General features: G+C 59.4%; 196 protein-coding genes and 4 pseudogenes (2 of these 200 only partly in view). 103 read left to right on the top strand and 97 right to left on the bottom strand.

Annotated elements, in window-relative coordinates; genetic code table 11:
- Both CXQ82_RS14705 and CXQ82_RS14695 read right to left on the bottom strand, forming a co-directional pair.
- Positions 1 to 248: pseudogene (locus CXQ82_RS14705) on the bottom strand (L-2-hydroxyglutarate oxidase); its annotated part reaches 94 nt to the left of the window's first position; the annotation flags it as partial.
- Positions 249 to 518: 270 nt separating this feature from the next.
- The gene (locus tag CXQ82_RS14695; protein WP_101273794.1) at positions 519 to 971 is read right to left on the bottom strand and encodes an Lrp/AsnC family transcriptional regulator; all 453 of its coding nucleotides are present in this window, start codon (positions 969 to 971) and stop codon (positions 519 to 521) included.
- A gap of 148 nt (positions 972 to 1,119) precedes the next feature.
- Between CXQ82_RS14695 and CXQ82_RS14690 the strand changes: the two genes are divergently transcribed.
- Both CXQ82_RS14690 and panB (CXQ82_RS14685) read left to right on the top strand, forming a co-directional pair.
- Positions 1,120 to 1,737, top strand: coding sequence for a LysE family translocator (locus CXQ82_RS14690; RefSeq protein WP_101270147.1), 618 nt, complete (start codon positions 1,120 to 1,122; stop codon positions 1,735 to 1,737).
- Between the two features lie 23 nt (positions 1,738 to 1,760).
- On the top strand, positions 1,761 to 2,594 hold the full coding sequence (panB, locus tag CXQ82_RS14685; RefSeq protein WP_101270145.1) for a 3-methyl-2-oxobutanoate hydroxymethyltransferase: 834 nt from the start codon (positions 1,761 to 1,763) through the stop codon (positions 2,592 to 2,594).
- A 59-nt stretch (positions 2,595 to 2,653) separates the two neighbouring features.
- Here panB (CXQ82_RS14685) and CXQ82_RS14680 read toward each other — a convergent pair whose 3' ends face one another.
- Positions 2,654 to 3,466 (bottom strand): MaoC family dehydratase N-terminal domain-containing protein, encoded by an 813-nt coding sequence (locus CXQ82_RS14680; RefSeq protein ID WP_101270143.1) that lies wholly within the window; start codon positions 3,464 to 3,466, stop codon positions 2,654 to 2,656.
- 149 nt (positions 3,467 to 3,615) lie between these two features.
- Here CXQ82_RS14680 and CXQ82_RS14675 point away from each other — a divergent pair, with 149 nt between their 5' ends.
- From CXQ82_RS14675 to CXQ82_RS14645, 7 genes are all read left to right on the top strand, one after another.
- The gene (locus CXQ82_RS14675; RefSeq protein ID WP_101270141.1) at positions 3,616 to 5,319 is read left to right on the top strand and encodes an AMP-binding protein; all 1,704 of its coding nucleotides are present in this window, start codon (positions 3,616 to 3,618) and stop codon (positions 5,317 to 5,319) included.
- Between the two features lie 183 nt (positions 5,320 to 5,502).
- Positions 5,503 to 6,132 carry a TetR/AcrR family transcriptional regulator gene (locus CXQ82_RS14670; RefSeq protein WP_101270138.1) on the top strand — a complete coding sequence of 210 codons (630 nt, stop codon included), beginning with the start codon at positions 5,503 to 5,505 and terminating at the stop codon, positions 6,130 to 6,132.
- Positions 6,133 to 6,399: 267 nt separating this feature from the next.
- Positions 6,400 to 7,887, top strand: a complete 1,488-nt coding sequence (locus CXQ82_RS14665) for an aldehyde dehydrogenase (RefSeq protein WP_101270136.1) — start codon at positions 6,400 to 6,402, stop codon at positions 7,885 to 7,887.
- A gap of 9 nt (positions 7,888 to 7,896) precedes the next feature.
- On the top strand, positions 7,897 to 8,694 hold the full coding sequence (locus CXQ82_RS14660; RefSeq protein WP_101270134.1) for an enoyl-CoA hydratase/isomerase family protein: 798 nt from the start codon (positions 7,897 to 7,899) through the stop codon (positions 8,692 to 8,694).
- 24 nt (positions 8,695 to 8,718) lie between these two features.
- Positions 8,719 to 9,492, top strand: coding sequence for an SDR family NAD(P)-dependent oxidoreductase (locus tag CXQ82_RS14655; protein ID WP_200846324.1), 774 nt, complete (start codon positions 8,719 to 8,721; stop codon positions 9,490 to 9,492).
- A gap of 118 nt (positions 9,493 to 9,610) precedes the next feature.
- Complete coding sequence (locus CXQ82_RS14650; protein ID WP_218274442.1) at positions 9,611 to 11,194, top strand: MFS transporter; 1,584 nt, start codon at positions 9,611 to 9,613, stop codon at positions 11,192 to 11,194.
- A gap of 55 nt (positions 11,195 to 11,249) precedes the next feature.
- Positions 11,250 to 12,047: a CoA ester lyase gene (locus CXQ82_RS14645; protein WP_101270131.1), complete on the top strand. Its 798-nt coding sequence runs from the start codon at positions 11,250 to 11,252 to the stop codon at positions 12,045 to 12,047.
- 12 nt (positions 12,048 to 12,059) lie between these two features.
- On the opposite strand, the gene CXQ82_RS14640 is transcribed toward CXQ82_RS14645, so the two are convergent.
- The 7 genes from CXQ82_RS14640 to CXQ82_RS14610 all read right to left on the bottom strand — a co-directional run bounded on the left by CXQ82_RS14640 (position 12,060) and on the right by CXQ82_RS14610 (position 19,329).
- Positions 12,060 to 12,890 carry an amidohydrolase family protein gene (locus tag CXQ82_RS14640; protein ID WP_101270129.1) on the bottom strand — a complete coding sequence of 277 codons (831 nt, stop codon included), beginning with the start codon at positions 12,888 to 12,890 and terminating at the stop codon, positions 12,060 to 12,062.
- Between the two features lie 13 nt (positions 12,891 to 12,903).
- Positions 12,904 to 13,674: an enoyl-CoA hydratase/isomerase family protein gene (locus tag CXQ82_RS14635; protein ID WP_101270126.1), complete on the bottom strand. Its 771-nt coding sequence runs from the start codon at positions 13,672 to 13,674 to the stop codon at positions 12,904 to 12,906.
- A gap of 59 nt (positions 13,675 to 13,733) precedes the next feature.
- The gene (locus tag CXQ82_RS14630; protein WP_101270124.1) at positions 13,734 to 15,419 is read right to left on the bottom strand and encodes an AMP-binding protein; all 1,686 of its coding nucleotides are present in this window, start codon (positions 15,417 to 15,419) and stop codon (positions 13,734 to 13,736) included.
- A 155-nt stretch (positions 15,420 to 15,574) separates the two neighbouring features.
- Complete coding sequence (locus tag CXQ82_RS14625) at positions 15,575 to 16,816, bottom strand: OprD family porin (RefSeq protein ID WP_256581938.1); 1,242 nt, start codon at positions 16,814 to 16,816, stop codon at positions 15,575 to 15,577.
- Between the two features lie 177 nt (positions 16,817 to 16,993).
- The gene (locus CXQ82_RS14620) at positions 16,994 to 17,761 is read right to left on the bottom strand and encodes an SDR family NAD(P)-dependent oxidoreductase (protein ID WP_101270120.1); all 768 of its coding nucleotides are present in this window, start codon (positions 17,759 to 17,761) and stop codon (positions 16,994 to 16,996) included.
- 18 nt (positions 17,762 to 17,779) lie between these two features.
- Positions 17,780 to 18,595: an enoyl-CoA hydratase/isomerase family protein gene (locus CXQ82_RS14615; protein ID WP_101270117.1), complete on the bottom strand. Its 816-nt coding sequence runs from the start codon at positions 18,593 to 18,595 to the stop codon at positions 17,780 to 17,782.
- A gap of 17 nt (positions 18,596 to 18,612) precedes the next feature.
- Positions 18,613 to 19,329, bottom strand: coding sequence for an NAD(P)H-dependent oxidoreductase (locus CXQ82_RS14610; RefSeq protein ID WP_101270115.1), 717 nt, complete (start codon positions 19,327 to 19,329; stop codon positions 18,613 to 18,615).
- Between the two features lie 96 nt (positions 19,330 to 19,425).
- On the opposite strand from CXQ82_RS14610, the gene CXQ82_RS14605 reads away from it, so the two are divergent.
- The 3 genes from CXQ82_RS14605 to CXQ82_RS14595 all read left to right on the top strand — a co-directional run bounded on the left by CXQ82_RS14605 (position 19,426) and on the right by CXQ82_RS14595 (position 21,816).
- Positions 19,426 to 20,451 (top strand): GlxA family transcriptional regulator, encoded by a 1,026-nt coding sequence (locus tag CXQ82_RS14605; protein ID WP_101270113.1) that lies wholly within the window; start codon positions 19,426 to 19,428, stop codon positions 20,449 to 20,451.
- Between the two features lie 87 nt (positions 20,452 to 20,538).
- Positions 20,539 to 21,345 carry an AraC family transcriptional regulator gene (locus CXQ82_RS14600; protein ID WP_101270111.1) on the top strand — a complete coding sequence of 269 codons (807 nt, stop codon included), beginning with the start codon at positions 20,539 to 20,541 and terminating at the stop codon, positions 21,343 to 21,345.
- Between the two features lie 9 nt (positions 21,346 to 21,354).
- Complete coding sequence (locus CXQ82_RS14595; protein WP_101270109.1) at positions 21,355 to 21,816, top strand: Lrp/AsnC family transcriptional regulator; 462 nt, start codon at positions 21,355 to 21,357, stop codon at positions 21,814 to 21,816.
- Positions 21,817 to 21,866: 50 nt separating this feature from the next.
- Here CXQ82_RS14595 and CXQ82_RS14590 read toward each other — a convergent pair whose 3' ends face one another.
- The 8 genes from CXQ82_RS14590 to CXQ82_RS14555 all read right to left on the bottom strand — a co-directional run bounded on the left by CXQ82_RS14590 (position 21,867) and on the right by CXQ82_RS14555 (position 32,011).
- Positions 21,867 to 22,574, bottom strand: coding sequence for an RraA family protein (locus tag CXQ82_RS14590; RefSeq protein WP_101270105.1), 708 nt, complete (start codon positions 22,572 to 22,574; stop codon positions 21,867 to 21,869).
- 2 nt (positions 22,575 to 22,576) lie between these two features.
- Positions 22,577 to 23,428 (bottom strand): acetoacetate decarboxylase family protein, encoded by an 852-nt coding sequence (locus tag CXQ82_RS14585; RefSeq protein ID WP_101270102.1) that lies wholly within the window; start codon positions 23,426 to 23,428, stop codon positions 22,577 to 22,579.
- Positions 23,429 to 23,564: 136 nt separating this feature from the next.
- Positions 23,565 to 24,413, bottom strand: a complete 849-nt coding sequence (locus CXQ82_RS14580; RefSeq protein ID WP_157832160.1) for a 2OG-Fe(II) oxygenase — start codon at positions 24,411 to 24,413, stop codon at positions 23,565 to 23,567.
- An 8-nt stretch (positions 24,414 to 24,421) separates the two neighbouring features.
- Positions 24,422 to 25,720, bottom strand: a complete 1,299-nt coding sequence (locus CXQ82_RS14575; protein WP_101270097.1) for an MFS transporter — start codon at positions 25,718 to 25,720, stop codon at positions 24,422 to 24,424.
- A 155-nt stretch (positions 25,721 to 25,875) separates the two neighbouring features.
- Positions 25,876 to 27,069 carry a pyridoxal phosphate-dependent aminotransferase gene (locus CXQ82_RS14570; protein ID WP_218274441.1) on the bottom strand — a complete coding sequence of 398 codons (1,194 nt, stop codon included), beginning with the start codon at positions 27,067 to 27,069 and terminating at the stop codon, positions 25,876 to 25,878.
- 40 nt (positions 27,070 to 27,109) lie between these two features.
- On the bottom strand, positions 27,110 to 30,592 hold the full coding sequence (locus tag CXQ82_RS14565) for an indolepyruvate ferredoxin oxidoreductase family protein (protein WP_101270094.1): 3,483 nt from the start codon (positions 30,590 to 30,592) through the stop codon (positions 27,110 to 27,112).
- A gap of 131 nt (positions 30,593 to 30,723) precedes the next feature.
- A complete protein-coding gene (locus CXQ82_RS14560) occupies positions 30,724 to 30,915 on the bottom strand; it encodes a hypothetical protein (RefSeq protein WP_101270092.1) in 192 nt (63 codons plus the stop codon).
- Positions 30,916 to 30,952: 37 nt separating this feature from the next.
- On the bottom strand, positions 30,953 to 32,011 hold the full coding sequence (locus CXQ82_RS14555; RefSeq protein WP_256581926.1) for an AraC family transcriptional regulator: 1,059 nt from the start codon (positions 32,009 to 32,011) through the stop codon (positions 30,953 to 30,955).
- A gap of 204 nt (positions 32,012 to 32,215) precedes the next feature.
- On the opposite strand from CXQ82_RS14555, the gene CXQ82_RS14550 reads away from it, so the two are divergent.
- From CXQ82_RS14550 to CXQ82_RS14485, 14 genes are all read left to right on the top strand, one after another.
- Positions 32,216 to 32,989 carry an enoyl-CoA hydratase gene (locus CXQ82_RS14550; RefSeq protein ID WP_101270088.1) on the top strand — a complete coding sequence of 258 codons (774 nt, stop codon included), beginning with the start codon at positions 32,216 to 32,218 and terminating at the stop codon, positions 32,987 to 32,989.
- Positions 32,990 to 33,006: 17 nt separating this feature from the next.
- Positions 33,007 to 34,122 carry an enoyl-CoA hydratase/isomerase family protein gene (locus CXQ82_RS14545; protein WP_101270086.1) on the top strand — a complete coding sequence of 372 codons (1,116 nt, stop codon included), beginning with the start codon at positions 33,007 to 33,009 and terminating at the stop codon, positions 34,120 to 34,122.
- Positions 34,104 to 35,255 carry an acyl-CoA dehydrogenase family protein gene (locus CXQ82_RS14540; RefSeq protein WP_101270083.1) on the top strand — a complete coding sequence of 384 codons (1,152 nt, stop codon included), beginning with the start codon at positions 34,104 to 34,106 and terminating at the stop codon, positions 35,253 to 35,255. The genes CXQ82_RS14545 and CXQ82_RS14540 overlap by 19 nt, the downstream gene beginning before the upstream one ends.
- A 40-nt stretch (positions 35,256 to 35,295) precedes the next feature.
- Positions 35,296 to 36,480, top strand: coding sequence for an acetyl-CoA C-acyltransferase family protein (locus CXQ82_RS14535; protein ID WP_101270081.1), 1,185 nt, complete (start codon positions 35,296 to 35,298; stop codon positions 36,478 to 36,480).
- Positions 36,481 to 36,607: 127 nt separating this feature from the next.
- Entirely contained in the window at positions 36,608 to 37,417 is an 810-nt protein-coding gene (locus tag CXQ82_RS14530) for an AraC family transcriptional regulator (protein ID WP_101270078.1), read from the top strand.
- Between the two features lie 264 nt (positions 37,418 to 37,681).
- The gene (locus CXQ82_RS14525; RefSeq protein ID WP_101270074.1) at positions 37,682 to 37,993 is read left to right on the top strand and encodes a DUF485 domain-containing protein; all 312 of its coding nucleotides are present in this window, start codon (positions 37,682 to 37,684) and stop codon (positions 37,991 to 37,993) included.
- On the top strand, positions 37,990 to 39,654 hold the full coding sequence (actP, locus tag CXQ82_RS14520) for a cation/acetate symporter ActP (RefSeq protein ID WP_101270072.1): 1,665 nt from the start codon (positions 37,990 to 37,992) through the stop codon (positions 39,652 to 39,654). Before CXQ82_RS14525 ends, actP begins: the two co-directional genes overlap by 4 nt.
- A gap of 68 nt (positions 39,655 to 39,722) precedes the next feature.
- The gene (locus CXQ82_RS14515) at positions 39,723 to 40,331 is read left to right on the top strand and encodes a TetR/AcrR family transcriptional regulator (protein WP_101270070.1); all 609 of its coding nucleotides are present in this window, start codon (positions 39,723 to 39,725) and stop codon (positions 40,329 to 40,331) included.
- A gap of 151 nt (positions 40,332 to 40,482) precedes the next feature.
- Complete coding sequence (locus tag CXQ82_RS14510) at positions 40,483 to 42,321, top strand: autotransporter domain-containing protein (protein WP_101270068.1); 1,839 nt, start codon at positions 40,483 to 40,485, stop codon at positions 42,319 to 42,321.
- A gap of 79 nt (positions 42,322 to 42,400) precedes the next feature.
- On the top strand, positions 42,401 to 43,417 hold the full coding sequence (locus tag CXQ82_RS14505; protein ID WP_101270066.1) for an AraC family transcriptional regulator: 1,017 nt from the start codon (positions 42,401 to 42,403) through the stop codon (positions 43,415 to 43,417).
- Between the two features lie 153 nt (positions 43,418 to 43,570).
- Positions 43,571 to 44,917 (top strand): MFS transporter, encoded by a 1,347-nt coding sequence (locus CXQ82_RS14500; protein ID WP_101270064.1) that lies wholly within the window; start codon positions 43,571 to 43,573, stop codon positions 44,915 to 44,917.
- 37 nt (positions 44,918 to 44,954) lie between these two features.
- Positions 44,955 to 45,695 carry a nitroreductase gene (locus CXQ82_RS14495; protein WP_101270062.1) on the top strand — a complete coding sequence of 247 codons (741 nt, stop codon included), beginning with the start codon at positions 44,955 to 44,957 and terminating at the stop codon, positions 45,693 to 45,695.
- Positions 45,692 to 47,329 carry an AMP-binding protein gene (locus tag CXQ82_RS14490; protein ID WP_101270060.1) on the top strand — a complete coding sequence of 546 codons (1,638 nt, stop codon included), beginning with the start codon at positions 45,692 to 45,694 and terminating at the stop codon, positions 47,327 to 47,329. The genes CXQ82_RS14495 and CXQ82_RS14490 overlap by 4 nt, the downstream gene beginning before the upstream one ends.
- Before the next feature lie 523 nt (positions 47,330 to 47,852).
- Positions 47,853 to 49,013, top strand: coding sequence for a hypothetical protein (locus CXQ82_RS14485; RefSeq protein WP_157832159.1), 1,161 nt, complete (start codon positions 47,853 to 47,855; stop codon positions 49,011 to 49,013).
- 1,594 nt (positions 49,014 to 50,607) lie between these two features.
- Here the strand turns inward: CXQ82_RS14485 and CXQ82_RS14475 are convergent.
- Genes CXQ82_RS14475 through galB form a run of 3 tightly spaced genes read right to left on the bottom strand, consistent with a single transcriptional unit; the run spans position 50,608 to position 53,146 of the window.
- Positions 50,608 to 51,696 carry a 4-oxalomesaconate tautomerase gene (locus CXQ82_RS14475; protein ID WP_101270055.1) on the bottom strand — a complete coding sequence of 363 codons (1,089 nt, stop codon included), beginning with the start codon at positions 51,694 to 51,696 and terminating at the stop codon, positions 50,608 to 50,610.
- 2 nt (positions 51,697 to 51,698) lie between these two features.
- The gene (locus CXQ82_RS14470) at positions 51,699 to 52,415 is read right to left on the bottom strand and encodes a 4-carboxy-4-hydroxy-2-oxoadipate aldolase/oxaloacetate decarboxylase (protein WP_041064221.1); all 717 of its coding nucleotides are present in this window, start codon (positions 52,413 to 52,415) and stop codon (positions 51,699 to 51,701) included.
- Positions 52,412 to 53,146 (bottom strand): 4-oxalmesaconate hydratase, encoded by a 735-nt coding sequence (galB, locus tag CXQ82_RS14465; protein WP_041064224.1) that lies wholly within the window; start codon positions 53,144 to 53,146, stop codon positions 52,412 to 52,414. Before galB ends, CXQ82_RS14470 begins: the two co-directional genes overlap by 4 nt.
- Positions 53,147 to 53,301: 155 nt before the next feature.
- Between galB and CXQ82_RS14460 the strand changes: the two genes are divergently transcribed.
- The gene (locus CXQ82_RS14460) at positions 53,302 to 54,537 is read left to right on the top strand and encodes a LysR family transcriptional regulator (RefSeq protein ID WP_041064227.1); all 1,236 of its coding nucleotides are present in this window, start codon (positions 53,302 to 53,304) and stop codon (positions 54,535 to 54,537) included.
- Here the strand turns inward: CXQ82_RS14460 and CXQ82_RS14455 are convergent.
- From CXQ82_RS14455 to CXQ82_RS14430, 6 genes are all read right to left on the bottom strand, one after another.
- Entirely contained in the window at positions 54,512 to 55,759 is a 1,248-nt protein-coding gene (locus CXQ82_RS14455; RefSeq protein WP_101270053.1) for an OprD family porin, read from the bottom strand. The genes CXQ82_RS14460 and CXQ82_RS14455 overlap by 26 nt on opposite strands.
- A gap of 123 nt (positions 55,760 to 55,882) precedes the next feature.
- Positions 55,883 to 57,145 (bottom strand): gallate dioxygenase, encoded by a 1,263-nt coding sequence (locus tag CXQ82_RS14450; RefSeq protein WP_101270051.1) that lies wholly within the window; start codon positions 57,143 to 57,145, stop codon positions 55,883 to 55,885.
- Positions 57,146 to 57,168: 23 nt separating this feature from the next.
- Positions 57,169 to 58,506 (bottom strand): aromatic acid/H+ symport family MFS transporter, encoded by a 1,338-nt coding sequence (locus CXQ82_RS14445; protein ID WP_101270049.1) that lies wholly within the window; start codon positions 58,504 to 58,506, stop codon positions 57,169 to 57,171.
- Between the two features lie 280 nt (positions 58,507 to 58,786).
- The gene (locus CXQ82_RS14440; protein WP_041064242.1) at positions 58,787 to 60,067 is read right to left on the bottom strand and encodes an ABC transporter substrate-binding protein; all 1,281 of its coding nucleotides are present in this window, start codon (positions 60,065 to 60,067) and stop codon (positions 58,787 to 58,789) included.
- A gap of 58 nt (positions 60,068 to 60,125) precedes the next feature.
- Positions 60,126 to 61,394, bottom strand: coding sequence for a DUF1479 domain-containing protein (locus CXQ82_RS14435; protein WP_101270045.1), 1,269 nt, complete (start codon positions 61,392 to 61,394; stop codon positions 60,126 to 60,128).
- Between the two features lie 148 nt (positions 61,395 to 61,542).
- Positions 61,543 to 62,415, bottom strand: coding sequence for an AraC family transcriptional regulator (locus tag CXQ82_RS14430; RefSeq protein ID WP_101270042.1), 873 nt, complete (start codon positions 62,413 to 62,415; stop codon positions 61,543 to 61,545).
- Positions 62,416 to 63,546: 1,131 nt separating this feature from the next.
- Between CXQ82_RS14430 and CXQ82_RS14415 the strand changes: the two genes are divergently transcribed.
- From CXQ82_RS14415 to CXQ82_RS14380, 8 genes are all read left to right on the top strand, one after another.
- Entirely contained in the window at positions 63,547 to 64,536 is a 990-nt protein-coding gene (locus tag CXQ82_RS14415; protein ID WP_101270036.1) for an aldo/keto reductase, read from the top strand.
- Positions 64,533 to 65,123: a flavodoxin gene (locus CXQ82_RS14410; RefSeq protein ID WP_101270033.1), complete on the top strand. Its 591-nt coding sequence runs from the start codon at positions 64,533 to 64,535 to the stop codon at positions 65,121 to 65,123. Before CXQ82_RS14415 ends, CXQ82_RS14410 begins: the two co-directional genes overlap by 4 nt.
- Positions 65,124 to 65,147: 24 nt before the next feature.
- Positions 65,148 to 66,140: an aldo/keto reductase gene (locus CXQ82_RS14405; protein ID WP_101270030.1), complete on the top strand. Its 993-nt coding sequence runs from the start codon at positions 65,148 to 65,150 to the stop codon at positions 66,138 to 66,140.
- Between the two features lie 60 nt (positions 66,141 to 66,200).
- Entirely contained in the window at positions 66,201 to 66,668 is a 468-nt protein-coding gene (locus tag CXQ82_RS14400; protein ID WP_101270027.1) for a cupin domain-containing protein, read from the top strand.
- Positions 66,669 to 66,899: 231 nt separating this feature from the next.
- Positions 66,900 to 67,673, top strand: coding sequence for a carboxymuconolactone decarboxylase family protein (locus CXQ82_RS14395; protein ID WP_101273790.1), 774 nt, complete (start codon positions 66,900 to 66,902; stop codon positions 67,671 to 67,673).
- Positions 67,674 to 67,794: 121 nt separating this feature from the next.
- On the top strand, positions 67,795 to 68,739 hold the full coding sequence (locus tag CXQ82_RS14390) for an alpha/beta fold hydrolase (RefSeq protein WP_176332055.1): 945 nt from the start codon (positions 67,795 to 67,797) through the stop codon (positions 68,737 to 68,739).
- 47 nt (positions 68,740 to 68,786) lie between these two features.
- On the top strand, positions 68,787 to 69,839 hold the full coding sequence (locus CXQ82_RS14385) for an alpha/beta hydrolase (RefSeq protein ID WP_101270023.1): 1,053 nt from the start codon (positions 68,787 to 68,789) through the stop codon (positions 69,837 to 69,839).
- Between the two features lie 81 nt (positions 69,840 to 69,920).
- Entirely contained in the window at positions 69,921 to 70,814 is an 894-nt protein-coding gene (locus tag CXQ82_RS14380) for a LysR family transcriptional regulator (protein ID WP_101270021.1), read from the top strand.
- A gap of 293 nt (positions 70,815 to 71,107) precedes the next feature.
- Here CXQ82_RS14380 and CXQ82_RS14370 read toward each other — a convergent pair whose 3' ends face one another.
- Complete coding sequence (locus tag CXQ82_RS14370) at positions 71,108 to 71,563, bottom strand: Lrp/AsnC family transcriptional regulator (protein ID WP_101270016.1); 456 nt, start codon at positions 71,561 to 71,563, stop codon at positions 71,108 to 71,110.
- Positions 71,564 to 71,696: 133 nt separating this feature from the next.
- Here CXQ82_RS14370 and CXQ82_RS14365 point away from each other — a divergent pair, with 133 nt between their 5' ends.
- Genes CXQ82_RS14365 through CXQ82_RS14355 form a run of 3 tightly spaced genes read left to right on the top strand, consistent with a single transcriptional unit; the run spans position 71,697 to position 73,637 of the window.
- Positions 71,697 to 72,317 (top strand): LysE family translocator, encoded by a 621-nt coding sequence (locus tag CXQ82_RS14365; RefSeq protein WP_098479584.1) that lies wholly within the window; start codon positions 71,697 to 71,699, stop codon positions 72,315 to 72,317.
- A 14-nt stretch (positions 72,318 to 72,331) separates the two neighbouring features.
- On the top strand, positions 72,332 to 73,165 hold the full coding sequence (gene panB, locus CXQ82_RS14360; protein WP_098479585.1) for a 3-methyl-2-oxobutanoate hydroxymethyltransferase: 834 nt from the start codon (positions 72,332 to 72,334) through the stop codon (positions 73,163 to 73,165).
- A gap of 16 nt (positions 73,166 to 73,181) precedes the next feature.
- On the top strand, positions 73,182 to 73,637 hold the full coding sequence (locus CXQ82_RS14355; protein WP_041064257.1) for a MaoC family dehydratase: 456 nt from the start codon (positions 73,182 to 73,184) through the stop codon (positions 73,635 to 73,637).
- 444 nt (positions 73,638 to 74,081) lie between these two features.
- Here CXQ82_RS14355 and CXQ82_RS31935 read toward each other — a convergent pair whose 3' ends face one another.
- The 3 genes from CXQ82_RS31935 to CXQ82_RS14340 all read right to left on the bottom strand — a co-directional run bounded on the left by CXQ82_RS31935 (position 74,082) and on the right by CXQ82_RS14340 (position 78,458).
- Entirely contained in the window at positions 74,082 to 74,924 is an 843-nt protein-coding gene (locus CXQ82_RS31935) for a methyl-accepting chemotaxis protein (RefSeq protein ID WP_157832201.1), read from the bottom strand.
- A 108-nt stretch (positions 74,925 to 75,032) separates the two neighbouring features.
- Positions 75,033 to 75,275: a hypothetical protein gene (locus tag CXQ82_RS31930; RefSeq protein ID WP_157832158.1), complete on the bottom strand. Its 243-nt coding sequence runs from the start codon at positions 75,273 to 75,275 to the stop codon at positions 75,033 to 75,035.
- Positions 75,276 to 75,923: 648 nt separating this feature from the next.
- Positions 75,924 to 78,458, bottom strand: a complete 2,535-nt coding sequence (locus CXQ82_RS14340; RefSeq protein ID WP_101270014.1) for a PAS domain S-box protein — start codon at positions 78,456 to 78,458, stop codon at positions 75,924 to 75,926.
- A 447-nt stretch (positions 78,459 to 78,905) separates the two neighbouring features.
- Between CXQ82_RS14340 and CXQ82_RS31925 the strand changes: the two are divergent.
- Both CXQ82_RS31925 and CXQ82_RS31920 read left to right on the top strand, forming a co-directional pair.
- A pseudogene (locus tag CXQ82_RS31925) lies at positions 78,906 to 80,126 on the top strand (HAMP domain-containing protein); the annotation flags it as partial.
- Positions 80,127 to 80,990, top strand: coding sequence for a methyl-accepting chemotaxis protein (locus tag CXQ82_RS31920; protein WP_371917361.1), 864 nt, complete (start codon positions 80,127 to 80,129; stop codon positions 80,988 to 80,990). It begins immediately after the preceding pseudogene.
- A gap of 276 nt (positions 80,991 to 81,266) precedes the next feature.
- On the opposite strand, the gene CXQ82_RS14330 is transcribed toward CXQ82_RS31920, so the two are convergent.
- Together CXQ82_RS14330 and CXQ82_RS14325 are read right to left on the bottom strand one after the other, a co-directional pair.
- Positions 81,267 to 81,515, bottom strand: a complete 249-nt coding sequence (locus CXQ82_RS14330) for a CsbD family protein (RefSeq protein ID WP_068932058.1) — start codon at positions 81,513 to 81,515, stop codon at positions 81,267 to 81,269.
- A gap of 265 nt (positions 81,516 to 81,780) precedes the next feature.
- Positions 81,781 to 82,821, bottom strand: a pseudogene (locus CXQ82_RS14325) (GGDEF domain-containing protein).
- Between the two features lie 609 nt (positions 82,822 to 83,430).
- Here CXQ82_RS14325 and CXQ82_RS14320 point away from each other — a divergent pair.
- Positions 83,431 to 84,786, top strand: a complete 1,356-nt coding sequence (locus CXQ82_RS14320) for a transposase (protein WP_101270009.1) — start codon at positions 83,431 to 83,433, stop codon at positions 84,784 to 84,786.
- Between the two features lie 217 nt (positions 84,787 to 85,003).
- Here the strand turns inward: CXQ82_RS14320 and CXQ82_RS14315 are convergent, their stop codons facing one another.
- The gene (locus CXQ82_RS14315) at positions 85,004 to 85,798 is read right to left on the bottom strand and encodes a helix-turn-helix domain-containing protein (protein ID WP_101270006.1); all 795 of its coding nucleotides are present in this window, start codon (positions 85,796 to 85,798) and stop codon (positions 85,004 to 85,006) included.
- An 88-nt stretch (positions 85,799 to 85,886) separates the two neighbouring features.
- On the opposite strand from CXQ82_RS14315, the gene CXQ82_RS14310 reads away from it, so the two are divergent.
- A complete protein-coding gene (locus CXQ82_RS14310; protein WP_101270004.1) occupies positions 85,887 to 87,134 on the top strand; it encodes an MFS transporter in 1,248 nt (415 codons plus the stop codon).
- Here CXQ82_RS14310 and CXQ82_RS14305 read toward each other — a convergent pair.
- On the bottom strand, positions 87,047 to 87,958 hold the full coding sequence (locus CXQ82_RS14305) for a LysR family transcriptional regulator (RefSeq protein ID WP_101270002.1): 912 nt from the start codon (positions 87,956 to 87,958) through the stop codon (positions 87,047 to 87,049). The genes CXQ82_RS14310 and CXQ82_RS14305 overlap by 88 nt on opposite strands.
- A gap of 145 nt (positions 87,959 to 88,103) precedes the next feature.
- On the opposite strand from CXQ82_RS14305, the gene CXQ82_RS14300 reads away from it, so the two are divergent.
- The 3 genes from CXQ82_RS14300 to CXQ82_RS14290 are packed head-to-tail and all read left to right on the top strand — an operon-like array spanning position 88,104 to position 90,886.
- The gene (locus CXQ82_RS14300) at positions 88,104 to 89,501 is read left to right on the top strand and encodes an amidohydrolase family protein (RefSeq protein ID WP_101270001.1); all 1,398 of its coding nucleotides are present in this window, start codon (positions 88,104 to 88,106) and stop codon (positions 89,499 to 89,501) included.
- A gap of 11 nt (positions 89,502 to 89,512) precedes the next feature.
- Positions 89,513 to 89,986, top strand: coding sequence for a DMT family transporter (locus CXQ82_RS14295; protein WP_015371102.1), 474 nt, complete (start codon positions 89,513 to 89,515; stop codon positions 89,984 to 89,986).
- A 39-nt stretch (positions 89,987 to 90,025) separates the two neighbouring features.
- Entirely contained in the window at positions 90,026 to 90,886 is an 861-nt protein-coding gene (locus CXQ82_RS14290) for an SMP-30/gluconolactonase/LRE family protein (protein WP_101269999.1), read from the top strand.
- Positions 90,887 to 91,112: 226 nt separating this feature from the next.
- Here the strand turns inward: CXQ82_RS14290 and CXQ82_RS14285 are convergent, their stop codons facing one another.
- From CXQ82_RS14285 to CXQ82_RS14265, 5 genes are all read right to left on the bottom strand, one after another.
- Positions 91,113 to 91,499, bottom strand: a complete 387-nt coding sequence (locus CXQ82_RS14285) for a hypothetical protein (protein WP_017530034.1) — start codon at positions 91,497 to 91,499, stop codon at positions 91,113 to 91,115.
- Between the two features lie 144 nt (positions 91,500 to 91,643).
- The gene (locus tag CXQ82_RS14280) at positions 91,644 to 92,099 is read right to left on the bottom strand and encodes a hypothetical protein (protein WP_174556999.1); all 456 of its coding nucleotides are present in this window, start codon (positions 92,097 to 92,099) and stop codon (positions 91,644 to 91,646) included.
- A 413-nt stretch (positions 92,100 to 92,512) separates the two neighbouring features.
- On the bottom strand, positions 92,513 to 92,719 hold the full coding sequence (locus tag CXQ82_RS14275) for a hypothetical protein (RefSeq protein ID WP_068932022.1): 207 nt from the start codon (positions 92,717 to 92,719) through the stop codon (positions 92,513 to 92,515).
- Between the two features lie 99 nt (positions 92,720 to 92,818).
- A complete protein-coding gene (locus CXQ82_RS14270; RefSeq protein ID WP_015371109.1) occupies positions 92,819 to 93,133 on the bottom strand; it encodes a hypothetical protein in 315 nt (104 codons plus the stop codon).
- Between the two features lie 29 nt (positions 93,134 to 93,162).
- Positions 93,163 to 93,765, bottom strand: a complete 603-nt coding sequence (locus CXQ82_RS14265) for a hypothetical protein (protein ID WP_015371108.1) — start codon at positions 93,763 to 93,765, stop codon at positions 93,163 to 93,165.
- Positions 93,766 to 94,945: 1,180 nt separating this feature from the next.
- On the opposite strand from CXQ82_RS14265, the gene CXQ82_RS14260 reads away from it, so the two are divergent.
- Positions 94,946 to 95,191: a hypothetical protein gene (locus CXQ82_RS14260; protein ID WP_058426040.1), complete on the top strand. Its 246-nt coding sequence runs from the start codon at positions 94,946 to 94,948 to the stop codon at positions 95,189 to 95,191.
- Between the two features lie 109 nt (positions 95,192 to 95,300).
- Here the strand turns inward: CXQ82_RS14260 and CXQ82_RS14255 are convergent, their stop codons facing one another.
- Positions 95,301 to 96,416, bottom strand: a complete 1,116-nt coding sequence (locus CXQ82_RS14255) for an HD-GYP domain-containing protein (protein ID WP_058426041.1) — start codon at positions 96,414 to 96,416, stop codon at positions 95,301 to 95,303.
- Positions 96,409 to 100,356, bottom strand: coding sequence for a response regulator (locus CXQ82_RS14250; RefSeq protein WP_256581937.1), 3,948 nt, complete (start codon positions 100,354 to 100,356; stop codon positions 96,409 to 96,411). The genes CXQ82_RS14255 and CXQ82_RS14250 overlap by 8 nt, the downstream gene beginning before the upstream one ends.
- A gap of 374 nt (positions 100,357 to 100,730) precedes the next feature.
- On the opposite strand from CXQ82_RS14250, the gene CXQ82_RS14245 reads away from it, so the two are divergent.
- The 4 genes from CXQ82_RS14245 (at position 100,731) to CXQ82_RS14230 (ending at position 103,741) form a co-directional block, all read left to right on the top strand.
- Entirely contained in the window at positions 100,731 to 102,386 is a 1,656-nt protein-coding gene (locus tag CXQ82_RS14245; protein ID WP_223271420.1) for a GGDEF domain-containing protein, read from the top strand.
- 288 nt (positions 102,387 to 102,674) lie between these two features.
- Positions 102,675 to 102,890, top strand: coding sequence for a hypothetical protein (locus CXQ82_RS14240; protein WP_058426048.1), 216 nt, complete (start codon positions 102,675 to 102,677; stop codon positions 102,888 to 102,890).
- Between the two features lie 201 nt (positions 102,891 to 103,091).
- Complete coding sequence (locus tag CXQ82_RS14235; protein WP_027605753.1) at positions 103,092 to 103,382, top strand: type II toxin-antitoxin system ParD family antitoxin; 291 nt, start codon at positions 103,092 to 103,094, stop codon at positions 103,380 to 103,382.
- Positions 103,383 to 103,384: 2 nt separating this feature from the next.
- Complete coding sequence (locus CXQ82_RS14230; protein WP_058426049.1) at positions 103,385 to 103,741, top strand: type II toxin-antitoxin system RelE/ParE family toxin; 357 nt, start codon at positions 103,385 to 103,387, stop codon at positions 103,739 to 103,741.
- Between the two features lie 1,130 nt (positions 103,742 to 104,871).
- Here the strand turns inward: CXQ82_RS14230 and CXQ82_RS14220 are convergent.
- The 3 genes from CXQ82_RS14220 to CXQ82_RS14210 all read right to left on the bottom strand — a co-directional run bounded on the left by CXQ82_RS14220 (position 104,872) and on the right by CXQ82_RS14210 (position 108,485).
- On the bottom strand, positions 104,872 to 107,070 hold the full coding sequence (locus CXQ82_RS14220) for a TonB-dependent siderophore receptor (protein ID WP_101269993.1): 2,199 nt from the start codon (positions 107,068 to 107,070) through the stop codon (positions 104,872 to 104,874).
- Between the two features lie 99 nt (positions 107,071 to 107,169).
- On the bottom strand, positions 107,170 to 107,571 hold the full coding sequence (locus CXQ82_RS14215) for a ParB N-terminal domain-containing protein (RefSeq protein WP_101273789.1): 402 nt from the start codon (positions 107,569 to 107,571) through the stop codon (positions 107,170 to 107,172).
- A gap of 23 nt (positions 107,572 to 107,594) precedes the next feature.
- The gene (locus CXQ82_RS14210) at positions 107,595 to 108,485 is read right to left on the bottom strand and encodes a CoA ester lyase (protein WP_101269991.1); all 891 of its coding nucleotides are present in this window, start codon (positions 108,483 to 108,485) and stop codon (positions 107,595 to 107,597) included.
- Between the two features lie 611 nt (positions 108,486 to 109,096).
- Between CXQ82_RS14210 and CXQ82_RS14205 the strand changes: the two genes are divergently transcribed.
- The 12 genes from CXQ82_RS14205 (at position 109,097) to CXQ82_RS14150 (ending at position 124,178) form a co-directional block, all read left to right on the top strand.
- Positions 109,097 to 110,491, top strand: a complete 1,395-nt coding sequence (locus tag CXQ82_RS14205) for a Y4yA family PLP-dependent enzyme (RefSeq protein ID WP_256581925.1) — start codon at positions 109,097 to 109,099, stop codon at positions 110,489 to 110,491.
- Between the two features lie 14 nt (positions 110,492 to 110,505).
- Positions 110,506 to 111,549 carry a PLP-dependent cysteine synthase family protein gene (locus tag CXQ82_RS14200; RefSeq protein ID WP_101269986.1) on the top strand — a complete coding sequence of 348 codons (1,044 nt, stop codon included), beginning with the start codon at positions 110,506 to 110,508 and terminating at the stop codon, positions 111,547 to 111,549.
- A 28-nt stretch (positions 111,550 to 111,577) separates the two neighbouring features.
- Positions 111,578 to 112,726: an NAD/NADP-dependent octopine/nopaline dehydrogenase family protein gene (locus CXQ82_RS14195; protein WP_101269984.1), complete on the top strand. Its 1,149-nt coding sequence runs from the start codon at positions 111,578 to 111,580 to the stop codon at positions 112,724 to 112,726.
- 36 nt (positions 112,727 to 112,762) lie between these two features.
- Positions 112,763 to 114,613: an IucA/IucC family siderophore biosynthesis protein gene (locus tag CXQ82_RS14190; RefSeq protein WP_101269982.1), complete on the top strand. Its 1,851-nt coding sequence runs from the start codon at positions 112,763 to 112,765 to the stop codon at positions 114,611 to 114,613.
- Between the two features lie 16 nt (positions 114,614 to 114,629).
- Positions 114,630 to 115,874, top strand: coding sequence for an MFS transporter (locus CXQ82_RS14185; RefSeq protein WP_101269980.1), 1,245 nt, complete (start codon positions 114,630 to 114,632; stop codon positions 115,872 to 115,874).
- 15 nt (positions 115,875 to 115,889) lie between these two features.
- Entirely contained in the window at positions 115,890 to 117,074 is a 1,185-nt protein-coding gene (locus tag CXQ82_RS14180; protein ID WP_101269978.1) for an aminotransferase class V-fold PLP-dependent enzyme, read from the top strand.
- An 85-nt stretch (positions 117,075 to 117,159) separates the two neighbouring features.
- Entirely contained in the window at positions 117,160 to 117,675 is a 516-nt protein-coding gene (locus CXQ82_RS14175; RefSeq protein ID WP_101269976.1) for a sigma-70 family RNA polymerase sigma factor, read from the top strand.
- Positions 117,676 to 118,653, top strand: a complete 978-nt coding sequence (locus CXQ82_RS14170) for a FecR domain-containing protein (RefSeq protein ID WP_101269974.1) — start codon at positions 117,676 to 117,678, stop codon at positions 118,651 to 118,653. It begins immediately after the preceding gene.
- 99 nt (positions 118,654 to 118,752) lie between these two features.
- Complete coding sequence (locus CXQ82_RS14165; protein WP_101269972.1) at positions 118,753 to 121,167, top strand: TonB-dependent receptor; 2,415 nt, start codon at positions 118,753 to 118,755, stop codon at positions 121,165 to 121,167.
- Between the two features lie 64 nt (positions 121,168 to 121,231).
- Complete coding sequence (locus CXQ82_RS14160) at positions 121,232 to 122,386, top strand: ABC transporter substrate-binding protein (protein WP_101269970.1); 1,155 nt, start codon at positions 121,232 to 121,234, stop codon at positions 122,384 to 122,386.
- Positions 122,383 to 123,429, top strand: coding sequence for an iron ABC transporter permease (locus CXQ82_RS14155; protein ID WP_101269968.1), 1,047 nt, complete (start codon positions 122,383 to 122,385; stop codon positions 123,427 to 123,429). The genes CXQ82_RS14160 and CXQ82_RS14155 overlap by 4 nt, the downstream gene beginning before the upstream one ends.
- Entirely contained in the window at positions 123,423 to 124,178 is a 756-nt protein-coding gene (locus tag CXQ82_RS14150) for an ABC transporter ATP-binding protein (RefSeq protein WP_101269966.1), read from the top strand. The genes CXQ82_RS14155 and CXQ82_RS14150 overlap by 7 nt, the downstream gene beginning before the upstream one ends.
- 281 nt (positions 124,179 to 124,459) lie before the next feature.
- Here the strand turns inward: CXQ82_RS14150 and CXQ82_RS14145 are convergent, their stop codons facing one another.
- The 9 genes from CXQ82_RS14145 to CXQ82_RS14105 form a co-directional block, all read right to left on the bottom strand.
- The gene (locus CXQ82_RS14145) at positions 124,460 to 126,262 is read right to left on the bottom strand and encodes a glycosyl hydrolase family 28 protein (protein ID WP_101269964.1); all 1,803 of its coding nucleotides are present in this window, start codon (positions 126,260 to 126,262) and stop codon (positions 124,460 to 124,462) included.
- A gap of 100 nt (positions 126,263 to 126,362) precedes the next feature.
- Positions 126,363 to 127,274 (bottom strand): 5-dehydro-4-deoxyglucarate dehydratase, encoded by a 912-nt coding sequence (gene kdgD, locus CXQ82_RS14140; protein WP_101269962.1) that lies wholly within the window; start codon positions 127,272 to 127,274, stop codon positions 126,363 to 126,365.
- A gap of 198 nt (positions 127,275 to 127,472) precedes the next feature.
- Positions 127,473 to 128,249 (bottom strand): ABC transporter ATP-binding protein, encoded by a 777-nt coding sequence (locus CXQ82_RS14135; RefSeq protein WP_101269960.1) that lies wholly within the window; start codon positions 128,247 to 128,249, stop codon positions 127,473 to 127,475.
- Between the two features lie 10 nt (positions 128,250 to 128,259).
- The gene (locus tag CXQ82_RS14130) at positions 128,260 to 129,099 is read right to left on the bottom strand and encodes an ABC transporter ATP-binding protein (RefSeq protein ID WP_101269958.1); all 840 of its coding nucleotides are present in this window, start codon (positions 129,097 to 129,099) and stop codon (positions 128,260 to 128,262) included.
- Positions 129,100 to 129,114: 15 nt separating this feature from the next.
- Positions 129,115 to 130,032 (bottom strand): ABC transporter permease, encoded by a 918-nt coding sequence (locus CXQ82_RS14125; protein ID WP_101269956.1) that lies wholly within the window; start codon positions 130,030 to 130,032, stop codon positions 129,115 to 129,117.
- A 50-nt stretch (positions 130,033 to 130,082) separates the two neighbouring features.
- The gene (locus CXQ82_RS14120; protein ID WP_101269954.1) at positions 130,083 to 131,693 is read right to left on the bottom strand and encodes an ABC transporter substrate-binding protein; all 1,611 of its coding nucleotides are present in this window, start codon (positions 131,691 to 131,693) and stop codon (positions 130,083 to 130,085) included.
- 51 nt (positions 131,694 to 131,744) lie between these two features.
- Positions 131,745 to 132,758 (bottom strand): ABC transporter permease, encoded by a 1,014-nt coding sequence (locus CXQ82_RS14115; protein WP_371917360.1) that lies wholly within the window; start codon positions 132,756 to 132,758, stop codon positions 131,745 to 131,747.
- 87 nt (positions 132,759 to 132,845) lie between these two features.
- The gene (locus CXQ82_RS14110; protein ID WP_101269950.1) at positions 132,846 to 134,456 is read right to left on the bottom strand and encodes an ABC transporter substrate-binding protein; all 1,611 of its coding nucleotides are present in this window, start codon (positions 134,454 to 134,456) and stop codon (positions 132,846 to 132,848) included.
- 73 nt (positions 134,457 to 134,529) lie between these two features.
- Positions 134,530 to 135,684, bottom strand: a complete 1,155-nt coding sequence (locus CXQ82_RS14105; RefSeq protein ID WP_101269946.1) for a mandelate racemase family protein — start codon at positions 135,682 to 135,684, stop codon at positions 134,530 to 134,532.
- Positions 135,685 to 136,044: 360 nt separating this feature from the next.
- Between CXQ82_RS14105 and CXQ82_RS14100 the strand changes: the two genes are divergently transcribed.
- Together CXQ82_RS14100 and CXQ82_RS14095 are read left to right on the top strand one after the other, a co-directional pair.
- On the top strand, positions 136,045 to 136,770 hold the full coding sequence (locus CXQ82_RS14100) for an oligogalacturonate-specific porin KdgM family protein (RefSeq protein ID WP_101269944.1): 726 nt from the start codon (positions 136,045 to 136,047) through the stop codon (positions 136,768 to 136,770).
- 97 nt (positions 136,771 to 136,867) lie between these two features.
- Positions 136,868 to 137,698 (top strand): NAD(P)-dependent oxidoreductase, encoded by an 831-nt coding sequence (locus CXQ82_RS14095; protein ID WP_101269941.1) that lies wholly within the window; start codon positions 136,868 to 136,870, stop codon positions 137,696 to 137,698.
- Between the two features lie 7 nt (positions 137,699 to 137,705).
- On the opposite strand, the gene CXQ82_RS14090 is transcribed toward CXQ82_RS14095, so the two are convergent.
- Complete coding sequence (locus CXQ82_RS14090) at positions 137,706 to 138,461, bottom strand: FadR/GntR family transcriptional regulator (RefSeq protein ID WP_101269939.1); 756 nt, start codon at positions 138,459 to 138,461, stop codon at positions 137,706 to 137,708.
- Positions 138,462 to 138,658: 197 nt separating this feature from the next.
- Here CXQ82_RS14090 and CXQ82_RS14085 point away from each other — a divergent pair, with 197 nt between their 5' ends.
- Positions 138,659 to 139,801, top strand: coding sequence for a polysaccharide lyase family 1 protein (locus CXQ82_RS14085; RefSeq protein ID WP_101269936.1), 1,143 nt, complete (start codon positions 138,659 to 138,661; stop codon positions 139,799 to 139,801).
- Positions 139,802 to 139,872: 71 nt separating this feature from the next.
- Here the strand turns inward: CXQ82_RS14085 and gspF are convergent, their stop codons facing one another.
- The 7 genes from gspF to gspG are packed head-to-tail and all read right to left on the bottom strand — an operon-like array spanning position 139,873 to position 147,962.
- Entirely contained in the window at positions 139,873 to 141,081 is a 1,209-nt protein-coding gene (gspF, locus tag CXQ82_RS14080) for a type II secretion system inner membrane protein GspF (RefSeq protein ID WP_101269933.1), read from the bottom strand.
- On the bottom strand, positions 141,081 to 142,499 hold the full coding sequence (gene gspE, locus CXQ82_RS14075; protein WP_101269931.1) for a type II secretion system ATPase GspE: 1,419 nt from the start codon (positions 142,497 to 142,499) through the stop codon (positions 141,081 to 141,083). The genes gspF and gspE overlap by 1 nt, the downstream gene beginning before the upstream one ends.
- Positions 142,496 to 144,835: a type II secretion system secretin GspD gene (gene gspD / locus CXQ82_RS14070; protein ID WP_101269927.1), complete on the bottom strand. Its 2,340-nt coding sequence runs from the start codon at positions 144,833 to 144,835 to the stop codon at positions 142,496 to 142,498. Before gspD ends, gspE begins: the two co-directional genes overlap by 4 nt.
- A complete protein-coding gene (gspM, locus tag CXQ82_RS14065; RefSeq protein WP_101269925.1) occupies positions 144,832 to 145,377 on the bottom strand; it encodes a type II secretion system protein GspM in 546 nt (181 codons plus the stop codon). The genes gspD and gspM overlap by 4 nt, the downstream gene beginning before the upstream one ends.
- Positions 145,370 to 146,542, bottom strand: coding sequence for a type II secretion system protein GspL (gene gspL, locus CXQ82_RS14060; protein ID WP_101269923.1), 1,173 nt, complete (start codon positions 146,540 to 146,542; stop codon positions 145,370 to 145,372). Before gspL ends, gspM begins: the two co-directional genes overlap by 8 nt.
- The gene (gene gspK / locus CXQ82_RS14055; protein ID WP_101269921.1) at positions 146,539 to 147,504 is read right to left on the bottom strand and encodes a type II secretion system minor pseudopilin GspK; all 966 of its coding nucleotides are present in this window, start codon (positions 147,502 to 147,504) and stop codon (positions 146,539 to 146,541) included. Before gspK ends, gspL begins: the two co-directional genes overlap by 4 nt.
- Positions 147,505 to 147,512: 8 nt before the next feature.
- The gene (gspG, locus tag CXQ82_RS14050; RefSeq protein WP_101269919.1) at positions 147,513 to 147,962 is read right to left on the bottom strand and encodes a type II secretion system major pseudopilin GspG; all 450 of its coding nucleotides are present in this window, start codon (positions 147,960 to 147,962) and stop codon (positions 147,513 to 147,515) included.
- Between the two features lie 146 nt (positions 147,963 to 148,108).
- Between gspG and gspI the strand changes: the two genes are divergently transcribed.
- Positions 148,109 to 148,495 carry a type II secretion system minor pseudopilin GspI gene (gene gspI, locus CXQ82_RS14045; protein ID WP_101269916.1) on the top strand — a complete coding sequence of 129 codons (387 nt, stop codon included), beginning with the start codon at positions 148,109 to 148,111 and terminating at the stop codon, positions 148,493 to 148,495.
- A gap of 6 nt (positions 148,496 to 148,501) precedes the next feature.
- Here gspI and CXQ82_RS14040 read toward each other — a convergent pair whose 3' ends face one another.
- Complete coding sequence (locus CXQ82_RS14040; protein WP_101269914.1) at positions 148,502 to 148,933, bottom strand: general secretion pathway protein GspC; 432 nt, start codon at positions 148,931 to 148,933, stop codon at positions 148,502 to 148,504.
- A 79-nt stretch (positions 148,934 to 149,012) separates the two neighbouring features.
- On the opposite strand from CXQ82_RS14040, the gene gspH reads away from it, so the two are divergent.
- Entirely contained in the window at positions 149,013 to 149,477 is a 465-nt protein-coding gene (gspH, locus tag CXQ82_RS14035; RefSeq protein ID WP_256581924.1) for a type II secretion system minor pseudopilin GspH, read from the top strand.
- Positions 149,474 to 150,085 (top strand): prepilin-type N-terminal cleavage/methylation domain-containing protein, encoded by a 612-nt coding sequence (locus CXQ82_RS14030; RefSeq protein ID WP_101269912.1) that lies wholly within the window; start codon positions 149,474 to 149,476, stop codon positions 150,083 to 150,085. Before gspH ends, CXQ82_RS14030 begins: the two co-directional genes overlap by 4 nt.
- Positions 150,086 to 150,149: 64 nt before the next feature.
- Here the strand turns inward: CXQ82_RS14030 and CXQ82_RS14025 are convergent, their stop codons facing one another.
- Complete coding sequence (locus CXQ82_RS14025) at positions 150,150 to 151,343, bottom strand: GGDEF domain-containing protein (RefSeq protein ID WP_101269909.1); 1,194 nt, start codon at positions 151,341 to 151,343, stop codon at positions 150,150 to 150,152.
- A 219-nt stretch (positions 151,344 to 151,562) separates the two neighbouring features.
- On the opposite strand from CXQ82_RS14025, the gene CXQ82_RS14020 reads away from it, so the two are divergent.
- Complete coding sequence (locus tag CXQ82_RS14020; RefSeq protein ID WP_101269907.1) at positions 151,563 to 152,378, top strand: SDR family oxidoreductase; 816 nt, start codon at positions 151,563 to 151,565, stop codon at positions 152,376 to 152,378.
- A 43-nt stretch (positions 152,379 to 152,421) separates the two neighbouring features.
- Here the strand turns inward: CXQ82_RS14020 and CXQ82_RS14015 are convergent, their stop codons facing one another.
- On the bottom strand, positions 152,422 to 153,345 hold the full coding sequence (locus CXQ82_RS14015) for a LysR family transcriptional regulator (RefSeq protein WP_101269905.1): 924 nt from the start codon (positions 153,343 to 153,345) through the stop codon (positions 152,422 to 152,424).
- Positions 153,346 to 153,451: 106 nt separating this feature from the next.
- Here CXQ82_RS14015 and CXQ82_RS14010 point away from each other — a divergent pair, with 106 nt between their 5' ends.
- The gene (locus CXQ82_RS14010) at positions 153,452 to 154,435 is read left to right on the top strand and encodes an aldo/keto reductase (protein WP_101269903.1); all 984 of its coding nucleotides are present in this window, start codon (positions 153,452 to 153,454) and stop codon (positions 154,433 to 154,435) included.
- A gap of 122 nt (positions 154,436 to 154,557) precedes the next feature.
- Here the strand turns inward: CXQ82_RS14010 and CXQ82_RS14005 are convergent, their stop codons facing one another.
- Positions 154,558 to 155,568 (bottom strand): aldo/keto reductase, encoded by a 1,011-nt coding sequence (locus CXQ82_RS14005; protein WP_101269901.1) that lies wholly within the window; start codon positions 155,566 to 155,568, stop codon positions 154,558 to 154,560.
- A gap of 106 nt (positions 155,569 to 155,674) precedes the next feature.
- Positions 155,675 to 156,568 carry a LysR family transcriptional regulator gene (locus CXQ82_RS14000; protein WP_101269899.1) on the bottom strand — a complete coding sequence of 298 codons (894 nt, stop codon included), beginning with the start codon at positions 156,566 to 156,568 and terminating at the stop codon, positions 155,675 to 155,677.
- A 178-nt stretch (positions 156,569 to 156,746) separates the two neighbouring features.
- Between CXQ82_RS14000 and CXQ82_RS13995 the strand changes: the two genes are divergently transcribed.
- From CXQ82_RS13995 to CXQ82_RS13985, 3 genes are all read left to right on the top strand, one after another.
- On the top strand, positions 156,747 to 157,520 hold the full coding sequence (locus tag CXQ82_RS13995; RefSeq protein WP_101269897.1) for a carboxymuconolactone decarboxylase family protein: 774 nt from the start codon (positions 156,747 to 156,749) through the stop codon (positions 157,518 to 157,520).
- A gap of 146 nt (positions 157,521 to 157,666) precedes the next feature.
- Positions 157,667 to 158,659: an aldo/keto reductase gene (locus CXQ82_RS13990; RefSeq protein WP_101269895.1), complete on the top strand. Its 993-nt coding sequence runs from the start codon at positions 157,667 to 157,669 to the stop codon at positions 158,657 to 158,659.
- A gap of 36 nt (positions 158,660 to 158,695) precedes the next feature.
- Positions 158,696 to 159,847, top strand: coding sequence for an aldo/keto reductase (locus CXQ82_RS13985; RefSeq protein ID WP_101269893.1), 1,152 nt, complete (start codon positions 158,696 to 158,698; stop codon positions 159,845 to 159,847).
- Positions 159,848 to 159,899: 52 nt separating this feature from the next.
- On the opposite strand, the gene CXQ82_RS13980 is transcribed toward CXQ82_RS13985, so the two are convergent.
- The 5 genes from CXQ82_RS13980 to CXQ82_RS13960 form a co-directional block, all read right to left on the bottom strand.
- The gene (locus tag CXQ82_RS13980) at positions 159,900 to 162,110 is read right to left on the bottom strand and encodes a xanthine dehydrogenase family protein molybdopterin-binding subunit (RefSeq protein WP_101269890.1); all 2,211 of its coding nucleotides are present in this window, start codon (positions 162,108 to 162,110) and stop codon (positions 159,900 to 159,902) included.
- A gap of 12 nt (positions 162,111 to 162,122) precedes the next feature.
- Complete coding sequence (locus CXQ82_RS13975) at positions 162,123 to 163,106, bottom strand: xanthine dehydrogenase family protein subunit M (RefSeq protein WP_101269888.1); 984 nt, start codon at positions 163,104 to 163,106, stop codon at positions 162,123 to 162,125.
- Complete coding sequence (locus CXQ82_RS13970) at positions 163,106 to 163,786, bottom strand: (2Fe-2S)-binding protein (protein WP_101269886.1); 681 nt, start codon at positions 163,784 to 163,786, stop codon at positions 163,106 to 163,108. Before CXQ82_RS13970 ends, CXQ82_RS13975 begins: the two co-directional genes overlap by 1 nt.
- A gap of 49 nt (positions 163,787 to 163,835) precedes the next feature.
- On the bottom strand, positions 163,836 to 164,279 hold the full coding sequence (locus tag CXQ82_RS13965; protein ID WP_218274446.1) for a cupin domain-containing protein: 444 nt from the start codon (positions 164,277 to 164,279) through the stop codon (positions 163,836 to 163,838).
- Between the two features lie 285 nt (positions 164,280 to 164,564).
- Entirely contained in the window at positions 164,565 to 164,834 is a 270-nt protein-coding gene (locus tag CXQ82_RS13960) for a hypothetical protein (protein ID WP_177409906.1), read from the bottom strand.
- Positions 164,835 to 164,892: 58 nt separating this feature from the next.
- On the opposite strand from CXQ82_RS13960, the pseudogene CXQ82_RS31585 reads away from it, so the two are divergent.
- Positions 164,893 to 165,111, top strand: a pseudogene (locus CXQ82_RS31585) (TetR/AcrR family transcriptional regulator); the annotation flags it as partial.
- A 217-nt stretch (positions 165,112 to 165,328) separates the two neighbouring features.
- Here CXQ82_RS31585 and CXQ82_RS13950 read toward each other — a convergent pair.
- Positions 165,329 to 166,312: an aldo/keto reductase gene (locus CXQ82_RS13950; protein ID WP_101273786.1), complete on the bottom strand. Its 984-nt coding sequence runs from the start codon at positions 166,310 to 166,312 to the stop codon at positions 165,329 to 165,331.
- A 273-nt stretch (positions 166,313 to 166,585) separates the two neighbouring features.
- Positions 166,586 to 167,506, bottom strand: a complete 921-nt coding sequence (locus CXQ82_RS13945) for a LysR family transcriptional regulator (protein WP_101269884.1) — start codon at positions 167,504 to 167,506, stop codon at positions 166,586 to 166,588.
- Positions 167,507 to 167,616: 110 nt separating this feature from the next.
- Between CXQ82_RS13945 and CXQ82_RS13940 the strand changes: the two genes are divergently transcribed.
- On the top strand, positions 167,617 to 167,841 hold the full coding sequence (locus CXQ82_RS13940) for a DUF2790 domain-containing protein (protein ID WP_101269882.1): 225 nt from the start codon (positions 167,617 to 167,619) through the stop codon (positions 167,839 to 167,841).
- Here the strand turns inward: CXQ82_RS13940 and CXQ82_RS13935 are convergent.
- The 8 genes from CXQ82_RS13935 to CXQ82_RS13900 form a co-directional block, all read right to left on the bottom strand.
- The gene (locus CXQ82_RS13935) at positions 167,838 to 169,085 is read right to left on the bottom strand and encodes an OprD family porin (protein ID WP_101269880.1); all 1,248 of its coding nucleotides are present in this window, start codon (positions 169,083 to 169,085) and stop codon (positions 167,838 to 167,840) included. The two genes, CXQ82_RS13940 and CXQ82_RS13935, sit on opposite strands and share 4 nt — an antisense overlap.
- A gap of 38 nt (positions 169,086 to 169,123) precedes the next feature.
- The gene (locus CXQ82_RS13930; protein WP_101269878.1) at positions 169,124 to 170,458 is read right to left on the bottom strand and encodes an aromatic acid/H+ symport family MFS transporter; all 1,335 of its coding nucleotides are present in this window, start codon (positions 170,456 to 170,458) and stop codon (positions 169,124 to 169,126) included.
- 54 nt (positions 170,459 to 170,512) lie between these two features.
- A complete protein-coding gene (locus tag CXQ82_RS13925; protein ID WP_101269876.1) occupies positions 170,513 to 171,274 on the bottom strand; it encodes a 1,6-dihydroxycyclohexa-2,4-diene-1-carboxylate dehydrogenase in 762 nt (253 codons plus the stop codon).
- Between the two features lie 10 nt (positions 171,275 to 171,284).
- Complete coding sequence (gene benC, locus CXQ82_RS13920) at positions 171,285 to 172,307, bottom strand: benzoate 1,2-dioxygenase electron transfer component BenC (RefSeq protein WP_101269874.1); 1,023 nt, start codon at positions 172,305 to 172,307, stop codon at positions 171,285 to 171,287.
- Between the two features lie 10 nt (positions 172,308 to 172,317).
- Positions 172,318 to 172,806 (bottom strand): benzoate 1,2-dioxygenase small subunit, encoded by a 489-nt coding sequence (benB, locus tag CXQ82_RS13915; RefSeq protein ID WP_101269871.1) that lies wholly within the window; start codon positions 172,804 to 172,806, stop codon positions 172,318 to 172,320.
- A complete protein-coding gene (locus CXQ82_RS13910) occupies positions 172,803 to 174,179 on the bottom strand; it encodes a Rieske 2Fe-2S domain-containing protein (RefSeq protein WP_101269869.1) in 1,377 nt (458 codons plus the stop codon). The genes benB and CXQ82_RS13910 overlap by 4 nt, the downstream gene beginning before the upstream one ends.
- Before the next feature lie 107 nt (positions 174,180 to 174,286).
- A complete protein-coding gene (locus CXQ82_RS13905) occupies positions 174,287 to 175,234 on the bottom strand; it encodes an AraC family transcriptional regulator (protein ID WP_101269867.1) in 948 nt (315 codons plus the stop codon).
- Between the two features lie 312 nt (positions 175,235 to 175,546).
- A complete protein-coding gene (locus CXQ82_RS13900; protein ID WP_101269865.1) occupies positions 175,547 to 177,355 on the bottom strand; it encodes an ABC transporter ATP-binding protein in 1,809 nt (602 codons plus the stop codon).
- A gap of 311 nt (positions 177,356 to 177,666) precedes the next feature.
- Here CXQ82_RS13900 and CXQ82_RS13895 point away from each other — a divergent pair, with 311 nt between their 5' ends.
- Genes CXQ82_RS13895 through CXQ82_RS13875 form a run of 5 tightly spaced genes read left to right on the top strand, consistent with a single transcriptional unit; the run spans position 177,667 to position 185,203 of the window.
- Positions 177,667 to 180,099, top strand: a complete 2,433-nt coding sequence (locus CXQ82_RS13895; RefSeq protein ID WP_101269863.1) for a TonB-dependent siderophore receptor — start codon at positions 177,667 to 177,669, stop codon at positions 180,097 to 180,099.
- Between the two features lie 45 nt (positions 180,100 to 180,144).
- A complete protein-coding gene (locus tag CXQ82_RS13890; protein WP_101273785.1) occupies positions 180,145 to 181,758 on the top strand; it encodes an ABC transporter substrate-binding protein in 1,614 nt (537 codons plus the stop codon).
- Positions 181,755 to 182,705 carry an ABC transporter permease gene (locus CXQ82_RS13885; protein WP_101269861.1) on the top strand — a complete coding sequence of 317 codons (951 nt, stop codon included), beginning with the start codon at positions 181,755 to 181,757 and terminating at the stop codon, positions 182,703 to 182,705. Before CXQ82_RS13890 ends, CXQ82_RS13885 begins: the two co-directional genes overlap by 4 nt.
- 3 nt (positions 182,706 to 182,708) lie before the next feature.
- On the top strand, positions 182,709 to 183,593 hold the full coding sequence (locus tag CXQ82_RS13880; RefSeq protein WP_101269859.1) for an ABC transporter permease: 885 nt from the start codon (positions 182,709 to 182,711) through the stop codon (positions 183,591 to 183,593).
- Complete coding sequence (locus tag CXQ82_RS13875; RefSeq protein WP_101269857.1) at positions 183,590 to 185,203, top strand: ABC transporter ATP-binding protein; 1,614 nt, start codon at positions 183,590 to 183,592, stop codon at positions 185,201 to 185,203. Before CXQ82_RS13880 ends, CXQ82_RS13875 begins: the two co-directional genes overlap by 4 nt.
- Positions 185,204 to 185,211: 8 nt before the next feature.
- Here the strand turns inward: CXQ82_RS13875 and CXQ82_RS13870 are convergent, their stop codons facing one another.
- A complete protein-coding gene (locus CXQ82_RS13870) occupies positions 185,212 to 186,552 on the bottom strand; it encodes an ABC transporter substrate-binding protein (protein ID WP_101269855.1) in 1,341 nt (446 codons plus the stop codon).
- Between the two features lie 332 nt (positions 186,553 to 186,884).
- Between CXQ82_RS13870 and CXQ82_RS13865 the strand changes: the two genes are divergently transcribed.
- Positions 186,885 to 187,274, top strand: coding sequence for a DUF2946 family protein (locus tag CXQ82_RS13865; RefSeq protein ID WP_101269853.1), 390 nt, complete (start codon positions 186,885 to 186,887; stop codon positions 187,272 to 187,274).
- A 51-nt stretch (positions 187,275 to 187,325) separates the two neighbouring features.
- On the top strand, positions 187,326 to 189,401 hold the full coding sequence (locus tag CXQ82_RS13860) for a TonB-dependent receptor (RefSeq protein ID WP_101269851.1): 2,076 nt from the start codon (positions 187,326 to 187,328) through the stop codon (positions 189,399 to 189,401).
- 5 nt (positions 189,402 to 189,406) lie between these two features.
- Here CXQ82_RS13860 and CXQ82_RS13855 read toward each other — a convergent pair whose 3' ends face one another.
- The gene (locus CXQ82_RS13855) at positions 189,407 to 192,562 is read right to left on the bottom strand and encodes an efflux RND transporter permease subunit (RefSeq protein WP_101269849.1); all 3,156 of its coding nucleotides are present in this window, start codon (positions 192,560 to 192,562) and stop codon (positions 189,407 to 189,409) included.
- Between the two features lie 307 nt (positions 192,563 to 192,869).
- Between CXQ82_RS13855 and CXQ82_RS13850 the strand changes: the two genes are divergently transcribed.
- Entirely contained in the window at positions 192,870 to 193,862 is a 993-nt protein-coding gene (locus tag CXQ82_RS13850; RefSeq protein ID WP_101269847.1) for an aldo/keto reductase, read from the top strand.
- A 43-nt stretch (positions 193,863 to 193,905) separates the two neighbouring features.
- Here CXQ82_RS13850 and CXQ82_RS13845 read toward each other — a convergent pair whose 3' ends face one another.
- Positions 193,906 to 194,652 carry a YkgJ family cysteine cluster protein gene (locus tag CXQ82_RS13845; RefSeq protein ID WP_101269845.1) on the bottom strand — a complete coding sequence of 249 codons (747 nt, stop codon included), beginning with the start codon at positions 194,650 to 194,652 and terminating at the stop codon, positions 193,906 to 193,908.
- A gap of 254 nt (positions 194,653 to 194,906) precedes the next feature.
- On the opposite strand from CXQ82_RS13845, the gene CXQ82_RS13840 reads away from it, so the two are divergent.
- The 5 genes from CXQ82_RS13840 to CXQ82_RS13820 all read left to right on the top strand — a co-directional run bounded on the left by CXQ82_RS13840 (position 194,907) and on the right by CXQ82_RS13820 (position 199,980).
- Positions 194,907 to 196,004, top strand: a complete 1,098-nt coding sequence (locus tag CXQ82_RS13840) for an alpha/beta hydrolase (RefSeq protein ID WP_101269843.1) — start codon at positions 194,907 to 194,909, stop codon at positions 196,002 to 196,004.
- A 13-nt stretch (positions 196,005 to 196,017) separates the two neighbouring features.
- Entirely contained in the window at positions 196,018 to 196,740 is a 723-nt protein-coding gene (locus tag CXQ82_RS13835; RefSeq protein ID WP_101269841.1) for an NADPH-dependent F420 reductase, read from the top strand.
- 79 nt (positions 196,741 to 196,819) lie between these two features.
- The gene (locus CXQ82_RS13830) at positions 196,820 to 197,293 is read left to right on the top strand and encodes a (2Fe-2S)-binding protein (protein ID WP_101269839.1); all 474 of its coding nucleotides are present in this window, start codon (positions 196,820 to 196,822) and stop codon (positions 197,291 to 197,293) included.
- Positions 197,294 to 197,306: 13 nt separating this feature from the next.
- Positions 197,307 to 199,547, top strand: a complete 2,241-nt coding sequence (locus CXQ82_RS13825) for a xanthine dehydrogenase family protein molybdopterin-binding subunit (protein ID WP_101269836.1) — start codon at positions 197,307 to 197,309, stop codon at positions 199,545 to 199,547.
- Between the two features lie 115 nt (positions 199,548 to 199,662).
- On the top strand, positions 199,663 to 199,980 hold the full coding sequence (locus CXQ82_RS13820) for a c-type cytochrome (RefSeq protein ID WP_101269833.1): 318 nt from the start codon (positions 199,663 to 199,665) through the stop codon (positions 199,978 to 199,980).
- Between the two features lie 20 nt (positions 199,981 to 200,000).
- Here CXQ82_RS13820 and CXQ82_RS13815 read toward each other — a convergent pair whose 3' ends face one another.
- From CXQ82_RS13815 to CXQ82_RS13805, 3 genes are all read right to left on the bottom strand, one after another.
- A complete protein-coding gene (locus tag CXQ82_RS13815; RefSeq protein ID WP_101269830.1) occupies positions 200,001 to 201,272 on the bottom strand; it encodes an NTP/NDP exchange transporter in 1,272 nt (423 codons plus the stop codon).
- On the bottom strand, positions 201,269 to 201,625 hold the full coding sequence (locus tag CXQ82_RS13810) for an antibiotic biosynthesis monooxygenase (protein ID WP_101269828.1): 357 nt from the start codon (positions 201,623 to 201,625) through the stop codon (positions 201,269 to 201,271). The genes CXQ82_RS13815 and CXQ82_RS13810 overlap by 4 nt, the downstream gene beginning before the upstream one ends.
- Positions 201,626 to 201,800: 175 nt before the next feature.
- A complete protein-coding gene (locus CXQ82_RS13805; protein WP_101269826.1) occupies positions 201,801 to 202,319 on the bottom strand; it encodes an SgcJ/EcaC family oxidoreductase in 519 nt (172 codons plus the stop codon).
- A 167-nt stretch (positions 202,320 to 202,486) separates the two neighbouring features.
- On the opposite strand from CXQ82_RS13805, the gene CXQ82_RS13800 reads away from it, so the two are divergent.
- Genes CXQ82_RS13800 through CXQ82_RS13785 form a run of 4 tightly spaced genes read left to right on the top strand, consistent with a single transcriptional unit; the run spans position 202,487 to position 207,139 of the window.
- The gene (locus tag CXQ82_RS13800; RefSeq protein ID WP_101269824.1) at positions 202,487 to 203,671 is read left to right on the top strand and encodes a sensor histidine kinase; all 1,185 of its coding nucleotides are present in this window, start codon (positions 202,487 to 202,489) and stop codon (positions 203,669 to 203,671) included.
- Positions 203,668 to 204,321, top strand: a complete 654-nt coding sequence (locus tag CXQ82_RS13795) for a response regulator transcription factor (RefSeq protein WP_101269822.1) — start codon at positions 203,668 to 203,670, stop codon at positions 204,319 to 204,321. The genes CXQ82_RS13800 and CXQ82_RS13795 overlap by 4 nt, the downstream gene beginning before the upstream one ends.
- Positions 204,318 to 206,636: an ATP-binding protein gene (locus tag CXQ82_RS13790; RefSeq protein ID WP_101269820.1), complete on the top strand. Its 2,319-nt coding sequence runs from the start codon at positions 204,318 to 204,320 to the stop codon at positions 206,634 to 206,636. Before CXQ82_RS13795 ends, CXQ82_RS13790 begins: the two co-directional genes overlap by 4 nt.
- A complete protein-coding gene (locus tag CXQ82_RS13785) occupies positions 206,633 to 207,139 on the top strand; it encodes a response regulator (RefSeq protein WP_101269818.1) in 507 nt (168 codons plus the stop codon). Before CXQ82_RS13790 ends, CXQ82_RS13785 begins: the two co-directional genes overlap by 4 nt.
- Here CXQ82_RS13785 and CXQ82_RS13780 read toward each other — a convergent pair.
- Entirely contained in the window at positions 207,136 to 208,029 is an 894-nt protein-coding gene (locus CXQ82_RS13780; protein ID WP_256581936.1) for an AraC family transcriptional regulator, read from the bottom strand. The genes CXQ82_RS13785 and CXQ82_RS13780 overlap by 4 nt on opposite strands.
- A 40-nt stretch (positions 208,030 to 208,069) precedes the next feature.
- Positions 208,070 to 209,038, bottom strand: coding sequence for an XdhC family protein (locus CXQ82_RS13775; RefSeq protein ID WP_101269816.1), 969 nt, complete (start codon positions 209,036 to 209,038; stop codon positions 208,070 to 208,072).
- A 408-nt stretch (positions 209,039 to 209,446) separates the two neighbouring features.
- Here CXQ82_RS13775 and mexE point away from each other — a divergent pair, with 408 nt between their 5' ends.
- Genes mexE through CXQ82_RS13760 form a run of 3 tightly spaced genes read left to right on the top strand, consistent with a single transcriptional unit; the run spans position 209,447 to position 215,295 of the window.
- Positions 209,447 to 210,688: a multidrug efflux RND transporter periplasmic adaptor subunit MexE gene (mexE, locus tag CXQ82_RS13770; RefSeq protein WP_101273783.1), complete on the top strand. Its 1,242-nt coding sequence runs from the start codon at positions 209,447 to 209,449 to the stop codon at positions 210,686 to 210,688.
- A gap of 15 nt (positions 210,689 to 210,703) precedes the next feature.
- Positions 210,704 to 213,883 (top strand): efflux RND transporter permease subunit, encoded by a 3,180-nt coding sequence (locus CXQ82_RS13765; RefSeq protein WP_101269814.1) that lies wholly within the window; start codon positions 210,704 to 210,706, stop codon positions 213,881 to 213,883.
- Positions 213,880 to 215,295: an efflux transporter outer membrane subunit gene (locus CXQ82_RS13760; RefSeq protein WP_101269812.1), complete on the top strand. Its 1,416-nt coding sequence runs from the start codon at positions 213,880 to 213,882 to the stop codon at positions 215,293 to 215,295. The genes CXQ82_RS13765 and CXQ82_RS13760 overlap by 4 nt, the downstream gene beginning before the upstream one ends.
- 458 nt (positions 215,296 to 215,753) lie before the next feature.
- Here the strand turns inward: CXQ82_RS13760 and CXQ82_RS13750 are convergent, their stop codons facing one another.
- From CXQ82_RS13750 to CXQ82_RS13735, 4 genes are all read right to left on the bottom strand, one after another.
- The gene (locus tag CXQ82_RS13750) at positions 215,754 to 216,701 is read right to left on the bottom strand and encodes a hypothetical protein (protein WP_101269810.1); all 948 of its coding nucleotides are present in this window, start codon (positions 216,699 to 216,701) and stop codon (positions 215,754 to 215,756) included.
- 393 nt (positions 216,702 to 217,094) lie between these two features.
- Positions 217,095 to 217,472 carry a hypothetical protein gene (locus CXQ82_RS13745; RefSeq protein WP_101269808.1) on the bottom strand — a complete coding sequence of 126 codons (378 nt, stop codon included), beginning with the start codon at positions 217,470 to 217,472 and terminating at the stop codon, positions 217,095 to 217,097.
- A complete protein-coding gene (locus tag CXQ82_RS13740) occupies positions 217,459 to 218,409 on the bottom strand; it encodes a hypothetical protein (RefSeq protein ID WP_101269806.1) in 951 nt (316 codons plus the stop codon). Before CXQ82_RS13740 ends, CXQ82_RS13745 begins: the two co-directional genes overlap by 14 nt.
- A gap of 136 nt (positions 218,410 to 218,545) precedes the next feature.
- A complete protein-coding gene (locus CXQ82_RS13735) occupies positions 218,546 to 219,568 on the bottom strand; it encodes an AraC family transcriptional regulator (RefSeq protein WP_101269804.1) in 1,023 nt (340 codons plus the stop codon).
- Between the two features lie 167 nt (positions 219,569 to 219,735).
- Between CXQ82_RS13735 and efeU the strand changes: the two genes are divergently transcribed.
- Genes efeU through efeO (CXQ82_RS13715) form a run of 4 tightly spaced genes read left to right on the top strand, consistent with a single transcriptional unit; the run spans position 219,736 to position 223,957 of the window.
- Positions 219,736 to 220,581: an iron uptake transporter permease EfeU gene (gene efeU / locus CXQ82_RS13730; protein ID WP_101269802.1), complete on the top strand. Its 846-nt coding sequence runs from the start codon at positions 219,736 to 219,738 to the stop codon at positions 220,579 to 220,581.
- A gap of 10 nt (positions 220,582 to 220,591) precedes the next feature.
- Entirely contained in the window at positions 220,592 to 221,794 is a 1,203-nt protein-coding gene (gene efeO / locus CXQ82_RS13725; protein WP_101269799.1) for an iron uptake system protein EfeO, read from the top strand.
- 12 nt (positions 221,795 to 221,806) lie between these two features.
- The gene (gene efeB / locus CXQ82_RS13720) at positions 221,807 to 223,111 is read left to right on the top strand and encodes an iron uptake transporter deferrochelatase/peroxidase subunit (RefSeq protein ID WP_101269797.1); all 1,305 of its coding nucleotides are present in this window, start codon (positions 221,807 to 221,809) and stop codon (positions 223,109 to 223,111) included.
- Between the two features lie 27 nt (positions 223,112 to 223,138).
- Entirely contained in the window at positions 223,139 to 223,957 is an 819-nt protein-coding gene (gene efeO / locus CXQ82_RS13715) for an iron uptake system protein EfeO (RefSeq protein ID WP_101269795.1), read from the top strand.
- A 75-nt stretch (positions 223,958 to 224,032) separates the two neighbouring features.
- On the opposite strand, the gene pssA is transcribed toward efeO (CXQ82_RS13715), so the two are convergent.
- Positions 224,033 to 225,376, bottom strand: coding sequence for a CDP-diacylglycerol--serine O-phosphatidyltransferase (gene pssA, locus CXQ82_RS13710; protein ID WP_101269793.1), 1,344 nt, complete (start codon positions 225,374 to 225,376; stop codon positions 224,033 to 224,035).
- A 125-nt stretch (positions 225,377 to 225,501) separates the two neighbouring features.
- Between pssA and CXQ82_RS13705 the strand changes: the two genes are divergently transcribed.
- A complete protein-coding gene (locus CXQ82_RS13705) occupies positions 225,502 to 226,065 on the top strand; it encodes a TetR/AcrR family transcriptional regulator (protein WP_101269791.1) in 564 nt (187 codons plus the stop codon).
- A 54-nt stretch (positions 226,066 to 226,119) separates the two neighbouring features.
- Complete coding sequence (locus CXQ82_RS13700) at positions 226,120 to 226,599, top strand: nuclear transport factor 2 family protein (RefSeq protein WP_101269789.1); 480 nt, start codon at positions 226,120 to 226,122, stop codon at positions 226,597 to 226,599.
- A 118-nt stretch (positions 226,600 to 226,717) separates the two neighbouring features.
- Here the strand turns inward: CXQ82_RS13700 and CXQ82_RS13695 are convergent, their stop codons facing one another.
- Both CXQ82_RS13695 and CXQ82_RS13690 read right to left on the bottom strand, forming a co-directional pair.
- Positions 226,718 to 227,863, bottom strand: coding sequence for a PQQ-dependent sugar dehydrogenase (locus CXQ82_RS13695; RefSeq protein WP_101269787.1), 1,146 nt, complete (start codon positions 227,861 to 227,863; stop codon positions 226,718 to 226,720).
- 12 nt (positions 227,864 to 227,875) lie between these two features.
- A complete protein-coding gene (locus CXQ82_RS13690; RefSeq protein WP_101269785.1) occupies positions 227,876 to 228,190 on the bottom strand; it encodes a hypothetical protein in 315 nt (104 codons plus the stop codon).
- Between the two features lie 183 nt (positions 228,191 to 228,373).
- On the opposite strand from CXQ82_RS13690, the gene CXQ82_RS13685 reads away from it, so the two are divergent.
- Both CXQ82_RS13685 and ligD read left to right on the top strand, forming a co-directional pair.
- Positions 228,374 to 229,213 carry a Ku protein gene (locus tag CXQ82_RS13685; RefSeq protein WP_101269783.1) on the top strand — a complete coding sequence of 280 codons (840 nt, stop codon included), beginning with the start codon at positions 228,374 to 228,376 and terminating at the stop codon, positions 229,211 to 229,213.
- Between the two features lie 24 nt (positions 229,214 to 229,237).
- Positions 229,238 to 230,686 carry the 5' portion of a DNA ligase D gene (gene ligD, locus CXQ82_RS13680; RefSeq protein ID WP_101269781.1) on the top strand. 1,035 nt of this gene lie beyond the right edge of the window, so only the first 1,449 of its 2,484 coding nucleotides appear in the window; its start codon is at positions 229,238 to 229,240; the stop codon falls past the right edge of the window.

Genomic DNA, 230,686 nt, shown 5'->3' with positions numbered 1-230,686 from the left:
ACGCTCAGTTTGGTGTTCACAAACAGGAAGTCGTCAATCAACTTGCCGTTGTTCGACACAGCCTGGGCGCGGACACCAGCAGGATAGGGTTTCAAATCATCCTGGTTGATAGAAGGGAAGTATTTTTGCACCTGCTTGAGATAGCCGCGCTTGAAGATCGAGTTTCTCATCTCAATCAACCCAGGCTTAAAGTTGGCCTTGAGCACTTTCAACACACCGGGCGAGGTGAATATCTCGAACAAGACGCTACAGCCTTCGCAGGCATCCAAAACCGCGATATACGATACGAAATCCCGTATTTAGCGATCGGCACCCTGTACTATCATGGCGTGCCGTTTCGCTAATAACCCATCGAGCGTTCAAGAAGGGTTATATCCAATAAAAACAATAGGAGCCCACCATGACTACCCGCGCTGTTGCTCAAGCGTATCGGGCATACAGCCTCCGAGCTCTCGACAGCGGAACAGGCAGATGCGGATGAGCTGGCCGGTGAAGCTGTTACTGCATCGACGCAACAGTCACACGGGCAGCGGCCGATCCTGAATGACGCGCTTCATGACGAGCGTCGAGGTCAGCCGTTGCACATTGGGCAAGGCTGAGAGGCTCTCGTCGTACAGCCGCTGAAAAGCCGGCAGATCCTGGGTAATGACGTGAAGCAGATAGTCCGGCTCGCCGAACAACCGCTGAGCATCGATTACCTGAGGGATCTGCATCAGCGCTGCTTCAAACGCATGCACAGCAGATTTGTCGCCCTCGCGCAGGGTGACAAACACCATCGCAGAGAAATTGAGCCCCAGCGCTCCAGGGTCCAATTGAGCGCGATAGCCCATCAACACCCCGGATTCTTCCAACGCTCGCACGCGACGATGGCACGGCGACAGGCTAAGCCCTATCCGTTCAGCCAATTCCGTGACCGAGAGACGACCGTTTTTTTGCAACTCAGAAATAATCTTGCGATCAATCTCATCCATCTGGAAGATTCTCCCAATCCAGAGCGCTAACTTGACTATCTTTAGAAGCACATTCTAATCACATTTCATTATTCTTCCTCGCGTTCATTTATGCGTGAGGCAACGAGATGCAAAGAAGTAGATGTCATCAACGGAGAGGGCCAGCGGCATGACCTTGAGTATCTTCGTTGCATTCTGGGCCGTGTCGATTCTGTTTGTAATAACCCCTGGCGCGGATTGGGCCTATGCCATTTCGGCAGGGTTGAAAGGCCGCGTGGTACTGCCTGCCGTTGGTGGACTTCTGTCAGGGCATATCATCGCCACGCTGATCGTCGCCGGCGGCGTTGGTACGCTGGTGGCCAACCATCCTTTGGCGTTATCTGTGCTGACCGTTGCCGGTGCCGGCTACCTGCTGTGGCTGGGGATCAACATGCTTGCCCACCCTGCCACGCCCCACGCGGATCAGATCCAGGTATCGGATTCGTGGCAACGCTGGGCAATCAAGGGCCTATGTGTCAGTGGCTTGAACCCCAAAGTGTTCCTGCTATTCCTCGCACTGCTGCCGCAATTTACCGATAGCACGGCAACCTGGCCGGTGCCGATGCAGATGGTGGCGCTGGGGCTTGTGCATACGCTGAGCTGCGCAGTGATCTATCTGTTGGTCGGCTATGGCTCCCAAACCGTGCTGCGTGCCCGGCCCGTAGCGGCCCGGCGTGTCAGCCGTTTCTCCGGCGCGGCCATGATCCTAATCGCGATCGTGTTGTTCATCGAGCAAGTACTGGGTTAATCCCTTTTCAGCGAGGCAACAAAATGACTGATCAGCCTGCACCCTACGGCAACGCCCAATCGGCGCCGCGCATTCGTATCCCGCACTTGAAGCAGATGAAGGTCGAGGGTCGCAAATGGGCGATGCTCACCGCCTACGATATGTACAGCGCAGCGATTTTCGAGGAGGCCGGTATCCCGGTGCTGCTGGTGGGCGATTCAGCGGCCAATAATGTCTATGGCTACGAATCCACGCTCTCGGTGACCGTGGACGAACTGATTCCGCTGGTGCGCGCGGTCAGCCGCTCAACCCAGCGGGCGCTGGTGATTGCCGATCTGCCCTTCGGCGCCTACCAGGCGTCGGCCGAGCAATGTTTTCACACCGCCGTGCGCTTTATGAAAGAGGCCGGCGCGCATGCGGTCAAATTGGAGGGGGGAATCGAGATGCTGCCCCAGGTGGAGAAACTCGCACAGTCCGGTATTCCCGTCATGGCGCACATTGGTTTCACGCCCCAGATGGAGCATCAACTGGGTGGTTACCGGGTTCAGGGGCGCGGCGATGATGCGCAACGCCTGATCGACAGCGCCAAGGCATTCGAGGCGGCCGGGGCGTTTGCGTTATTGATCGAGATGGTGCCGGGAGAAGTGGGCCGTGCGATCACCGAAGCGGTGTCGATCCCCACTGTGGGCATTGGAGCGGGTAACCAATGCGACGCCCAGGTACTGGTGTGGCAGGACATGGCGGGGCTGCGCAACGGCCGCCTGCCGCGCTTTGTCAAACAATATGCGGACCTACGATCGGTACTCCGTACCGCCGCCAGTGACTTTGCGCGGGAGGTGCAGACCGGTGAGTTTCCGGGGCCTGAACATACGTTCTGAGCCCTGAAATACTTGTCGCAACGCCCGCTCAGGGCGTTGCGCCCATCCGCTATCCCTCGTCAAAACCTAACTTCACCCACTTGACCGACCCCTTGGGTATTGCCAGACCAGAGTGCGGCAACACCTGGCGATGTCAGCCGCCCGTGAACAATCAGGTCCTCCCCGGCAATTAATGGGCGGACGCCCTTGAAACTGAAGCTGCGTGGAACGATCCCCGAATGCGCTTCAAGCAGGCTTTGCAAGGCAAGCGTTGCCACAAGCGGACCATGCATGACCAGCCCAGGATAGCCTTCAACCTCAGTCACGTAGTGCAGGTCGTAATGGATGCGGTGGGCATTGAACGTAATTGCGGAATAACGAAACAGCAGGGCTGGGTGCACACGCGTAGATCGTTGCCAATCACCTTCCGGCAGGGGCTCCCCTCCAACTACGGTGCCGTTTGCCGCCTTGTAGACAATGTCTTGCTCCTCGTAGACCTTAAGGTCGCCATCCTGACTATATTCGTGTCCAACGGTGACAAATAGCAGGCTGCCGCTACGCCCAGCCTTCTCCTCAATGGAGAGGATCGAGGACCTGCGCAGTGCCGCCACACCTATTTTCAAAGGACGATGAAACGTCAGCCGACTGCCTGCCCACATCCGCTTGCGGCCGTGTGTCTCGGGAAGAAAGTCCCCCGTCAGCGGGTGGCCATCGACGCCCAGCTCCTGGCTGTCGACGGACTCGTGAAAAAAGGCCCAGTGCCAGAGCAACGGCAGGTCCGCGCTATCGGACGGGGCCGCCCGACCAAGGGTCCAACCGACGCGTTTTACATGGGAGTGATTCAGCGAGTCATGACTCACCTGAACTTTTCCAATCCAAGCTGCGTAATCCATCTGCACTCCTAAACTTAAACAGACATGGTCCGGGCGGCACGCTCCCAATTCAGGCAGGCAAACGACCGGTAGAAAGCATTTGCAGGCTAACGATAACAGTGTTATCTGTAAAGAACACAATTATAATCACGCACCGTTTGGAGGCCGTCATGTGTTCAGCCGCATCTGCAATCGATGTTCCTGTCGCTCACAGCTATGTCAGTGGCACCCCTACCTATCCCCTCTTGGGAATGACCATTGGCGAAAGCTTTGACCAAGCTGTCAGAAAAAATCCGGATGGCTTGGCGTTGGTCATGCGCTCCCAGGGCATCCGCTGGACCTACGCTCAGCTTGCCGAGCAGGTCGATCGGTTTGCCTGTGGCCTGGTCTCGCTGGGGCTCAATGCGGGAGACCGGGTCGGGATCTGGTCGCCAAACAACGTCGAGTGGGTCATCACTCAATTTGCCACGGCCAAATTAGGGTTGATATTGGTTTGTATCAATCCAGCCTATCGGCCTGAAGAGCTTAAATATGCATTAAAGAAAGTGGGCTGTAGTGCGTTAGTCACCGCAACTCAATTCAAGAGTAGCCATTATATTGAAATGCTGTATCAGATGGCGCCGGCCATAAGTACGCAAACACCAGGAGATTTGAAGCTAAAAGACCTGCCGGACCTGCACACCATCATTCAAATTAACCAGCTGGCCTCGCCAGGTTTTATAAGTTTTGACAGTGTCAGTGAGCGAGGTCAGTTTTTCTCAATTCCGACTGTAAAACTCAAGTTTGATGACGCGATCAATATCCAGTTCACCAGCGGCACTACCGGCTCACCAAAAGGGGCCACGTTGTCCCACCATAACATTCTTAATAACGGTTACTTCTGCGGCCAGGGAATGGGGCTCACGGCCAAAGACAAACTGTGCATTCCCGTACCGTTTTATCACTGCTTCGGCTTGGTACTGTCCAACCTGGCCTGCATCAGTCACGGTGCGGCGATGATTATACCGAGCGAATCATTTGATGCTCTTTCAGTCCTTGAGGCTATTCAAGCAGAACATTGCACAGCGTTACATGGTGTACCCACCATGTTCATCTCAATTCTGGAACATCCCGACTTCCATACATTCGACCTCAGTTCTCTGCGAACCGGGATGATGGCAGGCGCACCCTGCCCTATGGACGTAATGCGCAGAATCATTTCAGATCTAGGCATGACCGAAATCACCTTCGCCTATGGAATGACCGAAACCAGCCCGATAAGCTTCCAGACCAGCCGCGACGATGTTCTTGAGCGCCGCGTCTCCACGGTCGGCTCGGCATTACCACATATTGAGGCAAAGGTCGTCGATGACGTTGGTAACATCGTTCCCCGAGGCGTTCCCGGGCAGATCTGCATCCGAGGCTACTCAGTCATGTTGGGCTACTGGGGCGATGCCGAGAAGACGTCTGAAGTACTCGACGCCAATGGCTGGATGCACACCGGCGATATTGCTACGTTGGACAGTAACGGTTACTGCAACATCACGGGCCGAATCAAGGACATGGTGATACGCGGCGGAGAAAACATTTACCCCAAGGAAATTGAAGAGTTTCTATCCGGTCACCCAGCAATCGGTGAGGTTCAGGTATTTGGTGTGCCTGACTCTAAATTTGGTGAGGAGATATGTGCCTGGGTTCGCCTTAAAGAGGACTACACGCTGGATGAGGAGGCGGTCAAAATTTTTTGCCGTGGATCAATCGCACACTATAAGATCCCGCGGTACATTCGTTTTGTGTCTGCGTTCCCCATGACAGTAAGCGGCAAAGTTCAAAAGTTCAGCATGCGCGAGGTGATGATTAATGAACTGGGACTTAGCGAAATAAAAACCGCTTGATAGCGCGCGACGGTAGTTAGTGGCTGCCGTTGTACAATCAGGGACTCTACAGGTCTTCACCTCGACAGGCACTACGTGCGAAGGTATGATTGAAAATTCCTATCTTCGCAGCCCGAGTCATTCATTTCAACGATACGAGCTTGTTTGAAGATGAACATAATTAGATAGCCCAGCGAGCCAACTATGAACGAAGAGGTAAAGCCACCCGTCGTTAAGCGTAAAGCAGCACTGAGTGCCTTTCGCCGTGAACTGATCAGGGACGCAGCCAAACAAATATTTGTCGAGGTCGGTTTGCATGGTGCGTCGCTGCGTGAAATTGCCAAAATCGCAGGGTGCACCACCGGGGCGATTTACGCGCAGTACACAAACAAGGAGGAGGTGTACGCAGATATCCTCCGTGAGTCTCTGGTCAACATGGCAGAAGCCGTCAAGGACGGTGCCGATCAAGGGCCTAAAGGCAAACAGAGCCTCGCCGCATTACGTGCCTGGTTTGAATACTTCGATGCCAGGCCTGCAGAGTTCGATTTGGGCTTTTACCTCTACGGCGGCGCGCATCCCGTCGGGGTTGGCAGTGAGTTGAACCGTGAGCTGAACGTAAAGCTCAAGGTTGTGTATGAAACGGTCGCCAACGCCATGGAAAACGACGCGATTGCGACAGCCGACAACAAGCATCATCTTGCGGTCGCAGGCGCATCGTGGATGTTTGGCATCCTGTTAATGAAAGGCACCGGGCGCCTGAAAATCCTGGAGATCGATGTGGACAAACTACTGGATGACAGCCTTAGAACACTCCAGCACGCCCACAGCGCATAACCCAGTTTAAACCGCCTCCTTCGGATACCGTGCCACTAAGGCTCGGTAGACCATCCTGCAAACTCGCCCCGTAATCGCTCGCCCTCCCCCAGCGTTTCAACTCTTCGTACCGCGATCGCCCACCCAATCCAGGCGTTTCTTAGCCTGCTTACGCTTGCTCTTTTCCCAGCGGAAAATTCATATCGGGCATCTTTAAAAATCACGCTTGCTATCTTTCCGTAACAGCGTTATTTTTTCGTCGACCTTCACAGAATGACGAGACATACGATGAATAAGAATGTTGACGTGAATTGGCATGAACGGGCTGCAGCGCTGGTGCTACCAACGGATGCCGTTATCGGAACGCAGCACGTGCGTGCGGAAAAAACCTCGCTCTGTATCAACCCGGCCAATGGCCAAGCACTGGTGGAAGTCTCCGCCTGCGGCGAACGGGAAGTGGATGCAGCCGTCAAGGCGGCGCGTCATGCCTATGAAGCAGGCACCTGGCGTCGGATGGCGCCGACCCAACGCAAGCGTCGTCTACTGGCGCTGGCTGAATTGATGCGCAAACATTCCGATGAACTGGCACTGCTAGAGTCCTTGGCGGTTGGCAAGCCCATTCGTGACACCACAACCGTTGATATTCCGGCATCAATCGCCTGCTTCGTCTGGAACGCGGAAGCAGTCGACAAGCTTTACGACCAGGTTGCGCCTACCGCTCAGGACGTCGTTGCAACCATTACTCGCGAACCTCTGGGCGTCGTGGGTGTGGTCACCCCATGGAACTACCCCCTGCTGCTTGCGGTATGGCGCATCGCCCCGGCCCTGGCCACCGGCAACTCAGTGGTGTTGAAGCCTTCTGAAGAAGCTCCGTTTACCGCTCTACGCCTCGCAGCGCTTGCCTTGGAAGCAGGTATTCCGGAAGGCGTATTCAACGTCATTCCTGGCGGCGCCGAAGCAGGCCAGGCCCTTGGTCTGCACCCAGATGTAGACTTCATCTCCTTCACGGGTTCTGCCGACGTCGGCAAAAAATTTCTGCAGTACGCAGGCCAGTCCAACATGAAGCGACTGAGCTTGGAGTGTGGCGGCAAAAGCCCTCAAGTCGTGCTGTCCGACTTCACCAATCTGGATGAGGTGGCCAAAGCCGTTACATTCGGTATCTACACCAACCAAGGCCAGGTCTGTTACGCAGGCTCACGGCTAATCGTTGATCGAAAAATCAAGGATGAGCTGGTGGACAAGATCATTGCGTCCGCCAGCCGCCTGGTCCCTGGTGACCCTTTGGATCCGCAGACCCGTCTGGGCGCCATCGTCAGCCAAAAACAACTTTCACGCGTGTGTGGCTATATCGAAGGCGCTCAACGCGACGGCGCCACCCTGCGTTGTGGCGGCGAACGCAGCCTTGTTGATAGCGGTGGCTACTACCTGAGGCCAACGTTGTTCGACGATGTACTGCCGTCCATGACGATTGCCCAGGAAGAGGTCTTTGGCCCTGTCCTGTCGGTCATTTCGTTCGACGAAGAAAGCGAAATTCTGCCGCTGGCCAACGACACCCCTTACGGCCTGGCCGCCTCTGTCTGGACTAACGACATCAACAAGGCACACCGAGTGTCCCGAGGAGTCAAGGCAGGCACTGTCTGGATCAATTGCTTCAACGAAATCGACTTCGGTGTTCCGTTTGGTGGGTTCAAACAATCTGGATTTGGTCGCGACAAAGGTATCCAGGGTCTGGAGAAATTTACCGACCTCAAAACCACTTGGGCGCGTATTCGCTAGGAGCGGACCATGATTCAGCCAAATGAACTGCCGGCAGCTGTCCGGTACGAAAAACAAGCCGGCGGCGTCGTGCTAATCACGATTAATAACGCCAACCGCGAAAATTGCATCGATGAAGCGGTCCACGAAGGGTTGTGTGAAGCCTGGGTGAAATTTCGTAAGGACCCGGAGCTGAACGTAGCGGTGCTGACAGGGGCTGGCGAGAAGTCTTTTTGTTCGGGTTGGGACATCAAAGGTTACGCGAAACGTACCTCCACCCTGAGTTTGAACGACCTGCGTGAACGCGCCGCCTATGAGCCAGGGCTCGGCGGTCTGACCCGTGGCGTCGAGGTGTACAAGCCCATCATCGCCGCGATCAACGGGTATTGCCTCGCAGGCGGAATGGAACTGGCCATGGCCTGCGACATTCGATTTTCAGTGCCCGAAGCCCAGTTTGGTGTGCTGAACAGGCGCTGGGATATCGGTTGCGAGTCGGGCCTGACTCAACGTCTGCCGCATATCGTCGGCCTGGGCAATGCGCTGGACTTGATTCTCAGCGGTCGGCAATTCACCGCTGAAGAAGCCCTGCGCATCAACTTCCTAAATCAGGTTGTCCCCCGTGAAGCCTTGTTGGACAAGGCCCTGGAATACGCCAGGCAAATTGCCGCACTCCCGCAAGCCTCGCTGCGCACTGATAAAGAGTCGGTACTGCGCGGCCTGGGTCGACCGCTGCAGGACGGGCTATGGATGGAAAACACCCTCTGGAACAGCACGGTTCACTCAGAAGAACTTGAAAACGGCATCTCCCGTTTCGGCGCGCGTCAATAACTCATCCAATAAGAGGTAATTATCATGACTAAAAACACCAACAACATGACCGGTAAAACCATCATCATCACTGGCGCTGCCCGTGGGCTAGGTCAAACCTATGCGCTGGAACTGGGCCGCTTGGGCGCCAACATTGTCCTGGCAGACTTCAATGACTGTGTAGAGTCCGAAAATCTTCTGGCCAAGGAAAATATTCCCTTTCTGACGGTAAAAGTAGACGTCGCAGACGCGACCAGCACTCAGAAGATGGCAGAGGCTGCCGTTGAACGCTTCGGCAAGATCGACGTCTTGGTCAACAATGCAGCCTTGTGGGCCGACCTCAAAAATACGCCGTTCACGGACATCGATCCGGACATCTGGGACCGCTGCATGAATGTCAACGTAAAGGGTGTCTGGAATTGCTCCAAAGCCGTATTCCCTTCGATGAAAGCGGCCGGCGGCGGCAGTATCATCAACATCGCGTCACTGGCCGCGGTCTACGGCATGCCCTATGCCCTGCACTACACCGCTTCCAAAGCAGCCGTCATTGGTATTACCCGTGGTTTGGCCCGTGAAGTCGGCCGCCACTGGATCCGTGTAAACAGCATCGCGCCGAGCCTGGTACTGACCGAGGCCACCAGCCAGTTCTTCGACGACAAGCTGGACAAAGCTACAGACGCTATCAAGTCGGGTCAGAGCCTCAAGGGCAACCTGACACCGGATGACGTCGTCGGTGCGGTCATCTTCCTCGCCAGCGAAGGCAGCGGTTTCGTTACTGGTCAGACGTTGATGGTGGATGGTGGCACTACCCTCCTCTAACACTTCTGCTCGTCACTAGCCTAAACAATAAAAAACTTCTCAGGCTCGCTACAGCCGTCTCGGTCAACGCACACGTTAGCCAGGAGGGCTGTGGGAGCTCATCCGTAAAACACGGTGAATGACAATGGCTACTGCAATCGATACAGACTCTCACACAACGCACACCACCACCCCCAAAGAAGAACGGCGAGTGATACTAGGCTCGTCACTGGGGACTGTATTCGAATGGTATGACTTCTACTTGTACGGAAGCCTCGCCGTGTTCTTCGGCTCGTTATTCTTTCCGAAAGGCAACGAAACAGCAGCCCTGTTGGCCAGCCTGGCTACTTTTGGCGCCGGGTTTGCCATCAGGCCTGTAGGCGCAATCATATTCGGGCGCCTTGGCGACCTGTTCGGCCGCAAAAAAACCTTCCTCGCCACCATTGTAATCATGGGCTTGTCTACCGCCTTGGTGGGTGTCCTGCCGACCTACGAACAAGTCGGTATTCTCGCGCCGATCCTGTTAGTGCTCCTTCGACTGATCCAGGGCCTGGCCATGGGCGGCGAATATGGCGGTGCCGCCATTTACGTCGCCGAACACGCACCTGCGAAGAAGCGTGGCTTTCGCACCAGTTGGATCCAGACCACAGGAACCATCGGGTTCTTGCTGTCACTTGGCGTCATTCTTACCTGTCGGTCACTGCTGGGTGAGGAGGAATTCCGTGCGTGGGGGTGGCGTATTCCATTCCTGCTGTCGCTGGTGCTGCTGATGGTCTCGGTCTATATCCGCATGACACTCAGCGAATCCCCGGTTTTTCTCAAGATGAAGGCCGAGCACAAGTTATCGGCCAACCCGGTGAAGGAAAGCTTTGGCGACTCGAAAAACCTGCGCCTGGTGTTCATTGCATTGTTGGGCGCCATTGCCGGACAAGCGGTCGTTTGGTACACCGGGCAGTTTTACGCCCTGTTCTTTCTGCAAAGTATCCTGAAGATCGAGTTTGGCCTGTCCACCATGCTGGTCGCGTTGGCATTGGTCATCGGAACCCCGCTCTTCGTGTTCTTCGGATACCTATCGGATAAGGTCGGTAGAAAGCCGATTATTCTTGCCGGCTGCCTCTTGGGGGCACTGACCTTCATGCCTATCTACAAGGGGCTGATGCACTACGGCAACCCCGCCTTGGAAGCGGCTATTGCTACCACCCCTGTAATCCTTACCGCCCCAGAAAACTGCAATAACTGCGATGCCATCCGCAATGAACTGTCGGCGCGTGGTGTGCCCTATCGTACGGTGATAGAGGCAAACAACAGTGTCGCTATTTCCATCGGCGACCTTAATTTGACCGCGCCCGACAAGCCGACACTGACAGCGGCGTTAGCCAGTGCCGGTTACCCGGGCGCTGCGGACCCGGCCCAGGTCAACAAGCCGATGATGTTGCTGCTGCTGGTGCTGTTGATGACGTACGTCACCATGGTGTATGGCCCCATGGCCGCCTTCCTGGTCGAGTTGTTCCCTGCACGCATTCGCTACACCTCCATGTCATTGCCCTATCACTTGGGGAATGGCTGCTTCGGTGGCTTCCTGCCGCTGATCTCATCTTGGCTGGTGCTGTGGACAGGCAATGTTTATGCGGGGCTTTACTACCCCATCGGCGTAGCGGCGCTCACCTGCATCGTTGGTTTTATCTACATACGTGAAACCAAGAATCTCGATCTGAATCGTTAATCACTACCTGCAGGTGTTGCACTTTTCAGTGCAATGCCTGCCGCGGGAGCCCCCTATGATTAGGACTGTGTTATTTGTGCCTGGGGACAGGCCGGAACGCTTCGAAAAAGCTATAGCGACAGGCGCAGGCCGCGTCGTCATCGACCTGGAAGATGCCGTTGAGCCACAGCATAAGGACCAGGCGCGCGAAAATGCTGATCGGTATTTGGCGCAGACGCGTCATCAAAATGTGATGGTCAGGATCAACTCAAATGGCGATGAGGCTTATAAACAGGACCTGGCGTTGTGCCGGGCTCACCCCCACCTGGCTGGTGTCATGGTGCCAAAGGCCGAAAGCCTTAAACAGCTGGAAGAAGTCGCTGATACCTGCCGCAAAATCTGGCCACTGATAGAAACACCTCAAGGCCTTTTGACACTCCCCGAGTCAGCGACCTGCAAAGGCATCGAGCGCTTGGTGTTTGGCGTATTGGATCTGGCTATCCAGCTCGGTATCAATGCCTACTCGCCCAGCAGTCACAGGATCTTCGACCAGGTTCGTTATGCGCTGCTATTGCACAGCGCACTCAATGGCCTGGAACCGCCCGTCGACACGGTTTACCCCGTGCTAAGTGATATGGAGGGCCTTAGCGCCTTTGCGACCGCCTCAAAGGATCTGGGCTTCGCCGGCATGCTCTGCCTGCACCCTAAACAGGTCGAGCAGGTTGACAGTATCTTCATACCCTCAGCACACGAGCAAGCCTGGGCAGAGCGCGTGCTCGAGGCGGCAAAGCAGCACGGCGGGGCGTTTTCCTTTGAAGGGAGAATGATCGATGCACCCGTACTGACCTCGGCAAGGCGCATGCTGGGTAAATGACTGTTTGACTCTTTAGCCGGGCAACTTGAACGCCCGGCGCGCATTGTTTGCCAGGAAACAGCGCTGTACATCTTCCTCCAGGTTCAACGCTTGCAGCCCTTGTAAACAATCAGCGGCAGTCAGCATCGGGTAATTGGTGCCAAACAAGACCTTTCTCTTCCCCGCTCCACGCATATACGCCACCAGCTCCGCAGGAAACCGCGAAGCCTTGTAGGCTGATGTATCCACGTAGACATTCGGATGCTTCATCATCAAGGAAATCATTTCGGCCACCCACGGAAAGCCGATATGCCCGCCGACGATGCGCAGCTCAGGAAACTCATGCGCCACGTTATCCAGATAAGGCATCGGGCGCCCTGGCTCCGACGGGCGCATAGGGCCCGCGTGGCCTACTTGCAGACAGAAGGTGATATCCAGCTCGATGCACTCGGCATACAGCGGGTAGTAACGGCGGTCATCAGGCGGCAGGCCCCAAAGCCATGGCAATACGCGCAACGCCTTGAAACCATACTGGCGGGCGCAACGGCGCAGTTCCCTGACCGCCTCCATCGGCCGGCTCAGGTCTACCGATGCCACGCCAATGACTCGCTCAGGCTGCGCCGTGACGGCCGCCGCCACTTCTTCGTTAGTGATCATCGGCCCCGCAGGTCCCCACCAGGCACTGGCGAAGACCTTCGATACGCCCTCTTTCTGGAGCGTTTCAAGCACTTGCGCCGAGGTAATGTCAGGACTGTTCTCGGCTAGCACCTTCCACGCCGTGGGCCAGCGCCGCAGAGAATCAAACATCGGGTCCTGCAAAAAGCGCTTGTTGGGAAACTGCATCCAGGCGTCGATAATTTCCACGATGTTCTTTCTCTTATTCGCCCATGATTTCCCGGCGACGCTTGTCCTGGGCCCGGCGATTACCTGCATCGCTCATGCCGGTGGGCAGTTCCTGGTCGAGCAGCGTAGTACGCAGGTCAATCTGCTGCATGACCGAATCCTGCAAGGCTTTCTTGGACATCGCATACGCCACGTTGCAATCGGGCGTGATGCATCGCGCATAGGCAATCGCGGTGGCCAGCAGTTGCGATTCCTCCACTACCTCATGGAAGAACCCGAGCTTCTCGGCCTGCTCCAGCGAATAGAGCTCACCCTTGAGGGTGGTCAGCGCGCCGACCTGATTGCCCAGCGCATACTTGATGATTTCCACATACGCGGCAGGCATCGGAATGCCGATAGGCACTTCGTTCAAGCCGAACTTGGCGTCTTTGCGAGCGGCGATACGAAAGTCGCAATCCAAGGCCGTGATCAGGCCACCGGCAATAGCATGCCCGTTGATCGCTGCCACGGTGGGGCGCGGGTACTGGAAAATACGCAGGTTGGTCGCGCGGTATTCGGCGTACCACTGGCGGATCCGCTCTTTGTTCTGGCTGCCAAATACATCAAAGCTGTACTTGAAGTCGATACCGGCTGAAAAGGCATTGCCCTGCCCGGTCAGAATCACCGGCAACTCGCTGAACTCGGTTTCGAGCCGATCAAACGCGTCATGCAGGTCCTTGAAGAAGGTGTCGTTCTGCACATTGACCTTGTTGGTATTCATGCGCACAACCGCACACCCTTCAATCACTTCAATCTGCCATGCCATGGTTCATTCCTTATCGGTGGCGCCTATGAAGCGGCGCATGAGTAAATGTGGGCGGCGCTCTAGCACACCGCCAGGGTAAGCTCTTCTTCCATGATTTCGCGCATCCTGAACTTCTGTACCTTGCCGGAGAGCGTCATTGGGAAGCCGTCGACGAAGCGTATATAGCGCGGGATCTTGTAACGGGCGATCTGGCTGCTGCAGAACTCGCGTATCTCGTCTTCGCTGATCGCCAGGCCCGGGCGCACGATCACCCAAACGCAGAGCTCCTCGCCGTATTTCTCATCTGCCACGCCGATCACCTGCGCATCCTGAATCGCCGGGTGTTGATACAGGAACTCCTCGATCTCGCGCGGGGAAATATTTTCGCCGCCGCGTATCACCATATCCTTGATACGCCCGGTGATGCTGACGTAGCCCTCGGCATCCATCGTGGCCAAGTCTCCGCTGTGTATCCAGCCGTCGCTGTCGATGGTCTGCACAGTCTTTTCCGGGTCGTTCCAGTAGCCTTGCATCAGCGAATAACCACGGATACACAACTCCCCCACGACGCCGATCGGCAAGGTGTCTCCCGACTCCGGGTGGACCACCTTGGCTTCCAGGTGGGGGTGGACTTTGCCGATGGTCGACACGCGTTTTTCCAGCGGCGTTTCACAGGTGCTTTGGTAGCTGGCCGGGCTGGTTTCGGTCATGCCGTAGGCAATAGTGACATCGCGCATATGCATGTCGCGCTGAACCCGGCGCATCACCTCAATCGGGCAAGCCGTGCCGGCCATGATGCCGGTGCGCAAGGTGGACAGGTCGAATTCGTGAAAGCGGGGGTGGTCGAGTTCGGTGATGAACATCGTCGGCACACCGTGCAGGGCGGTGCAGCGCTCACTCTGTACGGCCTCAAGGGTACGCACCGGGTCAAACGCATCGTTGGGATAGACGATGGTGCTGGCATGGGTCAATGCCGCCAGGTTGCCAACCACCATGCCAAAGCAATGAAACAAAGGCACCGGAATGCACAGGCGATCGGTGGCAGTCAGGCTCATGCCTTCGCCGAGAAAAAAGCCATTGTTGAGAATGCCGCGATGGGTCAGCGCTGCGCCCTTTGGAGAGCCCGTGGTGCCGCTGGTGAATTGGATGTTGATCGCATCAGTGTTCTTCAGCGTCGCGGCGACACGCGGGACATGTTCATCCAAGGCATTTCCCAGACTCATCAGATCGCGAAAACGCATAAACCCGGGCACGTGTTCTTCGCCCAGGTGAATGACCGCATGCAGTGCGGGCAACCTCGCAGCACTGAGCTGTCCAGGTGTAGATGTGTGGATTTCCGGCGCAATGGTTCTGATCACTTGCAGGTAATCAGTAGTCTTGAACGCGGCCATAGTGATCAATGCCTTGCAGCCCGCCTTATTCAGCGCGTACTCAAGCTCGATGGTTTTATAGGCCGGGTTGAAGTTGACCAGGATGATACCGACCTTGGCTGTCGCCAGTTGGGTTATCAGCCATTCGGCGCTGTTGTTGGCCCAGATAGCCACACGATCACCCGGCACAAGTGACAACGCAAGCAGCGCACTCGCCAGTTGGTTTACTTCGGCTTGAAGTTGCGAATAGCTGAGCCGGATACTCTGATGACACGAAACAAGCGCCTCATTATCGGGAAATCGTGCGACCACCTCGTCAAAGAAATCCCCCAGGGTTTTCTCAATCAACGGAGTGTGAATCGCGCCACGCGAATAACTTCTTTTTATTGTGTTCATCGTGTCTTTCTCAACATTGATGTGCCGCTGTGCCCTTTTGCACAGTACGAGAGTCGGCAGCGCTGGCACATTGGCAATACTGACGTTTTTTATGCCAATTTCGCCAAGCCAGCCATTCCCTGCTGGCCATGCGCCAGGCTGCGATGATTCAGGACTTACCAGAGTGGCAAGCTGTAGCCGACGATCAGGCGGTTTTCATCCAGATCATTCAGGAAGTTGCTGCGGGTGGTGGCGTTACGCAGCTTCAACGCCAGGTTTTTCAGCGGCCCGCTTTGAATGACGTACCCCAGGTCGGTGTTGCGCTCCCAGGTTTTGCCTTCGCTCAGCCCGGCCCCTCGGTCCACGTTGTCACCCGACAGATAGCGGGTCATCAGGGTTAGCCCTGGAAAGCCCAACGCGGCGAAGTCATAGTCGTAACGCACCTGCCACGAGTGCTCATCGCGGTTGCCGAAGTCATTGATCTGCACCTGATTGAGCAAGGCATCGTCCGCGCCATTGACGTAGGCGAAACCGGTGCGACCGCTGAGGTGCTGGTAGCCGGCGCTGAAGCTATGCCCAAGCATTTTGTAGGTAAACAAGGCGCCCAAAGCATCGTTGTCCACGTTACTTCCGCCGTCGGCACCAGAGTGTGCAAATCGGATATCGGACTTAAGACTTTGCCCGCCCGCCAACGGTAATTGATGCACAAGATTGATCAAGTGTTGTATGTAGATGCCATCAAGGCCGCCATAGTAATAACTGGTGGAAAGTGTCGGATTCCATTGATAGCGACCCCCACCAAACAGAAATTCATCACTGGTTTTGGCACTTCCGAGCACTATATTGCGCTTGCCGCCATTGAAGACTGTCATCACTTCGTTGTCCGAAGAGTCGCGCTGATTGACCCGATCAAGGCGGCCCAGATCAAGATTTAAACCCTCGATCTCGTTACTGGCCAACCAGGCCCCGCGAAAGGTCTGCGGCATAAGACGTGAGTCATTGCGCATCAAAGGCGGCAACACCGGCTGGAGAGTGCCGAGCTTCAAGGTGCTCTTGGAGATACGTACCTTGGCAGTAAAGCCTGACTCGCCATATTCATCCTTGGCCCGCTTGGGCCCGACCGCATTGGTCTTGAGCAGGCCGGTGCCAACCCGATCTGGGCTGGAGTCGAGTTTCAGCCCCAGCATCCCGATGGCATCAATACCGAAACCTACCGGCCCCTCGGTGTAACCGGATTCAAGGCGCAACATGAATCCCTGAGCCCATTCCTCCGCTTTATTCTGCGCCGCGCCGGCCTGGCGGAAGTCACGGTTCATATAGAAGTTACGCAGTTCCAGGGTGGATTTGCTGTCCCCCAGGAAGTCTGCACGTGCCGATCCGACCATACCCAGGACTGCGCTGGCGCACAGGACGGGCATAACTGTACCGAAGTTGAATTGCATGGTTAGTCTACCTTTCGCTATTGTTATTGTTATTGCTGTTTTTTATTTTTTTCGACTGTGACGCACACTTCAGCGCCGCCGGGATAACGCCCAACGCCACCAAATTCATTCAAACTTTCTGTTCAGAATTTCAATTGAAACGTGAGTAACTCCTTATTGGGCCGCCATGCGTAATGCACCATCCAGACGTATCACCTCGCCGTTGAGCATCGGGTTCAGTACGATCGACTCCACCAATTGCGCGTACTCGCAACCGCGCCCCAGGCGTGGGGGGAATGGCACTGTTTTACCCAGCGAGTCTTGAACGGCCTGAGGCAGTCCAAGCAGCATTGGCGTTTCGAAGATGCCGGGCGCAATGGTCACCACCCGAATGCCAAACCGGGCAAGTTCACGAGCAATCGGCAGTGTCATACCCACTACACCGGCTTTAGACGCCGCATAGGCCGCCTGGCCGATTTGGCCATCAAAGGCCGCGACGGACGCGGTGGTGATGATCACGCCGCGCTCGCCATCGCCATTGGGCGCATTGTTACTCATGGCCGCTACGACCAATCGTATGGCGTTGAACGTCCCCACCAGGTTGATCGTGATTGCGCGCGCAAAGGTATCCAGGTCATGCGGCCCCGCCTTACTCTGCACCTTCTGCCCAGGTGCGACGCCGGCACAGCAGATCAGCCCGTCTACACGGCCGAACCGGCTGAGTGAAAGGTCGATGGCCGCTTGCATGGATTGCTCTTGCACCGTGTCCGTGCGCACGAATAGCGCATCGGGCCCCAACTCATTCGCCAATGCTTCACCTGCCACCTCGTTGAGGTCAGCCAGCACCACCTGGGCGCCCGATCCCACCAGCCACTTGGCGGTGGCAGCCCCTAGCCCCGAAGCACCACCGGTGATGAAGAAAACAGAACCTTCGATTCTCATGAAAGACCTCGTGGGGGATTAAAGGGACGAACCAAATTGAGCCTTGCGGCGCTGGCAAAACGCGGCAACGCCTTCTGCAAAGTCAGCGCTGGCGGATACCGCCACGAACGTGGCCTTTTCGGCTGCCAAGGCCGTTTCCAGGTTTGCGTCCAGGCCGCTACGCAGCAAGCGTTTGATCCCAGCCTGCGCCGCGGCGGGACCGTCGGCCAAGCGTTGGGCGATGGCCAGGCCGGCTGCCGCCAGCTCTTCGCCAGGCACCACCTCGATCACCAGGCCTGCGACCTTCGCGTCAACGGCGCTCAGTTTCGGATTCAACAACGCGATGGCCATGGCTCGATGCAACCCCACCTGCCGTGGCAGATGCCAGGTGCCGCCGCCGTCCGGCGTTGCACCGATTGCGCTGTACGCCATCAGGAAACTTGCATCGTCGGCCGCGACCAGGATGTCGCACGCCAAGGCCAGCGACAGTCCGAAGCCGGCAGCGGCGCCGTTGATCAAACCCAGCACCGGACAGGGCAATTGCGTCAGTCCGGTTACCGCTTCGTTGACGGCACTGATCAGGGTTTCCAACTCATCGGCGCAGGCCTCGCTGGAGACCCTCAATAAGGTCTCGAAGCGGCGCACATCGCCCCCCACCATGAAGTGCGCGCCGCTGCTGCGCAGAACCACAACACGTGGCGGGTTCACAACCAGCGAGCGCACCGCATCTCTCAACGCCAGCCCTATGCCCAGATCCACACTGTTGCCCGTCTCGGGACGATCCAGCGTAATGAAACAGATAAGCCCGAGGCGCTCGACTTGAACGCCTGAACGGTTGTTAAAGGGAGTCGTCATACCGACCTCACCAACCGTCATGCGTGAGCCGTCGAATGTTTAGGGCGCAGAATTTCGTCGTAGTCATCCAGCGACGGAAACTCGAGCGGCGCGCGCTGATCCAGGGTCAACAGATGCTCGCGGTACTGCGCCAGGTAGTCCTCACGCGCCGCTTGGCTGATATAGGGCACATGGAAGGCTACGAATGGCGGCAAGACAGTAAGGCCGACATACCCCAACACGCCGCGCTGGATAGGCTGCAACAAAGTTTCCAGTTCACCGTGCACAGCGCCCGGACCAAACATGTGGTCCTGGCCGCCGAGCGAAAACGCAAGCATGGCTTTTTTGTCTTTCAAGCCGCCGCGGTCATAAATGCGCGCACCGCCATAGCAGTACCCCGAAATGAACACGCGGTCGAACCAGCCCTTCATGATCGCCGGCATGCTGAACCAGTAGATCGGGAAGTTGAAGATGATCAGGTCGGCGCGCTTGATCTTCTCCAGTTCAGCGAGGATGTCCGGCGCGAGGGTGCCAGTGGTGTAACCGTTGCGCTGCTCCAGGGCGTAGACCAGGTGCTCGCTGTTGGCGCGCTGGCCAAAGTCGCTGGCGCTGGCGACAGGGTTGAAGTTCATCGCGTATAAATCAGACACGTCCACCTCATGCCCCTGCCCGCTCAGCACCTCCACAGCGAGGTTGAACATGGCCGTGTTGAATGACTGCGGTTCGTTGTGCGCGTGGACAATCAGTACGTTCATGAAAGCTCCGGTCAATGGCTGATGAGCTCACTGTACGGAAGCGGATCGCGGTGCTAAATTGGCATTAATGACTATTTTTATGCGTAATTTGCCATTATGAAAATCGCCCCGCTACGTGTCGCCATTTTGGCTCTCGATGGCTGTTATGCCTCGAGCCTCGCCGGCATCGCCGACGTGTTCCATGTCACCAATGCGCACCTCAGTCGCCAGCAACACAAGACCGGTAAAGCCATTGCCCGGCCTTTTTCCTGGCAGTTCGTGTCGAACAAGGGTAAGCCCGTCACGGCATGCAATGGATTGGCGTTGAACATCGCCACCCCGCTACCGCAAGAGAAGGTCGACATGATCTTTATTCCGGGGCTGTACTACGCGGGGCATGACGCTTTCGAACAGATGCTCGAAAGCGCTGTACCGCAGTTGGAGTGGCTCAAGGCGCAATGGCGCGAGGGCGCGGTGCTGGCCGCCAATTGCACAGGCACCTTCCTGCTCGCCGAGACCGGCTTGTTGCAGGGTCGTCAGGCCACAACTACCTGGTGGCTGGAGCGGCTGTTTCGCGAGCGCCACCCTGCGGTGAACCTGCAATTGCGCTCGATGGTGACCGAGGAGGACCGCCTGTGGTGCGCTGGCGCCAATGCTTCGTATCTGCTGCAAGGGGTACGGATGGTCGAGCATTTCTGCGGCGCGAATACCGCAACCCTGACCGCCAAAACGATGCTTATCGACACCAGCCAGACCACTCAACTGCCTTATCTGCCCCTGCAGATGGAAACCGTGCACAGCGACACCATGGTTGCCAAGGCACAGCACTGGCTGCTCAAGCATTTTGCCGAGGACATCAGCTTGCCCGAGCTTGCTTCGGCGTTGTCGGTCAGCGTACGTACGCTGATACGCCACTTCAACAGCGTGCTGGGCACAACACCCCTAGCCTATTTGCAAAACCTGCGTCTCGAGATCTCCATGACCCTGCTCGAAAGCAGCGATTTGAGCATCGAGGAGATCGCCAATCAGGTCGGTTATCAGAACGCTAGTTCCTTCACGCGTCTCTTTCGCCAGCAGGTGGGTTCGACACCAGCGGCCTACCGCAGTCGATTCGCTACAACGACAGGCAATCGACAACGCTAGCCGGCCTGCCACACCACCCACAAACGTCCAAGCCATGACCCGATGCACTGGCGTAAAATTCGAAAAATCACTGAGTAGTGCGCCATCATGCACGATCAACGCTCGACAACAGATTGGGTTAAACATGCTCCTCAGACCTCATCGCTGGAGCGGTTCGAGGCGTTTTTCGTGGCTCATGCGTTCGACGCGCACCAGCACGACACCTATGCGATCGGCATGACGCTGGACGGCGCGCACCGCTTCCAGTACCGCGGCGAGTCCAACGTTTGCGTCCCCGGCGAGGCAATGATTCTGCACCCGGACGAAATGCACGATGGCTGCGCTGGAACGGACACGGGTTTGCGCTACCAAGGCCTTTACGTGCCGCCGTCGCTGGTTCAGCACATCGTCAAGGGCAAGCCGTTGCCATTCTTGAAAAGCGGGGTGTCCCGTGACCAACGCCTGGTTTCAGCGGTATTCGAACTCCTGCATGCCCATGAACTCGCCCCCCTGGCAGAAGACGATGCGCTGTTCAACTTCGTGATGACCCTCGCCGCCGTCACCGGTCAGCGTCCGGCACGCCCTGCCCACCATTTCGCCGCTGCACTGCGGGCACGCGAATACATCCACGACAACCTGGACCGACCGATCACCCTCGACCAACTCGCGGATTGCGCCGGCCGAGACCGTTGGAGCCTGTCCAAAGATTTTCGGGTGTTCTTTGGCACCAGCCCCCACCGTTACATCACCGCGCGCCGACTCAGCCAGGTCAAACAACTGGTGCAGGCCGGCCAGACGCTGTCCAAGGCGGCCATAGATTCGGGCTTTTTTGACCAGAGCCATATGTCCAGGCACTTCAAGAGAAGTTTCGGTATTGCCCCTTCACGCTGGTACTTTCCACAGTGTGACGGGTGAGTTGAAGAGATGAAAAACCTGGACGAAATTGACCGCAGAATCCTGCGCGCGTTGCAGGCCGACGGGCGTATGCAGAATATCGAGCTGGCGGACCACGTAGGGCTCTCCACGTCGCCCTGCCTGCGCCGCGTGAAGTGGCTGGAGGACAATGGCATCATTGAGCGCTACGTCGCACTGCTCAACGCCCAAAAACTGGATGTTGGCCTGACGGTGTTTGTACGGATCTGGCTGAATGGCCAGGACGCAGAAACCGTCGATCACTTTACCCAAGAGGTGTTGAAACTCCCTCAGGTGGTGGAGTGCCACCTCATGGCGGGCGACTGTGATTTCCTGCTCAGGGTAGTGGCCGGTGACCTGACCGGCTATCGCAAATTCCAGGGTGACTACCTGGCAACGATCAAAGGCGTCAAGAGTGTCAAAACTGAAGTGCCCATGCAGACGATCAAGCTGACCTCGGCATTGCCCATCTGATACTGCTGATGGCCTGCCCCCTTCCTTTGAGCAGGCTACCCGCAGTTTTTCTACTCTTCGATTTCACCGCCAAAGGCGCGCAAATGCTGGCGGAATGTCTGTTCAGGATCAGTCAACCGCGATTGCAGGTAAGTGTCGAAGCGGGCCTGTTCTCGAAACGACTTGCCCAAGCGCATTCGCGCTGCCTGGTAGCGCTCGGTGTCACGGATCGCCGTGGCCACTTCTGCCACTTCTGCTGCACGCTTCAAGGGAATAAACAGCACACCGTCATCGTCGCCCAGGGCAAAGTCTTCAGCAGTCACCAACGTAGCGCCGCACGTTGCAGACACCAACGCCTCGGTTTCACGCGGATCCAGACGCTGCGGGCCTACGGGCAACGTCCCCAAGCTGAACATGGGCAGACGAATGGCCTTGAGTTCAACCGTGTCACGGTGCAACCCCCAGATGACTACACCGGCCATGCCGGCGAGGCTTGCTTCCAGAGTCACCAGATCCCCGACACAGGCTTCGTCCATGCGCCCGCCGTTATCCACCACCAGCACATCGCCCCGTTCAGCCGTATCAATGGCCTCTAAAAACACATCGACACTTCCATAATGCCGCGCCGGACATACACGGCCCACAAAATGCGTGCCACTCCACACTGGGCGTACTGCCGAGGGTGCGAGACGCACTGCGATCCCCAAACGCATGCACGCATCGGCAACATGCGGGGTCGTCAAATCCAGGTAAGTACGCTGAAGTACCAAGGCGTCCATGTTCAAGCGCCCTCTTCGCAAATATCCAGTCCAACGGTGCGCAGGTCGCGCAGCAGGGTGTTGGTGCGGTTGGACATTGCCAGCGAATAGCGCCAACCGCGTCCCACGCGGACCGGGTCCAACGCACCCAGCAGCTCCGTGGCCGAATCAAAAATCGTTAGCTTGGCTTCGCCTTCAAGTACCTCACCCGCCTGCACGTTCTCGGCCTGAAGCCTCACAAGCTCGAACACCGCCGGCCGATCTTCTTCACCCTCGAACATCGAAGGAAAATGGCGCAGGGCAACAATGGGGCGACTGCCAAATGTGACGGCCGTTCCGTCGGCAGGCCCCGTCAGCCGGACATGACCTTCGGCAAGGCGCCGGTCCTTGACCGCCACGGTGCCGGCAAACACGCTGCCTGTCTCCTCGCCAGGTGACGCGATGGATTTAACCCCCATCGAACGAGTGGTCCAGACCGAACCGATTTTTTTCGGGTACCCCAGGGCCCAGCCGCGCGCCAGGGACGTGTCCTGGTCGACGATGATATAGGGGCAGTACTGCATCAGTTGCCCCTCATACTGGACACTGGCCAACACGATGCATTCCTTGTATTGGGCGCGAACCGGGTCCAATAACTCTTCTGCACCATTGGTACACGCCTGCCAGTCGACGAACGAGACCGTTACCAGTCCGGGTTCGTCAGGATGCAAGCTCAGGCCCGGTGGCAATAAGCGCTCGATGAATTCAGGCTCAACCCAATACTCAATGGTGATGAAGTCAGCCGCATAGTGCCAAGGTGGCGTGGGTGCGATGCTTGACTTACCGTCGGGAGAAAATGGCCCCATAAAGCCATGGGAAGAACGAAGACGAGTCATTTCATAATCCTGAGATGGTTGATGAAAAGGGTATGGTGGCGCAGACAGAACGCCCGAACGCATGGGAAGGCAGGTTACCCGTTAGCCTTTGGCAGGCGATTGCGTTTACGCCGGTGGGACCGCTGCCAGATGGCATTCACTCATGCGAAACGCCGATGTCTTGGCTTGCAATGCCAGGACCGAAATCCGCAAGCGATACACCAGGACCGGCACGCACGTAGCGCTCGGGTGACGAAAAATCCTCGTCCGAACCGTTGCCTCGATGAAACACAAGATTCAGTGCTTTGCGTTGCCCTGAGCGCACCGGCTGGACGCCGTGGCGCAAGGTCGACCAGACCAGGTCCCCCGCTTCACGGCGCGGTTTGCGTTTGACCGCCAACAGCACCACGTCGCCCTGCTGTGCCTGAACGTTGAAGGTGGCCGTAGGTGCCCGTTCATCCTGGCGCGCGATTAACAATTCACCACCCAAAAAGTCATGCTCCGTGCTGGACAGCAGCACGACCGCCTGAAAGGGGAACACTCTCTGCTCCCCCCTGACACAGTGATGCAGCCGCTCGCAGTCATCTACGCCGTAGCAAGATAGATAGCTCAGAGTGCGGTGTTGCCCCCACTCGGCACATTCCGTCACCAGGGCCTGCGGCGATGCCGGGAAGCGATAGCTGGAACCGGAGCGCTCGCTCCAGACATTGGCGAGCAAGTTCAGCGGTGGATATAACAACGCCTCTAAATAACCCACGACAGAACAAGGGTTCACCAACATGCAGACAGAACCCTGGCAAAAACCCGCCCCCACTCCACTCAACGTTTCCAGGGTGGTGACCTCCGTGGCCTCAGCTGCAGCCAGTTCCAGGCATTGAGCTTCGCTGATCAACCCTGGGAGCGTTGCATAACCGTGGATATCCAGGGCGCGCAGGGTCACCATCCAATCAATACGCTGCAATGAAAACTGAGTGGGCATCGCGGTGCCCTCCATTTTGGTAGGCATCGGAAACTCTATCGATTTTTTGACCATAGATAACCGCCGACCACTATCCCAATCGCACAGATAATCGACACGTAATACGCCGGCCCCAAAGGACTTTCCTTGAGCATCAACGTAACAACCATAGGGGTCAGGCCGCCGAAAATGGCGTAGGCCAAGTTGTATGAAAATGACAACCCGCTAAAGCGCACTACCGGTGGGAATGCCTTGACCATCACGTAGGGCACCGCACCGATGGTGCCGACCAACAGGCCTGTTACGGCATACATCGGGAACAGCCAGTTGGGATTGGCGAAGAGGCTGTGATAAAAGGTCCACGAACTGATCATCAATGCCGCACAGCCCAGCACAAACACGCGCCCGGCGCCGAACCGGTCTGCAAGCGAGCCGGCCAACACGCAGCCCAGGCTCAGAAAGACAATGGCCAGGCTGTTAGCCTGTAAGGCCGTGGTGGCGGAAAAATGGTAGACCGTCTGCAACACCGTCGGCGTCATCAAAATAACCACGATGATGCCGGCTGAGAGGAACCAGGTCAGCGCCATGGAAATCAGAATGGCACCACGATGGTCACGCAAAACCGCGCGTAACGGCACCTCGGCAGCCAGGGTTTTTCTCAGCTGCATCTCAGCAAACACGGGCGTTTCGTGGAGCCAGCGGCGCAAGTAGACCGAGAGCAAACCAAACACGCCTCCTAGCAAAAAGGGGATTCGCCAAGCGTAGTCGGCAACTTCTGCTGGCGAGTAAACGCTGTTGATCGCAGTAGCCACCAGAGAGCCCAACAGGATGCCAGCCGTCAGGCCACAGGTCAGCGTGCCGCAGGCGTACCCAACATGGTGTTGAGGCACGTGTTCGGAAACAAAAACCCAGGCCCCCGGCACTTCACCGCCAATGGCAGCGCCTTGAATCACACGCATCAACAGCAATAACAGGGGCGCTGCAATACCGATCTGCGCATAGGTGGGGAGCAGCCCCATGATCAAGGTCGGCACAGCCATCATGAAAATGCTCAAGGTGAACATTTTTTTGCGCCCCAGCAGGTCGCCGAAGTGCGCCATGACAACGCCGCCCAGCGGTCTTGCCAGATAGCCCGCTGCAAAAATGCCAAATGTTTGCATCAGGCGTAGCCATTCGGGCATGTCACTGGGGAAAAACAGCTTCCCCACCACGGTGGCGAAAAACACGAAGATGATGAAGTCGTAAAACTCCAACGCACCGCCCAGCGCAGACAGCGACAGCGTTTTGTAATCGCTGCGTGTCAGCCGGCGTGCAACGGGAAGTGAGGGTGCAGCACTTGAGGGGACTGAACTCATGGCAATGGTTTCTCTTATTGTTATATCTGCGCCCCTTTTCAGGACGAAAGGGGCTGGCAGATGGTGCGGGTGCAGAACCTCCTGTCCGTAACTTTCTCCTTAGTGGCGACTGTATCCCTTGCGTCCTCGCGCAGCCTTGTACGTTTGCAGGCGATTTATGAACGTTTGTCCTGCGCCTGCAAAAATCGCTCGATGCGACTAACGGCTTCCTGGAGCCGCTCGATACTCGTCGTGTAGGAAAAACGGATATAGCGCTCCGGTTGATTGATCCCAAAATCCAAACCTGGCCCTGTTGCCACCCCAGCCTCTTCGAGCAGCGTCATGGCGAATGCAAAGCTGTCGGTGGTGAATGCTGAACAATCGGCATAGATGTAAAACGCGCCTTCAGGCTTGGCCACCACACGAAAGCCCAACCTTGCCAACTCCGCAGACAGGAAGTCGCGACGGCACTGGAACTCCATGCGACGCGTCTCCAGCAAGTCGAGGGTTTCGGGTTTAAAGGCTGCCAGCGCCGCGTACTGGGCTGGTGCCGACGGCGACAGGAACAGGTTTTGCGCAAGCTTTTCGATGTGCCGCGTATAGCCTTCTGGCACCACCAGCCAGCCCAGGCGCCAGCCGGTCATCTGGAAGTATTTGGAGAAACTTTGAACGATCCAGACGCCCTCGCAGCACTGCAGTGCGGTGGTGGACTCCTGGTCGTAGGTGAGGCCCTGGTAGATCTCATCGAGAATAAAATGCCCGCCCTTGGCGCGGATAAATTCTGCGAACGTGCGGACCTGTTCGAGGCTGAGCATGGTGCCTGTAGGGTTGGCCGGTGAGGCAAACAGCGCGCCGGCGGTCGAATCATTCCAATGGGCTTCAAGGTCAGCCAGGGTGGGCTGGAAGTTATGCGCTTCGCCCACCGGAATCGAGGTAGGCACGCCCTCAAAGATTCGCACGAAATTGCGGTTGCACGGGTATCCAGGATCGGTCAGCAACCATTCCTTGCCCGGCTCGGCCAGGCAGGCCAGTGCGAGTAACAGCCCACCCGAAGCACCCGCCGTCACCACGATGCGTGCCGCCGGCACCGTGACGCCATAGCGCTGCAAGTAGTAATCGGCGATTGCCTGGCGCAGTTCGGGAATTCCCAGCGCCGGGGTGTAGGTGGTCTTGCCGTTGGCCAGGGCCGCCTGGCCGGCAGCAATGATGGCGGGGGGTGTCGGGAAGTCGGGCTCGCCGACCTCCATGTGCACAATGTCGCGCCCTTCCGCCTCCAGCCGCTTGGCGCGGGTCAGGATATCAATCACATGAAACGGCGCCACATCGTCCATACGGGCGGCGATAACGGGCGGTTTGATCAGTGAGTTCATGGTTTTATCCTCCATTGATAATCGGTGCGACCTGGGTGACTCAAGCCACTTTTTTCAGCGCGATCACACGACCGCGCAACACATCCAGCAAAACGCTTTCGCGCTGCCTGGCCAACGCCATGGCTTTGGCGCGAACGTGCCCATAACCGCGGATCTGCTCGGGTAGCGAAACCAGCTCCAGCAGCGTGTCGTAATGCGCGCCACCGTCCTCCAGCAGCGGCAATACCTCAGCAATCACCGCCTCATAACGTTGGATCAGCGCGCGCTCCTGACGGCGCTCGACCGAGTAGCCGAACACATCCAGCGCGGTACCGCGCAGCCCACGCAGCTTGGCGAGCAGGCGGAACACCGGCACGATCCAGGGGCCAAATTCGCTTTTTTTCGGCAGCCCTGTGTGCGGGTCGCGTTTGGCAAACAGCGGTGGGGCCAGGTTGAACACCAGTTTGTAATCGCCTTCGAACTGCTGGGAGATGCGGTCAAGAAAACCACTTTCTACATGCAGGCGCGCGACTTCGTATTCGTCCTTGATCGCCAGCAATTTGAAGTAGTACTTGGCCACGCCCTGGGTCAGTTCGCTACGTCCGTTGCCGAGCCGTTGTTCTGCGTTACGCACCTGTTCGACCAAAGCACTGTAGCGTTGCGCATAGGCGCTGCTCTGGTACGCGGTAAGGAACTGATGACGGACAGCGATCACCTCATCCAGGGTCTTCACGGGCTCCGGTGAAATACGCATACCCTGGCCAGCAGCCTTGGCCGCCAGCAATTGCTCGACAGCTTGCGGGTTGACCGCTGCCTGACGCCCCCAACGGAAGGCTTCGGTGTTCATCTTTTTGGCCGCACCATTGAGTTCGATGGCCGATTCGATCGAGGTCGCAGAGAGCGGAATCAGCCCGCGCTGGTAAGCAAACCCGAGCATGAACATGTTGGCGGCGATGCTGTCGCCCAACAACGCCGTTGCGATGCGCCCGGAATCTACAAACTCAGCACGCTCCTGACCCACCGCCTCGACGATATTGCGGCGCAGCGCTTGGGTGGGGTATTGCATGTCGGCATTGCGGGTAAAGGCACCCGGCATGGTTTCCTGGGTGTTGGCCAGGACGTAGGTGCTGCCATGGCGCGTTGCCGCTAGGGTCTTGGTGTTGCCCGCCACAATGAGGTCGCAGCCCAGCACCAGGTCGGCGCCACCGGCGGCGATACGGATGGTCTTGATCGACTGCGGGTCGGGGCCGAAGCGCAGATGGCTCCACACCGATCCCCCCTTCTGGGCCAGGCCCGCCATATCGAGCAAGCCACAGCCGCGCCCTTCAAGGTGCGCAGCCATGCCCAAAATGGCGCCAATGGTGACGACCCCAGTGCCGCCCATGCCCGCGACTAAAATGCTGTAGACCCGATCATCGATACTCGGCCGCATCGGTTCCGGCAGCAACGGTACCGCCTGCCCTTGCACGGCCGCCTCCGGCTTGCGCAGGCTGCCGCCGACAACGGTGACAAAGCTTGGGCAGAAGCCGTTGACGCAGGAATAATCTTTGTTGCAGGACGACTGATCAATTGCACGCTTGCGACCAAACTCGGTTTCCACCGGCTGCACTGACACGCAGTTGGACTTCACGCCGCAGTCACCACAGCCTTCACACACCAGGTCGTTGATCACGATGCGTTTGGCCGGGTCGGGGAAAGTACCGCGCTTGCGGCGCCGACGCTTTTCCGCTGCGCAGGTCTGGTCGTAGATCAGCACCGACGTGCCTTGCACCTCGCGGATCTCGCGCTGGACGTTGTCGAGTTCGTCACGGTGATGGAAGGTCACGCCGGCGGGCCAGGCGGTCTCCAGCGGGTATTTGTGGGGCTCATCGCTGACCACCACGATGCGCTTGACCCCTTCGGCACTGACTTGATGAGCGATGGCCGGCACGGTCAATGCGCCATCGTGTTTCTGCCCGCCGGTCATGGCCACGGCGTCGTTGAACAGAATCTTGAAGGTGATGTTGGTGCCGGCGGAAACGGCGGCGCGTATGCCCAGATACCCGGAGTGAAAATAGGTGCCATCTCCGATGTTCTGGAACATGTGCTTGCGCTTGGAAAACGGCGCTTCGCCAACCCACACCATGCCTTCGCCGCCCATGTGAGTGTAGCCCAGGGTGGAGCGGTCCATGGACTGCGCCATCCAATGGCAGCCAATGCCGGCGTAGCCTTTGCTGCCTTCCGGCAGCACCGTAGACGAGCTGTGCGGGCAGCCGCTGCAGAAGTAGTAACTGCGCGCCAGCAGCTCGGTGTCGCCCTTGACCATTTGGTAGGCACGCAGCTCTTCAATGCGCAGACGCAGGCTGGGGCTGCTACCCAATTCGAGCAGGCGTTCACCCAGGGCGATAGCGATCTGGTTGGAATCGAGGGCCATTTCCGACTGGAACAACGTCTGGCCCGCCTCATCCTGTTTGCCGATAATGACCGGGGCGCCGGCACGGCCGTAGAACTGCTCTTTGAGCTGGAATTCGAGCAGGCTGCGCTTCTCTTCCACCACCAGGATTTTGTTCAGGCCCTCGGCAAATCGTAGCGCGCCTTCGGGTTCCAGAGGCCAGACCATCCCGACCTTGTAAATGCGCAAGCCCATCACAGCGGCGGCCTGTTCGCTGAGGTTCAGATCGTCAAGTGCTTGCAGTACATCCAAATAGCTCTTGCCGTGGGTAATCACGCCAAGCGTAGCGCCAGGGGCGCCAATGACTATGCGGTCCAGCGCGTTGTCACGGGCAAAGGCGCGCGCCGCATTCAGCTTGTAGCGGTGCAGCCGCGCTTCCTGGGCGTGGGGGGTGTCGGGTTGGCGGATATTGAGGCCGTCCGGCGGCAGGGCAAAGTCCTGGGGGATTTGGATTTTCACGCGGTTGATGTCGACGTCGATGGTCGCTGTGGCTTCGACGGTGTCCTTGACGCATTTGATGCCGACCCAGCACCCGCTGTAACGCGACAACGCCCAACCGATCAGACCGAAGTCGAGGATTTCCTGGACGCCGGATGGGCTGAGTACCGGAATCATGGCGTCGACCATGGCAAATTCGCTTTGGTGGCAGGTACTGGACGATTCGCAGGTATGGTCATCGCCCATCAGCACCAGCACCCCGCCCAACTGCGCCGTGCCCGCGAGGTTCGCATGCCGGAACGCATCACCCGTGCGGTCAACGCCGGGGCCCTTGCCGTACCACATACCGAACACGCCGTCGTACTTGCCCTCACCGCTCAGGTGAGCCTGTTGCGCCCCCCAGATGGTGGTGGCTGCCAGATCTTCGTTGATGCCCGGGACAAACAGAGTGTGGTGCTGCTCAAGGTACTTTTTCGCCTTGCCCAACTGATCATCCAGACCGCCCAACGGCGAGCCCCGATAGCCGGAGATGTAGCCGGCCGTGTGATGGCCCTCTTGCTGATCACGCTGACGCTGGGTCATCGACAAACGAACCAGGGCTTGGGTGCCGGTGATGAAAATACGCCCTTGGGTAAGCGTGTATTTATCGTCAAGCTGGACGGTCTTCAGGGTCATCATTCAACTCCACCCCTTGGTGGGGTATTTATTGTTTTTAGTGAAGAGCAGGCGCGAGTTGACCTCGCGCGGCTGCAAGGGGCGGCCGCGCGTATTTCGTCTGTCTTAGGGTTAAGCGCTATGAGGGTCAGTCAGCCCGGCGTGCGCCACATCGTGTAGAGCACCAGCGTGGAGAACACCCCGATCGCCAGCCCTGCCGCGAGTGAAATCTTGAGCCCCATGACGCCACCGAAGAAGCCTCCTGTCAGGAGCGCCAGCAGCAGGTAAACGCTGTCGCTGCGTTTGCGGTGAGGGCGAATGATCAAACTCAGAAAGGGGGTCATAACCTTGCTCCGTAGCAATGACAGCCTGGATCAGCCGTCATGTGGAGCTGACTTTATCGGCTGGCGCCGCAATTGGATTGTACGTTTGTAGGTCCACACCTGGGCGTCGATACGCGCCTGGTGTACTGCCGGTCCAGCCGCGAAAAGCACGGTGAAACACCGCCGTGGAATCAAACCCCAAGCCCAGGGCAATCTGCGTGATGGACAGGTCTGTGTGGATCAACTGCTGCACGGCTATGTCTCGGCGTAGTGCGTCCTTGACCATCTGGTAACTGGTGCCCTCCTCCTTGAGCCGGCGCGTCAACGTACGGGTGGACAGCAGCAGCGCGGTTGCCGCGCCCTGGATAGTGTCAGCCTGCTTGAGATGGACCAGCAGGTATTGACGCACCTGTTGCGCCACCAGGCGCTCCTTGAGCGTGGTGAACAGCCAGTAGCGCGGGGCTTCGCGCAGGAACGGCAGCAACTCGGCCTTGCTGCGACGAAACTGCAGTGCACCCCACACGGCGTCGAACGATAACGCCGTGCACGGCTGCTCGAAACGGATGGGGCCAGGGAACATATGCATGTATTCCGACGCATATACCGGCGTCGCGAAAGAAAACGCCACGCTGTGCAGCGGGATCTCCTGGCCGGCCAACCACGACGCTACGCCGTGCACAAGTTTCATCATCAGTTCGTGACCCCAGCGCTGGGCGTTGGCGCCAGGGTCACGTGCCTCCAGCGAGATAACAAGTTGGCCGTCGTGCTCGCTGTAGCCAAAAAGATAGTCGTCCAACAACAGGTTCCAGAACCGTGTGAAGCGGTACATCGCGTTGCCCAGCGAACGAGCATCAAGCAGGCTCGAACACAAATACTTGAGCGTGCCGCTGCGCATGCGCCTGGAAAACTGCCCCATCACTTCATCATCGGTGCCCAACGCAACCTGCTGGTACAAACGCACAAACTGGTCGTAGGTGACCCGCGCGCCCGGCGCCTCCAGCAAGTGCCCGGCTATGCCTGCGGCGCCGACGAAAGCCCGGATATCGGCCTCGCTGCAGATGTTCAGAGCCCCTTGCAGCAGGCCTTGAACGAAGGTCATGGGTAAGGTGTTATCCACGGGATGCTCCACCTGCTGCACTCCTCTGCTGACGGCTGACATGGCGCGATATGCAAACTATTCGGCGGATCGGGTTATTTCAAGGCACCGGGCACGCTGGCTAAGCTAGGCCAAAGTCCATATCCAACGCAACCTAACTCGAATGACCACCTTGAAAGGGTCGCCATTGCCTGGCCGTTAATGCAAATCTACGGAGTCTGAACCATGCCGTTTGAAACCCTGCTGCTGGAAGTCCATGAGCGTGTGGGCCTGATCACACTGAACCGCCCTAAATCACTCAATGCCATCAACACCCAAGTGATCACCGAGCTGAATCTGGCCCTGGATCAGTTGGAAAAAGACCCGGCGATCGGCTGCATGGTCATCACCGGCTCCACCAAGGCATTTGCCGCCGGTGCCGATATCAAGGAAATGGCCGAGTTCACCTACCCCCAGGTGTTTCTCGATGATTTCTTCTCGGCCGCCGACCGCATTGCCAGTCGCCGCAAGCCACTGATTGCCGCAGTGGCCGGCTATGCCCTGGGCGGTGGCTGCGAACTCGCCTTGATGTGTGACTTCATCTACGCGGCCGACAATGTGCGCTTCGGCTTGCCGGAGATCACCCTGGGGGTGTTGCCGGGCGTGGGTGGTACACAGCGCCTGACCCGTGCGATTGGCAAAGCCAAGGCCATGGAAATGTGCCTGTCGGGGCGCCATATGGGCGCAGAAGAAGCCGAACGCGCCGGCGTCGTCGCGCGCGTTTTTCCGACTGAAACGCTGCTGGAGGAAACCCTCAAGGTCGCCAGCGCCATCGCCGAAAAATCCCTGCCATCCACCATGTTGGTCAAGGAAAGTATCAACCGCGCCTTCGAGTCAAGCCTCAGTGAAGGCGTGCGTTTCGAGCGCCGTATGTTCCATTCGTTGTTTGCCACTGCAGATCAGAAGGAAGGCATGGCCGCCTTCGTCGAAAAACGTGCGCCGCAGTTCAAACACTTCTGATAGGCCGAGGACTCAGCATGAGCAGCACAGAAATTGAACCCTCGATTCTGGCAACCGTACGTAATCGCATAGGCCACCTGACCCTAAACCGCCCGCAGAGCCTCAATGCGCTGACACTCACCATGGTGCGCCTGCTCCAGCAACACCTGCACGCCTGGGAGCAGGACTCGGACGTGGTGGCAGTGGTCTTGCGCGCGGCTGGCGAGAAGGCCTTCTGCGCCGGCGGCGATATCCGCATGTTGTACGAAAGCCAACAAGTAGCTGATGGCGTGCACCAGGTGTTCTTCGCCGAGGAATACGCGCTGGATGAATACATTCATACCTATCCAAAGCCAGTGCTGGCGCTGATCGACGGCCTGGTACTAGGGGGAGGCATGGGACTGGTCCAAGGCGCGAGCCTGCGCGTGATCACCGAGCGCACCCGAATGGGCATGCCTGAAGTTGCGATCGGTTTTTTCCCCGATGTCGGCGGCAGTTATTTCTTGTCGCGCCTGCCGGGCGTTTTGGGCGACTACCTCGGCGTAACGGGTGTTCAGGTGCGCGCTGCCGACGCCCTGTATGCCGGGCTCGCAGACTGGTGCATCAGCAGCACGCAGATCGCGGAGCTGGATCACTGCCTGAACAACATGAGTTGGCCCCAGCAACCCGGACAAGCGTTGCGGTCGCTGATCGCCACACTGGGTGTCAATAAATTCCCTGGGTCGGAGCTTAAGGCAATGCAGCCCGCCATTGATCAGCACTTCTCGCACCCAGACGTGCAGTCGATTCACGCAGCACTCCAGGCAGAAACGACGCCGGAGTTTCAGGACTGGGCCGAAGAAACGGTCGATGTCCTAAATAGCCGGTCGCCTATGGCGATGGCCATCACCCTTGAGCTGCTGCGCCGTGGCCGCGAACTGTCTCTAAGCGATTGTTTTGCCCAGGAGCTGCAACTCAACCTTCGGTGGTTCGCGGCGGGAGACCTGATGGAAGGCGTTCGCGCACTGCTCATCGATAAGGACAAAACCCCTGTCTGGCGTCCGGCGACCCTGGCCCAGCTTGAGCCTGCACAGGTGCAGGATTTTTTCTGCGACTTCGCCCCCGGCGCTGCTCGCCGCTACCCAGGAGCACTGGCATGCACGATCTCGAACTGAGCGACGAACAACGCATGATCCGCGACATGGCCCGCGATTTCGCTCGTGGCGAGATTGCCCCCCAGGCCGAAGCCATGGAGAAAGCCGGCTGGATCACAGATGACCTGGTAGCTCAAATGGGCGAATTGGGTCTGCTCGGGATGGTCGTGCCCGAGGAATGGGGCGGCACCTACATCGACTACGTGGCCTATGCCCTGGCCGTGGAAGAAATATCCGCAGGCGATGGTGCAGTGGGGGCACTGATGAGCATCCACAACTCGGTGGGCTGCGGCCCGGTCCTGAACTACGGCAGCCAGGTCCAAAAGGATCATTGGCTGGTGGATCTGGCCAGCGGCAAAACCATCGGCTGCTTTTGCCTGACCGAACCCCAGGCCGGCTCAGAGGCGCATAACCTGCGGACCCGCGCAGAACTGCATGAGGGGCACTGGGTGCTCAATGGCGCGAAGCAGTTTGTCAGTAACGGCAAGCGGGCCAAGCTGGCGATTGTGTTTGCGGTCACGGACCCTGCGCTGGGCAAGAAAGGCCTGTCGGCGTTTCTGGTACCCACTGACACCCCAGGTTTCAGCGTTGAGCGCAGTGAGAAAAAGATGGGCATTCGCGCCTCCGATACCTGCGCCGTCACCCTGAACGATTGCCGTATACCCGAAGCCAACCTGCTCGGCGCACGGGGCAAGGGCTTGTCGATTGCCCTGTCCAACCTGGAAGGCGGGCGCATCGGCATCGCCGCCCAAGCGCTGGGCATCGCCCGCGCGGCGTTTGAGGCGGCACTGGTGTATGCCCGCGACCGCGTGCAGTTCGGCAAGCCGATCAACGAGCACCAGAGCATTGCCAACTTGCTGGCCGACATGCACACACAACTCAATGCCGCACGCTTGTTGATCCTGCACGCTGCACGCCTGAAAAGCGCGGGCCTTCCCTGCCTGTCCGAGGCCTCCCAGGCCAAGCTGTTTGCCTCGGAGATGGCAGAGCGCGTGTGCTCCAAAGCCCTCCAGATTCATGGCGGTTATGGCTACTTAGAGGATTACCCGGTGGAGCGCTATTACCGCGATGCCCGTATTACTCAGATCTACGAAGGTTCCAGCGAAATCCAGCGGTTGCTGATTGCCCGCGAGCTGGCGAACTACTCGATCTGACTACCCCTCGAACCTTTACTTCTCAAAACGGGAGCCTTCCATGGCCCACAAAGATGTGTTCTTCGTTGGCACGGCGCGTACCGCCATCGGCAGTTTTGGCGCCAGCCTGAAAGATGTGCCACTGGTTGACCTGGCCACCGTCGCCGTCAAAGGCGCCTTGATCCATGCCGGGATCGGTGGCGAGCCTATCGGCCACGTTGTCATGGGCAATGTGGTGCCCACCGAGCCCCGGGATGCCTACCTCTCCAGAGTCGCGGCGATGGGTGCCGGGATACCCCAGGAAACCCCGGCCTTTAACGTCAATCGCCTGTGTGGCTCCGGGCTGCAAGCCATCCTGAGTGCAACGCAGGGCATTCTGCTGGGGGATTATTCAGTGGCCGTAGCCGGTGGCGCGGAGTCCATGAGCCGTGGCCCCTACTTGCTGCCCGGCCTGCGCTGGGGCAGCCGCCTGGGTGATAGCCAGGCCGTGGATTACATGAATGGCATCCTGCATGACCCGTGGAAGCGCACGCACATGGGCGTGACCGCCGAAAATATTGCCGAGCGCTATGGCATTACCCGTGACATGCAGGACTGTCTGGCCCTGCAGAGCCAGGAACGCGCTGCTCGCGCGGTAAGCGAAGGCCGATTCAAGGAGCAGATCGTCCCGGTTGAGGTGCAAGTCAAACGCCAGACGGTGCTGTTCGATACCGATGAAAACGTGCGCGCCAATCTCGACCTCGCACAACTGGGCCGAATGCATGCGGCGTTTCAGAAAGGCGGAACGGTCACCGCCGGCAATGCCTCAAGCCTCAACGACGGCGCGGCTGCTGTGGTGCTGGCAGACGCCACTGCGATCCAACAGCACAACCTGCAGCCCCTCGCGCGCCTAGTCGCGTATGCCCATGCCGGTGTCGATCCGGATTACATGGGTATAGGCCCGGTTCCGGCCACCCGCCTGGCCCTCAAGCGCGCCGGCTTGAGCATCCAGGACATTGATGTGATTGAGTCGAATGAGGCCTTTGCGGCCCAGGCCTGTGCCGTGGCGCAGCAACTGGAGTTTGACCCGGACAAGGTCAATATCAATGGTTCGGGCATCTCCCTCGGGCACCCGGTGGGCGCGACCGGTGCAGTGATTGCAATCAAGGCGATCCATGAGCTGCAACGCAGTGGCGGGCGCTATGCCCTGGTCACCATGTGCATTGGCGGTGGCCAAGGGATTGCCGCCATTCTTGAGCGGATGTAACCCACCGGTCGGCTTTTGCCCCGCAAAAACCGCCAGGCCAGGTTAAACCCACAAACGTCCAAGCCAAACGGCGATGCCTCTGTTTATGCTCTGCCAGAGAACAGCGGTATTGCCTCGGTGCGCCACTATGCAAAACGACCAACCGCAACAAGACTGGGTGAGACACGCAGCGCCAACCTCCAAAGTGGAGCGTTTTGAAGCCTACTTCGGTTCGCACGCGTTTGATCCGCACCGACACGATACCTACGCCATCGGGCGCACGCTATCCGGCGTACATCGCTTTCACTATCGGGGTGAATCCAAGCTGTGCCTGCCCGGCGAAACCATGATCATTCACCCGGATGAATCACACGATGGTTGCGCCGGCTCCGACGCGGGTTTCCACTATCGCGGCGTGTATGTGTCGCCTTCGCAGGTTCAAGACATCATCAAGGGCAGCGCCCTGCCCTTTTTCGGCGCCTGTATCACGCAGAATAAGCAATTGGCGGTGGCCGCCGACGCACTGCTCAACACACTGGATGCCGACCTGGACTCCATGGCCGAGGATGACGCGCTCTACACGTTTGTCATCACCCTCGCCAGCGTCGCCAACAGCGGCCTTGTCAGCGCTTCCCATCACTTTGCGGCTGCTGCCATCGCACGCGAATACATCGACGACAACCTCGACCAGGCGATCACCCTCGATGACCTCGCTCACTGCGCCGGGCGCGACCGTTGGAGCCTGTCGAGTGACTTTCGCGAGTTTTTCGGAACCAGCCCCCATCGCTACCTGACGCTGCGTCGCCTCGACCGGGTCAAGGCGCTGGTCCAGGCCGGGCAAGGGTTGTCGGATGCGTCGATCGAAGCCGGCTTCTTCGACCAGAGTCATATGACCCGACACTTCAAGAAGGCCTTCGGCCTTTCCCCCACGCGCTGGTGCAGCCCGCGAAAAACCTGAGGGGCAGGCGCCGCGATGAACTGGCGGATTATGCAAGTTAATCGGCGCATCGGGTTATTTAAATGCCAGTGAGGCACTGGATAAGCTAACGCCACCTACACCGGACATGACGTCCTCATCACACCTGCAAGGCTGATTCCGGCACGCACTCCACGCGTTATGGAAACGCGGCGGGGCGTAGTGCAGCACCCGCGGTGCGCAAGCACGGCAACCCCATAACAAAAAACTCCAGCCAATAACAATCAAGGTATCAAGGAGCTCAACATGTCATTGCACCCTGCCTATCAGGCGTTGCGCAGCAGCCCGCGTTATCGCGAACTGGTCCGGCGTCGCACTCGCCTGACCTTCACCCTCAGTGCCATTGTATTAGGGCTTTATTCGCTGTTTGTCGCGGCGGTGTCCTGGTTCCCCCATGTCCTGTTGCATGTGCCTGTGGGCGGTGGCATCACGGTGGGGATCTGGTCGGCACTCATCCTGATTGTCGGCTCCTGGCTCTTGACCGGGCTGTATGTGTTTCGCGCCAACCACGTGTTCGACAAGCTGAACCGGGCGCTGCTGTCGGAGGTGCAACCATGAAGGCCTCTAGCCTGTTATTCGCCACGGCGGTGCTGTGCCTGTGCAGCTTTGCGGTCCTGGCACAAACAAGCCAAGCCGTGGCGCGCCAGCCCAACATGACTGCCATTGCGATTTTCCTGGCCTTCGTCGTGACTACTGTCGGCATCACCTACTGGGCAGCGGGCCGAACGCGCTCAGCGGCGGATTTCTATACCGCCGGCGGCGGCATCAGCGGGGTACAAAACGGTTTTGCGATTGCCGGCGACTACATGTCCGCCGCCGTGCTGCTGGGTGTTTCGAGCATGGTGTTTTCAACCGGTTTTGACGGCATGATTTACTCGGTCAGCGCGATTCTTGGCTGGCCCTTGATTATGTTTCTGATGGCCGAGCGTCTGCGCAACCTGGGGCGCTACACCCTGGCCGACATCATCGCCTATCGCCTCGACCCGGTTACCACTCGCTTGTTTTCGGCGTTCAGCTCGTTCGTCATCGTATGCTTCTACCTGATTGTGCAGATGGTCGGCGCCGGGCAATTGATCAACTTGCTGTTCGGCCTCGACTACGAAGTTGCAGTGGTCTGCGTCGGTGTGCTGATGGTGGTGTACGTCACTTTCGGCGGCATGGTGGCGACCACCTGGGTGCAGATCATCAAGGCCGGGCTGTTGCTCAGTGGCGGCATCCTGCTGACCGGGCTGGCATTCCAGCACTTTGGCTTCAGCATGGAGCGCATGATTGACAGCGCCGTCGCGACACACCAGAGCGGACAGCTGATTCTCGGGCCGTTGAAGATCGCCACGGACCCGGTGTCGATGATTTCCCTGTCCCTGGGGCTGGTGTTCGGCATCGCCGGTTTGCCGCATATCATGATGCGTTTTTTCACCGTTCCGGACGCCAAGGCGGCGCGCAAATCGGTGTTGGTGGCCTATGGCTTGATCGGTCTGTTTTTTATCCTGGTGTGCATCCTCGGCACCGCTGCCATCAGCATCGTCGGCACCGACCCCAGCTACTTCGACCAAGGCGTGATCGGCGGGCCACTGGTGGGCGGCGTAAACATGGCAATCATGCATCTGGCGCAAGCCTTGGGCGGTGATTTGATGTTCGGCTTCCTCGCCGCCGTCGCCTTCGCGACGATCCTGGCCGTGGTGTCGGGCCTGGCGCTTGCCGGCGCGTCCGCCATCTCCCATGACCTCTACGCCAACGTGTTGTGCAAGGGCAAACCCGACAGCGGCAAGGAAATGCGTGTCAGCCGTTGGGCCACCGTGATCCTGGGTGTGCTGGCAGTTGCGTTGGGTATTCTGTTCAAGGGGCAGAACGTGGCGTTCCTGGTGGCGCTGGCCTTTGGTATTGCGGCCTCGTCAAACTTTCCCATTCTGCTGCTGGCCATGTACTGGAAAGGCCTGACCAGCCGTGGCGCACTGTGGGGCGGGCTGAGCGGTTTGGTCAGTTCCCTGGCGCTGGTGCTGCTGTCGCCGGGGGTATGGGTCAAGGTACTGCATCACCCCGAGGCCTTGTTCCCGTACGACTACCCCGCCCTGTTCTCGATGCCGTTGGCCTTCGCCGTCGCGTGGGGCGTTTCCTGCCTGGATCGCAGCCCGAGCACAACTACCGAGCGGGATGCCTACGAGCAGCAAAGCGTGCGCGCCGAAACCGGCTGGGGGGCGGAGAAAGCCGCACAACACTGAAAACTCTTTCCGGGAGCGTGGCGCCATCGCGTCACGCTCCTTTTTTTGCGTTATCGGGAGGCCCGACGATGCCTGTTTCTGAACGACGTTCGCATTTCATCCAGTACCGTCCTCAGGTGCTGGAACTGCTGGCCAGCAAAGGTTTCAGTCAGGTCGGCATGCGTGAACTTGCCTCCTCCCTGGGCCTGTCACCGGGTGCGCTTTATCACCATTACCCCAGTAAGCAGGAGCTGTTGTTCGACCTGATTGAAGAGCTGTATGAGGAGTTGCTTGCCGGCGTCGCTAGCGTGAGGCGCGCAGCGGTAAAAAAGCCGGAAAAACTCAACCTGTTGATCCAGGTACACCTGCGCCTGCATGCAGAAATGCCGTGGCACTTGCGCCTCGCGGAGCGCGCCATTAGGTGCTTGACCGAAGAACAACAGCAGCGCTTGTACAGGCTGCGTGAAGACTACGAAGGCGGTCTTCATATGACCTTGGGCGCACCTGCCCAGATCGTTGATCCTCAAGCAGTACCGATTGCCAAAATGATCGCCAACTTGCTGCAGTGCGCGCCCGCCTGGCTGACGGGTTTAGCGCTGGATCAGCACCAACAGCATGAATTCCTACAAGATTTCCTCACCACGGCAATAAACAAGTTGCTAACACATAAACGTACAACTCTCAGTCGTTTAGTTTAGAAAACACATAAGTGATTTTTTGAGTTCTGACATTTGTATCACGCCTTGCCCTGCGCATAATCCTCGCTGACATAAACATGTGACTGCATAACCAACACACTTTTCCGCATTGTCGGAAACGCTGCCAAAACAATAAAAACAGGTAGAGACAGTGAACATCACAGACACGCGAGTCCGCAGTATCCTGATCGCCGGCGTATTGTCGCTATCGTCTTACTCCGCCCAGGGCAATTCTTTCTATTCCTTTGGCGACAGCCTCACCGACAACGGCATTTCTGTGCGTGAATTTGGCGCAGCCATCGGCAACGCGCCTGGTCGCTACCCGGGCGCGGATGGGAAATTCACCAATGGCAGCACATGGGCCGAGGTCCTACCGGGCCTGTCCGGGCTGGCCTTCAGCGATACCAACGGTTATGCAATCGGCGGCGCAAAGAGCGGATATACCGGTTTTGACGACGCCTTGGTGGGGGCGCCCACCGGTTTTCTGACCCAAATAGAAAAGTTCAGCAGTGACGTGGTCAGTGGAAAAAAATCCTTGAGCAAAAATGACCTGATTGGCATCTGGATTGGCACCAACGATATTTTCGATGATGCGTCCCTCGCCGCATTGGATACCTACGTCAGCAATATAGAAACCGGCATCCGAACACTTCAGGCACTGGGCGCACATAACTTTGTGCTGATCGGTTCTGATGACGTCTCGTTATTGACAGACCCTTCGCTCGCGGCAGACCCGGCCCTTGAAGCGCTTTCAATTAGTGCCAAGACCTTCAACCAGCAATTGCTGGCGCTTAATATTTCCAACGTTAACATCTACTATTTCGATGTACTGAATTTACTAAAAAACACGGTAAGTGACCCCGCGAAATATGGTTTCACTCATATCACCAGCCTGGATAACTGCGAGGCCAACCAATGCGACACACTGTCCCTTGCGCAACAGAACACCTATTTAATGAAGGACAGCATTCATTACACCGATCGCTTTGAAAGGCTGATTGCGAGTTATATCGCCAATATCATCAATGCTCGAAACACCCTCAGCGTGCAATCGACCATGGTCGGTTCAGCAGGCAACCACTTTCTTCAGCCGCTGATCAGTCGATATGACCTGCGGGGTATCGATATTGAGGCGCGTAATCAGGCTTCACCCTGGACAGTTTTTATCAACGGTGGCGTCGCTAATGGGGCCGACCATTCGCAGATGCCCGGGCCTGGGCTCGACCCTGGAAAAGACACCTTCAAGAACAACGCCATCAGTATCGGAGTCGACTACCGACTCTCAAGTGAATGGACGCTCGGCGCGGCTCTTAACTACTCAGATATTGAATCGAGGCAAGCAAGCAAAGGTGGCAGCAACACCGCATTGCAGATGGGCCAAGCCGCGGTCATGGCGAGCTTTGCCGCACAAGGGACATTTATCAACATGGGGTTGGCCTATGGCGCCGGCCAGTTCGATATCTCACGGGCAGGCGTGTTCGACAACTTGGCTGCCTCACCCGATGCCAATGTGCTGAGTGCCGCAGTACGTGCCGGACAATGGTTTCGCTTTGAGTCCGTTGAGTTGGCCCCGGTGGTCGGCTTGGATTACTGGCGTAGCAGGATCAGTGGCTACACTGAGCAAGGCGATTCGCTGCTGCGCATGGGCGTGCGCGGCCAGCAATACGAACAGCTGAACGCCAGCCTTGGGGGGCAGATCGGCAAGCGCGTCAACAGCCACGGGGTATCCGTTGAGTCACTGCTGCGCCTTACCGCAGAGCAGGCCCTTACCGACAGTCATCGAACCCTTGAAAGCTATCAGCGCAACGCGCCTAATTTCAACATCAAAACACCTGTCAACGGGGCGAACGAAAGACCGTTCGGGCGGCTGAGCGCGCAAGTCGATATCCATCTGCCATCAGGATGGGGCTTGAACTTGAATGCGATGGGTACCTTCGGCAACCAGCAGGATGATCGCTCGATAATGGCTGGCTTTAGCTACGATCTCTGACGCAGGCAATGGACTTTCCGACTGGCGATCAGTGTGCATTAGCCCTACATTAGGGCCGATTACAGCCCGAGGAGCCTTCATGACACCCCCACAGGACAAAGGCACCACCTCCATTGCCCTGGTGCATGAAGCGTTGCATAGCGCCCGACACAGGTGTCTTGACCTGTCCGTGGCCCTGGCCAACGCAGAGATAGACCCCCTGTTGCTCGACGCGCCAAAAGCCCGGGTGTCGGCGACCGCCTTCGCCCGTCTGTGGGTGGAGTTGGCCGACCTGCTGGACGACGAATTCTTCGGCATCGACAGTCATCCCATGCGCCGCGGCAGCTTCAAGCTGATGTGCCAGGCGCTGCTCGACTGCACCACTCTAGGCCATGCTTTGCACAGAATGCTGGCGTTTCTGAGGCTGGTCCTGGATGACGTGCATGGCGAACTCGTGGTCAAGGACGAGAAGGCGTTTATCGTTTTGCATGACAAGGGCGTACTACGCCGCCTATTTGCCTACGGCACCTGGTTTATCCTCGTACATGGGCTTTCCTGCTGGCTGGTCAACCAGCGTATTCCCGTGCACAAATTGAGCTTTCGCGCGCCCAAGCCCGCGGATCAAAGCGATTACCGCATGCGCTTCTGCGAAGACATCGACTACGACGCCTCTACAACCTGGATCAGCTTCGACAAAAAATGCCTGGATATGAAAATCAGCCAGTCGGGCGCCACCTTGGGCCCGTTTCTCAAGGAAACGCCTGCCAGCCTGCTGGTCAGATACCGCAACGACGACAGTCTCAGCGCACAGATACGACGTTACCTCCGGGGTTTGGCCCCGGAGTGCTGGCCCGAACGCGATGACCTCGCCGGGGTGCTGCATATGTCCAACTCCACATTGCAGCGCCGCTTACAAGCCGAAGGCACGCATTACCAAAACCTCAAGGACGACCTGCGCCGCGACATGGCGATTGACCTGCTCTCCCGTGGCGAAATGACGGTCACACAGGTCGCGACCGCCACCGGTTTCCAGGAAACCAGCGCTTTTCACCGCGCGTTCAAGAAGTGGACCGGTGTGAGCCCCGGGGCGTATCGACGCGGTCAGCTCGACGAATAGCCCCCCTTTCACATTCCCCCCCTTTATCACCCCTTGAATGCCCAAACAGCTCACGCACATTGATGCGCCCAGGCATGGGCGACACGCGGACGCCTTCCTAGAATGTGGCGAAGTGGACTTCACCAACAACAATAAAATTGAAGGAGACACGCCATGCCACCAGTGAACGTCTATACGCTCGCAGGCGAATCAACATTCAACGGGTTCCACCGGCTTATTCTGTTCTGGTGTGTGCTGATCCTGATAATCGATGGGTATGACCTCGCCGTGGTCGGTGCCGCATTGCCCGCCATCATGCAGGACATGGGCATTGACGCAACCAGTGCAGGGGTCATGGCCGGTTCGGCGCTGCTGGGTACGATGCTCGGCGCAATCTTCCTGGGCACCTTGGCAGACCGCATCGGCCGACCGAAGATGATCGCCATCTGCGTCGCGCTGTTTAGCCTGTTTACCGCTGCAGCGGGGCTGACCAGCGACCCCTTCAGCTTCAGTGTTTCGCGCTTCATTGCCGGCCTCGGCATTGGCGGCGTACTACCGATTGTCACCGCACAGATGGGCGAGTTTTCGCCGGCCAGGCTGCGCACGCGCCTTGTCACCCTGGTGTTTGCCGGATACTCAGTGGGCGGCATTCTGGTTGCATTCACCGGTAAGCACCTGATCGAGAGCCATGGCTGGCAGTCGGTGTTCTTTGTGGCAGGGCTGCCGGTACTGCTGATTCCGCTGATTTTGAAGATGATGCCGGAGTCCATGGCGTACCTGCTCAAACAAGGCCGCCAGGCTGAGCTGCGCGGTATTGTGCTGCGAATCAACCCCACGCTTGAGCTGAGCGATGAGACGCTGCTGGCCGGTCATCCGGCAGAGGCCAAGGCCGCCCTCGATAGCCCGATCAAAGGCCTGTTCAGCGAAGGGCGCGGTTTCAGTACCCTGATGATATGGGCGGCGTTCATGACCGGACTCTTCATGGTCTACGCGCTCAACTCCTGGCTGACCAAATTGATGGCGATGTCCGGCCACAGTCTTGGCTCGGCATTGAACTTCGTCATTGTGTTCAACGTTGGGGCGATTGTGGGTGCGATCGGCGGCGGTTGGCTGAGCGACAAGCTCAATATCAAGCATGTGCTGATTGCGTTTTATGTCGTCGGTGCACTGGCGCTCACTGCGATGGCCTTTACTCGCTCCACCGAATTGCTGTTTGTGGTGGTGTTCATTGTCGGCGCCTCGACGCTGGGTACGCAGTTGATTGCCTACGCCTATGCCGGGGATTTCTACCCAACTCCAATCCGTTCAACAGGCGTAGGGTTCGCATCGGGGGTTGGCCGAGTCGGCGCAATCATCGCCCCGGTGCTGATCGGCTGGCTGGTGTCACTGGCCCTGCCCCTTGAGCAAAATTTCATGGTGATCGCGTTGGCGGGTCTGCTTGGCGCGCTGGCGGTTACCTTTGTCAATCAGTCACGGGCCGACTCACAAAGGGTCAGCAAGTTAACGGCACTCACGCGCTGAACCCCGTCCGAACTGAGCCATGTAAAGGAGGTACACCTTGGACCGCTTGTCACCACCGCCGCTGTCTGCGCTGCAACTGCAGCGCACTGTTGACTGGACTATCAGCTCACGTCGCAGTGTCAGGGCGTTTCTTCCGACGGCCGTGGCCCATGAGGAAATCGAGGCCATTCTGGATATCGCACGCTTCAGTGCCTCAGGCGTGAATATGCAACCGTGGCGGGTGCACGTGGTGACCGGTGACGCCAAGGAGCAGCTGTCGCAGGCCATCGCCGCTGTCGATAACGACCCGCAACTCAGTCGCGACATGCAGGACCCCTACGAATACTACCCGCGCGAATGGACCACGCCTTATCTGGATCGCCGACGCAAGGTGGGTTGGGACCTCTACGGGTTGCTGGGGATTGCCAAGCACGAAAAGCAGCGTATGCACCAACAGCACGGGCGCAACTACCGTTTCTTCGATGCCCCGGTTGGCCTGCTGTTTACCGTCGACAAGGTATTGGAGCAAGGCAGCTTGCTGGACTATGGCATGTTTTTGCAAAGCGTCATGCTGGCCGCGCTCGGGCGCGGTTTGCACACCTGCCCGCAGGCGGCGTTTCTCAAGTACCACCCGGTTATCGCGCAGACGCTGAACATTCCCGCCGACCAGATGCTGGTGTGTGGCATGAGCCTGGGCTATGCCGACCCCCAGGCGATTGAAAACACGCTGGTCACCGCACGGGAACCGGTCAGCGCTTTCGCTGTTTTTCACAATAATAATAAGGAGACCTGCCCATGATCAGTGGACTTGAGCACAACCCGGCCAACCATGTGCCCTTGACCCCCGTGGGGTTCCTGGACCGTGCTGCGCTGGTTCATCCGGAACGTATTGCGATCATTCACGGCGACGTGCGGCGCACGTGGGCACACACGCGAGAACGCTGTTATCGCCTCGCTTCAGCGCTAGTCAGCCGGGGCGTACAACCGGGTGAGACAGTGTCAATCCTCTCGCCGAATACCCCGGCAATGATCGAGGCCCACTTCGGCATTCCGCTGAGCGGTGCCATTCTCAATACCATCAACCATCGCTTGGACGCTGACGGCATTGCGTTCATCTTGCAGCACAGCGAGTGCAGGTTGTTATTGGTCGATTGCGAGTTCATGGCCGTGGCAGGCGCGGCACTGTCCAAGCTTGAGCGGCCGCCGGCCATCGTGATGATTCGCGATCACCTGGCCACCCCCTGGACAGGCGCGCAGGCACCGGACTATGAAAGCCTGCTCACGCAAGGCGACCCGCAGTTTGAAGGCGTAAGGCCCGCAACCGAGTGGCAGCCCATCGCGCTAAACTACACCTCAGGCACCACCGGCGATCCCAAAGGCGTGGTGGTCAGCCACCGTGGCACGTACCTGATGAGCCTGCTGCAAATGACCAACTGGCCGCTGCCGCAAACACCACGGTATTTGTGGACGCTGCCGATGTTCCATGCCAACGGCTGGTGCTTCACCTGGGCGATTACCGCTGCGGCAGGCACTCATATTTGCCTGCGCAAAGTCACCGCCGAGGCGGTGCTGGACGCCATCGCCGAGCACCACGCCGACCATTTCTGCGCGGCACCAACGGTGATGGCGATGATTGCCAATACGCCAGCGCCGCCGCCATTACCGCACCCGGTTCGGGTGTTGACCGCCGGCTCGCCGCCTCCGGCCTCCGTGCTGGACGCGGTAGTGGCCATGGGTTTCCAGGTGGATCACGTGTACGGCATCACGGAAGTGGCGGGCACGCCCATCAGTTGCGTCTGGCAAGACGGTTGGGACCAACTCGACGCGACCGACAAAGCCCGGCTGCGCGTCAGGCAAGGCGCTCGGGCGGCGGCATTCGAGGGTTTGATGGTGGCCGACGGCGAAACCCTTGAACCTGTCCCCCACGATGGCCAGACCACCGGTGAGCTGTTGCTGCGTGGCAACACCGTGATGATGGGCTACCTGAAAAACCCCTCAGCTACGCAAAAAGCTTTTGAAGGCGGGTGGTTTCACACGGGAGATGTCGCCGTGGTACATCCCGACGGCTACCTGCAGATCACCGACCGCTGCAAAGACGTGATTATCTCTGGGGGCGAAAATATTTCTTCAGTGGAAATCGAAGACATCCTCCACGGCCACGCATCGGTGCTGCACGCCGCCGTAGTGGCGCAGCCGGATAACAAATGGGGCGAAGTACCCTGCGCCTTCATCGAGTTGAAAAGCCAGGCACCGGTGCCGAGCGAAGCGGAACTGATCGCTTATTGCCAGGCACGACTGGCGCGCTACAAGTGCCCTAGCCGGGTGATATTTGGGGAAGTGCCCAAAACGGCAACTGGAAAAATCCAGAAGTTCATCCTACGCCAACTGGCCGGTAGCCAAGAGGCGATCACCCGCTTGGCTTCCGCCGGCTGACCCCGCCTCAGCTTCCAAACACTGTCCATATTGCGCAGCGCGCGCCGGATGCGCCTTGGGGGAGCCGTGCGCGCTGAAAACACCAAAAACAACAACAAAAGGTGCATAAGACATGCTTATGGACTCATGGAGCTGCAGACTGTAGTGATCCGAGTATCACTGGTGAGAACGTGAAGCTCAGGAACCTGAATACCCTCTCTCTGCAGTTCGTCCATTGCCCTCAGCGCGAGCGCCACAGTGACCGAACTGTCCTTGCCGAAACTGCAGGCGATCACGCAACGCCTCCCGTCCAAGATCTGCTGCTTGATAACCGCGATAGCATCATCAACTTTTCGTCAAATGGAAGCTCCGCGGTAGGCGCTTTGACCGGTGCAGCATCATGGAAGAGGGTGGCGGGGATCAATTGCATGGTGGCGGCTCAGTGATGAAAGTACACTTTAAACATATCGGCAAATCCTAATTCGCAACGACTAGGTGATGCCCTCACTGAGTCGTTCCACCACTCATGTTCAAAAGGTGCTTTTTGACAACCATTACCTGGGATAAGAAGATTCTCTGCGCAGATACGCTTGTAAGTTTCGACACTGCTGCCTTGACTGCAATGTCGAACGCCCGCGGTTGGGAGATAAAGAGCAAGCTGTTTACGCCAGGCAAAGTAGTCATGTTTGAGGGGGCGCCAATTATAGCCGTGGGAGCCGCCGGCAACGGGGCCGCAGGAAACAGTCTCAGAGATTGGCTGTTTGACCAGAATCTGAAACCCGGTTATTACCCCAGACCTTCCGCCCCTCTACGCAACGACCTCATACGGCAAGCACAAATATCTCAAGTGCTTGTGGCAGAGGATTCTTGGCTGTTTGTTCTCACTGAAACCCACTGTTGGCATGTGACCTCTGTCATTGGCATTCAGCCGAGCGTTGATGACGTAACGACGAACTCAACAGCGATCGGCCTCGGTGCAAAATATGCTCGACCCTGCCTGGCCAAAGGACTGGATGGCGTTAACGCTATCATTGAAGCCGCTAAGCACACCGACTCAGAAACTAACTTCAAAATCGAAAGCGTTCAGCACAAGCCCGGTTCGCAGATCAAACTTGAGCTCCGATCGCTAACCACCTTGAAGGATCCAGTGCGCAAAAATCGAGTACTGGCATGCGTCTTGGGAACCGCTGGCCATCTCCTAACTGCCATTTGCGGGGTCTCCCTACTGGCGGGCGGATTTGAGGGACTGACCCGCTTACTGTGGGTTGCCGCCTTAATGCTTGGGGTGATGGTGTCGGGTTGGTCGATGTTGACCTCTTTTAGATCGAAGCGAGCCCCTTTCTACACCTTGGGTGCTCTGATTTTGATGCTGGCGCCTTTGGCGATCCCAGAAACAGAAGCCTTCATCGTTGCCAACAACCTCGAATCGTTGATTGTCCTTCCGTGGTTAGCATTTGCGGTGCTATACCTTCCCACGCAAAGATTTCCGGCATTAATGAATCCCTTGATTGCTTCCTACATTGTTTCTGTACTATCTGTGATTGCAGTGTTGGTAGCCGTGGTGGGGTTCAACGACCCTCCCTACAATTGGGCCGAGGCATTTGTGGGTTTCCTGGGCGTCGGGGTTGGATTCTCTATTGTCTGGCTTTGCGCCAGGCATATCGAAAGCAACGAAAGGCGGTTTTGGCATCTATTTGATCTGTGACCTTGCCGAGGGTATCCCTCGGCTTAACACGAGCTGCATAGCTGCTCGACACGTAATCGCACCCTGAGTACGGTACGTGCGCAGCAACTCCTCCCTAAACCGGCTACCACCGTTATCATCACAGCAGATGACGTCACCATTTTGCGGGAGAAATAACAGTGCCAACCGATCTGGAGGGGCGCGTAGCGCTCAAAGAACTGATTGAGAAATACCTCCAGGGAAGAGATCCCGATTGCGACGGTCTGATCGAAGTTGTTCAGGATCCCTCGCGGCAAGTTCCGATTAGGAGTGTGCTTGAAGGACATTAGACGGTACAACAAGGCCCAGTACACGCAGCAGGAGCTAGATCTGATCGACGACCTTTTGTACATGTATGGGTGATACAGAACGTGCTGGTAGAGGGCAAATGGTTGGATAAGAACTGAATCGCGTTTGGTTTCGTAGACACTTCCAAGCCCAGCAAACCAATTACGTGGATACAAATATTAGGTCGAACACAGCCGATCGGAGTTGCTGTTCTCGACCGAGAGCGGACTAGCTGGTCCTTGATGAGCCTTGCCCTCTCCCACCCAGATCCGATGAGGAGTAACACTGAAAGCCATCGACGACCACCCTAGCCCGCCTCAGAGATCGCCAATCTCGATCGCCCACGTATCCCGCTCTAGTGGGGGCCAAACTGGGGGCACATTTGAATTTTATCCGACTGAAAACACCGTCCTAGAGCCAAGTCCAAATGTTTTTTGGCTTGCCTGAAAGTCTGTAAGCCTCTTAGGACAGGCAGTTCTTCTGATCATTTTTGCCTTTCCACAAACCATGGAGCTCCATTCACCTCCATGCGATCGCTATAATGGGGGCATATCTGAGGGCATGCTTTGGATGGTTTGAAATGGATGCCCCCAACCTAAGGTTCGACAGCCCCTTCTCGGAAAAGTCATACGCTACTGCTCGCAACCACCATCGCACGAACTGTTTTGATCAGTAGCAATAGAGTGTAGGCTCTACTCTACTAGTCTCGATGTCTGTTCTAAATCGATTGTCGTAAGCAGTGATGGCAGCTTTGGGTCGACATGAGTCAGTCGCCGTAGATGGCAGTCTAGCGATGCCGTTCAGTCGGCACAGGCAATGAGCGCGGAAATAATCCAGAGCTAAGTTAGACCTGCTTCCAGAGCATACTGATCCACGATGTCGCCAGACTCGAAAATTCCTGTCTCTACGATTTTTTCTAGAGCATTTTCGATGTCCTGAAAACCCAATCTGACATTTTTACACACTCTGGCCCGTTAGCGACCGTACCGAGTGACATTTGCACACGATCAAAGCGGAATACTTTGGGCCATAACCCATTGAAACTACTTGTTATAGTCATGGAATTGAAACAGTCAACTGTAACAAGTCCATGAGTTCGAATCCCACCGCCTCATCCGTATTTGATACGACAAAGCCATGATTATTCAGGGCTTTGTCGTTTGTGAGGTACGCGATTGTAATCGCGGATTTCGTAAATCCTTTCCGCATGATTTGTTCGGTTTCCGCAACCAAAACTAACAACCGTGTCTACAGGATCGCTCGGTTGATCTTAATTGGAGGGTCGAATTTAACCGATTGGCATATCACGCCATAGACCTGACGGAACGAATACGATGCCGCTGATTAAAAGTCTGGCGGTGCGCATCAACCCGCAGCCCGCTATTTTCCCATCCTTTAACCGTACTTCAACAGTAAACTCGCCCGTCGGGTGTTCGATCGACAAGCGCTTCATATCACCTTCCTCCACAACTGCCATGCCCTCCGCAACACTGCCTTCAATTAGGCTGGCAGCAGCTACACTGACGGCGCCAAACACACCAATGCTGGTGTGGCATCGATGGGGAATGAAACTGCGTGTGCTGATGGCCCCACCTATTTGCGGTGGTGCAATCAAGCACATCTTCGGCACGTTGCGCTGGCTCACATCTCCCAGGTTCATACGTCGCCCCGCTTGCAGTCGAATGGACTCCAGACGCTGTTTCAGTGAAGCATTGACGTCGAGTTGCGCAGGACTCTCATAGCCACTGCAACCAAGCTCTTGCGCGTTGATCAGCACTACGGGCATGCCGTTATCGATGCAGGTCACTTCAACGCCGTCGATCACGTCCCGGGCGCTGCCGGTCGGCAACAGGGCGCCGCAACTGGCGCCAGCGATATCCTTGAATTCGACAATCAATGGTGCGGCCTGTCCTGGCACGCCGTCGATACGCGCGTCGCCGTCATAGCGCACCTCACCATCAGAGGTTGGTACATGGGCGATGGCGATCTGTCCGGTGTTTTCCATGTAGATCCGCACTGGGGTGACGTCGGCTATCGCCGCCACCAACCCGCGCTCGATGGCGAACGGGCCGACACCGGCGAGGATGTTTCCGCAGTTCTGACCGTAATCGATGCGCGGCTCATCCACCAGCACCTGGGCGAAAAGGTAATCGACATCTGCACCCGCGCGGCTTGACGGTCTGATGATCGCCACTTTGCTGGTCAGTGAATCACCACCGCCAATGCCGTCGATCTGCCGCGCATCCGGCGAGCCCATCACCGCCAGCAACACGCGGTCTCGCAGCGCAGGCTCTTGCGGTAAATCGTCGGCCAGAAAGTAAGCGCCTTTCGACGTACCGCCGCGCATCAACAGACAGGGAATGCGGGTCTGCGCCATGCTCAGTCTCCCAGCTCTTCAAGATTGTCGACGTAACGCAAACCCTTTTCCGCCAAGCGCGCGCGCATGTTGTAGATGTCCAGACCCAGTTCGCCCTTGGCCAAGCGCAAGGCCTTCTGTTCCTCCAGGTCGGCCCGGGCGCGACTGGCTTCGACGACTTGCTGCACCTCGGTACGTCGCACGATCACAACACCATCGTCATCCGCAACCACCACATCACCCGGGTGCACCAGTTGCCCGCCGCACACCAGCGGCAGGTTGACCGAGCCCAGGGTTTCTTTGATTGTGCCTTGGGGGCTGATGGCGCGGGACCAGACCGGGAAGCCCATTTCGCGCAGGGTGTGGGTGTCGCGCACGCCCGCATCAATTACCAGCGCCCGAACGCCGTGAGCCTTGAGCGAGGTGGCCAAAAGGTCGCCGAAGTAGCCGTCTGTGCAAGGTGAACTCGGCGCAACCACCAGAATATCACCGGGCCGGCATTGTTCGACGGCCACATGGAACATCCAGTTGTCGCCCGGAGCGACGAGTACCGTGATGGCTGAACCACTGATTACCGAGCCTTGTTGAATTGGTCTGATCGAAGCCGCGAACAGTCCTTTGCGGCCTTGTGCTTCATGAATAGTCGCCACCCCGAAGCGATTCAATTCATCGACCAGCGCCGCTTCGGCCCGCTGAATATTGCGCACGACAACGCCAGTCTTGCCGATATGTTCGCTCATCCCAGATTCTCCGTGACACGCGGGAAAATACTCTGATAACCCTCGCCATAGACGATGTTGCGGGTTGAGGTGATCCCGACATTACGTTTGGCCTGCACACCGCGCTGCAGGGCAACGCGCGTGTAGTACTCCCACAAATGTTCCTGACCGGCCATGCACTGGATGGCCGCGTACTTCTTGTCCCAGACCTCCGTGATGTCGAGCAATACATCGGGGCGCCATTCGCATTGCTCGGGCTGGTGCGGCTCGAAACTGTAGACCGGCGGTGCGCCGACGATTTTCTCACCCGGTTTATAGCCTTCGGCCTGGGCGATGATGCGCGCCTCCTGCGTCAGGTTCATGGCCAGCGGGTGATCGTAGTTGTACGGGTCCTTGAGCGAGTGACTGAGGACGAACTCCGGTTGCACCCGGCGGAACACATCGGCAAGGCGGAACAAGGTTTCCTTGTCGGCGCGCATCGGGTAATCGCCGATATCGAAGAACTCGACACTGGCCCCGAGAATATCGGCGGCGGCCTGAGCCTCTTCGCGACGTGCGGCTTTGACCTTGTCTTCGCTCATCTCGCCCTTGCGCCACAGCTTGGCGGATTCGCCGCGCTCACCGAACGACAGGCAGACAATGTGAACGTGGTAACCCTGCTGGGCATGCAGAGCGATGGCGCCACCGGCACGCCAGACAAAATCGGCTGAGTGGGCGCTGACGACCAGCGCGTTTTTGGTTGAATCGATCATTGCGGATTCTCCTTTAGCGTTGCGAAAGAGCATCGCATCGCACCCCGCCGACGGAGTAATGCGTTCGAGTGTTCGAGGTATGCGTTTTTTTTATTGCCACTCGAAAATATCGGCGGCATAGTCGTCGAATTCGCCGACCCGCAGAGCCCTTGTCCATGGAAAACCTTGAACTGCCGAGCCTGATGCACGTGCGCGCCTTCGTCCGCGTGGCTGATCACGGCAGCGTCTCCAAGGCTTCAGTCGCGCTGTACCGGGCGCAATCGGTGGTCACCCGCTCCATTTCCGAATTCGAAGAACGGCTGGGCGTAATGCTGTTCGAGCGCCATGCCAACGGTATGCGTCTGACCAATTTCGGAGAGCGTTTGCTGCCCCGAGCGCGACGGGTGCTGGCGGAGCTTGGGAGCGTGCCTACATTGCTCGGCCTAGGCGAAAAAGCCGCGATTGAACCGCTTTATCTGTTCCAGGCGCGACGCCTGCAAGTGTTCATCAAACTCTGTGAAACCCACCATATGCAGACCGTGGCCAGTCTGCTGGGCCTGAGCCAACCGGCCGTCAGTTCGACGCTGAAAGTGCTGGAAAACGGCTGCGGCCAATCGCTGTTCGAGCGCACGCCACGCGGCTTGCAGCCGACCCGCGCCAGTCATGACATCCTGTTTGCAATCCGCCGTGCGCTGAACGAGTTGCGCCATATCGACACCGACATCACCGCCCTTCGCGGCGCCTTGCACGGTGTTGTGCACGTCGGTGCCCTGCCCCTCGGCCGCACGCGCATTCTGCCCGAGGCCATCGTGCGCCTGATGGCAGAGCATCCCGGCATTCAAGTGATCACCAATGAAAGTCCCTTCGACCTGCTGGCGACCGAGTTGCGTGCCGGCGATGTGGATTTCATTTTGGGTGCGCTGCGTTCATCGACCTATGCCAGCGACCTGGTCGGCGAGTCACTGCTGACGGAAGAAATGGTCGTGCTTGCGCGGCGTGATCATCCGCTCTGCGGCAACGGCGATTTGCAGAATCATCTGGGCAACGCGCGCTGGGTATTGCCTCGTGCTGGCTCACCGGCGCGGACGATGCTCGAGGAATGCTTCGCCGGTTTCGGCATTCCGGCGCCTTCCCCGGTGGTGGAAAGCGCCGACATGGCGATCATTCGCGGTCTGTTGTTACGCTCGGACATGCTCGCGGCCGTTTCAGCGCATCAACTGGAACAGGAAATCACTAGCGGCGAGTTGTGCATTTTGCCGCTGGAGTTGAAACAGACCGCCAGAGCCATTGGTCTGACCTACCGCAGCGGCTGCCTGCACTCACCGGTGGCGCAGGCGTTGATGGAAATGATCCGCCAGGTGATCCAGGCACAGGCCGCTGAGGCGCTTAAAGCAGGTTCAACGGATAGCTGATGATCAAGCGATTCTCGTCGAACTCATTGCTGCTGTAATCGCGGCGAATGCTCGAGTTGCGCCAGCGCAGGTTGAGGTTCTTCAACGCACCGCTTTGCAGTGTGTAGCCCAACTCGGATTCGCGCCCCCATTCCTTACCGTCGGTGACGGCCCCGCTGTGCACGTCGTCGCCGCTGATGTAACGGTTCATCAGGGTCAGACCGGGCACGCCGAGTACGGCGAAATTGTAGTCATGGCGTAGTTGCCAGGATTTCTCCCGCGCATTGTCGTAGCTGTTGTTGTAGCTGTCGTTGGCCAAGGTTCCGCCGCTGGTGCCGTTGACTCTCATCCAGGCATCATCGCCGCTGAGCTTTTGCAAACCGACGTAAAACGTGTTGCCGCCGTAGCGTGCCGACAGCAATGCCGAGAACGTGCGGTTGTCCAGATCGCCTGCGCGGGCACTGCCATCCTCGCGACCCCAGAAGTAGCCAAGATTGGCGCCCAGCGTCCAGTCACCCAGTGGTTGGCTATGAACCAGTTGCAGATACTGTTGCTGATAGATGTCCTTTAGCTGAGCATTCCACACGCCGATCATCGTGCGCTTTTCGTTGAACGCGTATTCGCCGCCGACGAAGTTGAAACGGTCAGAGGCAAACGCGGTTTTGCCCTGCATGAACATGTTTTCCATGCTTGAATCGTTGCGCGGACTGTTCTGCCGGAACTGACCGCCATACAAGGTCAACCCGGCGATATCCTGTGAAGTGACCTGACCGCCACGAAAGGTTTGTGGCAATGAGCGACCGTCGTCGGAACGCAATATCGGCAACACTGGCATCCACTCGCCGAGCTTGATTTCGGTCTTGCCGATTTTCATTTTCCCGGCGACAGCCAGGCGCCCAAATTGATCGGCAGGTCGGCCATCACTGTCCAGCGGCAGCAATTGCGTGCCTCCCGTGCCTTGCCCGCCGTCAAGCTTCAGCGAATACAGGCCCAGCACATCCACACCAAATCCGACTGCACCTTGGGTGAATCCAGAGCGGAAATCGAGAATGAAATTCTGCGTCCATTCCTCGGCTTTGCCCTGCGCATTGGCCGGGTTGGTGAAGTTGCGATTGATGTAGAAGTTGCGCAGGTTGAGATTGGCCCTGGCGTCTTCCACAAAGCCTGCAGCGCTCGCCTCGACAGGCAGAGCACAAACGGCGGACAGCGTGAAGACTACGCGTGTATTGGCGGTGATTTTCATTGTTATTGTTATCCATTTTTTTGGGATGAAGCAGTCCGCTACGCCCGCATGAGCCGGGCGCAGTGAAGTCATTCAAGGGTGTTGCGAAGCGGCCCGGAGCGAGCCGCCGATGACGCCGTGTCGTTAGCGTGGGGCCTTGCCCGCTACCGAATAGAGCACCTGCTGATTACGGGTTTTCATGAATTCCTCGAGGCTTTGTCCGCGCATTGCCGCGTATATCTGCAGATTCGGCACCCCGACCACGGCAGCGAGTTTTTCCAGCACGAAAAAAATCGCCCCGTAGTAAATCAATCCGCGCCAGTCGCGGCGTCGCAGCAGATCCCGCTCTTCATCGCTCAGCCCTGCTTGATCGAACAGCGCTTCGGGTTGGTCGAGGAAACGCTGACGCCAGTGCGGCTCGATCATGCGATGCAAAAACTTGTTCAACCGATAGCCCTTGGCGCTGCGTTCCAGGGTGAACGGATAGGTGCCTGCGAGCCTCTCGATACCCGCCAACTGATGCTGCATGTGCAGCAAGTGCCGCGCGTTGACGTCGACGGGAACGGGCCGATCCTGATTTTCCAGCAGCAGTGTGGCAATGCCGGTCATCGACGGCAGGTAGTAATCCTGGTGCAGGTTTTTCACCGTGGCCGACAGCGCGCCGCGCATGATCAGCCAGGTGATCACTTCCGAACCTTCCATGCCCCCCAGCGCGGCGTACTCGGCGTGGGTCATTTCGGTCAGCCGCTCGGGATCATTGACCAACAGATCAATGAACTGCTGGTCCCACTCCGGGTTGTTGAAACCACAGCGCTCGCCGTGCACCTGGTGGGAAACACCGCCGGTCGCGACGATGGCCACTTTCAGATCCTCGGGGTAGCTTTCAATCGCCCGGCGCAGCGCCTGGCCCAACTTGTAGCAACGCCGCGCACTCGGCACCGGGAACTGCAACACGCCAACCTGCAGCGGCACGATCTCCACCGGCCAGTCCGGCTCGCACGGCAACAGCGCCGACATCGGCGAGAAGAAGCCATGGTCGAGCGGTTTGTCGCGGAAGAAACTCATGTCGAATTCATCCGCCACCAGGCTCTCGCCGATGTGCCGCGACAGCGCCGCATGACCAGCGATCCCCGGTAACTCACGTGGATTGCCGCCCTCATCGGCGACTTCGTAGCGATCATCGACACCGAGGGAAAAGGCACCATAGTGATCAAAGAAAAACGACGTCACGTGGTCATTGAAGATATAGAAAAGCACATCCGGTTGCTGCTCCTTCAGCCACACCTTGATCGGCTCAAAGCCACGGAAGATCGGCGCCCAGGCGGCCTCATGCTGCTTATCGTGATCGACTGCAAAGCCGATGGTCGGGGTGTGAGATACAGCGAGGCCACCAATGATGCGTGCCATAACGAGTTCCTTTATTGAAAAGATTAATGCGCCAGCAAGGCCCGACTGACTCGGCGCCGTGCATGACCGTTGGCCAGGATCGCAAGTGCAGCGATAAAGGCAGGCACGCTCAACAGGGCAAACAGCAGCGGCAACCCCAACCCGAGGCTGAGCACCGCGCCACCGATGAGCGAACCAAAGATAGCCCCGAAGCGGCCGATACCCAGCATCCAGCTGACGCCCGTGGCGCGGCAGTCCGTCGAGTAGTAACCGGGTGCGAAAGCATTGAGGCCGGTTTGCGCGCCGCTCATACAGAAACCTGCCGCCACCACGCCGAATGCCAGCAGGCCCGATTCAAGGCTGAAGGCGCCCAGCAGCAGAATGAAAGCGCCACCCAGAGCGTAAGACGTGGCAATCACCGCGTTCGGATTTCGCCGGTCCATCGCCCACCCAACCACGATGGCGCCGACAGTGCCGCCAATCTGGAACAGTCCGGTGATGGTCGCGGCCCGTTCGATGGACAGCCCACCTTCACGCAGCAGGGTCGGCATCCAGCCCATGGTTAGGTAGATCACCAGCAACCCCATGAAGTAAGTTGCCCACAAGGCGAGAGTGCCGAAACGATAGTGATCGGTGAAGAGCAAGCGCAGCGGTGCTTTTTGCTGAGTTTGCGGTTCGGCAATGACGAATTTCGTCGCTGCGCTGAACGTGCCCCCCAGCTTGTTCAGCACCTTGGCAATCTGGCTGGCGGGCGCGTTGCGTGCGGCGAGAAAACGCGCCGACTCAGGCAGCAACAGCCACATCAAGGGCAGCAGCAACATCGGCAGAATCCCGCCGGCGAGCAACACCGACTGCCAGCCGTGATGGGGAATCAACCACGCAGCGAGAAATCCGCCCAACCCCGACCCCATATTGAATCCGGTGAACATGATCGTGATGAACAGTGACCGATTGCGTTCCGGCAAATACTCGGAAAGCAGTGTGGTGGTGTTTGGCAATGCTGCGCCCAGCGCCACACCGGTCAGCAGACGCAAGGCAGCCAGCTCGTAGGGATTACGTGCAAAGGCGCATGCAAGGCTTAGCACGCTGAAGCCAGTCACCGCCGTCAGTAGTACTTTTTTGCGGCCGATTCGGTCGGCGTAAGGGCCAGCGGTCAGCGCACCGATCGCCAGCCCAATCATGCCCGCGCTCATCACCGGGCCAAACGCCGCTTTCGAAAGCCCCCACTCTTGAATCAGCGAGGGGGCAATAAACCCCATCACCGCGACGTCGAAGCCATCGAAAAGCACTATGAAAAAACATAAACCCATAATCAGCCACTGGTACGGCACCAGTTTTCGGTTGTCAATCCACGCTTTGATATCCACCGTTTCACTACTCATGCTCTCACCTTCTTATTTTTGTAGAAGTCCCGACGGACGAGGCCTGTAATTGGACCGTCCACGCTAAACGATGGAGGTGACTGTAAAGCCGCAGGTATACCGCCCGCCTCTGGGAAATTATTAACCGGGTATCGATTTTTCTTATCGGGGAATCAACAGAGATAGACAGAGCGTGGTAGAGCGGGGGTGATGATTGCGGCACGAGCAGCCGCTAGTAGGAGATGCATCGTCAATAGCTGCTCCGTATTCGGTATACGGAGCAGCTCAAAACTAAAGCAATTTATTGTGCGGCCTTGATCGCCGCCAGCAACTGCCTTCCAGCCTTACCAGCATCGGCGGACTTGTCATTCATGAAGTGGGTCACGACATCGAACACAGCGCCCTGCACCGCCTGAGAAGTCGACATGTTGAATGCCATGCTCGGAGCGAGTGAACCAGTCTTCTCGGCAGCAGCGAAATCCTTTGCAGAGGCTTGTGCACAGCTATCGAATCGACTCATGTCCAAACCCTTGATGACGGGTATTGACCCCTTGTTTTGATTGAAAACATATTGAAACGACGGCTCCAGCGCTACTTTGGCCAGGTCGTTGCGGGCTGCAATATTGCCAGGGGTGTCATTCTTCGAGGCAAGTTTGAACATCGCCAGTGAATCAATGGTATAGCTGTAAGCACCCTGCGAGCCGGGAAATGGCACACAAATGTAATCTGTATCGGCAAACTTGCCCGCCGCGCTCCACTCACTTTTCGCCCAGTCCCCCATGATTTGCATGCCTGCTTTGCCATTGATGACCTTGGCTGTTTCCAGATTCCAGTCTTGACCGTTGCCATCGGGATCCAGATAACTCTGTATTCTTCGCAGCGCATTGAATACTTCAATCATTTTCGGCCCGGTGAAAACACTGTCGTCGACATCAATAAAGGCCTTCTTGAAACCATCAACGCCCATCACGCTCAAAACGAGGTTTTCGAAGATTGTCGTGTCCTGCCAGGCCTGACCGCCATGTGCGATAGCTATGAACCCTGCCGCCTTGAGCTTATCCCCAGCAGCATAAAGTTCATCAAGAGTGGTCGGCACATCGGAGATGCCCGCCTGCTTCAGAACGACAGGGTTAAGCCAAAGCCAATTGATGCGATGAATATTCACCGGTACCGCAACGTAATGCCCCTCGTACTTCATTATTTGGGCGACGGACTCGGGAAGCAGGCTGTCCCAGTTATTCGCCTTGGCGACGTCGTCAATGCTGGCAAGAAGATCGAGGCGACCCCATTCCTGAATATCTGGCGCTTTTATCTGCGCGGCGGTGGGAGGATTGCCCGATACAGCACGGGTTTTCAGCACAGTCATGGCCGCACTGCCTCCGCCGCCAGCGACTGCACTGTCCTGCCAAGTGAATCCATCTTTCTCGATGATTTTCTTCAAAACTTCCACCGATTTGGCCTCGCCCCCGGAGGTCCAATAGTGAACGACTTCAACGTTTCCCTTGGTTTCAGCGGCCTGAATCACAAGAGGAAATAAAGCGGCAAGAGAAACCATGGCTGCAAGGCGGTTCATTGAGTTCATGTCAGTACCTTATTGTTTTTTTATCGAGGTAGTGGGCTATTCGCTCAGTCTCACGCAATCATTCGAGCCCCAGACCGGCACGTCCGAGCGCGTTCAGACGCTCCAAGGTGAAACGACCTTCCCAAGTTGTTTCATAGTCTTCCCGAGGAAAATCGTCGGGTGATGCACCCTGCGCGAATGCCCTGAACACATCCTTGGCGTAACGCAGGTTTTTTTGACACATAGGTGCAGCCGGAACGTACATAACATTGCCCCAGCCTTGTTGATTTGCCACGGGTGCGACACTGTGAATTACATCGCAATGCCACCACACCGAATCGCCCGCACGGACATCCGGAATCGGACTCAGCCCTTCGAACAGCAGTGGATGCCACTGTCGGGACACCGGAAGTACCTTGCCCGGCGCAACCCCGCACAGCTCATCCTCAGGTACATCGTCCAGCAGTGGCCGCAGCAGCATGTAAGCCATCGCCTTGGGGATCGGCAAGGTATGCAGTACCCCCTGATCGGCGTTCATATCCGATAACGCGGTCCAGCCTTGAAACGTGCGGAACGCAGAGCACTTGACCGTATCTTTGTAGGCGTACTCATCGACTTCAGTACGGAAGGCTGCGTCCCAAGGGTCGTAGGCGCTGAAATCGTTGCTGTAAATTTTGTCGAATACCTTCAGGTAGGCTGGGTGCAGCCATCGCTCCAAGGCGCCCGAGTCGGTGTGTGGCCCGAGACCTTTTGAATGTGTTCCCGGAGGTCGACGCCGTACTCGATCCGGGTATAGGGCATTGATATCAGGGTTGAACCATTGCCGCCCTTGAGAATGGATCCTCCAAAGACGATTCAGAAAAGATTGTGCGGCCCCCATGCGCTCATCCTGACGCAACTGCATCTGCGACTCCGACCAATAGATCGGAAAAATTTCTGGACGCGATGCCTCCAGGCTTCCGAAAAACTGGTCCGCTGGACCACGATAAATTGCATCGAAGTGATTGCGGTCAAGGTAATCCAAAAGCCTCTCGTCCCACCCCAAAACCTGCTCTCGAGGAAAATGGTTTCTGAGCACGACGCAACCACGCCGCTTGATTAGCGCCAACTGGTCCGCACTCACTTTCCCGACCGCGATATCCTCGAACTCAAGGATCGGCCAAGCCGAACCGGTGAGCGCCTCCTGCGCCTTGATTGAGTCGATTTCAGCAACGATGAATTCGCTAACTTGTTCAAACAAAGATTCAACGTCGCCGATCTGCGCGCGCAAGGCGCGCTTCATTTTGACGATGCTGTCTCGATAATCTTGCGGAAGCGTTTCGCTTTCGAAGGCACGGTATTTACTCATGGGAACTACCTGCTGTTTTTGTTATTCATGCAGGTATGGAACCACTTTTAAATAAGCACACGGCAGCCTCATTTGAAGCGTCGACTAGTACGATAATGGCGTTTTGAGCCAATACGATCGGAGTATCCACCCACTAGATTTCTGACCTTCACTGAAAATGATGGCTGTGCGTTTGACGAAACGCGGAAGGTGTCAGCCCTTTCAACGCCTTGAACTGGCGGTTGAATAATGCCAGCGACGAGTAGCCCACCTCCTCCGCTATTATCGATACCGGCGAGTCGCCCTGCATCAGCAACGCACAGGCATGGCCGATGCGCAGTCGAACGATATAGTCCAAGGCGGTACAGCGTGTATGCCGGCGAAACATTCGATGGAAAGCAGACAGACTGACGCAGGCCAGCTCTGCTAACTCGGCAACATTGATTGCCCGGGCGTAGTTACCATGTAGGTAATGCAGAACTCGATGAATACGCGCGTCTTCGACAATCTGATCACCGGCCTGCCCGCCTGGCGTCGGCAGGATCCGAGTAGCATCAGCGTCTCTTGCCAGCCTGTCGAGCACCGTTAGCAATGCGATCAAGCGCTGAGGCGGCGTCTGATTGACCATTGCCTCGATGTAGGAGCGTACTTCACTGGAGGCCCTACCACTGAAACTCACCGCGTGTTGAGCTGCCGCCAGCAATGGGCGAACCGCAGCCATTTCCGGAAACAATGTCACAAGCGAGTCGGCCCAAGCAGCGGAAAACCAGATAACCAAGGCAACATGCGGCTGATCCTCATCAATACGCTCCGCTGAAGACCAGCTATGAGGAATATTCGGCCCTACAAGAATCAGGTCTCCATCGTCATAGCGCGCTACGTCATTACTGATGTAGCGATGGCCGCGACTATTGAGCGTGAGTGTCAACTCATATTCGGGATGATGATGCCACTCGAATGGAATCGCATCCGGCAAACGCCTGTTCAATAGCGTCCAAGAGGTTGCAGCCTCTGTGGGTACTTTCTCGAAGCTGGGTTTCATGACATCGACTCGGCCTAGCAAGGGACTTGTATCGCCATCATCGTAACACCCACTACTTCTGCAGTGAGCTGACGAGATCTCAACGCGTAAAATCGTCGGCCGCCTGATCATGACATTGACCTGCACGAGGGTTCCATTGAAAACCGGAGCGCGCCAGCACGCTTGGATTTTATCGCTGGTCGCTACCGTAATCCTCGCGTGGATGAAAGAATAGCGTTTGCGTCGCTTGAGGTACACGCAACCTGGTTTGGTAAGCAGCCAGGTATTCGTTGCGCACCTCGAGTGAAAAGCTGCCAGGCATCCATGCGACGAAAGGATGCTGCGTAATCGAACAAACGATGAAATTCGGGTCAGCCTCCCCCGCGCTGGCCAATTCATGGTTCTCCAGGCGCATACCAGCGGTTACTCGTGATGATCCGCAACTCAAATTGCATTTGAATGCGAGCACAGACCTCCTAGACGGCGATCAGGATACTTGATATTGCGGTGCGTCATTGCTATGGCCATGCCCTAGGGCTCACTGCCGAATTAATGCTGCCCGGAGAAGTCAGGGTGTATTGCAGCACACTGCGGCTATTTGAAGTTTCGGACTTGGTGAAGGCAACGCTGTTGTATACAACTTCACATGCGAACTGGCCCAAATGGTTTGCCCACGCCGGTTGACCGCAGACAGATTTGAAGATCGGGATGCGCTTTGATCAATCGGAACTCGCCATTGACGCGGCGCGGCGCAGTCAAAGCGTGGTGCTAACAAGTCCCTGGCTTGTCGAAGATGCCTTGGAGCAAAACCAACTTGCGCAGCTATTCGATACTTCCTTATCAGAGGGCGAAGACTATTACCTCGTTCATAGCGGGAATGCTCCGCATGGGTCCGCAGACTGACTGAGGCAATGGCTTCTGAAAGCCTCAAAGCTGTAGCAAGCGCATTACCGGCAACCGATGTGAGATCTCACACCTGAAGCAATTAAAGCGATGCGGAGATGGATGATACTCGCTGCGTACGACATGACAGCGCCATTCTCTTGTTTTGGGATTGATGAGCAAATTTCATGAACCCTTGCCGATTTAAGCGTCTAGTACCTATTCGGTAGCTCGCTTACTGTTCCCCAACGCCTTATTCGGGAGAACGAAATGCACAACCGCACACTCGGCAACAGCTCACTTGAAGTATCGGCACTCGGCTTTGGCTGCATGGGCCTGAGCCATGGCTACGGTCCAGCGACAGAAACGCAGCAGGCGATCTCGCTGATTCGCACGGCAGTTGATCGAGGCGTCACGTTCTTCGATACCGCCGAGTTCTACGGCCCCTATCTCAATGAGCAAGTAGTTGGCGAGGCGCTGTTCCCGGTTCGCGAACAGGTCGTGATCGCCACCAAATTCGGCTTCGCCGTCGGTGCCGACAACACAAAGCAGACTCTGGACAGCCGGCCCGAACGTATTCGGGTCGCCGTCGAAGGTTCGCTGCGCCGACTGAAAACCGATTACATCGATTTGCTTTACCAGCACCGCGTCGATCCGGACGTGCCGATCGAAGACGTCGCCGGGACGGTGAAAGACCTCATCGGCGAAGGCAAGGTCAAGCATTTCGGCCTGTCGGAGGCCGGAGCACAGACCATTCGCCGTGCGCACGCGGTGCAACCGGTCACGGCGCTACAGAGCGAATACTCGCTGTGGTGGCGCGAGCCCGAGCAGGAAATCCTGCCGACGCTGTGGGAACTGGGCATCGGCTTCGTGCCGTTCAGCCCTTTGGGCAAGGGTTTTCTCACCGGCACGGTGTCGGCGGAGGCCACTTACGGCAGCGACGATTTTCGTAGCATCGTGCCGCGCTTCAGCCAGTCGGCGCTGCAAGCCAATCAGGGGCTGGTGATATTGATTCGTCAGATCGCCGCGCAGAAACAAGCCACGCCGGCGCAGATCGCTTTGGCCTGGCTGCTGGCGCAGGCACCGTGGATCGTACCGATTCCGGGCACGACCAAGCTGCATCGCCTGGAAGAAAACCTCGGTGGCGCGGACATCACGCTCGATGCAGCGGAGCTGAAGGCGATTGATGCTGCGCTGGCGCAGATCCGCATCGAAGGCGAGCGCTATCCCGAGGCCCTCAAGGCACGCGTCGGCCGATGAGCAAAGATCACGATCCGCTGCGGCGCACGGTCATCGCTGCACTGGCCAGCGCCCCGCTGCTGTCACTCGCCGACACGCAAAGCCCCCATGAAACCCCGCGTTCCGGTTCGCGGATTCTGGTCGCGTACTTCTCGCGCTCGGGCAATACCCGCGTAGTTGCCGGGCTGATCCAGCGTGGACTGGGTGCCGATCTGTTCGAGATTCGCCCGGCCCACGCCTACCCCGAGGACTATCTGGAAACCGTGGAACAGGCGCGTCAGGAGCGTGACAGCGGCTTCGAACCCGAGCTGCAAAACAAGGTTCACGCCCTCAGCGACTACGACACGATCTATCTGGGCTTTCCGATCTGGGGTGAAACCGCGCCGCCGATCGTGCGCGCCTTCCTCAGCGCCCACGACCTGACCGGCAAGACCCTCATCCCCTTCAACACCCACGGCGGTTATGGCTTGGGCAACAGTCGCAGCGTGCTCGTCAAGCACACGCCGAAGACTAAGGTTCTGGAAGGTTTTGTGATGAAGGGTGAGCAAGAGCGCAAGACCATGGAGCGCGTGAATGGCTGGCTGAGCGATCACCCCCTCACGCGTTAATCGAATTCTGTACGGAGTGACATCATGAAAATCCGCACGTTGGGCAATAGCCTGAAAGTGTCCGCACTGGGCCTTGGTTGCATGAGCATGACGTCGGCCTACGGGCCGGCTGCCGACCAAACCAGCATGATCAAGCTGATTCGTTCGGCCCACGAGCAAGGCGTCACCTTGTTCGACACCGCTGAAGCATATGGCCCGTTCGCCAATGAAGAACTGCTGGGCGAGGCCTTGCAGCCGATCCGCGAGCAAGTCGTTATCGCTACCAAATTCGGCTTCGATATCGACTTGGTCACCGGCGCACGCGGCGGCGGAACCAACAGCCGCCCGGCGCATATCCGCGCCGTGGCCGAGGCGTCGTTGAAGCGTCTGCGCACCGATTGCATCGACCTGTTTTATCAGCACCGCGTTGATCCGCAGGTACCCATCGAAGACGTCGCCGGCACGGTCAAGGAGCTGATCGCCGAGGGCAAGGTCAAGCATTTTGGCCTGTCTGAGGCGGGTGTGGAGACCATACGCCGGGCTCACGCGGTGCAACCGGTCACGGCGGTACAGAGCGAATATTCGCTGTTCTGGCGCGGCCCGGAGCTGGAACTGCTGTCGGTGTTGGAAGAACTGGGGATCGGTTTCGTTCCGTTCAGCCCGCTGGGTGCCGGTTTCCTCACCGGTCAGATCGACGAGCACACGCAGTTCGACGCGAGCGATTTCCGCAATTTCGTCCCGCGCTTTTCCCCTGAAGCGCGCAGGGCCAATCTGGCGTTGGTCGATGTGGTGAAAGCCGTCGCGCAACGCAAACACGCCACGCCGGCGCAAGTGGCCCTAGCCTGGTTGCTCGCACAGAAACCGTGGATCGTGCCGATCCCGGGTACGACGAAACCGCATCGTCTGGAAGAAAATCTGGGCGCGGTCGAGCTGCAATTGACCGGAGACGATCTGCGCGTGATCAACGAGCGGATGGCGCAAATTCAGGTGCACGGTGAACGCCTGCCGGAATCGGCACTGAAAATGACCGGACTTTGAGTCTACCCAACGCGGCGCTGCGTGGGGCGCCGCTTTCATTGCCTGACCGGAGTTGATCCGATGAACCGATTGATCGCGCCACTCGTGGCTTTCTCACTCATGACCGCAGAAGCCCAGGCTGCTAATGAAATCCGCATTACCCCGAACGGTACCCAGCCCTCGATCAAGGGCGCGGCGCAAAACTTTACCGGCGCGGTGCGCGTCGATGGATTATTCAAAGGTGACGCTCCCGCGCGCATCGGCGGCGGCACGGTGACCTTCGAACCTGGCGCACGCACGGCGTGGCACACCCATCCACTGGGGCAAACGCTGATCGTCACCGCTGGCGTTGGCTATGTGCAGCAAGAGGGCGGCCCGCGTCAGGAAATCCGTCCGGGCGACACTGTCTGGATTCCGCCGAACACCCGGCACTGGCACGGCGCCACGGCCAACAGTGGCATGACCCACATCGCCATCGCCGAAGCCGAGGACGGCCAGACAGTCACTTGGGCGGAGCAGGTCTCGGAGGCGCAATACGCCGGCCAATGAAGTTACGGAATGTGTCGAAGCTGTTCGCTCGACACTCTTGCGGCGAACCGTCATCTGACCTCCAGGCCCCGTAACAGCGGGTTCGCGCGAGGTTTTCAGCAGTTTTGGCAACGTCGACTCATGAGTTTTACTCAGGAGTCCATGCGCCTTTTCGGGGTTAATCGCCACAAACATCCTCCGTACGATCCAGCCACACCTCGCAGTGACCTGCAATGGACGGAGCCTTTCATGATGACCACTGAAGTACGCAACCGCACCGCCCTCCCCGCATTTATCGCGCTTTGTCTGGGCGTTGCGGCGATCTTCAGCGTTCCCATTCAAGCAGCCGAGGCATCGCAGACCATGACCAACACACTTGCCAGCGCAGCCAGCTTGTCGAGCCAGCAACAAGCCATTCCACTGATCGCGGCGTTCATGGCGACCAGCGACATGCCCAACCTCAACACGGCGCTCAACCAAGGGCTTGATGCCGGCCTGACCATTAGCGAAACCCGCGAAGTTCTCGTGCAGCTTTACGCCTACGTCGGCTTCCCACGCAGCCTCAACGCCTTGAATGAATTGATGACCGTGGTGCAGGCGCGCAAACAACGCGGCATCGAAGATGCGCCGGGGCGTGAGCCGAGCCGGGCGATTCCGGTCGGGGATGAGCTGCTGGCCGCGGGCACGGCGAATCAAACCAAGATTTCCGGCGCTCCGGTCAAAGGCCCGGTGTTCGAGTTCGCTCCGGTGATCAACCGCTTCCTGCAAACCCACCTGTTCGGCGACATCTTCGAGCGCGACAACCTCGACTGGCAAAGCCGTGAACTGGCCACTGTCGGGGCCCTGGCAGCAACGCCGGGGGTCGAGCCGCAGTTGCGCTCGCACATGGCAGCGAGCCTGCGCGTCGGGCTCAGTGCGGCACAGTTGCACCAAGTCACCGAGCTGCTGAAAAAGCATGGCGATGCACAGACCGCCGAGCGGGCCAACGCAGCGCTGGTCCAAGCCCTCACGGCTTCGAGGAAATGACATGAGAACTGCAAAACATTTGCTGAGCGTCACGCTGTTGAGCCTGTTGGCGGCCTGCGCGAACCACCCCGAAGGCCCGCTGCTGATCCAGAAACAAGGCAGCTTCGCCGCAGGCGGAACGATGACCACGGCACCGGGCACCTTCAACCCGCGCCAACCGATGACGCCCAACGGCCAGACCTACCACGGTGACCACGCCTACGCCTTCTATCAAATCCCGGTGGACGCGCGAAAACTGCCCATCGTCATGTGGCACGGCGCGGGTCAGTTTTCCAAAACCTGGGAAACCACCGCCGATGGTCGTGAGGGTTTTCAGAACATCTTTCTGCGCCGCCACTACGGCGTCTATGTGATCGATCAGCCCCGGCGTGGTGATGCCGGGCGCAGCATGGTCGAGACCACCATCAAGCCTGTGCCGGACGAACAACTGTGGTTCAACCAGTTCCGCATCGGCCTTTGGCCCCGCTACTTCAACGGCGTGCAAGTGGCACAGGATGCCCAGACCCGCGAGCAGTTTTTCAGGGCAATGACGCCGAACACCGGGCCGTTTGACATGGGCGTGGTCTCCGATGGTGTGTCGGCGCTGTTCGACAAAATCGGCCCCGGCATCCTGTTTACGCATTCTCAGGGTGGCGGGCCGGGCTGGTTGACGGCTATCAAGAACGACAAGGTCAAAGCCATCGTGGCGTTCGAACCGGGCAGCAGTTTCGTGTTTGCTGACGGTGAGGTGCCGGCGCCGATCCCCAGTGCGTTCGACACGGTGCAAGGCGCAGAGGTGCCGATGGAGCAATTCATGGCACTGACGCGTATTCCGATTCTGATCCTGTACGGCGACAACATCCCGGAACAGGCAGTCGATCTGCCCGCTCAGGACAGTTGGCGCGCACGCCTGAAAATGGCCCGGCTCTGGCGTGACGCGGTCAATCGCCATGGCGGTGATGTGCGACTGATACACCTGCCGGAGATTGGCATTCACGGCAACACCCATTTCCCTATGTCGGATCTGAACAACGTGCAGATCGCTGACCTGGTCGCGCAGTTCCTCAAAGAAAAACAGCTGGACTGACCCAAATACTTTTGCAACTGCCGCCTTTTTTTGCTCAGGAGCTTCACGTGAAGAACACTCTCAAAGCCACGTTCATGTCGGCATTGGTCGGCCTCTCGGCAGGCGAAGCCTTGGCCGCCGACTACAAGAAGAACCCGTTCACCCTCGCCTACGACGGCGCGATCACCCGCAACGAACCGGGCAAGGTCAACATTCACCCGGTCAGCTATAAGCTCAACGGTCTGGACATCGCCGCCAACGTCTACACTCCTGCCAACTACGACGCGAAGAAGAACTACCCGACCGTGGTGGTTGCGCATCCGAATGGCGGCGTAAAAGAGCAAGTCGCCGGTCTGTATGCCCAGCGCCTCGCCGAACAGGGCTACATCACCATCACGGCCGATGCGGCCTATCAGGGCGCCAGCGGTGGTCAGCCGCGCAGCATCGATAAACCGGCGTATCGCATCGAAGACATTCACGGCATGGCCGATTTCATCAGCCAGTTCGCTGGTGTGGATGACAACCGCCTGGGCCTGCTCGGCATTTGTGGCGGCGGTGGTTATTCGTTGGCGGCGGCGCAAACCGACAAACGCTTCAAATCCCTGGCGACGGTGAGCATGTTCAACTCGGGTCGAGTACGCCGCAACGGCTACAACGACTCGCAAATGGACAGCATTCAGCAACGTTTGCAACAGGCATCAGTAGCGCGCGCGCAAGAGGCAGCGGGGGGCGCAGTGCTGTATTCGGGGGATGCCAACCTCACCGACGAGCAGATTGCCGAACTGCCTTTCGAACTGTATCGCCAAGGTTATGAGTACTACTGGAAAACCCACGCGCACCCGAACTCGACCTTCAAATACACCACCAGCAGCCTTATTGACCTTATGCGTTTCGACGCCACCGACCATATCGAGTTGATCAATCAACCCTTGCTGATGATCGCCGGCAGCAAGGCCGACAGCCTGTACATGACCCAGGATGCGTTCCCGAAAGCCATCGGCACCACTGACAAGGAAGTGTTCATCCTCGATGGCGCCACACACATCGAAACCTACTGGGTGCCGCGTTATGTCGATGCGGCGATCGGCAAACTGACGGATTTTTACGCACGCACCTTGTGATCAGCGCGCCAAGGGTCGCGCATCCGTGCGCGACCTGCTTTCATGGAATAATCACGCGCTCCTCATGAGAGGTACTCATCAATGTCCCGCCCCAATCTCAACGACCTGCAAGCCTTCGTGGTCATCACCCGCGAAGGCAGTTTTACCCGTGCTGCCGCGCAACTGGGCGTTTCGCAGTCGGCGCTGAGTCACACCATGCGCGCCCTAGAAACTCGGCTGGGCGTGCGCCTGTTGACGCGAACCACACGCAGCGTTTCGCCGACCGAGGCCGGCCAGCGCTTGTATCAGTCGATGGCGCCGCGCTTCGATGAGATCGAACTGGAACTGGCTGCTGTCAGTGAGTTTCGCGACACGCCGGCCGGCAACGTGCGGATCTCGGCGTCCGAACATGCAGCCAACAATATCCTCTGGCCGAAGCTGCTGAAGGTGTTGCCCGACTACCCGGACATCAAGGTCGAAATCACCGTCGACTACGCCCTCTCCGACATCGTCGCGCAGCGTTATGACGCAGGTGTGCGCCTGGGTGAACAGGTGGCCAAGGACATGATCGCCGTGCCGATCGGTCCATCCTTGCGTATTGCAGTTGTCGGCTCGCCTCAGTATTTCCGGCATCGGCCTTACCCGATGGAACCGGGAGATCTGGCGGCACACAACTGCATCAACCTGCGCCTGCCGACTCACGGCAGCCTGATGCAATGGGATTTCGAAAAGGATGGCCACGAACTCAAAGCTCGCGTCGAAGGCCAATGGACATTCAACAGCAGCGTGCCAATTCTGCGTGCGGCCGTGGCGGGATGTGGCTTGGCTTTCCTGCCAGAGGACATGGTGGCGAAGGAGCTTGGCGACGGTAGCCTTGTGCGGGTGTTGGAAGATTGGTGCCAACCCTTTGCCGGCTACCATCTCTACTACCCCAATCGCCGTGAACATTCGTCAGCGTTTGGCGTTGTAGTTGAGGCGTTACTCTACAAGCACTGAGTCATCGACCTTCAAGGCGCATGAGCTTCATCCGCCCCACAAACCCGTGAATGAGCAAATGCTTTTGATCGGTTGCAGCCGGAAGCGACCGGCTGCAATGGGGCGATTACAGCTGACTTTGAGTGGTAGCTATTGGCTGTGGGTTCAACCAGTCGTTCAAAAGCAGCAGCTATCAGCCATAGACGACCCTATGCAACAGTCTTTGTTCGCGCCAAAGCAGTCGTATCTCAACATCGGGGGATTCGACAAAGGTATGACTGCTTCCCCCTGACTCTCTCGTAATGCTTGAGCTCTTATTCTAAAGGCAGAGGACGATCTGTGATGACGTGCTTCATCACTAACGTCGATGTGAGACGCTGTACGTTAGGTAACCTAGACAGTTCTTCATCGTAAAGCTTCTGAAAGGCTGGAAGATCTGCTGTAACCACCATTAGCAGATAATCAGGATCGCCAAAAAGTCTTTGTGCTTGGACTATATAGGTAACTCGCGGTAGAGCATTTTCGAAATCCGCTACCGCTTTTTGGTGCCCCTCTCGAAGGGTTACGAATACAAGGGACGAGAAATTCAGACCTATCTCGGTCGCCGATAGCTGAGCACGGTACCCTTTGATAACGCCTGCATCCTCCATCGCCCGAACGCGTCGATGGCATGGAGACAAACTGAGACCCACACGGTCGGCCAATTCTGTCAGCGACTGGCGACCATCCTGCTGTAGCTGCGCAAGAATCTTCTTATCAGTTCGATCCATTCAGAAAAACCTTCTAATGCAGTCCGCCTTGGCGGGTTTATTCGAAAGATAATACCACTTGGCTTTCTTTATCCTTCCACCACAGTGTTTCAGGGCGGTAAACGGCGCACTGAACTGATGAAAAAAGAAGGATTTGATCGTGACAGTGTCTTTGATGATGGCCTTCTGGGCCGTATCATTTTTGTTTGTTATCACGCCTGGAGTCGACTGGGCCTACTCGATATCGGCAGGTTTGCGAGGTCGTGTTCTACCCGCCGTAGTCGGCATGCTTTCCGGTCACCTTTTGGCCACGTTGATCGTCGCTGCAGGCGTGGGCGGGGTGTTGGTCAAAATACCCCATGCGTTGCTGACATTAACGCTAATGGGGGCGGCCTATCTCCTATGGCTCGGCTTCAACATGTTGCTAAAGCCTTCGTTGCCTGCTCAAGGAGCATCCAGCGGTGACAGTAGCTGGATGGCCTGGGCGATAAAAGGACTGTGCGTCAGCGGTCTCAACCCGAAAGTTCTTTTGTTGTTCCTGGCACTGCTACCTCAGTTCACTGATGCGTCAGCGGGGTGGCCAGTAGGGGCTCAGATTATCGCGTTAGGTTTGATCCACGGTTTCAGTTGCGGCGTCGTCTATCTTGCGGTTGGCTACGGCGCCGGAGCGGTGCTTGCTTCACGTCCAGCAGCGGCTACCTATGTGAGCCGGATATCGGGAGCCGCGATGATCGTCATTGCTGTGGTTCTTGCTGCCGAACGGCTGACCATTTGAATTAAGGAAGCAAAATGTCTGATCAAATCACCGCCCCCTATAACAGCCCTCGTCTCGGCAGGGTAAGAATTCCACATTTACAAGACATGAAGGCACGGGGTCAAAAATGGGCCATGTTGACTGCTTATGACATGTACGCCGCGTCGGTGTTTGAGGCAGCAGGAATTCCGGTACTGCTCGTAGGCGATTCCGCCGCCAACAACGTTTATGGGCACGACTCGACGTTGCCGGTAACAGTTGACGAGATGCTGCCTCTGGTCAGGGCGGTTTCGCGCGCTACTGAGCGGGCGTTGGTCATTGCGGATTTGCCTTTTGGCTCTTATCAGGGATCGCCTGAACAATGTTTCCATACCGCAGCCCGTTTCATGAAGGAAGGCGGCGCTCATGCCGTAAAGCTCGAAGGTGGGATCGAAATGCTTGCGCAGGTTGAGAAGTTGGTAGGCGCAGGCATTCCAGTTATGGCTCATATCGGTTTTACCCCGCAGGCAGAACACCAGCTGGGCGGATACCGCATTCAAGGCAAGGGCGAGGACGCTCAGAGTTTGATTAACTTGAGCGTTGCCTTCGAGCGTGCAGGGGCGTTTGGCCTGCTTATTGAAATGGTGCCAGGAGACGTGGCTACGAGGATCACCGAGACAGTCTCCATCCCTACCGTCGGAATCGGTGCAGGTGTTGGCTGCGATGCCCAGGTACTCGTCTGGCAGGACATGGTAGGGCTTCGTGATGGTCAATTGCCGCGATTCGTCAAACAGTATGCGGATATGAGAAAGGTGATGGGTGACGCTGCAAAAGCCTTTGCAAAAGACGTCGAGTCGGGCTCATTCCCAGGGATTGACCATACGTTTTAAATCGTCGGAGATGCCAATGAACGCAATGCGCCAGAAAGCAATTGAAGGACTTAAGGAAGGCGATACTTTCGAAATCAAACGCACTTTTTCGCACGCAGATATCGTTCAGTTTGAGGTGCTATCGCGCGACCACAACCCGGTGCATTCCAACGCTATGTACGCGGAAGCAAAAGGCTTTGATGGTGTCATCGCTCATGGCTTGCTGACTGCGACGCTGATTACGGAAATCGGAGGGCAATTGGGTTGGCTGGCCACCTCTATGAATTTTCGCTTCAAGCGCCCCGTTTACATTGGTGATGAGCTGACTTGCGTGTGGAAAATCATGGGGATTGATGACGGAAATCGAGCGCGAGCCGAGGTAACCGTGAACAACATTAACGGCCAGGCTGTCTTGCTCGCAGACACAACAGGGCTGATCCCCACTGACACCGAGAGGAATCTACTCGCATCAATAAAAATTGATGAAACTTAGATTTATAGCGGTGGCCAAGACATGCCAAAAACACCTCTTATATAGGAACCACGCATGCAAGACTTAGTAACATTTATTGTTAGACCAGGAAGGGGAATTGAAGACGCCTACTTTCTCCTGCTAGCTGCTTTCGTTGGTGGCGCTGCGGGAGTATTACTGGCCTACAAGGTATCGCTATGGGTGGGATTGCCCTTTGCACTAGTCGCGACCCTGATGCTTTATTTCACGTGGCGAACCCCAAGCTTGGTGCCTCTACCCTCTGAGAGACCAACGCCTAATGAGCCGTAGCATGAGGGGATAGAGGCGATCAAACTGGAATAATCACCTAAAGCCTGCGAAAGGCTTGCTGCTTAACTCGCACTTTATAAAACGCAGATTACCGCTTTTGGCTGATAGCAGAGGACGCTTTAACCATCATGCCGGCCGAATGACATCGATATACTTTTAGCGTTCGTCTAATACAAATCCAAAATCGTCGCTGGACACTTGAGCCGCTTCGCTGAGCCGTTGACGTAGTGCAACGGTCAGCTGTCGTTCCACCTCCTGAATCGCCACTGTTTCCGTAGAAACCTCCAAGCCCAGGAAACCAATTACGCGGATACAAATATTCGGTCGAACACAGCCGATCGGAGTTGCTGTTGTCGACCTAGAGCGGATTAGCTGGTCCTTCCTGGCTGATTGCACTGTGGAGCCGTGAATACGGTTGATGTTTTGAGCGACATCATCGGCCACGCCACTCTGTTGTACAGAGGCACTGGCAATCTGGGCGTTCATATGACTGATGGCGCCAACCTGCTCGCTGATCCGGGCCAGTGCATTCTGCGCGCTGCGGGTTTGAGTGACAGTTTGGCTCGCCAGCTCGCAATTGTTGCGCATTGTTTGCGAGGCGGCTTCCGTCCCCAATTGCAGCGTGCTGATCATCTCCCGAATTTCCTCGGTTGACTGCTGGGTACGGTTGGCTAACGAACGGACTTCATCCGCTACCACCGCAAATCCGCGTCCATGCTCTCCTGCCCTCGCCGCTTCAATAGCAGCGTTCAGAGCCAGCAAGTTGGTTTGAGAGGCGATGGCGTTGATGACATCGATCACTGACTCGATATTTTCACTGTATTTGGATACCTGATTCACGGTGCCCGTGGTTTGCTCCAGCGTTATGGCCAGTTGCTCAATGGCACGGGCAGCACTTGCAACCAATTGATTACCGTTTTCCACTTCAATGTCAGCCAGACGGGAAGCATCAGCTGCCTGCGCGGCGTACCCAGATACTTCGCTGACAGTCGCGGCCATTTGCGTGATGGCGGTAGCCACCTGCTCGGCTTCGTGGGTTTGTAGGTTGATCTGGTCATTGTTGGTCGACGAGGTGGCAGACAATTGGATGGAGGAATGATTGACCTCCTAGGCCGCCCTGCGCACTTGTTGGACAGTCTCCGCCAAATGCACAAGAGCGTCTTTCAGCACCCCCATCACGCTGTTGGGGTAATTGGTGGAAATAGTCTGGTTCAGATCACCAGCCGCCAGACGCTCAATGGCCAATGCCACCTCAGTGGGCTCCGCGCCCAATGTCGATTTAACGAAGCGAATAATCACCGCCGACAATGTGACGCTCAGCAACAGGGCAATTGCGGTCGCGATTAGCATCGTATAACGTTGGTCTGAATAGGTATTCCGAAATAACTGAACAGGCAGCGAACGACTCGGCTAGTTTTTTCAGCGTGCTCTTGGAGGTTAAACTAAGGACGCACCGACAGACTGCACTGTCCTAGCCGCCTGTAATTTGATCGATTATTTGAAGGAAGACCTAAAGCACGACTTGGTTGAGCTTGTTGTGGAGGCCGGTGACTAGGACATGACTGCTACATTCGAGATGGCAAGCAGATCACGAAATGACTATTCAAGGCTGGAGTTGTTCTGGTCTGTCGATTGACCGCATTTGGCCATGCACCTCTTACTCATGTTATTCCCGAACACAAAATTTCTGCCCCCCCCCCCCGAAAGCAGCCTGTCAATATTGGGGAACATCCTGCAGTCCCCACCCAACCTGCCGATAACCCTACTAACCGCATGTCGCTATTGGCGCGCGATGGCGTGCCACATGCAACGATCGATGGCGCGATCAGCCAGCTCCTGCTGACGTGGGATGTTGCCGCGTCCATCGCGCCGCCCGCTCGGTTTTGATCCGCAAACGGCGGGTGTCGGCGAGCGCCGTCGGCTTGGTAGACGGTGCGGCTTTGCCGGGCAGGCCCTTGCGCTAGGTCCCTAAGCGCCCTCCTCTAACCGACGATAATTTCAAGAGGGAATCATCTCTCGTATACGAGAAGCGATGGCGTCGACCGCGAAGGGTTTCGTCAGAACGGCCATGCCTTTTCCCAGAATAACGTCACCCATCACTGCATTTTCGGCGTAACCCGTAATGAATAAGACTTGAAGTCCAGGACGGGCTTCCCGAGCGGCATCTGCCATCTGCCGTCCGTTCATTCCGCCAGGCAGACCTACATCCGTTACCAATAAATCGATCCGAACATCCGACCGTAAAATTTTCAAGGCCGTGGCACTGTCGCTGGCTTCGAGAGCCGCGAACCCCATGTCGTGCAATATGTCCGTGACCAGCATGCGTACGGTTGGCTCGTCATCCACTACCAGCACCGTAGCCTCGTGCACTGAAGGCGTAAGCATAAGCGCCTGTTCTACAGCCGATTCGGCATCGTCATGCCCATCATGGCGCGGTAGATAAATACACACGGTTGTGCCCTTGCCTAGCTCTGAATAGATCCGCACTTGTCCACCCGATTGCTGGGCAAAACCATAGATCATCGAAAGGCCCAATCCGGTGCCTTCGCCAAGGGGTTTGGTCGTGAAGAAAGGTTCGAATACCCGCTCAAGCACGTCGCGTGACATTCCGGTGCCGGTATCGGTTACGCAAACCGATAGATACTGACCTTCCACCATATCGAGTTGGCGTGCGGCCTGCGCACTCAACCATCGATTCGCGGTCTCGATAGTAATACGCCCGCCGTCCGGCATCGCATCGCGTGCATTGATCGAAAGATTCAGCAGTGCATTTTCAAGCTGCGGTGGATCAACCAACGCCATCCAGAGGTCCAGGACGGCGACGAGCTCAAGTTGGATGGTTGGCCCTACAGTGCGGCGAATCAAGTCCTCCATCCCTGAGACTAATCGATTCACATTGGTTGGCTTGGGATCGAGTGTCTGTCGGCGCGAGAATGCCAGAAGCCTGTGGGTTAAAGCGGCGGCTCGTTTTGCCGAGCTCTGCGCAGCATCAATATAGCGATCCACCTCGTTGAACCGCCCTTGACGTATACGAGACTGCAGCAACTCAAGGCTACCGGAGATGCCAGCCAACAAGTTGTTGAAGTCGTGAGCAAGACCGCCGGTCAACTGGCCTACAGCCTCCATCTTCTGCGCTTGGCGAAGGGCTTCCTGCGTTAGGAACAGGTCCGCGGTACGCTCTTGAACTCTGGCCTCAAGCGTGTCGTTCAACTCCTGCAAGCGCACTTGCGCAAGCTTGGTTGCGGTCACGTCACGTGAGGTAGACAGCAGTTTTTCCGGGAACCCATCGGGTCCCATCACGGGGGTGACGATCACGTCCCACCACCGCGGAGTGCCCTTCATGGTCTTAGCAAAACCTTGGAAGCGGCCGATACGGCCTTCTTTAGCCTCGGCCACGGCGTGCAAAACTTTTCCATGTTCCTCGCCTTGCCATAAGTCAGGCCAGCAAGCGCCTTGGATGGCACCGAAGTCATCGACTTCCATGACACACATGCCGCCCTCAGTCATGAACTCCAGACGGGCATCCAGGTCGAGCACTTTGATACAGTCAGCGGAGCTTGCAAGGACACGACGGTTGAATTCCTCACTGGCTCGCAGGGCCTCCTCCGCGTCTTTGCGCTGAGTCAAATCCACCGTGACCACCAAAAGATTTCCAAGCAAACCCTGGGCGTCAACAATGCGCTGGATGCTGCTGTTGGCCCAGACCAACGAGCCATCAAGGCGGCTATAACGCTTATCAAGGGCAGTAATGCTGCCCGTACGAAGCGCTTGCTCTACTGCTGCCAGGGTGGGAGGCAAATCCTCGACATAGGTGACGTCTGCGACGCCTAGTTGGAGTACCTCTGCCTCAGAACGCCCAAGAATACGGCATAGTTCGCTGTTCACTCGAATGAAGCGGCCTGCGGCATCCACCTCAGACATGCCCACCGTAGCGCTTGTAAATATGACTCGTAGCCGCTCCTCGCTTTCGCGCAATCTTGCTTCGGCGCTCGTACTTTCGAGCACCGACCACTGGCGCTCGGCCGTACGTAACCTGTCGCATCGGGCAGCCTCCAGATGCAACGCAATGAGATCCGCGAAGCCTTTGCCCATGCCAAGAATTCGTGGGTTATCGAGTGAGACCGGGTGTTGATGCATCGCGCACAGACCGCCCCATAGGCGGCCATCTTTCAAGACGATCGGTATGAACAGATAGCTCTGAAATCCATGCACCTGATGAATTGGATAACAAGGGTGTGAAGGGTGCGCTGCAAGATTGCCAATGACTACCGCTTGGTGAAATGTGCCAGCCTGATGGTTAAGGGCAGACAGACATTTCAGCTCATCGCCCGGATGCAAATTCAAACCGATGTCATCGCGTACCGCGCAGATCAGTGAAAGATCGTGGGTAACACGAGCAACGGCTGCAAAGCCCATCCCGGTCATAGCGCACGTGGTTTCCAGCAACGCAGAAATTGCGCACATGCACGCGATGTCCGCTTGGTCGATTGCGAATTCAGACGGACCCACAAAAACGACCGACATATCTGGCATGGCAGGTTTACTCGAAAAGTGAATGTTCAGCGTTCATAAGATTTTTCGCCAGAATGCACCTGACCTTTCCCACCGCACGATTGGGTGCGGGGGCTGAGCCGTGATTTGTTCTGGCTCAAGCCAAGCCTAACCGACGACCTCAACCCTCAGACATCCGGATGGAGTAAACGTCCACCTGAGAAATGAGAAGTTCATACCTTTTAGCGACGTGGATAAGGGTTCTGTACAAATCGTTACCACAGCCCCATCCCTTAAAAAACGTGACAGAAAAAGTGATGGCCAAGCGACATCAATGATCTCAAAGCGCTCCAAAATTGTACAAAAATAAATATCTGTACAACTTTCAATAAAGTTCTCAATCTCGGCGCCGACACCATGAGTGAAATGTTTAATTACATAAAGACGTGATTAGCCGACTGAGCCGAATAGAGCCAGGCACTCGAGAAAATGGAACGTTCTCAACTACACCTATCCACAAACTGTCCCATTCCGGGCTGTGAGAACTCCATGAATATCCTTGCTCCTGCCGTACACCTGGCTAACCAATTACGCTTTCGCACGAAATTCGCTGTGCTTGCAGCAATCGTTCTGATCCCTCTGGTTCTGCTGGGTACGAGCGTCATCCATCAGATCAATGAAAGCATTGAGGTCATTCGCTCGGAACAATTGTGCCAGCGCTATCTGTTGGACGTAACGCCTGTACTGCGCTTATCAATGTTGCAACGCGCGCTCACCAACCGCTTTCTCAGCGGTGATAGAGCCGCTCAGTCCGATCTATCTGCCAACCAGGAGAAGCTGGAGGCCGCGTTTTCGAAACTGGCCGCCACCGACAGGCAATTCAACACGCAACTGGAAACCGGTGATCGCGTGCAGCGCCTGCACACGGGAGCGCAGAGGTTGATCGAGCAAGCAAAAGCCGATGCCAACCAAAACGAGATGTTCGACAACTGGAACGATCAACTGACCGAGACACTGAACTTCGTTTACTACGTATCGGCCACGTCGGGCATGGTGTTGGATGAAGATTACGCATCGCTGTTCATGATCGACCAGAGCACCTTGAGGCTGCCACGGCAAATCAACATCGTCGGGCAATTGCGCGGGCTTGCCAGCGGACTGCATGACGGGCAAACGTTGAGTGCGGGTTCGCGCGGCGTGATCAAGTCGATGCTTAAAAATGAGTTACTCATCCACAAAGAACTTCAGCAAAGCCTGGCCCTATTGCGCCGCAGGGAACCTGCCCTCGCCGATAGTATCCAGGCACCGATCACCAGTGCTTTTGCGAGCCTGGACAGCTTCCGCGCCGACCTCGAAGTCTTGATTGGCGCACCGAGCGACACCATCACCGGCGTTCAGAATCTGCCAGCCAAAGGCAATGCTGTGGTGGCTGAGTTGTACAAGGCGCAAGACACGCTGCAAGACGCACTGCTGAATACGCTTGAACGCCGAGCTCAGGAGAAAACCTCGGAACGTCTGTTCATCCTGGGCATGTTTGCAGTTCTTGGGCTGTTGCTGGTGTATGTGTTCAGCGGCATCTACAGCGCTATGCGCCGCACCCTCAACGATGCTTTGGTAGCTACCCAACTCATTGCGCAGGGTGACCTGAGCGTGCGCATTCAAGTACGGGGCAAAGATGAAATGGCCGACGTGGGCAACGGCCTTAACCATATGGTGCAAGCCTTTAGCTCGTCGCTTGCTCAGGTCGAGCGCAGTTCACAATCGGTCTCCGACGCGGCTGAGCGAATAGGTGTGTCGATTGACCGGGCTAAGCGGTCCATGAGCGCCCAGCAAAGCGAAACCGAACAAGTCGCCACGGCCATCAATGAGATGACCACCAGCGTTGCGGACGTGGCGCAAAACACCGAGGGTGCCGCCCACGCCGCCGAGCACGCCAGCCAATCCTCCAACGCCGGCCTGGCAAAGATGCAGGAAACCCGCGTGACCATTGAAGCCCTGGCGGATGAGGTGGAGCGCAGCGCGCAAAAGGTCTCGGCGCTTGCGCAACACAGCCAGCAGATCGGTGGCGTGATAGAGGTGATCCGTAACATCGCTGATCAAACGAATCTGCTGGCGTTGAACGCCGCCATTGAGGCCGCCCGCGCCGGCGAGCAAGGCAGGGGCTTTGCGGTGGTCGCGGACGAGGTCCGAACTCTCGCCTCGCGCACGCAAAACTCAACAGAAGAGATCCGCCGGATTATCCAAGAGCTGCAACTGGCGACGGACGCTGCCGTCGAGCAAATGAAAGCGGGCAAACTGCGCGCCAAGGAATGTATTGATTCCGCCGACCAAGCCTCCACCAGCCTGGACGCAATCAACGATGGCGTTGAGCAAATCGTCGGCATGAACACCCAGATAGCCAGCGCGGCGGTTCAGCAGCACGCCGTCTCGGAAGATATCAATCGCAACGTGACCGAGATTCGCAACGGCAGTGTTGCGCTGATGGAGGGCATAGAAGACAACGCTGTGACGGCCGAAGAGCTTTCGCTGCTGGCAGGGGAACTGCGTACTGTGGTTTCGCGCTTCAAACTTTAAAGCGACACACGGGGAACTCCAATTTATGGAGATCCCCGGACTTTGTTTGCGAGCCTACCCAACCCCACTGGCGGTTTCTGGATCGCCGTTGACTAGAGCGCCCGCCGTCACTCCAAAACCTTGGGGTGCAGCCACTCAATTTAAACGCGGTGCTTGAATGGAAGTGAGTCGTGCATACCGCCCAGGCCCCCGAAGCCCACTGATGGAAAGTTCTAGGGACGCAGGGCGATAAACGCAAAAGGGAGCGCCTCTGTCGAAACGTCCTTTTTTCTCAACTCAGCGGCGAAAGAGACGGTCTAGAACCAGCAGAGCAACTGCACCAATCGCGATTGCAGCAACTGGTTTTTCTTTAACAAACGTAGATACGCTATCCAGTGCATCACCATAGGTCTGGGTCAACTGACCAGCAGCTTGGCGACCAGTACCTTCAGCCTCCAACTTCGAATCACCAAACAGTTTCCCGACTGCGCTCTGCGCTTTGCCGGCAACCTTTTCTACGACGCCTTCTACCTGTTCGCTCTTCATGATTCACCAAACCTTCGTGTGTGATTGAGTAACCCAGGATAAACCTGGGCTTGAGGCAACCTTCACGGAATTAGGGCGGCTCTGGTAATGATTAGTTCAAAGTTGATGAGGCTCAAAGGCAACCCACTGTCATTAACCCGAAAACGTCAAGAAACGGCCCCCGCTGACGATATGCAGACGCCCCCAGCCATACCCCATGTACTTGCTGATGAAACCGTTGAATCGCCATGAACCGCACAACGCTCGCTGTTAGTGAAATTGCTACTCAACTCGCAAAAATTACCTGGTTACGCTCCTGATGTTTGCCTCGATACAACGCCTGATCCGCGCGATTGAGGGCGCTTCCAAAGCTTTCTCCATAGTGAATTTCGCTCACGGCCAGGGTGGCGGTGACGATAAGTGGAGAGTCATTCAATTCCCCAACCCATTCGCGGATCCGCAGCAGGATTCGATCCGCCACGGCCTTTGCCGCATGTGCAGATGTGGAAGGCATCAGCACCAGAAATTCTTCGCCACCCCAGCGTGAAGCCACATCTGTGGCTCGCAAATTACTGCTGATGGCTTCAGCCACTCGCTGGAGGATCAAGTCGCCCCGCTCATGGCCCAGACGGTCATTGATCTGTTTGAAATGATCGATATCCAGCAGGATGATCGTTGACGATCCCGAATCGGTTAACTGCAGCACCTCATGCATTACCCGGCGCCGCGTATAGAGATTGGTCAGGCTATCGCGATTGGCGGTCTAAAACAGTTTTGCTTGCATTGAACGCGTGAAGCGTACTGACAAGGCTGTGCAATCCAGCAGCACGCCAAGTGCAGCCAACACATTTACGACGCCAAATATCTCAAGCCACTGTGGCGCCACGCCGGAGTTGATACCAAGGTGTTTACGCAAGGCGAAACCACCCACCGACACGGCCAGGATAGCCAGGTAGAGCAACAATCGTGGTAAGAGCGCATCTTGAAAACTGAACGCGATGATGGGGATTAAGCAGTAAAGGTAAAAATAAAAATTGCTGTCCCAACCCAGCACCCAAGTTGCCAATAAAGCGTGCAGAATAATTTCTACACTCATCAATACGCCGGTGAGGCTGTAGCGTCCTGCGCGAATAGCCTTCACGCAAGCTGCATAACCGAGGACGCTCAATACATTACTCACCGCAAGGGAAGGTAAGTGCATCACGCTAAAGATGAAAATGAATATGAAGTGAATGCAGAAGCCGAGCTTCACAATGGGCACGATATGCTTCCAGAACTGCGCGGTGGTTTCACGGAACAGTTGCGCATGGTCACTCGGCGATAAAATCCGTCCAAAATCTGGTTCATTGAGGAGCCTCTTATGTGCCTTGGCGAGCAGACACGGCAAGACCTCAGCGGGGTTTAACGAGGGCGCCCCAATTCGAACCAACTGATCTGCAATCTCGTACCGGTTCAAGTCACTCATGAGTGAAAGCTCTATCAGCTCGTAGGCGAGTGAATCGCTCTTGGTTTCGTAGACACCTCCAAGCCCAGCAAACCAATCACGCGGATGCAAATATTAGGTCGAACACAGCCGATCGAATTTGCTGTTCTCGACCAAGAGCGGATTAGCTGGTCCTTGATGAGCCCTGCCCCCTCCCGCCAGATCCGATGAGGAGTCACCCTGAAAGCCATCGACGACCACCCTGCTCCGCCTCAGAGATCGCCAATCTCGATCGCCCGCATATCCCGCGCTACTGGGGGCAAAACTGGGGGCATATTTTAGTTTTTCCGACCTGAAAATACTGCGCTAGAGCCCAGTAAAAATGTTTTTTGGAAGCTCTGACAACATGGAGCAACTATGACTGACAGCTCTCGGCCGATTCTGTTGAAAAAGTAGCTCCCCTGGCTGGCCTCCGGCAAAATCTCCGCATTGGCCAGCAGGGAAGCACGCAACATGATGGGACAGTTATCGAGTGGGCAGGAGCAGCTGTTTTACTCGTTCAACCTTGAAGATCACATCCCAGCCACTCACCTTCTACGCAACATTGATCGGTGTCTTGATCTGAGCGACCTGCGCCATTACCTCGGCGATTTCTATAGCCCGATTGGGCGTCCGTCGATTGATCCTGAACTGATGATCCGCATGCTGATCGTCGGCTACTGCTATGGCATCCGCTCCGAACGGAGGTTGTGCGAAGAGGCCCATTTGAACCTGGCGTATCGCTGGTTCTGCCGATTGAGCCTTGAAGATGAAGTCCCCAACCACTCGACCTTTTCCAAAAATCGACACGGCCGTTTTCGGGACAGTGATCTGTTTCGCTGGTTGTTCAATGAAGTACTGCGTCGCTGCATGGACGCTGGTCTGGTCAAGGGCGAAGGTTTTGCCGTGGACGCCAGCATTATCAAAGCGGATGCGAGTCGGCAGCGCGGCGCACCGGGTGGTGAACCGGTCAACTGGAGCGATCCGGTTCTGAGGACCCGCGCCGTGCGTGAGTACCTTGAGGCACTTGATGAAGAGGCTTTGGCCGAAACGCTGCCGAAGCACCTGTCGCTGACGGATCCTCAAGCCCGCTGGACCGCTGCTCCAGGAGGCCCAGCTTTCTACGCTTACTCCACGAATTATCTGATCGATACAGAGCACGGCGTGATCATGGATGTGGAACCCACACCGGCTCATCGAACCGCAGAAGTCGAGAGCACCAAGACGATGATCGAACGGGTTGAAGCGCAGTTCGACATCAAGCCGGAGCGCCTCATTGGCGATACTGCTTACGGTACAGCGCCGATGCTGGCCTGGATGGTGGAGGAAAAAGACATCGAGCCGCATGTGCCGGTGTGGGACAAAACCGAGCGCAAGAACGACAGTTTTTCGAGCAACGATTTCCACTGGAATGAAGAGGCTGAGGAATACCGCTGCCCGGCCGGCAACCCATTGCGCAGCGAATGGCGAGCCTTCAAGAATGAGCGTTCACACGTCACCAAAGCCAACACCATTATCTTCCGATCCCGGCAGACCGACTGCGCTACGTGTTGCCCGAACACCGCGTTCCGCAAGATCGCTCGCAGCGTCCATGAAGCCGCTCGCGATGTGGCTCGGCGCATTGCAGCAACGCCGGAATATCAGCGCTCTCGCCACGAACGTAAAAAGGTCGAAATGTTGTTTGCCCACCTCAAGCGCATCCTGAAATTGGATCGCCTGCGGCTACGTGGCATGAGTGGCGCGACGGATGAATTCACGCTGGCCGCTGCGGTGCAGAACCTGCGACGGCTGGCCAAATTTTCATCTCAAGGGCCACCAGTCACGGGATAGGTGCGCCTGCACCAAGCAAAAAACCTCAATTTAACCCAATAACAGAGCAGCAAAGGTCACCGAAGGGCCGAAAAACCACTCAATGTGGTGAGTAGGTTCTCCGGTGGTGGTCGTGCCTGAGTTCAGGCGATCTGAAAATCCGACTTTTTCAACAGAATCGGCCAATAGCAGACAGATCGTTCTACAGCCTCGGCGCTTTGTATCAGCCAGCAGAGCACTAGCGCAGAGAGGAAAAATACTGAGTAGGCGGTTTACCCAGTGCTTTCTTGAACATAGTGATGAATGCATTAACAGAGTCATATCCCAGGATGCCCGCCACACGTTGCACGGATACCCCCTCCGCCAAATGACTCAGTGCGATCATCAAATGCAATTGTTGACGCCAGCGTCCGAAGCTCAGTCCGGTCGTGCTTTCTACAAGCCTGGCCAGCGTTCGTTCACTGGTTGCAAGCCGAGTGGCCCACTCGCGCAACGTGGTTCGGTCGCCTGGATCTGAGAAGAGCGTATCCGCGATTTGTTTGATCTTGGGGTGGTCTGATATCGGCAAATGCAGCTCTTTCAGCGGGGCATCGGAAAGCTGCTCAAGCAGCACTGCAACCAGCCGAGCTGTCTTGCCCTTGGAATGGTAAGCAGGTTCCTGTTCAGCGAGATGCAGGACCATCTCCCGAACAAGGGGCGTAATGGCAACCGTGCAGCATTCTTCAGGCATGGCTGCCGCACCGGGCTCAACGAACAGAAAGCAGGTCCGGGCGTTTGCGGTCACTCGGCAACTGTGCGGCGTGCCGCCAGGGATCCATACGGCGTGCTGGGGAGGGACAAGCCAGAGTGCATTTTGCACCTCACAGCTCACTGCGCCATGCAAAGACAGGATCAGCTGGCCTTTACGATGATCATGCGGGCGGGCACCCGAATCATTGAGGTCAGGCGCAACCTTGAGGGCAATCGCTGCCTGGGCGAAAAGGTCTGAATCGAAATCTTCCGGCGAGGAAACGATATTTTTTGAGCTTGGCATAATTTAGGTATCGGGTGTCTTGATATCTATATTATACGGGCCTGAAGTTCTCTACAGTTGTCTTCTTTCAAGAGGACAGATAAAGAATATGTCAGATACAAAAAACAAGTGGCATGCCATCGCGCTCGTCGCAGGCATTCTGCTTATCGCCGTGAACCTGCGCGTTCCCTTTACCAGCATCGCGCCCGTTTTGCCGCTGATCCAGAATGATTTTGGCTTGAGCGCCTCAGCTCTAGGCCTGCTTACTTCACTGCCATTACTTGCCTTTGCCGCCTTCTCCCCGCTCAGCGCATCGGTCGCCCGCAGGTTCGGCATCGAGCGCACGCTTTTCGGTGCACTGTTGGTCATTTCAGCGGGCATCCTGCTCCGCTCCTCAGGCAGCGCTTGGGCCTTGTACGCCGGTACGATATTGATAGGCACTGGGATCGCCCTGGGCAACGTGCTGCTGCCCGGCCTGATCAAACGCGACTTCTCGACAAAAATGGCGTCCATGACCGGCGCTTATTCCATCACGATGGGTGCAGCGGGCGCTGTCGGTTCAGCTGTAATAATTCCGCTGACCCAATCATGGGGATGGCCGATTGCCCTGAGTTTGTTGGTCGCAGCCCCGTTGTTGGCGCTGGTGGTGTGGCTGCCGCAGTTGAAAAAACACGAACACGTAAATCTGTCAGGTCCGAAACAAGCGCCAACCGTGGCCGTCTGGCGTTCGCCGCTGGCATGGCAGGTCACACTGTTCATGGGGCTGAACGCGATGCCTTTTTATGTCGCCGTCGGCTGGCTGCCGACCATTCTGATGGACCATGGCATATCCCCGGAGCAAGCAGGCACGGTACACGGCACGCTTCAACTGACCACGGCCATTCCCGGCCTGATTCTGGCGGCCACGCTTCGCCGTCTCAAAGACCAGAAACTGGCAGCCGCTACCGTCAGCCTGTTAACCGCCTCATCCCTGATCGGGCTCATTTCCGCGCCAGACTACGCCATGTTGTGGGCCGCGTTCCTGGGCTTCGGCTCTGGTGCCAGCATGATGCTCGGCCTGACCTTCATCGGCTTGCGCACAAAAAATGCCGGTGACACGGCGGCACTTTCAGGAATGGCACAGTGCGTCGGCTACCTGATGGCAGCCGCAGGCCCCTTGCTGCTGGGCCAACTGCACGACTGGACCGGTAGCTGGACAGCACCGCTGCTGATCACAGCCGCAATCTCCGTAGCCGGCGCATTCACCGGCATGCTGGCCGGGCGCAATGTTCAACTTGAACCTGCTGAATCATCGTCGCGAACAAGCCCGGCAATCCAGTCCGCGAATGCGCTCACGGCTGGCGATAGAAAGCGCTGATGCGGGTATAGCAGATGCACAGGAACCGATGCAGGCTGCCAGTCAGCAAGCACTTCGACCAGCCGCCCTTCTCGCAGATGCTCGCTGACTACGTTCTCGGCGAGCTGCACCAGCCCGAAGCCTTCAAGGCACATTTTGATGTAAAGCCCAGTCTCGTTGACAGCCGCTGTGCCGTTCACCGGGACTGAGATCTTTTCGGTGCCACGGGCGAAGCGCATTTCACCTGCTTGTCTTGCGCGGCCCGAGAAGTAATGGATGGCCCGGTGGTGAGACAAATCTTGCGGAATTTGCGGAGTACCGTTTTCTTCGAGATAGGCGACAGAAGCACACGTAACCCAGCGAAACCGGCCGAGTGGGCGCGCAACGAGCGTTGAGTCATCGAGCTCGCCTGTACGAATGACGCAATCGACACCCTCTTGCACCAGATCAACCTGCCGATCGTTGACGCCTATCATCAGGTAGATATCCGGGTAGCGCCTGTAGAAGTCTTGCAGGTTTGGCATGACGATGAAGTGTGCAATGCCACCCGGCATATCGACACGCAAACGGCCCTGTGGCCGTTTTACGGAATCCGTCAGACTGGTCTCTGTGTGTTCAATCAGCTCCAATATTTCCCGGCACTGCGCCAGATATTGTGCGCCCTCAGACGTCAGGCTGACCCGCCGCGTTGTTCTGTTCAGCAGGCGCACCTGCAAGTACTTCTCAAGATTTTTAACGCTGCTGGTCACTGTCGAGGCTGGCAAAGAGAGCGTCTGCGCCGCCTGAATAAAGCTTTCTGCTTCAGCCACACGAACGAAAACCTGCATCGCTTGAATACGGTCCATGACTGTTAGCAGCCTCAAAGCAGTGATCGGGGGAAGTCGTTATTATTCGTAAATATTGAATAATAAAAACAGTTTAACCATCTTTTTCCCGCAGTACCGCATTGCGTACATTGCTTCCAACGAAATTTGAAGAGGTGTACAGAAAATGGCTGAATATAACCGCAGCATCGTGCAGGCCCCGGCCGCTCCGGCCGCCCGCACCCTTATCCGCGGCGCCACTGTGCTGAGCATGGATGGAGATATCGGCAATCTGGCGCGCGGCGATATCCTTATCGAAGGCAGCACCATCACGGCCATAAGTGAAAACATTGAGGCCGGCGACGCTGTTGTTATCGAGGCATCCGGCATGATTGCCATGCCCGGCATGGTCGATACGCATCGTCACTCCTGGGAGGGCCAACTGCGTCGAATCAACCCGAATGCCGAAACCCTGGAAGACTACTGCAACGCCACGCACTTCTCGTTCGCCAAATACTATCGCCCGGCTGATATGTATATTGGCAACCTGCTGACTGCATTGGGCTGCATCGATGCGGGCATCACGACCGTGGTCGATAACTCGCACAACAGCCGTACCGGCGCGCACTCCGATGCTGCGGTAGAGGCGCTGCTTGATGCTGGTATCCGATCTGTACACGCCTCCGGTGCGCCAGTTTCCGGTGAGTGGGACAAAGCCCACTGGCCCGGCAACCTGGAGCGTCTCCAGGAAAAATACGTCAATAACGGTGACAACCCGCTGCTCTCGCTGGCGGTGATGGCGCAGCTTGAACCTGAGCTGTGGGCTGAGGCCAGGCGTCTGGGGCTGCCGATCATCACCGAATTTTTTGGCGGGGACATGGCAGCTGAGTTGGAGGGTTTGCATCGCGAGGGCCTGCTGCGCCCCGATAACATCTTCAACCACTGCACCTCGCTGCCGGACGCCGGCTGGAAAATCATTCGCGAGGCTGGCGTGCGGGTCAACGTATGCCCGCGTTCAGATGCCCACTACGGCATTGAAGATGGAATGTTCGCCATGCAGTCGGCCCAGCGTCACGGCATCAGCCCGGGGCTGAGTGTCGATAACGAAACCTCCTATAGCGGTGACATGTTCATGGAGATGCGGGTGGCGTTCTACCTGCAACGCGTCATGGGCATGCACCAGCAGCGCTGCTGCGGCGCAGAGCATCATCCGGTGACCCTGCCGGCTCATGGCCTGCTCAAAGCCGCCACTCTTGACGGCGCCACCTGTGCAGGATTGCAGGACAAAGTCGGCACCCTGGCCCCCGGCAAACAGGCCGACCTGATCCTTATCAATGCGCAGGACATCAACCTTTACCCGTCGGGTAACGCATTCGGCACCGTGGTACACGCGGCCGAACGCAGCAATGTCGACACGGTCATGATTGGCGGGCGCATCGTCAAGCGCGGCGGCAAGGTGCTGGGCGTGGACAGCGAAAGGCTGCGTGCAGCAATCGACGAATCCCGTGAGCATCTGTTTGCTGCCGCAGGCTACCAGCCGGATATTTTTGCCGAGACATTCATGCCGCTTGAGTCAGCCAAGTAAGGAGGCGCGAAATGAACGCAGCTTACTACCTGCTGGCCATCGCCGCGGGGCTTGGCATTACCCTGCAGACCACGCTGAATGGTCAACTCGCTAAAGGTGTGGGTGGAGATTCCGTAGCGGCGGCGCTGTTCTCATTTACTGCCGGAGCGGTGTGCCTGGGCGTCTTTTCATTGATGCGTGGCGGGATAGTGGCCTCACTGGCGGCTATACCTGCCCAGCCCTGGTGGAGCCTGCTGGGCGGTCTGCTGGGTGCCGGTGCCTTGCTTAGTTATGTGGTGCTTGCGCCAAAAATCGGCCTGTCAGCCCTGCTGGGCCTCGCTATCGCAGGTCAGATTATCTCCTCACTGGTTATCGATCATTTCGGATTGATGGGGGCATCGGAAAGGCCGGTGTCTCTCATCAAGTTGGCCGGGTCGATGGTGATGCTCGCAGGACTGGCCATCGCCCTGTTCGGTGACAGGTGGTCAGCGCTTTTCTCCAACTGACTGCCTTGTTTGCCCCATCCTGTTTCGTAGGACGCAACCATGTTTAAAACCCTAAGCGGCACCACCAGTCTTCTTGGCGAGTGCCCTGTCTGGTGTGAAAGAACGGAACGCCTGTTCTGGACCGATATCCCTGGTTGCGAACTGCTTGCTCTGGACCCCGTGAGCGGTGAAGTACAGCACTGGCGAGTGCCCGAGCCGCTGGGGTCGTTCGCCCTTACGACCAATACAGACGTATTGCTAATGGGATTGGCCTCCTGCCTAGGTTATTACAACCTGAGTACTCTTCGCTTCACCAAAATTACCATCACGCCTGGAGTACCCGGAACCCGGGTCAATGATGGCCGCTGCGACCGTATGGGCAACTTTGTGTTTAGCACTATGGATGCCGGTGAGGCGGTGCAAACTATAGGGCGATTTCACCGGTTCAATGCCGCGACGCTCAAGACTGAAACGCTGGACCTTCCCGAAGTGGCGATCCCGAACAGCATCTGTTTTAGCCCGGACGGTTCCACCATGTATTACGCGGACTCCCTGCAAGGATGCATTTTCTGCTGCGATTACCCGTCGCTAGAAAACCAGCGTGTATTCACTACAGTCAACGGTCAGGGTGCTCCAAACGGTTCTTGTATTGATGCGCAGGGCTTTCTCTGGAATGCGGAATGGGGCGGTAGCAGAGTCGTGCGTTACGCGACTGACGGCAAAGTTGACAGCGTGATCGACTCCCCGTGTATTCAGACCACTTGTCCGGTGTTAGCGGGACTTGGTTATGAAACGCTTTACTGCACCAGCGCACGGATAGGGCTGGATAAGCCGGCAGATTTCGATGGCACGCTGATAAAAGCCGAAGCCGTTTTAGCTGCCGGATCCCCTGAAGAGCGATTTACAGGACGACTGCACTGAATAGTAGGTTCTAGCCTGTCGCGCCGTTCTGAATGCCAACTTGGTAGACGCGTATGAATGACCGCTTCTGGCCGATTTCTGCCTGTCGCGACCGGCTGAAACCGACCCAAAGCTGACGGTGGCGACAGTCAGAGATCGGCCAAAAGCAGCTCCTCAATTCAGGGGCGTTTTCGTCCGAAAAAACACCATTCGGAAATGTCTGAAAGAGGACGCGCAGGCACCTACCTCAAGGACGATGCAGCCCTGTCGCATCCCGCCAGTACAAGGTTTTTTCGAACTGAAAGCTAATAAGAAAGAAAGCCGAACACGACTGAGATATGGACCGAGCGATTTTATTCAGATCTTCCATAGCCGACTCCCCCTCTGGTTCGGGCCCTTTAATTCTGATGGTGCAACGCACAGCGACAGGGAAGTCGATACCCATTGTATTCTCAGCATAAATCGTAGGGGCATCGAGTACGTCATTGGTACTCAATTTAAGTCCCGAGGTAAATTCAGCGTATAGCCCATTTCCTGCGACCTCTATTTCCCAAGCACCGGCATTCGCAACTGCCTTGCTCAGCGTCGAAATTGTGAGCGTACTATCAGCTTCCAAGCACAGATCAAGACTCATGAATCCTCCCTTTTCCTTGGCTGCACACTTGCACCAAAATTTTTGAGTGCGATCTTCGCGACAGTGTATTTGGCTAGGGGTTTGAACGACCTCCGCCGTTCACTATGGGCGGGAGTCGACCCAAAGCCGACATAACTCCGTGCATTATCGTTTTTCCACAACAACCACATAATCGGAGAAGTCGACATCACCCACCCCGTCGCTACATTCCAACGTCATCGTGCCATCGGTCCCGTGGACGTGAATTCCAGCATTGCCAACCCATGCATTCATGCCAAAAGCGCTCTTCCAGACGTTCCAGATTTTTAGAACGTTTCCACCTTTAGAAAACACTTCTATCTCCAAAGCATCGGGACTGGTATCAGACCACAAAACTATTTCGGGACAGCCGTTGCCAGAGCCTTCGACGACGATTTGCCCGCCCATCATCTTTAATGCCAATCCTTGCACTCGACCGTTCGTAGCGCCCAATCGACGAACTGAAAAGACGGTTCTGGGTTCTGTGATCTTGATCTCCATTATCGCAACGATAGTTTTTCCATTGAAACTTATGGGCTTCCCTTTGGTGCGCATAAATGTAGAGGAGAGTGTTTCTTCCATTTTTTGATCCCCGGAATCTCTCAGGTGCCTTGCCTCAGTTTGGCCTAGCGAGGTTAGCATCCCTATACCTTAAGGGATTATGAATGGCTGCTTTTGGCCGAGGCTGTGGAAAAACGTTTTTGAGCGCGACAGGTACTCAAAACCGAACCGAAAATCGCGTTTCTACGCAAAATCCACATCTGCTGACGTACCGATAAACTTCAGATTTGACGTAGACGCGGACACTTAAATTTTGGTGAAGCGTTTTTACACACTCTGGGCCATTAGCCGCCATTTACTAAAAGCCGCTTTCGACTCAAAGCTGGCAATGGCGATACCCCAGACTGATTCCGGCCCGATACGATAGAAGCATTTACAACACTTGGTCGTGCCCAGCCCCATTGTTCGGGAACCTTCTGGCCACTTAATAAGAACTAATGCTGATCGTCTGGAGGGACGGTAACGGGATGAAGAAAAGAGTTCCAGGCCTTGTATGTTTCATGATGCTTTTTGACTTCCTCATCCCAATCAGGCCCTGAAACTCTCTTCGAGACCACCATCATCATCATTTTGGTATTGGCGGCATCAAGCTCAACTAGTAGCTCGTGGCATCTAAATCTAAAATCATCTATGTCTTCCATATACTCACCTTGCGACAGGTCTAGCCGGATATACCGGGTCATGCCCATTTTCGTAATGACAAGTCCCCAAAGACAAAGGTTCATTGAGCAGCCGAGTTTCTATTCGGCATGTTTTGAACAGACTGCATCGCACAGCAGCTCCAACAACTCATTCGCCAGGACCGCCGCTTCTTGTCGATAGTCGGCGTTCCAGCGGCACGACCAGTTATCAGGCTTTCCCTCATCCTCCCATTGCGCCAATGCAAGCCCGTTGAGTATTTCCAGCTCGAACCAAACACGCTGCCAAGCGACGGCGTCCTGGACTGACGCCGTGTCTTGCCATAGGAATTCTGTTTGCACGACAAATGCCGACCATGCAAACAGATCCTCTGAGGCTCGCTCACCGATCATTCGGAAGTATTTTGCGCTAGCCAATCAACGATTCCTTGTAGTCGTTTACCTGTTTAGTAAACGTCTATCCCCGGATAGAGATCCGCGGGTGGACGATAATTGGGGTTCTCAAAGCGGCTGTTCTCGTAATGGGTTTTGGCCGTCGGTCCATCGCCGTTATAGGTCACCTGCGGGTTTGGCGTGAGATGCCAACCGCTTCCTTCCTTGTCGCGCTCGATCAGTGATGCGTATAACCTACAGTTGCCTGATGAGCCGGATGTCAGCCTGAACTGGTAATAGCGTCCGGCTTGGGGCGTGAACTTAGTCGAGACATAGCAGGAACGAGTGCGTGTCCCCTCCCAGAATAGATCCACTTGCGTTTCGATACCGGGTCGGATCTGCGTTTCGTAATAGTCCCATGTAAGGTCTTGCCCTGCCTTTGGCATGCCCACGTCCTGTGTGTGGGTGAACGGCAGGGGGCCGGTGCGAACGGCGCCGCCCGAACGTTTGCCGTTTTCGTATTGGTAAATTTCGGCGTGCTGCGTGTAGTCGACGATACGTACCCAGGCAGGGTTGGGCTCGTTTTCGGGCGCGGTAAAGTAGTTGGTATGGGGCAAAAACTGGCAGCCTGCGAACAACGGCAATGCAAGCAGGCAGAGCAGAGGGCGTATCGACATGAAGCCTTTCCTTTTGCGGAGTCAGGGTTACAGACAGCAAAAGAGGAGGCGCATTGCGTAAAAGCTGAAAATTTTGTGGCTGAATCGTCGCGACGATATCGGTTTCAACCGGTCGCGACAGGCAGAAATCGGCCAAAAGCGGCCCTTCGCAACAGGCATAAATCGGCCAATAGCAGTCATTGCTTAGGCGCTGAATCGGAGGCTGTGGACACGTGAGGTGATGAGGATTCGAATCTCTCCTTCACCGCCAAATTACGAGAACGCAAACCCCTGATTTTCCTAGAGAAAATCGGGGGTTTGCGGTTTTTTGCACCCGAAAAATAGCTCCATGGGACCGCCATGGGACTGGCGCCCCTATTTGGTGCGAAATTCGTGCCTTCAAGAAAGACCTGATCGGTAGTCCTAGGCCGCTATAAACCTGCCATAGCGCACGGTTTGAACGCACCAGTCCAGCCCGCTTCGGAGACGATTTATTATTAGAGGCCGGTTATCCCCTAAGTGTGGCGTACCTTCCGAGCTGCCGCGTTTAGGTTGACGAGGGGTATGGTGCAGATCTGAGTGCTCAATTGTGAGCGTCAACGCCATTTACGAAATTAGCTCATCAGGTACCGTTCGTGCCAATTGACTGATTTATTTTTGATAAAAATCGAATGTTTCTTTATCAATTTCATTTGTATGTCCACTCGCGGAAATCGGTATGAATTTTAGAGAAACGTATCGCGTCTGCACTAAGTGCTACCACCCTTTAAACCCTGATATCGGCGACGCCTGTTTATCGCCTGAGACTATTTTTCGCTCGATTTGCCCAAAATGCAGACGGTGTGTTTCGTTGGCTATGATTAACGAAGCACTGCGCCAAAACGTGTATAAATCGTGTTTATTAGTGAAGGCGCGAAAAAAATAAACCTGTGTCTCGGTTAATCCATTCGAGTGTTTAAATATGTCGAGCCCATCGAGATGGATGCTCGCTAAGTTGGCGATTGCCAATAACGCCGCTTATGTTCAAAAGGCCCCTACACTTGAAGCCAGTGTGGGGGCTTTTTTGTGGGCCGGTGAAAACCAGCCCCCCCTGCGCTGGTAGACCAACCCCCACAGCGGTGGTTTTACGCAGTGACCGCTAATTCGATCAGGAAGCGCCTTCCTGGCGTTATCCCTCACCTCAACAATAATGGGTGAAAGAATGAGCGTCGTATTCTCGCGCAATGGTGTCAGCATGCCCGATCTGGTCCGCACCAAACTCGCCAATCACCTGGCACGCCTCGGCCGCGCAGCAGATGTGCCTGCCTTGGCACTGGCCGAAGAGCGCGCAGAAGGTTTTGTGGAGGGGGTGGAAGCCGCACGTGCGCTAACCCCCGCTACGATTGAGCGGTTGTTTATCGCTGTTGAAGACGCCGCAGCACGCCGCCGGCGGGATCTGGCGCCATGAATGGTGAAGCGATCCAGTCAGACACCTTGAGCGCCCTGGTCAGCCAGCACGCGATCCGCGAAACGGTGGTTGTCCCGTACATGGCATTGATTTCACGGCGACGCGTTCATTAGCCATCCTGACCGCGATCAGCAAAACGCACCGCGATAGCCTGGAATTGCTCATGGTTGGCCAGGAAAACCTCGCAAATATCTGGATCGAAATGCGTAGCACATCCCTGGCGGATTATCTCCAGCGCCTGATCGTGTGACATGCCTTTCTTGTATACGCGTCGGCTAATCAGCGCGTCATAGACATCCGCCAATGCCATGAGCCTGGCGCTGATGGGGATGTCATCGGCACTCAGCCCATCGGGATAACCGGTACCATCCCACTTCTCGTGGTGGCTGTAGGCGATCTCCTTGGCCAGGCGCAGAAATCCCACCGAGGTGCCCAACTGCTCTTCGGCATGCCGGATTGCATCGCGTCCCAGTACCGTATGGGTCTTCATCGTCTCGAACTCTTCCGGCGTGAGGCGCCCCGGCTTGAGCAGTATGTCATCGGGGATGCCGATCTTGCCGATGTCATGCAACGGAGCTGACTTAAACAGCAGGCGGATACTTTCGTCATTGAGAAACTGCTGGAACCTCGGATGTTCGCGAAGCATCTCGGCCAGTAGTCTGACGTAGTGCTGAGTTCGTCGAATGTGGTTACCCGTCTCATTGTCGCGGGTTTCGGCCAGCGAGGTCATGGCCTGAATGGTCACATCCTGGATGGCGATGACCTCGGCGGTGCGGCGCTGGACTTCCTGCTCAAGGTAAGCCTTCTGATCACGCAAAAAGTCGGCGGCCGCCTTGATCTTCAATTGGGTTTCCACCCGTGCCAGCACGATGGGTGGGTTGATCGGCTTGGTGATGTAGTCCACGGCGCCCATCTGCAAACCCAGGATCTCGTCTTCCATTGTTGCCATGGCGGTGATGAAGATTATCGGAATATGAGCGGTGCGCGGATCGCGCTTGAGCTGCTCTGCCACCTCATACCCCGACAGATCAGGCATCATGATGTCGAGCAGAATCAGATCCGGGCGAGGCTCCTGCACCGCTGCCTTCAGCGCGCGCTCACCGCTGATGGCAACCCGCGTGCGGTAGATGTCCTTCAGCAGGCCATTGATCAGCGTAATGTTCTCCGGCGTATCATCGACAATGAGGATGATCGGGCGAAGTGAGTAGTTTAGCGTTTCACTCATGATGCTCCCTCCAGCACGGGGTATCGCGGTTCGTCGATGCACGTTTGAGGGTTAGCCGTGCGGCCTCGAAGTCAAAGTTGTTCACCTCATTCATCAACTGCTCGAAACTGTCCTGGCCGAGTGCTCCGCGCAACGAATCCGCATACTGTTCCATATAATCCGGCGCTGCTCCGTCATTGGCCTCCAGCAGGTGGATGAGCGCTATGGCATGCTGTGCCCAGTCGACGCTCGATACCACCGCCGGTGCTGCCTGGCCGCTACCCAGCGCTTGACGGATTGCATGCACGGCCAGCGAGAGCGCCTCGATCAATTCATTCACCAATGCGTCCGACTCAGCGTGTGCCCTGATCGCGGTTTCCAGCTTACCGGCCATGGCTTGCAGGCCGCTGAAACCGAGGTTGCCTGCAACGCCTTTCACGGTGTGGGCCATTCGCTCGGCCGTCGCCCGATCACCCGCGCGTAGCGCGTTCCCCAGCGCTTGCCCTTCCATAGCCCTGCGGTCGGCAAATTGACCCAGCAGCTTGATGTATAGCTGGCGATTGCCCGCCACTCGCCTCAGTCCGTCGGCGCTATCTAGCCCTGGAATGTCCGGTAGGCGCTCCTCGCCCGATGCGGCGCTGGACGGCTCCACTGCAGCCGACCGAGGTACGACCCAGCGCAGAACCGTGGCGATGAGTGCTTGCGGATCCACGGGCTTGGTCACATGGTCGACCATGCCCGCCTCGATGCAGCGCTCCCGGTCCTCGACCCTGGCATGTGCGGTCATAGCAATCACCGGGATCTGTGCGCAGTGAGGCCCGACGCGAATACGCCGGGTCGTCTCGAGACCATCCATCTGCGGCATCTGTACGTCCATCAGCACCGCGTCGTATTGCGCTGCAGCCAACATCGACAGCGCCTCGCAGCCGTTGCCGGCAACTTCCACCAGGGCACCGGCAGCCTCGAGAAGCTCCCTGGCAATCTGTTGGTTGATTTCGTTGTCCTCCGCGACGAGCAGGCGCACTCCGGCGAGCACCTTCGCCTGCGCAATGGGTACGGTTAGCGCCACCACGCCCGTTTGCGGCGCGAATAAGTTGATCAGTACCTCTACCAGCGAGGACTGGTTGACCGGCTTGACCAGGAACGCGCGAATGCCGGCCGCTTGCGCAGCGGCGTGCATTTCGTCATGCCCAAATGCACTGACCATGACGGCGTACAGTGCAGGCTGCAGGCCAAGCGCCCGGCGCGTCGTCTCGATGCCATCCATCTCTGGCATTTGCCAATCCACCAATAGCGCCAGGAATGGGTGGTCGGCCGAAGCACCGCGAAGGCTCTCCAGAGCAGCCTCGCCTGACGCCACCGCGACCGGCGAAAGCCCCGCTACGCGAAGCATGTCGGAAAGGATCTGGCGCGCGTCGGCATTGTCATCGACGACCAGGACGCGCGCTCCGGCGAGCTCCGCAGGGACAATCTGGCGCTGCGTACGCATGTGCTGGTCAAGACCAAGCCAGACGCTGAAAGAGAAAGTGCTGCCGTTGCCCGGTTCTGAGTCAACCGCGATCGTTCCGCCCATCAGCTCGACGATGCGCTTCGAGATGGCAAGGCCCAGGCCGGTACCGCCGAATTGTCGCGTTGTGGAGCTATCGGCTTGGGCAAAGGCCTCAAAGAGTCGCCCGGTTTGCTCGGGAGTCATGCCGATACCGGTATCGCGGACACGAACCTGCAGTTGAACTTTGTCGCCGGTGCGGCCCAGGTTGCGAACCACGACCGTCACCTGCCCCTGTTCGGTAAATTTCACTGCGTTGCCTACCAGGTTCAGGATGACCTGGCCCAGACGCAGCGGATCTCCAAGCAGCGTATCGGGAACGTCCGACGCCCGGTCGAACAGCAGCTCAATGCCCCTGTCGTAGGCCTTTTGCGCAATCAGCGAGGACACGTTGTCGAGCACTGCGTCTATCTCAAATGGCACTGCCTCGACGCTAAGCTTGCCGGCCTCGATCTTGGAGAAGTCGAGGATGTCGTTGATGATGCCAAGCAGCGAAGTGCCCGCGTTGTGGATCTTCGAGACATAATCGCGCTGCCGCTGGTCCAGAGAAGTCTTCAGCGCAAGGTAAGACATGCCGATGATCGCGTTCATGGGCGTGCGGATTTCGTGACTCATGTTTGCAAGGAAGTCGCTTTTTGCCCGCGTCGCCTCTTCAGCAATCTCCTTCGCCCGCTGCTGCGCGTGCTCTGCTGCCTTACGCTCGGTGATGTCCTGCAGCCAGCCGAGCAGCCCTTGCTCCCCCTGGATCTGGATTGGCAGGTAGGTGACAAGCATGGTGCGTTCGCGTCCCTGCCGGTCACGCATCGGTACTTCCTGGTCCTTTGCGATGCCGTCGTCCGTGAGGCGTTCGACGATGGCTTCGCGATCATGCCCATTCGCGTAAATCTGCGAAGCAGCGTCACCGACGCCTACGCCGAACGTTTCACAGAAGCGGGGGTTGGCGAAGCGGATCACGCCCTGGGTAGAAAAGGCTATGTTGATTGGACTCGTATCGAGGATTGCCTGCAGCCGCGCGCGTTCTTCGCTAAGCGCCACTGCTGCCGCATGATGATCCGTGACATCGCGCACCCAACTGGCGACCAGGGTCTCACCGTGGATTGTCACGAATGATGCACCGACCAGAACCCAGAGAATTGATCCATTTTTGTGCCGCAGGCGGGTCTCGAAGTTTTCGACCTTGCCGTTTCGTGTCAGCAGTTCGAGGAAGCGTTCGCGCTCCTCAGGGTCGAAATACAGGCTCGTGGCGTTGCGCCCGAGCAGGTCCTCGCTGACATAACCGGTCGCCTGCGAAAAGCGTTGGCTTACTTCCCTGACAGCTCCGTTCCGATCTGCCAGCACCAGGCTGGCGGGGCTGGTATCCATGAGCACGCGGGTGAAAGCCTCGCGCTCGGCTAGCTCTGCGGCAACGCGCTTGCGCTCGTCTACTTCCCGGTTGAGGCGTCGGTTCCAGGCCAGCATGGCGCCGAGCAACAGCAGGACCGCGACCAAGCTCGGTATCGCCCAGCTCATTACGGTTTTAATATCGAGGCCGTCCTCGTTGAGGGACTCCTCGAACAGCCGGTATTCCATGAGCGATACGCGATAGTACCGCCGCCAGCTCGCATCGAGCGGCGAATCAATGCGATTGCTGGACTGGAAGAACTGCTCCAGCGCTCGTGCGAGATCCGGCGCGTTGCGCGCAACACCCCACCCAACGCTGGTCGCTTCGCTGACCGGAAACGCAATGGAGAGACGTTCGGGATCTTCACGAGCCCAGCGCAGCGCGCTTTCACTACCCAACACCGTGAAGTCCACCTTCGCATCGGCTACCAGTTTCACCGCCTGCTCGGTTGGCGCATAGACGATTCTGACCGGCTGACTGGATAGAGGACCGCGGTTGGCTTCATCGATCCACTGCTCGTAGCCCGTACCCTTCTGCACTGCCGCCGTCAGACCGAGCAGATCAGACACCTCGTTGCCAAGGGACTGGTTGGAGCGATGGGCGATGACCAGGTTGCGTACCCGGTAATAGGGCACGAGCAACATCTTCGTTTCGCGCCAAGGGACGATCTGCAAGTCATTTGGATAAAGATCACAGCGGCCTTCGGCGAGTAGCTTCGGGTCGTAGCTTGCCTCGCGTACGGTCTCGCCCCGATCGTCGTGAAACTGCGCATCGAAACTCGGCAGTTCCGTTACCTGTGGGCGTAAACCGAGTGACCGCGCGAACGCCTCCGCGTTAGTCCGGTAGAAAGAAGCGCTTGAGCCAGCCACGCATATGCGCAGGACGCCGCTTTCCCGAATCTGGGACAGCGTACGTGCTTCCACGCATGGCATGCCCAACACCAACAAGCTTACCAGTGCAAGCAACGCTCCCAAGCGCGGCTCTGTTTTCAAAATGCTCCTGCTGGTAGGTAATTGCTCACTATCCAACTCCACATATCCTTGTGAACGCCCTTGCACGAGCTTGTCCGCCGTTCTGCACTGGTATTATAGGTTTTTGGAGTGTAGGCATACGGTGCAGCAAGCGCCAGCAACAAAAACAGGGCCAGCTAGCAACTTCCCACTGCTACTCACCGTCCGGAGAGTGAGTTTCCGGACGCTTACTTAATACTCGCACACCTAAGTTTCTCCAATGTCCGGAAATGGCCGGGAGCTGTCTGTTCCAGGGAAGCAAACGCCAGCCACGCCGCAAGCGAGTATAGCGGCCGCTTGCGGCGTGGCGCGCGATTGCTGGCCCTGTATGAGTGATGTCACAATGTCGCGCCACGCCTTGCACGCTCAACCACGAGCGCGATCCATGGACTCTCACGATGCCCAGCCGCTGTTGCTGTTCTAACGCGCTCGACCGGCCGGAGAGACTTCTGTTGGTTCGGCTGCGTCGACTACTGTGTTTCGTGTTGCTCTCGGCTCAGGCTGCGTGGGCGAGTCCGGTCACTAAACAGAATAGTGCTGAGCAGGTTATTGATGTACAGCTACGTTGGCGGCATCAGTTTCAGTTCGCGGGCTACTATGCCGCCATCGCTCAGGGCTATTACCGTGAAGAAGGACTGGACGTGCGCTTGCACGAAGGTGGCCCCAATGTCACACCGGTCGAAGAAGTGCTCTCTGGGCGTGCCCAATACGGCGAAGCTAATAGCGAATTGCTCTACGCACGCCTGCATGGAAAGCCCTTGGTAGCGCTGGCGGTGATTTTTCAGCACTCACCTTCCGTGCTCGTGGCTCGCACAGACCAGGGTGTTCGCACTGCGCACGACCTGATCGGCAAGCCGTTGATGCTGATGGATGCGCAGACAGATGCCGATTTTCTGGCGATGTTCCGTAGCGAGGGTATACCCCTCGAAAAACTACAACTGCTACCCAGCAGTTTTCAAATTGGGGATCTGGCCAGCGGTAAAGTGACGGCGTTCAACTCGTACCTGACCAACGAGCCCTTCTACCTGCAACAGCGGGGCGTGGAATACAACATCATCTCGCCCGTCACCTACGGGATCGACTTCTACAGCGACATCCTGTTCACCAGCCAGGCCGAGATTGACGAGCATCCACAGCGCGTCGAGGCCTTCCGCCGCGCTACCCTGCGCGGCTGGCGCTACGCGATGGATAACCCCGAGCAAATCATAGACCTGCTGCTCAATCAGTATTCGGTGGACAAAAGTCGCGCGCACTTGCAGTTCGAAGCTCAGGCCATGCGTCCGCTGGTGGTATCTGACCTGATCGAGATCGGTCATATGAACCCAGGGCGTTGGCAACGTATGGCTGAAACTTTCCTCGAACTGGGTATGGTCGACACTATCGCCGGGCTGGAAAACTTCATTTACGATCCCAACCCGCCGCAACTCGTTGAGCGACTGCGCAAGACCATTGTTCTGATCAGCATCGGCGCTGTGCTTGTCCTGATGTTCGCTCTGGTTCTGTTGAATTCCCAGCGCCATCTACGCAACGAGATCAAGTTGCGCAAACTCGCCGAAGAGGAAGTACACAAGCTGGCTTTCTATGACAGCCTGACTGGCTTACCCAATCGCAATAGTTTTATTCCCTTCGCTAGTCAGAGGCTGCTCGATGCAAAGAATCGTGGAGAGCATCTGGCCCTGTGCTATATCGACTTGAACCACTTCAAGCAGATCAATGATCGTTATGGCCACCAGGCGGGCGATGCCATGCTGATCCACGCAGCCTCGGCGATCAAATCCAATATTTGCGAGTTCGAAATAGCTGCCCGCATGGGCGGTGATGAATTTATCTTGCTGCTCGACGGCGCGCATCGCAGAAGCGATATCCAGCGCATCACAGGTGAAATCTGCGAAGCCGTCGCCTTGCCCATTCCATGGGAAAACAGCCAGATCAAGGTTAGCGCTAGCCTAGGGGTGGCGTGGTATCCGGAAGATGGTGAAGGCCTCGACGATTTGATTTTCAAGGCTGACACCGACATGTTCCAAAGCAAAGCCAGTATCGCTGCGCACGCTTGAAGCTGCTGCGTGGTGCCCCTGCGAAAAGACTTGGTGGTTAGAAACCAGTGCGCCATTGCGGTGTGCGTGTGTCGTCCTTCGCATGAGGCTTCAATTCAGCGCAGTTGACTGGCCCGGATTGTGAAAGCTGAATGGCCACTTCTGGCCGTCTGCTGCCTGTCGCAACGGCAGTTTTTGGCGAATGCTGGCCCTCACTCTAAACCGTTTCATGCACTTAACTCACGGGTGGCTCAGGACATCCGCCTCCCCCGCTGCTACGCTTTCGGCTCCTTCATTGGAGTCGAAACAATGCCCACTGAATATTCACTGCCTGATGTCCTTGAGCGTCTGTACCAAAACCAGCTCGCCTTAGAGGCGGCGGTGATGGAGTTGACGTTGTGGATTGAGCGCAAGGGTACGACGGACACAGGCGACAATATCCGCGGCGCGCTACAAACGATTGGAGAGAACGCCGGACACATCAAACAAGGTTTGGCAAAACTGAAGGCCCGAGGCCCACACTAATTAAGCTGTCCACGACGTCCCGCATGCGACAGCCTTGCTTGGACTTTGTGCGCTTACAGTCCGGGCCATCTGTTCGGCGCAAAGGATGACCCCACACTTTACAGTTCGTCAGGTACAAATCCTAAACTCCCTGCTTTTATGTAAAATGGCATAATATGCCAACGTTCGAAACAATATGTTTGCCCAGAGTTGGAGCTAATGATGGCGACGCGAAACGTTGTGCTCACCCCTCACCAAGAACAGGTTATCCAGGACCTGGTCCAGTCCGGCCGTTATCAAAATGCCAGCGAAGTAATGCGAGAAGGCTTAAGGCTATTGGAGCAACGCGTCGCCGAAGATACCGCCAAAATTGAGGCCCTGCGTCAGGCGACCTCGATCGGCATCATGGACCTTGAGCACGGGCGCTTTACTCAGGTGAACGAAGGAGATCTGGAGCACTACCTCGAGGGCTTGAGCCTGGAGGCCACCCTCCCCGCGCGAGAGAAACACTGAGCATGCCGCAGTATCGGATTTCCAACGCGGCGCGTGCCGACATTGTCGACATCCTCAGGCTCTCCCAAGCGCAGTTCGGCGATCAAGCACGCCAGCGCTACCAGGCGCTGATCCTCGCGGCGCTGCAAGCGCTTGCCGACACGCCTTATTGCATTGGCAGCCATGACCGCGATGAGCTTGCACCGGGCCTTCGCAGCTATCATCTCACCTATTCACGCCAGCAGGCCAGACATCCCCATGGAACGGTCAAAAGCCCACGCCACGTCGTATTTTATCGTTTGGCAAATGACGACGTGATCGAGGTCGTCCGACTCCTTCATGACGCCATGGAAGTGCAGTTGCACTTACCTAACGACTGATCAGCGACCTGGCCCAACGGCTTAACTGGCCAGGAATAGCGAAGGTAAGGCGTCCCCTCTATATCTCAACCTGAGCGCCCTCGTTGTCAGCCGACTTGGCGGCCAATTGAGGCGGGAGGTTCGGTGTCCACCGGGCTATCGAGACCCACGACCAGAGCCCTGGCAACATCACGCAGAGCACGAGCATCTCACGGGTCAATTTCAGGATAGGTGCAGAGAGACAGACCCGACAACTCCACTTAAGGATGTCGACTCATTACCCAAATCCTCTTCCGAGCGACCAAGGATTTGCCAGATACGGGTTGCTCATCCAGTATACGGAGGCGCACTGAATACCAGTGACGGCCACCCAGACCCATGTCAGAAATCGCCATTCGCGATCGCTCGCACACCCTGTGCAATTGGGGGCATAAATGGGGGCATAATTCGCTTTTTTCAAGCTGAAACTACTGTCCTAGAGCCTAGTCAAAATGTTTTTTGGCGACCCTGAGAGTCTCTAGGCGTCTTCTTACAGGCTGTTCGGCTGATCATTTCTGGCTTTTCATAGGTCATGAAAGCCCACTCACTTCCACACTATTGCTACAGTGGTGGCATATCTGAGGGCATGCTTTGGATGGTTTGAAAAGGATGCCCCCACCTTTCGAGGCTATTGAGAATCGCTAAGCCGGTACTTTCCGGCCTCAATCTTCACCATGAGCTTCTGCCCACAGAGACTGCCTATCGCGCGGCCCGCAAGGCTCTCGATGGAGTCATCCAGGTCACTGGTTACCAACCCATCCCGCAACCATTGCACTACCTCGGATTTGGTGGCAACGGTCGCCTCATTGCGCATCCGAAACTCGACGATCGTAGTGGCGAGGAATAGGACAGGGACTTCACTAATCCCATGCACTGGGTCATTAGAGCGCGGAAATTGAAAATTGCCGACCAGTGCGGCCACCTTGATTAAAGACTGCCCGCGCTTCATTGATCGCGCAGTACCCAATTCAACCGCCTGCTGGCGTCGTTGCCTGTGAGCGGCATATCGCTGTTCCCCTAGGCGGACAGGTAGTAGCATCACTTGACTAACTGTGTCGCGATAAGGGGAACGCCAAGTTAGACATCTCCAGCCTATGCTTGGACTGCCCACGTCAAAAATCGACGGTAGCCGATAGTTGCAACGTACGCGGATACCCCGGGGAAAATGCGCCATAGGACGCGACGCCCGACCAGTACTCACGGTCGAAGACGTTCTGTACCGTGGCGCGGAACGTCGTCGGCCGCCCTTCTATCTTGGTGGCGTACCGCGCACCGGCGTCAATCCGGGTCCAGGCATCCAGCTGCTGGGTGTTGGCCTGGTTGACGTATTGGCTGTCGGTGTAGATCGCGCCACCGGTAAGGGTGAAACCTTCCAGCCAGGGGGTGTCGTATTCCGCCCACAGGTTGGCCTGGATGTCGGGCACGCCGACCGGCTTGTTGCCCTGGTTAGCGGCAGTCGCAGATTTGGTCAGCTCGCCATCGAGGAAGGTCACCCCCCCCATCAAGCGGGTGCCGGTGGCCACTTCGCCGAACACACTGAGTTCCAGGCCACGGTTGCGCTGCTCGGCCTGCACCGAATACACACCATTGGCGCCCAGTTCACCGGCAGGTTTTTCGATCTGAAACAGCGCCACCGTGGTCATGAAGGTGCCGTGTTCATACTTCACCCCCAGTTCGTGCTGCTTGGACTCATACGGCGCAAAGGTTTCCCCGGCGTTGCTCGCCGTGCCCGGAGCCGCATCGCCTTTGCTCAGCCCTTCTACATAGTTGTAATAGAAGGACACGTCCTCCCACGGCTTGACCACCACGCCCAGCAACGGCGTAGTGGCGTTGGCGCTGTAGCGCGAGCTGACGGAGCCGGCGGCATTATAGTTACGTGACTCGATAAACTGTCGGCGCACGCCCAGGGTCAGTTGCAGACGGTCGTCGAGCATCCCCAGGGTGTCGGTCAGCGCCACCCCGGACAACTCCGACTCGGAGATACGCAACACCTTGGGCGTGTTGATGCTTTGCTTGGGCGTGTCCACCGGGTGATAGATATTGGAGAGGATTGCCGTGCCGTTGTTGATGCCCCGCGACAGCTCATCCTGGTAACGGGTCGCCATCAGCGTGGTGGTATGGGTCACCGGGCCGGTGGCGAAGAGCCCGCGCATGCCCACATCGGCGGTAGATCGGTCGACGTTGAATTTGTAATAGCCCGGGATGTTGCTGGTGTCTCCGGCATCATTGAGGATGCGCGGCACCTGGTCGGACATGCGCTTCACATCCGACTTGCCGCCCCCCGCATGCGCGAACACTGTGAGGTTGTCGCTCAGGTCATATTCACCGCCGAGCAACGCGGACTGTTCCTTGGTGTCCGACCAGCCCCATTTTTGCGGCAGGCTGGTGCGGCCATTCGGGGCAGATGGCACGTCAACACCGGGTGCGATGGTGAACGGGCGCGAGGCGCCGTCGAAGCTTTCTTTCTGGCTGATGTAGTCGAGGTTCAGCCGCAGCCGCTCGCCGCGATAGTCCAGGGCGATCGCGCCGATTCCCACGTCGCGATGCTGGTCGTTGACGGCCGTATCGCCGCCCTGCAGGCTGCCGTTGAAGCGCACGCCGAACTGGTTTTCCTCACCAAAACGCCGACTGATATCCAGATGCCCGCCCGCTTGGGAGTCCGACGCGTAGCTGCCGGTAAAGCGGGTCAGGTCTTGGTCCAGCGGCCGCTTGGGGACGATGTTGATGACACCGCCGACACCACTGTTGGGCGAGATGCCGTACATCAGCGCGCCCGGCCCCTTGAGCACTTCGACACGCTCGGCGTACTCGGTAAAGACCCGGTAGTTGGGGGCCACGCCGTATACACCGTCGTAGGCCAGCTCACCCAGGTTGCCTTCGCCGATGGCAAAACCGCGAATGAAAAACGAATCGACAATCCCACCCGTCTGCCCGGTGGAGCGCACCGAGGGGTCGCGCTCCAGCGCATCGGCGACGGTGACGGTTTGCAGGTCGGCGAGAGTTTTGGCGGTGTAGCTGGTGACGCTGAACGGCGTGTCCATCAGGTCTTTGTTGCCCATCATGCCGAGCCGTGCGCCGCGTGCCACCTGCCCACCGGCGAGCACATCGGGCAGCGCCGTCGGGCCGTTGTAGCGGCCGTCAATCGTGGTGGTGTCAAGGGTCAGGCTGGGCGTGCTGTCATCCGTGGCGGCAGGCGTTGGTGTCTCAGCCCAGGCATTGGCGCCCGCTGCGACCATGACGAAATTCAACAGGGCGGTTCGAATGGCGAGAGTTAACACGCGCTCACCGCAGGGCCGACTGGCAACAGGCATGACGAGAGGATCCTTTCAACGAGAGAAAATGGGAATCACTCCTAATGCCAGTCGACCTGCGAAAAAGTATCACCCTCCCACCTGATTTTTTTCCATGGATCATTCGTACAGGCGATCCAGCGGTATCGCGATGACCGGCAGCGCCGGATCAAACACGTGCCGCGTGGTCTTGTACGGAAAGATCTCGCCGCGAGCGATGGTGTGGAAAATCCGTGCAACCTCGAACGCGTGCCCCGTGTGCCAGTGCCGTACGCACACCCGTGGGTCCGCATAGTCAAGCTGGATGCACGGCACCCGACACAGACCCAACTGCAACGCCGCGTTCAGGCGGTGATTACCGTCCATCACGATGCCTTGCGTGCGCTCGACGATGATCGGTTCCAGCCAATGCCCTGCGCGGATAATCGAGTCGCATAGCCGCTGCACATTGGCCGGATCCACCTGTTCCGATTGCAGCACATCGCACACGGGCCGCAGCGCAATCTGATAGGCCTGCCCCATCCCCCCCTGCCCCGGCAGCATGTTCAGCAGGCTCCGGTCTTGGCGACCGCTGCGTATCGGCGGGCCAGATCCAGCAGGCGTTGCGCCTGTTCGATCAGCGGCAGATCGACCATTTCGCCGTCAACTTGCACCGCATGGCTCCCCCCGGCCACGGCACTCATCACCCGATCCGCCCAGGCCAATTGGTGCGCATCGGGCAGGAACGCGCGCTGCACCGTCGCCAGCTGCGCCGGATGGATGCACAGCTTGGCCCCGAACCCAAGTGAACGAGCGTAGAGCGAGTCGTGGGCGACCACCGCAAGGTCGTTGATTGCAGGCGTAACCCCGTCGATCGGCGCCGGCAAACCCGCAGTGCGAGAGGCCAGCACGATGCGGCTGCGTGCGTACAGAAACGCCTCAGGCACCTGGGCGCAATTGATATCCAGGGAGAAATCCAACGAACCGAAGGCCAGGCGCGCCAGGCCGGGTATCGCGGCAATCGCCTCCACCTGCTGCAAGCCTTTGGCCGTCTCGATGATAGCGACAATGTGCAATTGGGGTTGCCACGCCAGCAACTGCTCGACCACCCGCGCCAACGTCTGGGGAGCCTCGGCCTTGGGCAAAAATACCCCGGCGCAACGCTCGGGGTAACGCATGTCGCCCAACCACGTGAGGTCCTGACGGAACAACGCGCTGCCGACACTGTTGAGCCGGATAAACCGCTGGCTCGCAACGCTTGGCGTACTCTCCTGCCACGCCCATACGGCAGCTCGGGCAGCGGCTTTGCTCTCGGGATGAACCGCATCCTCAAGGTCCAGGATGATTGCATCCGCCCCGGCCTCAACCGCTTTGGCAAAACGCTCCGGGCGGTTCCCCGGAACGAAAAGGTAGCTGATGGGAAGCAGGGCGGTCGTGCTCGGACGATCAGTGTTCATTGCATCTCTCCTTGGCGTGCATCAGTCGTGTTTTTTGCAAAATTTTCAGGGGCCCCAGGGCGGATAAATTGCGCCTCTGGCACCGCCCCCGCCGATCAACGTTTAACCCCTTATTGATCAATGAATTAACACCGCTTTCAAACTAGGGACGAACGCCCGCAAGAGCGTGCAAATACACGTTCGCGCAACGCCCTTGAGCCGGTATTAATTTGAAATATTTGAAAACCTTACTTGATAATCGTTCTCGGTAGCAATATTGTTCACGCCGCCAAGAGAAACTTTTCCTCGGCACATGCAAGTCTTAACGCTCACCCAAAGTATGGCTTGGCGACATCATTCACCCATCGCTCGCCGGTGAGTTAGAGCAGTAAAACCAGCAGTTAGTGGCCGTTCGCTACACCCGTATAAACCTTATGGAATGGGGTTCTTATGCAACTTTTTTGTGAACAGTTTATTACCATCAAAGCCACAGTTTCGCCTGCAGGATTCGTGTGGCATCCACCGCCAAACGTATAAGCATTAAAAAAACGACGAGCGACAAGACCACATTCATCAATCTTTTTCAGTGATTGAAATATGAATGACGACGCTATAAGCGCCAGGGGATAGTTATGTCTATTGCAACAACGCGCGTCAATGAAGCGCGGACCGAAGTTTATCTTTCGAATATGCTTAATCCATTATTGGACGCAAGCATCGCACAGCTGCTACATAGCCAACCGGACAAACTGCTGGAACTCGTCGCGCAACACGGCTCCCCCCTGAATCTTGTATGGCCACATGCCTTTGCGCTGAACACCTGCGCATTGCAAACAGTGCTGAAACAGCATGAAGTTCAGCACGCGATCTTCTATGGCGCCAAAGCCAACAAGTCGCAATGTTTGCTGGGCGCGGCCAAGGCGTCCGGTATTGGCGTCGACGTTTCCAGCATTTACGAGATGCACGCAGCACTGCGCGCCGGGGTGCCGGCCGATCAGTTGTGTGCCACCGGCCCGGCCAAAACCGAGGATTTTCATCGGGCGCTCGTGCATGCCGGCGCACTGATCTGCGTGGATTCACTGGAAGAATTCGACCATTTGAAAACACTGATCGAAAGTCGCAGCGCGGCCATCAAAGCCAGGGTTTTATTGCGTTACAGGCCAAAAAACTGTGCGACCAGCCGCTTCGGAATGGGCGCCGCCGAGCTGTTGGCGTGCTTGCATTTACTGACCCGACTTCGGGCATTTTTTGACCTTGAGGGTTTCCATTTTCACCTCGGTGGCTATGGGTTCGAATCTCGAGCACAAGCGTTTCGTGAAGTGACCGATTTCGTCGATGTGGCTCGGAAGATGGGGTTGACCCCGACCATGATAGATATTGGGGGAGGCTTACCCATCCGCTATATCGAGCCACACGCCTATGATCGATTCCTACAAAACGACAACACGCCAAGTCACTATTACAACCAGTCAGTGCCCAACGCTTATTACCCTTACGGCAGCAACTTGACGGCAAGCGAGTGGCTGACGTTATTTCTGGAAAGCGCCTTTTCGCCGCAACAAAGCATTGCCCAGTATTTGAAAGCTAACAGCATCACCCTGGCATTGGAGCCGGGCCGAAGTCTGGTGGACCAAGCCGCAATCTCGGTATTTCGCATTACACGCAGCAAAAAACTGGCCGATAACAAAACGGTCTTGTTTGTGGAAGGCAGCAGCTTCAGCGCCTGCGAAACATGGTTCGCATCCGAATATTTGATTGATCCGATTTTAATCAGTACGCCGCCAACCTCAGCAACACCGATGCAAGCCTATATTGCCGGGCATAGTTGCCTGGACGACGACGTCATTACCCAACGACTGATCAACTTTAGCGTTTCCCCCAAAGCCGGCGACTTATTGATCTATGCCAATACCGCCGGTTATCAAATGGACTTGCTGGAGAACGAGTTTCATCGCCACCCCCTGCCCCGGCGAATGGTGGCGACCTGTTGCACGCAAGGTAACTACGCATTTTCACCTGACTACTAGAGGGAGTACTTCCTATGATACTGACCAAAGTCTCCGAACTGATTGGTAATACGCCCATGTTGGGTATTTATATACCGGGCACTGACGCCCGGCTGTTATTAAAAATAGAAAAGAATAACCCCGGCGGCAGTATTAAAGACCGCATGGCGCGCAACATGGTACTCGCCGCACTCAAGTCCGGACGCTTGAAGCCGGGCGGCGTGGTGGTGGAATCATCTTCGGGCAATACCGGCATCGGCCTGGCCATGGCCGCCGTCGAATTCGGCCTGCAATTTATCGCCGTGGTCGACCATCACGCGGCGCAGGACAAGATCGCGGTGATGAAGGCACTGGGCGCCGATATTCGGTTTGTCGCGGGGACCTACCGCGAAGACGAAGTCGCGGTGGTAGAGCGCCAGCGCCTGGCGGCCGAGCTCGCCGAGCAGATTCCGGGCGCCGTCTTTATGAACCAGTCCGACAACGCCGCCAACGCCGGCGGCTACAGCGATTTTGTGCGGGAAACCATCGCTCAGGCCGAGGGTGTTATCGGCGCGTATGTCGGTTGCGTCGGTACCGGGGGCTCAATGACCGGGATTGCCCGAGGTCTTAAACAGCACAACCCCGACATCGTGACCGTGGCGGTGGAGCCCGCAGGCTCCATCGTCTTCGGGCACCCCGGCTATCCGTATTATCAGTCGGGTACCGGCACGCCTGCCGGGGACACAGTGGGGCTGGTGCTTGATTACAGCTGCATCGACCTGGGGGTGCAGGTCACCGACTCACAAGCCTTCGAGACCGCCCGCTATATCGCCCGCCACCTTGCCCTGCTGGTAGGCGGCTCAACCGGTGGCGCTATTTTCAAGGCCCTGGAGCTGATTCACAAAGGCGTACTGAGCGGCAATGTGGTGGTGCCGATTGCCGACGGCGGCGAAAAATACTTGCACACGGTCTTCGATGATAAGTGGCTGGAGGAACGCGACTTGCTCGACCCCGGCGTCGCGTCGCAGCTGGATGCCTGGCTGGGCAAGCACCACTGGCAGGAGTCCAGTTCCGCCCCGCTGCAACTCAGCGTCGCATGAGCCTCTTTCGACTAAGGACTGCCTCTAAATGAAACCGCTGAAAGTCGCCATTTGCGGCGGTGGCCGAACCGGTCATCTCAACGCAATCCTGTTCAAGCAACTGCCCGACGTCCAGGTTTCGCTGCTGACCAGCAACCTGGAAGTCGTCGATCACCACGCCCGGCAGGTACCGCTCCAGGCCCTGCTGCCGGACGGTTCCACACTGAATGCCCGACTGGACCGGGTGACCGCTGAGGCCAGGCCCGCCGTGGAAGACGCCGATATCGTCATCATCACGGTGCCAGCCCATGCCCGCGCTAAAACCCTGCAAGCCATCGCGCCGCATTTGAGCACCCGCAAACCAGTGTACATCGGTGCGATTCCGGGCTTCTGCGGGTTCGACTGGCTGGCCGAGGCCACACTGGCAAACCATCCGAACCTGGTGATCTGGGGCATGAAGGACGTGCCTCATACCGCCTTTGAACTCAAGCCCGGCCGGTCGATAAAAATGGGCGGCGGCAAAAGCCAGCTGTATGTCGCGACCCATGCCCGCGAATCCCAGGCATCGCGCCAGCACCTGCACGACATCCTCGCACGGCTCTACGGCCCTTGCGTCACGCTGCTCGATCACTACCTGGAGATCACTCTGACGCCCGGTAACCCGATCATGCACAGCTCGGTGATCTACGGGTTGATCGGCCCCTACGGACAATGGCACCGCAAGATCTTTCCGCAGCGCCTGAGCTGGTGGACGGAGTGCCCCGAACTGGGCGCCTACTTCCTGGAACGCATGGATCAGGAAAGCCAGGCACTGTGTGCGGTCATCAGTGAGCGCATGGGCGTCGACCTGTCGTCCGTCAAATCCTTGAAACAGGAAATCGTGGAAGCGTACGGCGATCAGATTCGCGACCAGAGCAGCATGCTGTCCATTCTGCGCACCAACCAGGCCTACAACGACATCCTCGCGCCCATGGTGCCGGCTGGTGATAACCGCGCCGGGTATGTGATCGAGCGTGAGAGCCGTGCGTTCAACGAAGACGTCGCCTATGGCCTGGTGCTGCTGGTGGAAATGGCCAGGCGGTTTGAGCTGAAAGTGCCCTATATCGAAGAAGTCCTGCACTGGAGCGTTGCCTATATGCAAGGCCTGCGCGACTCGGCGCTGGATTACTTCCCGAGCCAATGGCCTCGCACGGCATAACCTTTTAATCAATGACTCAACGAGCAGATAGCTGATATGGATGACCTCAACACCTTGATCGCCTACTCCCGCAAGAACGCCCTGCGCCGGCTGATTCGTTGCTTGTTTGCGGAAAATATCCTGGATCGTTCGGCGCTGGCGTTTACCCAAGACGGCCATCAGGCCACCTACCCGCTCAAGCAGAGCGGCGCGCGGCTTTTTTTCTCCGAGATTACGCTGGGCCCGGCTGATACGCTGGTCAATGAGGGCGACGTGGTGCTGCTGACGGCCGAAGGCGTGCGCCAGGTGATCTCCCGCCATCAGGACTTGCTGGATGTACTGCGCGACAGTTTCGACTTCGAGCCCAGCGACGAAGGCGTGGCCGGTCTCAAATCGGACATGGAAAACAGCCTGCTGAACGACGCCCATGCACGCCAGTATCGCCAACACTGGAACGCCCGGCTGGCTCAGGCCGCTCAAGATCAGGGGCTCACCAGCCTCACCGATTACTTGCGCCGGCACTCGAGCACCAAGGACGCCGCGATCTTGCTGGATCAGTGGGGCTCGCTGGAAGGCCACCCCTACTACCCGACCTGGAAAGCCCGCCCTGGGCTGAATGACGCTGAAGTCGAACAGCTGTCCCCGGAGTTCAACGCGCAGGTTGCCCTGCGGATCGCCGCCTTGCGTGCCGACATGGCCAAAAGCGAAAGCATGCCTCACGTGACCAGCTACCAAGCCTGGTTCGCCAGCAACTTCCCGGCATATTGGGAGCATTGGAAGGCGGCGCTTAACGCCAAGGGCCTGGATGAAACGCAATGGCTGCCGCTGCCGATTCATGCCTGGCATTTGCAGGCGTATGTGCTCAAGACATTTGCTGCGGAAATCGAAGAAGGCCTGCTGATCACCGATGGCCCGGATATCCAGACGCTGCCGACCATGTCATACCGCACAATGATGCCGGTGCTGGACCCTGCTGCGCCGCTGATCAAATTGCCCATCGCGTTGTGGATGACCAGCGAGTTACGCAGCCTGCAAGCCAAGTCGATCCATATGGGGCCGCGTATCAGCACGGTAATCACGCAAATCCTGGAAGCCGAAAATGGTTTCGACCAGCAACTGGAAATTTTCCCGGAAGAAATCGGCGTGCGCTACCGACACGCGATCACCCAGGATGACGTTCCGGGAAAACACTTGTCCGTGGTGTTTCGTGCCAGTCGGCAAGCGTTCGAACGCAGCGATGATCGCCTGCCGATCACTGTGGCCTCGTTGTTCACCCGCTTGCCGGGCAGCGGTCGGCCACTGTTTACCGACCTGATCGAGCGCGACGGGGTGCGTGCCGACGCCGCCAGCGTCGAACAGTGGTTTCGCCAGTATGCCAAAGTCGTCACTCAACCTGTGGTGGCGATCTATCTGTTGTACGGTATCGGGCTCGAAGCGCACCAGCAGAACACCATGGTGCTGTTCTCACCCGATGGCTTGCCGCGCAGCCTGCTGATCCGCGATTTTGGCGATGGCAGAACCTACGCCCCGCTGCTGGAAGAACGCGGTTATACGTTACAGCCGCACGTGCAGCCTGGCATTCTGCCTACGGTCTTTACTGGCGATATCGAGCCGGTACGCACGTTTGTACTGGACGCCGCGTTCCTCACACACTTGCATGAAATGGCCCTGTGGCTGACCAAGGAGTACGCCATGGACAACACACGCTTGTGGGCAATATTGCGCGAGGAAACCGAAAATGCCTTTGCTGCCGTGCGCGAGCGGGTCGCGCCGCAGGTGTGGGAAGTCGAGCGCCAGGCCTTTGTTGAGGATCCATGGCCTACCCGTTCGTTGCTGCGTATGCATCTGATGCAGTATTCCAACTACCGTTTGCAGCACACGCTGACCAACCCGCTAGCTGCCGTTTAATTACCGAGGCCGTCTCATGTCCCAAGCAGGTGCCATCCAGGGTTCGAGTGTGAGAATCCTCATTTATCTTCTGTTCGCGATCCAACTGGTCTCCATGGGCGCGATGGAAATGAGCGGGCCGTTCTGGCCCGTGCACCTGCGCGGGCTGGCCTCTTCGGAGTCGGTATTCAGCTTCGCCAGCATCGCCGTGTACGTCGGGCCGATGCTGGGCATCATGCTGACCAGCGCATTCTGGGGCCGTATCGGCGATCGCTACGGCCACAAATTAATGATGATCCGCGCACTCGCGGGATTATCCCTGACCCAGCTCGGGCTGGCGTTTTTCAGTGACATCTGGGTAATCCTGGTCCTGCGTTTTCTGCAGGGCGCCTTTGCAGGCTATATAGCCCCGGCGCAGGCGTACGGGGTGAGTATCGAAGCCCCGTCGCGGCGGGCCCGGTTATTTGCGATCCTGCAGATATCGACCAATGTCGGCTCACTGCTGGGCGCGGTTGTTGGCGGCATGATCCTCGATTACGCGACGTTTTTCTGGATCAACATCGTCGCCTCGGTGCTCTGTGCAGTCTGTACCGTAATCGCTGCCCTGACGTTGCCGGATGTGCCGCCAGTACAAAAAAAACCGACGGTGACTACCCGCACGCCGGCCGCAGGCACCGCCAGCGTATGGCGCAGCTCTCCGCTGCTGTCACTGCTGTGCGTCATGGGGATCTTGCTGCTGGCGCGCATGCTGCCGCAGACGTCGTTCTCGCTGTACGTGAGCACGACGTTCGAGGTCAGCAACTCAGTCGTCGGCCTGTGCTACGGGTTGCTGGCGCTGGGCTTTATCCTGTCGGCAACAGCGTGGTCACGCTACTTTGAGCATCGCTCCCAGGCAGAAACGCTGCAACGCATCACGTATATCGTCATGGGCTGCATCGCCCTGACCGCAGTGGCGGGCGTAACGCGCAGCCCCGTGGTATTTATCGTCGCCTACTTCATTTGGGGGGTACTGCTGGGGGCGACCACGCCCGTGCTGATGGCATTGGTCTCGAAAACCGCCGACAGCTCGCGACAAGGCTACGTACTGGGTATTGCTCAAAGTACTGCGCAGTTCGCCTCGATTGCCGGCATCTCCATCGGTGGCTTGCTGAGCCAGGTCTACGGCCTGCAATACGCCTATCTTTTCGTGTGCCTGGCCTATGCAGTGGCGCTGATTCCCATGCTCGCGTTGCGGTACTGGTCGGTGTGCGAACCCTCCAATCGCGTTGCGGGCAGCGACTGAACAAGGGGTAATGGTTTGAACATCGAACAACTGCGTGCCGACACACCGGGTGTCGAGCATCTGCTCCATTTCAATAATGCCGGTGCGGCGCTGATGCCTGAGCCGGTGGTCCAGGTCATCACCGGGCACCTGCAGCAGGAGGCCCGCCTCGGCGGGTATGAAGCGGCCGCCCAATGCGCGCCAGAACTGGAGAATGTCTACGCCGCCATTGGGCGCCTGATCAATGCGCGCCCCAATGAAATAGCGGTGGTCGAAAACGCCACCCGTGCCTGGGACATGGCCTTCTATTCACTGGCGCTGAAGCCCGGCGACGCCGTGCTGACATCCATGACCGAATACGCCGGTAACTACATCCCGTACCTGCAACTGAGGCAACAGCGCGGGATCGAGATCCGCATCATTCCCAACGATGAACACGGCCAGGTGTGCCTCGCGGCCTTGGCGACCCTGCTTGAGGACGAGCGCGTCACCCTGGTATCGCTGCCGATGATCGCCACTAACGGCGGGCCTGTGCAACCCGTCGAGCAGATCGGGGCCCTCGCCCGGGCGGCGGGTGTGTGGTTCCTGCTGGACGCTTGCCAGGGGGTGGGGCAGGTGCCGATCGATGTGCAAAAAATCGGCTGCCATATGCTCACCGCCACCAGTCGAAAATACCTGCGCGGGCCCAGGGGCATGGGGTTTCTGTATGTCGAACAGTCCCTGTGCCAACGCCTGGAGCCGGTGTTTCTTGACCTGCATGCGGCCTCCTTGCTCACGGCGCATAGCTTTAAAATTCGCGAGGATGCGCGACGTTTTGAAAATTGGGAATGCAACGTCGCGGCCAAACTGGGCCTGGGGGCAGCGGTGGAGTACGCATTGGCGCAAGGCATTGAACCGATGTGGCAGCGCATCCAGCACCTGGCGGGCTACTTACGCCATCGGCTGACCGCGGTGGCGGCTCTCGAACCGCAAGACCTGGGCCGTGTAAAGTCCGGCATCGTCACCTTCAGTCATCGGCACAACAGCGCCCCACGGGTGCAGCAGTGGCTCGCAGCGCAACCCAAGCGCATCAACGTGAGCACCTCGACGGCGGGCTCGACCCTACTCGACATGCAGCATCGGGGCTTGCTTGAAGTCAGCCGTGCGTCGGTTCACGCTTACAACACCGAAGCTGAAATCGACGCGCTGGTTGACGCCTTGATACGCATGTCACACGCCTGATCACGGGACACGATCACGCTTGCGCTCAAGTCGGTTTGTCAACTAGCATTGGGAATACTTCTCAATTACAAACAAATCTGCCGCCATGAGCGAAACCTCTTCCGCGAATCACCTCAATCACCTGCGCGCCATCGAGGCCCTGTACAGCGGGCATCACGGCTGGCTGTACGCCACGCTGAAGAGAAAACTGGGAAACGCCATGGATGCGGCGGACCTGGCGCAGGACACCTTCACCCGCATCCTGGCCTCACAAGTCACGGTGATCGACCAGCCACGGGCGTACTTGAGCTGCGTGGCCAAGGGCATTCTGATCAACTGGTACCAGCGCAAGGCACTGGAGCGCGCCTACCTGGATGCACTGGCGAACGTGCCCACCCACGAAGCGCCGTCGCCCGAGGCGCATTTCCTGGTGCTGGAAACCCTGCACGAAATCGACGCCATGCTCGATACCCTGGCGCCGCTGGTCAAACGCGCCTTCCTGCTGTCGCAGATCAATGGCCTCAAGTACGACGACATCGCCGAGCAGTTGGGTGTATCGCTGATCACCGTCAAGCGCTACATGAAACAGGCCTTCGTCCAGTGCCTGATGCTGGTGGAGTGAATGCTCGGTCTGCGCAAGGAACCGCCACTGGACCCTCAGGTACTCGAAGAAGCCGCCGAGTGGCTGATGCGCTTGAGCGAGCGCGAACTGAGCGAGCACGAACGTGCCGAATGGGAGCGCTGGAAGGTCAGCAGCCCGGAGCGTGATCGCGCCTGGTCGCGGGCGCAATTGCTGCAGAGCAAGTTCGGCGGGCTGCCGCCCTCCCTGGCGATGTCGGCACTGGACCGGCCGAACAGCCCGGAACGCCGTGCTGCGTTGGGCAAGCTGGCGATCCTGCTGACGCTGATGCCGGCGGGCTGGGGAAGCTGGAAGCTGGCGCAGTCGCAGCAATGGTCTGCGGACTACCGCACCGACGTTGGCCAACGCCGCGAACTGACCCTGGCCGACGGCTCGCACCTCACTCTGAACACCGATACCGCCATCGACGTGATGTTCGACGACCGCCAACGGCTCATTCACCTGCGCGAAGGTGAAATCCTGGTGCAGACCGCCGTGGACACCGCCCCCCTGCCCCGGCCTTTCCTGATCAGCACCCTCCAGGGGCACATGCAGGCGCTGGGCACCCGCTTTACCGTGCGCGAAGTGAACTCGCGCACGCACCTCGCGGTACTCGACGGCGCGGTGAGCGTGAAATTGGCCGAGAGCCGCCAGACGCCGCCGCTGATCGTCAACGCCGGGCAGCGCACAGACTTCTCCTCACAGACCTTTGGTGACCTGACGCCGACCGATCGAACCCTCGGCGCATGGGCCCAAGGCATGTTGATGGCCGACAAGATGCGCCTGGCGGATTTCGTCGCAGAACTTGCGCGCTACCGCAGAGGCTTCCTGCGCTGTGATCCCGCCATCGCCGACCTGCGCATTTCCGGGGCTTATCCGATCAGTGATACCGATCGCACCTTGAGCATGCTGGTACACACCTACCCCGTGTTGGCCAACCGGCATTTGCACGGTTATTGGGTCACGCTCTCGCCCGCCTGATCCCGCGCAAAAAAACTGTGGCCCGGGTGATACTTTTTTCGATCTCGGCTGGCTAACACGGGAATAGCCTTTTCCTCTTGTCCATTGGGTCATCCATTCATGCTCGTAGCACGGCCCCTGCGTCCGGCTCGTCCGTTCAAACCGATGGTGCGCGGCGCAGTGCTCAGCCTGCTGCTGGCCGGTGCCGTGTGCCCGTCGGCCCTGGCGGGGGTGCCGGCCCAATTGGACTCGGTCGCGTTGCAGGCCTACCACATTGCCCCCGGCCCGCTCGGCGCGACGCTCTCAAGCTTTGCCGTGGACGCCGGCATTGCCCTGGCGTTCGAGCCGTCGATCACGCAAGGGCTGACCAGCCCTGAACTGCGCGGGACTTACTCGACGCAGGAGGCCGTCACGCGGTTGCTCGAAGGCAGTGGCCTGGAGATGGTGTTGCGCAGCGATGGCAGCTATACCCTGGTCCTGCGCAGGGTAACGCTGGCAGCCACCACGGTGGATGCGCCGCAAAAACATACCGATAGCCTGCCGCCGGAGTATCCGGGCGGCCAGGTGGCTGAGGGCGGGCGCCTGGGCCTGCTCGGCAATACGGATGTGATGGACGCGCCCTTCAGCATCAGCACCTATACCGCGTCACTGATCAAAGACCAGCAGGCGACCACCGTGGGCGACGTGCTGGAGCGCGACTCCTCAGTGCGCTCCACCGGCCAGACGGGGGGGATCGTCGATTCATTCTTTATCCGTGGTTTTCCGGTGGGCGAAGGCAACCTCGGGGAGCTGGCGTTCGACGGCGTGTATGGCGTGGCCTCCAACTACCGGGTGTTCACCGACTACGCCGAGCGCATCGAAGTGGTCAAAGGCCCCGGCGCGCTCCTCTACGGCATGTCCCCCAACAGCGCAGTCGGCGGCGTGATCAACGTGGTCCCCAAGCGCTCCCTGGACGAAGACCTGACCCGCGTCACTGCCAGCTACGCCCAGGACCTGCAACTGGGCACCCACGTCGACCTGAGTCGGCGGTTTGGCGAGGACCGCCGCTTCGGCGTGCGGGTCAATGGCCGTGTGCAGCAGGGTGACACCGTGATCGACAAACAATCGCGGGAGGTCGGTGTGAGTGCCATCGCCCTGGATTACCAGGGCGATCGGCTGCGCACCAGCCTCGACCTGATTGCCCAGCAAGAGCAATTTGACGCGGCGTCACGGCCATTTTTGATCGCTCCCGGCGTGCCGGTTCCGCACGCCGCCAACGGGCGTACCAACGTCAGCCAGGAGTGGGGCTGGTCCAAGACCCGCGACCAATCGGCATTGCTGGGCGGCGAATATGACGTGAGCGACGCACTGACCCTGTTCGCCCATGCCGGCGGCGGGAAATCCAACGTGGCACGCCTGTCCGACCAGACCCCGACCATCATCAATACCGCCGGTGACACCTCGTCGACCCCCGGCTATTACCAATTCAAGGTCCGGCGCTACACGGTCGACACCGGTGCCCGGCTGCGCTTCGACACCGGGCCGATCAGCCACAGCACCACGCTGCAAGTCACGCGCTATCGCGATGAGTTGTCACGCGGTATCCGTTCCGGCGCGCCGATCCTGTCGAACATTTACCACCCGGTGGAGCAACCCGAGGCTGACATTGCCGCACCTGCCACGCCAAAAGTCTCGGCGACCGAATTGTCAGGCGTCGCGGTGGCCGACACCGTGTCGATGCTGGACCAGCGCCTGCAGGTGACTGCCGGCCTGCGCAAACAGAACATACGGTCCAACAACTACAACGCAGCAGGCGCGGTGACTACGGCGTACGACGACGGCAAGACCACGCCGCTGTTCGGGGTCGTGGTCAGGCCCCGTGAGCATGTGGCGCTCTACTACAACTACCTCGAAGGCTTGAGCAAAGGCGATATCGCCCCCGCAACGGCCTCGAATGCGGGCCAGATCTTCGCCCCCTACGTCTCGCGCCAGCATGAGGTGGGGCTCAAGCTCGACTACGGCACGGTCATGTCCACCCTCGCGCTGTTCCAGATCACCAAACCCAGCGGCGAACTCGCAGGCACCACCTTTGCGGTACAAGGCGAACAGCGCAACCGGGGCCTGGAGCTGAACGTATCCGGCGAGGCTGGCCGAGGCACGCGCCTGCTCGGCGGCGTGACGCTGCTGGATGCGCAACTGACCAAAAGCGCGGTTGCGGCCAACCGAGGCAACACGCCGGTGGGGGTGCCCAAGGTTCAAGCCAACCTCTGGGCCGAGTGGGACGTGCCCTGGGTCGAGGGGCTGACGCTGACCGGCGGCGCCCTGTACACGGCCAGCCAATACGTGAACCAGGCCAACACCCAGCAACTGGACCCCTGGACCCGCTTCGACGTGGGTGTGCGCTACAGCACGCGCATCGCCCAGCGGCCGACGACTTTCCGCGCCACGGTACAGAACGTGTTCGACCGCGAGTATTGGTCGGGCGTCGCCTCGTATGGGGCGTTTTCCCAAGGCTCGCCACGCACCCTTCTACTGTCGACCACGGTCGATTTCTGAAACCTTCGGCCCGGCACGGCGAACGCACCCGCCCTGCGGCCCGACCACTGTAAAGGCTTTAACCATGGTGACCATTGTTCGACGCAGCCACGCCTTCGCCGGGCTGCTGTTTGCAGGTTTGTTAAGCTGGGCACTGCCGTCAACGGCGGCCGAGCCGGAGCCGACGCGCACCACCGTCACCGACTTGCTCGGGCGACAGGTCAAGGTGCACCTGCCGGTCAGGCGGGTAATTCTGGGGGAAGGCCGTCAGTTGTACCTGGTGGCCGCGCTGGATACGCAGAACCCCATCGAGCGCATCGTTGGCTGGCGCAAGGACTTGATCCAATCCGACCCGGACACCTACGGCGCATACCTGCGCAAATTCCCTGACATCGCCAAAATCCCTACCTTTGGCGGCTTTGAAGACGGCACCTTCGATATCGAGCAAGCCATCTCCCAACACCCCGACGTGATCATCCTCAATATCGAGGCCCAGCACGCAACCGAGGATGCCCGCTATATCGAAAAGCTCGACGCGCTGGGGATCCCGGTGGTGTACGTCGACTTTCGCAACCACCCGATGCAGAACACCGAACCCACCATGCGCCTGTTCGGCCAGTTGTTCGGCAAAGAGGCGCGTGCCGAAGCCTTTATCGAGTTTCGCAACCAGCAGATCCGCCGCGTCACCGACGTGATCAACGCGCAGCACCCTTCGCGCCCCAGCGTGTTCATCGAGCGCATCGGTGGCTACACCGACGATTGCTGCCTGAGTTTCGGCAATGAAAACTTTGGCCTGTTCGTCGACATGGCCGGTGGCAATAATATTGCCCGAAACATCATCCCCAGCACGTTTGGCCAACTGAATCCCGAGCAGGTGGTTGTGGCCAACCCGGAACAGGTGGTGATCACCAGTGCCAACTGGGAAGCCTTTGCCCCTGGTGGCCACTGGGTCGGTGTGGGCCCCGGCGCCGACATGGCGCAAGCCCGGCGCAAACTGGCCTGGTACACCGGGCGCCCGGCCTATGCCGGGATCAAGGCGCAGGATGACCAGGCGTTCCATGCGATCTGGCATCAGTTCTACAACAGCCCTTATCAGTTCGTGGCCATCCAGCAATTGGCCAAGTGGTTTCATCCGACACTGTTTACCGACCTGGACCCTGAAGCCGCGTTTCGCGAGCTGCATCAGCGATTCCTGCCGGTGCCCTACGAGCCGGGCTACTTCGTGAGCCTCAAGCCATGAGCGCGGTGATTCAACGCGACACCTATCGGCGCCTGGTGCTGCGCAAACGCTTGATCCTCGGTGGCTTGGCCCTGCTGCTGTTTTGCAGTGTGCTGCTCGACCTGGCCCTGGGCCCGGCCAGTTACAGCGTGCGCGACGTGCTCGGTGCACTCTTTGCACCGGACAGTGCACCGGCGCAGGTTCGCGTGGTGATGTGGGACATCCGCCTGCCGATCGCGCTGATGGCGGTTGCCGTGGGCGCGGCGTTGTCATTGGCCGGGGCGCAGATGCAGACCATCCTCAATAACCCGCTGGCCAGCCCCTTCACCCTGGGCATTTCCGCCGCCGCCAGTTTTGGCGCAGCCATGGGGCTGGCGTTTGGGGTGGCGCTGTTTCCGTTGGCGGCGCAGTACATGGTGCCGGTGAACGCGTTCATCATGGCCATGCTGTCGGCGTTGCTGATTCACTTCCTGAGCCTGCGGCGCGGGGTTACCGCAGAAACCATCGTGCTGCTGGGGATCGCCCTGGTGTTCACATTCAACGCGTTATTGGCGCTGGTGCAGTTTTTTGCCACCGAGCAAGCCGTTGCGGCCGTGGTGTTCTGGACCATGGGCAGCCTGACCAAAGCCACCTGGCCCAAACTGGGGGTGATCTGCCTGATTATCGTGATCACCCTGCCGATCTTTGCCAAACGCGCCTGGGCCCTGACCGCGCTGCGACTGGGTGACGACAAGGCCGCCAGCTTCGGTATCAACGTGCGCAGCCTGCGCTTTCAGACGCTGATCATGGTCAGCCTGCTCGCCTCGTTCCCCGTGGCCTTTGTCGGCACCATCGGCTTTATCGGGCTGGTCGGCCCGCATATTGCGCGGATGTTGATCGGCGAGGATCAACGCTTCTTCCTGCCGGCCTCGCTGCTGACCGGCGCGCTCATTCTGTCCGCCAGTTCGGTGGTGAGCAAAACCCTGATCCCGGGGGCGATCTTCCCGATCGGGGTGGTCACGTCGTTGATCGGCGTGCCGTTTTTCATATCGCTGATCCTCAACGGGAAGAAAAACACATGGTGAAGATTCAGCTGCAAGACCTGGGTGCCCGCTACGGCCAACGCACGATCATCCGTGGCGTGACCACCGCCGCGTTCACCGGCGGCCAGGTGGTCGCAGTGGTGGGGCCCAATGCAGCGGGCAAGTCCACCCTGTTCAAGCGCATGGCCGGGCTGATCGACGGGCCGGGGCAGGTGCTGCTGCAAGACTCGAAAAAGGGCCAACAGGGCATCTGCTACATGCCCCAGGGCTTGAATGCGAGTGCGCGGTTGACGGTCTACGAATCGGTGCTGCTGGCCCGCAAGCAACTGTCGCCGCAATGGACCGTGCACGATGACGAGCTGAACCTGGTGGACGAAATGCTCGCCGCCCTTGGCATCAGCGACCTGTCCTTTCGCAACCTCGGCGAACTCAGCGGCGGCCAGCAGCAACTGGTGTCAATCGCCCAGACACTGGTGCGCGAGCCGGAAATCCTGCTGATGGACGAGCCCACCAGCGCCCTCGATATGCATCGTCAGGTTCAAGTGTTGAACTTCATGCGCGCACTGGCCCGCAAACAGCAGGTTGTCGTGTTTATTGCCCTTCATGACCTGAACCAGGCGTTGCGCTTTGCCGACCAGGTATTGGTGATTGCCGACGGCACTGCGCAGGGCAGCGGCGTGAGTCATGAGGTGATCACCGAACACATGCTGCGCGAGGTGTACCAGGTTGAGGCGCGGATTGAGCAATGCAGTCGGGGGCAACGACATATTTTGATCGATGGCATAACTTGACAGCTACCCAACCCTAACCACAACTTCATGCGAGAAGCTGATGCACTACCTCTGCTTGCCTTGCGGCCCTCCTCCCGCTACTGAGGGAATAATTCGAGTTTTTCAAGCTGAAACTACTAGCGTAGAGCCAAGTCGAAATGTTTTTTGGCGATCCTGAGAGTCTTTAGGCGCCGTCAGGCAGGCTGTGCAACGCCTTGCCTGACCAACCTACTGACCTTTTAACAAACACCCGGCAAGGGCTGGACCGAAAACACCAACCCCCGCCCTCGCCCACTCCTCACTCAATTCGGCGATGGCTGAACATCCTTGAAGCTCAACCCCGAGCTGCCGGTGACCTGCCAGGGATTGGCGTTGCCATGCTCGCTGAACACCACGCGTTCGAAGCGTGAATCCTTCAGGCCGTCGATGCGCGCTCCGGCGGCGCCTCGAAAACGTACGTCCTGGAAAATCAGCCCCTGGTGATAGGCGTTGTGCTGGCTGTCACCCTTGACCTCGATCGCACTGCCCTGGGCATTCTCGACGCTCACATTGCTCACCCGGATGTCCTTGAACTGCCCCGCAATCGTTGAGCGCTGGTAATCGAGTTTGGCGTTCGGGTCGTTGTAATCCAGGGTAAAAATGAACGCCTGCTTGAGCGTGTTGCGAATGGCCGAGTCGCGGAATGTTACGTTGCGCGCGCCGCCGCCCATGAAGTTGGTGCTTTTCATGCGTAGCCCGGCGTCGGTGCCGTCAGACACGTTGTCTTCGGCGAGGATGTTCTGGATCCACGCACCGGTGTGGCTGCCGGCAACCACCATGCCGTGGCCCTTGCGGAAGTAGTTGTTGAAGATCCACGCATCTTCCTGGGGCGGCTGGTTCACCGCGTCGGCACCGGTGCCTGCGGCGAAATTGACGCAGTCATCGCCGGTGTCGAAGAAGTTGTTGAAGACCATCGCGCCCTTGCTGTTGGCGAATTCGATGCCATCGCCGTTGTTGGCGTCGTAGGTCTTGTGGGTGGTGTTGGCCAGCACCACGTTTTCGGTCTCAAGGTTCATGATCCCGTGGAACGCCGGGTTCAATACGGTAAAACCGCCGTAGAACACGTGCTTGACGTTGCGCAGGGTGATCAGCGAGGAGCGCATCTGGCCGTATGCGTCCTTGACGTTCATGCCGCGCGCCACGGCCTGCTCCACCTGGGCCTTGGCCAGAATGTCGTCCTGCAGGTAGCGGGTATTGTCGCTGGGCAGATAGAACGGCAACGGCTGGCCCCGCTCATCGATGACATCGGCTTTGCGCTTCCAGCCATTGCCGTCCAGGGTGCCCTTACCGACGATGCGGATGTTTTCAAATGCCTGATGCTCACGCGGATCGCGCGGCAACGCGTTGATCAGCGAGGCCGGGCGTACCGTGGTGGAATACGGGTATTGGATGTAGCCCGCCAGCGGGTAATCTTCGGCGCGCTCAGAGCCAAGCAGGGTCGCGCCTTCGGCGATCTCCAGGGTCATGTTGCTCTTGAGGTACAGCGCGCCGCTTTTGTAGATGCCTTTGGGCAGCAAGACTTTGCAGCCGACGGTGCAGGCATCGATGGCGTTCTGGATTGCCAGGGTATCGAGATGGCTGCCATCGCCCTTGGCGCCGTATTTTTTCACGTCGAACAGCGCCGGGACCTTGGTGGTGCGTTGCAACACGGGGGCGCTGTCGGCCGATTCTTTACCGTTGCCATCCACCGCGCGCACGGTGAAGCGGTACGCAGTATCTGGTTTGAGACCTTGTGCGGTGTAGCTGTGAATGCCGATGCGATGGTGAAAGTTCGCCGTGTCCTGCTGGTAGAAATGGTCGATGTAGGGTTTGGCTGGCGACACCAGGTCGTTGTTGGCGTTGCTGCTGCCCAACAACTTGCCGTTGGCGTACACCCGGTAGTCCTTGATGTCGGCGTGATCGGCGGGTTTTTCCCAGACCAGAATGATTTGCTGATCATCAAAGGCCAGGGTCGGCACCTGCACTTTCGATGGGGCCTGCAGGGCCCACGACAGTGGGCTGCAACCCAGCCCGAGCAGCGTCAGCGCAAGGCGCGCAGTGCGCGTTCTAGAGGTTTGATACGGCATATTGTTCTCCTTGTTTTTGCCTGTGATCACACCGGGCGGCGTTACGCCGACAGCCCGGCTTTAAGCAAGCGGCGCCACCCCGGCGCCGCAAACCGGCGCGTTACTGAGCGCCGAGGGACTTGATCAACACGGCCAGTTGCTCAACTTCATCCGGCAGCAGGTCGGTCAACGGTGCACGTACCGGGCCTGCGTCATGGCCCACCAGGCGCGCACCGGCCTTGACGATACTCACGCCATAGCCTTCGCAACGGTTGCGAATCGCCAGGTACGGCAGGAAGAAATCATCGATCAAGCGGCCTACGGTGGCGTGGTCATCGGCAGCCACGGCCCGGTAGAAATCCATCGCGGTTTTCGGGATGAAGTTGAACACCGCCGAGGAGTACACCGGCACGCCAAGGGCTTTGTAGGCAGCGGCATACACTTCTGCGGTCGGCAGACCGCCGAGGTAGGTCAGGCGATCACCCAGGCGGCGACGGATGCTGACCATCGATTCGACTTCACCAATGCCGTCCTTGAAGCCGATCAGGTTCGGGCAACGTTCGGCCAGTTGTTCCAGGCTGTCGGCGTTGAGGCGGCACAGGTTGCGGTTGTACACCACCACGCCGAAGTCGACCGAATTGCACACTTGCTCAACGTGGGCCACCAGGCCTTTCTGGCTGGCTTCGGTGAGGTAATGCGGCATCAGCAGAATACCGGCGGCACCAAGGCGTTCGGCCTCTTGGGCGTAAGCGATGGCTTGCCGTGTAGGGCCGCCGGCGCCTGCCAGGATCGGCACCTGACCTTTGCAGGTGTCCACGGCGGTCTTGATGATCTGCGTGTATTCCGTGGCTTCCAGGGAGAAGAATTCCCCGGTCCCGCCGGCGGCGAACAGCGCACTGGCGCCGTAGGGTGCCAGCCACTCCAGGCGGCGTGCATAGGTGTCGGCGCGGAAGTCGCCGGCGGCGTCAAAGTCTGTAACGGGGAACGAAAGCAAGCCGGAAGACAGGACTGTTTTTAGTTCTTGTGGCGTCATGTTCGCAAACCTCAAATCGAAAATTGAATGGAATACCTTGAGAGGTACGTCATCGTACAACTAAGAATAGATCAAAGCTACCCACAAAACAGCTTTACTGGATTATCGGATTTAATCCCAATGAATATTGGGTTAAATCCATTTTTTCATACTCTGCAGCGTAGACCCCGCCACAGAGTCATACGATGACTATGTGATTCAACCCACTCTGCGGCGTTCAGACTCTTGGCTGAAGTCACGACTGGCCTGCACCAGCATTCGCGTGTAATCGTGCACCGCCAGGTCCTGGCTCAGCGACTGGCTGTCGAGCAATTCGACGATCTTGCCCTGCTGCATCACCGCCACCCGGTCGCACAAATGCGTGACCACGCCCAGGTCGTGGGTGACCAGCAAGTAGGTAAGTTTCTCGCGCTGGCGCAGGTCCATCAGCAGGTTGAGGATTTCGGCCTGCACCGAGACATCCAGCGCCGAGGTAGGCTCATCCAGCAACAGCACACGCGGCTCGAGGATCAATGCCCGCGCGATGGCGACGCGCTGGCGCTGGCCGCCGGACAGCTGGTGCGGATAGCGAAAGCGAAAACTGTCATTGAGGCCGACCTTGAGCAGGATCTCGTTGATCCGGTCATCCTTGTCCCCTACCCCGTGAATAATCAGTGGCTCACGCAAGGCAGTGTCAATCGTGTGCCGGGGGTGCAGCGAGCCGTACGGGTCCTGGAACACCATCTGCACCTTGCGAAAGTGCTCCTTGGGAATCTTGTGCTGCAGCGGTGCGCCGGCAATGCTCAGCTCACCGCTCCAGTGCCGGTATTGCCCGGCCAGGCAACGCAGCACGGTGGTCTTGCCCGAGCCGGACTCCCCCACCAGGCCGAACGATTCGCCGTCGGCCACGCTGAGGCTGACATCGTGCAGCACCTGGTTGATGGCAAGGCCTGTGCCGAAGCTCAGGTTCAAGGCGTGTGCTTGGATCATGGGCATGCTCGGTTCCTCAGTGGGTCAGCCAGACGGGATCGCGCTTGAGCACCGGCAGGTGCACGCGGCGGTTATCCATGCTCGGCAGCGCGGCCAGCAGGCCACGGGTATAGGGATGCTCGGCGTATTGCAGGTCGCAGGCGGCAAGGGACTCCACCACCCGCCCGGCATACATCACCAGCACGCGGTCACAGTAGTTACGCACCAGGTTGAGGTCGTGGCTGACAAAGATCAGCCCCATCTGCTGCTGCTCCACCAACTCTTCCAGCACATTGAGCACTTGCTGGCGCACCGAGACATCCAGCGCCGAGGTGGGCTCGTCGGCAATGATCACCTCGGGACGGGTGATCACCATCATTGCGATCATGATGCGTTGGCCCATGCCCCCGGACACTTCGTGGGGGTACAGGTTGTAGACGCGCTTGGGGTCACGGATGTGCACCTGTTCGAGCATCTGCAACACCCGCTCGCGGGCATCGCTGCGGCTGGCCTTGTGATGGGCCAGGTAGGCCTCGGCAATCTGGTCGCCCACCTTGACCACCGGGTTCAACGAGTACTTGGGGTCTTGCATGATCATCGAGATGCGCTGGCCGCGAATTTTCTGCATGGCCTTTTCACTCGCCGAGAGCAGGTCTACCTCGCCAAACGCCATGGTCTTGGCGGTAATCCGCGCACTCGGCGGGTGCAGTTTGAGCAGGCTGCGCCCGACGGTGGATTTGCCTGAGCCGGACTCACCGACAATTGCGAGTTTTTCGCGCCCCAGGGTGAAGGACACATCGCGCACCGCGTGGGTTTCTTTTTGGCCATTGACGAAGCGCACGTTAAGCCCTTCGACATTCAGTTTGATGGCGGACATAAGGTGTTCCTCCAATTATTCGCTGCGCGGATCAAGGATGTCCCGCAGGCCATCGCCCAACAGGTTGAAGGCCAGGCTGACCAACATGATCGCCGCGCCCGGTACTGCCACCAGCCACCAGCATTCGAGCATGTAGCGCCGCCCGGTAGAAATCATTGCGCCCCATTCCGGCAGCGGCGCCTGGGCGCCCAGGCCGAGAAAGCCCAGGGCCGCGGCCGTGAGGATGATGCCGGCCATGTTCATGGTCAGGCGGATGATCACCGAGGACAAACACATCGGCACGATATGGCGCAGGATGATCCGCGCTGGCGACGCGCCTTGCAGTTCCACCGCAACGACAAAATCAGCGTTGCGCAGGGACAGGGTTTCGGCCCGCGCCAGCCGCGCAATCGGCGGCCAGGACGTCAGGGCAATCGCCACCACCGCGTGCTCGAGGCCCGGGCCCAGGGCAGCGATAAACGCCAGCGCCAGCACCAGGCTCGGGAACGAGATGAAGATGTCGGTCAAGCGCATGAATACGGTGTCGACCACACCGCCGAAGTAGCCCGACACGGTGCCGATAAACAGCCCGATCGGGCCGACGATCACGGTGACCAAGGCAATGATGTACAGCGTGATCCGCGAGCCGTAGACCAACCGGCTGAAAATATCGCGGCCGTATTCATCGGTACCGAACCAGTGCGCCGAACCCGGCGCCTGCAGCGCGTTGGCCAGGTTTTGCGCGACCGGGTCATGGGTGGCGATCCACGGCGCAAACGTCGCTACTACCACCAGCAGCAGCGCAACCAGCAAGCCGGCCAGCGTCATCGGGTTACGCAACAGGTGGCGCAAAATCCGCAGGCCGCTTTTGCACAAGGCATCAAAGCTGGACCCAGGGGACTGTTCCACCGGCCGCTTCGCCGTGGATTCGATCGAAGACAGATTGGCATTCATAAGCATCTTCTCTGTGTGAATTCAGGTTTGCCAGGCAGGCCTGGCCTCACTCAACGCTGCTTGTAGACGCCCAGGTAGCGGGTGGCCTCGGCATCGTCACCGGTGAACCCCTTGACGTCGGCAGCGCTGACCACGGTGTCGGTCATCTGCGAAACCATCAGGATCGGCCCCACTTGCTGGTCGTAGAGTTTCTGCGCCTGGTGATACAGGCTGATCCGTTGCGCCGCGTCGCGCTCCACGCCGGCCTTGTCGATCAGGCTGTTGAGCGGCGGGCTGAAGAACGAGGCACGCCAACCCTGGAAGTTCGGCAAGCCGGCGTCATCGCTGTTGTTGGGGTTGTAGGCAAACGTGCGCAGGCTGAAATACGGATGCGGATACCGCTCGGCGCCCCGCGCAACGATGATTTCGAAATTGCGCGCACGCATTGCGCCGTACACCTGGTTGCCGGTGCCGGTGACGATGCTGGCCTTGATCCCGCCTTCAGCGAGCGTCGCTTGCAGGCGCGCGGCAATGTCAATGAACGGCGGTTCGGATAGCGTACGGATGGTGGTGTTGAAACCCTCGGGGTAGCCGGCTTCGGCAAGCAGTTTTTTCGCCTGGGCCACGTCCATGTGATAGCCCGGATCTGGCAGGCGCGCCTCCAGCCCCAACTGCATCGGTTGCTGGTTGAGCTTGCCGTAATACGGCATTACCTGGGTGTCCAGGCCCTTGTAGTCGATCAGGTTGCGCACGGCCTCACGCACCTTGGGCTTGGCGAATTCGGGTTGTTTCATGCTCATGGCGACGTAGTACATCGTGCCGCGCGGCAACGATTGCACCTGGAGTTTTTCCGAACCGTCGATGGCGCGAATGTCCGGCGCCGCCATGCCATACGCCAGGTCAAGGTCGCCGCGCTCAAGCATCAGGCGCAGCGACTGCGACTCGGTCATGTGCCGCACCACCACACGCTTGAGCTTGGCCGCCCCGCCCCAGTAACCGTCAAAACGGGTCAGCAGCAGCGAGTCGTTGGCGCTCCATTTGGTCAGCACAAAAGGGCCGCTGCCAGCCTCATTGGTGACCAGCCAACCGGCGCCCAGGTCGCCGTTCTTTTCATGCGCCAAGGCGGTCTTGCGATCCACCACCACCGCACTTGGCGAGATCGCCAGGGAGTCCACCAGCAACAGCGGGTCCATGATTTGCGGCAAGTCGACCACCAGTGTGTGGGCGTCGGTGGCGCGGATCAGCGTCTGGATATTCTCGACGCTGTAGCCATAGGCTTTCCAGGTGGTGGCCAGGCCGAAGTTGAGTTTCATCACGCGGTACAGCGACCACGCCACGTCCTCGGCGGTCAACGGGTTGCCGGAATGGAACTTCACGTCCTGGCGCAGATGGAATGTCACCTGCTTGCCGTCTTCGCTGATCTCCCAGCGTTCGGCCAACTGCGGCAGGTGTTTTTCCGGGTTGCCCTGGTCACGCTTGATCAGCGTGTCATACAGGTTGGCGTTAACGCCGGAAGCGTCCAGGCCCGGGGCATTGGCCGGGTCGATGGAGAACAGGTTGACCATGCTCATGCCGACGATCAATTGGTCGGCCGGGGTCTTGGCGTGAGCCATGGCCATCGTCCCCAGGGACAGGACGGCAGTCAGCAGGCTCAGGTGCAGGGTTGAAAAGGCAGCGTTCATTTAAAAATCCTTGTTTTTATAGTTTTATCGGTCCTGCAACAGCGATACGGCTCAGCGGGTGCGGGGGTCGAACACCTTGTACAAGGCATCGCTGATCAGGTTGAGCGCGACAAAAATCAAGCCGATCACCAGCACGCAACCCATCACTGCGTTCATGTCGCCGAGCATCAGGCTGCTCGTCAGGTATTGGCCGAAACCCGGCCAGGCAAACACGGTTTCGATCAGCACCGCGCCCTCCAGCAATGAGCCGTAGGCCAGTGCGACGACGGTCAGCAGTTGCACGAGGATGTTGCGAAAGGCGTGACCCCATACCACTTGGCGCCGGGAAAGCCCCTTGACCCGCGCAGTGATGATGTATTCCTGGGACAGTTGCTCGAGCATGAAGCTGCGGGTCATCCGGCTGATATAAGCCACTGAGTTCAGGCCGAGAATCAGCGCCGGCAATACGATGTGGCGCAAGGCGCTGGCAAAGGCATCCCAGTCGCGCGCCAGGGTCGAGTCAATCAGCAGCAAACCGGTGACTTCCGGGACCATGCCGTCATACGCCAGGTCGATGCGCCCTGCTCCGCCGGCCCAGCCAAGCCATGCGTAGAACACCAGCAGGCCCATCATGCCCAGCCAGAAAATCGGCGTGGAGTAACCAAACAAGGTGATCACCCGTGCCACGTGATCGCCGAGCCGCCCCTGATTGCTGGCAGCACACACGCCGAGCGGCAGGCCGATCACTATGCCGAACAAAATCGCCAGGGTTGCCAGTTCGATGGTTGCCGGGAACACCCGGAGGATGTCATCGAGCACTGGGTGGCCGGTCAGCAGCGCGTTGCCAAAGTCGCCGTGGAGCAGGTCGTTGAGGTACAGGCCGAATTGGGTCCAGATCGGCTTGTCCAGCCCCATCGACCGGTACACCTGGTCATAAGTGGAACTGTCCGCGTCCGGCCCGACCACTGCGAGCACCGGGTCCAGCGGCATGACGCGGCCGATGATAAAGGTCAGGGCCAACAGGCCAAGCAGCGTCACCAGCACCGTGCTGGCGCGCCGCAGCGTATTGGAAGCGCGAGCGCCCATGACAGAGGCAGTCATAACAAACATAGTGAGCTCCTGATAAATCGGTCACCGCTGCAGCAGAGGCGCGAGGCTTGCCCCGCGCGGTGTTCAGCGCTTCTTGTAGACGTCTTTGTAGCGCGTGGTCGCAGCCGTATGGCCCTGGAAGTCAGCCACATCGGCATACACCACCACGGTGTCGGTCATCTGCGAGACGGGCAAGATAGCCCCGACCTGTTGATCGACCTGCTCCTGGATTTCCCGGTACTGGGCCAACTGCTTGCCACTGTCAGGCTCGACTTCCGCACGCTCGATCAGTTGGTTCAGCTCAGGGCTGTAGAACGCGGTGCGCCAGCCCTGGAAGTTGGTCAGCTTGGCTTCATCGCGATTATCCGGGTTGTACACCAGCGTGCGCAGGCTCGAATGCGGATGGCGCTCCGCCCCGCCACCGCCGCGCCCGACGATGATGTCGAAGGTGCGCTCGCGCATGGCACCGTAGATCTGGTTACCGGTGCCGGTGATGATGCTGGCCTGGATGCCGGCCTGGGCCAGCGTCGACTGCAGGTTGGAGGCAATGTTGATGAACGGCGGTTCGGCCAGTACACGGATGGTGGTCTTGAAACCGTTTGGATAACCGGCCTCGGCCAGCCAGGCCTTGGCTTGCTCGACGTTGAGCGTGTAGCCCGGGTCCGGCAGGCGTGCGGGCAGGCCCAGGGGCAACGGCCGCTGGTTGATCACACCGTAATGCGGCATCACCGTGTGGTTGATGCCCTGGTAGTCGATCAGCGAACGCACAGCCTTGCGCACCCGGGCGTCGGCGAACATCGGCTGCTTCACACTCAGCGCGACGTAATAGAGGGTGCCGCGCTGCAGGGTCTGGGTGCGCACCTTGTCGCTTTTCTGCAGGGCTTCGATATCCGGCGCGGACATGCCTTTGGCGATGTCCAGGTCACCACGCTCGATCATCAGGCGCAACGACTGCGATTCGGTCATGTTGCGCATGACAATACGCTTGAGTTTGGCCGGGCCAGCCCAGTAGCCATCGAAACGATTCATCAGGATCACGTCGTTGGCGCGCCAGTCATTAAGCACGAAGGCACCACTGCCGGCCGCGTGCGTCACCAGCCAGGCGGCGCCCATGTCATCGTTTTTCTGGTGCTCGAGGACTTTTTTGCGATCGAGAATGAACGCACTCGGCGAGGTCGCCAGGGTGTTCAGCACCAGCAGCGGATCGGTTGGCCGTGGCAGTTCGATCACGAAGGTCGAGGCATCCGTGGCGCGCATATAGCGTTCGACGTTGTCGGCGGTGAAACCGTAGGCCTTCCAGGTCGAGGCCAGCGCGAGGTTGAGTTTGAGCACCCGCTGCAGCGACCAGGCAACGTCTTCGGCACTCAAGGCATTGCCGGACTGGAACTTCACCCCGTCACGCAGGTTGAAGGTCAGGGTCTTGCGGTCATCACTGACCTGCCAGCGCTCGGCCAGCGCCGGCACCAGGCGATCCGGCTGCGCGACATCTTGCACCAGCAGCATGTCATAGAGGTTGGCGTTGATCTCCGAGACGTCCAGCCCGGTAGCGGCAGCCGGGTCCAGGGACAACAAGTTGATCATGCTCATGCCGACGATCAGTTGATCGGCCGGGGTTTTGGCAAAGCTTGCAGGGACCGCGGTAACCGCCAGGGCGGCGACGAATACCCGCGCCCACAGCGAAGGGAAAATGTTCATAACGAGAGCGCCTTTCTTATATTTATAGGATCTCTAGGACAGCCCGGCATGTACCGGGCTGTCCGTGTACACGTCAGAAGCTTTTAAGCGTATTGGTCTCGATGAAATCGAAATCGAGATCTTCACCCAGGCCCGGTAAATCGGACAGGTGTACAAAACCGTCGCTGTCCATCGGGTCGACCAGCCGCTTGAGGTACGCCGGCACCTCGTCGTAATCCAGGTACGGGTGCAGCAGCCCGCGTTCATACCAGGTGCAATTCTTGATCGAGCCCACCACGGCCAGGTTCGCCGCGCCATTGCCATGAATCTCGCAATCCATGCCAAAGGACTCGGCCATGTGCGCCACCTTCAGGCACGGCGCGATACCGCCGACACCCGCTACACCGGCGCGCAGGATGTCGCAGACATCATGCTTGACCCAGCTGGCGCGGCTCAGGTGTTTGCCCGATAGGGTTTCCGGCCCCAGCACTGGAATATCCAACTGCCCCGCGAGCCAGGCATAGGATTCGGCTGACTCCTCCATCATCGGTTCTTCGAACCAGGCGAAGTCAAGTTTCTCCAGCTCGCGCCCGATGTAGAGCGCCTCGGTGCGGCTGTACCAGTGGTAACCATCGAGCATCAGCGCGATGTCCGGCCCGACGGCTTCGCGCACTGCGGCACAGGCCTTGACGTCGATGCGCGGGCTTGGAGCAAAGGACACCGGCGGCATCCAGGTGTGCAGCTTGATTGCCTTATAGCCGCGCTGTACCAGGGTTTCGGCAAACCGGCCGTAGTCTTCCGGGGTTGCCAGGCCACCCGGCAACTCGTCGCCGCACATGGTGGAGCCATACGCCGGCACCTTGTCGCGGAAACCACCGATCAACTTGTGCACCGGCACCCCCAGTTTGCGCCCCGCCCAATCCCACAGCGCTTGCTCGACCAGGGCCAGGGCACGGTCAGTCAACTGGCTGGCGCTGCCGCGTTGCCAGTGCGCCAGGTCATGCCAGATTTTTTCGCGATCAAAAGCGTTCTGCCCCACCAGCACCTTGCGCACAAAACCATCCAGCACATACGGGCGGATCAGCTCGGGGGCACCCAGGGCATAACCCTCTTGACCGTCTTCAGTCTGGATGCGCAGCAAAGCCATTTGCGCCTGGGTGACATCACCGGGGTGGGCATGACCTGCGCTGTCCACCGCGCGACGGGTTGGGTAGGAAAACACCTGGACGTTGACTGCTGTGATTCTCATGGACGTCTTGAGCCTTTTTATTGGATTTGTGACGGGAATGTCGTCTGTTGAGACCGAGCATAAGTCATCGTACAACACTTGAAAAGACCCAATAACCTCTCCGATCTCTTTCCGTCTATCCGCTATAACGGTACAAAACCCCCGTATTTAAAGACGACTACCGAATAACAACATCGGCTGTAAAGCAGCATTCATTGGGGCTATTAGTTTCAAGATGTTTCAAAAGCGCCAATAACCCATAGACGAGTCATCTTGTCGTACGATAACGTATATCGGCACTCTGGATGAGATCCATACGCAACAAAAGCTGTCCGTAGTACCCGTCAAACGACCCTAACAAAAACAAAAAAAGAAGACCGTATGAACACCACCCTACGCACCCTCGTTACTGTCGCGACCCTTAGCCTGCCGTTCTATGCCAGCGCTGACTCTGCCAGCATCAACTACCGCCATCAGTTCACCGAGGAAGACAGCGCCCATGCTGACCGAATCAAGCTCAACTACCGCCTGGACAGTGGATTGGGTTTTGAAGCGGAAATGAAATACCGCACGGCCGGGGACCGCAAAGACGTCGCCTACGACAACATGGTCAACAACGGGCACGAGTTCACCGTGAGCTACAACTACAAGCTCAGCGCGCAATCGACCTTGACCCCCGCGTTCCAGATGGACAGCTCGAAGGACTCGACCACCTACAAGTTCGGCCTCAAGTACAACTACAAGATCAACGACGCCTTCTACGCCGCCACGCGCTATCGCCTGGACGCCAAGAAGCTCGACCGCGATCAGGTCAACAAAGACATGCCGGACCACATCAAGGATGACCAGACCACCCATCGTTTCGAAGGCTGGCTCGGCTACACCCCGGCCAGTAAATGGGCGTACGAGTATCAGTTCATCTATTTCAAGACCGACTACATCCGCTACGACAACAAGAAGAGCGACTACGAACAGAACGTGATCGTCAAATACAAGCTCAACAAGGACTGGGCACCGTTCATGGAAATTGGCGATGTCAAAGTCAGCGCGACGTCCAAGGACCGCCAGGCCCGGTGGCGCCTGGGCGTCCAGTACAACTTCATGTAACGCCTGACACGCCTGGCCTGGCGAGCGCGCATCGCTCGTCGGGCCAGCGCCCCGCTCCACTGCCTCTTTTACTCAGCGCTCAATGGAAGACCTGACTATGTCCAAGCAACCCCTCTCGCCCAAACCCTTCACCCGCATTCTGCTGACTGGCGCCGCCGGCGGCCTGGGTCAAATCCTCAGGGAAACCCTGCAAGCCCATGCCGACATCGTGCGGGCTTCGGACATCAGCGCGATGACGCCCAGTCGTGGCGACCACGATGAAGTGATCCAGTGCAACCTGGCCGACAAAGCCGCCGTCGCGGCACTGGCCAAAGACGTGGATGCCATCGTTCATTTCGGCGGGATTTCAGTCGAGCGACCGTTCGAAGAGATTCTGGAGGCGAACATTCGCGGCACCTTCCATATTTATGAGGCGGCGCGACAACAGGGCATCAAGCGAATTGTGTTTGCCAGCTCCAACCACGTCACCGGTTTCTACCCGCAGGACGTGGAGCTGGACGCGCACTCACAGCGCCGCCCGGATGGCTACTACGCCCTCTCCAAGGCATACGGCGAAGACCTCGCGGCGTTCTATTTTCATCGCTACGGGATTGAAACCGTGAGCTTGCGTATCGGCTCCTCGTTCCCGGAGCCGCGCAACCGGAGGATGCTGTCGACATGGCTGAGCTACGCAGACCTCGATCACCTGGTGGCGCGCGCACTGTTGGCCACGGAGGTCGGGCATAGCGTGGTGTATGGCGTCTCGAACAACATGCAGCGTTGGTGGAGTAACCGGCACGCGGCTCACCTGGGCTTTGCGCCGCAGGACAGTTCGGAAAAATTTCGCGAGAACGTCGAGAGACAACCCCAACCTGCCGCCGATGAACCCGGCGGCCGCCTACAAGGCGGGGCTTTCACCGCTGCCGGGCCGTTTGAAGACACTCACTGATTCGGCCTCAGCCGTTCAGCGCTTCGGCGGCGGCGGCTTCATACGCACGACGCATGCGCTCGCGGCTGTTGGAAAGGTGCAGGCGCATCGCCGCCCGGGCGGCGTCGGCATCACGCCGCGCAATGGCCTTGTAGATATCCTCATGCTCGCGGCTCAGGCGCGCAAGGTAGGGTTCCTTGTCAGCGTTGACCACGCGCTTGGAATGCAGGCGCGTACGCGGCAGGATATTCAAGCCCAGGTGCAACATGATGTCGGTGAAGTAGCGATTGCCGGTGGCCAGCGCGATTTGCTGGTGAAACTGGAAGTCTGCCGACACCGCGTAATCGACGCTCACCGCGCGTGAATTGAGCGCGTCCAGCGAGTCGCGCATCACCTGCAATTGCTGGTCGGTACGCCCCAGGCACGCCAGGCCGGCGGCCTCCACTTCCAGGCTGATGCGCAACTCGAGCACCGCCAGCACATCCTGCAAGGTGACAATGGTCTCGGGGTCGATCCGAAAGCCGCTGGGGCTCGGGATATCGCACACAAACGTGCCGACACCATGCCGGGTTTCCACCAGGCCCGACGCCTGCAGCCGCGATATTGCCTCACGCACCACGGTGCGACTTACCCCGTGCTCGGCCATCACCTCGGTTTCGGTGGGCAGCTTTGTTGCACGCGCGAGTTCGCCGGTACAGATGCGTCGAGAAAGCTCGGTGACCAATTCTTCGGCCAGGCTTCGGTGCTTGCGGCGAACAGTGGGTTGGACGTTCGGTTTGTTCATCAAGAACAAAACTCTCGATTTGCGAATGAGCACACATCATAGCGCATTCAGTTGTACGACAACGAAACGACACATGATAGTATTTCTCATGCAGCGGACGTTCGATTCGCTGCACCGATGACACGGACGTCCGCTCGAGAAACGCGCCACACCTACGCGCGTTTAAACACTCAAGTTAATCAAGGATCTGATTATTCATGACAACACGACCAACCTTCACCACGCGCAAACTTGCGACTGCCATCCTCGGTTCCCTCGTGCTTGGCAGCCTGCCGGCGCACGCAGCGGACATCTGGCTGGATTCGGCGACGACCGGCTGGGCCACTCAGAACGGCGGCACCAAGGGCGGCTCCAAGGCAGCGGCGGCTAACATCTACACGGTAAAAAACGCTGCCGAGTTGAAAACCGCACTCAGCGCTTCGGTGGGAACCAACGGGCGTATCATCAAGATCACTGGGGTGATCGACGTCAGCGAAGGCAAGGCTTATACGACGACTGCTGATATGAAGAAGCGTGGCCGCCTGGATATTCCCGGCAAAACCACCATCGTCGGCACCAGCAGCACTGCCGAAATCCGCGAAGGTTTCTTCTACGCCAAAGAAAACGACGTGATCATTCGCAACCTGACCATCGAGAACCCTTGGGACCCGGAGCCGATCTGGGACGCCGATGACGGCAAGGACGGTAACTGGAACTCCGAATACGACGGCCTGACCATCGAAGGCGCCAATAACGTGTGGGTCGACCATGTCACCTTCACCGACGGTCGCCGCACCGATGCGCAGAACGGCACCGCCAACGGCCGCCCGAAACAGCATCACGACGGCGCGCTGGACGTGAAAAACGGCGCCAACTACGTGACCATCTCCTACACCGCGTTCAAGTCCCACGAGAAGAACAACCTGATCGGTTCGAGCGACAGCCGCACCACCGATGATGGCAAGCTCAAGGTGACGATCCACAACTCCCTGTTCGAGAACATCTCGGCCCGCGCCCCACGCGTGCGCTTCGGCCAGGTGCACCTGTACAACAACTACCACGTGGGCAGCACCAGCGATAAGGTCTACCCGTTCTCGTACGCCCATGGCGTTGGCAAGGGCTCGAAAATCCTTTCCGAGAAAAACGCGTTCGAGATCAGTGGCATCAGCGGCTGCGACAAAATCGCCGGCGATTACGGTGGCAGCGTGTACCGCGACAACGGCTCGACCCTGAATGGCAGCGTGCTTAACTGCCCCTGGACCACGAGCATCGGCTGGACCCCGCCTTACAGCTACACACCGCTGGCGGCCGATAAAGTCGCTGCGGACGTCAAGGCCAAGGCCGGTGCCGGCAAGCTCTGACTGAACGATTACACCGCGTAATGAAATGAAAAAGCCCTCGGTGACGAGGGCTTTTTTGTGCGCGCCGTTGGCTACTGCACCAACTGGTTGATCTCGATGATCGGCAGCAGCACCGCCATCACAATCACCAGCACCACCGCGCCCATCACCACAATCATCAGTGGCTCCAGCAGGGCCGTCATGCCCATGGCGCGGCGCTCGATATCGCGTGATAGAGTCTGCGCCGCCCGCTCCAGCATCGGCGGCAGCGAGCCGGTTTTTTCGCCACTGGCGATCAGGTGGATCAGCACCGGCGGGAAGACTTTATCCACCGCCAGCGCCGGGGCCAGGTTGACGCCTTCGCGGACTTTGGCGGTGGCGTCGTTGACACACTGGCTCAGACGGTCGTTGGACAGGGTTTGCCGCGCCGCTTCCAGGGCGCGCAACAGCGGCACCCCGGCGCCGCCCAGAATTGCCAGGGTCGAGGCAAACCGTGCCGTGTTCAGGCCGAGTACAAAACGCCCGATCAAGGGCAAGCGCAGCACCCGGCTGTGCCAATTCAGGCGCGCCACCGGGTTACGCAAATACAGGCGCCATCCCCAGAAGCCGGCGGCCATGCAGCCGAAACACAACCACCCCCAACCCCGAATGAAATCACTCGCATTGAGCATCGCCAGGGTCAGCCCCGGCAGGTCCTGGCGCGCCTGGGAAAATGCACTGACCACCTGCGGCACTACATAACTGAGCAGGAAGATCACGATCGCAATCGACACCAGCCCGACCACCCCAGGGTAGATAAACGCGGTGAGGATCTTGCTGCGCAGGTTGTTGCGTTCTTCGATGTAGTCGGCCAAACGTTCCATGACCTGGGCAAGGTCGCCGGACTCTTCGCCGGCGGCAATCAACGCGCGGTAGATCGACGGGAAATCCCGTGGCCGTGTCGCCAGCGCCTCCGCCAGGCGCATGCCGCCGCGTACATCGGCACGCACCGCGCTCAAGGTCTGGGCGATATGCTTTTTTTCCGCCTGCTCCACCGTGGCACTCAACGCCGCTTCCAACGGCAGGCTGGCGCCCAGCAGGCTCGCCAGTTGCCGTGTCGCCCAGGCCAGGTCGTTGTCGGAGAATTTGGCACTGAACAATGCACCACCGCCGGCAGGCACAGGGTTTTCCAGCTGCACCGACAGCGCGGTGAGGCCACGGCTGCGCAACACGCCGAACGCCGCGCGCTGGCTATCGGCTTCAATGTGCCCGGACTCAAGTTTGCCGGCGGCATCGGCGGCTTCGAAACGGTAGCGATTCATCAGGCGTCCCGTGTTACGCGCAGGATTTCTTCCGGCGCCGTAGCCCCTGCGCGCACCCAACGCTCACCGTCTTCGCGCAGGCTGAACATGCCCGCTTGGCGAGCCGCGGCGCGCAGGGCCTGTTCACCCGCCCCTTGGTGGATCAACGCGCGAATCCCATCATCGATACAGAACAACTCATGGATGCCGGTGCGGCCGCTGTAGCCGGTGTGGTTACAGGCCGCACAACGAAGCGGCCGCCACGTGCCAGGGTGGGCCGGGTCTTCCTGCTTGCAGTGACTGCACAGGCGCCGCACCAGCCGTTGCGCCAGCACGCCGAGCATCGAAGACGCCAGCAGGAATGGCTCGACGCCCATGTCAATCAGGCGGTTGACCGCCGATACCGCATCATTGGTGTGCAGCGTGGCCAGCACCAAGTGCCCGGTGAGCGAAGCCTGCACCGCGATCTGTGCGGTTTCGAGGTCACGGATTTCGCCGATCATGATGATGTCCGGGTCCTGGCGCAGGATCGCCCGCAGGGCCAGGGCAAAGGTCATGTCGATCTTGGCGTTGACCTGGATCTGGCTGATACCCGGCAGGTCGTATTCCACCGGGTCTTCAACAGTCAGGATATTGCTGGTGCTGGCGTCCAGCCGTGCCAGGGCGGCATACAGGCTGGTGGTCTTGCCGCTGCCGGTGGGCCCGGTGACCAGGACGATGCCGTGGGGCTGGCGGATCAGGTTGTCCAGCTTGGCCAGCACCTGCGCATCCATACCCAGGGTTTCCAGCTGCAGGCGCCCGGCTTGTTTGTCGAGCAAACGCATCACCACCCGCTCGCCGTGGCCGGTGGGCACTGTGGATACACGGATGTCGATCGGCCGCCCCGCCACGCGCAACGCGATGCGGCCGTCCTGGGGCAGGCGTTTTTCGGCGATGTCCAGTTGCGCCATGATCTTGATTCGCGACACCAGCGCCGCATGCAAGGCCTTGCGCGGCGAGACCACGTCACGCAGGGTACCGTCGACGCGGTAGCGCACCACGGAGTGGGTTTCGTAGGGCTCGATGTGGATATCACTGGCCTCGTCGCGAGCGGCCTGGGTAAGCAGCGCGTTGATCATGCGAATCACCGGCGCGCCGTCCTGGGTGTCGAGCAGATCGGTGATTTCCGGTATGTCTTGCATCAAGCGGTCTAGGTCGACTTCGCTTTCCGCCGCGCCCACCACGGCCGCCGCGCTACCGGTGTCGGCGTACGCGGCGGCGAGCAAGCCGTCGAGTTCTTCGTCGCGCACCTGCTCGAGCTGCGCCGGGCCGAACTGGCGGCGCACTTCGCTGATCGCCCAGCCGGGCGTCGACGGGCACACCGTCAGCACTGCGCCCTCCTCGCTGCTGCGCAGCAGGATGCGTTGGGCCTTGGCCCAGGCGTAGGGCAACATGCTCATTGGAGTGGTACTGCGCGAATCGTCGCGGGGGGTTGCCCGCTTGCCGGCACCGCCGGCACACCCACGGCTGCGGCCGGCAATTGCGGCGCCTGCATGCCCGGCATCGCCCAACTGCGCTGCGGTTGCAGCGCGCCCTGGGCGCGGCGCATGAAGTCGTAGCGGTTGAGGGTAATCGCCCGTCCGGCGGCGCTGTCACGGACGATATAGGGCCGCAGGAATACCATCAGGTTGGTCTTGGTGGTGGCCCGGCGCTCGTTGCGAAACAGCGCGCCGAGCCCGGGAATACTGGATAGCCAGGGCACCGCCTCGTTGCTCTGGCTGTAGCCGTCCTGCAGCAGGCCGCCGAGCACCATGATCTGCCCGTCATCGAGCAGGATGCTGGTGTCGATCGCGCGCTTGTTGGTGACCACGCCCGCCGAGGTCGCACTGCTGGAGGCGCGCTCATCAATGCTGCTGACTTCCTGGTAGATGTCGAGCTTGACCGTGCCGCCTTCGGAGATCTGTGGCCGTACATTGAGCTTGAGCCCAACTTCTTCCCGCGTCACCGTCTGGAACGGGTTGTTGCTGGTGCCACCGCCACCGGTCACGTAGCTGCCGCTGACAAACGGAATGGTCTGGCCGACAAAAATGCTCGCGGCTTCGTTGTCCAGGGTCAGCAGGTTCGGCGTTGACAGCACGTTGCTGCCGCCCTTGCTCTTGAGCGCGCGCGCCAGCACCTTGAGGTCCACGACATTGCCGATACCGGGGATGTTCACCGTGCCGCTGATGTAACCCACGCTCAGGCCGCCGGGGAGCGCGTCGATACTGCTCAGGCCGCCGGTCTGCAAGCCGCTGCCGCCCAGGTTGGCGCCGCCGATCACGCCCTTGCCCGCCAGGTCGCCGCTTTGCCATTGCACGCCAAACTCGTTGGCATCGTCTTCACCGACCTCGACGATCAGGCTCTCGATCACCACCTGTGCGCGGCGCTGGTCCAGCATGTCGATGACTTCGCGCAGGTTGCGGTACAGCGGCTCGGGTGCAGAAATCAGCAAGGTGTTGGTGGTGGCGTCGGCCTGGATCGTGACCCCGCCGGCGCTGAAGGCGACACTTTGGTCCGCCGCCGGGGCACTGGCCTGGCTGCTCGAATTGCCGCCACTCTGCCCGTAGCCCGTGCTGGTGCCGGTACTCGACGTCTGGCTGGAGCTGCTTTGGTCGCTCTGCCCGTCACGGCTGTTGCCGCCCATCGCGCTCAATACCGAACGCCCGGTATCAGCGGTGCCGCTGTCGCTTTCACCGGTGAGCAAACCGCGCAGCGCCTGAGCCAGCTTCGCCGCCTGGGCGTTACGCAGGTACACCACGTGCAGGTTGCTCGGATTGCTCTGGGCGTTGTCGAGCTTGTACACCAGGTTACGCGCCAGCTCAGTGCGCTCGGGGCTGCCGGCACGGATGATGATCGCGTTGGAACGCGGGTCGCCGACCACCGAAATCTTTTGGGTGGCGTCGTTGCCCGGCTGCTCGAGCAACTGCGAGACCATGCTGGCGATGTCCACCGCGATGCCGTTCTGGACCTGCACCACGTCGGTGTCGATGGCGCTCGGCGTGTCGATACTGTCGATCAGTTGCGCCACGCGCGTCAGGTTGTCGGCGTAGTCGGTGATGACCAGGGTGTTGTTGCCAGGGTAAGCGTTGATCGGGTTGTTCGGCGAGACAATCGGGCGCAGCACCGGGATCAGGTTCACCGCGTTTTCATAGTGCAGGCGAAACGTGCGCGTGAGCATGCCATTCGCAGCCGGTCGGTCGGCACTGTAGATCGGCCCGCCGAGCAACTTGGCATCGGCTTCCGGCACCACATGCGCCACGCCGCCGACGTCGACCACGCTAAAACCCTGCATGCGCAGTGCCGCGAGCAACATGTCGTAGGCCTTGTGCGCCGGTACTTCGCCTTCGGACACCAGCGTCAGGCTGCCGGTCACGCGCGGGTCGACCAGAAACTGTCGGCCGGTGGCGCGGGACAGCCCGCGCACCACGGCTTGAATATCGGCATCGACGAAATTCAGGCTTACCGGCTGGTTGCCCAGCGGGTTGCCCTGCGCTGTGCTGCCGGCACTCGCGCCGCCCCGGCGCGGCGGATTGACCAAGGTGCGCTGCGGCCGTGCTTGCCGCTCGATCTGCGTCTGCGCGCGCTGGCGTTCCAGCAGTACGTCGCCGCTGCGCTGGGTATTGGCCAGGGGCTGGCCGAGTTCACTGTCGACCAGCAGCGGTGGCGGGTTAGACGCGGTTTGTGTGCTGCACGCGCTCAACGCCAGTAACAGAAATGGCGCGGCGTTGCGTACATAGTTGGAACCTGACCACTTCATGAAGCTTCCTTAGTGCCAAACGCCTGATCCATGCGGACGGTTCCCGACAGAGTGCCTGCCGTATCATCGGCCTTGGCTTCATTTGCACGCTGCAAACGAGCCTCGACCACTTCCAGAGAAAATTGCCTAGGGTGGCTCACCAGCCAGCCGATGACGACATCGGCCGGCGCCGCTTCGAACGTCAATTGCCAACCGCTCTCCAGTGGCTTCAGCTGGTAACGTCCGGCCAGCCCGCGCGCGTCCAGGCTGTGGCGCAAGGCCGGCTCAAGCGGCTGGCCGGCGGTCGCCGTCGGCACCTCGCGCAGCAACACTTCAAGTGCCTGGGTTTGCGCGCGCAGCTTTGGGGTTTCAGCCTGCCAGTGGTCGAGTTTTTCCAGCGGTGGCTGGACCAGCACCAGCCAGCTCAAAAGCCCGCCGAGCAGCACCGCGGTGCCCGCAACCATGCGTTTTTCACGCAATGACAGGCCGCGCCAAAGTACCCGTGCGCGAGCGTTGAAGTGCTGCCATTGGCCACGCCAGGGTTTCAGGGAATGCTTATTCATCGTCGGCTACAGCACCGGAGTCGGGTTCGCGGGATTCGGCATCGGCCGGGCGCAAGCGCCAGCCCGTGGGTGTGGCGTCAGCGGCGACACCGGCCTGGACCAAGGTGGCTTTCCAGGTAGTGTCGGCACTGTTTCGCGGCGCATCGGCGGGCAAGCTCAGGAGCAACTCACCGTTCGCAAATATCAGGCCCTGCACACTGCCCACCATGAACGGCATCGCGTTGGCCGCTTGCAGCACCAGGCTGGCAAAGCGCTCGGACGCGTCGCTGCTGGCTGGGTGCTGCCGGGCGCTCAATTGCTGACGGGCTTGCTGCAGTGGATTGAGGATCACCGGCAACTCGGGAAAGGCCTGTTTGACCCGCTGAGTCATCTGCAACTTGAGTTGCTGACCTTCACTGGCCGCGCGTGCAGCGTAAAGATTCAGGCCCAGCAGCCACACGCCGATTGCCAGCGCGCAACAGGCCAGCGCCCTGCCCCAACCCGCTGGCGGCCCCGGTACCTTGCCGACGCCGCCGTGCAAACCCCATGCAGGCAAAGCAGCCGACCAGCGCTGCTGCTCAGTGTGTGGCTCGCGCAGTGCTGCGGGTGCGTCGCCACGGAACCAGACCAAGCGGCTGCCACTGGCCGCCAGCGCATCCAGGCTCGCCTGAACCTGCGGTTCGACCGCGCCTTGCTCAGGGCTGTGGCGCAGCAGTAAATGCCCCTCCAGCACACACGCACTGATGTGCCCGGCAGCCGGCACCGGCAAGCCATAAGGCGCGGGGTAAAGACCGCGCAGCTTTAAGCGGTGCTGGCTCAACATCGCACCGAAGCGCTCCAGCACCGCTGTCGGCAACCAGCTGAGGAACACTTGCCCATCGGTATCGCGGGGGCTGTGAGCGACATGCATCAGTTCGCTGCGGCCGAGGATCAGCGCCTGCGCGGCACACCTCACCGCCGCCTGGATCTTCGCAGCCGACAGCGGCGGCAATTGCACATGCGTGAGGACGCTGTCCGTGGGATGAAGAAAGCACTCCACGATCTGCGATTGAGCGGCCTGCCCCAGCAACGCCAGCGTACTGACCCCGGTGTGGCTGACGCGACCGGTGCGGTCCAGGTGTGCGAACGCAAACTCGGTATCCGGCGTGAGGCTGTCCAGCGGCGGCAAGGCAATGCGTACACTCATACGCCCAGCCTCGACCAGATCACCTTGGGCATGTCGCTCTCCGAGCGATACAGCAATGCGTCCAGGCTGACCCGACGCTTGTCGCGACGGGCCTGGCCGTGAAGCAGAAACCACTCGCTGGTGATGCCGACGTCAAGATCGTCGACGCTCAATTGCGGCGCCCGCAGGCGATTGAGAAAGTCGCCACGGTTGATAAACCATTGGCCCCGATCACGCTCTGCGACCAGGGCCTGCGCCTGGGTCAACGACAACCCAGGCACCACCGCGGCGAGTACTTCGGCGCTGGCGGTATTGCTGTTGACCCAGGTACTCACCGGGATAACGCTGACGTAGGGTGCCAGGCGCGCCAACACGCGCTCGTTCACGCCCTGGATACCGCGCAGGTCATCGAGGCTGCGCAGCATCGGCCGGGTCGCAGGCACGGGCTGGGCGTCGGCGTCGGGCGACGTCGCACGGCCGCTGTTAAAGCGGTTTTGCACCGAGTTTTGCGCGTGTTCTTGTTGCGGATAAGCGGCAATGACGCGCTGACTGATGCGTTGCGCGACGCCGGCTTCAATGCCCAGCATGGCGCACAGCTGCTCAAAGCTGCGTAATTGCCTGACGCTGACGCGCTGGCCGGCGATCAAGTTGCGCAGGTTGAATTTGCCTTGCTGGTCTTCCAGGCGCCCTTCAAAACCTGCACCCGGCGCGCCGTGCTTGATCGGTTGCGCCCACGGCTGGTCGAGCCGCGTGGGCGCCTCCTTGCGGCGCGCATCCCACAGCAGTTGCCGACTCAGTTCCAGGCCACCGAGCAACACCGCGCTGCCTTGCAGGCGTGACTGTTCAGCTTCCAGGGAGCGGGTAAACACACTCTGGCGGGTAAGCATGCCGGCGGCGATGACCGCTACCACGGCGGCGATCAGCAAGGCGCTGATAATCGCCATGCCGCGCTGTTGCGTCACGTTGAGCGAAGGGTATTTCATGGCGGCGCTTAGAGCTGCCAGGAGCCGATATCGGCGTTCACACCGTCGCCGTCAGGTTGACCGTCTGCGCCGAGGGAGAAGATGTCGACTTCGCCGTTCGCGCCGGGGTTCAGGTAATGGTAAGGGCGACCCCACGGGTCATTGGGCAAACGCTCCAGGTAGGAGCGCCAGTTGCTATTCTTGGCGTCTGCCGGGCGCTCTACCAGCACTTTGAGCCCCTGGTTCATGTTCGGGTAAGTGCCGTGATCGAGGCGATAGAGCTTGAGTGCCTGCATCAGCCCGGCGACATCCTGTTTGGCCGCCGTGGCCCTGGCCTGGTCCGGGCGGTCGAGCACCTTGGGTACGACCATGGCCGCGAGGATCCCGAGAATAACCACCACCACCATGATCTCGATCAGGGTGAACCCCTGCTGACCACGGCCACCTGCAGACTGAAATTTGACGCGAGCGACATCCATATCGACCATCCTTGGCTTGTTTGCGATTCGGCGCGCAGTGTAACAAATGAACTAAATAGTGTATTGAAAAAACTCAGCAGCACGCTGGGTCTTTTGCGTGTTTTCGAGTGTTATCCTGCACGCCGGTTTACGCTGAAGAGTCACCCATGGAGCTGTCGCGCAAGGAGCAAGGTTTTACGTTGATCGAGGTGCTGGTGGCGTTGGCGATTATCGCCGTGGCCATGTCGGCAGCCGTGCGCGTTGCGGGCCTGATGACCCAGAGTAATGGGCTGCTGCGTGACCGAGCACTGGCACTGCTGGCGGCGCAGGGCCGACTCGCCGAACTGCGCCTGGAAGGCCGGTTCGTAAAGGGGCACAAAGCCTTCGAGTGTGATCAGGGGCGCCTGCAACTGCGCTGTGAGCAAGTCATCGCGCCAAGCGCAGACCCACGGCTGATGCGCGTCACGCTGCAGGTCTCGGACCGCGAGCGCGAGGCACCGCCGTTGGCGCGGCTCGAGACACTGCTCGCCCAGCCCCTGGAAAAGCGCGAATGAACGGGCTCAAGGCCGGGTCAGTCGTGGCATCGCCGGGACGTCGGGCAGCGTGCTGACCTTGAATCGAATCTGCTCGGTGCCGCGCTCGATCACCACGGTGTCCCGCTCAATCGCCACCAGACGCACGCCCTGGAGCAGGCGCTCACCCACCAGAAAACCGCGCGGTGGTGCGCCGTTGAGGCTAAGGATTGCCACCGCGCCGTGCGCCCCGGTCATCACCCCCGAGACCTTGAGATCCACGCCTGCAGGCCTGTTGGAAAACCACTGCAACGCGGGGCTGTCGACCGCGACTGCCGCGCCTTCGCGCTCGGCCGGTGGTGTGCTGGATTGGGCCGGGGTCAGCAGCAGTGATGACCAGACCACCACGCCCGCCAGCGTCGCGAGCAACGCCGCCGACTGCAGCAGTTGCGCGGGCGATAAACGAAAAGTGTATGCCAAGACCAAACCTCCTTGTTGTCCTGTCGCGCAGTCTACAGCACAACAACGAGGTTTTTTCTCCACGACGACGGAGCGTTACGTGAAGACCCCAGCCAGGCAACAAGGCTTTACCCTGATCGAATTGATGGTGGTGCTGATCATTATCGGCATCGCCAGTGCGGCGGTCGGCCTGAGTATCAAACCCGACCCGCTGCACCTGCTGCGTCAGGACGCTAATCGCCTGGTCCAACTGCTGCAGGTCGCCCAGGCCGAAGCCCGCGCCGACGGCCGCCCGATCACCTGGCACGCCGACGCCAAAGGGTTTCGCTTCAGCCGCCGCGATGAACAAGGTACGGGCTTCGATCAGTTCAAAGGCGACCCGCAACTGCGTCCCCGTGCGTGGGATACGCCAACAGTTCAGGTGCGCGTCATTCCCAAGCAACGAGTAGTACTCAACGCCGAATGGTTCGACACGCCGTTGCAGGTGCAACTGTCGGACGGCCAGAACAGCCTCTCGGTACTGCGCACCGCGGCCGGGCAATTTGGTGTGGGGGCGACGCCATGAAGACCCGGCAGCAAGGTTTTACGCTGATTGAAGTAATGGTGGCGATCATGCTGATGGCGATTGTCAGCCTGATCGCCTGGCGCGGCCTCGACAGCGTGACCCGTACCGACCAGCATTTGCAGGCCAGCACCGAACATACGGAAGCCATACTGCGTGCCCTGAACCAACTGGAGCGCGACCTGGCCCTGCGCGCCAGCACCGAATTGCGCGTGCCGAACCTGACCGGGCACGAGACCGAACCTGCGCAAACCCCGGCGGCGATCAGCGTGCGCAGCGCGGACAATCAGCGCTTTCGCCTCGACGTGATACGAAGCGCGCCTGCATCGGCAGACGGTCTGCAGCGGGTACGCTGGTGGTTGCAGGGCCAAACCCTGTATCGCGCCACAGCGCCCGCGCGCAGCCACTTCCCACTGCCCGCGCCGGGCGAAGGCGTGGCGGTATTGGACAAGGTCAGTGACCTGCAGGTGCGCGTCTGGGAACCTGGCCAGGGTTGGCGCCAGCTGAGCGGCAATCGCAAGGACGAACCCCAGGGCCTGGAGATCAAACTGACTCGCCAGACATTACAGGGGCCAGAACATTACCGGCAGGTCGTGGGCCCGTTGAATTAGGCTCGCTGCAGCCCCAAGTCATGGCTGTTTTAACCCGCGCCAGGGGTTTTACCTGTGTTGCCGTTCAGTGCTCAATAATAGGAATGGCGGTAGTTTCACCGTGACGCACACACGGCGGTGCCAAACACAACGTATTGCGCCCCAAGCCCTTGGCTTCATACAGTGCGGCATCCGCACGGGCAAGCAGGCTGGCCGTGGTGTCAGCTTCGTTTGGCACCACGCAACAAACACCGATACTGATGCGCAATGCGATGGTTGCCTCGCCAAACCGAGCCGGTGAATCCGCCAGCGACGCGCGCAACTCGTCCAGAACCGCCACCGCGTCATCGGGGCTGGTGAGGGGAAGCAACACCAGAAACTCCTCGCCTCCATAACGACCAATACTGTCGGATGCACGAATTCGCTGGGTGAGATGGTTGACGCAGTGGCAAATCACCTCATCACCGGCCAGGTGCCCATACACATCATTGATCTGCTTGAAATGGTCGATGTCGACCATCGCCACCGCCAGATAGGAAGCGTCTCGACGCGCGCGTTCCAACTCTTTGCAAAACTGCTCAAGGACCGCTCTACGATTGAGAATCCCGGTCAGCACGTCTCTTAACGCCAGGCGCTGGAATAGCGACTCACTGCGTTCTTTGGCCAGCAGCACCAGCCCGAGGGAAATCATCATCGCGGTGAACGTGCCGATACTGACTGAGATGGTTTGCTTGAGGTTACTGACGTCATAGCGCATCTCGGCAGCTCCCCCGCCGATGATCGCGACTACCCGCATGCCCAAACCGATCAGGCTGATACTCGATCCGATGATCAACAGCATGCGCGCACGCCCCTGAGCGGGGATGTAGCGGCGCGTCCAGTAAATGATCAAGGCGCACTGCACCATCAACACCAGCGTGGCAGCGAGCATTCGCGGTTCCAGCGTGTCGATCAGACTGACCATCAATGCGAGCATCAATGCCGCAGGCGCAAATATCCGCCACCAGGAGACGGGCAACTCGACAATGCGAAAGATGCTGGCCCCGTAAAAGGCCAACGCAACCGCCAGCAATGTGTTCGCAGCCCCGTAGGTCAACCACAACGGCGCGTGGCCGTACAAGGTATATCCAACGTAAGCCAGGGCATGTGCCAGCAAACCAAAGCCAATGGTCAGCAAGCCGTCACGCCTGTTGAACTGTCCGACCAATATCAGACAAAACGCCATGATCGTCGCCACTAAGGCAACGCAGGCAAAAAGCGTGGGGGTATGGGCAATCATCAAGTCTCACCAGGCGCGGTCAGGAGCAGCTCGGGTGGAGTTTAGTCGAGTAGTCGGTCGGTTAGTCGGCCACCGTTAGGATTATCCTCAGTTCGCCTGGGAGCCAGGCAATTGCGATCCACTGCTGAATTCAACTCACAAGGGCGCTCTTTTTACTGAGGCTAATCAACCAGCGTTTCTCCCCGTAAAGTTGAATCAAGCCATTCCAGGAATATGAAAATGACAGATGTAACAGTGGTAATCGGCGCGGGTTCGATTGGCCAAGCCATCGCTCGGCGTGTCAGCGCGGGCAAACATGTCGTGCTCGCCGACCTGCGAAAAGAAACAGCTGAAGCCGCGGCGAAAGTCTTGGGCGATGCCGGTTTCGAGGTCACCACGTCAAACGTTGATGTCTCGTCCCGCGCATCCGTCCTGGCCCTCGTCGACCTGGCTACGAGCATTGGCGACATCACTGGAGTCATCCACGCAGCAGGTGTTTCGCCTTCGCAGGCGGCTCCGGCGACCATTCTGCTGGTCGACCTCTATGGCACCGCGCTGGTGTTAGAACTGTTTGGCGATGTCATTGCAAAAGGGGGTTCGGCAATCGTTATCGCCTCGCAGTCAGGCCACCGCTTGCCAGCGCTGACCGCTGAGCAAAATAAAGCCTTGGCGTTGACCCCGACTGAGCAGCTGCTCAGTTTGCCGATGCTGCAACCCGAACAGGTGACCGACCCACTGAATGCCTACCAGATCTCCAAGCGCGGCAACTCCCTGCGCGTCGCTGCGCAGGCTGTGCGCTGGGGCAAGCGCGGTGCGCGGGTCAACACCATCAGCCCAGGCATCATCTTTACCCCATTGGCCCGGGACGAGCTGTCTGGCCCACGTGGCGACGGTTACCGGCGCATGATTGAATCCAGCGCAGCCAAGCGTGGTGGTACGCCCGACGAAGTCGGTGCGGTAGCGGCGTTGCTGATGGGCCCTGAGGGCACGTTCATCACCGGTAGCGACTTCCTGATGGACGGAGGCGTCACCGCACAGTATTGGTACGGTGAGTGATTGCACTAACCGCGCGGCTCTGGGGATGACGCTGCCAAACCATTCAGCCCGTACCGGGTTGGTTGCACTCTTGGCCGCGCGCCCATTCACGTACCGCCTCGGCGAACATTCGCAGTGCCATCGGCGGGTGCCGGTTGGCCGGGTAGTACAGGCATGCGCCGGGGTAGTACGGGCCCCAGTCTGGCAACAGATGCACCAGGCGACCGGCCTGCAGATGCTCTTGAACTTGAAGCTCCGGCAGCCACGCAATGCCGATGCCGGCCAGCGCGGCCTCCGTCATCAAGTTGATGTTGTCCATCGTCATCGGCCCATCGACATCGATGCTGGCGGTTCTGCCCTGATGGCCTAGATCCCAGCGAAACAAGGTGCCGCTGGCGAAACGAAAGCGAATGCAACGGTGCGCCTTGAGGTCATGCGGCGCCTTAGGTTCCGGGTGGTGAAGCAGGTAGTCCGGAGAGGCAACGGCTGCAAATCGTACGTCGGGGCCAAAACGCACCGCGATCATGTCTCGGGGCACGTCGTCATACAGGCGAATACCCGCATCGAACCCATCAGCGACGATATCGACCAGGCGGCTGTCCGCAATGCATTCGATATGAATCTGCGGGTTATCGCGCAAAAAACCAGGCATCACGTGCCGGATCAGTGGCTTGAACGATGACTCCGACGCGCTCAGCCGTATCGACCCGGAGGGCGTGTTGCGCTCAGAGGTCACTTCGTTAACCGCGCATTCAAGATCGCCCAACAGCGGTTGTACGCGCTTGAACAATTGCTCCCCGGCCTCCGTCAGCGCGACAGAGCGGGTTGTGCGGTTGAACAGCCGCAGCTCCAAGCGCGACTCAAGGCCCCGCATCGAATGGCTAAGGGCCGAAGCCGACACACCAAGAATCTTCGCAGCGCCGCTGAAACTGCGTTGTTCTGCGATCGCAATAAAAGCCGTCAACTCAGGAAGTCCAGCGCGGATCATTAATGAATTCTCCTCAGGTGCTCATGAAGCAATGCGCGCATTGTTGAGCGATACACAGCAATCTAAAGTGTACCAATCAGTTACTTGCTTGCGAAGGAGAAGAAACATGCAGAAACGTCATTTAGGTAAAAGCGCTTTGCAAGTCTCCGCCATTGGCTTGGGCTGCATGGGCCTGAGTTTCGCCTACGGCCCCGCGCTGGAGCGCAAGGCGGCAGTGACCCTCATTCGTGATGCGTTCGACAAGGGCGTTAATTTCTTCGACAGCGCCGAGGCTTATGGGCCCTACACCAACGAAGAACTGCTGGGTGAAGCGTTGGCGCCTATGCGGGATCAAGTCGTTATTGCAACCAAGTTCGGGTTCAAAAATGGCGTGCCAGGTGCAGGCCTCGACAGTCGGCCTGAAACTATCAAGTCGGTGGTCGAGGCCTCGTTAAAGCGGCTTAACACTGACCGCATCGACTTGCTCTACCAGCACCGCATTGATCCCCAGGTGCCGATTGAAGAGGTTGTGGGCGCCGTTAAGCAACTGGTCGAAGCAGGCAAAGTTCTGCACTTCGGGATGTCAGAAGCGGGGCCCGATGCAATTCGCCGCGCGCACGCCGTGCTGCCTGTCGCGGCCTTGCAAAGTGAGTATTCGTTGTGGTGGCGCGAGCCTGAAGAGCAGATCTTGCCGGTACTGGAGGAACTCGGAATCGGCTTCGTGCCATTCAGCCCGCTAGGCAAAGGCTTCCTTACCGGAGCCATCGATGCCAACACCAAATTTGCCGATGACGACTTCCGCAATGTAGTCCCGCGCTTCACCGAAGAGAACCGCAAGGCCAATGCAAAACTGGTCGAGGTACTCGGGCAAATTGCCGATGGTCAAGGCGCAACACGCGCGCAGGTTGCCCTGGCTTGGCTGTTGGCGCAGAAGCCCTGGATAGTGCCGATTCCAGGGACCACCAAGTTGAATCGACTGGAAGAGAACATCGGCGCCGCCAGTCTGGTTCTGAACACGGCCGATCTCAGCGCCATCGCGACGGCATTGGAGCAGGTCAAGATCGTAGGCGATCGCTACCCTGCCCATTTGCAAAAGAACGTTAACCGCTGAAACCCTGCACCCGTGCTTGCCGCCGATAGCCCTGGAGGGGCGTCGGCGGTCTTGCTTTGTGCGTCGATATTTCAACAACAAAGCCGGCAACCACTACGCCGCCTGCCCTCGTCTTATTCCGTTCAGCTGACTTTACGACCTTCGACCGGATAACCGGGATCAGTGAATCCGTGCGTCGACGCGTGCCCCGGCACCACCAGGCTGTCGACCAGCTTTTCATCCTCCGGCCCCAGTTCCAGCCCCAGAGCTTGCAGGTAGCTGTCCCAGTGAGCTTCCGTGCGCGGGCCTGCGATCGCGGCGCTGATCAGCTGGTTTTTCAGCACCCAGGCGATGGCAAAGGCCACTGACGTGGTGCCACGTTCGCTAGCATGCTGGGCGATGGTCTGTGCGATCTTCAACGACTCAGGGCGCCATTCTGTCTGCTGGATACGCTTGTCACCGCGCCCTGCCCTTGTATCAGCTGGCGGCGGCGCATCCACCGGGTACTTACCGCTGAGCACGCCCCGGGCGAGCGGGCTGTAGGGCACAACGCCAATGCCGTAGTTGCCTGCAACCGGCAATTGCTCAACCTCGGCAATACGATTGACGATGTTGTACAACGGCTGGCTGACAGTTGGCCGCTGCATGCCCAACGAATCGGCGATGCGCACCATCTCGGCGATTTTCCAGCCGTGGAAATTCGAAGCCCCGTAATAGCGGATCTTGCCCTGGCGAATCAGGTCTTCAATCGCTCTCAAGCCTTCTTCCATCGGCGCATCACTCAAGGTGCGGTGGAAATACACGATATCGATATAGTCGCTGCCCAGGCGTTTAAGGCTGGCCTCGACATTCTGCATGATCCATTTGCGCGACTGCCCCTGTTGGTTCGGGCCCGCATCGGCTGACGACGGGTAACCGAACTTGGTTGCGACGATCCAATTGTCACGCTGAGCCGCAATGGAGCGGCCGACCACTTCTTCCGAGCGCCCAGCGTGGTAGGCATCCGCCGTGTCGATGAAGTTGATGCCGGCGGCACCGGCCTTGTCGATGATGCGCTTACTGGTGGCTTCGTCAGTCTCACCGCCAAACATCATGGCGCCCAGGCACAAAGGCGATACTTTCAGGGCGCTGCGGCCCAGATAACGGTAATTCATCATTAACCCTCAAAGGCGTGGAAAGATGAATTGATCCTAGCCCCATTCGGATTGGTGATTAAGGTGCAAAAAAAGGATACGGCCATGAGGCCAATTCATGAATGAATTACGCCTTGTAGCGCAACGCGTCCACTACCAGCGCAAGGGCTCGTGATGACTGCCGCCGGCTCGGGTAATAGATATGCAGGCCGGCAAAGGTCGGAAACCACGCCTCCAGCACCCAACAGAGACGGCCGGCGGCAACGTGCTCTTTAACCAGGTCGTCAGGCAGATACGCCACGCCGCATCCGTCCAAGGCCGCCGCGAGCATCGGGTAGGTGCCATTGAAGGTGAGTTGGCCCTGCACCCGAACCTGTAACTCACGCTTACCGTTGGCGAGCTCCCATGGGTAGCAACCGCCATGGGTAGGGAGCCTCAGGTTGATGCAATTGTGCGCGGCCAGGTCGTCCGGATGCTGCGGCGCGGAGTGCGCGTGCAGATACGCAGGCGAGGCGACCATCGCCATGCGCATGTCGGGGCCGATCCGCACGGCAATCATGTCCTGGGCAACCTGGCTACCCAGGCGCACGCCAATGTCATAACGCTCGGCAACGATATCGGTCAGGCCATAGTCGGTGATGATTTCGATGTTGATGTCTGGATAGCGCGGCATGAATTGAGCCAAGCGCGGCCACAGCACTGCGTTCGCAGCGTAATCGGTGGCTGATATGCGCACCGTACCGCGAGGCGAGTCACGCAGCTCGACCACCTCGGCAAGGTCGGCTTCGATCTCTTCGAAGCGCGGGGCCAGCTTGTTGAACAGTTGGTCTCCGGCCTCGGTAGGCGCCACGCTGCGAGTGGTTCGGGTCAGCAAACGCACGCCAAGTCGGGCTTCCAGCGCGCGGATGGTATGACTTAAAGCCGACTGCGAAACGCCGAGCTGAGCGGCAGCGCGGGTAAAACTGCGTTCCCGCGCGACCGCTACAAATGCCAATAAGTCGCCATAGCCTTCGCGCGCCATTGATGAACCTCATTCATAAAGTGATGGTTGTATAGCCTATCTCACATCAATTGGAAGGTGTCAGAGCGATCCGGTTTACTGATGAATCCAACTCATGACTTCATGCAGGTTATACGTCTTAATCAATAGATCGCAGTTGCCTACCATGGGCGTGTCAACACGCCAATGGGAACGCCCGATGAAACTGTTCACCGCGACTACTTTCGCCACCCTCCTCTTCGCCGCTGCCGTGGACGCCGACCAAGGGCTGCCGCGCCCGGACCCGAAGCCATCACCCGATGTGCTCGAAGTCACCCCGCAGCTTTACAAATACACCACCGAACTGCTGTTCGGCGAAGTGTGGAAACGTGCAGAGCTGATACCCCGAGATCGCAGCCTGATCACCTTGTCTGCCCTGATCGCCAGTGGCCAGATCCCGCAACTCACCGGGCACATAAAGCTGGGGCTCGACAATGGGCTCAAACCCAGTGAGATCAGCGCAATCATTACCCATTTGGCGTTCTACTCCGGCTGGCCTAACGCGATGTCGGCGGCCGGCGTCGCCAAGCAGGTATTCAGCGAGCGAGATATCCCTGCCGACGAGATTTCCCCTCCCACGCAAGCTCCCCTGACACTTGATCCCGAGAGTGAAGTAAAACGCCGAGCCGCAGTCGAGTCCGGGGTGGGTGGGGTAGCACCGGAGCTGGCCCGTTACACCAATGACGTGTTGTTCGGCGACCTGTGGCGGCAAAGCAATCTGAGTGCCCGGGATCGCAGCCTGGTCACCGTCGCCGCGCTTATAGCCCAAGGCCAGGCGGCGCAACTGCCGTTCCACCTCAACCGCGCCATGGACAACGGCCTGAGCCAAGCCCAGGCCGCCGAAGTGGTGACGCATTTGGCGTTCTACGTGGGCTGGCCGAAGGCGATGTCGGCCGTGCCGGTACTCAAGGAGGTCTTCGCTTCGCGCCGGTGAGGTTGGCTGACACTGTGCAGTGGGCCGGCATTGATGAATTCATCTCATAGGCCCGTCCGGAGTTACCCGGCTAGTGCGCGTTGTGATGACTGGATAAATTGCTATTTATCCTATTACGACCACTGCCACTCAATCCGAGCGAGAACATGAAGACGAGAACGCTAAGCGATGGACTCACGGTTTCCGCCTTGGGCCTGGGCTGCATGGGCATGAGCTCCGGCTACGGCCCGGCAGCAGACGCCGAGGAGATGATCAAGCTGATACGCACAGCGCACGATCAAGGCGTTACCTTGTTCGATACGGCAGAAGCTTACGGCCCCTTCATCAATGAAACATTGCTCGGTACCGCGTTGGCGCCGATCAGGGATCAGGTGGTCATCGCCACCAAGTTCGGTTTCGACATCGACCTGGAGACGGGCGAACGACGCGCAGGTACCAACAGCCGTCCCGAGCATATCAAGGCTGTCGTGGAAGCATCGCTGAAACGCTTGCGTACCGACCGTATTGACCTTCTGTATCAGCACCGGGTGGACCCTGGCGTGCCAATCGAAGACGTCGCCGGCGCGGTACAGCAACTCATTGCCGAAGGCAAAGTCGGGCACTTCGGGCTTTCGGAAGCGGGTGTCCAAACCATTCGCCGCGCCCATGCCGTGCAAAAAGTCGCTGCGGTTCAAAGCGAATACTCATTGTTCTGGCGGGCACCGGAGCAAGAGCTGTTGCCTCTGCTTGAAGAACTCAACATTGGGTTCATGCCGTTCAGCCCACTTGGCGCCGGGTTTCTGACCGGGAAGATCGACGAGAACACCACCTTCGATCCAACGGACTTCCGCAATGTTGTGCCCCGCTTCACCCCCGAAGCACGAAAAGCTAATGCGGCATTGGTCACCGCGATCAAACGTTTAGCCGATCGCAAGGGCGCAACGCCGGCACAAATCGCTCTAGCCTGGCTGCTCGCGCAAAAGCCCTGGATTGTGCCGATCCCAGGTACCACCAAGCAGCACCGCCTTGAAGAAAACCTGACGGCCGTCGAACTCGAACTGACCCAAGAGGATCTGCTGGAGCTCGATTCAGAAACATCAAAAATCCAGGTACAGGGTGATCGATTGCCTGAAGCGGCGATGAAAATGGTCGGGCAATAAGCCCATCTCTTGCGCTCAATCAAAGGACTTTCAGGGATGACAGAAACCCTCTCGCTGGATATCAGCCGTCGTCGACTGCTCACTTTCGCCGCAAGCGTTGCCGCAGCCCCAATACTCGCGGGCGCGCCGTCTTTTGCATCAGGCGCATCAAACGCGGCCCAACAGCCTGTTAAGACGCCTGGGCGCCGAAGGCTGGGCTCGCTGGAGGTTTCGAGCGTGGGGCTTGGCGTGCAGAACGTGAGCCGAACGTATCAGACGACCATTCCCAGTCGGCCAGAGATGCTCAACATCATCCATGCAGCGTTTGACCAAGGCATCACCCTTTTTGACGCCGCTGAAGCCTATGGCCCGCTTGAAGTGGAGAGAATCCTCGGCGAAGGCGTCGCCTCTTTTCGAGACCAGGTGGTGATCGCCACAAAATTCGGCTGGAACATCGATTCCGAAACGGGTGTGCGCAGCCCAGGGCTCAACAGCCGTCCGGAGCACATTAAACAGGCCGTCGAGGCCATGTTGAAGCGTCTCAGAACAGACCGCATCGATTTGTTGTACCAGCATCGAGTCGACCCCCAGGTTCCTATTGAAGACGTTGCCGGTGCAATCAACGACCTGATTGCCCAGGGCAAGGTACTCCATTGGGGTCTTAGCGAAATGGGACTCGGCACCCTTCGCAGAGCCCACGCTGCCAGCCCGTTAAGCGCCGTACAAAGCGAATATTCGATGCTGTGGCGCGGCCCCGAGGAGGGTGTTCTCTCGGTATGCGAAGAGCTCGGGATCGGATTCGTGCCCTGGAGCCCGTTGGGCGTAGGCTTCCTCACCGGCGCGATCGACGCTAAGACGCGATTTGCCGATGGGGATATCAGAAAACTGGAAAGCCGGTTCGCCGAAGACAACCTCCCCTCCAACCTGAGGCTCGTGGCCTTGCTCAACACCTGGGCGGAGCGCAAACAAGCGACACCGGCACAGGTTGCACTGGCCTGGTTGATGGCGCAAAAACCGTGGATCGTGCCTATCCCTGGAACAACACAGATGCCGCACATGCTCGAGAATGTCGGGGCAGCTTCAATTCAGTTCTCATCGACAGAGCTCACCGAGCTTGATGATGCCCTGTCCGCGATCAAGATCCAGGGCGCGCGGTTGCCTGATACGGTGCTGGCCTACTCCGGTGTTGAAGCGCCCTTCAAGCAGTGATCTGATAGGGCACGCGTCGGGTGCTTGCTTACAACGCGTGCCTTAACGTGCCTTAAAGAGTCATCAGCTTTTCCTTGGTAATCGGCAAGCTGCGAATGCGTTTCCCAGTGGCGTGGTAAACGCCATTGGCGACCGCCGCTGCCAGCCCCGTCACACCGATTTCGCCGATACCGCGCGCACCGAACTCGCTCAGGTTGTAATCCGGATAGTCGAGCAGCGTCACATCGATATCAGGCAAGTCACCCTGCACAGGCACTACGTATTCGGCGTAGTTATTGTTAACCGGCAGACCGCTGCGCTGATCGTTTTCCGATGCTTCAAACAGCGCCATACCGAGGCCCATGATGATTGCCCCTTCGACCTGATTGCGTGCAGCGAGTGGATTAACCACCTTGCCCACATCGATGGCACTCACCACCCGTGCTACCCGCAGGCGCGAGATGCCCGGGTCCCAGCGCACCTCGACAAAGTGCGCACCGAAAGAGCGATAGGAAAAGTCGCCGCCCTTGGCCCCGCTCTGGAAGTTGCCCTCAGCGCGAGCGATGCGCTGGTGGCGCAGCACCGCGGCGAAACTCACACGCTGATCGCCATTGACCAGATGGCCACAATCGACGGCAAGGCTTGCCGCGTCGCTGCCTGAAAGCAGCCCACCGCTCATCACCGCATACTCGCGCAGCTTGGTAAGCGCGGCTCGTGTGGCGCCGGCGATCGCCGGCAGGATGCTCGCCGTGGCCCAGGAACCGCCGGCCAATGCGCCTGGAGGGAAGGTGGAACTGCCCAGTTGGACCTCAATACGCTCGAACGGCAGGCCAGTCAGTTGAGCGACGGTCTGCGCCACCACTGTATAGGTTCCGGTGCCGATATCCTGCTGACCGCATTGAACAAGCACGGTGCCATCCGAGCGAATAATTACGCGGGCGTCGGTGGGTACCTGGAAGGCCTCCCAATTGCAGGCGCCCATGCCATAGCCTATGACTTCATCACCGTCACGCATTGATCCAACCGCTGCATTGCGTGCGTGCCAGCCAAATCGTTGTGCGGCGGTATCAATCGCTTCGGGCAGATGATTACTCGACCACTCCAGGTTCAGGCTTTCGTCGCGCGTGGCCAGATTCAGCTTGCGAAATGCCAGTGGGTCAATGCCACGCAACAGCGCCAATTCGTCTATCGCCGACTCCAGTGCAAACAGGCCAGGGGCGGCACCCGGTGCACGCATTGACGTGGGCGTGCCGCGATTCAGCGGGCTGTTCTTGTGATTCACCAGCACGTTCGCACACGAATAAAGGCTGCGTGTGACGCCACCGCATGCTTCGGTGTAGGCATCGGTGGTCGAGGTGCTATTGAATGATTCATGCCGAATCGATACGAGTTTGCCGTTTCCATCGGTGGCCAGGCGCACTCGCTGCAACGTTTCAGGGCGATGGCCAGCGGTGGTAAACATCTGCGCCCTGGGCAGCATCAGTTGTACCGGTCGCTTAACGACCTTCGCGGCGGCGCAGGCGGCTATCGAATGAGGCCACGGCCAGAGTTTGCTGCCAAACCCCGAACCTATGAAGGGTGCATGCACTTCAACACGGTCTGGCGGCAGATCGAAGACATTCGCCAACACGTTGCGATGATTCACCACCCCCTGCGTGCCTTCGTAGACATACAGCTTGCCGTCGCGCCAATACGCTGTGGTCGCATGCATCTCCATCGGGCTGTGGGTTTCGACCGGCGTGTTGTAGGTCTGGTCGAGCCGGCTGGCAGCCGTTTGCCAGGCTGCCTCGGGGTCGCCTCGGCTGTGCCCTCGCCCGCCCTCGCGTGCGCCCTTTTGCTTGAGTGCGTCCTTGAGATTGGTAATGGCCGGACTTTCGGCATAATCGACCTTGACCTGAAGCGCCGCGGCACGGGCCTGCTCGAATGTGTCAGCCACCACCAGGGCGACGAACTGCCCCGGATAGGCGACCTTGTCGTCCTCGAAAGGCAGGCGACGCTCGTCGACCTTGGCCGCGCTGAGTATGTCCTTGAAGGTCATGGCCACATCAGGCGTGCGGTGCAACGCGGGAAAATTGCCATGGTGCAGCACAGCGACCACGCCTGGCATCGCGCGTGCCCGGGTGTCATCGATGGCCACGACCCGGCCGTTGGCGATCGTGCTGTAGACGCCGTAAGCATAGGCCATCCCTGGCAAGGGATGGTCCGCGGCATAGCGTGCTGCACCGGTGACTTTGAGGCGACCGTCGATACGTTTGTACGGGGTGCCGATTATGGACTGGCTCATCAGGGTGCCCTCCTATGCGGTCAGATCACGAAGATTGCGAGTCACGACCTGTTGGCCGAGCGGAATCTTGAACGCGTTGTGCTCATAAGCGCGGGCGCCCTGCATGGCGCGCTCACCCACCTGTGTAAACAATCCAATATCAACGTTCTGACCGACCAATCCGCGCTCGGCTTCCAGCGCCCGCCAGGGCTTGGTGCCCACGCCTCCGAGGGCAATTCGCGCTGCGGTTATACGCTGACCATCCAACACCACGATGACCGCACTGGACGCCAGAGCGAACTGATAGGAATCCCGGTCACGCAGTTTCAGGTAAGCCGAACGACTGTTCGCCAACGCTGCATCCAGGGTCACGTGCGTGATCAATTCATGGGGCTGCAGCGCATGCTCCTCCCAAGGCGTCTGCCCCGGTAGCTTATGGAAATCGCCGAAGGGAATCTCACGCACCCCGTTCGGGCCTTGAACCGTCACCTGCGCGCCGATTGCGGCCATTGCCACGCACATGTCGGAGGGGTGCGTCGCGATGCAATGCTCGCTGGTACCCAGCACTGCATGCACGCTGCGGTTGTGGCCACCGATAGCGGCGCATCCGGAGCCCGGCTGGCGTTTGTTGCAGGGCGAGATACCGTCGCGAAAATAACTGCATCGCACGCGTTGCATCACGTTGCCGCCGGTGGTGGCCTTGTTGCGTAGCTGCGTAGACGCCCCCGCCAGAATCGCCTGGGACAACACGGCATAACGCTCGCGGATCAGCGGATGGCTGGCCAGTGCGGTGTTGCTGACCAGCGCGCCGATGCGCAGACGACCATCGGCGAGTGGCTCAATCTGCTTGAGCGTCAGGTGATTGATATCCACCAGACGGTCAGGCTGCATCACATCCAGCTTCACCAGGTCGAGCAAGGTGGTGCCGCCCGCCAAGTAAAACGGCTGGCCTGAAGCGGCGTGGTTGCTCACCGCCTGGGCCGGCGATTGGGCGCGGGCATAACCGAAAGTACGCATCAGGCCGCACCTCCCATTTTCCCGCGTGCCGACTGAATCGCCGCGAGAATGTTCTTGTAGGCGCCGCAGCGACAGATATTGCCGCTCATCGCCTCCTTGACACTGGCATCGTCGGTGCCGATGTTTGGATCATTGAGCAGCGCCACGGCGCTCATAATCTGCCCCGAAGTGCAGTAGCCGCATTGGTAGGCATCGTGATCCCAGAAGGCTTCCTGCACAGGGTGCATATCGTCACCTTGAGACAAACCTTCAATGGTAGTGATGCTATCGCCATCGTGTTGCAGAGCGATTGAAAGGCAAGCGTTGATCGCAACCCCATTGACCAGCAAGGTGCACGCACCGCACTGGCCGTGGTCGCAGCCCTTCTTGGTTCCGGTCAGTTGCAAGCGGTCACGTAAGACATCCAGCAGTATCGCGTTAGCCGGAACATTGAGTTTATGCAGTTGCCCATTCACCGTGAGCTGGATACGTCGCTCGCCCGCTCCGGGCGCACCCTCATCGTCGATCACCTGTGGCGCCAGCTGGGCAGCCACCACGCTGTCCGGGATCCAGGTCGACACCGTCGCTGCGGCGATGCCTGAAACACCAAACTTGAGAAAGTTGCGGCGTGAAGGTGTGACGCTCGACGCCTCAACAACCGGTGAACCTTCGGGTTGGTTTAAATCTCTGGTTTCTGTCATCAGGTTTCACCTTTGAACGGGCGCAGCTACGTTGGCTGCCGGGTGAGAATCACAAAGCCTTGGCGTAGTCTTCGTCGGACACTTGCTCCAGCCATTGAACCGCGCTGCCATCAAGCAACTCGGCGATTGCAATATGGCTCATGCCATTGGTGAGCGTTGCGCCATGCCAGTGCTTGGCGCCAGGGGGTATCCACACAGTGTCGCCCGGACGAATCACCTGAGTTGCCTGGCCCTCTTGCTGTACCAGGCCGACACCGGCAGTCACTATCAACGTTTGCCCCAAAGGGTGGGTGTGCCATGCAGTACGAGCACCAGGCTCGAACGTGACGGTTGCTCCGCTGACGCTAGCGCCATCCGCGCCCTGGAACCGGGCATCAACCCGCACTTTTCCCGTGAAGTATTCCACGGGGCCGGAGGTCGACGGCTGAGACCCCGCCGGCGTAACGGTCACCAATGGGTGGTCTTCGCCGGCAGCATCGAATGCAAGCAGCATCAGCGCCGTGCCAATCGTTTGAAGCAAACGTGCAGATTTCAATGTGGCGCTGAGCGCGGGAACGTGAACTGCTGGCATAGGATGTCCTCGATCGGTGTGCATAGCAGGGATAGCCCAGTTTTGAATGTAACCTTTACGGATAAAGCTGATTAGTAGGCGCAAGCCCAATAACCTCATGAAGAGGGCTCATCAATGTGTGGTGGCCGTCCCGCGACCAGAGCCGCCCCCGCCGCAAAGCCCAGACTTGGGAGCGCTGCAAAATCTGTCATTGCATTCACCACTGCGCTATCTCGCGGCGGTGACGCCTGACTGGGCGATTCGCACCTGGTCACCTGAACTTAGTCCGTCGGGGGGATTGGCAATCACCTGATCAGCCTGGCTGACGCCGTCGGCGAGTTCCACATAAGCACCGTGGTCGCGGGTCACCGTGACCTTCTGTAACAGCACTTTCCCAGCCGGATCTACCGTCGCCACCTGTACGCCACTTTTGCCGACGATGAGCGCGCTGGGCGGCAGGCTGAGCGTGTTGGCCGCCAGCGCACCTTCAAATTGCACGGTGGCAAATGACCCTGGCAGCAGGTATCCACCTGCGTTTTCTACGCTGAGCTGGACGCGATTGAGGCGTGCCTATGAATCAGAATTGCTGACGTTGATCGGCCAGCTAGGCCATGCGCCTGGCGGGCCGTTGCGCGAGGGTGCACTCACAGCGATTTTACCCATGCTGAACAGCCTGCCCACGTGGCTGAGCCCGATGATCGATAACGCTCGGCGTCGAGTTATTACCAAGACCCTCGCCGACGCGGTATTACAGGCAATAAAGTCTCTACCTTGAGTGCCCCGGCCGCCCTTCAAAACAGCGCTGTCTCTATTCTCCCGCCCTCTGGCCTTATTGATTCTGCTCTGCATGGGCCAGAGAGCACGACAGCTGACGGTAGGCGTCAGCCTCTGCCAGGTTCCAACGAGTGCCTGGTGTGTCGAGTTGACCGTTTCGCGTGCTGCATCAATCGGGGTACTGATTGCCTGAAATGACGAATCCAGGGGCCGCCGACTCACTGCGTCTCATCGACAACGCGCATTTGCATCTGATTCATTCGACCGCCGTGCACCGTGAGCGCGGAGAATGCCGTGTGAATCTCACTCAGGTCGGCGGCCGTTAATTGAATGCTGACCGAGGCCAGGTTCTCTTCCAGATGGTTCAATCTGCGGGTGCCGGGAATCGGCACAATCCAGGGTTTCTGGGCCAGCAGCCAGGCGAGCGAAACCTGTGCGGCAGTAGCGCCTTTACGCTGCGCAAATGCCTTGAGAAAGTCGATGATCGCGGTATTGGCTGCCAGGTTTTCGGGGCTGAAGCGGTCGAAACCACTGCGCAGGTCGGTCTTCGGATCGAGCCGGGTACTGGCAGTGAGGGTGCCGGGCAAATACCCCATTCCGAGCGGCCCCCAGGGCACAAAACCGATTCCGAGTTGTTCACATGCCGCCAGCACGCCGTTGTGCTCGACCGCTCGTTCCATCAGCGAGTATTCGCTCTGAACCGCCGTCACCGGCTGGACCGCATGCGCCCGACGAATCGTGCTTGCACTCGCTTCGGAGAGGCCGAAATGTGCCACCTTGCCCTCCTTGATCAAGTCGCGAATCACACCTGCCACCTCCTCGATCGGCACTGAAGGATCGACTCGGTGCTGATAGTAGAGGTCGATATGATCGGTACGCAGGCGCTTGAGCGAACCGTCAATGACGGCCCGGATATGTTCGGGACGACTGTTGAGACCACCGGTGCCGATATCGAAACCGAACTTGGTGGCGATGACCACTTGATCACGAAATGGCGCAAGCGCCTCGCCCACCAGGTCTTCGTTGGTATAGGGCCCGTAGATTTCGGCCGTATCAAAGAAGGTGACGCCCTTTTCATAGGCGCTGCGAATCAGCTTGATGCCTTCTGCCCTGTCTGCCGGCGGGCCATAGTTGGCGCTGATGCTCATGCACCCCGCGCCTAACTCGGAAACCACCAGGTTGCCCAGTGTGCGCTGCTGCAGGACATGTGCGCCCTCAACGGGCTGGTGGGTGCCAGGCGCGCTACGTGATGCAGCGGCCCACGACAGCGGGCTGACAGCCAACCCTGTGCCAACGATGGCCGATGTGATGAGCACGTCACGACGGCTGAGGGTGGGTGAACCCAAAGCGTTTGAGTCAGACGTGTTGGTATTCTTTTCCATGTCAATTCCTGTCTGCTGGATCTGCGCCTGAAGTATGCGTCGACCCATAGCCAGATGTATTGCCCGATCTACCTGTTTGATTGCCTGATTCAATCAACGACTGCCGAGCAGATCTGCGCTGAGCGCAGCCAACAGCTCAGGCAGTTGCGCCCGCAAGTACTCGACCCAGGTGCGTACCTTGGCATCCAGGAAGCGCCGCGACGGGTACACCGCGAAAATGCTCCGTTCGCGCAGCGTGTAAGCCGGCAGCAAGCGCACCAGCGAACCGTCCTGCAAGGCTGGATGGGCGCTGAAGAACGGCAGCAGGCCAATGCCCATGCCCTCTTGGGTGGCCTTGACCATAGCGTCGGCAACGTTGGTGGTGAAGGCGTTGCCGGGGGCAATGGCAATCTCGCCCTCTTCGCCTTGGAACAGCCACTCGTCCTCCTGAAAGTCGCGTAAGTGCAGGCGTCGGTGTTGCAGCAATTGATGCGGGTGTGCGGGCACGCCGTGTGTGGCCAGGTAACCGGGGGCCGCGCAAGGCACGCTGAAGAGCTGGCCGACCGTCTGGCTGACCAGGGCCGAATCTGGCAACGCATGCGCAATTGAAATCACCACGTCATGCCCCTCTTCAAGGGGATCGGGGTTGTGCTGGGACAGGGTCAGTTCCAGGGACACCTGCGGGTACCGCTCGCAGTAGCGCGCGATCAGCGGTGTGATCAACACGCCAAGCCCACTCATGCAATGCACGCGCAAGCGCCCGCGCGGGTTGAGGTGGGCGCCGCTGGCTTCGGCGCTGGCCGCCCTGACGTCATCGAGGATGCCGCGGCAGCGCAGCAGGTAACGCTCGCCCGACTCGGTGAGTCGCAGGCGTCGGGTGGTGCGGTGCAACAGGCGCGTCTCGAGGTGCGCCTCCAGGTCGGAGATCAACCGCGAGACTTGCGCGCCGGACACCCCCAGAACCTCGGCCGCCGCGGCAAAACTGCCGCTGTCGACGACCTGGGTGAATACTCGCATACCGTTGAGCAGGTCCATCAATATCACACCTCGATTACTACGCAATACGTACGAGTCATTTACCGCTTCCAGGCTTTAACGCGGCGCTACAGCCACTACACTGGAGCCTACTGACAGAGGGTCATCCCATGAACATTCGGTTGCTCAGCCTCATCCTGCTTTTCACCGCCCCCGGGGCTTTTGCCGCCGGTGGCGATGAGAGCCCGGCGCCTGATATCCAGCACATCGTTTCCACCACGCCGGTGCCGCGTAGTTGCCAGGTAGAGCCTGCCACCCTGGTGTACCTCGACAGCCAGGGCGTCAGTCACACGCTCAACTACAAGGTCATGGGCACGTGCGAAGGCGGGGTTTAAAGCAGCTTCCAGGTGTAACTGAGGATGAGACGGTTCTCATCGATATCACTGCGGTAGTTGGAACGCGCCATCACATTGCGCAGGCGAATGCCCAAGCCGCTCAGCACACCACGCTGCACGGCATAACCGATATCGAGGTCGCGCTCACGGTCCTTGCCTTCGTAGCCGGCCCCGGTGTTGACGTTATTGCCGGTGATATAGCGCACCGTGGTGGTCAACCCCGCAATGCCCAGCGCCGCGAAATCGTAGTCATAGCGCACTTGCCAGGAACGCTCGTCGGTATAGGCGAACTCGTAGGTGGGCACCTCGTTGCCCAGCGGCGTGACGTTGGCAAACACACGTGGGAACGCGCTGTCGCCGTACATTGCCTGATAACCGAGATAGAACGTGTGGCCACTGCGCTTGGCCGACAGCAGCGAGAAAAACGCCTGGTTATCGAGCTTGCCGAGCAATTGGTTGCCGTCCTCGCGCGCGTCGTAGTAACCCAGGTTGGCGCCCAGCACCCACGCCCCTAACGGCTGGCTGTGCTTGAGGCCAACAAAGGCCTGCGCGTAGATATCCTGCAACTGAGCCTGCCACAGGCTGACGCTGGTGCGGTTGCCGTTGAAGGCATAGTCGCCGCCAACATAGTTGAAGGCATCACTCTGTGCCCCGCGCTGCGGCACATGCCCGAGCATGGCGAGCATCTTCTCGTCACCCGCCTCATTGCGCAGGCTGGTGGTGGTCAAATGCCCGGCCTGCAGGGTGAGGCCGGCGATCTCGCTGGAGCTGATGCTCACCCCTTGGTAGCTCGGCGGTAGCAGGCGAATATCGCTGAAGGCCAGCACCGGCAGGTTGGGCTGCAGTTCGCCGGCCTTCAGCTCGGTCCTGGACACCCGGGCCTTGAAGGTCAGGCCCAGGCGGCTGTAGTCGTCGGCGGCACGGCCGCTGTCCTTCACCGGAAGTAAACCGCTATTGACCCGGTCCGGGCTGCTGTCGAGCTTGATCCCCAGCGTGCCCAGTGCATCCAGGCCAAAGCCCACCGGGCCTGGGGTGTAGCCGGATTTGTAGGTCAGGATAAAGCCCTGGCCCCATTCTTCGGCCTTGGATTGCTGATTGGCACCGACGATGTCCGAGAAGTCGCGGCTGAAGTAGTAGTTGCGTGCCTGCAAGGTGGCCGTGGAGTCCTTGAAAAAACCGCCCTCGTCAGCCGTCGCCGCAAGGGGCACGCCCATCAGGGCGAGCCAGATACGTTGTGTGTTCATGTCGTTGCTCTTAGTTATTGTTATCGACGGTTTGGCGGTCACAGCGCCTGGGCGGCCGGCAGGGCAATACGCGTGCGCCGCTCATTCAGGGCAAACACGCTCATCGCCAGCGCCGCAATGGCGCCGGGGATGGCAAAGGCCATGAAATTCAGTTGCAGAGGCAGTTCGATCGCCATCAGCGCGCCCCCCAGCAGCGGGCCGACAATGGCGCCGTTGCGCCCGATACCGGACGCCCAGCCCAGGCCCGTGGCACGAATAGACAGGCCGTAGAGTTGCGCCGCACCCGCATACAGCAGGATTTGCGTACCGATGGTGGTGGCACCTGCGACGAAAATCAGCAGGTACAGGATCGGCATCGGGCTGTTGATGCCCAACAGGCTGATCGACACCACTGCCGCGATAAAGAAGCAGATCACCACTTTGACCAGATTGAGCCGATCCCCCAAGCGGCCACCGATCAGCGCCCCCGCCATACCGCCCAGGTTCAGCGCAATCAGGAACGACAGGCTCGAACCCAGGCTGTATCCGGCGCCGGCCATCAGCTTGGGCAACCACGAACTCAATGCATAGACCATCAGTAGGCAGCAGAAAAACGCAGTCCAGATCATCGCCGTGCGCACCGCCAGGCCATGGCGAAACAACTCCACTACCGACGCGCCCTTGCCTTTGCTGTCAGCGATGACCAGCCTGTCCTCGGCCTGGATCTGGGTACCCGGCGACACCCGATTAAGCAGCGCCCGGGCCTGCTCCAGCTGACCCTGGCGAATCAAAAAACCGATGGATTCGGGCAACCCGTACACAATCAACGGCAACAGCAGCAGCGGAATCACCGCCACAAAAAACATCGACTGCCAGCCATACGCCGGCAGCATGAAAATACCCACGCAGGCGGCGAACATGCCGCCTAGGGAATAACCGCTGAACATGAAGGCCATCAAGGTGCTGCGGAATTTCTTCGGCGCATATTCGTTGATCAGGGCCGCCGCGTTAGGCATCAGCCCGCCACAGCCAAGCCCGGCGACAAACCGGCAGATGCCGAACTCGCTGGGGCTACTGGCAAAGCCGTTGACCACGGTGGCGATGCTGAACAGCGCAAAGCAAAAGACAATGCCTTTCTTGCGGCCGAAGCGATCCGCCAAGGTGCCGAAGATCAGCGCACCGAACATCATGCCGAACAGCGCATAGCTGCCCAGGGCGCCCGCCTGCAACGGCGTCAGCCCCCACTCGCGCATGATCGATGGCAACACCACGCCGTAGATAAACAAGTCATAGCCATCAAAGATCAACAGCAAGGCACACAGGCTCACGATCAGCCAATGGAAGCGGTTGAAAGGCGCATTATCAATAATCGAATGGACGTCATGGGTACGCATGGCAGTGCTCTCTTTATTGTTGTTGTGAGTCAGTGTCTGCAGGTAAAACGCGCTTCAGCCGAGGTCGCCACCGCCTACCGGCAAGGTCACGCCGGTGATATAGGAGGCCTCGTCGGAAGCCAGGAACAGAATCACGCCGGCTTGTTCGTCGATGCTGCCGTAGCGTTTCATCGGGCTGCTGTCGAGGGTCTGGTCGACGATCTGCTGGTACCACACGCGCTCCTGCTCGCTCTGCGGCTGGCTGTTGCGCGGGATACGCCGTGGCGGTGCCTCGGTGCCGCCGGGCGCTGTGGCGTTGACGCGAATGCCACTGCCGGCGGTCTCCAGGGCCAGGCAGGCGGTCAGGGCATTCACGCCGCCCTTGGCTGCGCCATAGGGCACGCGGTTGACCCCACGGGTGGCAACGGACGACACGTTGACAATCGCGCCCCCACCCTGCTCCAGCATGTACGGCAGCACGCAATGGCAGCACCACAGCGTAGGGAACAGCGAGCGACGCACTTCGGCTTCGATTTCAGCCTCGCCATAGTGCTCGAAGGGCTTGGCCCAGATGGTGCCGCCGACATTGTTGACGAGGATATCGAGGCGCCCGAAACGCGCCTTGGCGGCGGCCATCACCCGCGCGCACTCGGCATGCAGCTCCAGGTCGGCGCTGAGCGTCAGCGCCCGTGCGTGCTGCAGCTCATGCACAAGCTCGGAGCGATCCACCGCGACCAGCCAGGCGCCCTCCTCCAGCAACCGCTCGGCGACGCGCCGTCCGATCCCCTGGGCGGCGCCGGTCACCAGCGCGACCTTGTTGTTAAACCGTTGATTCATGCGGGTGTCCTCAGGCGGCATCGCACTTGGCGACGGCGTTAGGGGTGAATTTCTCGTAATGGAAACTGGCCGGGGTCACGCCCTGTTGCTTGAAGTGCTGACGCACCGCATCGACCATCGGCGGCGGGCCGCACAGGTACACGTCAACATCGCCGCCGTGCAGGGCTGCGTCGGCCATGTGCTGAGTGACGTAGCCCTGCCGCGGGTGAGTGGTTTGTGGATCCGCCACGCAGGTCACCAGGCTGAAGTCGGGCAAGCGCGCAGTGAAGGCCTGCAACGCCTCGACCATTACCAGGTCCTGATCCCGCGTGACGCCATAAATCAGCCTGATCGGGCGGGTTTCCTGGCGCTGCGCGAGTACTTCAAGCATCGACAGGAACGGTGCCAGGCCGGTGCCCCCGGCCAGTAACAGCAGCGGCCGCACCACCTCACGCAGGTAAAAACTGCCAAGTGGCCCGGTGATGGCCACGCTGTCGCCCGGCTGGGCGCGCTCCAGCCAGCTGCTCATCAACCCGCCGGGCACGTGCTTGATCAGGAAGGTTGCACGGGTGTCGCCCGGGCGACTGCTGAAAGAATAAGCGCGCGTCTGCCCGCTCTCCGGTACGCCGATGTTCACGTACTGGCCGGGTAGAAACACCGGCGCCTGGTCCAGCTCGAAACTCACCTCCAGCGCGGCATCCGCATGGCGGGTGATGCCGGCCAGCGTCGCGGCAAAGTGGCCGGTACCGGTTTTACAGGCGCTGGACGCCATCGGCACCGCAATCACGCAATCGGAGTGCGGCACCATCTGGCAGGTCAGCACCTGCCGCGCCTGCGCTTCGTCTTCGCTCAGGGCGTCTTCGATATAGTCGTCGCCCAAATCGTAGGCGCCGGTTTCACAGCGGCATTTGCACGTGCCGCACACGCCATCCGAGCAGTCCATGGGCAAGTTGATACGTTGGCGAAAGGCGGCATCGAGCACCTTTTCACCCGCCTTGCAGTCGATGAAGCGGGTCACCCCATCCTCGAAGTTGAGGGCGATGGCATACGTCATGGCGGTGTCCTCAGATGTGGTAGATGTCGATGACCTGGTGGATGTAGTCGTTTTTCAGTACCACTTTCTTGCGCGTGATCAGCGGCTGTTCGCCGCCGATATCGAGGCGATAGAAGGAGGTGCCGAAATAGCTGTCGGTGGTCTTGTAGCGGTGGCTGAGGGTGTGCCAGTTGAAACGCAGGTCCACTTGCGCGCCTTCGTCGGCCAGCACTTCGAGGTTGCAGAGCATGTGCACGGTGCGCGGCTCGGGCGTACTGGCACTGGAGCGCTCGGTCTTGATCCGGAAGATGCGGTCTTCTAGGCCGTCACGGTTGGGGTAGTAGATCAGCGAGATTTCCCGCTGCGGGTCTTCAGTAAGGGTGTCGTAGTCGTCCCAGGCGGGCATCCAGAACTCGGCCTTGGGGGAGTAACACGCCAGCCACTCATCCCATTGGCGGTCGTCGAGCAAGCGCGCTTCGCGGTAGAGAAAGCCCAGCAACTGGTCACGCGACAGGCTCATGGCTGCACCTCCCGGTCACTGGCGATCAGCCCTTGCTGTTCGCGCTGGATCGCGCGCTGCAGGCTTTGGGCCCAGTGCGCGTGCTGGCGCACGAACAAGCCCTCGTCCTCGGTTTTCACCCCGCTGAGCTGCGGGTGCATGCCCATGGCCAAGGCATTTTCATCAGCGCCTTCCACCCACTGTTTAGCGCCACGACTGAGGTCGTTCCACAGGCTGCTCGCGCCCTGGTAACCGGTCTGGCAGGCACGGAACTCTTCCAGGTCATCCGGGGTGCCCATGCCGCTCACGTTGAAGAAATCTTCGTACTGGCGAATCCGCGTGGCGCGCTCCTGGGCACTCTCGCCGATGGGCGCCATGCAATAAATCGTCACTTCGGTTTTGTCCACCGCGAGGGGGCGCACCACACGGATCTGGGTTGAGAACTGGTCCATCAGGTACACATTGGGATAGAGGCAGAGATTGCGGGTCTGGTCGACGATAAAGTCGGCCCGCGCCTGGCCCAGGCGTTCGGTAAGCGCCTCACGGTGCGCATGCACCGGGCGCACCTCGGGGTTGAGCAGGCGCGTCCAGAGCAGGATATGCCCGTGCTCGAAGGCGTAGACGCCACCCAGGCTTTTCGACCAGCCATTGGCGTCGACAGTGCGCGTGCCTTCGGCCTCATAGTTGCGCCGGCCCATGGTCGCCGAGTAGTTCCAGTGCACCGAGCTGACGTGGTAACCGTCCGCGCCGTTCTCGATCTGCAGTTTCCAGTTACCGTCGTAGACGTAGGATGAACTGCCGCGCAGCACCTCCAGGCCCAGGGGGGCCTGGTCCACCATCTGGTCGATGATGACGCGGGTTTCGCCCAGGTAGTCGCTCAGTTCCGGCACCGCGTCGCTGAGGCTGCCAAACAGGAAACCACGGTAGTTTTCGAAACGCGCCAGGCGCTTGAGGTCATGGGAGCCATCGCAGTCGAAGCTGTCCGGGTAGGCGCCGGTCTTGGCGTCTTTGACTTTGAGCAGCTTGCCGGCGTTGCTGAAGGTCCAGCCATGGAATGGGCAGGTGAATGAACCTTTGTTGCCTTGTTTGCGCCGGCACAGCATGGCGCCGCGATGCGCACACGCATTGACCAGGCCATGCAAGCTGCCGTGTTTGTCACGGGTGATGACCACCGGTTGGCGGCCGATCCAGGTGGTGAAATAGTCGTTGATCGCGGGCACCTGGCTTTCATGGGCCAGGTAGATCCAGCCGCCCTCAAAGATGTGTTTCATCTCCAGGGCAAACAGGTCGGGGTCAGTGAAGATGTCGCGGCGGCAGCGGAACACCCCACTGGCGGGGTCTTCCTGTACGGACTCGTGCAATTGGCTGGCGAGTCGGTCGAGTGTACTGATCATGGGGCGGGCCCTCCGTTGTTCTTGTATCAGGCGCCCTCACCGTACGTGCTCGCCCAGCGCGGCAATATCCGCTGCCTGCACATCGTTATCCGCCTGGCGCACGCTGCCTAACGATGGCGTTTCCAGGTCTGCGACGGCAGCTCGCCGAAGCGTTTTCGATAGGCCTCGGAAAACCGCCCCAGGTGCACGAAGCCGTGGTCCAGCGCCACCTCGGTGACGCTGCGCGTGCTGCTCAATTGCAGACGGGCGTGCACCCGTTCGAGCTTGCAGCGGCGCACATAGTCGCGCGGCGACAGCCCCACCTGGCGTTCAAACAGGCTATACAACGAGCGCTCGCTGACCTTGGCCACCGCCATCAACTGCTCAACGCTGATGTCATCGCCCAGGTGCTGCTCGATATATTCGCGCACCGCTTCAAAGCCACCGCCGTGAGCAGCCTGGGGGATCACGCGCAACACGTTGCTGGCCAGCAATGCCAGCAGCTTGTTCGCCACGATGCGCTCGTATAGGCCTTGCATATGTGGCTCGGCGGCGTTTTCCGCCTCATGGCAGATCAGCCCGAGCAACGGCAGGAAGCCGCCCATTTCGCTGAGCGCATGGCGGGCCGTCGCGAAGCGGATGCCCACCTGCGGCAGGCTCCAGTGCTGCTCAAGGCAGGCATTCTCCAGCAGGCGCACCGGCAGCTTGATGATGAATTTCTCGCAATCGGCGGAATAGGTCAGGTCCACCGGGTCATCCGGGTTGATCAGCAGGATTTCCCCCGGCCCGAACACGTCATCCTTGCCACGGGCACTGGAGCGGCAATGCCCGCTCAACAGAATCTGCAAGTGATAGATGGTTTCCAGCGCCACCGATGTGACCCGTACCGGCGCGCCGTAGCTGATGCGGCACAAATCCAGGCTGGCGAAAGTGCGGTGGCTGATACTCGCCTCGGGGCGCCCCTTGGGCGGCAGGCGAATACAGTGGCTGCCCACATGCTGGTTGACGTAGTCCGACACAGCATAGGCATCGGCACGCTGGAATATCTGGCTGCGCTCACTCAATAGCACGGTCATGGTTGCGACTCTTTTATAGTTATTGAGGGCAGGCTGACGCGTGGGGTTTGCAGCGTCCAATATGGATAAGGTCTGCATGAATACCCTGCAGGTATTGTTGGCTGTTCTGCTACGAAGCCTTGATGAGCACTTTTCGTCGGCAACCCTCGAAATGCCACGTTTGGCCTGGGCTGGCGCTTGGGAAAGGGTGTATACGGCGACATAGCGGCAGGTAAGGCGCCAGGACCTCAGGCGCGATTCAAGATTTATTTTGACTTACTCTAAAGGGTCGCATCGCCATGAAGCAGGGCAAACCACCCGTTAGCGCAGCCCCTAGCGATAACCCTGCGCCTGAACATCGAATAACTCGGCATAACGCCCGTGTGCAGCCATCAGCTGGCTATGGTTGCCCTCCTCCAGGATTCGCCCATTGCCCAGCACGATGATGTGGTCTGCATTGCGCACGCTGGAGAATCGGTGCGAAATCAACAGGGTCATGCGGCCCTTGGCATGTTCACGGAAGTGCTCGAACACTGCCGCCTCCGCGCCGGCATCCAGCGCGGCCGTGGGCTCATCAAGAATCAGCAGGTCTGCCTCCTGACGCATATAAGCACGTGACAAGGCGACTTTCTGCCATTGCCCGCCAGACAGTTCCTGCCCGCCAAGCCAGCGCCCCAATGGCGTTGCATAGGACTTACTCAGGCGCTCGATGAATTCGGCAGCCACCCCTTGAGTCGCCGCCGCGCGCCAGCGAGCCTCGTCGTGCAACGCCTCGACGTCGCCCACCCCGAGGTTCTCACCGACGCTCATCTGGTAGCGGATGTAGTCCTGGAAAATCACCCCGATGCGTTGTTGCAGTGCGTGTTCATCCCACTCCTGCAGGTCGCTGCCGTCCAGCAGGATGCGGCCCTCGTCCGGTGTGTAAAGACGCGTCAGCAGTTTGATCAGGCTGGTCTTGCCCGAGCCATTCTCACCGACCAGCGCCAGGCTTTGCCCCGGCGCCAGGTGCAGGTTGATGTGACTCAATGCCGGCTGTTCAGCGCCGGGGTAGCGGAACCCTACCTGCTCGCAGCGCAAGCCATCGCCGGGATTCGCTCCTTGGGTAAGCCGGCCGCGCGGCACTGTCACCGGGGTTAGCAGGTACTCATAAAGGTCCGACAGGAACAAACTGTCGTCATACAGGCCGGCAATCGCGCTGAGGCTGGCGGTGATCGCGCTTTGGCCTTGTTTGAACAACACGATGTACATGGTCATCTGGCCCAGAGTTGTCTGGCCTTGCACGGTGTCCAGCACCACCCAGGCGTAAGCCAGGTAAAACGCCGCGGTGCCCAGCAGGCCCAAGGCCAAGCCCCAGGCATCGCGGCGCACCGTCAACTGACGGTCCTCCGTGTACAAGCGCTGGGCGTTGTCGCGGTAACGCTTGAGGAACAGCGGCGCCAAGCCAAACAGCTTGACCTCCTTGGCATGGGCTTCGTGGGACAGCAGCGATTCCAGGTAATTCTGCTGGCGGGTCTCAGGCGCGCGCCGGTGGAACAGGCGGAACGCATTGCCCGAAAAATGCGTCTCGGCGAAGAACACCGGCAACGCGCCGACCACCAGAATCACCAGGGCCCACGGCGAAAAATGCACCAGCAGCACGGCAAAGCTGATCAGCGAGATGAGGTTTTGCACCAGGCCCAAGCCCTTTGTCACCAGGCTCAGCGGCCGGGTCGAAGCGCCCTGGCGCACGCGCACCAGTTTGTCGTGAAACTCAGCGTCTTCAAATTGCAGCAGTGAAAGGGTCTGGGCTTTCTCCAGAATCATCAGGTTGACCCTTACCCCCAACTGCACCCGCAACAACGATTGTTGCATCGACAATGCACGCTGCGCGGCGGCCAGCAGCGCCAGCACTCCCGCCTCGGCCAGCACGTAGCGCATCACCGGCCAGACGGGTGCCTGGCTGCCAGCGGCATGAATCTGCATGGCGTGGACCACGCCATCGACAATGCGCTGGCCGATCCAGGCAGCCAACGCCGGCAACAGCCCGGCAATGATCGTGGCCAGCAACAGGCCCGTGAACAGTGGCCGCGACGTGCCCCACACCAACCCCAGAGCCCGGCGCGCCTGGATGGAAAACACGCTCAATCGGTTCAACAGCACCATCAATGGCATCGACTCCCTAGGGGTTCTGAGATCTGGCTGGATTGCCGGTGAAGATCGCTGCGCGCGCCTGCGACTCTCGGCGCCAGCGGATTATGCCAGGCCGCGACAGCTCGCACATCCTGCGGCGAGGCGCGATGCAACCCACCACATAATAAAAATAGATGATCTTATAAAACCTCAAAATAACAATGTCTGATAATTAGCTTATTCCAAAAAAGACTTTCCCCACGGTTTTTTATAGAGATATCTTCATTTCACAGACCGACCCCATGCCTGGCGGAGGACGTACCCACAGCCACCAGGTTGCCTACATGCCAGACATCACAAGCCCCGCGCCGCTGAAAAAATTCCACCTGTCGTTGTTGACCAGCTCCCTGCTCCTGGCCGCCGCGCCCTCCTTTGCCGAGACCGCGACCGAAGACGCCAAGCTCGGCACCGTCACCGTGATTTCCACCGGCTTGCGTGGCCAAGCGCGCACCGTGGCCGACAGCCCGGCGCCGATTGACGTGATCAACAGCGAGCAGTTGCTCAAGACCGGCCGTGCCGAGTTGTCCGAGGCGATTGCCAAGCTGCTGCCCTCCTTCAACTTCGGTACCAATATCGCCGGCTACAACTCGGTGACCCGCCCCCTCAGCAATCGCAGCCTCGGCCCGGCCTACACCCTGGTGCTGGTCAACGGCAAACGCCGCCATAACGGTGCCACCGGCCAGCGCGGCTCGATCGATAACAGCGGCGCGAATGCCGTGGACATCGACCTGATCCCGGTCAGCTCGGTCGACCATATCGAAGTGCTCAAGGACAGTGCCGCCGCCCAGTACGGCTCGGATGCGGTGGCCGGGGTGATCAATATCATCCTCAAGTCCGCCAACAACGGCGGCCACCTGGAGACCAGCTATGGCCAGTTGTATTCCGGCCAGGGCGAAACCATCAAGGTCGCCGGCGACCAGGGTTTCAAACTCGGCGATGGCGGTTTTTTCCACTTCTCCGCCGATGCACGCAAACGTGGCGAAGCCTCCTGGAACGACAAGGCCGACAGCAGCGTACGGGCCTTCAACGACCCGGCCAAGGAAGCCGCCTGGGACCGGGTGGCAATCAAGAACGGTGACCCCGACCTCAAGGCCTTCAACCTCGCCTACAACGCCGAGCTGCCCCTGGAAGACCTGACGCTGTATTCCTTTTCCACCTACGGCGAGCGCGATGCCGAAGCGGCCAACTATTTCCGCCTGCCGACCGGCACCGCTGCCGTGCCCGAGGTATTCCCCGACGGCTACTACCCCCTGAACAACATCAAGGACCGCGACTACCAGTTGCTGTTCGGTGGCAAGGGCCAACTGGCCGAGTGGAAATGGGACCTGAGCACCACCTACGGGCGCAACAATGTCCACCATTCCAGCGACCTGAACATCAACCCGTCGCTGGGCACGGCCTCGCCGACCAAATTCGACAACCTGGCCACCTTCCGCTTCGAGCAGTGGGTCAACAACCTCGACTTTACCCGCCGCTACGACAGCCTGTTCAACCTGACTTCGCCGGTGCAGGTGTCGGCCGGCCTGGAACATCGCTGGGAGCATTTCAGCACCTTCGCCGGCGACCCCGAGGCCTATATCACCGGCACCTACCCCGCGGCGTCGGGCGCGCAGGCGGCAGTGACCATTCGCCCCGAAGATGAAGTCAGCCTGATCCGCAACAACTACGCCGGCTACCTCGACCTGGGCTTCGACCTCACCGAACGCTGGTTCCTCGATGTGGCCGGGCGGGTCGAACATTACGACGATGACTCGGGCAACACCTTCGGCCTGAAAGTGAATTCACGCTATGAGCTGACCGACACCGTGGCGGTGCGGGGCACCGTCGGTACCGGTTTCCGTGCGCCGTCGCTGACGCAGATCGGCTACACCGTGGCCGACAACCGCGTGGCCACCGACGTCAATGGCAACGTAGTACCGGCGGTCACCCGCCTGACCCCCTCGGGCAGCAACCTGGCCAAGGCCCTGGGCGGCGATGACCTCAAGCCGGAGAAGTCACGCAACCTGGGCCTGGGCCTGACCTGGCAACCCGCGCCGCGCACCAGCATCACCGCCGACGCCTACCTGATCGACATCGATGACCGCATCGCCCTGACCAGCAATATCTACGACCGTGGCAACGGCGCGATCAACGCCATCCTGGCCGCCCAGGGCGTGCCCACCGGCACCTGGGTCAACTACTACACCAACGCCTTCGACACCCGTACGCGTGGCCTGGACGTGGTCGCCGACCACACCACGCCGCTGGATGCCTGGGGCGAGGTGCGCTGGAGCCTGGGCTTCAACTGGAACAAGACCACGATCGAAGGCACCCCGGATACCCCGGCAGCGCTGGCCAATTCCGGCGTGACCCTGGTGGGCCGCGACCGCGAGGGCGACCTCACCGATGCCACGCCGAAGACCAAGTGGATCCTGGGCGCCAATTGGAAGGTCGACGACTTGGCGGTCAACCTGCAAACCGCCCGCTATGGCGCAGTCAAGACCCTGGCGGTCAACCCCACGGGCGACCGCAGCTTCGGCGCCAAATGGATCACTGACCTCGACGTCAGCTACACCTTCGTCGACAGCCTGACCGTAAGCATCGGCGGCACCAACATCTTCGACGTGCGCCCCGACCGGCACGCCGTCTACAGCAACCTGGGCCTGGCGCCGTATGGCAACCCGCCGTTCTACCCGGGTGGCGGCTACTGGTACACCAAGCTGGCCTACGACTTCTGATTCAAACCGCCAAACGAGGGCACCCCATTGAACACCTCCAACTTGATGAGCCGTCTGCTGGCCCCCTGCGCCCTGGCGATAAGCCTGGCCGCCTGTTCACCTTCGGGTGACCAGGCGCAGGCGAACAAAACCCTGAATATTGCCTTCTTCGGCGACAACACCACCCTGGTCAGCGTTGACCCCTTCCAGGTCTACTGGCTGGAACACCGGGTGCTGTTGCGCAATGTCGCCGAGTCACTCACCGACCAGGACCCGGCCACCGGCAAGATCATCCCCTGGCTGGCCAAAAGCTGGGAGATCAGTGACGACGCGCTGACCTACACCTTCCACCTGCGCGACAACGTCACCTTCAGCAACGGCGAGCGCTTCGACGCCAAGGCGGTGAAAACCGCTTTCGACAGCGACAAGGCGCTGGCCACCGCACTGCCGGCGACGTTCGGTGCCACTTACCTGGCGGGTTATGACCACGCTGAAGTGGTCGACGACTTCACTGTCAAGCTGGTGCTGGCCAAGCCCAACGCGGGCTTTCTGCAGGCCACGTCCACCACCAACCTGGCCATCCTCGCACCCGCCTCCTACGCACTGACGGTCAAGGAGCGGTCACTGGGCAAGATCATCGGCACCGGGCCGTTTGTGCTCGCCAGCTACACGCCGGAAGTCGGCGCGCACCTGACCAAGCGCAAGGGTTACGCCTGGCCCTCGGCGAATATGAAGAACCCGGGTGAGGCGCACCTGGACGCCGTAGACGTCAGCTACATCCCCGAAGAGAGCGTGCGCAACGGCCTGTTCCTGCAAGGCAAGGCCGACATCCTGTGGCCGCGCAACCCGTTTTCGGAAGTCGATCTGAAGCTGTTCCAGTCCAAGGGCGCGACCATTCAAAGCCGCTCACTGCCGGGCCCGGCACTCAACCTGTACCCCAACACCCGTGGCGAACGCATCCTCGCCGACCAACAAGTGCGCCTGGCCGTGCAGAAGTCCATCGACCGTAAAAGCTACGCCAGCACCGTGTATAACGCCGAGTTCCCGGTGGTGGACGGCATTTTCGACGTGACCACGCCCTACTTCAAAAGCCAGGGTGCCAAGCTCGCCTACGACCCGGCAGGTGCCGAACGCCTGCTCGACCAAGCCGGCTGGGCCAAGGGCGCGGACGGTTATCGCAGCAAAAACGGCAAGCGCCTGAGCCTGAGCTACAACATCAGCCCGGCCGAAACCGCCGGTGACGTACTGATCCAGGACCAACTGCGCAAGGTCGGTATCGAGTTGAAACTCAGCGTGGTGACCCGCGCCGAATGGGTCGCCAACAACTCCGCCGGCAACTACGACCTGACCATCAACTACATGACCCGCGCCGACCCAATCATCCTGCAAACCATCCTCGACCCGCGCAGCGCCAACAGTTCCACCGTGGCCACCAACACCTATGAACCGGCGGTCCTGGATAAAGCCAAAGGCTTGTTTGATGCCGGCATCACCGCCACCCAAGGCGCACAACGTGCCGCTGCCTACGGTGACCTGCAGGACCTGCTGATCGATGCAAGCTCGGCGTTCCCGGTGTACGAGCGTGTCTGGCAGGCGGCGACGTCGCCCAAGGTTAAAAACTTCCGCTGGACCGCCGAGGGCTTCGCGCTACTGGGTGATATCGAGATCGGCACCCCATGAGCCGCTACCTGATCGGTCGCGTCGGCCAGGCGCTGCTGGTGCTATGGGGCGCCTATAGCATCACCTATTTCATCCTGTACCTGCTGCCGGGCGACACACTGTCGATCATGCTCAGTGCCTCGGGCATGGAGGCCGATTCGCTGTCGGTGGCCGACCTGGCCAAGGCGCGGGCCTACTACGGCCTGGACAAGGGCCTGTTCGAGCAATATGTCGACCTGCTGTTGGGCGCATTGCACGGTGACTTCGGCCAATCCCTGTCGCTCAACCGCCCGGTGGCCGAGTTGCTCGCCGAGCGCTTGCCGCAAACCCTGTCCCTGGCCGGCCTGGCGATTGTGCTGTCGCTGGTCGGCGGCATCGGCCTGGCCTACCTGACGGCCTACATCCGCTGGCAACCGCTGAAAAAAGCCCTGGCCCGCCTGCCCTCCCTGGGGTTTTCGGTGCCGGTGTTCTGGATGGGCCTGTTGCTGATCCAGGTGTTCGCCTTCGGTCTTGGCTGGTTCCCCGCCACCGGCAGCCGCGGCTTTGAAAGCCTGGTGCTGCCGGCGATCACCCTGGCCATTCCGAGTGCGGCGGTGTACGCCCAAGTGCTGCAGCGCAGCTTCCAGGGGGTGTGGCAGGAGGCGTATATCGTCACCGCCTACGCCAAGGGCCTGAGCCGTGGCCAGGTGCAGGCGCGCCATGGGTTCAGGAACGCTGCGCTGCCGATCCTCACGTTGATCGGCCTGCAAGTGGGCAACACGGTGTCCGGGGCGGTGCTGGTGGAAACCATCTTCGCCCGCTCCGGCATCGGCCGCCTGGCTCAGGAGGCCGTGCTGCGCCAGGACATCCCGGTGGTGCTGGCGATTGTCGCGGTGTCGGCGGCAGCGTTTGTGTTGGTCAACCTGCTGGTGGACCTGCTTTACCCGTGGCTCGACCCGCGTATCTCCCACACGCCAAAGGTGTCCTAGACCATGACTATCCTTGAGCAAAACCTGGGCCTTACCACCACCCTCTGGCAACGCCGCACCCGCCGGCAACGCGCAACGGCAGTGGTGCTGCCATTGCTGCGGCGGCCGGGCTTCAGCCTGGCGTTGCTGATCGTGCTGTTTTCCTTGCTTGCCGCCGTGGCACCGCACTGGCTGACCAGCTTCGACCCTTACGCCACCGCCCCTGCCGTCAAGCTCACTGCGCCAAACCTGACCCACTGGTTCGGCACCGACGAGCTGGGCCGCGATCTGTACACCCGTGTTGTGTATGGCTCCAGCCTGTCGGTGCTGGCCGCCTTCCTGGCGGTGGGGATCGCGCTGTTGGGCGGGTTGGGGCTGGGCATTCTGTCCGGCTTTGCCGGCGGGCGTATCGATGCGGTGATCATGCGGTTTATCGACGTGTTGCTCGCCCTGCCCGGCCTGCTGCTGGCGCTGGCAATCGTCACGGCCATCGGCTTCGGTACCGTGCCGGTGGCCATTGCAGTGGGCGTGGGGATTATCCCCGGATTCGCCCGCACCACCCGCGCCGAGGTGCTGCGGGTCAAGACCTTGCCTTATGTGGAAGCCGCGCGCCTGGGCGGCGCCAGTTGGGCGCGCACCTTGCTGCGGCACATCCTGCCCAACGCCTGGGGCCCGGTGGCGGTGCTGGCGACCCTGGATTTCGGTGCGGCCATCCTTGCCACCGCCGGCCTGAGTTTTCTCGGTTTCGGCGCCGCACCGCCGGCGGCCGAATGGGGCACGTTGATCGCCAACGGCCGGCATTTCCTGATCACCGCCCCGTGGGTGTCGTTGCTGCCCGGCCTGTTCCTGGTCGCGGTGGTATTCAGCCTCAACCATATCGCCCGCACGTTCGAGGAGGTTCAACGATGAGTGCTCTAGTGGATGTTCGCCATCTGAGTGTCAGCTACCGGCACGGCAACCTGGCAGTGAACCGGCTGTCATTGACCATCGCCCAAGGCGAGACGCTGGCGATTGTCGGCGAGTCCGGCTCGGGAAAATCCACCCTGGCCAACGCGATCCTCGGCCTGCTGCCGGACAACGCCGCAATCAGCGCCGGCGAGCTGTGGGTAGACGGCAATAACCTGACCCACGCCAGTGAACGACAGAAACGCAGCCTGCGCGGGCGCACCATCGGCCTGGTGCCCCAGGACCCGATGGTCAGCCTCAACCCCACCCTGCGCGTCGGCCAGCAGATTGCCGAGGCGCTGATCCTGGCCAAGGGCAAGCGCTACCCCGGCGTCGATGCGGATATTGTCGAGTTGCTGCAACAAGTGGGCATCGACAAGCCGGTGCTGCGCGCGCGTCAGTACCCGCATGAACTCTCCGGCGGCATGCGCCAGCGCGTGCTGATCGCCATCGCGCTGGCCGGCAACCCACGCCTGATCATCGCCGACGAGCCCACCAGCGCCCTTGACGTGACCGTCCAACGCAAGATCCTCGACCACCTGCAACGGCTGGTCAGTGAGCGCGGGATTTCCTTGCTGATCATCACCCACGACCTCGGCGTGGCGCTGGATCGTGCCGACCGCATCCTGGTGATGCAACAGGGCCAAGTGGTCGAACAAGGCGCGCCCCGGCAGATACTCGGAGCCCCCAAACATGATTACACCCGTGCATTGATCGCCGCCGCGCCGGCCTTCGCCAAGCGCCGTGAACCGTTGATTCGAATTGACCCGATGCAGGAACCGATCCTGAGCCTGAAAAACGTCGGCAAGACGTTTACCTTGCCCAAGGTCAAAGGTGAAGAAAGCAGTTTTGTGGCCTTGGAAAACCTGAGTTTTGAGGTGTACCCCGGGCAGACCCTGGCAATCGTCGGCGAATCCGGTTCGGGCAAAAGTACCGCGCTGCGCATTGCCCTCGGCCTGGAGAAACCCACCAGGGGCCAGGTCTGGTTTGAACAGCAGGACGTCACCCACCTCAGCTGGCGCGACTTCCGCCCGCTGCGTCAACGCCTGCAACTGGTGCAACAAAACCCGTTTGCTGCGCTGGACCCACGCTTCAGCGTGTTCGACAGCATTGTCGAACCCTTGGTGTCGTTCGGTTTGCTCAAGGGCCCGGCCCTGGAACAGGCGGCCCGCGAGCTGATCAGCCGCGTGCATTTGCCAGTGAGTTTCCTCGACCGCCTGCCGCGCGAGTTGTCCGGCGGCCAGTGCCAACGGGTCGCCATCGCCCGCGCGCTGGCGTTGAAGCCCGACCTATTGCTGCTCGATGAACCGGTCAGCGCCCTCGACGTGTCGGTGCAGGCCCACATCCTCGAACTGCTCGAAGAACTGCAACGAGAAATGGGCATTGCCTACGTGCTGGTGTCCCATGACTTGTCGGTGGTCGCCAACTTCGCCCATGAAGTGCTGGTGTTACGCAATGGCCAGGTGGTGGAACAAGGCTCGGTGGAGCGGATCTTCAACCGGCCGGCCGGCGACTACACCCGTGAGCTGATTGGCGCCATCCCTGGCCAGCAAGCTACCGCGAGCGCCGCCTGACCGGCGCTTTACTCGGCGGCACAGTCACGCGCCGTGATGCCCTTCTCCTGGGCATACGCGGCAGACTTGGCCTCGATCAACGGACGCAGGGTGGCGCGGTCGGCTTGCAGCCAGTCGGTCACCAGCACCCACTTCTGCCCATCCCACTGCTGCACCCGGGCTGAACCGCCGCCCTCATGGTCGGCGCAGGACAGCTTCAAGGGCGCCAACAACCCTTCGAAGCCCATGGCCTTGAGGCGCGCGGCGTCGATATCCAGGTGTTCGAACGCCCAGCGCGTTTCCTCGCCGTTCAGTGCCCGGTTGCCGAACTTGGCCTGGCCGGTGCGCAGTGCTTCGACGGCAATCGCCGCATTGATCAAGCCGATGTTGTAGTAGACTTTGCCGAAGTAGCTGGTGTCCTTGAGGTTGCTCTTGCCGGGATCGAGGATGAACTGCTTGAGCTTTTTATGGATGTCAAAGTTGTCGCCACCGGGGAACGGCGCCAGTGCCTGGTAGCCCTTGGCAGCGGTGCCGGCGGGAATCACGTCGGCTTCGGAACCGGCCCACACATCACCGATCAGGCGGTCCACGGGCACGCCGAAACGCACGGCGGTCTTGATCGCCACCGGGGTCGACACGCCCCAGGTGCGCAGGAACACCCAATCCGGGTTGAGCTGACGCACCTGGCGCCATTGGGTGGATTGCTCGCTGCCGGGGTCCGCCACGGGGATCTGGATATTCTCGAAGCCGTACTTTTCAGCCAGTAACTGCATCGCCGCCTGGGTTTCACGGCCGTAGGCGGAGTCGTGGTAAACCGTGACGATCTTCTTGCCCTTGAGCTTGTCCAGGCCGCCCTCGCGCTGGGCAATATAATTAATCCCCACCGACGCCTGGCCGTAGTAGTTGAGCAACAACGGGAACGCATAGGGAAACACACGGCCGTCGGTAGATTCGGTGCGCCCGCCCGCGCCGTCGATCAGCGGGATATGGTCAACGGCGGCGCGGTCCATCAAGGCATAGGACGCCGGCGTGCTATGGGTGAAGAAGAACCCGGTCGGCGCGCCATCCAGGCCGGTCTTGTAGCGTTCGTAGCATTCGATGATGCGGTCGGTCTTCCATTCCGTCTCACATTCCTGCCAGACCAGTTTGACGCCGTTCACGCCGCCTTCGACCTCGTTGATGTAGCGGAAGTAATCGATCTCCCCTGCCCACCACGGAATCCCGCTGGAGGCATACGCGCCGACCCGGTAGGTGGCCAGCGGGATGAACTGTTGATCGTTGGCGGCCTGGGCCACGGTAGACAAGGGCCCGCCCAGGGCCCCGAGGGCCAGCAGGCTGGCGATGACGGTGCGTTGCAAGACGTTGTGCATGGGTGTGGTTTCTTATGAAAGGTAGGGGTTTCCCTCCCGTTGTCGGGTCAGCGCCAGTGGGGTGACAACACAATTCATGCCAAGCCGTCAGAGCGCGAATGTGGAAGCAGGCTTGCCCGCGATAGCCGTGTGTCAGCCAATGCCTGTGTCGGCTGATATGACGCTATCGCGGGCAAGCCCACTGCCACATTGCGGCTTGGGCAATCGAACACTTTATTGAACCGCTGTTGCGCTACCAACACTGCGCTCGCCGGGCCTGCGGCAAAATAGCGCGTTTTACTTCACGCCTTGACTGCGGCTAAATACACGCCCCTTTTGCCTCGACATCCGTGATGGTCACGTTCAAACGCATAAGCCCCTGGCTCGCCTGCATGGCCCTGTTGCTGAACATGCTGGCCATGCCGCTGAGCCGCGCAATGCAGCCGCCGGACGTCGGCCTGATGCTGTGGGGCGGTTTTTGCTCGGCAGGTGGCTCGCAAGCCCTGCCGCCAGGGTTTGCCAAGCTGATCGACCCGATGCAGTCAGGCCCGGCAAAAACCGCGATGAAACACAGCGACTGCTGCTGTGGCCATGCGGGCCTGGCCGCGCTGCCGTCTGACTACTATCGGCATTGGCTGCCACGCTTCACGCCGGATACGCTCCTCGACAACCCGCCCCTGCCAGCACTGCATCCCAGGATTCGCTGGCCGAACCTGAGCCCCCGCGCCTCGCCTGTGGCCTGATCGACCTCACATCCGTTGTGTTCGTCTTTTGGTCATCAAGAGGTTTGCCTCATGCCTGCTCCATCCTGTGTGCCCGGCGCCAAGCGTCGCCCGGGTTCGCGTTACCTGTGGCCGCTGCTTTCAACCGGCCTGTTCACGTTTCACCCGTTCGCCACCGCCGCTACTACTGAAGATTCCACCCTCACCCTCGGCACCGTGACGGTCCAGGGCTCATCCGCCAGCAGCGGCCCCTTAAGCACCGCCAGTGTGCTCAGTTCGGTGGATATTCTCGGCGCCGACATTCTCGAGAAAATGCCGGTCAACTACAGCTGGGAGCTGTTCAGCCGCGCGCCGGGGGTGATGCTCACCGAGTTCAATCAAGGCACCACTTCCGGCAAGATCTCGTTTCGCGGCTTCAACGGCGAAGGCGAAGTGAATGCGGTGAAGCTGCTGATCGATGGCATTCCGAGCAACAGCAATGACGGCAACATGCCCTTTATGGACATGATTTTCCCGCTGGAACTGGACAGCATCGAAGTGGTGCGCGGCACCAGCGATGCTCGCTATGGCCTGAACAACATCGCCGGCAACGTGAACATGCTTACGCGCACCGGCGGCGAGTACACCAAGGCACGGCTGCGCTACGGCAGTTACAACACCCAGGAGGCGCAACTCGCCAAAGGCATCGAGGGCAGCAACTGGACGCAGAATTACTTCTTCGCGTATCAGCAGTCCGACGGTTACCGCGATCACGCGCAGGCGGACAGGTTTTCGCTGTCCGGAAAATGGTTCTACACCCCGGACGACGACAGCTACCGCATCGGACTGATCGCCCGTCACTACGAAACCGAGGCACAGGAGCCCGGCTACTTGAGCGAAGACGATGCGCACCGCCACCCAACCATGACCAACAGCTACAACGCCACCGACCAAGGCACGCGGCGGATGAACCAGCTCAGCGTGCATTTCGACACCGAGTTGGCCGAGCACCTGGCCTGGTCGGCGAAAACCTACGTCAACACCTTCGATGACCGACGCTGGACCCAATACTGGCGCACCAGCGCCCAGCAGGAGCGCGACGCCTACGAAACCCAGTATGGCGCCCTCACCTCCCTGACCTGGCGGCCGCAGGTCAGCTGGCTTTACGACTTCGCCCTGGAAGGCGGCGCAGATGTGCAACAGCAACAGAACACCAGCGAACGCTACCGCACCCGGGACCGCGCGCGCCTGGCACAAACCCGCGACCAGCGATTTGACTTCGACACTTACGGCACCTACCTCCAGGCCGAGATCAAACCCTTCGAGTCGCTCAAAATTATCCCGGCGTACCGGGTCGACAAGATCCAGGGTGACTTCACAGACCAGATGACCGGCCAGGACTACGCCATCAACGACTACGGGCTGATCAAACAGCCCAAGCTCAGCGTGGTGTATTCACCCTGGAAGGTGGCCAGTGTGTATGCCAACTGGGGGCGTACGTTCCAGGTCGGCACCGGCGCGGCGGCCTACAAGATTCCGCCGAGGGATACCGACCTGGCGCCGTCCATCAATGAAGGGTGGGAGACCGGGATCAAGTTCACCCCCGCTGACTGGATCGACGGCCGCGTGGCTTATTGGCAGCAGGAGGCCAGTGGCGAAGTCAGCCGGCGGCTCAACGACCCGAGTGGCGAGTCGGATAACGTCGGCGAGACCCGCCGCTGGGGCTACGACGCCCAGTTGAACCTGCACCCCAATGAGCGCACCGAGATCTGGATGGCCTACGCCTGGCAGTACTCGAAAATCCTCCAGCCCAGCGCGACATTGCCAAACAGCAAAGGCCGGGAAATCGACCACATCCCCCACCACCTGTACAACGCCGGCATCAGCTACCAGGCCACGCCTGCGCTGCAACTCAGCGCCTGGATGAACGGCCAGACGAATTACTATCTGGAACGCGAGAACACCCAGGGCACGTACGGCGGCTACGTCTTGATGAACCTGGGGGCGACGTACCGCGTTTCTGAGTCGCTAAGCGTTGACCTGCAACTGAAGAACCTCACCAACCGCTATTACGAGTATGTCTGGTACGACCCCGACGGCGCGCAGGCCTCGCTGCATTCACCCGGCGACGGGCGCGCGTTGTATAGCGGGGTGACGCTGGACTTCTGAGCGTTTCAGCGCTCTGCCACATCTTCCGTCGCCGTGTCACGCGGCTGCACAGGCTTGCCTTTGAACAACGACGACACGGCGACGAAGAACAGCGGCACCCAAAAAACTGCCAGCACCGTGGCGGTGATCATGCCGCCGATCACGCCGGTACCGATCGCGTGCTGGCTACCGGAGCCGGCACCACTGGAAATGGTCAGCGGCAGCACGCCGAGGATAAAAGCCATTGAGGTCATGATGATCGGGCGCAAACGCATGCGACTTGCCTCGACAGTGGCTTCGAGCAGCGGTTTACCTTTCTCATGCAGCTCCTTGGCGAACTCAACGATCAGAATCGCGTTTTTTGCCGCCAGCCCCACCGTCACCAACAGCCCGACCTGGAAGAACACGTCGTTGGACAACCCGCGCATGGCGGTGGCCATCAAGGCGCCGATCACGCCAAGGGGCACCACCAACATCACCGCGATCGGAATCGTCCAGCTTTCATAGAGCGCCGCCAGACACAGAAACACCACCAGTATTGATAACGCATACAAAGCCGGCGCCTGCGAGCCGGAAAGGCGCTCTTCATAAGACAGGCCAGTGAACGAGATGCCCACACCTGGCGGCAGCTCTGCAGCGATACGCTCGACTTCGTCCATGGCCTGCCCCGAGCTGTAACCGGGCGCAGGCGTACCGAGAATCTGCTCGGCGGGTACGCCGTTGTAGCGTGACAATTTCGGCGAACCGTACCCCCACTCGGCGCTGGCAAATGCCGAGAACGGCACCATTCGGCCCTGGCTGTTACGCACAAACCATTTGGACAGGTCTTCGGCCGAGTTACGTGAGTCCGGGTCACCCTGCACGTACACCCGCTTGACCCTGCCACGGTCAATGAAGTCGTTGACGTAACTGCTCCCATAAGCCACCGACAGCGTGGTGTTGATGTCGGTAAGGGAAATCCCCATGGCCCGCGCGCGTTCATCGTCGATGGTCAGGTGGTACTGCGGTTCATCGGTCAGGCCATTGGGCCGAACGGCCGCGAGGATCGGGCTTTGCGCGGCCAGCTCAATGAACCTGCCACGCGCTTCCATGAGCTTTTCATGACCAACGTTGTCTTGATCTTGCAGGTAGAAGTCAAACCCCGTGGCATTACCCAGCTCCCGCACGGAGGGCGGCACAATGGCGAACACCATCGCGTCGCGGTACTTCGAGAACGCCTGTTGCGCACGCTGTGCAACGTTGAACACCGTGTTGTCACTGTCGCGCTCATCCCAGGGTTTGAGCAGTACGAACGCAATCCCTGAGTTCTGTCCTCGGCCGGCAAAGTTGAAACCATTGATGGTAAACACCGAACTCACGGCCTTGCCCTCACCCTGCTGCGTGTCGAGTAGAAACCCAGTCATGCGGTCGAGGACCTTTTGCGTGGTTTCGGCCGAACTGTTGGCCGGTGTCTGCACCTGCGTAAAGATCACACCCTGATCTTCGGCGGGCAAGAACGAGGCGGGAATGCGCGTAAACAACCAGACCATGCCGGCTACAATCACCAGGTACACCACAAAGCCCGGCACCTTGTTACGGATGATCTGGCCCACCCCACGCTCGTAGCCATTTACAAAGGCATCGAAGCCGCGGTTGAACCAGCCGAAAAAGCCGCGTTTGGGCTTGCCGTGCTCACGTGGATCAATCGGCTTGAGCATCGTTGCGCACAATGCCGGCGTAAAGATCAAGGCCACGAACACCGAGAGCACCATGGCCGAAACAATCGTGATCGAGAATTGACGGTAGATCACCCCGGTGGAACCGCCGAAGAACGCCATCGGCAGCAATACCGCCGACAGCACCAGCGCGATACCAATCAGGGCGCCCTGGATCTGCTGCATCGATTTGCGCGTGGCGGCCTTGGGCGACAAATGCTCCTCGGCCATGACCCGTTCGACGTTTTCGACCACGACGATGGCGTCATCCACCAGCAAACCAATGGCCAGGATCATGCCGAACATGGTCAGTGTGTTGATCGAAAACCCCGCCGCAGCCAGTATCCCGAAGGTTCCCAGGAGGACTACTGGCACCGTCATGGTGGTGATGATCGTGGCACGCAGGTTCTGCAAAAACAGCAACATCACCAGAAACACCAGTACCACCGCCTCCATCAGCGTGTAGACCACGCCCTTGATCGACTCAGTGACCACCGGAGTCGTGTCATAGGGGTAAATCGCCTCGACCCCGACCGGGAAAAAAGGCTTCAAGCGATCCACTGTCGCACGGATGGCTTTGGCCGTGTCCAGCGCGTTGGCGCCAGTGGCCAATCGAATCGCAATGCCCGACGCGGGCCGGCCATTACTTTGTGCGTCAATGCTGTAGTTCTCGCTGCCCAGGCCAATGCTTGCCACATCACTGAGGCGCACCTGGGAACCGTCGGCGTTGACTTTCAGCAGGATGTCCCCGAACTGCTCTGAGGTTTGCAGGCGCGTCTTGCCGATGATGGTCGCAGTGAACACCGTGCCACTGCGCGCAGGCAGGCCGCCAATCGCACCTGAAGCAACCTGCACGTTCTGCGCTTCGATCGCTTGCGTCACATCCACCGGCGTCAGCTGGAACTGGTTGAGCCGGGCAGGATCGAGCCACACACGCATCGCGTATTGAGTGCCCCACACCTGGAAATCACCCACGCCAGAGGTTCTGGAAATCGGGTCCTGAATGTTCGAAACGATGTAGTTGGACAGGTCTTCCTTGGTGTATTGACCGTCAGTGGACACCAGCCCGATAAACATCATGAAGTTTTGTTGGAACTTGGTGACCCGCAAGCCCTGTTGTTGCACCTCGCGTGGCAGTAGCGGCGACGCGAGGTTGAGCTTGTTCTGCACCTGGACCTGGGCAATGTCCGAGTCGGTGCCCTGGTTGAAGGTCACGATAATCCGCATGCTGCCATCGGAGTTACTCTCCGACGCGATGTAGCGAAGGTTATCGATACCGTTCATTTGCTGTTCGATCACCTGCACCACGGTGTCCTGCACGGTTTGGGCCGAAGCCCCCGGGTAGTTGACCTGAATTGCAACAGCGGGCGCCGCGATGGTGGGGTATTGGTTGATGGGCAGGTTAAGAATCGACAACGTGCCCACCAGCATGACAATCAGGGCCAGCACCCACGCAAAAATCGGGCGTTCAATGAAAAACTTCGACATGTATCACTCCGGTTCAACGCGGGCGGTTTAAAGCGCGCCTATCTTCGGCGTTGCAGCCAACTCGCGACTTGCCCGATTCAAGGCAAATACTGCCTGTTCCGGCGAACTTCGAGCCCGTCAGGGCTGATTTTCTCGCGGTCGTTGAATAATCGTCAGTTCAGGCAAGGCTTCCCCCGAATCGGGCATATAGCCAACAGGAAAGGCGCCCAACATAGACACGTTTCTTGCACGCGCTGGCGTGCCGGGCGGTGCGCACTGCGGTTGGAAAAGGCAGGCGCGCTTATGCGAATCAACAGCGGAGAACGGCATGAAAACCAGGACACTCGGTACCAATGGGCTGGTGGTTTCAGAACTCGGTTACGGCTGCATGGGGTTGAATACCACCTACGGCCAACCGTTGGACAAGGCAGCGGGCGTGCGCATGATCCACGCTGCGGTCGAATGCGGCGTTACCCTCTTCGATACTGCGGAGGTCTATGGCCCGTTTATCAATGAATCACTGGTGGGCGATGCCCTCGTCACCTATGGCGATAACGTACACATCGCGACCAAGTTCGGCTTCGGCTTGAACCCGGACGGATCGCGTTACGGCCTGGACAGTCGCCCCGACACCTTGCGCAAGGCCGTGGACGGGATGCTGGCGCGGCTGAAGGTGGAAAAGATTGACCTGCTCTACCAGCATCGGGTCGATCCCAACGTACCCATTGAAGACGTTGCAGGTGCGGTCGGTGAGTTGATCGCCCAAGGCAAGGTCAAGCATTGGGGCCTGTCCGAGGCGAGCGCGCCGACCATTCGCCGCGCGCATTCGACTCAACCGGTGGCTGCGGTGCAGAGCGAATACTCCCTGTGGACTCGGGATGTCGAACATAACGGCGTACTCGCGGCATGCGAAGAACTGGGTATTGGTTTTGTGCCATGGAGCCCACTGGGTGCGGGCTTCCTGACGGGCGCCATTACCGCCGAGACCAAAATTGACGAGAGTGATTTCCGCAGTGCGGTGCCACGCTTTTCAACCGAGGCGCGCTTGGCAAATGGGGCGCTGGTGGATGCCTTGAAGCGCATCGCCGTAGACAAGGATGCAACCCCGGCCCAACTCGCCTTGGCCTGGTTGCTGGCACGCAAGCCCTGGATCGTGCCGATACCCGGCACGACAAAATTGCATCGACTGGAAGAAAACCTCGGGGCAACGACGGTTCGGCTGACCGAGCAGGACCTGCGCACCATTGAAGAGGCGCTCGCGCGCATCCCCGTACAAGGTCAGCGCCTGCACCAAGCGGCACTTGGCCTGATCGACTCCTGACGTGAACGTGAAAGGCGACGCCCTTGCGTCGCCTGTCACCCTTCTAGACCCGGTGAAAAATATAATCAGCCTGGTTTTGCTCAGCCAATGCCACACCGAGCGCATCAAGTTGCGCGCGCAAGGTGTCGTCATCCGCCCGCACCTTCCACGCCGCCGCGGTTGGCGAGTGCTGCCCCGCATCGTAGCGATTGATCGCCGCCAGCAGGGTTGCGTGCGCGGGTAGATACACCGCCAGCGCATTGCCTTTCCACGCCGCAACGTTCAGCCCCAGATCTTCACACACGGCGATCTTTGCCTCGGCATCGTCGCGGTCGGCTTGTCGTGAGCGTTCGACCTGGTCATGCAGCAGCGGGTCGACGATCCGGTCTGTGAACAACACCTCACCCGTTTCCCATACCTGCGGCGCACAGGCCTTGTTTTCAGGGCGCAAGGCTATGAACGGGTTGATTTCCATCGGATAGATACGGCACACCAGCGGCCGCTGGTCATAAATACCGCACCGATCATCCGCACCCAGGTTCGGGCACTGCCCGAGCGCATTTGCGGCCATGACCGCAACGACACGAACGGGGGCACGCCCACTCACCACTTCAACAGCACGCTTCGCGCTGTGGGCGTATTCGCCGGGCTGCGCTGCCCAGGTCGATTCATCGAACGCCTCCAGCAGCACAGCCACATCGTGGCCTCGCAGCAACCATTGCCGGGTTTCACTCAATGTCAGGGGAATCAGGCGGCCCTTGCAGCAAACGCCGCAGCCGTTACAGGCAAATCGAATTGCGTTGTTATTCATAAAACCTACTCACACGGGTCGGGAAAGCCTTGGCACCGGTGAGTATGAAAAGTTAATCGCGCCTGAAATTGCCTTATCCAGCGGCATCATTGCCTGATTCAAGATGTTTGCTGCCCGGCTGTTTGCACAGTCGAGACAGCCACTCAATATCGCCATATCAGGCAATCATCTCCACCGTTTGAGCAAACGAGCGACCAGGGTGCCCACTTATACTTTTTTACTCTCCACCCCCATGCCGCCCCCCGGAGTCAGCCATGAAAAGAAGTGACGTAGACGAAAATCGCCGTATTTTCATTGGTACCTCAGCAGTCGCGCTGTGCAGTGTTGCGATTGCCGGGTCTGGGTTGCTCGCACCAGGCCTGGCGTCTGCTCAAACCAAAGCCGCCTCCGGCCTTACCGTCATTGGCCAGCCTGACCCACAGGGTGTCGCGATCGAGCGTGTGAGCTACCCCAACCGCAATACGGGCAGTCATATCACTGCCAACCTGTTCAAACCCGCCCACTTTGATGCCAACAAGCAGTACCCCGCCATTGTCATCACTCACCCCATCGGCGGCGTCAAAGAGCAAACCGCCGGCCTGTACGCGCTGCGCCTGGCCCAACAGGGCTTTATCACCTTGGCTTACGACGCCTCTTACCAGGGCGACAGCGGCGGTGAGCCACGCTTGATGGAACTGCCTACCGCGCGCGTCGATGACATCAGCAGTTCGGTGGACTTCCTCAACACATTGGCCCAAGTAAATGCCAATCGCATCGGCTCCCTGGGCATCTGCGGGGGCGGTGGCTATGTGCTGAACGCCGCGCAGACAGAGCAACGCATCAAAGCCGTAGCCACCGTCAGCGCCGCGGATATTGGTGACCTGCGCCGCAACGGCCTGGCCAATGCCCGTAGCTATGAGGAGCGGATGAAAATGCTGCAGGACGCCTCGGCGCAACGCAGTCGCGAGGCGCGTGGTGAGCCGATTCGGCTGACCGCGACGGTGCCGGAATCAAGCAAGGATTTTACTCCCAGCACGCCGGTCATGTACCGCGAAGGCTATGAGTATTACCGCACCCCGCGCGGCCAGCACCCGAACGCCCCCGGCCGCTCAGTGTTCTCCGCCCTGCCCGCACAAATGGCGTTCTTCGCCTTTGATCAGATCGAAACTATTTCACCACGGCCGGTGCTGATGATCGCTGGCGCTAACGCCGACAGCCTGTACTTCAGCGAAGTGGCGTACAAGAACGCGAAGCAGCCCAAGGAACTCCACCTGGTGCCCGGTGCAACGCATATCGACATGTACGACAAACCGCAATATGTCGGCCCCGCCGTCGACAAATTGTCAGGTTTCTTCGGTCAGCACCTGGTTTAAAAGGACCCTGCACATGCCACTATTTCTACGCTCCTTCGTATTTGCACTCATTGCATTGTGGACACTCGGGCTATGCCCCATCACGGCCAACGCGACAGAAAAACTGCGCATCGCCGTCATCGGCGCGGGCTCACACGGTGGCACCATCGGCCAACTGCTGGTCAAGGCCGGTCATGGCGTGATGTTCTCCTCACGCAACCCGGCAGAGCTTGATGCGATGGTCAAGGAACTCGGCCCGCTCGCGTCGGCCGGCACTCCCCAACAAGCCGCCGCGTTCGGATCGGTGGTGCTGTTTGCGGTGCCTTATAACGCCCTGCCCCAACTCGGACGCGACCTGGCCCCACAACTGCGCGGCAAAATAGTGCTGGATGCGACCAACCCTCCGCCGGATGAAGCCAATCCCCTCTCGCGCGAAGCCTACGCCAACGGTGTTGGCGAAACCTCGGCCAAGTACTTGCCCGGCACCCGCTTGGTCAGGGCCTTCAGTGCGGTGGATGCGACGGCGGTGAATGCGTCTGCGCGCGGTATCGGTGAAACCTTAGGCGTGCCCATCGCCAGCAATGACCCCGAGGCTCTACAAGTTGCTGCACAGCTGGTACGCGATGTCGCCGGTGAGCCGGTGATCACCGGCGATCTGTCCACGGCGCGCAGCTTTCAACGCGGCGGCGTCGGCTTCAGAGCCAACACCGACGCGCCGGCATTGCGACGCTTGTTGAATTTGCCGCCTGATGCATGACCCGGTGACAGCGGTCGCCAAGTCGCACGCCTGATGTCGAAAACACTGACCCGATTGATCAACAAGAGAGCTGTCAACGATGAGCGTCCTCAATATCAATGGCCGTGACTACACCGTCGACGTCGACCCCGGCACCCCTATTCTCTGGACCTTGCGCGACGCGCTGGGCATGACCGGCACCAAGTTCGGCTGCGGCGCAGCCCTGTGCGGCGCGTGCACCGTGCACCTGGATGGCCAGGCGATTCGTTCGTGCGTCACGCCGATAACCGCCGCCGAGGGGCGCAGGATCACCACTATCGAAGCGGCGACCAACGGCAGTGACCCCGTCGGCACGGCCGTGCACGAGGCGTGGGTCAAACACGACGTCGCGCAATGCGGCTACTGCCAGAGCGGCCAGATCATGAGCGCGACCGCCTTTCTCAAGGCTCAACCCAAGGGCAAGCAACCCACGGCGGCAGAGATCGACTCGGCGATGATGGGCAACATCTGTCGCTGTGGCACTTACGTGCGCATCCGTGCTGCGGTGGCTGACGCCGCCAAAGCCCTCGCCTGACAGGAGCAGCCCCATGCTGAATGATCTTTTCCCAGAGGAGCTGCCTCGCGCCTTGCAACATATGCTGGAGCGCGATCAGGTCGACGGCCCGGCCACCTACGCGCGGCGGAGTTTCTTGAAGATACTGGGTATCGGCGGCCTGGCCCTGGGCGCCTTTCCTCACCTGGCCTTGGCGCAGCAGGCCAACAGCGTTGCGGTGGAGCCGCTGAAGCCGACGCAACAACCCAACGCTTTCGTACAGATCGCCTCCAATGGCGAAGTGACGGTGACCATCAACCGGCTGGAGTTCGGCCAGGGCGTACAGACCGGCTTGCCGATGATTCTTGCCGAAGAACTGGATGCCGACTGGAGCCTGGTGCGCAGTCGCAACGGCACCAGTGATATCGCCTATCAGGACCCACGCTTTGGCATGCACCTGACCGGCGGCTCCAATTCCATCAAGAACAGCTACACCCAGTACCGCGAACTCGGCGCCCGCGCCCGCGCCATGCTGCTGGCAGCTGCGGCGGCGCGCTGGAACCTCGACGTGTCCCGTTTGAGTACCCGCGCCGGCCGCGTGCTTGGCCCGGGGGGCCGCACCGCGAGCTACGGCGAACTGGCTGAGGCCGCGATGGCAATGCCGGTACCGGACCAGGTCAGCCTCAAGGACCCCAAGGATTTCCGCATTATTGGCCAGGCTACGACGCGCATCGATGCCAAGGCCAAGAGCAGCGGCCAGCAGGATTTCGGGATTGACATGCGCCTGCCCGAGCAACTCACCGCCGTGGTGGCGCGCCCGCCGGTATTCGGCGCCAGGCTGGCGGCTCTGGATGACCGCGCAGCACGCGCCATCCGAGGAGTAAAAGCGGTCTATCGCGTGCCGCTTGATGGCGGTGCTGAAGGCGTGGCGGTCGTGGCTGAAGGCTATTGGCAGGCCAAACAGGGGCGTGATGCGCTCAATGCTCAGTGGGACACGGCGGCGGTGGAAAAGGTCGACAGCGAGCAGCAACTGGCCGACTACAAAGTCCTGGCCGGCCGCCCGGGGCCCCAGCATTTCGATGCGGATATGACACCGCTGGCAACGTCGCCGCACACCCTCGAAGCCGAGTTCGTGTTTCCGTACCTGGCCCATGCCCCCATGGAGCCGTTGAACTGCACCGTGCAACTGTCAGAGGGCCGCGCCGAGTTATGGGTCGGTACCCAGTTTGCCGGTGCCGACAACGCGGCGGCCGCACGCGTGCTGAATCTAAAGCCCGAACAAGTACAGATCAACGTACAGACGGCCGGCGGCGGTTTCGGCCGGCGCGGCATCGCCACCTGCGACATTGTGGTCCTGGCCTGTGAAGTGGCCAAGGCGGCACGAACAGCGGGGTTAACCGCCCCGGTGCGCACAGTGTGGAGCCGTGAAGACGACATCAAGGGCGGCTACTACCGCCCCATGCACCTGCACCGCGCGCGCATCGGTTTCGACGACAGCGGCAACGTCCTGGCCTGGGACCACGTGCTGGTCGGGCAGTCGATTGTGACGGGCACCATGTTCGGTGGGCGGGTGAAGAATGGCATTGATCCCACCGCCACCGAAGGCCTGCGTGAGCCTTATCCGATTCCGATGCGCCTGACGGTGCATCATCCCAAGCTCAACGTTCCAGTGCTGTGGTGGCGCAGTGTGGGCTCCACCCATACCGCGTTCGTGATGGAGACCTTGATTGATGAAATTGCCCGAGCCACCCAGCAGGATCCCGTGGCTTACCGGCTGAAACTGTTTGCCGACAAAAGCCCGCGCCATAGTGCAGCGTTGCAATTGGCGGTGGAAAAGAGTGGGTACGGCAAGCGCCAACTGCCGGCGGGTCGCGCCTGGGGTGTGGCGGTACATGAGTCGTTCAGTTCGGTGGTGGCCTATGTCGTCGAAGCCTCGGTACAGGACGGCCGTCCGGTGCTGCACCATGTGACCGCAGGCGTGCATTGCAACCTGCTGGTCAACCCGCGCAGCGTGGAAGCCCAGGTACAGGGCGCAGCCTTGATGGGCCTGTCGATGTGCCTGCCGGGCGGCGCCATCACCCTCAAGGACGGTGTGGTGCAGCAAAGCAATTTTGCCGACTTCAGCGTGCCGCGCATCGCCGATATGCCGGAGTTTTCGGTGCATACGCTGCCGAGTGCGGAGCCGCCCACAGGCATGGGCGAACCTGGCCTGCCGCCGCTGGCTCCAGCGTTCGCCAACGCCATTGCGCAGATCACCGGCAAGCCTGTACGTGAATTGCCCTTCAAGCTCGCCTGAGCAATGCGGTGCAGCCGGCTGCACCGCCTTTTTTGATTGATGAGAGAGAATCCATTTGAACCAGTACCTGAAATTACCCGGGGGCCGCGAGGCACCCCGGCTGGCACACAGCGCCATGCTCGCCACGCTTGCTCTGTCACTCGGCACACTGGCCAGCGCCGTGTGGCCGGCGCAGGCGGTGGCGAGTCAGGCCCTGGTCCAGCGTTACGCTTGCGTGGGCTGTCATCAAGCCAATGCACAGGTGGTAGGCCCTTCCTGGAAGGGTATCGCGCAAAAGTACGCTGGCAGCGATACCACGGCTGAGCAACTGGCAGCCAGCATCAAGGCCGGCGGCAGCGGCAAATGGGGGCCGATGCCGATGCCGCCACAAGCTCAGGTGTCGGACGCCGATGCGCAGTCAATCGCCCAATGGTTGCTGGACGGCGCACAATAATTGCCCTATTCGGCATCAGTTCATTGAACTGATGCCTTGGCTGCCATCCGCCGCTGACGGATTGCCAACCAATAGCACACCCCGCCCCACACGCCTGCGACGGGCACAATCAACACGGCGATAACGCCAAACCCGGCGCCCGCTGCAGTCAGCCCGACCGAAAGCCAACCGCTGAGCGCATCCCCACCGCGATACACCAGGGTCTCGATGACATTCTTGGCCTTGTACTTTTCCTCACGGCTGACGACGGTCCAGAGCACTTCGCGCGCCGGACGCACCACCGAAAATTCAATCGCACGACGCAAGCCCTGCGCCAACGCCACCGTCGCTGGCACGGGTGACAACGCCATTGCAGTGAATGCCACCAGCGTCACCATGGGCAGCGCCACCAGTGCACCGCCGATGCCAACCCGGCGAATCAACGGTCCGGTGAGCAAAAGTTGAAAGGTCAGGGTCAACGCCGAAACGATCAGATCGATGAACGCAAAAAACTGGGTTCTGCTGGCCACATCCGCGTAGCTCCCAGCGACTATCCGCCCCTGCTCGAAGTACAGAAAAGTGGCCGCCGTGGTGTGCAGGAGCATGAACAGCACCAGCCCCAGCAGATAAGGTGAGCGCGCAATCAGCGTGAGGCCGGCGAGCATGCTGCCGCCCATCCGGCGATGCCCTTGCGCCAGGCAGGCCGCCTGCGCTTCGGTACGTTGCAACAATGCCCGATAGCAACGCACCGCCAGTTCCAGCAGCAATGCTGCCGCCAGCGTCAGTGCAATGGGCCCAAGCCGGGTCGCCAGGGTGGCGGCCAGCAGTGGGCCGATGAACGTCCCCAGCGTCCCGCCCGCCGCAATAAAACCAAACAAGCGCACGCCTTGTTCGCTGGAAAAACGGTCGACCAGCACGCTCCAGAAAATCGAGACGATGAACAGGTTGTAGACGCTGATCCACACGAAGAACACCTGGCCAACCTGCACAGGCGCAATTTTTGCCGTAATCAACACACCAAACATCAGCATGGTGACTGCCACGAATCGATAGATCAGCGGGATAAACCGCGTCGCCGGCAACCGTGATACCAACGCGCCGAACAGCGGAACCATCAGCAGCATCACCACAAAAGTCGCGGTGAACAGCCACTGTAATTTGTCGGCGCCACCTTCCAGGCCCAATGCGTCGCGCAAAGGCCGCACCAGGTAATAGCTCGCCAGCACGCAGAAATGAAAGGCGAACCCCAGCACCAGCGCGGTTCTTTCCGCCGGCAAGACGTGCGCCCACTTGAGCGTCCCCGCAGGCGTCATTGCCCCCCACCTTCGGCAACCGGTACTGCGCACACCTGCGCGACCGCATTGAAGGTGCTGAATAACAGCGCGCTGGCGTGATGCTCGCGTGCCAGATGAAACAGGTCGGGCTCAGCCGTTTGGGCGCGTTCAATCGCCAGCTCGCTGTATCGCTTGGAGGGCCACAACAGTTGCATCAGCACCCGGTCGCCGGCCTCACTGACGTGCACCTGCGCGCTGATGAATCCCGGGCAGAGACAGGTGAAGCGCTCGACGCGTGCGATCAACGCCGTTACCAGATCCTGCACATGAAGTGGGTCGACGACGAACTCAACGAACTGGCTGAACTGGGTGCTGCGGTCAGGCGAACGCATGAGGGTCCTCCAAAAAAGCGCACGTGACGCTTATCGATTGGGTAAGTCCTCAGCAGTATGCGGTGCGCCCGGCACGCCACGGTTGCCTGATCGACGCGATTGCTTGCCCGATCTGACGTGGAGAAAACGCAAAAAAGTCCACACCCGCAGGGGCGTGGACTGTGTGAACCAGCAGTTACTGCTTGGCGTGTTTGGCCTGCACTTCAGGCATCGCAGAGGAGTGGTGGTTGAGGATTTTCCACTGGCCACCAACCTGCTCGTAGACGAACGTGTAGCGTGCCTGCACGTGGCGGATCTTGCCGTTCGCCTCGGTCAGGGTGAACGTGTAGACCCCGCTGTCCATCGCCACGTTAGTGCCAAGCTGGCGGATCTCACGGTAGTTGATCTGGCCTACCGGCTTGAGCATCAGGAAGTGATCGAAGTAGTCCGTGATCTGCTCCGGCGTGGTACGCACCTGATTGGATACGGTCGGCTGCAACACCGCGCCCGGGGCATACAAGTCGACCACGGTCTTGACGTTACCGGTCTGCAAGGCGCTGTTCCAACGATCAAACAACCCGGCAATCTCACGGTCTTTTACATTGGCAGGCGCCTGAGCCACTTCGCGGTAGACATAGGGTGACGTCTCGGCAGCCTGCACAAAGGGGGCGCTCAAGGCGAAAATCACGGCGATCGAGACGGTTTTGAAGTTCATTGGGATGCTCCTGTTGTGGGTGAGCACACTTTGCCAATCGCCTGCCCGCTCGCCATCGGCCAATCGGAGTCATTTAACTATGCCATTTGGCAGATGGCGCCTGACCTGCTCGACAGGGTTTAATAGCCTCCCTCGCGCTCGCGAGCCTGTGACTCCGGAGCCCAAGCATGCAAAACACGCCACACGATCCCGGTAGTGCCCTGGCTATCCGCGCGCATTATCGACAATCCGAAAGTCGCACCGCGCGTTTGCGCTTGCTGGTGGACACTGGGCAGGCGTTACCGCAACTGGCGCCTGACGCGATGCGCGAACGCGTGCTGGGCCGGGCGAGCGCGTTTCTTGCGATGGACCACGGGCTGATTCAGGAGTGGGATGTCGAGGGATGCGCCACTGTCACAGCCCGCCATGGCAGCCAGGATCGATTGAGCAGTCTTACCGCCATCGCCGACCGCCGTTTGCGCGCACCGTGCTGGCTGGAGCTGCCGGGAAGCGCCCTGCCGAGTGTGTTGCAAGTGCCCCTGCGCAGCGGCGACGGCGATGCCTTTGGTGTACTGGTGCTGGGCAACAGTGTCAGTCTGCGCGCGCCAGACCATGAAGACAGTGAATCCCTGCAATTGCTCGCCACGCTGCTGGCCGCGCACCTGGATAACCAACGATTGCTGACCACCCTCAAAACCCGCGACAGGACGCTGTCCGAGCTTGTCGACCGGTTGCTGCGCGCCCAGGAAGACGAGCGCAAACGCGTGGCCTACGACTTGCACGACGGGTTGGCGCAAACCCTCGCGGGGTTACATCAGCGCCTGCAAGGGTTTGCCGGCCGTTGCCCGACGCTACCGGGCACGCTGAACGCAGACCTGCAGGCGATTCTGAACCTGGCGCAACACTCGGTGGGTGAAGGCCGGCAACTGATCGCCGGCCTGCGCCCGACAGTGCTGGATGATTTCGGCTTATTCAAGGCGCTGGATAAAGAGGTTGACCGCCTGCGCGAAACCGCCGTCAGCGTGCAGTGGACCGCCGCCTACGCGGGGCGCTTGCCCAGTCAGGTGGAGATCGCCTTGTTCAGAATCGGCCAGGAAGCCATCAACAATATTCTCAAGCACGCGCAGGCCAGCCATGTGGAACTGGCCCTGGCACTGCACGACGGCCAGGCTTCGCTGCGGGTGAACGACAACGGCAAAGGCTTTGCGCTCGAGCAGAAACTCGATAACCCGGGTACCCAGCACCTGGGCCTCGCCACCATGCACGAGCGCGCCAGCCTGCTGGGCGGCCACTTCACCTGTACCAGCGCGATCGACTGCGGCACCCAATTGCACGCCCGCGTGCCGGCCCACCTGAATGGAACACCTCAATGAGCCAACTCTTGCGTCTGGTGCTGGCCGACGATCATGAAGTCACGCGCACCGGGTTTGTCTCGTTGCTGGCCGGTCACCCGCAATTCGAAGTGGTCGGCCAGGCCCGTGATGGCCAGCAAGCAGTGGAGCTGTGCGAACAGTTACTGCCCGACATTGTCATCCTCGATATTCGAATGCCGGTGCTCAATGGCCTCGGCGCCGCCCGCCTGCTGCAACAGCGCCTGCCGGCGATCAAGGTGGTGATTTTTACCATGGATGACAGCCCCGATCATTTGGAGGCCGCGATGAACGCCGGGGCGGTGGGCTACCTGCTCAAAGACGCCAGCCGTAACGAGGTGATCGACGCCTTGCAGCGAGTCGCCGCTGGTGAAGAAGCGCTCAACAGCGCGGTCAGCGCTCGCCTGTTGCGGCGCATGACCGAGCGCAATGCGAATGGCGCGGCGGTAACGGAAAACCTGACCCCACGGGAGCGTCAGGTGCTCGGGCTGGTCGCAAACGGGATGAGCAACCGGGAAATCGGTGAGCACCTGGGGATTACCACCGGCACCGCTAAAGCCCACGTCGAACGCGTGATCGGCAAACTCGGTGCGGCCGATCGCACCCAGGCCGCCGTGCGGGGTATCGCGCTGGGCCTGGTGACCCAGGCATGAGGGGGTTCTACGCCAGACGTTGGGCCAACCTGCCCCTGCGCGGCAAGGCGCTGGTGGTGATTTCACTGCCACTGGTGGTGCTGCTGTTGTCACTGGTGCTGATCTATATCACCGAACGGCAGACCGCCCGCGCCGAAGAGGACGTACGCCGAGTGCTGCGCGTGCAAGGCGATATCCGCGCCGTGCACACGCTGCTGGCCGAAGCCGCCGCCAGCGTGCGCGGCTACTTGCTGACCCGCCGTGACGATTTCCTGCCGGGCTACCTCAACGCCAAGCCGCAGATTGAGTCAGCGTTGCGCCGACTCGACCACAATGTTCGCGATCAACGCGTGCGCGAACAGCTCGCGTCGATCACGCCGCTGATCAATAGCAAAATCGACGGGCTGGAAGATATGCTCGGCGACCCGACCACGAACGCGGCGACGATTACCAGCATTCTCGTCAGCAACAAACACATCCTGGATGCCCTGCGTCAGCACATCGGCACCATGCTCACGCTTGAAGACTCGTTGCTCGCCGAACGTACGGCGGCTGCGGCCGAGACGCGCCAGCGGCTGCTGCTGTCCACCTGGCTGGCGGCCATCTGCGGGCTGTTTGGTGCAATCGTCGCGGTGCTGTTTCTGTCCAAGGGCATTGTTGCACGGGTGCAGCAAGTACAAGGCAACGCGCAACGCCTGGCCCTGGGGCAACCGCTGCGGCCGCAGCCGCCGGAAAATGACGAGATCGGCCAGTTGGGCACACGATTGGTGGAGGCCGGCTTGCTGCTGGCCGAGCGCGAGCGCGCATTGCGCGAGAATGAAGAGCGCTTGCGGCTGATCATCGATGGGGTCAAGGACTACGGGATCTTTGCCCTCGATATTGCGGGCCATGTCACCAGCTGGAACGCCGGCGCAGAACGCATCAAGGGCTACACCGAACAGGAAATCATCGGCCAGCATTTTTCGCTGTTCTACCTGCCGCAGGAATGCCCGCAACACCCGACCATGGCGCTGGATGAAGCCACCCGCAACGGGCACTACATGGAAGAAGGCTGGCGCCTGCGCCAGGACGGCACCCGCTTCTGGGCCAGCGTGGTGATTACCGCGCAGTACGACAGTACCGGCGCCTTGCGTGGGTTCTCGAAGATTACGCGCGACATCACCGACCGTCGCGCGGCAGAGATTGCGCTGGGCACCGCCCGTGAGGAGGCCGAACGTGCCAGCCGGGCCAAGAGTGAGTTTCTCTCGCGCATGAGCCACGAACTGCGCACCCCGCTCAACTCGATCCTGGGCTTTGCGCAACTGCTGGACCTGGATTCGGCGGTGGGGCAAAAAGCGCAAGTCGGTCACATCCTGCGCGCCGGCCAACACTTGCTGACGCTGATCAACGAAGTGTTGGACATTGCCAAGATCGAGGCGGGACGCTTGCCGCTGAACATCGAGCCGATCCCCTTGGCGGGCGCGCTGCAGGAAGCCCTGGCGCTGGTGTCACCGATGGCTGCCGACGCAGGCATCCAGTTGCGGGCGCTGCCCACGCTGGCGACGGATATCGGCATCGTTGCCGACCGACAGCGCCTGACCCAGGTGCTGCTGAACCTGCTGTCCAATGCCATTAAGTACAACCGGCCTCACGGCGAGGTGAGCATTGAAGTCAAGGTCGAGGGGCGACGCATCGGCGTGTCCGTCTGCGATACCGGCAGGGGCATCGCCGCCGATCACATCGGGCAGCTATTCAAGCCGTTCGAGCGCTTGGGAGCCGACCCGAACGTCGAAGGCAGCGGCCTGGGGCTGGCCCTGAGTAAAAGCCTGCTGGAAAAGATGAATGGCACACTGAGTGTGCACAGCCAACACGGCATCGGCTCACGCTTCACCCTGGAGCTGCCCTTCGTGTCCGTGCAGACGCCCAGCGACCCGGCAACCGCCGTGGTCGATACCACGCCGGCGCGCCCTGCCCCCTCGGTCCAGGGCAAGGTGCTGTATATCGAAGACAACCTTTCCAGCCTGGCGCTGATTGAAACCTTGCTGCACCGCAGGCCGGGAATAAAGCTGCTGTCCAGCATGCAAGGCCAACTGGGCCTGGACCTGGCCGCACAGCATGCGCCCCGGTTGATTTTACTGGACGTGTCATTGCCGGACATCGACGGCATCACCGTGCTGCAGCGTTTACGCCGGTCTGCGAACACCCGGCACATACCGGTGCTGATGATCACCGCCGATACCAGCGACCTCACCCGCCAGGCCCTGCATGACGCGGGCGCGACGGCCATATTGAACAAGCCGATTAACGTCCCCGCATTTCTTGCCCACCTCGACCAGTACTTCCCGGAGCCCGCGTGAACCTCGACCTGCGCATTCTGATCATCGACGACCAACGCCCGAATCTCGACCTGGTGGAGCAACTGCTGGCGCGCGAAGGGCTGAACAACGTGCTGAGCAGCACTGAGCCGTTGCGCACACTGGAGCTGTTCAACAGTTTCGAACCGGACCTGGTGATTCTTGACTTGCACATGCCCGAGCTCGACGGCTTTGCCGTGCTGGAACAACTCAATCGGCGCATCCCCAATGGCGAATACCTGCCGATCCTCGTGCTCACTGCCGACGCCACCCGCGACACGCGCCTGCGCGCCCTGGCGCTCGGCGCCAGGGATTTCATCAGCAAACCCCTGGATGCGCTGGAAACCATGTTGCGGGTGTGGAACCTGCTGGAAACCCGCGTGCTCTACAAAACCTTACGCACGCTGGTGCCAGCAGATCAGATTGAGTTGTTGCAGCGGCGCGGTTCAACGGACGGCACCGGCAACAACGAGGCGGCGCCGCCCGCCACTATCCGACGCTGCTAGACGCGGATTCGCTTGATGTCGCGTTGCGGCGGTTCGCCAAACAGGCGGCTGTATTCACGGCTGAACTGCGACGAACTTTCATACCCCACGATGCCACCGGCGCTGCTTGCATCCACACCCTGGCTGAGCATCAGCTGCCGTGCGGCTTGCAGCCGCAGCTGCTTCTGGTATTGCAACGGACTCATGCCCGTCAAGGCGCGAAAATGCTGGCGAAACGTCGACGGGCTCATATGGGCGTGGGCGGCCAGGTCATCCATGCGCAGGGCCTGGCGATAGTTGAGTTTCAGCCAGGCAACGGTCCTGGCAATGTGCTGGCTGGGCGACCCGGCGGCGATCACATGCAGCAGCTGTGGGCCATGGGTACCGCTCAACAGTCGCGCAATCAGTTCTTCCTTGATCAATGGGGCCAAGGTCTCAAGCAATTGCGGCTCGCCGAGCAGATCCACCAGGCGCCGCACGGCATCCAGCACACCGGCGTCCAAGGGTTGTACGGTCACCGCGCGAAATTCTTCCTCGCGCATGCGTTGGGACAGCTTCATGCGGTCGGCGACTTGCATCACGGTGGCGTTGTCCAGCGCCAGCATAATCCCCAAAAACGGTTGCGCCGCACTCGCCTGGCTGACCTGTGAAATGACCGGCAGATCAACACTGGTGACCATGGACTGGCCCGGCCCATAGGTCAGCACTTCACTGCCGACCAATACCCGCTTGCAACCCTGCAAGGTGACGCCAATGCCCAGGCCATAAATACAGTGCATGGGTGCCGTGATGTCGGGGCGCCGGTACAGGTTCAGTCCAGGCAATGCTCCAATCCTGTCGTCATCGCTACCCAATGCCGAGTCCACCGCGCCCGCAAGGCGGCTGACGGCACAAGCCATCGGTTCTTGCATGAGCACAGGTTGCACCTTTGATTCCTTGATCAGCACAGGGTTAGAGTTGGTCACGAACGACTCCGTTGCTCAAGCGAACAATATCCGCCATGACTGCGAGGGCAATCTCGGCGGGGGTCTTGCTCCCTAAGTTAAGTCCAATCGGCGCATGAATGCGCTCGAGCATCTGCGGCGCCAACGCACCAATGCGCTTGACGCGCTCGAGACGCTTTTCGCTGGTCCGCCTGGAGCCCATGGCGCCGATGTAAAAAGCGTTGGTTCTCACGGCCTCCAGCAGGGTCAGGTCGTCCATGCGCGGGTCATGGGTCAACGCCACAATCGCCGTGCCGGCATGGCATCCGCCTGCGGCAATGAACGTGGCAGGAAACACCTTGAGTACTTCCACCCCGGCCATGCTGAAGGCGGCGGTCAACTCGGCGCGCGGGTCGCATACGATCACCTCATAGCCCAAGGCAACTGCGAAACCAGCGCAGAACTCGGCCACCGGGGACAGGCCAGCGATCAACAATCGTTGGGCCGCCCCCACACGAATCCGCACCTGGTCGCCGTCAACCACAACCGGCGCAGTGGCCCCGGCATCGCTCTGATCATGTCGGGCATGTGTGCCAAGCGTGACATGCCGTACCACGCGTTGGCGGCCTTGCAGCGCGCCCAACAATACTGCGAAGTGCGCCTTCGCTGCGCAATCGGGTTCGAACTTTTCGACCAGTACATCGAGCACGCCGCCACACGGCAGCTCCAGTGACGGGGCAAGCCCGCCCTCACCGTAACGCACGACATGGTTGTACTCGACGAACTCATCGCGCCCCAACCGTTCAAGGAAGTCTTCCTCTACACAGCCTCCCGAGAGCGAACCGCAGAACTCGCCTGTCGACAGGGCTGCCAATAGAGAACCGGGCCCTCGCGGTGCCGAACCAAACGTCGCGAGCACCGTGCACAGCCAAACGCAGCGATCTTGTTCGAGCCACGTCGTGGCTTGCTGGATAACTTGGAGATCAAGGTTTTTCATGAAATGCGAACCGGCCCGGCCTTCCTCCGATGAGTGTCTTAATGTCATCGGAGTATGTGGAGTTAGCCGGCAGAGACGATTGCCTGATCAAGGGGATTTATTGCCTATTTCAACAGAAGTCGCAAAACGGGCTTGCATGTGACAAATTGTTTCTGGTTTACGCAGTGCCCAAACTGATCAAGAGCAGATGATGCCGTGAGGCCTATCCGGCAATCGTCGTTGCGATAGCAGCAACAGTCTTTTGTCATCACTCCTATTGATAGCCCCCTAACGAAACCCCCATGCTAGAGGGCTAATCTCGCGCTTATATCATTCCGAATGATAGTTACCTTTGCTTCATTCGATTCGTGACATAGCACCTCGCCGCGCATGATCCGCCCATCTCAAATACATTGGCGGATGCACCTCATGGAACAGTCACTCAAACATTTGCGCTTCCCCCTGGCGATTTTGGCCGTGGTGGTGATGAGCGCGTGCGGCAAAGCCCCGGAACAAGCGGCCGCCATGCCAGCGGCGAAAGTCAGCGTGGCCAAGGTGCTTGAGCAACCGGTCAACGAGTGGGACGAATTCACCGGTCGCCTGGAAGCACCGGAAACCGTACAGATCCGTCCACGGGTCTCTGGCCAGATTGACCAAGTCGCTTTCATCGAAGGCGCTTTGGTCAAGAAAGGCGACCTGCTGTTCCAGATCGACCCGCGTCCGTTCCAGGCCGAAGTGCGCCGCCTTGAAGCCCAGCTGGCACAAACCAAAGCCGCCGCGACCCGCAGCGATAACGAAGCGCAGCGCGGCGAGCGTCTGCGCCAGAGCAATGCGATCTCCGCCGAACTGGCTGACTCGCGTACCACCGCCGCCCAGGAAGCCCGCGCCGGCGTGGCCGGGATCCAGGCGCAGTTGGACCTGGCCAAGCTGAACCTGAGCTTCACCCGCGTGACCTCGCCGATCAGCGGCCGCGTCAGCCGTGCCGAAATCACTGCCGGCAACCTGGTGACTGCCGACACCACGGCGCTGACCAGCGTGGTCTCCACCGACAAGGTCTATGCCTACTTCGACGCCGATGAGCGCGTGTTCCTCAAGTACACCGAACTGGCCCGCCAAGGCCGTCGTGGCGCGACCACCCCGGTGTACCTGGGCCTGTCGAATGAAACCGGTAACCCGCACCTGGGCCAGATGAACTTCGTCGACAACCAGGTCAACCCGGCCACCGGCACCATCCGTGGCCGCGCCGTGTTCGACAACAGCAAGGGCGAATACACCCCTGGCCTGTATGCCCGCCTCAAACTCGTGGGCAGCGGCACCTACTCCGCCGTGCTGATCAACGACGAAGCCGTGGGCACCGACCTGGGCAAGAAATTCGTGCTGGTGATGGACGGCGACAAGCCAGCCTATCGCTCGGTGGAACTGGGGCCGAAGCTCGAAGGCCTGCGCATCGTGCGTAGCGGCCTGAACAAAGACGACACGATTATCGTCAAGGGCCTGCAGCGTGTGCGCCCGGGTTCGCCGGTCGCTCCGGAAACCATCCCGATGGCCAGCAAGGAAACCCTCGCCGCCTTGGCCCAACAACGACAAGCGCTTGAAGCCAGCAACCTGGAGCAAGTGGCGCCGGACAAAACCGCGCCCAAGCTCGCAGCCGCTGCCGCTCCACGCGGTTAAGGGATACGACTCAAGATGAATTTCTCCAAGTTCTTTATTTCGCGGCCGATCTTCGCAGCGGTGCTGTCGCTGTTGATCCTGATCGCCGGCGCGATCTCGTTGTTCCAATTGCCGATCAGCGAATACCCGGAAGTGGTACCGCCGACCGTGGTGGTACGTGCCAACTTCCCGGGCGCCAACCCCAAAGTTATCGGTGAAACCGTGGCCGCTCCCCTGGAGCAAGCGATCACCGGCGTCGAGAACATGCTGTACATGTCCTCGCAGTCGACCGCCGACGGCAAGTTGACCCTGACCATCACCTTCGCCCTGGGCACCGACCTGGATAACGCGCAGGTGCAGGTGCAGAACCGTGTGACCCGGACTCAGCCAAAACTGCCTGAGGAAGTGACGCGTATCGGTATCACCGTGGACAAGGCCTCCCCCGACCTGACCATGGTGGTGCACTTGACCTCACCGGATCAGCGTTACGACATGCTTTACCTGTCCAACTACGCGATCCTCAACATCAAGGATGAGCTGGCCCGCCTCGGCGGCGTGGGCGACGTGCAGTTGTTCGGCATGGGCGACTACTCCCTGCGCGTATGGCTCGACCCGAACAAGACCGCCTCACGCAACCTGACCGCGACCGATGTGGTCAACGCGATCCGCGAGCAGAACCGTCAGGTCGCAGCCGGTGCACTCGGTGCCCAGCCTGCGCCGACGGATACCAGCTTCCAGTTGTCGGTGAATACCCAGGGCCGCCTGGTCACCGAGGAAGAGTTCGAGAACATTGTGATTCGCGCCGGCGCCAACGGTGAAATCACACGCCTCAAGGACATTGCCCGGGTCGAACTGGGGTCGAGCCAATACGCGCTGCGCTCGCTGATCGATAATCAGCCGGCCGTTGCGATTCCGATTTTCCAGCGCCCTGGCTCGAATGCCATCGACATCTCCAACGATGTACGCAGCAAGATGGCCGAGCTGAAAAAGAGCTTCCCGGCGGGTATGGATTACCGCATCGCGTATGACCCGACGATCTTTGTACGCGGCTCCATCGAAGCGGTCGTGCACACCCTGTTCGAAGCACTGATCCTCGTGGTGCTGGTGGTGATCCTGTTCCTGCAGACCTGGCGCGCCTCGATCATTCCGTTGGTGGCGGTGCCGGTATCGTTGATCGGTACGTTTGCGGTGATGCACCTGTTCGGGTTCTCGCTCAACGCGCTGTCATTGTTCGGCTTGGTACTGGCCATCGGTATCGTGGTGGACGACGCCATCGTGGTGGTGGAGAACGTCGAGCGCAATATCGAGCTGGGCCTGGAGCCGTTCCCGGCGACTGAAAAAGCCATGAGCGAAGTGACCGGCCCGATTATCGCCACGGCGCTGGTGCTGTGTGCGGTGTTCATCCCCGCCGCCTTTATCAGTGGCTTGACCGGGCAGTTCTACAAACAGTTCGCCTTGACCATTGCGATCTCGACGGTGATCTCGGCGTTCAACTCGTTGACGCTGTCCCCTGCCCTGGCCGCCGTGTTGCTGCGCGGTCACGATGCGCCCAAGGATCGTTTCTCGAAGTTTCTCGACAAGCTTTTCGGCGGCTGGCTGTTCCGTCCTTTCAACCGCTTTTTCGAAAAAGCCAGCCATGGCTACGTAGGTACCGTGCGCCGGGTGATTCGCGGCAGTGGCATTGCCCTGTTCGTATACGCCGGCCTGATGGTGCTGACCTTCTTCGGGTTTGCCCATACCCCGACCGGTTTCGTGCCGGCCCAGGACAAGCAATACCTGGTGGCCTTCGCCCAACTGCCGGACGCCGCGAGCCTGGACCGTACCGAAAGCGTGATGAAGCGCATGTCGGACATCGCCCTGAAGCAGCCCGGCGTGGAAAGCGCGATTGCGTTCCCTGGCCTGTCGATCAACGGTTTCACCAACAGCCCGAACAGCGGCATTGTGTTCGTGACCTTGAAGCCGTTCGATGAACGCAAGGATGCGAGCATGTCCGCCGGTGCGATTGCCGGTGCGTTGAATGGCCAATACGCCAACATTGAAGAAGCCTACATGGCCATCTTCCCGCCGCCGCCGGTACAGGGCCTGGGTACGATCGGCGGGTTCCGCCTGCAGATCGAAGACCGTGGCAACCTCGGCTATGACGAGCTGTATAAAGAAGTGCAGAACGTCATCACCAAGAGCCATGGCGTGCCGGAGTTGTTCGGCCTGTTCACCAGCTACACGGTCAACGTGCCTCAGGTCGATGCTGCCATCGACCGCGAAAAAGCCAAGACCCACGGCGTGGCGATCAGCGACATCTTCGACACCCTGCAGGTCTACCTGGGTTCGTTGTATGCCAACGACTTCAACCGCTTTGGCCGCACCTACCAGGTCAACGTGCAGGCTGAGCAGCAGTTCCGCCAGGACTCCGATCAGATCGGCCAACTGAAAGTACGCAACAACAAAGGCGAGATGATCCCGCTGGCGACCTTTATCAAGGTCAGCGACACCTCGGGTCCGGACCGCGTGATGCACTACAACGGCTTTATCACCGCTGAAATCAACGGCAACGCTGCACCGGGCTACAGCTCCGGCCAGGCCCAGGCGGCGATTGAAAAACTGTTGAAAGACGAACTGCCCAACGGCATGACCTACGAGTGGACCGACCTGACCTATCAGCAAATCCTCTCGGGCAACACTGCGCTGTTCGTGTTCCCGCTCTGCGTACTGCTGGCGTTCCTGGTACTGGCCGCCCAATACGAAAGCTGGAGCCTGCCACTGGCGGTAATCCTGATCGTACCGATGACGCTGCTGTCGGCCATCACCGGGGTGATCATTTCCGGCGGCGACAACAACATCTTCACGCAGATCGGCTTGATCGTACTGGTGGGCCTGGCGTGTAAGAACGCGATTCTGATCGTCGAGTTTGCCAAGGATAAACAAGCGGAGGGTCTCGACCCACTGGCTGCGGTACTGGAAGCCTGCCGCCTGCGTCTGCGGCCGATCCTGATGACCTCGTTCGCCTTCATCATGGGTGTGGTGCCACTGGTGTTGTCCAGCGGTGCCGGTGCCGAGATGCGGCATGCCATGGGCGTGGCGGTGTTCTCCGGGATGATCGGTGTGACCTTCTTCGGTCTGTTGCTGACGCCAGTGTTTTACGTATTGATCCGTCGCTATGTCGAGCGCCAGGACGCGCGCAAAGCGGCCAAGGCCTTGAAGCTGGAGACACAGCAATGAGTGTTAAAGTCTTTCTGCCGAGCTTGCTGGTACTGGCGCTGAGCGCCTGTGCCGTCGGACCGGACTACAAAACCCAGAACCTGGAGGCGGCCAATATCACGGCCGCCGCCGACACCAAAAGCTACGACCACGCCAAGTACGAAGGCATCTGGTGGCAGCAGTTCGACGACCCTACCCTCAACCAACTGGTCACCCAGTCGTTGGACGGTAACCGCGACCTGCGCGTAGCCTTTGCCCGCCTGCGCGCGGCACGGGCGATCCGCGATGATGCGGCCAACGACATCATGCCGGTGGTCACCAGCCGGGTCAGCAGCGACGTGGGCAAAGGCCAGATCCCGGGCCAGACCACCCGGCGCGTCAACAGCGAGCGCTACGACCTGGGCCTGGACATGGCCTGGGAAGTGGACTTGTTCGGGCGTATCCGCCGTAACCTGGAAGCCAGCGACGCTGACCAGCAGGTCGCCGAAGCGGACCTGTACCAACTGCAAGTCAGCATGATTGCCGAGTTGGTCGATGCCTACGGCCAGCTGCGCGGCGCCCAACTGCGCGAACGCATTGCCCTGGACAACCTGAAAAACCAGCAGGAATCGCGCACCATCACCGTCAGCCTGCGGGACGCCGGCGTGGGTGACCAACTGGATGTGGAGCGCGCCGACGCACGCCTCGCAGCGGTAGAGGCCAGCGTGCCGCAACTGCAAGCCGAACAAGTGCGCGAGCGTAACCGCATCGCCACCCTGCTCGGCCAGCGCCCCGACAAGCTGACCGTGGACCTGAGCCCCAAAGATCTGCCGGCGATTGCCAAGGCGTTGCCGATCGGTGACCCAGGCCAGTTGCTGCAACGTCGCCCGGACATTCTCAGCGCCGAACGCAAATTGGCCGCCGCCACCGCGCGTATCGGCGTGGCCAAGGCCGACCTGTTCCCACGGGTCAGCCTCAGCGGCTTCCTCGGCTTTACCGCCGGGCGCGGTTCGCAGATCGGCTCGGCGGCCGCCAATGCCTGGTCCCTGGGCCCAAGCATTACCTGGGCCGCGTTTGACCTGGGCAGCGTGCGCGCGCGTTTGCGCGGCGCCAATGCCGAAGCCGACGGCGCCCTGGCAACGTACGAGCAGCAAGTGTTGCTGGCCTTGGAAGAGTCGGAAAATGCCTTCAGCGATTACGGCAAACGCCAACAGCGCCTGGTTTCGCTGATCCGTCAGAGTGAGTCCAGCCGCTCCGCCGCCGACCTCGCGGCGATCCGCTACCGCGAAGGCACCGTGGACTTCCTGGTGCTGCTCGACGCACAGCGCGAACGCCTGGCAGCAGAAGACTCCCAGGCCCAGGCCGAAGTAGACCTGTATCGCGGCATTGTGGCGATCTACAAGGCGCTGGGTGGTGGCTGGCAGCCGGAGACGGTGGTGGCTAGCGCCAAGTGATTTAAAGAGCTCCTTTGGTTGGTCGCATCCAGCCAATTTTTTGCCCCGTGGTCCATTCGGTCACGGGGCTTTTTTTTGGTCAGTGGCGTAGCCATTCATACGCAGTGTCGGCAGTAGCAACGGCTAGAAGAAACATGCCGCTAAACATCATGCTCCGAAGCAAATATTTGAGACCGCGGGGGAAGTCCTGCACTTGCTGGCGGTCCAGGACACCGCGCCTTATGTTCCACCATGGCATTGTAACGGCCGCCATGACTGCGCAAAGCCGAACTACTCTCCCTCGTAACGAGTTCCCCCAGAACCTTTTGCTAAAGGTGACAAGGCTACATTTGTCTAAATAGCGTTCCATTTCATCCAGACGTCTACATACCAAAAAAAAGCCAAGCAGGTTGGTGATAAACAGCAGACTCATGACGCCTGCAGCCAACCACAACTTCAGAGGTTGGTTGAATAAGCAGTCAATATTCATAAACTTTCTCACCTAAATACTCACCGAGTTCCCCACCTTTACTTCCCCCAATCGCACCCACAGTTCCGCCCGCGATCAACAAGCAACCTAATGACCCCGGCCCAGTCGTAGGGCCCAATACGGTGAAACATAATGCAGTTGCTAAAGCACCGCCTCCTATCCCCCCCAAAATTCCGCCGCCTAGTTTGCCCACTTGCACATACTTCGCCTTCGTACACCGCTCTTCCCTCCCCGTCGAACACGCCTCCTTGATCTCCAGCGCCGTGGACGCCGTACTCAACGCAATCCCCAACGGCGTCCCCGCCTTGAACACTTTCGCCGTTCTGGTTATGCGCGCAATCCTCTCGGCATAGCGACTGATTTCCCCGCTCTGTAGATAACTCCTGGTGGAGATCCCCAGCATCTTTTTGATCGCCCCTTCATTACGCAAGCCCGTGCCATAACGGGCAAAACCGCGCATCTGCGCTTCCAGTCGGCTAAACAGGACTCGGCGGCGCGACAAGAACTCATCTCGCGCGGATCCGCCGCCTCGATGCAGGGACTGTTTGTGCAACGCTTGGATTTCTTCCAGCGTCTTGACGATGTCAGTCAGGTGGCGATTCCAAGCGTCCCCCGCCGTACCGACCCCGAGCGAGGCATAACCCAGTAGTTTCTGTAGCAGGTCATAGTTCTGCAACGCAAAGTCAGCGCCGCCCTCAGCCATCACACTGTGGCGAATGCCCCAGGCCGCCTGTTTCAAGCGATTTTCTTCCGGCGTACACATCGCCGTCGTCGGGTCCCCGATAATCACCAGTTGGCCGGGTAACACCACGACATTGCGGATGTGGTTATTCAGCATGTCGAACTTTTCGGCAGCCGACTTGCTTAAGTCAAGGCGGGCTTTGAGTTCGATCGTGGTTTGCGGCCGCTCGTTGATAAACGCATAAGGCTGGGCCATGCATTCGGTCCTTGTCGAATGGAGTTGGCCGCAAAATGTAAGGAAGGCGCTGTCGGGTTGTCGTGGCTTTACCGGCTGAATTTCAGGGGCTTTTTTAACTTTGGGAAAAGGGCTACTCAGTAAACTCCAGCATCTGTCAGGAGTGGCTGTCGTCATTGAGAATCAGGCTGTAATAGTGCGCAGGATTCGATCCCGGCAGAGGGGCAAATTGTGGCGATCTACCAGGCATTGGGCGGGGGCTGGCAGACGGATACGGTGGTGGCCAGCAGCAAGGGATGTAACCCGCGTCTTTGGTTGGGCGCATCCAGCGAATTTGTTGCCCCGTAGTCCATTCGGTCACGGGGCTTATTTTGGTTGCTGGTTGCAAGAGCGGAATGCCTACTGAGTATCACTCTATTTAAGTAGCCAAAGAGCCGTGAAGTAGGTGAAGAAAACCACGCCGACGCAATGCATCCCCAAGAATATGTTTTTTAGCCCTCGAGGAAACGCCTGGACTTGCTGCCAATCAATAACACCGCGTTTCAGGCACCGCTTTGGCAGTAGCACTGCCACGGTGATCACAGATAATCTCATCATCCGCCCTCGCGCAGAGTTGCCCCAAAACCGAGAATGAAACACGACAAAGCTGCATTTATTCAGAAGGTGCTCCATGTGCTCTAGCCGTCGATAGGCGAGAAAAACGCCTACCAATACGGCAATAAGAAGCGAAACACATAGCGCTAACTCAAACAAAAAAATGACAAAAGGACTCTGAATATCACCGATATTCATAGAGTTTTTCCCCTACTAATTCCCCACCTAAGTTGCCAAGTGTACCTCCAGCGACACCCCCTGCCGCACCGCCGATTAAGAAACAAGCCAAAGAACCAGGGCCCGTTGTTGGCATCAGCACGGCGATACACAGCGACGAGGCTGCGTACCCTCCAAGGGCTCCTGCTCCAACGCTCATCGTTAGCTTTCTCACCTCCACATACTTCGTCTTCGTGCACAGTTCTTCCCTCCCCGTCGAACACGCCTCCTTGATCTCCAGCGCCGTGGACGCCGTACTTAACGCAATCCCCAACGGCGTCCCCGCCTTGAGCACTTTCGCCGTTCTGGTTATGCGCGCAATCCTCTCGGCATAGCGACTGATTTCCCCACTCTGTAGATAACTCTTAGTGGAGATTCCCAGCATCTTCTTGATCGAACCGTCATTGCCCAATCCTGTGCCATAACGGGCAAAACCGCGCATCTGCGCTTCCAGTCGGCTAAACAGGATTCGGCGGCGCGACAAGAACTCATCTCGCGCAGCCCCGCCACCTCGATGCAGGGACTGTTTGTGCAACGCTTGGATTTCTTCCAGCGTCTTGACGATGTCGGCCAGGTGGCGATTCCAAGCGTCCCCCGCCGTACCGACCCCGAGCGAGGCATAACCCAGTAGTTTCTGCAGCAGGTCATAGTTCTGCAATGCAACGTCGGCGCCGCCTTCGGCCATCACACTGTGACGGATGCTCCAGGCTGCTTGTTTCAAACGGTTTTCTTCCGGCGTACACATCGCCGTCGTCGGGTCCCCGATAATCACCAGTTGGCCGGGTAACACCACGACATTGCGGATGTGGTTATTCAGCATGTCGAACTTTTCGGCAGCTGACTTGCTTAAGTCAAGGCGGGCTTTGAGTTCGGTCGCGGTTTGCGGCCGCTCGTTGATAAACGCATAAGGCTGGGCCATGCATTCGGTCCTTGTCGAATGGAGTTGGCCGCAAAATGTAAGGAAGGCGCTGTCGGGTTGTCGTGGCTTTACCAGCTGAATTTCAGGGGCTTTTTTAACTTTGGGAAAAGGGCTACTCGGTAAACTCCAGCATCTGTCAGGAGTGGCTGTCGTCATTGAGAATCAGGCTGCGATAGTGCCCGGGATTCGACCCCGACCACTTGCGAAATGCCTTGTAGAACGAACTGGTGTCGGCAAATCCCAACCGCTCGGCAATCTCGGCAAAGCTGAGCTGCGGTTCGGCCAGCCAGACAATCGCCAACTCCTTGCGCACGCTGTCCTTGAGGCCCTGGTAGGTCTGGCCCTCCTCCGCCAGCCGGCGGCGCAGGGTGGACGCCGAAACACATAGGCTGGCCGCCAGGCCCTCGGTTTCCGGCCAGGTATCGGCAGGCAGCTGGCGCAGGTCGTGCTTGATGCGCATGGCCAGGCTGTCGGGGTCGCGGTATTTCACCAGGATATTGGCCGGCGCATGGGCAAGGAAACGCTTGAGTTCCTCCGGGCTGCGCTTGATCGGCAGGTCGAGGCAGTCGGCGGAAAAGATCATGCGGGTGCGTGGCCGATCAAACCGCAGGTTGTCGGAAAACATCACCTGGTAATCATCACAAAAGTCCGGCTGCGGGCAGCGCAGTTCAATGGCCAGGATCGGTATCCGCCGCCCCGCCAGCCAGCAGGCTACGCCGTGCACGATCATCCAGTAGGTGAAGTAGGTAAACGCGCGATTGGCTTCGGTCGCTGGCTCCAGCAACACGATTTCCGCCAGGCTTTGCTGGCGCACCAATTGCGCGGGCATGCGCTCGAGCATCAGCGAGAGGAACCCAAGGCCGGTTTCCAGCCCGTCAGCCAGGCTCGGTTGCGCCAGCGCCGCACGGCACAAAAATGCCAGGCTGCCGGATTTGAGCTTGCGCGGGTCCATGCCAAAGAACTCGTCGTCCGTGCGCCTGGCCAGCAGGCGCCACAGGCGTGCGTAGGCCGTGGCCGAAACCCGTGCGGCGGGCTCGGCCAGCAACGCCGGGTCGATGCCGACTTTATTCAGCACCTCGGTGCTCGCCGCTCCGGGCGCGCAGCTCTGCAACAGGGCTTCGCGCACGAGATGGATGGAAATGGTGTCTTTTTCCGACATGGGCAGTGGGGCAATCCGGTACGCACAAGATGGCGTGCATCATAAGGGCGGATGCCCTTCGCGACCACCGTTCAGCCCATGTTCAGGAAAGGTCAAGATTGCCTGTTTAGTAATGAGTATCATTATGTTACAACTTAGCCTCCTATCTAGTTATGCTGTGGTGGCGAATGCTCGTTCCTTTTCTAATCATGCTGCGCGAAGGCATTGAAGCCGCACTGATCGTCGGCATTATCGCCAGCTACCTGCAACAGACCGGCCGCGGCCAATGGATGCCGGCCGTGTGGATCGGGGTATTCCTCGCCGCCGCGCTGGCGCTGCTGGTGGGTGGCGGCCTGGAATTGGTCAGCGCCGAATTCCCACAAAAACAGCAGGAATTGTTCGAAGGCATTGTCGGCCTGGTGGCCGTGGGCATCCTCAGCTCCATGGTGTTCTGGATGCGCAAGGTGGCCCGTTCCATCAAGCATGCGCTGCATGAATCCCTCGACCACGCCTTGGCCGGTTCCAAGCACCAGGTCACAGCCTTGATCCTGATGGTGTTTTTCGCCGTGGCCCGCGAAGGCCTGGAAACCGTGTTTTTCCTGCTGGCAGTATTCCAACAGAGTGAAGGCCCCGGCGCGCCCATTGGTGCCCTGCTCGGCCTGATCCTGGCAATCATTGTCGGCTTCCTGATCTACAGCGGCAGCATGCGCCTGAACCTCGGTGCGTTCTTCCGCTGGACCGGCCTGTTCATCCTCGTCGTGGCCGCCGGCATCCTGGCCAACTCGGTGCAGGCGTTGCACGAAGCCGGCGTGTGGAACCACTTGCAAACCGTGCTGTTCGATTTCAGCGCCGTACTGCCGATGGACAGCCCGCTGGGTTCGGTACTCGCCGGCATGTTCGGCTACCAGGAAGCGCCGACCATCAGCACCCTCGGCGCCTACCTGATCTACCTGGTGGTGGCCCTGGGGATGTTCTTTCTGCCTGCCGCCCCGCCAGCGCCCGTCGTAAAAACCTCTTCCGTTTCCAGCCAGTAAGGACCGTCTCTTGTCCAACCCAACCCCTCAACCGGCTTCGCCACCCCGCGCCCTGCGCTGGGCCGTGGCGGGCTCGGTGGTCGTGATGATCGCCGCCGGTGCGTTGTTCTACTATGCGTCGCAACTGGCGGCGAGCAAGCGCCAGACCAACCATAATGAAATCGCCGTGACCATCCATGGCCATGCCTGCGAACCCAATGAGCTGACCGTGCCGGCCGGGCGCGCGAGCTTTCGCATCATCAACCGCTCCGACCGGGCGGTGGAATGGGAAATTCTCGACGGTGTGCTGGTGATCGAAGAGCGCGAGAATATCGCCCCCGGCCTGAGCCAAGTGATCAACGCCAACCTGCTGCCCGGCGACTATGCGATCACCTGCGGCCTGCTGAGCAACCCGCGCGGCACCCTGCATGTGACGCCGACAGCCGAATCCGACGCCCAGGCCAAGGCCAAGCCATCGATGGTGGCGTTTATCGGGCCGTTGTCGGAGTTCCGCGTGTACTTGAGCGGCCAGGGCAGCGCCTTGGTCAAGGCCGTGACCGCCCTGCAGCAGGCCATCGACGCCGGTGACCTGGCCCAGGCCCAGGCGCTGTATGTGCCGGCCCGCGAGGCTTATCAGCGACTGGCACCTGCCGCCCAGCGCCTGGCCGAACTGGACAACGCGATCAACGCCCGCGCCGATTATTTTGAAAAGCGCGAACAGGACCCCGCCTTCAGCGGCTTCCATCGCCTCGAATACAGCCTGTTCCAGCAACGCAGCCTCGACGGCCTGGCGCCGATTGCGCAGCGCCTGCTGACCGACGTCACCACCCTCAAGCAGCAACTACTGGCCCAGTCGCTGCCACCGGAGCAGCTGGTGAGCATTGTGGTGCGCAACCTCAACAGCCTGGCGGATGTACGTGCCATCAGCGGTGAGGAAGAACGCTACAGCCACGTCGACCTGAATGGCTTCGCCGCCAACCTGGAAGCCGCCCACAAGGTGGTGGAGCTGATGCGCCCGCTGCTGAGCAAATCCGCCGCTGACCTGCTGCCGAAAATCGACAGTGCCCTCGCGGACTTCGATGCCGAGCTACACGGTTTCAAGGTCGACAAAGGCTACACCACGTATGACCGCGTTTCCGCCGATCAGCGTAAGCAGATCGCCGACAAGGCCAAGGCTCTGGCCGCTGTACTCGATGGAATCGACCCCGCCCTTGGCCTTTCCGGCCTGCAGTGAAGACGACCGCACATGAGTGATTCAGAACACCTTAACCTCCAGCGCCGCCGTGTCCTGCTAGGCATGGCGGCCACCGGCGCGGCCCTGGCCGGCAGCAGCCTGAGCTGCCCGGCCATGGCCGCCGCCGCTGAGCAAGTCACCACCGCGCCGCGCAGCGACAAGACCCAGGACCACCACGAGTTTTTCGGCACGCACCAGAGCGGCATCGTCACCCCACGCCCGGCCTGCGGCATGCTGGTGGCGTTCGACGTACTGGCCGCCGACCGTGAAGACCTGGAGCGCCTGTTCCGTACGTTGAACGAGCGCATCGCGTTCCTGATGACCGGCGGCACCGTGCCGCAAGTCGACCCGAAACTGCCTCCGACCGACTCCGGCATCCTTGGCCCGGTGGTCACGCCGGACAACCTGACCATCACCGTGTCCGTCGGCGAATCGCTGTTCGATGAACGCTTCGGCCTCGCCGCCGCCAAGCCCAAGCGCCTCAGCCGCATGGTCGGTTTCCCCAACGATGCGCTCGAACCGGCGCAGTGCCACGGCGACCTCAGCCTGCAATTCAGCTCCAACACCCCGGACACCAATATCCACGCCCTGCGCGACATCGTGAAGAACCTGCCCGACCTGCTGCTGGTGCGCTGGAAGCAGGAAGGCAGCGTGCCGCCCCAAGCCCCTGCCCGCCCTGGCGAGCCAGCGCAGAGCGCGCGTAATTTCCTTGGTTTCCGTGACGGTTCGGCCAACCCGAACTCCAACGACAACACCGCGATGAACCAGATTGTGTGGGTACAACCGGGCAGCGACGAACCCCAGTGGGCCGCCCATGGCAGCTACCAGGCGGTGCGGATCATCCGCAACTTCGTCGAGCGTTGGGACCGCACCCCGCTGCAAGAGCAAGAAAGCATCATCGGCCGCGTCAAGACCACGGGCGCGCCCATGGATGGCCAACAGGAAAGCCAGGTTCCCGACTACAGCAAGGACCCGGAAGGCAAGTTGACCAAGCTCGATGCCCACATCCGCCTGGCCAACCCGCGCACTGCGCAGACTCAGGCCAACCTGATTTTGCGCCGGCCATTCAACTACTCCAACGGCGTCAATAAAAACGGTCAGCTGGACATGGGGCTGTTGTTCATCTGTTACCAGGCTGACCTGGAGAAAGGTTTTATCAGCGTACAAACCCGGCTCAACGGCGAGCCCCTGGAGGAATACCTCAAGCCGGTCGGCGGCGGGTACTTCTTCACCTTGCCGGGGGTCACGGGGCCCAAGGATTTCATTGGGCGCACGCTGCTCGCTGCAACGCATGCTCAAACCACTGCCAACACCTAAAACAAACCCCAGAGCGGAAACCGTCCCATGAAGAAGTCGTCTATCGCGTTGTCGTTGTTAATGACCCTTTCGCCGCTGGCAGCGTTTGCCGCTACCGCGCCGCTGGACCTGGTAGGCCCGGTGTCGGACTACAAGATCTACGTCACCGAAGAAATTGGTGAGCTGGTCACCCAGACCCAAGCCTTCACCGACGCCATCAACAAAGGCGACCTGGCGACCGCCAAGAAACTCTACGCGCCGACCCGCGTGCACTATGAGTCCATCGAGCCGATCGCCGAGCTGTTCAGCGACCTCGACGCGTCCATCGACTCGCGTGTCGACGACCACGAAAAAGGCGTGACCGCCGAAGACTTCACCGGCTTCCACCGCATCGAGTACGCACTCTTCTCGCAGAACTCGACCAAAGGCCTGGAGGCGCTGACCGCCAAGCTCAACACCGACGTCAACGACCTCAAGACCCGCGTCGACGGCCTGACCTTCCCGCCGGAAAAAGTCGTTGGCGGTGCCGCAGCGCTGCTCGAAGAAGTCGCCGCCACCAAGATTTCCGGCGAAGAAGACCGCTACAGCCACACTGACCTATATGACTTCCAGGGCAACATCGACGGCGCGAAAAAAATCGTCGACCTGTTCCGAGGCCAGATCGAGAAGCAAGACAAGGCCTTCCTGGCCAAGGTCGACAAGAACTTCGCCAGCGTGGACAAGATCCTGGCCAAGTACAAGACCAAGGACGGCGGCTTCGAGACCTATGACAAGGTCAAGGAAAACGACCGTAAAGCCCTGGTGGGCCCGGTCAACACCCTGGCGGAAGACCTCTCGACCCTGCGTGGGAAATTGGGCTTGAATTAAGCCACACACACAAAAAGACCCAGCCCTGTTGAAGGGGCTGGGTCTTTTTTTGCCTGTAGGTTTTAGCGCGGCAGCCTACAAGATTCGGTACAAGAGCCGCTCGATCCGCACCCGGCTGACCCGCCGCAGGAACTTGCCCACCGCTTCCGGGTAGTCCAGCAGGGTTTGCAAATCCTGATAACGCTCGATACGCGTGGTGTGCTCGAAGATCTTCGCCAGCTCGGTGCGTCGTGGCGCCAGCCACTGGCCTTGCGGGTCATCGATCAGCAAGGCGTTTTCCAGGTCCAGGCGAAATGCCCTGGGGTTGAGATTGTTACCGGTGAGCAAGGTGTAGCGCTGGTCGACCCACATGCCCTTGAGGTGATAGGTGTTGTCGCCGTCGCGCCACAGGTGAAGGTTCAACTGGCCACTGTCGATCACTGGCTGGTGGCGCTTGGCGAAACGGCGCAGGCTGATTTCATACAGGTAAGGCAATGCCGAGATCACCTTGAACGGCTCGCTGGGCGGAATGTAGAAATCGTTGGCGGTCTTGTCGCCGACGATAATGTCCACCTTGACCCCACGCGCCAACGCCCGGTTGATTTCACGGGTCACCGGCAACGGCAGGTTGAAGTACGGCGTGCAGATGGTCAGTTGCTGTTGGGCGCTGGCAATCAACTCGAGGATCACCCGGTTCAGCGGGTTGTTCTTGCCCACGCCCAGCAACGGGCTGACGGACAGGTGGCCATTAGGCAATAGCCCGGTCGTGGTGTCGTAGGCCGCATGCTTGAGGCGGCTGCGCAGGTCACCGATGTCGTTGCGCAGGCTGCGGGTGGTCGGCGGGTTCGGCAGGTCAAGACGGTGCACCGCCTTGGAGGCGATCAGGCCATGTTCCACCAGATGCTGCATGGAGTCGGCCAGGGGTGTGCTGTGGATCAAGTGGTAACGGTCAAAGCGGTACTTGTCGAACTTGTGCAGGTACACGTTGTTCAAGCTGGCGCCGCTGTACAACACACTGTCGTCGATCACAAAACCCTTGAGGTGCAATACGCCGAACAGTTCGCGGGTTTGCACCGGCACACCATACACCGGCACTTCACTGCTGTGGCGCGCGGTCATCGCCTGGTACCAGGCGCTGTTGCCTGGTTGCTTGCCGGCACCGATCAGCCCGCGCTGGGCGCGCAACCAGTCGACCACCACCACGATGTCCAGCTCCGGCCGCGCAGCCTTGGCGGCGTGCAGGGCCTCGTAGATCTCCTGGCCCGCCTCGTCCTGCTGCAAGTACAGCGCCACGATGTAGATGCGCCGAGCGGCCTGCGGGATTTTTTCCAGCAGGCAGCGGCGATAGGCATCGGCGCTGGGCAGCACGTCAATGGCCTCGGGACTAAGGGGGAAACCACGCAGTTTGGGCAACAGGGAGCGTTTGAAGAACGACGGCATAAGGCTCGCAGTGGGTCGAATCCAAAGAGGCCCCGAGCTTACACCATGGGGGTGCTCAGGTCTCGCGGTCAGCGTGGAGAAAAATTTAATTGACCATGAAGAACGATCGTTCTACTGTCAGCGACATGGACAAAATAACCAGCAATGAAACCCGCGACATTATTCTCGACGTCACCGAAAAGCTGATCTATCGCCACGGCATCGCCGCCACCGGCATGGACTTTCTGGTGAAGACCGCCGGTGTCTCGCGCAAAAGTATCTACCGTTACTTCGCCAATAAAGATGAGTTGGTGATCGCCGCCCTGCAACGCCGCGACGAGCGCTGGATGCAGTGGCTACGCACGGAGGTGGAACGTAGCGAAGGCAGCGGCGAGCGCCTGCTGGCGTTGTTCCGCGCGCTCAAGGCGTGGTTCGGTTCGGCAGATTTTCGCGGCTGCGCCTTTATCAACACCAGCGGCGAAACCGGCGACCCACAAGACCCGGTGCGCCAGTTGGCCAAGGCGCATAAACAGAAACTGTTCGAGTACGCACTTGAACTGTGTAAAGCACATGGCACCCCCGAGCCCGAACGGCAGGCCGCGCAACTGCTGATCCTGATCGATGGCGCCATTACCGTTGCCCTGGTCATGGGTGATTCAACGGCGGCCGATAATGCGCAATGCATGGCGCGAACGTTATTGGGGCTGTGAACCCACAGACTGAGCAACTTTCGATAATCCCTTATTGTTTTCAGGAGCTGCCCCATGTCATCGACTGCAGAAACACGCCCTCCACTGCCGCCGTTCACCCGCGCGTCGGCCATCGAAAAAGTACGCCTGGCCGAAGACGGCTGGAACTCCCGAGACCCGCAGCGGGTGTCCCTCGCCTACACACTGGACACCCAGTGGCGTAACCGTGCCGAGTTCGCCCATAACCGCGAAGAAGCCAAGGGTTTTCTCACGCGTAAATGGGCCAAAGAGCTGGATTACCGGCTGATCAAGGAGTTGTGGGCGTTCACCGATAATCGTATCGCCGTGCGCTACGCGTATGAATGGCACGACGATTCGGGTAACTGGTTCCGCTCGTATGGCAACGAGAATTGGGAGTTTGACGAGAATGGTCTGATGGCCAATCGGTTTGCCTGCATCAATGACCTGCCGATCAAAGAGAACGAGCGCAAGTTTCACTGGCCGCTGGGGCGGCGCCCGGATGATCATCCGGGGCTGTCCGACCTGGGTCTTTAAGACCCTGTGGGAGGGGGTTTGCTGCCGATAGCGGTGGTTCAGCTGTTGATGGGCTGGCTGATACACCGCTATCGGGGGCAAGCCCCCTCCCACATTGGATTGTCGCCTTGGCTTAGTCCTAGTTCAGGCCGACGCGATACAACGCGCCATTATCTTCATCGGTCAACACGTACAGGTAGCCATCCGGCCCCTGCCGCACATCGCGAATGCGCGCCTTCAAGCCTTCCAGCAAGCGCTCTTCATGAATCACCTTGTCACCATCGAACTGCAGGCGGATCAACTCCTGGCTGGCCAGTGCACCAATGAATACGTTGTGCTGCCAGGGCTTGAAGCGATCCGCATCGTAGAACGCCATACCGCTGATAGCCGGTGATTTTTCCCACACATGGTGCGGCGGTACGGTGCCTTCCGCCGTCTTGCCCTTGGCTTCGGGAATTGGCGTCAGCGAATAGTTGATGCCGTGGGTCGCCAGCGGCCAACCGTAGTTCTTGCCGCGCTCGATGATATTGATTTCATCGCCGCCACGCGGGCCGTGCTCGTTTTCCCAGATCGTGCCGCTCCACGGGTTCAGCGCCAGCCCTTGGGGATTGCGCTGGCCGTAGGACCAGATTTCAGGGCGCACGCCAGGCTGGCCGACAAAGGGGTTGTCATCGGGTACACGGCCATCCGGGTAGATCCGCACGACTTTGCCTTGCAGCTTGTCCAGGTCCTGGGCGGTCGGGCGATCGTTGTTTTCCCCAAGGCTCACGAACAGGTAGCCATCACGGTCAAAGGCCAGGCGCGAGCCGAAGTGGTTGCCGGTGGAGAGCTTCGGCTCCTGGCGCAGGATCACCTTGAAATCGCTCAAGCCGCTCAGGTCGGCCGCCAGGCGTCCACGCCCCACTGCGGTCCCGGCTTTGCCATCCTTGCCGCCGCCTTCGGCGTAGGTCAGGTAAACCATGCGGTCCTGTTTGAAGTCTGGCGACAGCACCACATCGAGCAGGCCACCCTGCCCCTTGGCCCATACCTCAGGCACGCCGGTCAACGGCGCAGACAGCTTGCCGTCCTTGCTGACAACGCGCAGGTGACCAGGCCGCTCAGTCACCAGGAAACCTTGCTGGTCCGGCAGGAAGGCCACGGCCCACGGGTGGTCCAGGCCTTTGGCGATGGGCGTGACGGTAATGCTGCCTTGTTCGCTGGGAAACTGTTGGGCATCAGCGGCGTGAACAGCGGCCAGGGGCAGGGTTGCGCAAAGCGCTGCGAGTAGGGTTTTACGTATCAACATAGGGCGAAGTCCTTACCGGCGATTGCCGTTGGCATCATAGGTGGGGGCTTTGGTTTCGGTGGCCGGGCGGCTCGGCGCGGCATTGCGCTGGGGATAGCGATTGCCGATGCCACCGTTTTCCAAGGTGGGTGTGCGTGGGGTCGGCGCGGTCTGGATACCGCGCGTCGTCGGCACATTGGGCTGGGTGCCCTGCATGCTGTTGGGGTTGGCCCGGTGGATCGGGCTGTTATTGGAATCGCTGTTGCCGGGCAGGCTTTGTGCCTGGGCAATTGGAATAAGTGCCAGGCCCATCACCAGCACGGCGAGGTGACGTACACAACGGTTCATGACAAAGCCTCTCTGGGGCAGGAGTACCAGCTTTCGATAACACGCTACGCCTTGGGTTCGGGTTTCGACACTAAATACTTTCTCATTTGGTGTAACACGATCTGTCCGCATGTCTGGCTGGGGAAACTTTTCGTACGACCCTCAAGTCACCAGAACACAGTCCCACCTAAAGGAATCGTACGTATGCCACGGGCAATCTGGAAAGGCGCCATCAGTTTCGGCTTGGTTCATATCCCGGTGTCGCTGGTCTCGGCCACGGCCTCCCAGGGCGTGGATTTCGACTGGCTGGACAAGCGCAGCATGGACCCGGTGGGCTACAAGCGCATCAACAAGGCCACCGGTAAGGAAGTCACCAAGGAAAATATCGTCAAGGGCGTGGCCTTTGAAAAGGGCCGCTATGTGCTGCTCAGCGAAGACGAGATCCGCTCGGCCCATCCCAAGTCGACCCAGACCATCGAGATCATCGCCTTTGTCGACAGCGACCAGATCCCGCTCCAGAACATCGACACGCCTTACTTCCTGGCACCGGACAAACGTGGCGGCAAGGTCTACGCACTGTTGCGCGAAACCCTGAAAAAAACCCGCAAGGTCGCCCTGGCCAATGTGGTGCTGCACACCAAGCAACACCTGGCGGCATTGATGCCACTGGAGTCGGCGCTGGTGCTGGTGATGCTGCGCTGGCCCGCCGAGGTACGCAGCCTGGATGAACTGGAGCTGGGCAGCGACGTGACCAAACCGACCCTGGCCAAGGGCGAGCTGGACATGGCCAAGCGCCTGGTGGAAGACATGAGCGCAGACTGGCAGCCGGACGAATATCGCGACAGCTTCCAGGAAAAAATCATGGCGCTGGTGGCGAAGAAGGCCAAGGCCGGCAAGATCGAGGATGTCGAATCCCAGGACGGCGGAGAGGAACGCAAGTCGGCCGACGTCATTGACCTGACGGAACTGCTCAAGCGCAGCCTGGCCGGCAAACCGGCGACGAAAAAACCGGCCGCGAAAAAAGCCAGCAAAAAAGCCTCCTGAGCCTGTTACCCGCGGGAGAACCCTATGGCCAAGCCCCTGAGCGAATACAACCGTAAACGCGATTTCGACATCACCGCCGAGCCGGCAGGCAGCGCCCCCGGTGGTAAACGCAAGGCGTCGGCGCTGAGCTTTGTGATCCAGAAACACGCCGCCCGCAACCTGCACTATGACTTTCGCCTGGAGCTCGACGGTGTGTTGCTCAGCTGGGCGGTGCCAAAAGGCCCGAGCCTGGACCCCAGCCAGAAACGCCTGGCCGTTCACGTCGAGGACCACCCGCTCAGCTATGGCAGTTTCGAGGGCAATATCCCGGCCGGCCAATACGGTGCCGGGGATGTGATCGTGTGGGACCGTGGCGTCTGGCAACCTCACGATGATCCGCGCAAGGCCTACGCTGCCGGCAAACTCAAGTTCAGCCTGGTCGGCGAAAAACTGTCCGGCGACTGGGCACTGGTGCGCACGCGTCTCAAAGGCAGTGGCGACAAGGAGCAGTGGCTGCTGATCAAGGAGAAAGACCCGCAGGCACGCCCCGCCGCCGACTACGACATCGTTGTCGCCCAGCCGGACAGCGTGCTCAGTGAGCCCTCGCTCAGCGGCACCGAAGCTAAAGCCAAAACCAAAACCAAGCCGAACAAGAAGTCCAAAACCAACCTTCCCGAGCAATTCACCCCGCAACTGGCAACCCTGGTGGACCGGGCCCCCGAGGGCGACTGGCAATACGAAATCAAGTTCGACGGTTACCGCATGCTCGCCCGCATCCGCGATGGCGAAGTACGCCTGTTCACCCGCAACGGTCACGACTGGACCGAACGCCTGCCACGTCAGGCCAAGGCGCTACACGCCCTGAAACTCAAGGACAGCTGGCTCGACGGCGAAATGGTCAGCCTCAATGGCGATGGCCTGCCGGATTTTCAGGCGCTACAAAATGCCTTTGATATCGGCCGCAGCCTGGACATTGTCTACTACCTGTTCGACGCGCCCTTCCTCGACGGCATTGACCAGCGTCAGGCGCCGGTGGAACAACGCCGCGCCGCACTCAAGTCCGCCCTGTCCGGCAGCCGCAGCAAGCTGCTGCGTTTCTCCGAGGCCTTTACCGCCAACCACCGCGATATTTTCGAAAGCGCTTGCGACCTGGCCTTGGAAGGCGTGATTGGCAAGCGGCTCGGCAGCCCCTATGTGTCCAGCCGCAACACCGATTGGGTCAAGCTCAAATGCCGCTTGCGCCAGGAGTTCGTGATCGTCGGCTACACCCGGCCCAAGGGCTCGCGCAGCGGTTTTGGCGCCCTGCTGCTGGCGGTCAACGACGACACCGGGCTGGTCTATGCCGGTCGCGTGGGCACCGGGTTTGACCAGGCCGCGCTGAAAAACATCTATGCGCAGCTCACGCCCTTGGAACGAAAGGCATCACCCCTGGTAAAACCGCTCACCAGTGCCCAGGCGCGGGGGGTGCATTGGGTGGAACCGCAGTTGGTCGGC

It is taken from the genome of Pseudomonas sp. S09G 359 (assembly GCF_002843605.1).
Lineage (GTDB): Bacteria > Pseudomonadota > Gammaproteobacteria > Pseudomonadales > Pseudomonadaceae > Aquipseudomonas.
The sequence above is the reverse complement of the archived record's forward strand: the minus strand, read 5'-3'. Positions and strand labels throughout refer to the sequence as shown.

Excerpts from the sequence above, each read along its gene's own strand:
- CXQ82_RS13775 (WP_101269816.1), bottom strand. The coding sequence starts at position 209,038 with ATGAAAAACCTTGATCTCCAAGTTATCCAGCAAGCCACGACGTGGCTC.
- CXQ82_RS14130 (WP_101269958.1), bottom strand. The coding sequence starts at position 129,099 with ATGTCCGCCATCAAACTGAATGTCGAAGGGCTTAACGTGCGCTTCGTC.
- CXQ82_RS14155 (WP_101269968.1), top strand. The coding sequence starts at position 122,383 with ATGAGCGCGGTGATTCAACGCGACACCTATCGGCGCCTGGTGCTGCGC.
- CXQ82_RS14535 (WP_101270081.1), top strand. The coding sequence starts at position 35,296 with ATGGCCCACAAAGATGTGTTCTTCGTTGGCACGGCGCGTACCGCCATC.
- CXQ82_RS14190 (WP_101269982.1), top strand. The coding sequence starts at position 112,763 with ATGGATGACCTCAACACCTTGATCGCCTACTCCCGCAAGAACGCCCTG.
- CXQ82_RS14305 (WP_101270002.1), bottom strand. The coding sequence starts at position 87,958 with ATGGACCGTATTCAAGCGATGCAGGTTTTCGTTCGTGTGGCTGAAGCA.
- CXQ82_RS14210 (WP_101269991.1), bottom strand. The coding sequence starts at position 108,485 with ATGAACACTGATCGTCCGAGCACGACCGCCCTGCTTCCCATCAGCTAC.
- benB (WP_101269871.1), bottom strand. The coding sequence starts at position 172,806 with ATGAGCCTGTCGCGTGACCAGTTGCTGGGCTTTCTCTACCGCGAAGCG.
- CXQ82_RS14675 (WP_101270141.1), top strand. The coding sequence starts at position 3,616 with ATGTGTTCAGCCGCATCTGCAATCGATGTTCCTGTCGCTCACAGCTAT.
- CXQ82_RS14525 (WP_101270074.1), top strand. The coding sequence starts at position 37,682 with ATGTCATTGCACCCTGCCTATCAGGCGTTGCGCAGCAGCCCGCGTTAT.
- CXQ82_RS14585 (WP_101270102.1), bottom strand. The coding sequence starts at position 23,428 with ATGACTCGTCTTCGTTCTTCCCATGGCTTTATGGGGCCATTTTCTCCC.
- CXQ82_RS14565 (WP_101270094.1), bottom strand. The coding sequence starts at position 30,592 with ATGACCCTGAAGACCGTCCAGCTTGACGATAAATACACGCTTACCCAA.
- CXQ82_RS14260 (WP_058426040.1), top strand. The coding sequence starts at position 94,946 with ATGAGCGTCGTATTCTCGCGCAATGGTGTCAGCATGCCCGATCTGGTC.
- panB (WP_098479585.1), top strand. The coding sequence starts at position 72,332 with ATGTCTGATCAAATCACCGCCCCCTATAACAGCCCTCGTCTCGGCAGG.
- CXQ82_RS13830 (WP_101269839.1), top strand. The coding sequence starts at position 196,820 with ATGAGCGTCCTCAATATCAATGGCCGTGACTACACCGTCGACGTCGAC.
- CXQ82_RS14195 (WP_101269984.1), top strand. The coding sequence starts at position 111,578 with ATGAAACCGCTGAAAGTCGCCATTTGCGGCGGTGGCCGAACCGGTCAT.
- CXQ82_RS14490 (WP_101270060.1), top strand. The coding sequence starts at position 45,692 with ATGATCAGTGGACTTGAGCACAACCCGGCCAACCATGTGCCCTTGACC.
- CXQ82_RS14290 (WP_101269999.1), top strand. The coding sequence starts at position 90,026 with ATGTTTAAAACCCTAAGCGGCACCACCAGTCTTCTTGGCGAGTGCCCT.
- CXQ82_RS13870 (WP_101269855.1), bottom strand. The coding sequence starts at position 186,552 with ATGCACAACGTCTTGCAACGCACCGTCATCGCCAGCCTGCTGGCCCTC.
- CXQ82_RS14415 (WP_101270036.1), top strand. The coding sequence starts at position 63,547 with ATGCACAACCGCACACTCGGCAACAGCTCACTTGAAGTATCGGCACTC.
- panB (WP_101270145.1), top strand. The coding sequence starts at position 1,761 with ATGACTGATCAGCCTGCACCCTACGGCAACGCCCAATCGGCGCCGCGC.
- CXQ82_RS14115 (WP_371917360.1), bottom strand. The coding sequence starts at position 132,758 with ATGGGCGCTCGCGCTTCCAATACGCTGCGGCGCGCCAGCACGGTGCTG.
- CXQ82_RS14000 (WP_101269899.1), bottom strand. The coding sequence starts at position 156,568 with ATGGCGCGCGAAGGCTATGGCGACTTATTGGCATTTGTAGCGGTCGCG.
- actP (WP_101270072.1), top strand. The coding sequence starts at position 37,990 with ATGAAGGCCTCTAGCCTGTTATTCGCCACGGCGGTGCTGTGCCTGTGC.
- CXQ82_RS13935 (WP_101269880.1), bottom strand. The coding sequence starts at position 169,085 with ATGAACACACAACGTATCTGGCTCGCCCTGATGGGCGTGCCCCTTGCG.
- CXQ82_RS13905 (WP_101269867.1), bottom strand. The coding sequence starts at position 175,234 with ATGACCGTGCTATTGAGTGAGCGCAGCCAGATATTCCAGCGTGCCGAT.
- CXQ82_RS14370 (WP_101270016.1), bottom strand. The coding sequence starts at position 71,563 with ATGGATCGAACTGATAAGAAGATTCTTGCGCAGCTACAGCAGGATGGT.
- CXQ82_RS13790 (WP_101269820.1), top strand. The coding sequence starts at position 204,318 with ATGAGGGGGTTCTACGCCAGACGTTGGGCCAACCTGCCCCTGCGCGGC.
- CXQ82_RS14680 (WP_101270143.1), bottom strand. The coding sequence starts at position 3,466 with ATGGATTACGCAGCTTGGATTGGAAAAGTTCAGGTGAGTCATGACTCG.
- CXQ82_RS14610 (WP_101270115.1), bottom strand. The coding sequence starts at position 19,329 with ATGAACGTACTGATTGTCCACGCGCACAACGAACCGCAGTCATTCAAC.
- CXQ82_RS14650 (WP_218274442.1), top strand. The coding sequence starts at position 9,611 with ATGACAATGGCTACTGCAATCGATACAGACTCTCACACAACGCACACC.
- pssA (WP_101269793.1), bottom strand. The coding sequence starts at position 225,376 with ATGCCGTCGTTCTTCAAACGCTCCCTGTTGCCCAAACTGCGTGGTTTC.
- CXQ82_RS14600 (WP_101270111.1), top strand. The coding sequence starts at position 20,539 with ATGCACGATCAACGCTCGACAACAGATTGGGTTAAACATGCTCCTCAG.
- CXQ82_RS14570 (WP_218274441.1), bottom strand. The coding sequence starts at position 27,069 with ATGAACTCACTGATCAAACCGCCCGTTATCGCCGCCCGTATGGACGAT.
- gspE (WP_101269931.1), bottom strand. The coding sequence starts at position 142,499 with ATGAGCATGTTGCCCTACGCCTGGGCCAAGGCCCAACGCATCCTGCTG.
- CXQ82_RS14175 (WP_101269976.1), top strand. The coding sequence starts at position 117,160 with ATGAGCGAAACCTCTTCCGCGAATCACCTCAATCACCTGCGCGCCATC.
- CXQ82_RS13835 (WP_101269841.1), top strand. The coding sequence starts at position 196,018 with ATGCCACTATTTCTACGCTCCTTCGTATTTGCACTCATTGCATTGTGG.
- CXQ82_RS13880 (WP_101269859.1), top strand. The coding sequence starts at position 182,709 with ATGACTATCCTTGAGCAAAACCTGGGCCTTACCACCACCCTCTGGCAA.
- CXQ82_RS14010 (WP_101269903.1), top strand. The coding sequence starts at position 153,452 with ATGCAGAAACGTCATTTAGGTAAAAGCGCTTTGCAAGTCTCCGCCATT.
- CXQ82_RS31920 (WP_371917361.1), top strand. The coding sequence starts at position 80,127 with ATGGTGCAAGCCTTTAGCTCGTCGCTTGCTCAGGTCGAGCGCAGTTCA.
- CXQ82_RS13795 (WP_101269822.1), top strand. The coding sequence starts at position 203,668 with ATGAGCCAACTCTTGCGTCTGGTGCTGGCCGACGATCATGAAGTCACG.
- CXQ82_RS13885 (WP_101269861.1), top strand. The coding sequence starts at position 181,755 with ATGAGCCGCTACCTGATCGGTCGCGTCGGCCAGGCGCTGCTGGTGCTA.
- CXQ82_RS13865 (WP_101269853.1), top strand. The coding sequence starts at position 186,885 with ATGGTCACGTTCAAACGCATAAGCCCCTGGCTCGCCTGCATGGCCCTG.
- CXQ82_RS14020 (WP_101269907.1), top strand. The coding sequence starts at position 151,563 with ATGACAGATGTAACAGTGGTAATCGGCGCGGGTTCGATTGGCCAAGCC.
- CXQ82_RS14245 (WP_223271420.1), top strand. The coding sequence starts at position 100,731 with ATGCCCAGCCGCTGTTGCTGTTCTAACGCGCTCGACCGGCCGGAGAGA.
- CXQ82_RS14135 (WP_101269960.1), bottom strand. The coding sequence starts at position 128,249 with ATGCCCATGATCCAAGCACACGCCTTGAACCTGAGCTTCGGCACAGGC.
- CXQ82_RS13910 (WP_101269869.1), bottom strand. The coding sequence starts at position 174,179 with ATGATCAGTACACTCGACCGACTCGCCAGCCAATTGCACGAGTCCGTA.
- gspG (WP_101269919.1), bottom strand. The coding sequence starts at position 147,962 with ATGGATGTCGCTCGCGTCAAATTTCAGTCTGCAGGTGGCCGTGGTCAG.
- CXQ82_RS14450 (WP_101270051.1), bottom strand. The coding sequence starts at position 57,145 with ATGGCACGCATCATTGGTGGCCTCGCTGTATCTCACACCCCGACCATC.
- CXQ82_RS14185 (WP_101269980.1), top strand. The coding sequence starts at position 114,630 with ATGTCCCAAGCAGGTGCCATCCAGGGTTCGAGTGTGAGAATCCTCATT.
- CXQ82_RS14275 (WP_068932022.1), bottom strand. The coding sequence starts at position 92,719 with ATGGAAGACATAGATGATTTTAGATTTAGATGCCACGAGCTACTAGTT.
- CXQ82_RS14380 (WP_101270021.1), top strand. The coding sequence starts at position 69,921 with ATGTCCCGCCCCAATCTCAACGACCTGCAAGCCTTCGTGGTCATCACC.
- CXQ82_RS14215 (WP_101273789.1), bottom strand. The coding sequence starts at position 107,571 with ATGGGGCAGGCCTATCAGATTGCGCTGCGGCCCGTGTGCGATGTGCTG.
- CXQ82_RS14310 (WP_101270004.1), top strand. The coding sequence starts at position 85,887 with ATGTCAGATACAAAAAACAAGTGGCATGCCATCGCGCTCGTCGCAGGC.
- CXQ82_RS14580 (WP_157832160.1), bottom strand. The coding sequence starts at position 24,413 with ATGCCTACCAAAATGGAGGGCACCGCGATGCCCACTCAGTTTTCATTG.
- CXQ82_RS13685 (WP_101269783.1), top strand. The coding sequence starts at position 228,374 with ATGCCACGGGCAATCTGGAAAGGCGCCATCAGTTTCGGCTTGGTTCAT.
- CXQ82_RS14170 (WP_101269974.1), top strand. The coding sequence starts at position 117,676 with ATGCTCGGTCTGCGCAAGGAACCGCCACTGGACCCTCAGGTACTCGAA.
- CXQ82_RS14630 (WP_101270124.1), bottom strand. The coding sequence starts at position 15,419 with ATGAACACAATAAAAAGAAGTTATTCGCGTGGCGCGATTCACACTCCG.
- CXQ82_RS13820 (WP_101269833.1), top strand. The coding sequence starts at position 199,663 with ATGCTCGCCACGCTTGCTCTGTCACTCGGCACACTGGCCAGCGCCGTG.
- CXQ82_RS14405 (WP_101270030.1), top strand. The coding sequence starts at position 65,148 with ATGAAAATCCGCACGTTGGGCAATAGCCTGAAAGTGTCCGCACTGGGC.
- CXQ82_RS14110 (WP_101269950.1), bottom strand. The coding sequence starts at position 134,456 with ATGAACATTTTCCCTTCGCTGTGGGCGCGGGTATTCGTCGCCGCCCTG.
- gspF (WP_101269933.1), bottom strand. The coding sequence starts at position 141,081 with ATGAATCGCTACCGTTTCGAAGCCGCCGATGCCGCCGGCAAACTTGAG.
- CXQ82_RS14660 (WP_101270134.1), top strand. The coding sequence starts at position 7,897 with ATGATTCAGCCAAATGAACTGCCGGCAGCTGTCCGGTACGAAAAACAA.
- CXQ82_RS14545 (WP_101270086.1), top strand. The coding sequence starts at position 33,007 with ATGAGCAGCACAGAAATTGAACCCTCGATTCTGGCAACCGTACGTAAT.
- gspM (WP_101269925.1), bottom strand. The coding sequence starts at position 145,377 with ATGAATAAGCATTCCCTGAAACCCTGGCGTGGCCAATGGCAGCACTTC.
- CXQ82_RS14205 (WP_256581925.1), top strand. The coding sequence starts at position 109,097 with ATGTCTATTGCAACAACGCGCGTCAATGAAGCGCGGACCGAAGTTTAT.
- CXQ82_RS13860 (WP_101269851.1), top strand. The coding sequence starts at position 187,326 with ATGCCTGCTCCATCCTGTGTGCCCGGCGCCAAGCGTCGCCCGGGTTCG.
- CXQ82_RS14340 (WP_101270014.1), bottom strand. The coding sequence starts at position 78,458 with ATGCCAGATATGTCGGTCGTTTTTGTGGGTCCGTCTGAATTCGCAATC.
- CXQ82_RS13825 (WP_101269836.1), top strand. The coding sequence starts at position 197,307 with ATGCTGAATGATCTTTTCCCAGAGGAGCTGCCTCGCGCCTTGCAACAT.
- CXQ82_RS14470 (WP_041064221.1), bottom strand. The coding sequence starts at position 52,415 with ATGAGCGAACATATCGGCAAGACTGGCGTTGTCGTGCGCAATATTCAG.
- CXQ82_RS13925 (WP_101269876.1), bottom strand. The coding sequence starts at position 171,274 with ATGAATCAACGGTTTAACAACAAGGTCGCGCTGGTGACCGGCGCCGCC.
- CXQ82_RS14200 (WP_101269986.1), top strand. The coding sequence starts at position 110,506 with ATGATACTGACCAAAGTCTCCGAACTGATTGGTAATACGCCCATGTTG.
- CXQ82_RS14285 (WP_017530034.1), bottom strand. The coding sequence starts at position 91,499 with ATGAGTCTTGATCTGTGCTTGGAAGCTGATAGTACGCTCACAATTTCG.
- CXQ82_RS13940 (WP_101269882.1), top strand. The coding sequence starts at position 167,617 with ATGAACATTCGGTTGCTCAGCCTCATCCTGCTTTTCACCGCCCCCGGG.
- CXQ82_RS14575 (WP_101270097.1), bottom strand. The coding sequence starts at position 25,720 with ATGAGTTCAGTCCCCTCAAGTGCTGCACCCTCACTTCCCGTTGCACGC.
- CXQ82_RS14690 (WP_101270147.1), top strand. The coding sequence starts at position 1,120 with ATGACCTTGAGTATCTTCGTTGCATTCTGGGCCGTGTCGATTCTGTTT.
- CXQ82_RS13700 (WP_101269789.1), top strand. The coding sequence starts at position 226,120 with ATGTCATCGACTGCAGAAACACGCCCTCCACTGCCGCCGTTCACCCGC.
- CXQ82_RS13735 (WP_101269804.1), bottom strand. The coding sequence starts at position 219,568 with ATGTCGGAAAAAGACACCATTTCCATCCATCTCGTGCGCGAAGCCCTG.
- CXQ82_RS14460 (WP_041064227.1), top strand. The coding sequence starts at position 53,302 with ATGGAAAACCTTGAACTGCCGAGCCTGATGCACGTGCGCGCCTTCGTC.
- CXQ82_RS14150 (WP_101269966.1), top strand. The coding sequence starts at position 123,423 with ATGGTGAAGATTCAGCTGCAAGACCTGGGTGCCCGCTACGGCCAACGC.
- efeU (WP_101269802.1), top strand. The coding sequence starts at position 219,736 with ATGCTCGTTCCTTTTCTAATCATGCTGCGCGAAGGCATTGAAGCCGCA.
- CXQ82_RS14655 (WP_200846324.1), top strand. The coding sequence starts at position 8,719 with ATGACTAAAAACACCAACAACATGACCGGTAAAACCATCATCATCACT.
- CXQ82_RS14540 (WP_101270083.1), top strand. The coding sequence starts at position 34,104 with ATGCACGATCTCGAACTGAGCGACGAACAACGCATGATCCGCGACATG.
- CXQ82_RS14125 (WP_101269956.1), bottom strand. The coding sequence starts at position 130,032 with ATGAATGCCAATCTGTCTTCGATCGAATCCACGGCGAAGCGGCCGGTG.
- CXQ82_RS14395 (WP_101273790.1), top strand. The coding sequence starts at position 66,900 with ATGACCACTGAAGTACGCAACCGCACCGCCCTCCCCGCATTTATCGCG.
- CXQ82_RS13840 (WP_101269843.1), top strand. The coding sequence starts at position 194,907 with ATGAAAAGAAGTGACGTAGACGAAAATCGCCGTATTTTCATTGGTACC.
- CXQ82_RS14165 (WP_101269972.1), top strand. The coding sequence starts at position 118,753 with ATGCTCGTAGCACGGCCCCTGCGTCCGGCTCGTCCGTTCAAACCGATG.
- CXQ82_RS14015 (WP_101269905.1), bottom strand. The coding sequence starts at position 153,345 with ATGATCCGCGCTGGACTTCCTGAGTTGACGGCTTTTATTGCGATCGCA.
- CXQ82_RS13810 (WP_101269828.1), bottom strand. The coding sequence starts at position 201,625 with ATGCGTTCGCCTGACCGCAGCACCCAGTTCAGCCAGTTCGTTGAGTTC.
- CXQ82_RS13930 (WP_101269878.1), bottom strand. The coding sequence starts at position 170,458 with ATGCGTACCCATGACGTCCATTCGATTATTGATAATGCGCCTTTCAAC.
- mexE (WP_101273783.1), top strand. The coding sequence starts at position 209,447 with ATGGAACAGTCACTCAAACATTTGCGCTTCCCCCTGGCGATTTTGGCC.
- CXQ82_RS14025 (WP_101269909.1), bottom strand. The coding sequence starts at position 151,343 with ATGATTGCCCATACCCCCACGCTTTTTGCCTGCGTTGCCTTAGTGGCG.
- CXQ82_RS14530 (WP_101270078.1), top strand. The coding sequence starts at position 36,608 with ATGCAAAACGACCAACCGCAACAAGACTGGGTGAGACACGCAGCGCCA.
- CXQ82_RS14295 (WP_015371102.1), top strand. The coding sequence starts at position 89,513 with ATGAACGCAGCTTACTACCTGCTGGCCATCGCCGCGGGGCTTGGCATT.
- CXQ82_RS13690 (WP_101269785.1), bottom strand. The coding sequence starts at position 228,190 with ATGAACCGTTGTGTACGTCACCTCGCCGTGCTGGTGATGGGCCTGGCA.
- CXQ82_RS13815 (WP_101269830.1), bottom strand. The coding sequence starts at position 201,272 with ATGACGCCTGCGGGGACGCTCAAGTGGGCGCACGTCTTGCCGGCGGAA.
- CXQ82_RS13805 (WP_101269826.1), bottom strand. The coding sequence starts at position 202,319 with ATGAACTTCAAAACCGTCTCGATCGCCGTGATTTTCGCCTTGAGCGCC.
- CXQ82_RS14240 (WP_058426048.1), top strand. The coding sequence starts at position 102,675 with ATGCCCACTGAATATTCACTGCCTGATGTCCTTGAGCGTCTGTACCAA.
- efeB (WP_101269797.1), top strand. The coding sequence starts at position 221,807 with ATGAGTGATTCAGAACACCTTAACCTCCAGCGCCGCCGTGTCCTGCTA.
- CXQ82_RS14315 (WP_101270006.1), bottom strand. The coding sequence starts at position 85,798 with ATGCCAAGCTCAAAAAATATCGTTTCCTCGCCGGAAGATTTCGATTCA.
- CXQ82_RS14475 (WP_101270055.1), bottom strand. The coding sequence starts at position 51,696 with ATGGCGCAGACCCGCATTCCCTGTCTGTTGATGCGCGGCGGTACGTCG.
- CXQ82_RS13745 (WP_101269808.1), bottom strand. The coding sequence starts at position 217,472 with ATGAATATCGGTGATATTCAGAGTCCTTTTGTCATTTTTTTGTTTGAG.
- CXQ82_RS13705 (WP_101269791.1), top strand. The coding sequence starts at position 225,502 with ATGGACAAAATAACCAGCAATGAAACCCGCGACATTATTCTCGACGTC.
- CXQ82_RS14435 (WP_101270045.1), bottom strand. The coding sequence starts at position 61,394 with ATGAGTAAATACCGTGCCTTCGAAAGCGAAACGCTTCCGCAAGATTAT.
- CXQ82_RS13875 (WP_101269857.1), top strand. The coding sequence starts at position 183,590 with ATGAGTGCTCTAGTGGATGTTCGCCATCTGAGTGTCAGCTACCGGCAC.
- CXQ82_RS14645 (WP_101270131.1), top strand. The coding sequence starts at position 11,250 with ATGATTAGGACTGTGTTATTTGTGCCTGGGGACAGGCCGGAACGCTTC.
- CXQ82_RS14615 (WP_101270117.1), bottom strand. The coding sequence starts at position 18,595 with ATGACGACTCCCTTTAACAACCGTTCAGGCGTTCAAGTCGAGCGCCTC.
- galB (WP_041064224.1), bottom strand. The coding sequence starts at position 53,146 with ATGATCGATTCAACCAAAAACGCGCTGGTCGTCAGCGCCCACTCAGCC.
- CXQ82_RS13995 (WP_101269897.1), top strand. The coding sequence starts at position 156,747 with ATGAAACTGTTCACCGCGACTACTTTCGCCACCCTCCTCTTCGCCGCT.
- gspD (WP_101269927.1), bottom strand. The coding sequence starts at position 144,835 with ATGAAGTGGTCAGGTTCCAACTATGTACGCAACGCCGCGCCATTTCTG.
- CXQ82_RS14255 (WP_058426041.1), bottom strand. The coding sequence starts at position 96,416 with ATGAGTGAAACGCTAAACTACTCACTTCGCCCGATCATCCTCATTGTC.
- CXQ82_RS14100 (WP_101269944.1), top strand. The coding sequence starts at position 136,045 with ATGAACACCACCCTACGCACCCTCGTTACTGTCGCGACCCTTAGCCTG.
- CXQ82_RS14120 (WP_101269954.1), bottom strand. The coding sequence starts at position 131,693 with ATGAACGCTGCCTTTTCAACCCTGCACCTGAGCCTGCTGACTGCCGTC.
- CXQ82_RS14550 (WP_101270088.1), top strand. The coding sequence starts at position 32,216 with ATGCCGTTTGAAACCCTGCTGCTGGAAGTCCATGAGCGTGTGGGCCTG.
- benC (WP_101269874.1), bottom strand. The coding sequence starts at position 172,307 with ATGACGTATGCCATCGCCCTCAACTTCGAGGATGGGGTGACCCGCTTC.
- CXQ82_RS13985 (WP_101269893.1), top strand. The coding sequence starts at position 158,696 with ATGACAGAAACCCTCTCGCTGGATATCAGCCGTCGTCGACTGCTCACT.
- CXQ82_RS13900 (WP_101269865.1), bottom strand. The coding sequence starts at position 177,355 with ATGGTGCTGTTGAACCGATTGAGCGTGTTTTCCATCCAGGCGCGCCGG.
- CXQ82_RS13765 (WP_101269814.1), top strand. The coding sequence starts at position 210,704 with ATGAATTTCTCCAAGTTCTTTATTTCGCGGCCGATCTTCGCAGCGGTG.
- CXQ82_RS14560 (WP_101270092.1), bottom strand. The coding sequence starts at position 30,915 with ATGACCCCCTTTCTGAGTTTGATCATTCGCCCTCACCGCAAACGCAGC.
- gspI (WP_101269916.1), top strand. The coding sequence starts at position 148,109 with ATGGAGCTGTCGCGCAAGGAGCAAGGTTTTACGTTGATCGAGGTGCTG.
- CXQ82_RS14160 (WP_101269970.1), top strand. The coding sequence starts at position 121,232 with ATGGTGACCATTGTTCGACGCAGCCACGCCTTCGCCGGGCTGCTGTTT.
- CXQ82_RS14590 (WP_101270105.1), bottom strand. The coding sequence starts at position 22,574 with ATGGACGCCTTGGTACTTCAGCGTACTTACCTGGATTTGACGACCCCG.
- CXQ82_RS14665 (WP_101270136.1), top strand. The coding sequence starts at position 6,400 with ATGAATAAGAATGTTGACGTGAATTGGCATGAACGGGCTGCAGCGCTG.
- CXQ82_RS14265 (WP_015371108.1), bottom strand. The coding sequence starts at position 93,765 with ATGTCGATACGCCCTCTGCTCTGCCTGCTTGCATTGCCGTTGTTCGCA.
- CXQ82_RS14455 (WP_101270053.1), bottom strand. The coding sequence starts at position 55,759 with ATGAAAATCACCGCCAATACACGCGTAGTCTTCACGCTGTCCGCCGTT.
- efeO (WP_101269795.1), top strand. The coding sequence starts at position 223,139 with ATGAAGAAGTCGTCTATCGCGTTGTCGTTGTTAATGACCCTTTCGCCG.
- CXQ82_RS14620 (WP_101270120.1), bottom strand. The coding sequence starts at position 17,761 with ATGAGAATCGAAGGTTCTGTTTTCTTCATCACCGGTGGTGCTTCGGGG.
- CXQ82_RS13890 (WP_101273785.1), top strand. The coding sequence starts at position 180,145 with ATGAGCCGTCTGCTGGCCCCCTGCGCCCTGGCGATAAGCCTGGCCGCC.
- CXQ82_RS13845 (WP_101269845.1), bottom strand. The coding sequence starts at position 194,652 with ATGAATAACAACGCAATTCGATTTGCCTGTAACGGCTGCGGCGTTTGC.
- CXQ82_RS14235 (WP_027605753.1), top strand. The coding sequence starts at position 103,092 with ATGGCGACGCGAAACGTTGTGCTCACCCCTCACCAAGAACAGGTTATC.
- CXQ82_RS13750 (WP_101269810.1), bottom strand. The coding sequence starts at position 216,701 with ATGGCCCAGCCTTATGCGTTTATCAACGAGCGGCCGCAAACCACGATC.
- CXQ82_RS14355 (WP_041064257.1), top strand. The coding sequence starts at position 73,182 with ATGAACGCAATGCGCCAGAAAGCAATTGAAGGACTTAAGGAAGGCGAT.
- CXQ82_RS14440 (WP_041064242.1), bottom strand. The coding sequence starts at position 60,067 with ATGAACTCAATGAACCGCCTTGCAGCCATGGTTTCTCTTGCCGCTTTA.
- CXQ82_RS14400 (WP_101270027.1), top strand. The coding sequence starts at position 66,201 with ATGAACCGATTGATCGCGCCACTCGTGGCTTTCTCACTCATGACCGCA.
- kdgD (WP_101269962.1), bottom strand. The coding sequence starts at position 127,274 with ATGACGCCACAAGAACTAAAAACAGTCCTGTCTTCCGGCTTGCTTTCG.
- CXQ82_RS13695 (WP_101269787.1), bottom strand. The coding sequence starts at position 227,863 with ATGTTGATACGTAAAACCCTACTCGCAGCGCTTTGCGCAACCCTGCCC.
- gspL (WP_101269923.1), bottom strand. The coding sequence starts at position 146,542 with ATGAGTGTACGCATTGCCTTGCCGCCGCTGGACAGCCTCACGCCGGAT.
- CXQ82_RS13975 (WP_101269888.1), bottom strand. The coding sequence starts at position 163,106 with ATGCGTACTTTCGGTTATGCCCGCGCCCAATCGCCGGCCCAGGCGGTG.
- CXQ82_RS14280 (WP_174556999.1), bottom strand. The coding sequence starts at position 92,099 with ATGGAAGAAACACTCTCCTCTACATTTATGCGCACCAAAGGGAAGCCC.
- CXQ82_RS14105 (WP_101269946.1), bottom strand. The coding sequence starts at position 135,684 with ATGAGAATCACAGCAGTCAACGTCCAGGTGTTTTCCTACCCAACCCGT.
- CXQ82_RS14605 (WP_101270113.1), top strand. The coding sequence starts at position 19,426 with ATGAAAATCGCCCCGCTACGTGTCGCCATTTTGGCTCTCGATGGCTGT.
- CXQ82_RS14505 (WP_101270066.1), top strand. The coding sequence starts at position 42,401 with ATGACACCCCCACAGGACAAAGGCACCACCTCCATTGCCCTGGTGCAT.
- CXQ82_RS14410 (WP_101270033.1), top strand. The coding sequence starts at position 64,533 with ATGAGCAAAGATCACGATCCGCTGCGGCGCACGGTCATCGCTGCACTG.
- CXQ82_RS14635 (WP_101270126.1), bottom strand. The coding sequence starts at position 13,674 with ATGGCATGGCAGATTGAAGTGATTGAAGGGTGTGCGGTTGTGCGCATG.
- CXQ82_RS14430 (WP_101270042.1), bottom strand. The coding sequence starts at position 62,415 with ATGAAACCCAGCTTCGAGAAAGTACCCACAGAGGCTGCAACCTCTTGG.
- CXQ82_RS13895 (WP_101269863.1), top strand. The coding sequence starts at position 177,667 with ATGCCAGACATCACAAGCCCCGCGCCGCTGAAAAAATTCCACCTGTCG.
- CXQ82_RS31935 (WP_157832201.1), bottom strand. The coding sequence starts at position 74,924 with ATGGCCGCGACTGTCAGCGAAGTATCTGGGTACGCCGCGCAGGCAGCT.
- CXQ82_RS13965 (WP_218274446.1), bottom strand. The coding sequence starts at position 164,279 with ATGCTGCTTGCATTCGATGCTGCCGGCGAAGACCACCCATTGGTGACC.
- CXQ82_RS14595 (WP_101270109.1), top strand. The coding sequence starts at position 21,355 with ATGAAAAACCTGGACGAAATTGACCGCAGAATCCTGCGCGCGTTGCAG.
- CXQ82_RS13850 (WP_101269847.1), top strand. The coding sequence starts at position 192,870 with ATGAAAACCAGGACACTCGGTACCAATGGGCTGGTGGTTTCAGAACTC.
- CXQ82_RS13990 (WP_101269895.1), top strand. The coding sequence starts at position 157,667 with ATGAAGACGAGAACGCTAAGCGATGGACTCACGGTTTCCGCCTTGGGC.
- CXQ82_RS13740 (WP_101269806.1), bottom strand. The coding sequence starts at position 218,409 with ATGGCCCAGCCTTATGCGTTTATCAACGAGCGGCCGCAAACCGCGACC.
- CXQ82_RS14300 (WP_101270001.1), top strand. The coding sequence starts at position 88,104 with ATGGCTGAATATAACCGCAGCATCGTGCAGGCCCCGGCCGCTCCGGCC.
- CXQ82_RS13945 (WP_101269884.1), bottom strand. The coding sequence starts at position 167,506 with ATGGACCTGCTCAACGGTATGCGAGTATTCACCCAGGTCGTCGACAGC.
- CXQ82_RS14145 (WP_101269964.1), bottom strand. The coding sequence starts at position 126,262 with ATGCCGTATCAAACCTCTAGAACGCGCACTGCGCGCCTTGCGCTGACG.
- gspK (WP_101269921.1), bottom strand. The coding sequence starts at position 147,504 with ATGAAATACCCTTCGCTCAACGTGACGCAACAGCGCGGCATGGCGATT.
- CXQ82_RS13980 (WP_101269890.1), bottom strand. The coding sequence starts at position 162,110 with ATGAGCCAGTCCATAATCGGCACCCCGTACAAACGTATCGACGGTCGC.
- CXQ82_RS13970 (WP_101269886.1), bottom strand. The coding sequence starts at position 163,786 with ATGACAGAAACCAGAGATTTAAACCAACCCGAAGGTTCACCGGTTGTT.
- CXQ82_RS14330 (WP_068932058.1), bottom strand. The coding sequence starts at position 81,515 with ATGAAGAGCGAACAGGTAGAAGGCGTCGTAGAAAAGGTTGCCGGCAAA.
- CXQ82_RS14500 (WP_101270064.1), top strand. The coding sequence starts at position 43,571 with ATGCCACCAGTGAACGTCTATACGCTCGCAGGCGAATCAACATTCAAC.
- CXQ82_RS13760 (WP_101269812.1), top strand. The coding sequence starts at position 213,880 with ATGAGTGTTAAAGTCTTTCTGCCGAGCTTGCTGGTACTGGCGCTGAGC.
- CXQ82_RS14085 (WP_101269936.1), top strand. The coding sequence starts at position 138,659 with ATGACAACACGACCAACCTTCACCACGCGCAAACTTGCGACTGCCATC.
- CXQ82_RS13780 (WP_256581936.1), bottom strand. The coding sequence starts at position 208,029 with ATGCAAGAACCGATGGCTTGTGCCGTCAGCCGCCTTGCGGGCGCGGTG.
- CXQ82_RS14515 (WP_101270070.1), top strand. The coding sequence starts at position 39,723 with ATGCCTGTTTCTGAACGACGTTCGCATTTCATCCAGTACCGTCCTCAG.
- CXQ82_RS31930 (WP_157832158.1), bottom strand. The coding sequence starts at position 75,275 with ATGCTAATCGCGACCGCAATTGCCCTGTTGCTGAGCGTCACATTGTCG.
- CXQ82_RS14095 (WP_101269941.1), top strand. The coding sequence starts at position 136,868 with ATGTCCAAGCAACCCCTCTCGCCCAAACCCTTCACCCGCATTCTGCTG.
- CXQ82_RS14390 (WP_176332055.1), top strand. The coding sequence starts at position 67,795 with ATGACCACGGCACCGGGCACCTTCAACCCGCGCCAACCGATGACGCCC.
- CXQ82_RS14320 (WP_101270009.1), top strand. The coding sequence starts at position 83,431 with ATGATGGGACAGTTATCGAGTGGGCAGGAGCAGCTGTTTTACTCGTTC.
- CXQ82_RS13800 (WP_101269824.1), top strand. The coding sequence starts at position 202,487 with ATGCAAAACACGCCACACGATCCCGGTAGTGCCCTGGCTATCCGCGCG.
- CXQ82_RS14030 (WP_101269912.1), top strand. The coding sequence starts at position 149,474 with ATGAAGACCCGGCAGCAAGGTTTTACGCTGATTGAAGTAATGGTGGCG.
- CXQ82_RS14220 (WP_101269993.1), bottom strand. The coding sequence starts at position 107,070 with ATGCCTGTTGCCAGTCGGCCCTGCGGTGAGCGCGTGTTAACTCTCGCC.
- CXQ82_RS14445 (WP_101270049.1), bottom strand. The coding sequence starts at position 58,506 with ATGAGTAGTGAAACGGTGGATATCAAAGCGTGGATTGACAACCGAAAA.
- CXQ82_RS14670 (WP_101270138.1), top strand. The coding sequence starts at position 5,503 with ATGAACGAAGAGGTAAAGCCACCCGTCGTTAAGCGTAAAGCAGCACTG.
- CXQ82_RS14005 (WP_101269901.1), bottom strand. The coding sequence starts at position 155,568 with ATGAATTACCGTTATCTGGGCCGCAGCGCCCTGAAAGTATCGCCTTTG.
- CXQ82_RS14090 (WP_101269939.1), bottom strand. The coding sequence starts at position 138,461 with ATGAACAAACCGAACGTCCAACCCACTGTTCGCCGCAAGCACCGAAGC.
- CXQ82_RS14625 (WP_256581938.1), bottom strand. The coding sequence starts at position 16,816 with ATGCCCGTCCTGTGCGCCAGCGCAGTCCTGGGTATGGTCGGATCGGCA.
- CXQ82_RS13855 (WP_101269849.1), bottom strand. The coding sequence starts at position 192,562 with ATGTCGAAGTTTTTCATTGAACGCCCGATTTTTGCGTGGGTGCTGGCC.
- CXQ82_RS14695 (WP_101273794.1), bottom strand. The coding sequence starts at position 971 with ATGGATGAGATTGATCGCAAGATTATTTCTGAGTTGCAAAAAAACGGT.
- CXQ82_RS14230 (WP_058426049.1), top strand. The coding sequence starts at position 103,385 with ATGCCGCAGTATCGGATTTCCAACGCGGCGCGTGCCGACATTGTCGAC.